General features: G+C 69.2%; 162 protein-coding genes and 1 pseudogene. 97 read left to right on the top strand and 66 right to left on the bottom strand.

Annotated features, from left to right (window positions below):
* The 10 genes from VFR64_22675 to VFR64_22630 all read right to left on the bottom strand — a co-directional run.
* Positions 1–929 (bottom strand): hypothetical protein (locus tag VFR64_22675; protein HET9492539.1); only part of this gene is annotated, 929 nt, incomplete at its 3' end.
* Positions 930–1,712: 783 nt separating this feature from the next.
* Positions 1,713–2,477 (bottom strand): ABC transporter ATP-binding protein, encoded by a 765-nt coding sequence (locus VFR64_22670; GenBank protein HET9492538.1) that lies wholly within the window; start codon positions 2,475–2,477, stop codon positions 1,713–1,715.
* 1 nt (position 2,478) lies between these two features.
* Complete coding sequence (locus VFR64_22665) at positions 2,479–3,336, bottom strand: ABC transporter permease (GenBank protein ID HET9492537.1); 858 nt, start codon at positions 3,334–3,336, stop codon at positions 2,479–2,481.
* A complete protein-coding gene (locus VFR64_22660; protein HET9492536.1) occupies positions 3,333–4,304 on the bottom strand; it encodes a GDP-mannose 4,6-dehydratase in 972 nt (323 codons plus the stop codon). The genes VFR64_22665 and VFR64_22660 overlap by 4 nt, the downstream gene beginning before the upstream one ends.
* Positions 4,305–4,381: 77 nt before the next feature.
* Positions 4,382–4,810 (bottom strand): secondary thiamine-phosphate synthase enzyme YjbQ, encoded by a 429-nt coding sequence (locus tag VFR64_22655; GenBank protein ID HET9492535.1) that lies wholly within the window; start codon positions 4,808–4,810, stop codon positions 4,382–4,384.
* A 79-nt stretch (positions 4,811–4,889) separates the two neighbouring features.
* A complete protein-coding gene (locus VFR64_22650) occupies positions 4,890–5,708 on the bottom strand; it encodes an ABC transporter permease (GenBank protein ID HET9492534.1) in 819 nt (272 codons plus the stop codon).
* Between the two features lie 7 nt (positions 5,709–5,715).
* On the bottom strand, positions 5,716–6,660 hold the full coding sequence (locus tag VFR64_22645; protein ID HET9492533.1) for an ABC transporter permease: 945 nt from the start codon (positions 6,658–6,660) through the stop codon (positions 5,716–5,718).
* Between the two features lie 14 nt (positions 6,661–6,674).
* Positions 6,675–8,177, bottom strand: a complete 1,503-nt coding sequence (locus VFR64_22640; protein HET9492532.1) for an ABC transporter substrate-binding protein — start codon at positions 8,175–8,177, stop codon at positions 6,675–6,677.
* Positions 8,177–9,127 (bottom strand): SDR family oxidoreductase, encoded by a 951-nt coding sequence (locus tag VFR64_22635; protein ID HET9492531.1) that lies wholly within the window; start codon positions 9,125–9,127, stop codon positions 8,177–8,179. The genes VFR64_22640 and VFR64_22635 overlap by 1 nt, the downstream gene beginning before the upstream one ends.
* A gap of 36 nt (positions 9,128–9,163) precedes the next feature.
* The gene (locus tag VFR64_22630; GenBank protein HET9492530.1) at positions 9,164–9,538 is read right to left on the bottom strand and encodes a cupin domain-containing protein; all 375 of its coding nucleotides are present in this window, start codon (positions 9,536–9,538) and stop codon (positions 9,164–9,166) included.
* 63 nt (positions 9,539–9,601) lie between these two features.
* Between VFR64_22630 and VFR64_22625 the strand changes: the two genes are divergently transcribed.
* The 15 genes from VFR64_22625 (at position 9,602) to VFR64_22555 (ending at position 22,797) form a co-directional block, all read left to right on the top strand.
* Complete coding sequence (locus tag VFR64_22625) at positions 9,602–11,464, top strand: CocE/NonD family hydrolase (GenBank protein HET9492529.1); 1,863 nt, start codon at positions 9,602–9,604, stop codon at positions 11,462–11,464.
* An 11-nt stretch (positions 11,465–11,475) separates the two neighbouring features.
* A complete protein-coding gene (locus VFR64_22620; GenBank protein ID HET9492528.1) occupies positions 11,476–12,105 on the top strand; it encodes a DUF1054 family protein in 630 nt (209 codons plus the stop codon).
* 16 nt (positions 12,106–12,121) lie between these two features.
* Positions 12,122–12,748, top strand: coding sequence for an HAD family phosphatase (locus tag VFR64_22615; GenBank protein ID HET9492527.1), 627 nt, complete (start codon positions 12,122–12,124; stop codon positions 12,746–12,748).
* The gene (locus tag VFR64_22610) at positions 12,745–13,356 is read left to right on the top strand and encodes a methyltransferase domain-containing protein (GenBank protein ID HET9492526.1); all 612 of its coding nucleotides are present in this window, start codon (positions 12,745–12,747) and stop codon (positions 13,354–13,356) included. The genes VFR64_22615 and VFR64_22610 overlap by 4 nt, the downstream gene beginning before the upstream one ends.
* Positions 13,357–13,419: 63 nt before the next feature.
* Entirely contained in the window at positions 13,420–14,748 is a 1,329-nt protein-coding gene (locus tag VFR64_22605) for an ABC transporter substrate-binding protein (protein ID HET9492525.1), read from the top strand.
* Between the two features lie 63 nt (positions 14,749–14,811).
* Positions 14,812–15,543: an ABC transporter ATP-binding protein gene (locus tag VFR64_22600; GenBank protein ID HET9492524.1), complete on the top strand. Its 732-nt coding sequence runs from the start codon at positions 14,812–14,814 to the stop codon at positions 15,541–15,543.
* 2 nt (positions 15,544–15,545) lie between these two features.
* Positions 15,546–16,250, top strand: coding sequence for an ABC transporter ATP-binding protein (locus VFR64_22595; GenBank protein HET9492523.1), 705 nt, complete (start codon positions 15,546–15,548; stop codon positions 16,248–16,250).
* Positions 16,250–17,116: a branched-chain amino acid ABC transporter permease gene (locus VFR64_22590; GenBank protein HET9492522.1), complete on the top strand. Its 867-nt coding sequence runs from the start codon at positions 16,250–16,252 to the stop codon at positions 17,114–17,116. The genes VFR64_22595 and VFR64_22590 overlap by 1 nt, the downstream gene beginning before the upstream one ends.
* Complete coding sequence (locus VFR64_22585) at positions 17,113–18,111, top strand: branched-chain amino acid ABC transporter permease (protein ID HET9492521.1); 999 nt, start codon at positions 17,113–17,115, stop codon at positions 18,109–18,111. The genes VFR64_22590 and VFR64_22585 overlap by 4 nt, the downstream gene beginning before the upstream one ends.
* Positions 18,108–19,019, top strand: coding sequence for a ParB/RepB/Spo0J family partition protein (locus VFR64_22580; protein HET9492520.1), 912 nt, complete (start codon positions 18,108–18,110; stop codon positions 19,017–19,019). The genes VFR64_22585 and VFR64_22580 overlap by 4 nt, the downstream gene beginning before the upstream one ends.
* A complete protein-coding gene (locus tag VFR64_22575) occupies positions 19,016–19,717 on the top strand; it encodes an SDR family NAD(P)-dependent oxidoreductase (GenBank protein HET9492519.1) in 702 nt (233 codons plus the stop codon). Before VFR64_22580 ends, VFR64_22575 begins: the two co-directional genes overlap by 4 nt.
* Positions 19,714–20,886, top strand: a complete 1,173-nt coding sequence (locus VFR64_22570; GenBank protein HET9492518.1) for a Xaa-Pro peptidase family protein — start codon at positions 19,714–19,716, stop codon at positions 20,884–20,886. Before VFR64_22575 ends, VFR64_22570 begins: the two co-directional genes overlap by 4 nt.
* 266 nt (positions 20,887–21,152) lie before the next feature.
* Entirely contained in the window at positions 21,153–21,773 is a 621-nt protein-coding gene (locus VFR64_22565) for an RNA polymerase sigma factor (protein HET9492517.1), read from the top strand.
* Complete coding sequence (locus VFR64_22560) at positions 21,770–22,246, top strand: zf-HC2 domain-containing protein (GenBank protein ID HET9492516.1); 477 nt, start codon at positions 21,770–21,772, stop codon at positions 22,244–22,246. The genes VFR64_22565 and VFR64_22560 overlap by 4 nt, the downstream gene beginning before the upstream one ends.
* Positions 22,243–22,797: a DUF3106 domain-containing protein gene (locus VFR64_22555; GenBank protein HET9492515.1), complete on the top strand. Its 555-nt coding sequence runs from the start codon at positions 22,243–22,245 to the stop codon at positions 22,795–22,797. Before VFR64_22560 ends, VFR64_22555 begins: the two co-directional genes overlap by 4 nt.
* On the opposite strand, the gene VFR64_22550 is transcribed toward VFR64_22555, so the two are convergent.
* The 9 genes from VFR64_22550 to VFR64_22510 form a co-directional block, all read right to left on the bottom strand.
* Positions 22,787–23,881 carry a response regulator gene (locus VFR64_22550; protein HET9492514.1) on the bottom strand — a complete coding sequence of 365 codons (1,095 nt, stop codon included), beginning with the start codon at positions 23,879–23,881 and terminating at the stop codon, positions 22,787–22,789. The two genes, VFR64_22555 and VFR64_22550, sit on opposite strands and share 11 nt — an antisense overlap.
* Positions 23,878–24,252 carry a response regulator gene (locus tag VFR64_22545; protein ID HET9492513.1) on the bottom strand — a complete coding sequence of 125 codons (375 nt, stop codon included), beginning with the start codon at positions 24,250–24,252 and terminating at the stop codon, positions 23,878–23,880. Before VFR64_22545 ends, VFR64_22550 begins: the two co-directional genes overlap by 4 nt.
* A complete protein-coding gene (locus VFR64_22540; protein ID HET9492512.1) occupies positions 24,237–25,781 on the bottom strand; it encodes an ATP-binding protein in 1,545 nt (514 codons plus the stop codon). The genes VFR64_22545 and VFR64_22540 overlap by 16 nt, the downstream gene beginning before the upstream one ends.
* A gap of 8 nt (positions 25,782–25,789) precedes the next feature.
* A complete protein-coding gene (locus tag VFR64_22535; GenBank protein ID HET9492511.1) occupies positions 25,790–26,371 on the bottom strand; it encodes an SCO family protein in 582 nt (193 codons plus the stop codon).
* Between the two features lie 74 nt (positions 26,372–26,445).
* Positions 26,446–26,796 (bottom strand): hypothetical protein, encoded by a 351-nt coding sequence (locus VFR64_22530; protein HET9492510.1) that lies wholly within the window; start codon positions 26,794–26,796, stop codon positions 26,446–26,448.
* Complete coding sequence (locus tag VFR64_22525; protein ID HET9492509.1) at positions 26,793–27,785, bottom strand: ABC transporter substrate-binding protein; 993 nt, start codon at positions 27,783–27,785, stop codon at positions 26,793–26,795. The genes VFR64_22530 and VFR64_22525 overlap by 4 nt, the downstream gene beginning before the upstream one ends.
* A gap of 50 nt (positions 27,786–27,835) precedes the next feature.
* Positions 27,836–30,733, bottom strand: coding sequence for an ATP-binding protein (locus VFR64_22520; GenBank protein ID HET9492508.1), 2,898 nt, complete (start codon positions 30,731–30,733; stop codon positions 27,836–27,838).
* 13 nt (positions 30,734–30,746) lie between these two features.
* Positions 30,747–31,100 carry a hypothetical protein gene (locus VFR64_22515; protein ID HET9492507.1) on the bottom strand — a complete coding sequence of 118 codons (354 nt, stop codon included), beginning with the start codon at positions 31,098–31,100 and terminating at the stop codon, positions 30,747–30,749.
* A gap of 20 nt (positions 31,101–31,120) precedes the next feature.
* A complete protein-coding gene (locus VFR64_22510; protein ID HET9492506.1) occupies positions 31,121–32,044 on the bottom strand; it encodes a PD-(D/E)XK nuclease family protein in 924 nt (307 codons plus the stop codon).
* Between the two features lie 56 nt (positions 32,045–32,100).
* On the opposite strand from VFR64_22510, the gene VFR64_22505 reads away from it, so the two are divergent.
* Both VFR64_22505 and VFR64_22500 read left to right on the top strand, forming a co-directional pair.
* Complete coding sequence (locus VFR64_22505; GenBank protein ID HET9492505.1) at positions 32,101–32,397, top strand: hypothetical protein; 297 nt, start codon at positions 32,101–32,103, stop codon at positions 32,395–32,397.
* 1 nt (position 32,398) lies between these two features.
* Complete coding sequence (locus tag VFR64_22500; GenBank protein ID HET9492504.1) at positions 32,399–33,418, top strand: phytoene/squalene synthase family protein; 1,020 nt, start codon at positions 32,399–32,401, stop codon at positions 33,416–33,418.
* A gap of 96 nt (positions 33,419–33,514) precedes the next feature.
* Here VFR64_22500 and VFR64_22495 read toward each other — a convergent pair whose 3' ends face one another.
* From VFR64_22495 to VFR64_22485, 3 genes are all read right to left on the bottom strand, one after another.
* A complete protein-coding gene (locus tag VFR64_22495; GenBank protein ID HET9492503.1) occupies positions 33,515–33,646 on the bottom strand; it encodes a hypothetical protein in 132 nt (43 codons plus the stop codon).
* Positions 33,647–33,724: 78 nt separating this feature from the next.
* Positions 33,725–34,456, bottom strand: coding sequence for a M23 family metallopeptidase (locus VFR64_22490; protein ID HET9492502.1), 732 nt, complete (start codon positions 34,454–34,456; stop codon positions 33,725–33,727).
* 149 nt (positions 34,457–34,605) lie between these two features.
* Positions 34,606–35,484 (bottom strand): PAC2 family protein, encoded by an 879-nt coding sequence (locus tag VFR64_22485; protein ID HET9492501.1) that lies wholly within the window; start codon positions 35,482–35,484, stop codon positions 34,606–34,608.
* Positions 35,485–35,594: 110 nt separating this feature from the next.
* On the opposite strand from VFR64_22485, the gene VFR64_22480 reads away from it, so the two are divergent.
* Both VFR64_22480 and VFR64_22475 read left to right on the top strand, forming a co-directional pair.
* Positions 35,595–35,852 carry a hypothetical protein gene (locus VFR64_22480; GenBank protein HET9492500.1) on the top strand — a complete coding sequence of 86 codons (258 nt, stop codon included), beginning with the start codon at positions 35,595–35,597 and terminating at the stop codon, positions 35,850–35,852.
* Between the two features lie 135 nt (positions 35,853–35,987).
* Positions 35,988–36,704 (top strand): hypothetical protein, encoded by a 717-nt coding sequence (locus VFR64_22475; protein ID HET9492499.1) that lies wholly within the window; start codon positions 35,988–35,990, stop codon positions 36,702–36,704.
* Here the strand turns inward: VFR64_22475 and VFR64_22470 are convergent.
* From VFR64_22470 to VFR64_22375, 20 genes are all read right to left on the bottom strand, one after another.
* Positions 36,693–37,547, bottom strand: coding sequence for a P-loop NTPase (locus VFR64_22470; protein HET9492498.1), 855 nt, complete (start codon positions 37,545–37,547; stop codon positions 36,693–36,695). The genes VFR64_22475 and VFR64_22470 overlap by 12 nt on opposite strands.
* Positions 37,544–37,936, bottom strand: coding sequence for a hypothetical protein (locus VFR64_22465; GenBank protein HET9492497.1), 393 nt, complete (start codon positions 37,934–37,936; stop codon positions 37,544–37,546). Before VFR64_22465 ends, VFR64_22470 begins: the two co-directional genes overlap by 4 nt.
* An 83-nt stretch (positions 37,937–38,019) precedes the next feature.
* Entirely contained in the window at positions 38,020–39,342 is a 1,323-nt protein-coding gene (locus VFR64_22460) for a radical SAM protein (GenBank protein ID HET9492496.1), read from the bottom strand.
* A 25-nt stretch (positions 39,343–39,367) separates the two neighbouring features.
* On the bottom strand, positions 39,368–41,266 hold the full coding sequence (locus tag VFR64_22455; GenBank protein ID HET9492495.1) for a universal stress protein: 1,899 nt from the start codon (positions 41,264–41,266) through the stop codon (positions 39,368–39,370).
* 17 nt (positions 41,267–41,283) lie between these two features.
* On the bottom strand, positions 41,284–41,970 hold the full coding sequence (locus tag VFR64_22450) for a carboxypeptidase regulatory-like domain-containing protein (protein ID HET9492494.1): 687 nt from the start codon (positions 41,968–41,970) through the stop codon (positions 41,284–41,286).
* A 212-nt stretch (positions 41,971–42,182) separates the two neighbouring features.
* Positions 42,183–42,473 (bottom strand): DUF983 domain-containing protein, encoded by a 291-nt coding sequence (locus VFR64_22445; GenBank protein ID HET9492493.1) that lies wholly within the window; start codon positions 42,471–42,473, stop codon positions 42,183–42,185.
* A 146-nt stretch (positions 42,474–42,619) separates the two neighbouring features.
* Positions 42,620–42,958, bottom strand: coding sequence for a cytochrome C oxidase subunit IV family protein (locus tag VFR64_22440; protein ID HET9492492.1), 339 nt, complete (start codon positions 42,956–42,958; stop codon positions 42,620–42,622).
* 12 nt (positions 42,959–42,970) lie between these two features.
* A complete protein-coding gene (locus VFR64_22435) occupies positions 42,971–43,585 on the bottom strand; it encodes a cytochrome c oxidase subunit 3 (GenBank protein HET9492491.1) in 615 nt (204 codons plus the stop codon).
* Positions 43,582–43,833, bottom strand: coding sequence for a hypothetical protein (locus VFR64_22430; protein HET9492490.1), 252 nt, complete (start codon positions 43,831–43,833; stop codon positions 43,582–43,584). The genes VFR64_22435 and VFR64_22430 overlap by 4 nt, the downstream gene beginning before the upstream one ends.
* Positions 43,830–44,510: a cytochrome c oxidase subunit 3 gene (locus tag VFR64_22425; protein HET9492489.1), complete on the bottom strand. Its 681-nt coding sequence runs from the start codon at positions 44,508–44,510 to the stop codon at positions 43,830–43,832. The genes VFR64_22430 and VFR64_22425 overlap by 4 nt, the downstream gene beginning before the upstream one ends.
* Positions 44,507–44,632, bottom strand: coding sequence for a hypothetical protein (locus tag VFR64_22420; GenBank protein ID HET9492488.1), 126 nt, complete (start codon positions 44,630–44,632; stop codon positions 44,507–44,509). The genes VFR64_22425 and VFR64_22420 overlap by 4 nt, the downstream gene beginning before the upstream one ends.
* Positions 44,629–45,606 (bottom strand): heme o synthase, encoded by a 978-nt coding sequence (gene cyoE, locus VFR64_22415; protein ID HET9492487.1) that lies wholly within the window; start codon positions 45,604–45,606, stop codon positions 44,629–44,631. Before cyoE ends, VFR64_22420 begins: the two co-directional genes overlap by 4 nt.
* Positions 45,603–46,475, bottom strand: coding sequence for a COX15/CtaA family protein (locus tag VFR64_22410; protein HET9492486.1), 873 nt, complete (start codon positions 46,473–46,475; stop codon positions 45,603–45,605). The genes cyoE and VFR64_22410 overlap by 4 nt, the downstream gene beginning before the upstream one ends.
* A gap of 29 nt (positions 46,476–46,504) precedes the next feature.
* Positions 46,505–48,259: a cbb3-type cytochrome c oxidase subunit I gene (locus tag VFR64_22405; protein HET9492485.1), complete on the bottom strand. Its 1,755-nt coding sequence runs from the start codon at positions 48,257–48,259 to the stop codon at positions 46,505–46,507.
* Positions 48,256–48,981: a cytochrome c oxidase subunit II gene (coxB, locus tag VFR64_22400; protein HET9492484.1), complete on the bottom strand. Its 726-nt coding sequence runs from the start codon at positions 48,979–48,981 to the stop codon at positions 48,256–48,258. Before coxB (VFR64_22400) ends, VFR64_22405 begins: the two co-directional genes overlap by 4 nt.
* A gap of 16 nt (positions 48,982–48,997) precedes the next feature.
* Complete coding sequence (locus VFR64_22395) at positions 48,998–49,699, bottom strand: hypothetical protein (protein HET9492483.1); 702 nt, start codon at positions 49,697–49,699, stop codon at positions 48,998–49,000.
* A gap of 43 nt (positions 49,700–49,742) precedes the next feature.
* Complete coding sequence (locus tag VFR64_22390; protein HET9492482.1) at positions 49,743–51,200, bottom strand: c-type cytochrome; 1,458 nt, start codon at positions 51,198–51,200, stop codon at positions 49,743–49,745.
* Between the two features lie 107 nt (positions 51,201–51,307).
* On the bottom strand, positions 51,308–52,057 hold the full coding sequence (locus VFR64_22385) for a cytochrome c (GenBank protein ID HET9492481.1): 750 nt from the start codon (positions 52,055–52,057) through the stop codon (positions 51,308–51,310).
* Positions 52,054–52,851 carry a c-type cytochrome gene (locus VFR64_22380; protein HET9492480.1) on the bottom strand — a complete coding sequence of 266 codons (798 nt, stop codon included), beginning with the start codon at positions 52,849–52,851 and terminating at the stop codon, positions 52,054–52,056. Before VFR64_22380 ends, VFR64_22385 begins: the two co-directional genes overlap by 4 nt.
* Complete coding sequence (locus tag VFR64_22375) at positions 52,852–54,633, bottom strand: cytochrome ubiquinol oxidase subunit I (GenBank protein ID HET9492479.1); 1,782 nt, start codon at positions 54,631–54,633, stop codon at positions 52,852–52,854.
* Positions 54,634–54,737: 104 nt separating this feature from the next.
* On the opposite strand from VFR64_22375, the gene ftsH reads away from it, so the two are divergent.
* From ftsH to VFR64_22335, 8 genes are all read left to right on the top strand, one after another.
* Positions 54,738–56,648 (top strand): ATP-dependent zinc metalloprotease FtsH, encoded by a 1,911-nt coding sequence (ftsH, locus tag VFR64_22370; protein HET9492478.1) that lies wholly within the window; start codon positions 54,738–54,740, stop codon positions 56,646–56,648.
* Positions 56,645–58,105, top strand: coding sequence for a Do family serine endopeptidase (locus tag VFR64_22365; GenBank protein HET9492477.1), 1,461 nt, complete (start codon positions 56,645–56,647; stop codon positions 58,103–58,105). Before ftsH ends, VFR64_22365 begins: the two co-directional genes overlap by 4 nt.
* Before the next feature lie 362 nt (positions 58,106–58,467).
* Positions 58,468–59,697, top strand: a complete 1,230-nt coding sequence (locus tag VFR64_22360) for an IS110 family transposase (GenBank protein ID HET9492476.1) — start codon at positions 58,468–58,470, stop codon at positions 59,695–59,697.
* 128 nt (positions 59,698–59,825) lie between these two features.
* Positions 59,826–60,872: a DnaJ C-terminal domain-containing protein gene (locus VFR64_22355; GenBank protein HET9492475.1), complete on the top strand. Its 1,047-nt coding sequence runs from the start codon at positions 59,826–59,828 to the stop codon at positions 60,870–60,872.
* Positions 60,873–60,877: 5 nt separating this feature from the next.
* Positions 60,878–63,454 carry an ATP-dependent chaperone ClpB gene (gene clpB, locus VFR64_22350; GenBank protein ID HET9492474.1) on the top strand — a complete coding sequence of 859 codons (2,577 nt, stop codon included), beginning with the start codon at positions 60,878–60,880 and terminating at the stop codon, positions 63,452–63,454.
* An 86-nt stretch (positions 63,455–63,540) separates the two neighbouring features.
* On the top strand, positions 63,541–64,641 hold the full coding sequence (locus VFR64_22345) for an IS110 family transposase (protein HET9492473.1): 1,101 nt from the start codon (positions 63,541–63,543) through the stop codon (positions 64,639–64,641).
* Positions 64,642–65,117: 476 nt separating this feature from the next.
* A complete protein-coding gene (locus tag VFR64_22340; protein HET9492472.1) occupies positions 65,118–66,401 on the top strand; it encodes an MFS transporter in 1,284 nt (427 codons plus the stop codon).
* 347 nt (positions 66,402–66,748) lie between these two features.
* Entirely contained in the window at positions 66,749–67,339 is a 591-nt protein-coding gene (locus VFR64_22335) for a hypothetical protein (GenBank protein HET9492471.1), read from the top strand.
* A gap of 29 nt (positions 67,340–67,368) precedes the next feature.
* Here the strand turns inward: VFR64_22335 and VFR64_22330 are convergent, their stop codons facing one another.
* Complete coding sequence (locus VFR64_22330; GenBank protein HET9492470.1) at positions 67,369–69,111, bottom strand: gamma-glutamyltransferase; 1,743 nt, start codon at positions 69,109–69,111, stop codon at positions 67,369–67,371.
* 69 nt (positions 69,112–69,180) lie between these two features.
* Between VFR64_22330 and VFR64_22325 the strand changes: the two genes are divergently transcribed.
* Genes VFR64_22325 through VFR64_22315 form a run of 3 tightly spaced genes read left to right on the top strand, consistent with a single transcriptional unit; the run spans position 69,181 to position 71,140 of the window.
* Complete coding sequence (locus tag VFR64_22325) at positions 69,181–69,918, top strand: gamma-glutamyl-gamma-aminobutyrate hydrolase family protein (GenBank protein ID HET9492469.1); 738 nt, start codon at positions 69,181–69,183, stop codon at positions 69,916–69,918.
* A gap of 47 nt (positions 69,919–69,965) precedes the next feature.
* Entirely contained in the window at positions 69,966–70,325 is a 360-nt protein-coding gene (locus tag VFR64_22320) for a ferritin-like domain-containing protein (protein HET9492468.1), read from the top strand.
* Positions 70,322–71,140 (top strand): family 1 encapsulin nanocompartment shell protein, encoded by an 819-nt coding sequence (locus VFR64_22315; GenBank protein ID HET9492467.1) that lies wholly within the window; start codon positions 70,322–70,324, stop codon positions 71,138–71,140. The genes VFR64_22320 and VFR64_22315 overlap by 4 nt, the downstream gene beginning before the upstream one ends.
* Positions 71,141–71,279: 139 nt before the next feature.
* Here the strand turns inward: VFR64_22315 and VFR64_22310 are convergent, their stop codons facing one another.
* From VFR64_22310 to VFR64_22280, 7 genes are all read right to left on the bottom strand, one after another.
* Entirely contained in the window at positions 71,280–72,131 is an 852-nt protein-coding gene (locus VFR64_22310; protein HET9492466.1) for an MBL fold metallo-hydrolase, read from the bottom strand.
* 80 nt (positions 72,132–72,211) lie between these two features.
* Complete coding sequence (locus VFR64_22305; GenBank protein ID HET9492465.1) at positions 72,212–72,916, bottom strand: ABC transporter ATP-binding protein; 705 nt, start codon at positions 72,914–72,916, stop codon at positions 72,212–72,214.
* Positions 72,913–73,668, bottom strand: a complete 756-nt coding sequence (locus tag VFR64_22300) for an ABC transporter ATP-binding protein (protein ID HET9492464.1) — start codon at positions 73,666–73,668, stop codon at positions 72,913–72,915. The genes VFR64_22305 and VFR64_22300 overlap by 4 nt, the downstream gene beginning before the upstream one ends.
* Positions 73,661–74,605 carry a branched-chain amino acid ABC transporter permease gene (locus VFR64_22295; GenBank protein HET9492463.1) on the bottom strand — a complete coding sequence of 315 codons (945 nt, stop codon included), beginning with the start codon at positions 74,603–74,605 and terminating at the stop codon, positions 73,661–73,663. The genes VFR64_22300 and VFR64_22295 overlap by 8 nt, the downstream gene beginning before the upstream one ends.
* A gap of 2 nt (positions 74,606–74,607) precedes the next feature.
* On the bottom strand, positions 74,608–75,525 hold the full coding sequence (locus VFR64_22290; GenBank protein HET9492462.1) for a branched-chain amino acid ABC transporter permease: 918 nt from the start codon (positions 75,523–75,525) through the stop codon (positions 74,608–74,610).
* A 75-nt stretch (positions 75,526–75,600) separates the two neighbouring features.
* Positions 75,601–76,773 carry an ABC transporter substrate-binding protein gene (locus VFR64_22285; protein HET9492461.1) on the bottom strand — a complete coding sequence of 391 codons (1,173 nt, stop codon included), beginning with the start codon at positions 76,771–76,773 and terminating at the stop codon, positions 75,601–75,603.
* Between the two features lie 98 nt (positions 76,774–76,871).
* The gene (locus VFR64_22280; protein ID HET9492460.1) at positions 76,872–77,684 is read right to left on the bottom strand and encodes a hypothetical protein; all 813 of its coding nucleotides are present in this window, start codon (positions 77,682–77,684) and stop codon (positions 76,872–76,874) included.
* Between the two features lies 1 nt (position 77,685).
* On the opposite strand from VFR64_22280, the gene VFR64_22275 reads away from it, so the two are divergent.
* The gene (locus VFR64_22275; GenBank protein HET9492459.1) at positions 77,686–77,967 is read left to right on the top strand and encodes a hypothetical protein; all 282 of its coding nucleotides are present in this window, start codon (positions 77,686–77,688) and stop codon (positions 77,965–77,967) included.
* A 93-nt stretch (positions 77,968–78,060) separates the two neighbouring features.
* Here VFR64_22275 and VFR64_22270 read toward each other — a convergent pair whose 3' ends face one another.
* Both VFR64_22270 and VFR64_22265 read right to left on the bottom strand, forming a co-directional pair.
* On the bottom strand, positions 78,061–79,200 hold the full coding sequence (locus tag VFR64_22270) for an acyl-CoA dehydrogenase (GenBank protein ID HET9492458.1): 1,140 nt from the start codon (positions 79,198–79,200) through the stop codon (positions 78,061–78,063).
* A 32-nt stretch (positions 79,201–79,232) separates the two neighbouring features.
* Complete coding sequence (locus VFR64_22265; protein HET9492457.1) at positions 79,233–80,429, bottom strand: acyl-CoA dehydrogenase family protein; 1,197 nt, start codon at positions 80,427–80,429, stop codon at positions 79,233–79,235.
* A gap of 140 nt (positions 80,430–80,569) precedes the next feature.
* Between VFR64_22265 and VFR64_22260 the strand changes: the two genes are divergently transcribed.
* The 3 genes from VFR64_22260 to VFR64_22250 all read left to right on the top strand — a co-directional run bounded on the left by VFR64_22260 (position 80,570) and on the right by VFR64_22250 (position 83,659).
* On the top strand, positions 80,570–81,553 hold the full coding sequence (locus VFR64_22260) for an aldo/keto reductase (protein ID HET9492456.1): 984 nt from the start codon (positions 80,570–80,572) through the stop codon (positions 81,551–81,553).
* Positions 81,554–81,640: 87 nt separating this feature from the next.
* On the top strand, positions 81,641–83,110 hold the full coding sequence (locus VFR64_22255; protein HET9492455.1) for an AlkA N-terminal domain-containing protein: 1,470 nt from the start codon (positions 81,641–81,643) through the stop codon (positions 83,108–83,110).
* Between the two features lie 183 nt (positions 83,111–83,293).
* Positions 83,294–83,659: an MFS transporter gene (locus VFR64_22250; GenBank protein ID HET9492454.1), complete on the top strand. Its 366-nt coding sequence runs from the start codon at positions 83,294–83,296 to the stop codon at positions 83,657–83,659.
* Here the strand turns inward: VFR64_22250 and VFR64_22245 are convergent.
* Positions 83,637–86,042 carry a molybdopterin-dependent oxidoreductase gene (locus VFR64_22245; protein ID HET9492453.1) on the bottom strand — a complete coding sequence of 802 codons (2,406 nt, stop codon included), beginning with the start codon at positions 86,040–86,042 and terminating at the stop codon, positions 83,637–83,639. The two genes, VFR64_22250 and VFR64_22245, sit on opposite strands and share 23 nt — an antisense overlap.
* A gap of 122 nt (positions 86,043–86,164) precedes the next feature.
* Between VFR64_22245 and VFR64_22240 the strand changes: the two genes are divergently transcribed.
* On the top strand, positions 86,165–87,358 hold the full coding sequence (locus VFR64_22240) for a formyl-CoA transferase (protein ID HET9492452.1): 1,194 nt from the start codon (positions 86,165–86,167) through the stop codon (positions 87,356–87,358).
* Between the two features lie 105 nt (positions 87,359–87,463).
* Here VFR64_22240 and VFR64_22235 read toward each other — a convergent pair whose 3' ends face one another.
* Positions 87,464–88,291, bottom strand: a complete 828-nt coding sequence (locus VFR64_22235) for an NAD(P)-dependent oxidoreductase (protein ID HET9492451.1) — start codon at positions 88,289–88,291, stop codon at positions 87,464–87,466.
* A gap of 25 nt (positions 88,292–88,316) precedes the next feature.
* Positions 88,317–88,607 (bottom strand): annotated as a pseudogene (locus VFR64_22230) (6,7-dimethyl-8-ribityllumazine synthase).
* 236 nt (positions 88,608–88,843) lie between these two features.
* Here VFR64_22230 and VFR64_22225 point away from each other — a divergent pair.
* The 3 genes from VFR64_22225 (at position 88,844) to VFR64_22215 (ending at position 92,015) form a co-directional block, all read left to right on the top strand.
* Positions 88,844–89,752, top strand: coding sequence for a TIGR03619 family F420-dependent LLM class oxidoreductase (locus tag VFR64_22225; protein HET9492450.1), 909 nt, complete (start codon positions 88,844–88,846; stop codon positions 89,750–89,752).
* A gap of 165 nt (positions 89,753–89,917) precedes the next feature.
* Positions 89,918–90,355, top strand: coding sequence for a nitroreductase family deazaflavin-dependent oxidoreductase (locus VFR64_22220; GenBank protein ID HET9492449.1), 438 nt, complete (start codon positions 89,918–89,920; stop codon positions 90,353–90,355).
* Between the two features lie 13 nt (positions 90,356–90,368).
* Entirely contained in the window at positions 90,369–92,015 is a 1,647-nt protein-coding gene (locus VFR64_22215; GenBank protein ID HET9492448.1) for a thiamine pyrophosphate-requiring protein, read from the top strand.
* A gap of 124 nt (positions 92,016–92,139) precedes the next feature.
* On the opposite strand, the gene VFR64_22210 is transcribed toward VFR64_22215, so the two are convergent.
* On the bottom strand, positions 92,140–92,970 hold the full coding sequence (locus tag VFR64_22210; GenBank protein HET9492447.1) for an amidohydrolase family protein: 831 nt from the start codon (positions 92,968–92,970) through the stop codon (positions 92,140–92,142).
* Positions 92,971–93,053: 83 nt separating this feature from the next.
* Between VFR64_22210 and VFR64_22205 the strand changes: the two genes are divergently transcribed.
* The 3 genes from VFR64_22205 (at position 93,054) to VFR64_22195 (ending at position 97,514) form a co-directional block, all read left to right on the top strand.
* Positions 93,054–94,292: a Zn-dependent hydrolase gene (locus VFR64_22205; protein ID HET9492446.1), complete on the top strand. Its 1,239-nt coding sequence runs from the start codon at positions 93,054–93,056 to the stop codon at positions 94,290–94,292.
* A gap of 117 nt (positions 94,293–94,409) precedes the next feature.
* Positions 94,410–95,510, top strand: coding sequence for a hypothetical protein (locus VFR64_22200; GenBank protein HET9492445.1), 1,101 nt, complete (start codon positions 94,410–94,412; stop codon positions 95,508–95,510).
* A gap of 81 nt (positions 95,511–95,591) precedes the next feature.
* Complete coding sequence (locus VFR64_22195; GenBank protein HET9492444.1) at positions 95,592–97,514, top strand: tripartite tricarboxylate transporter permease; 1,923 nt, start codon at positions 95,592–95,594, stop codon at positions 97,512–97,514.
* 19 nt (positions 97,515–97,533) lie between these two features.
* Here the strand turns inward: VFR64_22195 and VFR64_22190 are convergent, their stop codons facing one another.
* The gene (locus tag VFR64_22190) at positions 97,534–97,851 is read right to left on the bottom strand and encodes a putative quinol monooxygenase (GenBank protein ID HET9492443.1); all 318 of its coding nucleotides are present in this window, start codon (positions 97,849–97,851) and stop codon (positions 97,534–97,536) included.
* 161 nt (positions 97,852–98,012) lie between these two features.
* On the opposite strand from VFR64_22190, the gene coxB (VFR64_22185) reads away from it, so the two are divergent.
* The 23 genes from coxB (VFR64_22185) (at position 98,013) to fdrA (ending at position 122,348) form a co-directional block, all read left to right on the top strand.
* Positions 98,013–99,014 carry a cytochrome c oxidase subunit II gene (gene coxB, locus VFR64_22185; protein ID HET9492442.1) on the top strand — a complete coding sequence of 334 codons (1,002 nt, stop codon included), beginning with the start codon at positions 98,013–98,015 and terminating at the stop codon, positions 99,012–99,014.
* The gene (ctaD, locus tag VFR64_22180; GenBank protein ID HET9492441.1) at positions 99,014–101,371 is read left to right on the top strand and encodes a cytochrome c oxidase subunit I; all 2,358 of its coding nucleotides are present in this window, start codon (positions 99,014–99,016) and stop codon (positions 101,369–101,371) included. The genes coxB (VFR64_22185) and ctaD overlap by 1 nt, the downstream gene beginning before the upstream one ends.
* On the top strand, positions 101,368–101,670 hold the full coding sequence (locus tag VFR64_22175) for a cytochrome C oxidase subunit IV family protein (protein ID HET9492440.1): 303 nt from the start codon (positions 101,368–101,370) through the stop codon (positions 101,668–101,670). Before ctaD ends, VFR64_22175 begins: the two co-directional genes overlap by 4 nt.
* Positions 101,667–102,422 (top strand): cytochrome c oxidase assembly protein, encoded by a 756-nt coding sequence (locus VFR64_22170; protein HET9492439.1) that lies wholly within the window; start codon positions 101,667–101,669, stop codon positions 102,420–102,422. Before VFR64_22175 ends, VFR64_22170 begins: the two co-directional genes overlap by 4 nt.
* A 90-nt stretch (positions 102,423–102,512) precedes the next feature.
* Positions 102,513–102,710 (top strand): hypothetical protein, encoded by a 198-nt coding sequence (locus VFR64_22165; protein HET9492438.1) that lies wholly within the window; start codon positions 102,513–102,515, stop codon positions 102,708–102,710.
* Between the two features lie 84 nt (positions 102,711–102,794).
* A complete protein-coding gene (locus VFR64_22160) occupies positions 102,795–104,105 on the top strand; it encodes a UDP-glucose/GDP-mannose dehydrogenase family protein (GenBank protein HET9492437.1) in 1,311 nt (436 codons plus the stop codon).
* Positions 104,106–104,114: 9 nt separating this feature from the next.
* Positions 104,115–105,050 (top strand): UDP-glucuronic acid decarboxylase family protein, encoded by a 936-nt coding sequence (locus VFR64_22155; protein ID HET9492436.1) that lies wholly within the window; start codon positions 104,115–104,117, stop codon positions 105,048–105,050.
* Entirely contained in the window at positions 105,047–105,970 is a 924-nt protein-coding gene (locus tag VFR64_22150; protein ID HET9492435.1) for an NAD-dependent epimerase/dehydratase family protein, read from the top strand. Before VFR64_22155 ends, VFR64_22150 begins: the two co-directional genes overlap by 4 nt.
* Before the next feature lie 4 nt (positions 105,971–105,974).
* On the top strand, positions 105,975–106,145 hold the full coding sequence (locus VFR64_22145; protein HET9492434.1) for a Trm112 family protein: 171 nt from the start codon (positions 105,975–105,977) through the stop codon (positions 106,143–106,145).
* Complete coding sequence (locus VFR64_22140) at positions 106,064–107,212, top strand: NDP-sugar synthase (protein HET9492433.1); 1,149 nt, start codon at positions 106,064–106,066, stop codon at positions 107,210–107,212. Before VFR64_22145 ends, VFR64_22140 begins: the two co-directional genes overlap by 82 nt.
* 17 nt (positions 107,213–107,229) lie before the next feature.
* Positions 107,230–109,020, top strand: coding sequence for a translation elongation factor 4 (gene lepA, locus VFR64_22135; protein ID HET9492432.1), 1,791 nt, complete (start codon positions 107,230–107,232; stop codon positions 109,018–109,020).
* A 1-nt stretch (position 109,021) separates the two neighbouring features.
* Positions 109,022–109,744, top strand: a complete 723-nt coding sequence (gene lepB, locus VFR64_22130) for a signal peptidase I (GenBank protein ID HET9492431.1) — start codon at positions 109,022–109,024, stop codon at positions 109,742–109,744.
* A 258-nt stretch (positions 109,745–110,002) separates the two neighbouring features.
* Positions 110,003–111,100, top strand: a complete 1,098-nt coding sequence (hemW, locus tag VFR64_22125; protein HET9492430.1) for a radical SAM family heme chaperone HemW — start codon at positions 110,003–110,005, stop codon at positions 111,098–111,100.
* A gap of 56 nt (positions 111,101–111,156) precedes the next feature.
* The gene (gene hrcA, locus VFR64_22120; GenBank protein ID HET9492429.1) at positions 111,157–112,176 is read left to right on the top strand and encodes a heat-inducible transcriptional repressor HrcA; all 1,020 of its coding nucleotides are present in this window, start codon (positions 111,157–111,159) and stop codon (positions 112,174–112,176) included.
* 55 nt (positions 112,177–112,231) lie between these two features.
* Positions 112,232–112,750 carry a nucleotide exchange factor GrpE gene (gene grpE / locus VFR64_22115; protein HET9492428.1) on the top strand — a complete coding sequence of 173 codons (519 nt, stop codon included), beginning with the start codon at positions 112,232–112,234 and terminating at the stop codon, positions 112,748–112,750.
* 26 nt (positions 112,751–112,776) lie between these two features.
* Entirely contained in the window at positions 112,777–113,865 is a 1,089-nt protein-coding gene (dnaJ, locus tag VFR64_22110; GenBank protein HET9492427.1) for a molecular chaperone DnaJ, read from the top strand.
* Between the two features lie 23 nt (positions 113,866–113,888).
* Positions 113,889–114,764 (top strand): 50S ribosomal protein L11 methyltransferase, encoded by an 876-nt coding sequence (locus VFR64_22105; protein ID HET9492426.1) that lies wholly within the window; start codon positions 113,889–113,891, stop codon positions 114,762–114,764.
* Complete coding sequence (locus tag VFR64_22100) at positions 114,761–115,525, top strand: 16S rRNA (uracil(1498)-N(3))-methyltransferase (GenBank protein HET9492425.1); 765 nt, start codon at positions 114,761–114,763, stop codon at positions 115,523–115,525. Before VFR64_22105 ends, VFR64_22100 begins: the two co-directional genes overlap by 4 nt.
* A 146-nt stretch (positions 115,526–115,671) precedes the next feature.
* The gene (gene lpxC, locus VFR64_22095) at positions 115,672–116,571 is read left to right on the top strand and encodes a UDP-3-O-acyl-N-acetylglucosamine deacetylase (protein ID HET9492424.1); all 900 of its coding nucleotides are present in this window, start codon (positions 115,672–115,674) and stop codon (positions 116,569–116,571) included.
* A gap of 46 nt (positions 116,572–116,617) precedes the next feature.
* Entirely contained in the window at positions 116,618–117,184 is a 567-nt protein-coding gene (locus tag VFR64_22090; protein ID HET9492423.1) for a DUF4390 domain-containing protein, read from the top strand.
* Entirely contained in the window at positions 117,184–119,412 is a 2,229-nt protein-coding gene (locus tag VFR64_22085; protein ID HET9492422.1) for an ATP-binding protein, read from the top strand. The genes VFR64_22090 and VFR64_22085 overlap by 1 nt, the downstream gene beginning before the upstream one ends.
* Before the next feature lie 9 nt (positions 119,413–119,421).
* The gene (locus tag VFR64_22080) at positions 119,422–120,780 is read left to right on the top strand and encodes a sigma-54 dependent transcriptional regulator (protein HET9492421.1); all 1,359 of its coding nucleotides are present in this window, start codon (positions 119,422–119,424) and stop codon (positions 120,778–120,780) included.
* Positions 120,781–120,836: 56 nt separating this feature from the next.
* On the top strand, positions 120,837–122,348 hold the full coding sequence (gene fdrA, locus VFR64_22075; GenBank protein HET9492420.1) for an acyl-CoA synthetase FdrA: 1,512 nt from the start codon (positions 120,837–120,839) through the stop codon (positions 122,346–122,348).
* Positions 122,349–122,394: 46 nt separating this feature from the next.
* On the opposite strand, the gene VFR64_22070 is transcribed toward fdrA, so the two are convergent.
* Positions 122,395–122,691, bottom strand: coding sequence for a MoaD/ThiS family protein (locus tag VFR64_22070; GenBank protein ID HET9492419.1), 297 nt, complete (start codon positions 122,689–122,691; stop codon positions 122,395–122,397).
* A complete protein-coding gene (locus tag VFR64_22065) occupies positions 122,688–123,803 on the bottom strand; it encodes an exo-alpha-sialidase (protein ID HET9492418.1) in 1,116 nt (371 codons plus the stop codon). The genes VFR64_22070 and VFR64_22065 overlap by 4 nt, the downstream gene beginning before the upstream one ends.
* Before the next feature lie 328 nt (positions 123,804–124,131).
* Between VFR64_22065 and VFR64_22060 the strand changes: the two genes are divergently transcribed.
* From VFR64_22060 to VFR64_22050, 3 genes are all read left to right on the top strand, one after another.
* Entirely contained in the window at positions 124,132–125,385 is a 1,254-nt protein-coding gene (locus tag VFR64_22060; GenBank protein HET9492417.1) for an RNA polymerase sigma factor, read from the top strand.
* Positions 125,382–126,545, top strand: coding sequence for an ATP-dependent DNA ligase (locus tag VFR64_22055; GenBank protein ID HET9492416.1), 1,164 nt, complete (start codon positions 125,382–125,384; stop codon positions 126,543–126,545). Before VFR64_22060 ends, VFR64_22055 begins: the two co-directional genes overlap by 4 nt.
* A gap of 86 nt (positions 126,546–126,631) precedes the next feature.
* Positions 126,632–126,868, top strand: a complete 237-nt coding sequence (locus VFR64_22050; protein ID HET9492415.1) for a hypothetical protein — start codon at positions 126,632–126,634, stop codon at positions 126,866–126,868.
* Between the two features lie 70 nt (positions 126,869–126,938).
* On the opposite strand, the gene ligD is transcribed toward VFR64_22050, so the two are convergent.
* Together ligD and VFR64_22040 are read right to left on the bottom strand one after the other, a co-directional pair.
* On the bottom strand, positions 126,939–127,934 hold the full coding sequence (gene ligD / locus VFR64_22045) for a non-homologous end-joining DNA ligase (protein ID HET9492414.1): 996 nt from the start codon (positions 127,932–127,934) through the stop codon (positions 126,939–126,941).
* Entirely contained in the window at positions 127,931–128,581 is a 651-nt protein-coding gene (locus tag VFR64_22040; protein ID HET9492413.1) for a hypothetical protein, read from the bottom strand. The genes ligD and VFR64_22040 overlap by 4 nt, the downstream gene beginning before the upstream one ends.
* A gap of 26 nt (positions 128,582–128,607) precedes the next feature.
* On the opposite strand from VFR64_22040, the gene VFR64_22035 reads away from it, so the two are divergent.
* The 14 genes from VFR64_22035 to pyrE all read left to right on the top strand — a co-directional run bounded on the left by VFR64_22035 (position 128,608) and on the right by pyrE (position 144,753).
* Positions 128,608–130,050 (top strand): DUF1116 domain-containing protein, encoded by a 1,443-nt coding sequence (locus tag VFR64_22035; protein ID HET9492412.1) that lies wholly within the window; start codon positions 128,608–128,610, stop codon positions 130,048–130,050.
* Positions 130,047–130,991 (top strand): carbamate kinase, encoded by a 945-nt coding sequence (locus VFR64_22030; GenBank protein HET9492411.1) that lies wholly within the window; start codon positions 130,047–130,049, stop codon positions 130,989–130,991. Before VFR64_22035 ends, VFR64_22030 begins: the two co-directional genes overlap by 4 nt.
* A gap of 150 nt (positions 130,992–131,141) precedes the next feature.
* Complete coding sequence (locus VFR64_22025; protein HET9492410.1) at positions 131,142–132,539, top strand: adenylate/guanylate cyclase domain-containing protein; 1,398 nt, start codon at positions 131,142–131,144, stop codon at positions 132,537–132,539.
* A complete protein-coding gene (locus tag VFR64_22020; protein ID HET9492409.1) occupies positions 132,536–133,540 on the top strand; it encodes a polysaccharide deacetylase family protein in 1,005 nt (334 codons plus the stop codon). Before VFR64_22025 ends, VFR64_22020 begins: the two co-directional genes overlap by 4 nt.
* Positions 133,537–134,607 carry a LysM peptidoglycan-binding domain-containing protein gene (locus VFR64_22015; protein HET9492408.1) on the top strand — a complete coding sequence of 357 codons (1,071 nt, stop codon included), beginning with the start codon at positions 133,537–133,539 and terminating at the stop codon, positions 134,605–134,607. Before VFR64_22020 ends, VFR64_22015 begins: the two co-directional genes overlap by 4 nt.
* 64 nt (positions 134,608–134,671) lie before the next feature.
* On the top strand, positions 134,672–135,931 hold the full coding sequence (locus tag VFR64_22010) for an amidohydrolase family protein (protein ID HET9492407.1): 1,260 nt from the start codon (positions 134,672–134,674) through the stop codon (positions 135,929–135,931).
* Between the two features lie 105 nt (positions 135,932–136,036).
* Positions 136,037–136,600 carry a bifunctional pyr operon transcriptional regulator/uracil phosphoribosyltransferase PyrR gene (gene pyrR / locus VFR64_22005; GenBank protein ID HET9492406.1) on the top strand — a complete coding sequence of 188 codons (564 nt, stop codon included), beginning with the start codon at positions 136,037–136,039 and terminating at the stop codon, positions 136,598–136,600.
* 2 nt (positions 136,601–136,602) lie between these two features.
* Positions 136,603–137,544, top strand: a complete 942-nt coding sequence (locus VFR64_22000; protein ID HET9492405.1) for an aspartate carbamoyltransferase catalytic subunit — start codon at positions 136,603–136,605, stop codon at positions 137,542–137,544.
* Complete coding sequence (locus VFR64_21995; GenBank protein HET9492404.1) at positions 137,541–138,815, top strand: dihydroorotase; 1,275 nt, start codon at positions 137,541–137,543, stop codon at positions 138,813–138,815. The genes VFR64_22000 and VFR64_21995 overlap by 4 nt, the downstream gene beginning before the upstream one ends.
* A complete protein-coding gene (gene carA, locus VFR64_21990; GenBank protein ID HET9492403.1) occupies positions 138,812–139,936 on the top strand; it encodes a glutamine-hydrolyzing carbamoyl-phosphate synthase small subunit in 1,125 nt (374 codons plus the stop codon). Before VFR64_21995 ends, carA begins: the two co-directional genes overlap by 4 nt.
* Positions 139,933–140,211, top strand: coding sequence for a hypothetical protein (locus tag VFR64_21985; GenBank protein HET9492402.1), 279 nt, complete (start codon positions 139,933–139,935; stop codon positions 140,209–140,211). Before carA ends, VFR64_21985 begins: the two co-directional genes overlap by 4 nt.
* A complete protein-coding gene (gene carB / locus VFR64_21980; protein ID HET9492401.1) occupies positions 140,211–143,426 on the top strand; it encodes a carbamoyl-phosphate synthase large subunit in 3,216 nt (1,071 codons plus the stop codon). Before VFR64_21985 ends, carB begins: the two co-directional genes overlap by 1 nt.
* Entirely contained in the window at positions 143,423–144,187 is a 765-nt protein-coding gene (pyrF, locus tag VFR64_21975; protein HET9492400.1) for an orotidine-5'-phosphate decarboxylase, read from the top strand. The genes carB and pyrF overlap by 4 nt, the downstream gene beginning before the upstream one ends.
* The gene (gene pyrE / locus VFR64_21970) at positions 144,184–144,753 is read left to right on the top strand and encodes an orotate phosphoribosyltransferase (GenBank protein ID HET9492399.1); all 570 of its coding nucleotides are present in this window, start codon (positions 144,184–144,186) and stop codon (positions 144,751–144,753) included. Before pyrF ends, pyrE begins: the two co-directional genes overlap by 4 nt.
* 6 nt (positions 144,754–144,759) lie before the next feature.
* Here the strand turns inward: pyrE and VFR64_21965 are convergent, their stop codons facing one another.
* The 5 genes from VFR64_21965 to VFR64_21945 all read right to left on the bottom strand — a co-directional run bounded on the left by VFR64_21965 (position 144,760) and on the right by VFR64_21945 (position 149,644).
* Positions 144,760–145,173, bottom strand: a complete 414-nt coding sequence (locus VFR64_21965) for a carboxypeptidase-like regulatory domain-containing protein (protein ID HET9492398.1) — start codon at positions 145,171–145,173, stop codon at positions 144,760–144,762.
* A 78-nt stretch (positions 145,174–145,251) separates the two neighbouring features.
* A complete protein-coding gene (locus tag VFR64_21960; GenBank protein HET9492397.1) occupies positions 145,252–147,279 on the bottom strand; it encodes a DUF3488 and transglutaminase-like domain-containing protein in 2,028 nt (675 codons plus the stop codon).
* A 2-nt stretch (positions 147,280–147,281) separates the two neighbouring features.
* A complete protein-coding gene (locus VFR64_21955; GenBank protein ID HET9492396.1) occupies positions 147,282–148,286 on the bottom strand; it encodes a DUF58 domain-containing protein in 1,005 nt (334 codons plus the stop codon).
* Positions 148,283–149,200 (bottom strand): MoxR family ATPase, encoded by a 918-nt coding sequence (locus tag VFR64_21950; GenBank protein HET9492395.1) that lies wholly within the window; start codon positions 149,198–149,200, stop codon positions 148,283–148,285. Before VFR64_21950 ends, VFR64_21955 begins: the two co-directional genes overlap by 4 nt.
* 87 nt (positions 149,201–149,287) lie before the next feature.
* Positions 149,288–149,644, bottom strand: coding sequence for a hypothetical protein (locus VFR64_21945; protein HET9492394.1), 357 nt, complete (start codon positions 149,642–149,644; stop codon positions 149,288–149,290).
* 207 nt (positions 149,645–149,851) lie between these two features.
* Between VFR64_21945 and VFR64_21940 the strand changes: the two genes are divergently transcribed.
* The 16 genes from VFR64_21940 to VFR64_21865 all read left to right on the top strand — a co-directional run.
* Positions 149,852–150,724 carry a YicC/YloC family endoribonuclease gene (locus VFR64_21940; protein ID HET9492393.1) on the top strand — a complete coding sequence of 291 codons (873 nt, stop codon included), beginning with the start codon at positions 149,852–149,854 and terminating at the stop codon, positions 150,722–150,724.
* A 15-nt stretch (positions 150,725–150,739) separates the two neighbouring features.
* Positions 150,740–151,363: a guanylate kinase gene (gene gmk, locus VFR64_21935; protein ID HET9492392.1), complete on the top strand. Its 624-nt coding sequence runs from the start codon at positions 150,740–150,742 to the stop codon at positions 151,361–151,363.
* Positions 151,364–151,365: 2 nt separating this feature from the next.
* Positions 151,366–151,578 carry a DNA-directed RNA polymerase subunit omega gene (rpoZ, locus tag VFR64_21930; protein HET9492391.1) on the top strand — a complete coding sequence of 71 codons (213 nt, stop codon included), beginning with the start codon at positions 151,366–151,368 and terminating at the stop codon, positions 151,576–151,578.
* On the top strand, positions 151,578–152,804 hold the full coding sequence (gene coaBC / locus VFR64_21925; protein ID HET9492390.1) for a bifunctional phosphopantothenoylcysteine decarboxylase/phosphopantothenate--cysteine ligase CoaBC: 1,227 nt from the start codon (positions 151,578–151,580) through the stop codon (positions 152,802–152,804). The genes rpoZ and coaBC overlap by 1 nt, the downstream gene beginning before the upstream one ends.
* A 6-nt stretch (positions 152,805–152,810) precedes the next feature.
* Positions 152,811–153,500: a uracil-DNA glycosylase gene (locus tag VFR64_21920; protein ID HET9492389.1), complete on the top strand. Its 690-nt coding sequence runs from the start codon at positions 152,811–152,813 to the stop codon at positions 153,498–153,500.
* A complete protein-coding gene (priA, locus tag VFR64_21915; GenBank protein ID HET9492388.1) occupies positions 153,478–155,328 on the top strand; it encodes a primosomal protein N' in 1,851 nt (616 codons plus the stop codon). The genes VFR64_21920 and priA overlap by 23 nt, the downstream gene beginning before the upstream one ends.
* Positions 155,316–155,840, top strand: coding sequence for a peptide deformylase (gene def, locus VFR64_21910; GenBank protein HET9492387.1), 525 nt, complete (start codon positions 155,316–155,318; stop codon positions 155,838–155,840). Before priA ends, def begins: the two co-directional genes overlap by 13 nt.
* Before the next feature lie 21 nt (positions 155,841–155,861).
* Positions 155,862–156,803 carry a methionyl-tRNA formyltransferase gene (fmt, locus tag VFR64_21905; protein ID HET9492386.1) on the top strand — a complete coding sequence of 314 codons (942 nt, stop codon included), beginning with the start codon at positions 155,862–155,864 and terminating at the stop codon, positions 156,801–156,803.
* Complete coding sequence (gene rsmB / locus VFR64_21900; GenBank protein ID HET9492385.1) at positions 156,800–158,134, top strand: 16S rRNA (cytosine(967)-C(5))-methyltransferase RsmB; 1,335 nt, start codon at positions 156,800–156,802, stop codon at positions 158,132–158,134. Before fmt ends, rsmB begins: the two co-directional genes overlap by 4 nt.
* A gap of 4 nt (positions 158,135–158,138) precedes the next feature.
* Positions 158,139–158,789 (top strand): ribulose-phosphate 3-epimerase, encoded by a 651-nt coding sequence (gene rpe, locus VFR64_21895; protein HET9492384.1) that lies wholly within the window; start codon positions 158,139–158,141, stop codon positions 158,787–158,789.
* Positions 158,790–158,829: 40 nt separating this feature from the next.
* Positions 158,830–160,179, top strand: a complete 1,350-nt coding sequence (gene ffh / locus VFR64_21890; GenBank protein ID HET9492383.1) for a signal recognition particle protein — start codon at positions 158,830–158,832, stop codon at positions 160,177–160,179.
* Positions 160,180–160,183: 4 nt separating this feature from the next.
* Positions 160,184–160,426 carry a 30S ribosomal protein S16 gene (gene rpsP, locus VFR64_21885; protein ID HET9492382.1) on the top strand — a complete coding sequence of 81 codons (243 nt, stop codon included), beginning with the start codon at positions 160,184–160,186 and terminating at the stop codon, positions 160,424–160,426.
* A gap of 30 nt (positions 160,427–160,456) precedes the next feature.
* Entirely contained in the window at positions 160,457–160,972 is a 516-nt protein-coding gene (gene rimM / locus VFR64_21880; GenBank protein HET9492381.1) for a ribosome maturation factor RimM, read from the top strand.
* Positions 160,973–160,981: 9 nt separating this feature from the next.
* Entirely contained in the window at positions 160,982–161,716 is a 735-nt protein-coding gene (trmD, locus tag VFR64_21875) for a tRNA (guanosine(37)-N1)-methyltransferase TrmD (GenBank protein ID HET9492380.1), read from the top strand.
* Positions 161,717–161,734: 18 nt separating this feature from the next.
* Positions 161,735–162,106: a 50S ribosomal protein L19 gene (rplS, locus tag VFR64_21870; GenBank protein ID HET9492379.1), complete on the top strand. Its 372-nt coding sequence runs from the start codon at positions 161,735–161,737 to the stop codon at positions 162,104–162,106.
* Between the two features lie 9 nt (positions 162,107–162,115).
* On the top strand, positions 162,116–162,755 hold a 640-nt coding region (locus VFR64_21865; GenBank protein HET9492378.1), incomplete at its 3' end, for a ribonuclease HII.

Raw genomic sequence — 162,755 nt, 5'->3', positions numbered from 1 at the left:
ATGGCCGGGACAGGCTGTATGAAGTAGGCCATTCGGATTTTCCGATCGCGCCCAATGGCGTCCATGGAACGGACATACTTCTTGTACTGCTCGAGGGCCGCACCGATCCGCTTATTCTCATCCCATTCGGGCGGCAGCCAGAAGAGGCTTTCCACTGTCGTCCCCTTGTGCTTCTCCGCGCGGGCCTGATGGTCGAGCATCCGGCGCGCTGCTCGAACCGCCATGAATACTGCGTGAGAACGGGATGTGATGGGATTATTGCTCACTCTACCGACCAATCGGCCCAGAAACCAGCGGATGACGACCGCGTCGTAACGCTCCGTCGCCAGGGGGTTGACGAGTGCGAAATTGTTCGCAGGGTACTCGAAGCGCAACCCTCCCGCCACCGCCCCGACTTCGTTGAAGCCATCCAGTGTGATCAGGCCGTCGACCACATCGCTCCACAGGAGGAAGAGAATCGCCTGCTGCGGCTGTTTCCAAGCGCCATCTCCACCGTTCAACACCAGGAATGGCTTGCCGGTCGGGCTCAGATAGGACTCGTTGAGGATCGTCTCCAGATACCTGGGCCCATTCGGAACAATCTGCGCGAACTGCGCGGCCACGGAGCCGCCGGTCACCAGGATCACGAACCGGTCGGTCAGGCGCTCGGCCGGGAAATTCACACCGAACAGACCCACGTTGTTGATGTTAGGAAGACCACACGGCGGGTTCCGGTGGTGGACGAAACCGAGATAGGGGTGCGGAAAGAGGGAGTCGACGTACTGGCATCCGGACCCGCCGCGCGTCACCTCCTCGGTGTATCGGTTCGCCCCCCGGTGAAACCGCTCGCGAGCTGAGATATATCGGCCGTCTCGGGCCGACATGGCGATGATTGCGAGAACCTCCAGGGATGATAGGGCAATGCCGACCGCGACGGCGATCCCGGCCACGACGCGCGTAACCCGCCTCACAGGTCTACGTCAGGCTCAAACCGGAGAATTACCATCGCGCTCGAGCGGTATTGTAGCCCAGTTCTCCTGTCGCCTGGAATTCGTCCCGAGAATGATGCCTTCACATGCGGCGGACCCTGCAATTCCGACGAGGGATCCTCAGGAATACCGCGTCATTGCTGATCCGTGAAGATCGAGTTTCTGGGCCAGAAACCTGCGACGGTGGCCTGGCCAACCGAATTGAGATGCTTGTCATTGGCGAAGTAACACCGGTCTCGTCGACCTGCGACACATGGGAATGACGTCTGCCGTATCCTGCGATCGACGGCCTGCACGAGCCGGCCCAATCGATAGTTGACGTAGCCAATCGACCGCAACCGCTTGGTGGCCAGGCAGTAGAGATTCCGCTGGAATGGACAGCTCCGTCGAGTTGACGGGGTATCGGATATCCAACAGATCGTTGCCCACGTAGCTGATAGATGAAAATCGATGGATGAACGGCTTCAAATCGCCTTCGCGCCCTGAGTTCTGCCTAGATCACGCCTGTCCCACTGACTGCCCCGTCAATGAACCGCGCTTCCGGCAACGCGCGTCTCAAGCGGCTGCATGGGGCCGTCAAAGAGTTGCCCAATGATGATCAGAGTCCGCCGACCTTGTTCCGGGTCGTGCCGCGCTAGAACAGCGTGTAGATGAATGCTGCGACCGCGCTGCCCGGAGTGAGGACGATCAGGCATCCGAATACGAGGAAGCAACAGCATTGCATCAGGGGCAGAAAGCGCCCCTTCACGGCTTCTGGCTCAACGAGGCCAGGTACGCATCCACCACGTCCCCGGGCTTGCCCCGTTCGCGGACGACTCCTCGGTCGAGCCACACGGCGTCCCCGCACCACGACCGGACGACGTCCAGATCATGGCTCACGAAGACGATGGTCTTGCCCACCTCCTTGAAACGGTTCATCCGGCTCATGCACTTCTGCGTGAACGGCTGATCGCCGACGGCCAGGATCTCGTCTATGAGCAGGATGTCGGGATCCACGTGCACGGCGATGGAAAACCCCAATCGCATGTACATGCCGGACGAGTAGGTCCGGACGGGTTCGTCGATGCAGTCGGCGAGCTCGGCGAACGCGACGATCTCGTCGAACCGCGCCCGGATTTCCTTCTTGGTCAGCCCGAGAATGGTTCCGTTGATGACGACGTTCTCCCGGCCGGTGAGCTCGGGATGAAAGCCCGCCCCCAACTCGACCAGAGACGCCACCGTCCCGCGCACGGTGACTGTTCCGGCGTCCGGCTTGAGCACCCGGTTGACCAGCTTGAGCAGCGTGCTTTTGCCGGAGCCGTTGCGACCGATGATGCCGAGCGTCGTGCCCGAATCGACGTCGAGACTCACGCCTCGCAGCGCCCAGATGGCGTCCGCGTCGAGGCGCCGACGCGACCAGAGGTCGCGCAGCAGGTACGACTTCAGAGTGCTCGCCGTCGGCCGGTGCGAATGACGCCAGTACCGTTTGGACACCTCGCGAAGCTCGATGGCGGTGTCGCGCTCCCCCACGTCAGACCTCTTCAGCGAAACTGTCCTTGCGTGAATCGAACACCGCCATGCCCGCCGCCAGCACGAGCCACGACCCCACGGCCAGCGCCGCCAGCCGCTCCGGCGAGGGCACGCGGCCGAAGAACAAAACGTCCTGGTAGGCCATGATGAGGTAGCTGAGCGGGTTGACGTCGAGCAGGATCCGATACCGCTCGGGAACCATGGTGGCCGGATAGAAGATGGGCGTGGCGAAGAAAAACGCGGTCATCAGATTCGGCACGATGTAGAACAGATCCCGGAACTGGACGACCAGCGCCGAAACGGCCAGCGCGATCCCGTACGTGAACAGCACCTGCAGGCCCACGATGACCGGCAAGATCAGCAGGCTCCAGGAGGGGGTCAGCCCGGCCCACAGGAGGAAGCCGAACAGGATGGGCAGGCTGGCGACGAAGTGGAACATGTTCGAGCCCAGGGGAACCAGGGGGAAGACCTCAGAGGGCAGGTACACCTTCCGAATCAGCCCGCCGTTGCTGGTGATGGCCAGCGTCGCCTCGTTCACGCTCGAGGAGAACCACAGCCACGGGAAGATCCCGCTGAGCAGAAATGCCGGATAGTTGGGCATGTCGACCCGGAGATAGACCGAGAACACCAGCACGTAGAGCGCCATGAGGATGAGCGGGTTAACGAAGGACCACAGGAAGCCGAGCACCGTTCCCCGATAGCGCGCTTTCAGCTCGCGCCGGATCAGCACCTCGACGAGGACCCGGTAGCGGTAGAGCTCCCGGGTCCGTTCCATGACTCGATACACGAGCCCGTGCAGCAGCCCCGAGTCGGATCGGGCCGGATTCGCGTCCAGACCGACGGCGCGCGCCCCGCTCACGTTTCTCGACGCCGGCAGCGGGCCCGCCAGTAGTCGAGGACGTCCCGGAGCGTTTGCTCGAACGGAATCTTCGGCGCCCAACCGACGGCCCGCTTGATCTTGGTGGCGTCGCCCACCAGCATGGGGACATCCGAGGGGCGAAGCCGGGCGGGGTCTTCCCGGACGGCGATGGCGCGCCCCTTCGACTGCGCCAGCAGGAAGTCGAGCACCTCCTGGATCGCCCAGGCCCGCCCCGAGCACAGATTGTAGACCTCGCCCGGTGCACCGTCCTTCAACAGCTGCCAGTAGCCGGCGATGACGTCCCGGACGTCGGTGTAATCCCGGCGGGCGGCCAGGTTGCCCACGAAGATCACCGGCTCCCGTTGACCGGCCTCGATCTCCGCGATCTGCCGCGCGAAGTTCGATGTCACGAAGACGTCCCCGCGACGGGGCCCCTCGTGGTTGAAGGCACGGGCGCGCACGATGGGCAGCCCGTAGCTCTTGAAGTACTGATACCCCATGAGGTCCTGCGTGACCTTGCTCACCGCGTAGGGCGAGAGCGGCCGCAAGGGATTCGTCTCCTTGATGGGCATCTCGTCGGCGTGGACGAGTCCATATTCCTCGCTCGACCCGATCACCAGGAACCGCGGCGGTGTGCCCTTACGCGCCAGAATCGCTTCGAGCAGATTGATCTGGCTGATCACATTCGTGGTGATGGTCTCGGCGGGCGCGTGCCAGGAGGTGGCGACGTAGCTCTGGGCGGCGAGGTGGATGACGAAATCCGGCTGCGCCACACCCAGGAGGTGGTGGACCGAGGACAGATCGCGCAGATCGCACTCGATGAGCCGGACCCGGCCCTGGAGGTGGTCGATGTTCTCGGTCTTGCTCCGCCAGCGGCAGGAGCCGTACACCTCGGCCCCCAACTCCAGCGCCAGCTCGGCGAAGTAGCTGCCGACGAATCCGGTGATGCCGGTGATCAAGATGCGCACGAGTCGATTATCTCCGTGCCGGGGACCGTTTCAAAGGACAACAAAGGGAACCGCGATCGGCGGGGAGAACGCCGGGCCTACTCCCCGATCACCTGCACCGTGATCTCCCGCTTCCGCGGACCGTCGAGCTCGGCGAGGATGATGGACTGGAAGCGCCCGAGCACCAGCTCGCCGTTGCTGATGCCCACGGCCACGCTGCGTCCCAGCAGGGCCGCCCGCAGATGCGAGTGCCCGTTGCCCCGCTCGCAGTCGGAGTAGCGAGGGTCGTCGTGACGGTAGCCCCCGCGCTCGGGCACCAACCGCTCCAGCATGCGCTTGACGTCGTCCATCAGGGCTGCCTGGTACTCGTTGACGAACAGCGCGCAGGTCGTGTGCAGGGTGTTGACGAGGGCGATGCCGTTCGTCACCGCGAACTGGTGAACGGCGTCGCGGACGTCCTTGGTGATATCGGAGACCTCGGTGCGCTCATCGCTGGTCAACGTGACGGAGGCGGTGAACGTCTTCATGTTGCGTACGATAGCGACACGCCTCGTAAAAAGTCAACATCCCTGTGGAAAAGATTACATCGTTGACACCTATGGCGTTCTACGCCGTGCGGGGGTCCAGAAGATCCCTGAGGCCGTCACCGAGCAGGTTCAGGCCCAGCACGGTCACGGCGATGGCGGCGCCGGGAAAGACCGCGAAGGAGGGGCTCAACGACAGGAAGTTCTGTGCTTCCTTGAGCATCAGTCCCCAGGAGGGGTGCGGCGGCTGGGTGCCGAGCCCCAGATAGGCCAGCGCCGCTTCCGCCAGGACCGCCACCGGGAAGCTCGTGGTGGCCTGCACGAGCAGGGGCGCCAGCGTGTTGGGCAGGACGTGGCGCGCGATGAGGCGGGGGTCCCCCGCTCCCAGGGCCCGGGCGGCCAGGACGAACTCCCGCTCCCGCAGGGCGAGGAAGCTGCTGCGCGTCAGGCGGGCGAAGGCCGGCACGAAGGCCAGGCCGATCGCCACCATGCTGAGGCCGACGCCCGGCGAGAAGATCGCGGCAAACATCAGCGCGGACAGGATCGCCGGGAACCCCTGCACGGCGTCCATGAGTCGCATGAGGCCTTCGTCCGGCCAGCCTCCGACCCAGCCGCTGATGGTTCCGATCAGCACGCCGAGCCCGAGGCCGATGCCTACGGCGATGACGCCCACCGAGATCGAGCCGACGGCCCCCACCATCACCCGGGACAGGACGTCCCGCCCGTACTGATCGGTGCCGAAAGGGTGGGCGGCCGACGGCGCCTGGAGCCGGTCGCCGATCGACATGGCCAGCGGATCGGCCGGCGTCCACAGCGCGCTGAGCGCTGCGGTCGCCAGCAGCAGCCCGGTGATGACGAGCCCGACCATGAAGCTGACATGCCTGACCGGGCGCCGGCTCACGAGCCGCCTACTCGTACCGGATTCGCGGATCAAGCAGCCCGTAGGCCAGATCCACGAGGAAGTTGACCAGCACGATCGTCCCCGCCACGAAGACCGTCACCCCCTGCACCAGGGGCAGATCACGCGCGGCGATGGCGCCGAGCGCCAGTCGTCCGAGGCCGGGCAACGCGAACACGGTTTCCAGGACGATGGAGCCGGCCAGCAGGTGCCCGAGCTGGAACCCGGCCACGGTGACCACCGGAATGAGCGCATTGCGGAACGCGTGCTTGCCGATCACCGAAACCTCGGGAACGCCCTTGGCCCGCGCTGTGCGGACGTATTCCTCGCCGAGGACGTCGAGGACGGCCGACCGGGTGGCCCGGATGAGCACCGCCGCCTGGAAGACGCCCAGGGCGATCGCGGGAAGGAGCAGCGAGCGCAGTCCCGCGCCCAGCCCCTGCCTCCAGCCCTCGAAGCCGCCGGACTGCAGCCACCCCAGGCGCACCGAGAACAGGAGGATGAGCAGCAACCCCAGCCAGAATGCCGGGATGGCGATCCCCAGCTGGGACAGGACCATGGTCACGTAATCGCCCGCGTGGCGGTGCCGCGTGGCGGCATACAGGCCCAGCGGGACGGCGATCACGATCATGAAGGCTGCGGCCATGAGCGTCAGCGGCACCGTGACGGGCAGTCGGCTCACGATCAGGCGGGTCACCGGCAGGTCGTACTGGATGGAGACGCCCAGGTCGCCGTGGAGAGCCCGCCCGGCCCAGTCGACGTACTGCGCGGCCAGGGGCCGGTTCAGTCCCAGGGCCTCGCGGAGGCGAGCGACGGCTTCCGGGCTGCCCTCGGTCCCCATGATGAGCTGGGCGGGGTCCCCCGGCAGCACGCGGATGACCACGAAGACCAGGACCGAGACGAAGAAAAGCGTGGCGACGAACGCCGCGCCCCGCCTCAGCAGGTGGCGGCGCACGGCTCAGGCCGGCGCTACTTCGTCGGCGCCCACGACACTTCCGAGAGGTCCCCCGAAAGGGCGGGCAGATCCTGCCAGAGCCCCTGCAGCCCCTTCCTGGCCACGGCCAGGCGCGGGTGCATGTAGAGGAAGACCACCGGGGCGTCCTCCACCAGCCGCCTCTGCATCTGGACGTAGAGCGCACGGCGCGCTTTGTCGTCCACCGTGGCCTGCGACTTCCGGTAGAGCTCCTGGAGCTCCGGGCTGTCGTACCGGAAGTAGTATTTCGGATTGGCGTAGTTGCCGAGGTCCCAGGACTCGGCGTGCCCGATGATCGTCAGGTCGTACTCGGGGGTGGTACAGGGGGGCCGACAGTACACTCGCGCCAGCCACTGGCCCCATTCGATCTGCTCGATGCGCACGCGCACGCCGACCCTGCTCAGCTGGTGAGCGATGATCTCGCCGGTCCGCACGGTGTAGGGGTACTGCGGGCTCACCTTCAGTACGGCCTCGAAGCCGTTGGGGTACCCCGCCTCGGCCAGAAGCTTCCGGGCTTTGGCCTGATCGTAGGGCAACGCCCCCGCCAGGTCGACGTAGTAGGGGTTCAGCGGGTCGACGTTGCTGCCGAGGATCTTGCCCATCCCGAACATGGCCCCCTCGAGCACCTCGCGCTTGTCGATGGCGTGCGTGATCGCCCGACGCACCCGCGCATCCGTGTAGGGCTTGCGCAGGTTGTTCATGGCCATGATCACGTCGTTGGTGGTGTCGCCCACGATCACGGTGAAGCGCCCATCCTTCCTGAGGCCGGTGACGTGCTCGGGCCCCAGCCCGAACAGCGAGGCATCGATGTCCCCGGCCTTGAGGCCGGCCAGCGCCGCGTTGGGATCGGCGATGAAGCGCCAGGTCACGCGCTCGATTCGGGGCAACCCGGCGACGTGATAGTCCGGGTTGCGCCGGAAGACGATGCGGTCGCCCCTCACCCACTCGGCCAGGACGTACGGGCCCGTCCCCACGGGCGCGCTCTTGAGCGTCTCTACCGCCTCCCGCGGATAGATGACGGAGCCCTGTCGGGCCAGGTTGAGGAGGAAGTCGGGGTTGGGCTGCGTCAGGATGAACGTGATGGTGGCGTCGTCCTTGACGGTGATCTCCTGGATGCTCGCGTAATGCTCCCGATGGGGGTGCCTGGTCTCGGGGTTCCTCGCCCGCTCGATGGCGAACTTGACGTCGGCGGCCTTGAGCTCGCGCCCGTTGTGGAACTTGACCCCCCGCTTGAGGAAGAAGGTGTACACGCGGCCGTCGGCGGTGTGCCATCGCTCGGCCAGCCAGGGCACGAGCTTGCCGTGGCGATCGACCTTCACCAGGCACTCCTGGACGTTGTAGTGGACGACGGCGGCGGTGGCCGACGCCGGCGTCGCCGTCAGATCGAGCCCGGGGGGCTCGGTCGTCACCTGGACGGTGAGGTCGGTGGGGGCGGCGGCCCCGACGATGGCGAGGGTGAGCCCCAGGCCGACCAGCGCGAGGGACAGCGGCGATCGCATCACCGTGAAGGTGCCCGGAAGTACTCGAGCGTCCGGCGGAAGCCTTCGTCGAAGCCCACGACCGGCATGTAGCCAAGCATCCGTTTGGCCTTGTCGATATCGGCCAGGGTGTGGCGGACGTCACCCGGCCGCGCCGGACCGTGGCGCCGCTCGAGCCGCCGCCCCAGCAGCGTCTCCAGCCGGGCCGCGATATCGAGCAGGCTGACGCGGGCGCCGCAGCCGACGTTGAAGACCTCGCCACCGACGCCGTCGGCGTGAGCGGCCATCACGTTGGCGTCCACCACGTTGTCGACGTAGGTGAAGTCCCGCGACTGCTCGCCATCGCCGTGCACTTGCAACGGCTCGCCCCGAAGCCCCCACAGGATGAAGCGGGGGATCACCGCCGCGTATTCGGACGCCGGGTCCTGACGGGGGCCGAAGACGTTGAAGTAGCGCAGGCCCACCGTCTCCAGCCCGAACAGGCGGTGCCACACGGCGGCGTACTGCTCGCCGGCCGTCTTCGAGACCGCATACGGCGAGATCGGCGCCGGCGGCTGGTCCTCGCGCTTGGGCAGGTCGGGACGGTCCCCGTAGACCGAGGAAGACGAGGCATAGACCACGCGCCGCACGCCGGTCCGCCGGGCGGCCTCGAGCACGTTGAGCGTGCCGGTGACGTTGTGCTCGTTGGCCCCCAGCGGATCCTCGACCGAGCGCGGCACCGACCGCATGGCGGCCTGATGGAAGACGAGACTGACGCCGGCCAGGGCGCTGGCCACGGTCTGGCCACTGCGGATATCGCCCTCGGTCACCTCGAGCGCCGCGCCGTAGCGCGCGGCGAAGGGCAGGTTGGCGCGGCTTCCTGTCGAAAAGTTGTCGAGGACGCGCACGGCGTGGCCGCCGGCGAGGAGTCGTTCGACGAGGTGCGAGCCGATGAACCCGGCGCCCCCCGTGACGAGAACCCGAGATTTCACCGGCAGATTGTAGCATTCCGGCGCATCGGACCGGATTCAGGCGATGGTGGCGGCGCCCAGGCCACGGCCGGGCTGACGGTACTCCTCGCGGGGTGGTGCGAAAATGTCCAGCACGACGCAACGTCGCGCCAGCGTGCGGCCCCCGTGCGACACGTTCGGGGGTGTCTGCCAGAAGTCACCCGCCTTCACGTGGTGCTCGACGCCGTCCTGGACGCGAATCCACTCGCCCTCGAGGCAGAAGCCCCACTGCTCGTTGGAATGCGAGTGCACCGGCGACACCGAGTTGGGCTCCAACGTGACGATGGAGAGCATCGCATGGACGCCGGGAAAGATGCGCGCCGTGATTCCCGGCGCCAGCTCGCGCGTGATCCCACCGCTGCCGACGTTGTGGAAGCATCCTGCCTCGCTCATCAGCCGACCTCCTGTTGAAAGTCCACGCCTGACGCGCTTAGACTACCCGCTCAGCCCCACGCGATGAAAGACAGCAAGCCGCAGTACGAGGTCATCGTCGTCAAGAACGTGATGGTTCCCATGCGCGACGGCGTTCATCTCGCCGCCGACGTCTATCGGCCCGCGCGCGGCGGCGCCTTCGTCGACACGCCGTTGCCGACCCTGCTCGAGCGCACGCCCTACTCCAAAGACGCTCCGGACCGCGTGGAAGCCAATGGCCTCTGGTACGCGGAGCGTGGATACGTCGTCGTTCTCCAGGATGTCCGTGGACGCTACCGCTCGGAGGGCAGCTTCACCTTCCTCACCCAGGAGCCCGAGGACGGCTACGACACCGTCGAGTGGATCGCGCGTCAGCCCTGGTGCAACGGCAAGGTGGGCACGTTCGGCCTCTCGTACGCCGGGTGGACCCAGGTGACGGCGGCCGCGTTGAATCCACCCCACCTCGCCGCCATGTGGGTCGACGAGGCGGGCTCCAATGCCCGGACCTCCACGGTGCGGCACAACGGCGCCTTCGAGATGCGCTTCCTGTGCTGGGCGTTCTGGCAGGGGGCCAAGTCCCGCGAAGCCAAGGCCGACCCGGTGCTGGAGCGCGCGCTGGGTTCGGTCAACGTGCGCGAATGGCTCACCCGGATGCCGCTCAAGCGGGGGGCCTCTCCGCTGGCGCTGCTCCCGGCTTACGAGGCATGGGCGTTCGCCATCGCCACCCACGGCGACGACGACAACTTCTGGGCGCAGCCCGGCTTCAACCTCGAGCGGCACTGGGACCGCTTCGCCGACTGTCCGATGATGTTCCTCTCCGGCTGGTACGATTCCTATACCCGGGCCAACCTCGAGAACTTCGTGGGGCTGAGGAACCGCAAGCGCGGGCCGGTGCAGGCCATCATGGGACCGTGGACGCACGGCGTACGCCAACTCGCGCTGAGCAACGCCGGCGACGTGGAGTTCGGCCCCACGGCGCCGTTCGACCACAACGAGGAGCGCCTGGCCTTCTTCGACCGGGCGCTGAAGGGCGAGCCCGACGGGGGGCCGCCGCTGCGTCTGTTCGTCATGGGCGGCGGCTCCGGGCGACGAACGCCCTCGGGTCGTCTCGACCACGGGGGGCAGTGGCGCGAGGAGCGGGAGTGGCCACTGCCGCGCACGCGGTTCACCGAATACTACCTGCACACAGGCGGCCGGCTCGCCTCGACCCGGCCGACCGCGGCCGAGGCCGTCAGCCGCTTCGTGTTCGATCCGCGGCACCCCGTGCCGACCGTCGGCGGCAACATGTCGTCGCTCGTCGGGCTCATGCCCCGGCCCGCGGGCGCGCCCGACATCCCCGCCGAGGAGCGAGAGCGCGACATGATCGGTATCCCCGGCGCCTTCGATCAGCGGGAGGATCCACGGTTCCTGGGGTCGGCGCCTCCGTACCTGCCGCTGGCCTCGCGCCCCGACGTGCTGGTCTGGCAGAGCGAGCCGCTGGCCCGAGACGTGGAGGTTACCGGCCCCGTCACGGTCGTCCTCTGGGTCTCCTCGGACGCCCCCGACACCGACGTGACGGCGAAGCTCATCGACGTCCACCCCCCCAGCGCCGATTATCCCTTCGGCTTCGCCATGAACCTCACCGACTCGATCCTGCGCTTGCGTTATCGCAGTGGCGGCCGCCCGGAGCCGCTGACGCCAGGCACGCCGACCCGGTGCGTGTTCTCGCTCTACCCCACGGCGAATCGTTTCCGGGCCGGACACCGCATCCGGCTGGACATCTCGTCCTCGAACTACCCGCGCTTCGACGTCAATCCCAATACCGGCGACCCGCTGTGGGCCAGCCCGACGATGCGAGTGGCCGTGAACACCATTCACCACGATGCCGAGCGCCCCTCGCACATCGTCCTGCCCCTGATCGAGACCTGAGGAGACGAGCCATGCCGTCTTCCGCCTTCGCCAACGCTGATTTCAAGGTGTTCGACGTGAAGGGCTTTCAGCCCCGGATGCAGGAGCTCCGGACCCGGATCCGGCCCAAGCTGGAAACGCTGGGCCACAGCCTGGCCCCGGCCATTCAGCACACCACCGGGGAGGCGACGTTCGCCCACGTGGCCAAGCACGCCCGGCGCACGGTCAATCCCCCGGACGACACCTGGGTCGCCTTCGGTGGCAACGAGCGCGGCTACAAGAAGTCTCCGCACTTCAAGGTCGCCATCTCTCGCAACGCGGTGCGCTTCCTCTTCGAGGTCGGCCCCGAGCACGACGACAAGCGGCGGTGGACAGCCGCCTGGCTGCGGAATGCGCCGAAGCTGGGACCCGTCCTCCGCCGGGTGAAGGGCCTCGGCTGGTTCAAGAACGAGCACGACGAAGATCCGGCGGCGATGCTGGCCGACCTGGGCCAGGAGCAGCTGGTCGAGCTCATCGACGAGCTCACGCGCACCCGGGACGGTCAGTTCGTGATCGGCCGGGCCGTAACCGCTGCCGAGGCGGCGCGCTGGACCGACGCCCGGTACCGGGAAGCGGCGCTGGAAACCTTCCGCGCCCTGGCCCCGCTCTATCGCCTCCGCTAAGCACGGCGTCGCCGCTGTGGTGTTCGACATGGACGGCGTCCTCGTCGACTCGGGCGCCTTCCATCGGGCGGCCTGGGGAGCCCTGCTCGAGGAGCTGGGCGTGCCTCCGCCCCCGGAGTTCTGGCGACGGACCATCGGCCGCCCGGCTCACGAAGCAATCGCCTGGCTGCTCGGTGGCGACCTGACGGCCGCTCAGGCGCGTGACCTGTCTCGGCGTAAGCACGAGTACTACGTTCGCCTCTCTGGTACCGCGCCGCCAGCGATTCCGGGCGCGCTGGCGTTCGTGGATGAGCTATACCGTCGCGGGGTGCCCGTGGGCGTCGCCACGTCGGCGCGCCGGGCCGATGCCACCCGTCTCCTCGGCGTACTCGGTCTCCTCTCTCGCTTCGGCGTCATCGTGACGGCGGAGGATGTGGCACGCGGCAAACCGGACCCCGAGGTCTATCTGCTGGCCGCCCATGGCCTCGCCGTATCCCCGGTCCACTGCCTGGTCTTCGAGGACTCCACCGTGGGTGTCGAGGCAGCGCGCCGAGCGGGCATGCGAGTGATCGGTGTCACGACCGCCCACACGGAAACGGAGCTGCTCGGCGCCGGGGCCGAACGCGTCATCGCGAACTTCGAAGTCTGCTCATGGCCCCTGTGAGCGCACCGGTCAGCGCTTCGGAATTCTGGGAGGCGCTCTACGCCGACCACCACGACGGGTGGGAGTTGGGCGGTCCCCATCCCTCGCTCGTGGACCTCGTCGAGCGGACGCCACCGCCCCGCGGACGGGTGGCGGTCCCGGGATGCGGGCGTGGCCACGACGCTCGCTTCCTGGCCCGACACGGTTACGAGACAGTGGGCTTCGACTTCGCCAAGGCGGCCATCACGGAGGCCCGCCGGCTGGCGCGGCAGGCGGGTGTCGCGGTCACCTTCGAGCAGCGCGATCTCTTCAGCCTGCCGACCGAGTGCGCGGAGGCCTTCGACGGGATCTGGGAGTACACGTGCTTCTGCGCCATCGATCCCGGCCGGCGGAGCGAGTACGTACGCGCGATGGCCGCCATTCTCAAGCCCGGCGGCTGGTTCTGGGCCTGCTTCTTCCCCATTCGGGCTTCGGGCGGCGGACCACCGTTCCCCGTCAGCCAACCCGAAATCCGCCGGCGCCTGGCCCGCGCGTTTCGCATCGCGTGGGAAGGGCCACCGGCCCGCCCCGTCGCAGCCCGCGCGGCCCAGGAATGGATGGTCCACGCCGTGAAGCAGCGCCCGGCCTGAGGCTTGGACGGCTCCAGGCGGCATGTTAACGTTACGGGCACTTTCAGCCCGGGGAGGCCCCGCATGAAATCATTGCGCGTACCGTCGGCGCTGGTGATGGCTGCCGCTTTCGTAACGCTGGCCGTCATGCCGTGGCCGCAGGCCCACGGCCAGGGCAAGACCATCAAGGTCGGAGTCCTCTACGATCACACGGGCCCCTTCTCGGCGGCCGGCTCGCTCAACTGCTGGCGGGGCGCCAAGATGATCATCGACTACGTCAACGAGCGGGGCGGCGTCCTCGGCAAGTACAGGATCGTGCAGGTGGACGGCGACAGCCAATCCAAGGCCGAAGTGGCCATCAACGAGGCCGAGCGTCTCCTCAACGCCGAGAAGGTCGACATCCTGGCCGGCGTGTACTCCAGCGCCCACGCGGTGCCGCTGGCCGAGAAGGTGGACCGCCAGAAGAAGTTCCTCTGGATCACGACGGCCATTTCCTCCAAGGTCTTCGACGGCCGCAATCTGCAATACACCTTCCGGCCGCAGCCGACCGGCACCCAGTTCGGCGAGCTGTCGATGCAGTACATCGTCGAGCATGCGCAGAGCCGGCTGGGCAAGGACCCCAAGGCCCTTCGCGTCGCCGTCATCTACGAGGACGGCCCGTACGGCGCCGACGTGGCGCTGGGCAACGAGACCCGCGCCAAGGAGCGCGGGGTCAATCTGGTGCTCAAGGAAGGCTACTCGGCCAGCGCCCCCGATCTGTCCGCGCTGGTCACGAAGCTCCGGGCCTCCCGGCCGGACGTCCTGTTCCACACGGGCTACAACCCTGACATCTCGCTGTTCCTGCGCCAGGCCAAGGAGCAGGGGCTGCGGGTGAAGGCCTACATCGGTCACGGCGCCGGCCACAGTCAGCTCGACAAGCTCAAGGAGGCGTTCGGCAAGGACGTGGAGTTCTTCCACACGGTCGACCCCATCGCCTCGCAGCTCATCGACGCCAAGAAGCTCAAGCCCGGTGTCGGCAACCTGACCGCGGAGATGGTGCGGCGCTTCCAGGCCCAATTCGACAAGGACATCCCGGTGGGGGCCATCGCCCCGCACGTGTCGATGGGCTTCAACAACCTGTGGATCCTGTTCAACGACGTCCTGCCCCGCGCCATCCAGAAGCACGGGGGCTGGACGCCCGAGGCCCTCGCCGCGGCCGCCCGCGACACCGACATTCCCGAAGGTGGGACGATGCAAGGGTACGGCGTGAAGTTCTACCCGCCCGGACACCGCTTCGCCGGCCAGAACGAGCGCGCCTACCCCGCGGTCTTCCAGGTGATCGAGAGCAAGTTCGCCCTCGTCTATCCCACGAGCGTGGCCACGGCGAAGGCGGTGCTGCCCCTGCCGCCCTCGTCACCGTTTGCCGCGCGGTAGGACACCGACCCGCTCCGCCCGGGCGACCAGCGTCGCCTGGGCGGCCGAGGACGGCGCTCCGTCGTGCTGAGCGTGAGCGGCCTCAGCAAGCGGTTCGGCGGCTTCACCGCGCTCAACGGCGTGAGCTTCGAGGTCGCCGAGGGAGAGATCCTCGGTCTCATCGGGCCCAACGGCTCCGGCAAGACCACCGCCTTCAACTGCATCTCGGGCGCGCTCACCCCGACGAGCGGATCCATCCGCTTCCAGGGCGAGGAGCTGGCCGGCCTCACTCCGGACGCCGTGTGCCACCGCGGCCTGGCCCGGACGTTCCAGATCCCCCGGCCCTTTCGCAAGCTCTCCATCCTGGAGAACGTCGCCGTCGCCGCGCACTTCGGGACGAACCGCCGCGACGGGCGGGCCCAGGCCGGGGCGCAGGCCCGCCGCGTCCTCGAGCTGGTCGGGTTGCCCTCCGATCCCGAGGCGACACCGGCGATGCTCGGGGCGGGAGGCCTCAAGAAGCTGGAGCTGGCGCGGGCCCTGGCCACGCAGCCACGCCTGCTGCTCGCCGACGAGAGCCTGGGCGGGCTCGACCCGGCCGAGATGAGCGCGGCCGCCGAGATGCTGCGCCGCGTCCGCGGCGAGCTGGGGATCACGATCGTCTGGATCGAGCACATCATGGCCACCCTCATGCGGGTGGTAGACCGCGTCGTCGTCCTCGATCACGGCGAGAAGATCGCCGAAGGCCGGCCCGCCGCAGTGGCGGAAGACCCGCGGGTGATCGAGGCCTATCTGGGCGAAAAGATCGCGCTGGCCTGAGCATGCTCGAGCTCAAGGGCGTGACGGCGGGGTACGGGCAGTTCACGGCGCTGTGGGACGTGAACCTCACGGTGGCCCGGGGCGAGGCCGTCGCCGTCGTGGGCCCCAACGGGGCGGGCAAGACGACGCTGCTGCGGGTGATCTCCGGCGTCATCGCCCCCCGCCAGGGCAGCCTGGTCTTCGAGGGCCGGCCGCTGACGGGCCGGCCGGCCTACGAGATGGTGGCCCAGGGCGTCGCCCACGTGCCGGAGGGGCGCCGGCTCTTCCCCAGGCTCACCGTGGCCGACAATCTGAAGATGGGCGCCTTCCTGCCCTCGGCCCGGCGGGACTATCGAGAGAGCCTGGAGCGCGTGTACGGGCTGTTCCCCGTGCTGGCCGAGCGTGAGAGCCAGCGCGCGGGAAGCCTGAGCGGCGGCGAGCAGCAGATGCTGGCGATCGGGCGGGCCCTCATGTCCCGGCCGCGACTGATTCTCTTCGACGAGCCCTCCATGGGGCTGGCCCCGGTTCTGGTCCTGCGGCTCTTCGACCTGATCCGTCGGGTGCGCGCCGAGGGCTACACCATCCTCATCGTCGAGCAGAACGTCCGTCAGGTCCTGAAGCTCGTGGATCGGGCCTACCTGCTGGAGGTCGGCCGGATCCGAACGGAGGGACGCGCCGAGGCGCTGAGCGAGCAGGATTTCGTGCGGAAGGCGTACGTGGGCCTGTGATCGATCCCGTCTTTCTGCTGGAGGCAGCCATCAACGGGCTGTTGCTGGGCGGCGTCCTGGCGCTTCTCGCCCTGGGACTGAATCTCATCTTCGGCGTGCTGGACATCGTCTGGATTGCCTACGTGGACCTGGTCATGCTGTGCATGTACCTGGTCTATTTCCTGGTGATGGGCTACGGCTGGCCGGTGTGGCTGGCCGGCGTGGCGGGGCTGGCCTTCGGCGCGCTGCTGGGGATCGGCGTCCATCTGCTCATCATCACGCCCATCCTCTCCAGCCCGCCCGTGAATCAACTGCTGGCCACCGGGGGGCTACTGTTCTTCATCCAGTCTCTCGCCACGTTCCTGTGGACCACCGACCACCGCTCGGTGCGCCTGGCGCTTCCCATCATCGAGATCGGCACCATCTTCGTGTCGTTCGCCCGCCTGATCGCGTTCGTGCTGGCCATCGTCGCCATGGTGGGGCTCTATCTCTTTCTCACGCGCACCTTCATCGGAACGGCGATCCGGGCGGTAGCCCAGGACCGCGACGCCATGGCCTTGATGGGAGCGAATCCCCAGCGCATCTATCTGGTGACCTCCGCGGTGGGCGGCGCCATGGCCGGGCTGGCGGCCGTGCTCCTCAGCATCCAGTACTCCGTCCACCCACATTTCGGGGCCGCCTTCGGGCCCATCACCTTCATGATTTGCGTGCTGGGCGGGCTGGGCAACATGGTCGGGGCCTTCGTCGCCTCGTTCATACTGAGCGAGATCATCTCGGTGGGGGGCGTGGTCTGGTCGACCGAGATGGGCTACGTGATCGCGTTCGCCCTCTTCATCGTGGTGATGTTCATCCGGCCGGCGGGTATCCTGGCCCGCCGCGAGCGATGATCGGCCGCGCCGTCGCCGCCGCCCTGCTGGGCCTCCTCGCCCTGGCCCCCCTCGTGCCCCTGGGCGGCATGCGGCAGTACGTCCTGCACGTGGTCATCCAGATCTTCATCTGGTCGTTCATCGGCACCGCCTGGGCCCTCATGGGTCGCTTCGGCCTCGTCTCCCTGGGCCACGGCGCGTTCCTGGGCGTCGGCGCTTACACCAGCACGCTGCTCTGGAACTTTTTCGGTCTGACGCCGTGGGTCGGCTGGCTGCTCGCCGTCGCCCTGGCCGTGCTGCTGGCGCTGGTGGTCGCCTACCCCTGCTCCCGTTTTGGCATCGTCGGGCACTACTTCGCGCTGGTCACCCTGGCCGTCGGCGAGGTCGTCCGCCTGCTCATCATCGCCGAACGTGATTGGACGGGCGGCTCGCTCGGGCTCACGCTGCGGCCGGCGTCCTCCGAAGCGAGCCTGCTCGCCATCCAGTACGCGGACAAGCGGGTCTTCTACTACGCGACGCTGCTCGTATGGCTGGGCGGGCTGTGGGTCTGGACCCGACTCGATCGCTCGATGGCGCGGGCAGCGATGGAGGCGATCGGCGAGGACGAGACGGCCGCGGCGTCGGTGGGGATTCACGTCACCCGGTTCAAGCTCGGCGTCACCGCGTTGTCGGCGGCCCTGACCGCCCTGGGCGGCGTGGTGTACACGCAGTACATTACGTACGTGAATCCGGAGACCCTGGCCGGCATCGGCGTGTCTCTCCGCATCGTGTTCGCCGTGGTGCTGGGGGGGATGTACTCGCTGCTCGGACCCAGTATCGGCACGGCGCTGACCATCGCCCTGGCCGAATATCTCAGGATCGTCTTCGGCCTGCGCTTCATCGGCATGGCCGAGACGATCTACGGCCTGCTGCTGGTGCTTTTCATCATCTTCCTGCCGGCCGGCATCTACGGGACCCTGCGCGGACTGGTGGGCCGCGCGCGCGGGACGCCGGCCCGGGCGGCCGCCCGAGCGTGAGCGACTGGGGCGTGTTCCCGGAGCGCGAGCCGACCAAGGCGGCGCGGGACCTGGCCGCCCAGGTGGAGCGCGACGGCGGCCACGTCCTGGCCATCTATCAGGAGCCGGTGGGCGAGCACTGGCAGCTGTTCTGCCTGCTGCCGCGCGACAAGGTCGAGGCCAGCCCCTACCAGCGGGATCTGTCGCCGACCCACGTCAAGCGGTTGACCGAGTCCGTCAAGCGGCTCGACCGCTTCGTGGATCCCGTCGTGGCGCTGTCGCCACGGCCCGGGGTGTACTGGACGCCCAACGGCAACCATCGGCGGGCGGTGCTCGAGAAGCTCAAGGCCGCTCACGTCCCGGCGATCCTTGTCGTGGAGCCCGAGGTCGGCTATCAGATCTTGCCGCTGAACGTCGAGAAGGCCCACAACCTCAAGGAGAAGTCCCTCGAGGTGATCCGCATGTACCGCGAGCTGACCGAGAGCCAGCCCACCACGACCGAGGAGGACTGGGCCTTTCACTTCGAGTCGGCCCACTTCATCACGCTGGGGCTGCTCTACGAGCAGAACAAGCGCTTTGCCGGCGGGGCCTTCGCGCCGATCCTCCGGCGCGTGGACAAGTTCCTCAAGACGAGCCTGCGTCGGGGGCTGGACGAGCGGACCGCCCGGGCCGAGCTGGTCCAGTCGGCCGACGAGGCCCTCACCGCGGTGGTGGCCAGGATCAAGAAGCGCGGGATCAACCACCCCTACGTGAAGAACTACGTGCTGGCGCGGACGACGCCGCTCACCCGGGCCCGCAAGACCCTGCCATCGTTCGAGCAGACGTTTCGCAAGCTCACGGAGGCCCTGGCCGACTTCGACGTGAGCAAGGTACGCTACGAAGACGTCCAGCGTTCGGCCATCATGGCCATCCCCGCCGAGCCGGCATGACGGCGCCGGGACGCACGGCGCTGGTCACGGGCGGCACGGGAGCCCTCGGTCAGGCCGTCACGCGCCGGTTGCTGGCCGCCGGCGATACGGTGTGGGTTCCCTATGTGGTCGACGCCGAGCGTGAACGACTCCTGGCGGCCGTCGACACCGAGCAGGCCGGACGCCTGGTTCTCGAGCGTGTCGACGTGGCCGACGCGACAGCGCTCGGACGGTTCGTGAGCGGTGCCCGGGCTCGCCACGGCGGCATCGATGCGCTCATCACCCTAGTCGGCGGGTTCACCGGCGGCACTCTGCTCGAGACCGATCGGGCGAGCTGGGACCGGATGCTGGACCTCAACCTGACCACGGTGTTCACCGCCACCCGCGCCATCGTGCCCCACATGGTCGCGGCGGGCCGCGGACGCGTCGTCACGATCGGCTCACGCGCCGTCGTGCCGCCGGCGGGGGGCTTCATCGCCTACACGGTGGCCAAGGCCGCGGTGATCGCCTTCACCCAGGCGCTGGCCGAGGAGCTGCGGGGCACCCGCGTCACCGCCAACTGTGTCCTTCCCAGCACCATGGACACGCCGGCCAACCGGGCCGCCATGCCGACCAGCGACCGCAAGGGCTGGGTGTCCGTCGACAGCGTCGCCGCGGCGATCGCGTTCCTGGCCAGCGAGGACGCCGCTGAGGTCACCGGGGCTCTCGTCAGCGTATGAGCGTGTATCCCCACCAGCTCGAACGGCTGAGCGCGGTGCTGGAGCGCGAAGGGCTGGCCGCCCTGGTTGCCACCACCGCCGCCAACGTGCACTACCTCACCGGCTTCCGCAGCCTGATCGGGAGAGGTTCCCACGCGCCCTGCCTCGCCGTGTTCGCTCCCCGGGGCACCGCGCTTGTGGTGCCAGCCACGGACGTGCCCGCCATCGTCGCCGACGGGATCGCGGTCGAGCATCTGGTGTGCTTCGGGGAGCTTGCCGCGCGATATGCGGCTGACGGCACCGCCGGCAGCCGCGTGCGGAGCCTGATCGAGCGCGGGGTCGCCAGTCCGGCCGAGGGGCTCGCCCGGGCCCTGGAGGCGCTGGGCGCGCGAGGCCGTATCGGGCTCGACGAGGACGCGCTTACCCAACGGGCCTGGCAAGAAACTGTGGCCCGGCTCGACGCCCTCACCCTCGTCCCGGCAGCCGATCTGCTGCGGGCGGCGCGCCGCGTGAAGGGACCGTACGAGATCGATTGTCTGGCTCGAGGCCTGGGGATCGCCGAGGAGGCTGCGAACGCCGTGATCCAGTCGCTCAAGCCGGGCATGACGGAAAGTGAGGCCGTCGTCGCCTACGGCACGCAGGTGCTCAAGCGCGGAGCCGATCTCGTCGTGGTCTCGATCGCGTTTGGGGAGCGTACCTGGATCCCGGCCCCGGTCCCGACGGACCGGCCTCTACGTTCGGGCGACCTCGTCCGGCTTGATGTCGGCTGCATCTTCAAGGGCTACCACGCGCGCCTGGCCCGAATGGCGGTGATGGGGGAGCCGAGCGCGCGCCAGCAGGCCGCCTGCGACGTTGTGCAGGCCGGACTGGAGGCCGCGGTCGACGCCGTCGCCCCCGGGCACACGGCCGGGCGCGTGCACGACGCCGGCGTGGCCGCTGTGCGCGCCGCCGGGCTCGAGGGGTTCGGGGGATACCGCCTCGGACACGGGGCGGGGCTCGAGCCCTGCGAGAGCCCGGAGCTGACGGCGGGCGACACCACGCCGCTGGAACCCGGCGAGGTCCTTTGCGTAGAGCTGCCGTACTTCGAGATCGGCTGGGCGGGGGTGCACCTGCGCGACACCCTGCTCGTCACAACGCGGGGACGTCAGGTCATGAACCGCTCGACGCGGGCGCTGGTCCTTCTGGATTAAGAACATCGTTCAGTCGGTCGTTTTGTTCGGGCTTGCACTCGCGGCGGCGCTAACTGCACCTCACCGAGGCGCCGGTCGCCCACCGAATCTTGGAGCTGACCGCCCGCAGCTGAGGCTCGGCCCCATGGCCAAGAAGCCGAACGGGCACCACCCCCCGTGGGAGTCTGGCCTGGCAGGCACTGGCGTCGAGGGGATGCGGGCTCGATGTCCCCGCCGCGTAAATGGGCGCGCGGCCGATGGCGTCTAATCGGCAGGGTCGGCCCGCGATGAGGAGGAGTGTGGGCAGCGATGCCAGTAAACTGGACGACGTGGAGCCATCGGACGAGGCCCTGTGCCGTCGGGTGGCCGAGCGGGACGAGGCCGCGTTCGACGCTCTGGTCGGCCGCTATCAGCAGCGCGCCTGGCGGCTGGCCTGGTCCATCTTGCGGGACGCCGAGGAGGCCAGGGACATCTCGCAGGAAGCCTTCGTGCGCCTCTACCAGACGGCCGAGACGTTCGCTGGCCGCGCTCGATTCTCCACGTGGTTCTATCGGATCCTGGTCAACCTGTGTCTGGATCACCGCCGGCGTCGCTGGTGGCAGATCATGGGCAGGAATCACCACGAGACCCAGGACACCGGGTCGACCGAATCCCTCATCGAGCGGCTGCCGGCCGACCACGGCGATCCGGCCGAGGCGGTGTCCCGGGAGCGGTTGGTGAGGCGGCTGTGGGCCGAGGTGGATCGGCTGGCGCCACAGCAGCGGGCCGCCGTGCTCCTGCAAGTGCAGGAGGAGCTGTCGACGAGCGAGATCGCGGCGGTGCTCCAGTGCTCGGAGGCGACGGTGCGCGTCCACCTCCACCGGGCGCTGGCCAGGCTGCGCAAGACGATGGGAAGGACCGAGCGATGAAGCATCCGACGACCGAGCTGATCGCCTATCTGACCGGAGGCCTGTCGCCCGAGGAGCGCGCCGGCCTGGAAACGCATCTGGCGGCCTGCGCCGACTGCCGGCGGGAGCGGGACGGCTTCGCCGCCGTCCTGGCCGACCTGCGCGGCTCGCTCCCGACCGTCCCCGAGCCGCGCTGGGGTCAATGGCGGGCCGAGTTGCGAGGGCGCCTGCCGGCCCGGCAGGGCCGCTGGCGCTGGCTGCGACCGTTTCCTCTGGCGGTGTCCGCGGCGCTGGCGGCCGCGGTGCTGATCGTGGTGTTGATCGGCAACGAGCAGCGAGCCTCGCGGCCCGAGCTCGCCGCCATGGAGGAAGTCGCCATCGGCGGCCGGCTGGAGCTGGTGCGCGAGTACCCGGTGCTCGAGCGGCTCGACCTCCTCGAGAATCTCGAGCTGATCGACGACCTCGACCGGCTGGTCGCCCGGAGCGACGGGTGAAGAGGCTCGCGATGACCGGCGCGCTCCTGCTGGCGCTGGTGGCGCCCGCCGGAGGCCAGGGCGGTCGGGTTGACACCCCGGACCAGCTCACACCGGAGGAGCACGCGATCGCGGAGCGGAATCCCGAACGGTGGCAGCGCATGTCTCCCGAAGAGCGCCGACGCGCCGTCGAAAACTACCGGCACTGGAAGTCCCTGAGCCCGGAGGAGCGCAAGGCAGCTCGCGAGCGGTTTCGCAAGCTGTCTCCCGAGGAGCGGGCCCGCCTGGTGCGCGATCTCCAGCGCTGGAACGAGCTGCCCGCGGCGCGGCAGCAGGAGCTGCAGAAGGCCTACGAGCGCTGGGAGCGCATGTCGCCCGAGCGGCGGGAGCGCATCCTCGGGCGCCTGCGGTCGTACGAGGCGATGACAGCGGAGGAGCGTGAGCATCTGCACCGCAACTGGGAGCGATGGCAGCAGATGACGCCCGAGGAGCGCCGGCAGGTGCGCCAGCGCTGGGAGCAGATGTCGCCCCAGGAGCGGGATCGGCTCCGGGGACGCCCGCCTAGGCCCTGAGACCGATGACGTTGTAGACCGGCACCGGCTTGAGGAACCCCTTCAGGGCGAGCTCGCCGACCGGCTCGCCCTGCACGATGTCCTCGACGGCGCCGATCACCCGATGCGAGACGAGGATCTGTCCGGGCCGGGCCTCGCCGCACAGCCGGGAGGCCAGATTGGTGACCGTCCCGATGGCTCCGTAGTCGAGCCGGCCTTCGAAGCCGATAGCGCCGATGGTGGCGTAGCCCTGGGCGATGCCGACGCCGAAGTCGAGATCGAACCCGCGCTTGCGCCACACGACGCTGAGGCCCGCTACCCGCTCGCGCATCGCCACCGCCATCCGCACCGCCCGTTCGGCGGGATTGGGCACGGGCATCGGGTCGTTGAAGAACACCATCATCCCGTCGCCGGCGAAGCGCTCGAGGGTCCCTTCGTGCTCGAGGATGAGCTTGCCCATCTCGGCGTGGTATTCGCGGATGACGCCCATGACCTCCTCCGGCTCGGCCGTCTCGGCGAAGGCGGTGAAGCCGCGGAGGTCCAGGAAGACCACGGTGACCTCGCGCCGGTGGCTCTTGAGGGGATCCTCGGTTCCTCCGGACACGATGATCTCGGCGAGCTGCGGGGAGACGAACCGCTTGAGTCGGCCCAGGCGCTCGAGCTGGGCGACCTGCTCGTTGACCCGGGACTCCAGCGTCCGGTTCAGCGTGTCGAGCTCGTCGTAGAGCTTCTTGATGCGGAGCAGCGAGCGCACCCGGGCCAGCAGCTCGGGCTGGTTGATGGGCTTGGTGAGGAAATCGTCGGCGCCGGCCTCCAGGCCTTTGACCCGTTCCTGCGCCGGATCAAGGGCCGTCACCATGACGACGGGCAGGATCGCCGTGGCCGGGTTCTCCCGGATCTTGCGGCACACGTCGTACCCGCTCATCTGGGGCATGACGACGTCGAGCAGGACCAGATCGGGGCACTCTTTCTCGATGAGCGCGAGCGCCTCGCTCCCCCCCGAGGCCGTCGTCACCGCGTAGCCGCGGGCGGTCAGCAGGTCGGCCAGCAGCTTGACGTTGTGGGGGGTGTCGTCGACGACGAGGATCTTCGCCAGTGTGGTCATGGCCGCTCCAGTAACTGACGGACGGCCTCGAGGAACTCCTTCACCCTGATGGGCTTGGTCTGATAGCCGTCGAACCCGGCCGCCATGATCTTCTGGCGGTCGTGGGTCATGGCCGAGGCGGTGACAGCCATCACGGGGATCCCCCGGGTCGCGGGATCTTCCCGGAGGCGGCCCAGCGCGGTGATGCCGTCCATCCCGGGCAGCTGGATGTCCATCAGGACGAGGGCCGGGCCCTGCTCGCGGGCCAGCCGGAGGCCCTCCTCCGCCGTCTCCGACTCGATGGTCTGATAGCCCTTGAATTGCAGCACATCGCGGACCAGGCGTCTATTGCGCTCGTTGTCCTCAACGATGAGGATCAGCTCACCGGCCATGTTCGCTCCGGAAGGGTGAAGGTGAAGGTCGATCCCTTGCCGATCTCGCTGGTGACCCAGATGCGTCCCCCGTGGAGCTCGACGAACTTCCGGGCCAGCGTCAGCCCCAGGCCCGTACCTTCCCGCTTGCGGGCCGTGTCGCTGCCCACCTGGCGAAACTCTTCGAAGACCGCCGCCTGGTCCTCGGCGGCGATCCCGATGCCGGCGTCGCTCACCGAGATCTCCACGGCCCCGTCGGCGGACGCCGTACGCACCGCCACCCAGCCTCCTTCGGGAGTGAACTTGATCGCGTTCGACAGCAGGTTGAGGAGCACCTGGCGCACCTTGCGCTCGTCGCCCACCACCGACCCCACCCCGCCGTCCACCCTCAGATCGAGCCGCAGGCCCCGGCGGGTGGCCCGCTCCCGGACCAGGGCCAGCGTGCTCTCCAGGGCGACCGGGAGGTCGAACCGGGTCAGGTCGAGCTCCATATGGCCCGCCTCGATCTTGGAAAGGTCGAGGATGTCATTGATCAGGGCGAGCAGATGGCGACCCGAGGAGACGATGTCGTCGATGTACTCGGCCTGCTTGTCGTTGAGGTCGCCGAACATCCGGTCCTGGAGCACTTCGGAGAAGCCGATGATAGCGTTGAGCGGCGTGCGCAGCTCGTGGGACATGCTGGCCAGGAACTCCGATTTGTGTCGGCTCGCCGTCTCCAGCTCCCGGTAGAGCCGGCCCAGCTCGTCGTTCATCCGGTTGAGGTTGGCGGCCAGCGCGCCCAGCTCGTCGCGGTTCGGCACGTCGACACGTTGGGCGAAGTCTCCGGAGGCGATCTCCCGGAGCCGTACGTCCATCCGCTGGACGGGGCCGACCACCGACCACGAGATCGCGTAGCCGAGGATGAGGGCCAGGGCGATGGCGCCCACGGCGAAGCCGATGACGACCCGGCGTGACGTGGCGTAGGCCTCGTGAGCGGCTTCGATGCTGGCCACCATGTCGGCCTCGGCCTTGTTCACCAGCTCGTTGGTCAGGCGCTCCAGGCGGTCGGCGAGCGGGGCGGCCCGGGCTACCTGCAGCTCGCGCCCCTCGGCGGCACGCCCTGTCCGAATCAGCTCGATCACCCGGGTCACGACCTGGATGAACTGCTCGTAGTCGCCCCGGACGCGCCCCAGAAGCTCTACCTCGTCTCGGGCCACGAACTGCAGGCGATCCAGGTCGTAGCCGAACTGGTTGAGCTGCCGCAGGGTAGCCTCCAGGATCCGCTCCTCGGGCACCAGCAGGGCGGAGGCGACGCTGTAGAGCTGCGCCGTCGTATCGTGCTGGAGCTGACGGTAGGCGGCGATCTTGCGCTGGAGCGCGACCAGGTTCTCGGCTCTCACATTGACCTCGCTCAGCGCCTCGAGGCCCACCGCGCCGACCGCGATCAGGAGGACCACGATGATCAGGAAGGCGGCGAGCAGCTTACCGTGGACGCTGAGGGGGACACCTGCCACCAGGCGGGGCAGCAGTTCCCACGGCGATGGCAGCGGCCGTCGAGGCGCCGTCGTCACGGCGCCGCTCACTCGTTGAGAAGGCTGCGCACGTCCCTCAGCATCTCGTCGGGATCGAACCGCACCCCCATATACTGGACACGGAGAATCCCACTCGGGTCGATCAGCGACGTGAGGAAGGTGTGGTCGACGTCCCCTCGCTCGCTCTTCCTGAAGTACACGCCGTAGCGTCGGGCGACCTCCCGGATCTCGGCCGGGTTGCCGGTGAGGAACGTCCATTGCCTGCCGAGGCCGTGGCGCCGGGCATACTCGTGGAGGATGTCGGGCGTGTCACGCTCGGGGTCGACGGTGACTCCCAGGAAGTGGACCCCGGCAGCACCCGCCCTCAGGCGCGGCGCCAGGGCGGCCAGCTTGGCCGTCAGCAGCGGACAGGTATCGACGCAACTCGCGTAGATGAAGGTCATCACCACGACATTGCCGCGCAGGTCGTCGAGGCGCAAGCGTCCGCCGTTCTGCGTCGTGAGCGTGAAGTCGGGCGCCGCGCCGATCCTGGGCAGTGGCTCAGGCGATTGCGGTTGGCCGAGCCCCGGCACCACCGTCATCGCCATCGAGGCCAGCGCCAAGAACACGCCGCACGCCAGCCGGTTCACGGCCGTCTCCTGGACCCGAAGAGGCCGGCCGCTGTGGAACGGCCGCCGATGTTCGTCGGCCGCTCGTCCATTCCTCAGCCCTTCAGCTCCCGCTTGAGCTCGTTGAAGAAGCGCAGATCCACCCCCCGCGCGAGGATCTCCTGGGGGGTGTCCTCGATGAACCCCGCCTCGTGCAGGCGAAGGGCGTAAAAACGCACGGTATCCGTCACGTCGTACTCGCGCCACCGCCCATAGGGAACCTCTCGAATCGCTTGCCCGGCGTACCCCTCCTGTTTCGTGTAGTTCTTACAGATGGAGTCGGGGATCACGATGAATCTCAGTCGGGTGGTCTCGGGCGCCGGCTCGCCGGCGCGCCCCGGTGCAGCGAGCAGGCCCATCAGGCCTGCGCCCGCCAGCCCGCTCGCGAACTGGCGTCTCGTGATCATCCCTTGAGCTCCTTCTTGAGGGCGTTCAGGAACCGCCAGTCCGTCCCCTGGGCGATGATCGTCTGGGGGCTCGACTTCACCATGCCGATTTCGTGGAGCCGAAGGGCGTAGAACCGCACCGCGTCTTCGGGGTTGTACGCTCGCCACCGGTTGTACGGTACTTCTTTCATTGTCTGCAATGCGTAGTCGTATTCCTTCGTGAATCCACGTTGGACGAGGCGTTGCGCCGCTCGATCCGGCTGTAGGGCGCAGACGTCGGTTGCCTTGAGGATCGCCCGGAGCGCTCGTCTCGTCGCCATCGGGTGGCTGCGCACGAACTCCGAACGAGCAGTCACCACACAGCAGAAGTACTGCGACCAGGGGCGGTCCAGAGCACTGTTGACGACGATACGCCCCACGTTCTTGGCTCGAAGCTCCTGCGGCACCGGTGGGAACGCCATCAGCGCGTCCACCCGGCCTTCGGCGAGGAGCCGCGCGGACTCGCTCGGATGGTGCGTGAACCAGTTGATGTCCTTGGCGGGGTCCAGGCCAACATAGGCGGCCATGCTGGCGAGAAAGACGTGGTGGGCGCCGCCCATGCTCAGCACCCCGACGGTCTTGCCCTTCAGGTCTGTGATGGCACGGACGCGTTCCGTCGCGATCAGTTCGAAGCACCCGGGATGAACGCCGGCCAGCATGACGATGGGGACGCCGGTGTCCACCTGGATGATAAAGGGAGCGACGAAGGCCATGCTTATGTCGACCGTACCCGCGGCGAAGTTCTGGTAGGTGGCCGGCCCCGGGACGTATTCGACGTCTGTGAATCCCTCGGCCCGCAGGAGCTCTTCGGCTACATACTGCGGAGCCACACAGATGCCCGGGATCGCGGCGAGCCGGACCCGGGGCGTCTCGGGCGGGGCCTCGGCGGCGGTCGGCCGGTAAGATACACCGATCAGACCGGCCCCGCTCATCACCGAAAGACCGCGCAGCACCTGGCGTCGTGTCATCATGCCTTCAACTCCCTGATGAGCTCGGCGTGGAGCGATTGCTCCCCCCGTTCTCACCGGCGTGGCTCCAGTGGCAGCGTGAAGGTGAACGTGGACCCGGCGCCAACCCGGCTCTTGACCCAGATGCGCCCGCCGTGCAGCTCGACGAACCTCCGGGCCAGGGCCAGGCCCAGTCCGGTGCCCTCGCGCTTGCGGCCGTAGTCGGCGCCGACCTGACGGAACTCTTCGAAGATCGCCTCCTGGTCCTCCGGGGCGATCCCGATGCCGGTGTCGGCGACCGCGATCTCGACGAGCCCGTCGGCCGGCGCCGCGCTGACGTCGATCCGCCCTCCTTCCGGAGTGAACTTGATGGCGTTGGACAGGAGGTTGAGCACGATCTGCTTGAACTTCCGCTCGTCGGCGACGATCCGGTCGATGCCGGCATCGACCCGGCAGGCCACCGTGATGCCGTGCCGGGCCGCCCGCTCCCGGACCAGCGTGAGCGCGTTGTCGAGCGCCGCGGGCAGGCTGAAGGCCGCCAGCTCCAGGTCCATCCGTCCGGCCTCGATCTTGGCCAGATCCAGGATGTCGTTGATCAGCGAGAGCAGGTGGCGGCCGGAGGCCACGATGTCGTGCAGATACTCCTCCTGCTTGGGATTCAGGTCGCCGAACATCCGCTCCAGCAGGACCTCGGAGAAACCGATCACGGCGTTGAGCGGGGTGCGCAGCTCGTGCGACATGGCGGCCAGGAAGTCGGACTTGTGCTGGTTGGCCACCTCGAGCTGCCGGCCCTTGTCCTCGACCTCCTGGAACAGCCGGGCGTTCTCGATGGCGATCTTCGACTGGCTGGCCAGGGCCGTGAGGAGCGTGACCACGCCATCGTCGAAGCGGCCCGGCGTCCGGCGAAAGAGCACGATTCCCCGGGTGATGCTGCCGCCGCTCATCGGCACGGCCACCAGGGCATGAAACCCTTCGCGCAGCGTCATCTCGCGGAAGAGCACGCCCTCGCTCGTCGCGATATCGGCCACCTGGACCGACTCCCCGGTCTCCGTCGCGCGTCCGATCATCCCCTTGCGGGGATCGATCGGCGTGACCTGAACGGCCTGGATATACGCCTCGCTGAGGTTATGGCTGGCCACGACCGTATAGACCTCGCGGGAGGCGTCGAACTCGATGATCCCGCACGCGTCGCAGCCGGAAAGGTTGACGGCGTGGCGCGCGACCGTGTCGAGCACGCGGCGGAGGTCGAGCGAGGCGCTCACGGCCTGGCTCACCTCGCTCAGCGCGCGGACTTCTTCCAGAGACTGGGCCAGGTCGCGGGTGCGCGCCTGTAGCTCCTGGAAGAGCCGCACGTTCTCGATGGCGATGACCGCCTGGTCGGCGAAGGTCTTGACCAGCGCGACCTGCTTGTCGGCGAAGGGCCGGACCTCGCGCCGCCGGATGACGAGAGTGCCGAGCGCCGATCCCTCGCGGACGAGCGGCACGACGAGCATCGTCCGCACCCCGGTGGCCCCGGCGAAGCGAACCGACTCGGGATAGTCTCGCTCCGTCTCCACGGCCAGATCGCGGATGTGGATCACCCGTTGCTCGAGCACGGCGCGCCCGGAAATCGTCCGCGGGTTGAGGGGGATCCCTTCCTCGCGGGTGGCCGCGGCGACGGGCATGTCGCCGTACGAGGCGACGAGCCGGAGCAGGGACCCCTCGACACGGAAGATGATCGCGGTGTTGGCTTCACACAAGCGCGCGGCGTTCTCGGCCACTGCGTCCATGATGGGTTGCAAATCGGACGGCGAGCTGCTGATCACGCGCAGGATCTCGGCGGTGGCCGTCTGCTGCTCCAGGGCCTCGCGCAGCTCTCCCGTGCGTTCCTCGACCTTGCGCTCCAGGCCGGCGTATGACTCCTGCAGCGTGGCCGCCATCCGGTTGAACTCGTCGGCCAGGGCCTCGATCTCGTCGCCCGTCCGCACCTCGATCCGATGGCCGAGGTCGCCCGCGCCGATCTGGGCCGCGCCGGCGCCGAGCGTCTGGATGGGGCGCACCATCCGGCGGGCCAGCACCAGGCTGGCGATGCCGGACAGCCCGACGCCGGCCAGGACCAGGAGCGCCGTACGGATGATGGAGGCCTGGATGGGCTGCAAGGCCTCCGACAGAGGCTGCTCGACGATGACGAGCCAGCCCAGCGGGGTGATCGCCGCGTGGGCAGCGAGCACCCGGCGTCCCTGGAGGTCGCGGGCGAGGATGGCCGGCTCGCTGGACGCGGGGTTGTCGGCGTGCGCCCGCGCCGCCTGGACCTGGGCCAGCCCCGACAGATCGCTCTTCTTGAGCACCAGGCTGATGTCGGGGTGAGCGATGAGCTGGCCCCGCCCATCGACGACGTACGCCTGGCCGGCCTTCCCGATCTTGATCTGGGAGATCACGTCCCAGATGAACTTGAGATTGACCTCGGCGACCGTCACCCCCACGGCCGTCGTGCTCCCCGACATGCTGACCGTCATGTAGGGTTCGGATTCCTTGCGGAAGTACACTGGGCTGAAGTACGTCTTCCCGCCGCTGGCCTCCCGAAACCGGGGATCGCCGGAGTAATCGGTCCTGCTGCCGACGATGTCCATGGCGAGCCGGGAAACCCGGATCTGCTCACGGCCCCGGGCATCGAGGTGGCTCAGTTCGGTGATCGCCGGCACCTGCCGCCACAGGCGGTAGTAGTCGATCCGCCGCTGCTCCAGGGCGGCGGCCCCGCCCACCAGGAGCGGGTGCGTGGTCCAGCCCAGCTGTCGCTCGATCTCCCGAACGAACTGCTCGATGCGGGTCGCCGCAGCCAGCGCCTTTTCCCGCTGGACGGCGGCCAGCGCCGCCTTGGCTTCCTGGTACGAGAAGTAGATCTCCAGCGCGCCGCTGAGGAGCAGCACCCCGCTCACCACCGCGGCGAACAGGACGATGTACTTCCGGAACAGGCGGCCGCGCGGCCTCACCACGCGCAATGCCTCGTCAGGCGAGCCGTCGGTACAGCACGTGACGGCGGTTACGCGTGTAGGGCCGGACCTGGGCCGGCCAGCGGCCCTGGTCGACCGCCTTGGCCCAGGCCTCGCTCGTCAGCACGTCGGGCCCGGCGACCTCGTAGAGGGCCGTGTACCGCGGCTCGGCATCGATGGCGATGGTCTTGCGCTCACCTCCGATGATCATCGTCACCGGCTCGGCCCGGAAGCGGGCGACGGACAGGACGCCGGGCACCTCGAGCAGGAGCGGGACGTGCTCCCGGTCGTAGACCTCGTTGAACAGCGCCTCCCGGGCAGGGTCGACGTCCATGGCGGCCGAAAAGAGATACGGAGTCTGGATCGGCATCGTCGTCTCCTGTGCCGGCCTCAGGCCAGCTCGGGGCGGCAGACCGCCCGGAAATTGCACCAGCGGCAGATGCGCAGGTCTTCGGTCCGCTCGAAGTCGGTGATCACGGCGACATTGGCGGCGGCATCGGCGAGATACGCCTTCATCGATCGGATCGACAGGCGCAGCTGCTCCTTGATGTCTTCGAGCCGTCCCTCGTCCCAGCGATGGGACGTCACTCTCGGCTCGCGCAGGTTCACCTCGTAGAGATCGACCTGGGCGGCCGGCACACCGAGCAGTTCCCGGGCGTACAGCGCGTAGCAGCCCAGCTGGAAGGCGGCGCCGGCGCCATTGCTGCCGCCGGTCTTCCAGTCGACGAGTCCCAGCCGTCCCTCGGGAGTCCAGAAGCCGAAGTCCGGGGCGACCCAGACCGCCGTGCCCTCGAAGTCGAAGACCTTCGACCAGTGCTCGATCGACCAGTGCTCGGGGGACGTGCGGCGGATATCGGCCAGCAGGGGGAGCCGGAAGAAGTTCCTCAGGCAGGTGGCGACGTTCTGGCTCAGCGCCTGCCAGGCCTCCCGGCTCAGCTCCAGGTGGTACTCGTGCTCGAAGAGCCCCACCGTCTTGGGGGCCTCGCGGTAGCGGCCTGACCGCGAGGACCGCCAGTCCGCCCGCATCCGTTCGATGACATCGGCGACGAAGGGCTCGACGGGAATGGCGCGACCGTCGCCCAGGCCGTGCAACGCCAGCTCGATGGCGTCGTGAACCGCCCGCCCGGCCCACTGCTGCCGTGACATGAGCTGCTTGAGGACATAGAGCCGGCGAACCTCCTCGGAAGCCCCCGGCTCCCAGCCTCCCCAGGCGCCGTAGTAATGGTAGTAGTACTTCCGCCGGCATTCCTGGAACGCACCGTCGCGGCTGCGCGACCACGAGAACTCGTTGGTCAGCTCGCCCGACCTCACCACGCCGAGGGCATTCTACCCGGGTTGCGCCTCTGCTCGCGACCTGCTAGCGTGACGCCATGGCGGCCGCGTCCTTCGTCGTGAGTTGCCCGTGCTGCGGGGGTCGGCTCACGATCGATCCCGAGCTCAAGGCCGTCATCGCGCACGAGGAGCCGCCGCGCAAGCGAGCCCTGGCCGACCTGGACACGGCACTCGGTGCCCTGGACGCGCGCGCGGCCCAGCGGGAGGAGCGCTTCCGGCAGCAGATGGAGGCGGAAGCCCAGAAGTCCAAGGTGCTCGACCGCAAGTTCCAGGAAAGCCTCAAGAAGGCCAAGGACGACCCCGCCCCCCCGCGGAGACCCTTCGACCACGACTAGCATGTCCGACGACCTGCTCCGCGGCCTTCTGCGGCAGGTCAGCCGGAGCTTCTATCTCTCGCTTGCCATTCTTCCCGCGGCGCTGCGCGAGCCGATCGGTCTCGCGTACCTCCTGGCCCGGGCCGCCGACAGCGTGGCCGACACCCGGTTGATTCCCTGCGAGGACCGTCTCGAACACCTGGAGCACCTGCGCCGGGCGTACGCGGGAGAGGCCACCGAGGTCGCCGCGGTCAGCCGGGCCTGCGCCCCGCACAGGCCCTACGGGGCCGAGCGACTGTTGCTCGAGCGCGTCGAGGAAGCCGTCGCTCGGCTGCAGCGGCTCCCGCCCGCGGACCGCGAGCAGGTCCGCGGCGTGCTGGCGACCCTGACCAGTGGCATGGTCTTCGACCTGACGCGCTTTCCCGGGGAGGACGCCGGCGCGGTGGCGGCGCTGGAAACCATGGAAGAGCTCGACCGCTACACCTACCTGATCGCCGGGTGCGTGGGCCCGTTCTGGACGGCGCTTCACGCCGCCCATCGCCCCCGCCTGCGCCACTGGGATCTGGCGGCGATGCAGGCGCAGGCCGTCCGCTTCGGCAAGGCCCTGCAGCTCACCAACATCCTCCGTGATGTCCCCGCCGACCTGCGCAGCGGCCGCTGTTACCTGCCGGCCTGCGAGCTGAAATCCCTGGGGCTCGCTCCCCGTGATCTGCTCGATCCCGAGGCGACACGCCGCGCCCGTCCGCTGGTGCGCCGGCTGCTGGGCCTGGCGCTGTCGCATTACGAGGCCGCCTGGCAATACACGCTGGCCGTCCCCCGCCTGGAGTGGCGGATGCGCCTGGCGTGCGCCTGGCCGCTGCTGATCGGGCTGGGAACCCTTCGCGAGCTGGCCGCCCATGCCGATCCGGTGGGGGCGACGGCCCCGATCAAGATCGGCCGGGGCGAGGTGCGGGCGTTGCTGATGCGCTCGCTGATCGCCGTGTGGTCGAACGTGACGCTGGGCGCCGAGGCCATGCGCGCACGCCGACGCGTCGCCCTGTGATGCCGCGGACTGAAATTACTTGCGTCGGTCGGGCGCGATGTGCAGGGTAAACAGCGAAGGTCAACCTCGAGACCGGGAGGCCATGATGGAGCGACCCTACGGCGACACCCAGCCCTGGATGCCCAGCACGCCCATGCCGCCTCCACCGATGCCCAGCGCGCCCGAGCCGGCGAGGCCGAAGGCGGCGACCCGGCCGAAGCGCAAGGCCAAGGCGAAGCCCAAGGCCAAGGCAAAAGCCAAGCCTCGGGCCAAGGCCAAGGGCCGGGCCAAGGCAACGAAGAGGCGGACCAAGGCGAAGCGTCGGCGTTAGTCGCGGACCGTCAACTCCAGGAGTGTTGCGGGGTCGACCCGGGCAGCCCCCACCTGCACTCCGAAGTGCAGGTGGGGGCCAGTGGCGCGACCAGTGGCGCCGACTTTCCCGATAGATTGCCCCCGGCCCACACGCTCCCCCTCCAGAACCATGATCTCGTGCAGGTGGAAGTAAAGGGTGTAGAGACCCAGGCCGTGGTCGAGGACGACGAGCCGGCCCGGGAAGAAGAAGTCGGCGACGAGCGCCACCTTGCCCTCATTGACGGCGACCACCGGGGTACCCTGGGGAGCCGAATAATCCGCCCCACCGTGAGGGGCGCGTGGCCGCCCGTTGATGACCCGGCGGGCTCCGAACCCGGTCCCGGGCGCGCTGCCGCCGATCGGGTGGGCGAAAGCGCCCCGCCAGAGGCGCTCAGGGCTCACTGTCCGATAAATCGTCCGCAACCGCTGGCCCTCGGCCACCGCGCGCTGCTCTGTCGCAGGATCGAGATCCACCATGCGGGACGGCAGCGTCAGCCGCTGGACAGGAAAATCGCGGCGCTGAAGGCGGATCTGGCCCCGGGCGACCCGCGGCGGCTGTCCGGGGACGACGACGGCCAGCCGCCAGGCGTGCGGGCCCGGCTTGGCCTCCACGTCGAACCCCACCACGGCCGCCTGGCCATCCGCGTAGGGAAAGAAGTGCAGGGGGCGCCCCTGTACAGAGCCTTCCACGGTCGCGCCCGGATCCACGTTCGGTACGGTCAGCCAGGCGATGTCCCCGGGCCTGGGACGAGCCGGCTGCCAGCGGACAGCGAGGTCGTGTGCCGAGCCGGCGGTGGGGACGACGCCGGAGAGGGCCAGTGCGAGGACGCCCGCCCAGGCGGCGAAGCGGGCCCGGCTTACTCCGGACGCTGGCGGCGCAGGAACTGCTCGATCTCCTCGACCAGCTGGGAGGCGGGGGGCAGCTCGGTCATCGGCTCGGCCTCGGGCTCCGTCTCCTCTTCGCGCGACTCGAGCCGCGAGACATAGCTGGCCACTTTGGAGTTCTGGGCGACGATCTCGGCCAGGTTCTGGTCGAACTGCCGGCCCGCCTCCTCGAGCTCGCCTAGATCCGCGGCGGCACCCAGCAAGGCGAGGACCCGACGAACCAGGGCCAGGGTGGCCTTGGGGTTCTCGATCCCCGAGATGTAGTGCGGCACGTTGGCCCACAGGGTCGCCGTGCGGATGCCGCGGTCACGACAGACCGTGTTCAGAACCCCCACGATGCCGGTCGGGCCCTCGTACTTCGTGGGGCGGATGCCCAGCAAGGTCGCCAGCTCGGGGTCGGAGGCCCCCCCGACCAGTCGGACGGGCCTGGTGTGGGCCACCTCGGCCAGGAGCGCACCCAGGGTTAGCACGAGCCTGACCTCGCACACGCGGGCCAGGCTGAGGACCGCCTCGCAGTAGGTCTTCCAGCGCAGGTGAGGCTCGGGGGCGACGCCGACGATGATGTCGCGCGGCAGGTCCTCGGACTGGGCGATGGAGAACTCGGTGGCCGGCCAGATCACCTCGCGCTCGGTCGTAGAGCCCGCCTTGAAGCGCACGTGGGGGCGGTTGAGCCCGAAATGGTAGAAATCCTCGGGATCGATTTCCGCGAGCTTCCAGGCGCCCAGGGACGTCGCTAGAAAGCGCGCCGCCGTCGTCGCCGACTCGGCAGCGTCGTTCCAACCGGTGTAGGCCAGGATCATGATGGGCCGGCGAAACCGCTCCGGCATCGCATGGATCTTCAGCGGGTCCATGGCAGGCTCCTCCGAAGTAGTGCGAGTCTAACATGTCCACCCGCGGTTGACCCGCCAGGGAGGCGACGGTAGCATTGTCCCGGCTACCGCCGGCAGGAGGACCCGCGAGCATGCGGAGCACGTGTTGGCTGATGTCGGTCTTGCTGATCATCCTCTTCGCCCTGACCGGCTGCGCGACGAGCGAGGAGTGGGAGGCGTGGAAGTCTCACCCGTCGCACTTCGCCTCGGGCGCCCACATGGGATTCTCCGTGCGCAACCGGGAGGGAAAGTCCTCACGGGTCAGCCGTGAGGACATCGCCGTCGCCCGAGAAGAGGGCTGGTGGGGCAAGGCCATCACGGTGAGCCAGGAGGCCATTCTCGAGCGGTAGCCTTCGTATCGGGCCTTGTCACCGCCTGGCCACTTTGTCCCGAGGGCCGCGGTGATGAGAGGTGCGGAATTCCGCCAAGGCGTTGATAAGACGATTCTTGCGGCTCTGGCACCCCCCGTGCAGACGCGGCCCGGCATGAGACTGCTGACACGCACCGCCAACTCGCTCCTTGCCTTCCTCCTGCTGACGGCGCCGGCTGCCGGCTCGATGGCCTGGGCAGGCCCCATCGACGACCGGCTGCTCCCGATGGACCAGCACTCCTCCGAGAAGGCCCGTCGGCTCGTCAAGACCCACGGGCGGGCCCTCCGCGAGCTGAGCGCAGGGGTCTACCACTGCCTGCCCTGGCTCGAGGTGTCCAAGCACTCGATCGGGTTCTTCCGCCCCAAGGGCGCGACCCAGGACGAACGCTACCTCTCGATGCGGGTCTATATCGAGCAAGACGCCTCGCCGCAGTTCGCCAGGCTCAAAGCCGAAGAGCGGGCCGCCGCGATGTTCTCGCGCTACGTGGGCCCCCTGCTCAAGCGTATGGCCGCCGAGCGGGCCCTGCTCGACGATCCCAACCTCGACGGCTTCACCGTCATCCTCGACTGGACCAAGCCGACTCCGCGGGACGCCGGCGAGCGGCCGGTGACCGAGACCATTGCGGTCTTCATCACGAAGCCGATGGCGGCGGAGTATCTGGGCGGCCGCGCCCCGGTGTCCCGCCTGGCCGAAGCCCGGACCCTTGCGTGGGACGGCGAGACGGCACGGGGGCCGGTGCGGCTGACGGCGTGGGAGGACGACTTCGTGAAGACCTACAAGGTCGCGAACTATCAGCTCCAGAAGGGCGTGACCTGCCCGTCAGGACTGTAGCGTCAGCGCCTCGCGCACCCGAGCTGCGATGGCGGCCATGGCTTGAGCCCCCTCGCCGTGTGGAGGCTCGGCCACCAGCGGGTCGCCACGGTCAGCCGCCAGAGCCAACGCCCGGTCGAAGGGGACGCTGCCCAGAAACGGGATTCCCGCCTCACCTGCCATAGCGGACGCGTCAGGCCCGGGAAAGAGGCCGGCCATGTTCTCGATGAGGCCCAGCACCGGAGCGCCGGCGTCCCTGGCCACCGTGATCGCCTTGCGCACCACGAACTGGGAAAGGTCGGAAGGGATCGTGATCACCACTGTGCCCGACATGGGCACCAGCGACGTCACCGTGGCGAGGCGATCGGTACCCGGCGGCAGGTCGACCAGGAGCACGTCGAGCAGCCCCCAATCGGTGTCCGCCAGAAACTCCCGCAGCGCCTGGGCTTCCATGGCGCCCCGCCACGTATGCGCCTCGGCCTGGGTGGGCGCGCGCCAGGCTAGCGGCGCCGCGTCGGAGGGCAGCAAGAGATCCATCGACATCACCTTGACGCCCAGCGCGGAGACCGGCGGCGCCACGGCGTCGCCGGCGATCGTCAGGCGCCGGCCGCGCACCCCCAGGATCTTCGCCATCGTGGGGCCGTTCAGATCGGCGTCCAGCACCCCCACGCGCCAGCCGGACAGAGCCAGCGCGCAGGCGAGAGCCCCCGTCAGCGTCGACTTGCCCACGCCCCCCTTCCCCGACACGACGGCGAGGACGTGACTGACGGTGGCGAGACGACGGCGCATCCGCTCTTGCTGCTCGCGCACCTGCCCGGCGACGCCCGAACCCCCGTCGCCTGCGATGTCTCGATACCTTTTCACCGGTCGCCTCCCGCGGTGTGCGGCCAGGCGGCACGCACGACGAACGCGAGCGCCATCAGCGTGACAGTCAAGAACACCACGCCGCCGGTGCGAAACGAGATCTCGCCTCCCCAGGGGGCGGGCACCGTGCCCCCGCCACCCAGGACCACCTCCGCCACCTTGAACGCGCGTACGGCGAGCAGGACCGCGACCAGCCAGGCGAAGGTCCGCCGCGACACCCATCCCCCGAACCACGACCACCGGCGCCACAGAAGCAACGGGATGAGGATGAGCGGGACGAGGCCGATCCCGCCCCAGTAGAGCATGGTGGGAACGGCCGGCGCGCCTGCCCGAGCTCCGGCCACTCCCACCCCGTGGGCGATCAGATAGAGCCCCCCGACGAGGTACACCACTCCATAGAGGCCGTAGGCGCGGGCGGCCGCCCTGAACCGCCGCTCGACGGCGAGCGCGGGACCGTGGGGCGCGGCCCGATCTAGGCCCGTGGGCGGAATCGAGCGCCCCACTGGTCCCGCGCGTCAGCGAGCAGCGCGGGAGTGATGATGGCCTCGCCGCGGCGACGGGCATAGGCTTCGATGGCCCTCGCGACCATGCCCCGGGCGAATGACGGGATCGCCTGGAGCCGAGCCCGCGCGGCCTCTTCCCAGACGAGCTCGTAGGCTACCGGCAGCCCGAAGGTCAGCGTGGCCGGCAGCTCGATCACCTGGCTGCCGTGGGCGCCGGGCTGGTAGGCGCAGGCGGGATCCTCGGCCAGATAGTCGCCGTACGTCGCGTAGGCGCGACACCGGCATCCCCCGCAGAGCTTGGTGAATTCGCACGCCCCGCAACGACCGCCCAGCCTGGGTTCCCGGAGATCGGCGAACACCGGCGCCGATCGCCACAGCTCGGCGAACGACGTGCGGCGCAGGTTGCCGACGGCCACCGGCATGTACGGGCAGGGGGTGACGTCGCCCTCGGGGGTGATCCGGCAGTAGTACTTGCCCGCCGGGCAGGAGCCGTGGGCGTAGTTCTTCAAGAACGGCGATTGGGGGTTGCGCTCCCAGAGGATCCGCCGGAAGTGTGGCGCGCACTTCGCCCGGATCAGCAGCCCGTCGGCCCGGCCAACCGGCGTGGACCAGGGATCCTCGAAGCGCTCGCCCGCTCCCGCATCCTGGACCCTGGCCAGGTACGCCAGGATTCGCTCGTACTCGCCGGCGTCGATGTCGCTGAGGCTCTGGCCCCGCCCGGTCCTGACCAGGAAGAAGAAGTTCAGCACCCGGGCCCCGAGCTCGCGCGCCAGGTCGATCATCGCCGGCACCTCGCTCACGTTCCAGTCGGTCACGGACATATGCAGCGAGAAGTCCAGACCGGCCTCGCGCAAGATGCGCGTGGCCCGCACGGCCCCCTGCCAGGCGCCGGGAAGGTGGCGAAAAGCGTCGTGCCGAGCGGCAACGGTGGAGTCCAGGCTGATCGAGGCACCCAGCACCCCGTGCTGGCGCATGAGCGCGGCCTCCCGCTCCCGCAGCAGGACGCCGTTGGTGCCGAGCACCGTGGTGAAGCGGCGCTCGGCGGCCCAGGCGGCGATCTCCCAGAGATCCTTGCGCAGGAGCGGCTCGCCTCCGGTGAGGATCAAGAAGACGTTGGGATTGACCTGGGCGATCCCATCGATGACGCGCCGGCACTCGGCGGTGGTGAGCTCGGCCCGCGTGTCGGCCCCGGCGAAGGCCGACATGTAGCAATGGGCGCACTCCAGATTGCACCGCTGCGTGAGGTTCCAGGACACGCTGTAGGCGGTGTAGGGCTCGCCGCCGGTCGTCATCGGCGTCGCGTCCGGCCCCCGGCGCTCAGCGGGGCGTCTTGGTGGAGACGTATCCGGCGATGACCTCGTTCATCAGCTGGCGCGCGTGGCCGATGCCTTCCTCGCACAGGGCCAGATCGATCGCGCCGACGCCTTTGGCGACGGCGACCTTCTCGATCTCCTCGCGCGTCATGTCGCGCATGAAGCCGGCGGGCACGCGATTGAGCCGGGCCGTGGCGTCTTCCGTCCACACGAAGGCGCCGGGCTGGCCCGGCGCCGGCGCCTCGGCCGGCTCGAACCGGGTCTTGGCCAGCAACGTATCCCAGCCAGCGCCCAGCTTGTCGCGGCCGACGGTATCCTCGATCAGGGGCAGGGCCAGTGCGCACGTGATGACGGGGATCCTCTTGGAGCGCGCGTACTTCTCGACGCGGGCCTTGGCTCGCCGGCGCAGGTAGGCGTCGGCGACCTCCCGAAGGGCGTCGCGGGCATCGGCGGACCACTTCACCGCCACACCGGGCAGCGACTCCTCCTCTTCGACGCCGCCCTCCTGCGAGGCGATGGCTTCCACGACCTCGCGGGAGACGACCTGGAACCTGTCGGCCGTGGCCCGACACACCGGACAGCTCACCACCGGGTTAGGCCCCTTGACGGTGTAGCCGCACACCGAGCAGATGGCCGTCACCGCGGCCTGGTCGGCGCGAAGCCGGGCCACGGCCACGTCCTCGGCCAGGATCTGCATCTTCTCGGCCATGCGGGTGGGCATGAAGATGGCCATGGCCTCGTCGATGACCTTGTTGGTGATCACCGTGTGTCCCTGCTCGATGGCGTACCGGAGCAGGGCCGTACGAGCGACACCCTTGACCTGGGGCGGGACCCGCTCCATCCGGGCTTCCGCCTCCTCGGTCCAGGCGATGATCTCCTCGGCCTTGACGTCGAGCGGCGGATAGAACCGCCCGCCCGTGAGCAGGACGTTGCAGGGGGCCAGGCGCAGGAGGTTCTCGGTGTTGGAGCCCAGCTCGAGCTCCTGCTCGTCGGAATGCACCCCGATCCGCCCGAGGATGAGCAGCCAGGGCTGCTCCTTGCGGGCGTAGGTCAAGATCTTCTCGAAGCACTTGCCGTCGAGCAGGGTGATTCCCAGATCGACCGCCTCGTCCGCGGCCAGCTTCCGGCCGATCTCCAGATGCGACTGATAGATCTTGGCCAGACCCGTATCGATGATTTCCTCGTGCAGCTGCTCCTGCTCCTTGAAGCGGAAGATCTTGGACGCCTTCTCGCTCAGGACGCCCACGATGCCGTTGAACATGGCGTAGTGCAGATAGGGGTCGTAGACGGCGACGGCCTGCAGGGGCCGCCCCAGCGCCTTGGCCAAGGCGATGCCGATCTTGAGGCCCTGGAAGGACTGCGGCGAGCCGTCGAGCCCCACCACGATGGCCCCCTGCTGGTCGCGCAGGGCGTCGTGATTGCGGACGACCAGGGTATCGGTCGCGATGCGGCGCACGAATCGTTCGGTGACCGATCCCAGCTGGCTGTCCTTGACGGCGCCCATGCCCAGGGCGCCCATGATGACCAGGTCGTAGTCGGAGGCGGTGGCGTCGTCGATCAGCGCCTTGTAGTGCTTGCCGTCGAAGGTCTTGGCCGCGAAGGCCAGGCCGGCCGCCCGGGCCTTGTTGGCCATGACGTCGAGGTAGGAGTCGGAGATGAGTTGCAGGCCCATGGCGATCAGCGAGTCGTGAATCCTGCGCTGCCGCTCCAGCTCCTGCTCGTCCTTGTACTCCTCGGGCAGCGTGTACTCCATCTGTTTGAAGCGGTAATCGTGCAGGCGGGCCGCGTAGACGTGACAGCCGGTCAGCCGCGCTCCCAGCGCCTGCCCCAGCTCCACGGCGAGGTCGATCGCCCGATTGGAGTGCTCGGAGTTGTCGACGGGAACGTAAATGTGCCTGTACATGCCCCCTCCTGGCGTACCTACTTCAATTCAAAATCGACCGTCGCCGTGGCGCCCGGTGCGACCGTGACCTCTTTGGTGGTGACCCTGGGCTCGTCGTAGACGGGGCGACCGTCCTTGTCGACCGCCGTGGGCCGGAAGCCTTCGTGCCACATCGTGACGCGGTACGTGCCCGCGGGCACGCCGTCGATGCGGTACGCGCCTCGCGCGTCGCTGATCGCGACGTAGGGGGTGGTGTGGACGTAGACCCAGGCGAACATGTGGGGGTGCGCGTCGCACAGGACCCGCACGGGACCGGGCTTCGTGAGCTTTCTCGTGATGTCGATCACCTGGCCCGCGCTGGGCAAGGCCAGGTTGAATACCGTCTGCCGGCCGGCGCCCACCGTGTGGAAGCCGTGCGTGTTGTGCAGGACCGGGTCCGAGTTCCGCACCCGGGCCCGGGTGCCGGCCATGAGAGCGCTCACGTGAGGCACGAACAGGCATCTGTGATTGTCGATGAGAAGCTCGCCGTCCGGCTTCTTGCCCCGGGCGATCCCTTCGATCCGGATCACGCTGCCCTGCACGCCCCCGGTCGGGCCGACCATCAGCGCCTCCGAGTCCTTCGACGTGCCGCACACCTCGCGGTTCTTGTTGACCCGGATCGGCTCCAGCCTGGGCGGCGTCCCCACGAAGCGCACGACGCCGCTGACGGTTGCCCCGTCCGGCACCGCGATCTCCTCGTACGCCGCAGCCACGGGCGTCGCAAAGAATGCAAGCGCAAGAACCGCAGTCACGACTCTCGTCAGGCGGGCGAGCGTCCGTCTATTGAACAGGGCACGGGCACCCGGGCTAGCGCCACGCCCGTGCCCCGCCGGAATGACCCGCACCGGACGCTCGCTCACGTGGTCAGAGTCGCAACGTCCCTTCTCCGCGACTACCCTCATGCCTCCGGGCTCACGAAGTACACGAGCCCCAGCCAGACGCTGCGACTCCACCGGAAGAACCAGAACGGGAAGACCAGCAGAAAGGGGACCCAGATGGCGAACTGCACCGCCGTCGACAGATCCGCCCACGCCCGCAGCACGAAGTAGCCGGCGATGACGATGCCCGTGGTCGCCGCGTAGTTGACGTAGATGGCGCCCACGAAGAAGCCCTGCGCCCGCTCGTAGCGCAGTCCGCAGAGCCCGCACTGCGATTCCATGGCCAGCCAGCCCCCGAGCCGTCTCCGCACGGCTCGTCCCCAACTCCCCGGCCGCGGGGTGGGTGGCGCGCCCGGGAACAACGGCGTCTGCCCACAACGCGGACAGCGCAGGCGCACTGCCCGTCCGGCGATCCGGGCAGCCCGGGTCAGCAACGGCTCGGCCGGCACGGTTCACGTCAGTGCTGGGCAGGCGCCGAGGTCGCGGGCTTCTTCGTGAAGCTCTTGTGGTCGACGGCGAGCCCGTCGGGCAGGAGCAGGAAGACCAGGAGCGTGGCGATGGCCAGGGGCGTGACGGCGATGAGCCCCATGGTTCGCGCCTCGAAGCGCAGGTGCATGAAGTACATGGCGACGAGCGCGGCCTTGCCCAGAGCCAGGCCCACCAGCAGCACGCCGATGGTGAACTTGGCCAGCGGCAGGAAGATCACCAGCAGCTCGATGACCGTCAGGGCCGCGAGCCACCAGAAGATCGTCATGTAGTTGGGGTGCTTGTGGGCTTCTGCCGTCGTCGCCGCCATCGCTTCCGCCCCCTAGAGCAGGTACATGAAGGTGAACACCATGATCCAGACGAGGTCGACGAAGTGCCAGTAGAGCCCGGCGATCTCCACGGCGTTGTAGCTGGCCATGGGATCGGGCCGGTTGGTGACATACCGGATCATGGCGAGCAGGTAGAGCACGCCGCCAGTCACGTGCAGGCCGTGGAAGCCGGTGATGAGGAAGAACGACGTCCCGAACAGGCTCGAGCCCCAAGGATTGCCGTTGATGTGCAGCCCCTCGTGGATCAGCTTCGACCACTCGTAGGCCTGCAGGCCCACGAAGATGGCGCCGCCGATCGCCGTGTAGGCCAGGAACATGCGGGCCCGGATGCGATCGCCGCGACCGAGCCATTCCAGCGCCTTCACCATCGTCACGCTGGAGCAGATGAGCAGGAACGTCATGAACGCCGTCAGATTGATGCCCAGCACTTCGTAGGGGCTGGGCCAGTCCCCACTGGTAGCCCGCATGGCCCCATAGGAGGCCAGCAGGACGCCGAAGCCTACGGCGTCGCCGACCAGGAAGATCCACATCCCTAGCTTTCCCCAGCTCTCCGGCGTGAGCGGGGTCTCGGCCGGCTCGACGGCCGAGTGCACAGCCACCTGGCTCATGTCGTCTCCTCTGGTTGGTAGTCGCCCGGCAGCCCGGCACGCCGCGACCGCGAGCGCAGGTAAGCGTAGGCGAAGATGCCGCCGATGGCGGCGGCCACGACGAACGGCATGATCAACAGTCCGATGAACGCCCAGTTGAACGTCCGGTCTCCGTAGGCGGAGCTCAGACACCCCGGGCAGGCGAGCGCGATCGCCGGGGCCAGCGCCAGGATGAGCGTGACGAGGATCACCCGGCCGGCGAGCTTCACGACAGATACACCGAGACGTACAGGATCGGCCACAGCGCCACCACGAAGTGCCAGTACAGGGCGCAGGCCCGCACCCCGGCCATGTGTTCATCGGCGAACCGGCCGCGGGCCAGCAGCAGCAGCGTGACGCTGAGCCAGCTCAGGGCGGCCAGCACGTGGACGCCGTGGGCGCCGATGAGCGTGTAGAAGGCCGCCCCGTAGGTGCTGGAGGACATCGTCAGGCCGAATCCGATGAGGCGCAGCCACTCGTACCCCTGGACGACCAGGAAGAGCCCACCCAGGGTTCCCGCCAGCTGCAGCCTCCGCACCGCGGCCCGGCGCCGACTGTCACGGAACATCCGCATCGCGGCGACCACGGCCACGCTGGAGCCGAGCAGCACCAGCGTGTTCACGCCGGTGATCCCCACCGGCAGACGCGGTTGCAGGGGCGGCGGCCAGACCGGGGCGCCAAGGCGCAGCACCCAGAAGGCCGAGACCAGCCCGGCAAAGAACATCACCTCCGCGGCGATCAGGAAGACGGTGGCCAGGATCGCGTTGTCCAACCCGATCCGCCGCGGCGACGGGTCACCGTCGCGACCGTCGTCGCCCCCCGTCGACGGCAGAGTCGGCGGCAGCCGGCCGTCTCCCCGGGACGGGCGGATCCGGCGAGGCGGCGGCGTCTCGAGGACGGTGCTCACCAGCGGATCCCTACCAGGAGGGCGGCCGTGGCCAGGGCGCCCATGATGAGGAGCAGCACCCGCGCGACCCGTCGGTTGCGCCCCCGCAACTCGTCCCCGGTGAACCTCGCCGGAAGGCTCATGACTTGTCCAGGGCCAGCAACGCCAGGATGGCCGGCAGGTAGAGGAGCGAGGCCAGCAGCACCCGGCGGGCCGCCCGGGCCGTCGGCTCCAGCGCCTGCAGCACGCCCAGCCACGAGAACAGCAGCCCGAGGCACAGGGCGCCCAGGAAGTAGACGGGCCCGGCCAGGCCAACGAGCGTGGGCAAAAGACTGACTGCCAGGAGGCCCAGACACGCCGTGACGATCTGCCGCTCGGTGCTGGTCCCGCTCCGGTCGACCACCGGCAGCACCCGCACTCCGGCGCGCGCGTAGTCCGCCTGATAGAGCCGCGCGATGGCCAGGGTGTGGGGCAGCTGCCAGAGGAAGAGAATGCCGAAGAGCAAGGCCGCACCCAGCCCGAGCTCGTCCCGAGCCGCCACCCAGCCGCTCACCGGAGGCAGGGCACCGGGCACGGCACCCACCACCGTGCACAGCGCCGTGCGGAGCTTCAGCGGCGTGTAGGCGAACAGGTAGAGCACGACGGTGGCGATGGTGGTCGCCGCCACCACCACGTTGACGAGCGCGGCCAGGTAGGCCACCCCGGCCAGCGTGATCGCTCCGCCGAACGCGAGGGCCTCCAGCGGCTGGAGTCGACCGTCGGGAAGCGGTCGGCTCCGCGTGCGCTCCATCCGGGCGTCGACGTCCCGTTCCCAGTACTGGTTCAGGGCCAGGGTTCCCGCCGCGGACAGTAGCGTGCCGAGCACCAGGTGCAGGACGCGCCCCCAGTCGGCCGGGCCGGTGAGGGCGACATAGTAGCCGACCAGCGTCGTCACCAGGACCATGACCACGACCCGGGGCTTCGTGAGGGCGATCAGATCCGCCATCACCTGGCGCCGGTCGCGCGCGGCGAGGGTGACGATTTGGTCGGAGGGGGCCTGGACGGCCCCCTCCGAGGCCTCCCCCAGACCAGCTCGCGCGGGCAAAGCCCGCGCCCGAACAAGGGCGACGTCGCTCATGCGGCGGTCCCCACCGCTTCCGTGAGGTTCGAGGCCTGCCGCACTGACGACCACACCCGCAGGGTGAGCATGACGGCGGCAGCCAGGATCAGACTGCCGGCCAGCCGGTGGGCCACCGGCAAGAGCAGGCCGAGCGCCGGCGCCGGCACGACGTCGGGCGCGAGCCGCGCCACCAGCGTGGCGACACCCAGGACGAGCTGTACCACCAGCAACACGAGCAGACCGCCCGCCACGGGCTCGGCGACGGCGTCGCCGCTTCGCCGCAGCCGCGCCGCCACGATCGGCACGACGGCGAAGACGGCCAGGGCGCCGACGAGGTGCATCTCCAGCCATCCGGCGTGGGTCAGGAGCGCGCCGAACACGATCTGAACGAACACCAGCGCGGCCGCCAGGAAGGCCGCCGTCCGGGTCCCCGGCTCGACCGAGGTCATCGGCGGCCGGCCTCGGGGCGAGGTGGCCAGCGCCAGCCCGGCCACCAGCGCGAAGAAGGCCTGAGCCAGACAGCCATGCAGGATCGCCAGGGTGTCCTGGAGCAGCACCACACGGAGGCCGCCGAGCACACCCTGCACCACCACCGCGATCACCGCCACCGCACCGGCCAGCCGCCAGCGGCCCCCGAGCCGCCACAGCGCCGCGGCCAGGGCCAGCGTGAGCAGGCCGACGAGCGAGCCGACGAGCCGATGACTGTGCTCGTAGAAGATGCCGCCGACCATCTGGGACCAGGGATAGAGGAACATGGTGTGCCCGAACGTCGTCGGCCAGTCGGGGACGGCGAGGGCCGAGCCCGTGTTGGTGACCAGGCCCCCGGCCAGGATGAGGACCAGGGTCGCCACGCCCGTGAGCAGGGCGAGCCGATGGGCGGCCGTCATGGTTCCGCTCGAACTCCTACGTCCACCGCTCAGTGCCGCCCGGCCCCCACGCGCCCCGGCGACGGCTGCCACTGGGGCAGGAAGTCCTCCTTCGACTCGGGGGAGCTGTACTCGTAGGGGCCGCGATACACGGTGGGCAGCGTCGGCCCCCAGTTCAGGTGCGGCGGCGGCGACGGCGCCGACCACTCCAGCGTGTTGGCGTTCCAGGGATTGTGGGGAGCCCGGGACCCGGCGAACAGCGACCAGAAGAAGTTGATGACGAACGGGATCTGGGACAGGCCCAATCCGATGGCGCCGATGGTGATGATCACGTTCCAGTGCTGCTGGTGCTGCAGGAACTCGTACTGGAGCGGGTTGTAGATCCGCCGCATCTGGCCCCCCACGCCGATGATGTGCATGGGGAAGAACGTCAAGTTGAAGAACACGAAGGTCCCCCAGAAGTGCAGATGGCCCAGCAACGGGTTGGTCAGCCGGCCGAACATCTTGGGGAACCAGTAGTAGATGGCGGCGAAGGCCCCGAAGATGGAGCCCCCGAAGACCACGTAGTGGATGTGAGCCACGATGAAGTAGGTGTCCTGGATGTAGATGTCCACGGGGGTGGAGGCCATGAAGATGCCGCTGAGCCCGCCGATGACGAACATCCACACGAAGGCCAGGGCGTTGAGCATGGGCACGGTGAACCGGATACGGCCCCCCCACAGGGTGCCCAGCCAGTTGAAGGTCTTGATGGCCGAGGGCACGGCGATGATCATCGTGGTGACCATGAACGACATGCCCAGCGCCGGGTTCATGCCGCTGACGAACATGTGGTGGCCGTAGACCACCCAGCTGAGGAACGCGATGCCGATCATGGAGAACGCCATCGCGTGGTAGCCGAAGATCGGCTTGCGGGCGAAGACGGGCAGGATCTCGGAGGCGATGCCCATGGCGGGCAGGATCAGGATGTAGACCTCGGGATGGCCGAAGTACCAGAACAGGTGCTGCCAGAGCAGGGGCTCGCCCCCGCCCGAGGGCTTGAACCAGCTCGTGCCCAGGGTGCGATCGAAAAGCAGCATGGCCACGCCCGAGGTGAGGACGGGCAGCGCCAGCAGGAGCAGGATGGCGGTGATGAACAGGGACCACACCACCAGCGGCATGCGGAACAGCTTCATGCCGGGCGCCCGCATGTTGATGATGGTCGTGACGTAGTTGATGGAGCCCATCATCGACGAGACGCCGAGCACGAAGAGGCTGATGCACCAGAGGTTCTGCCCCCAGTTCGTCCCCGTGTACTCGGGGACCGCCGACAGCGGGGCGTAGGAGGTCCAGCCGGCGGCCGCGTGCCCGCCCTCCACGAAGAATCCGAACAGCATGAGGACGCCGGCCACGGCCGCCGCCCAGAACGAGAGCATGTTGAGGAACGGGAAGGCCATGTCGCGGGCCCCGATCATCAGGGGGATGCAGAAGTTGCCGAAGGCCCCGGCCAGGATCGGCATCACCACGAAGAAGATCATGATGGTGGCGTGCATGGTGAACGCCATGTTGTATTCGGCCGGCTCCAGCACCCCGCCGGTGTCGGTGAGCAGCCAGCCCAGGCCCGGCACCGCCGTTTCCGGCCAGGCCAGCTGCCAGCGGACGACCAGCGCCAGCAGTCCCCCGATGATCATCATGAACAGGCCCAGGAAGAGGAACTGGCGCGCGATCATCTTGTGGTCCGTCGAGAAGACGTACGTCCGCCAGAATCCGAGCTCGTGGTGTCCTACGTGCGTCGCGTGCCCGTGAGCGGAAACGCTGGTGGCGCTCATCGTCTGTCACTCTCCCCCTTGGCGGCGCTTGGCTTCGCCTGCGCCGTCTGGGCCACGGGCGCCTGGGCGGCGAGGTTGGCGGCGGCCCACTTCGCGTACTCCTCGGCCGTGTGCACGTAGATCCAGGCCCGCATCCCGGAGTGGCCGAAGCCGCACAGTTCGGCGCAGGGGATCTCGTACTTGCCGGGCTTGGTCACCTCGAACCAGGTCGGGATCTCGCGGCCGGGAACGGCGTCCTGCTTGAAGCGGAAGCTGGGCACGAAGAAGCTGTGGATCACGTCCTCGGACCGGAGGTTCACCCGGATGGGCTTGCCGACGGGCACGTGCATCTCGTCGAGCAGCGTCTTGTCGTCGGGCGTGCCGAACCGGCCGTCGGGGCCGGGGTAGGTCACCTGCCAGTTGAACTGTTTGCCCGTCACCTGCACCACGAAGTCGGTCTGGGGCAGGCTCATCTTGATCTTGGACCACGCCGGCACGCTCAGAAACGTCAGCACCACCAGGATCAGGGACGGCACCACCGTCCACACGATCTCCAGCGGCGTGTTGCCGTGCGTGTAGCGGGCCCGCCGGCCCGGCCGGTCGCGGTAGATCACGATGAAGCTGAGAAACGTGACCGTCACCAGGATGAAGGTGATCCCGGTGATGTAGTAGATCAGGTGAAACAGCCAATCGATCTCCCCACCGAAGGTCGCGACGTTTTCCGGCAGCCACCAGCTCAGCATGCGCTCTCCCCGTTCTCTACTTCTTCATCTCGAAGCTGACCTTGGCCGTCTGCCCGGCTTTCACCTCGACGTCCTTGGTTTGCTTGCCCAGCGTCTCGTGCCAGACCTCGACCTTGTGCTTGCCCGCCGGCACGTTGTCGATCTTGGCCACGCCGCTCTCGCTGGTGACCCCGAAGAAGGGGGTGGGCACCACGGCCACCCAGCCGAGCATCCAGCTGTGGACGTCGCAGGTGACCTTGACGACCTCGGGCTTCGCGAACTTCTCCGTCATCACCTTCTTGAACTTGGGCTGGGCCTTGTTGATGGGGGGATTGGCGGTCGAGTACGTATGGATGTTGTGCAGCACGCCATCCGAGTTCTTGATCTCGAGGTCCCCGGGCGTCATAACGACGACGTGGGGAACGAACTTGCAGCCCTTCTGGTCGATGACGGCCTTGACCGCCTTGGCCTCGCCCTTGGCGGTGGGCACCGAGGCCACGGCGTTCGCCAGCCCCTTGTTGGATCCCACCACCACCTTCTCCACCAGGGCTTCGGTCCCGCACACCTGGGTGTCCTTGTTGACCTTCAGCTTCTCGATGACGGGGGCGCCGTTGTACTTCACCTCGACCTCGACGGTGCCGCCGCCCTGGGCGGTGGCGGGGGCGAGCTGGCCTCCCAGGATCGCCGCGCCGGCGATGACGGCGAGCGCCGCACATGCTACCCATGCTCTGCGCATCACGTGCCTACCTCCCTTCGTCCATCGGACGAATGAACTGGCCACACTATGCAGGTTGACCGCGCCGGTTCGCCGCCCAAACGATGAGCAGCATGCCGCCCAGCGCGAGAAGTGCCACCACGGGTGGTACCACGAAACGAGCGTTCGACCGGGGCTCCTCCAGCCGCAGATAGTACCACGATGTCAGGGACATCCGAGCCCCGGTCTCCCCGGCGCCCCCCTCCCACGCCTGAAAGGCGATGGGAGCGAACTCGGCCGGCCGAAACGTGATCCGTTCGGCGTCCTTGGCGGCCAACGACCGCTTCATCACGACGCGGTACTGGCCGTTGTCGAAGACGGCCCGGCCGCTGACTTCGCCGCCGGTCAGGGCGCGCCGCTTGGTGGGCCCGTTGGCCGCGACCTCCAGCACGCCCTGATCACTCTGCCAGCGCAGCAGGTAGACAGCGTCCGACGCGTCCCCCATCAGGAAATAGGGACGCACGCCGCCCGGCGCCGCCGCCGGAGGAAACTGCAGCGAGACGGCGTCGGCGAAGGTCTCCTTGCCGTCCGGCTTCGACGGCGTCGGATCATCCCAGGTGAGGTGGAACGCGATCTCTCGCTCGTTGTAGACGGCGCGGACGGTGATCATGTCGATAGCGGGATTGAAGTTGCGAGGATCGACGATCACCTGCCCCATCAGCGGGATGGACTGGCCGGCCATCGTGCGCCAGAGGTCGGCCGCCGGATCGTCGGGAATCGCGTCCGACACCGCGCCCACCGTGATGAGGGTTGCGTAGCGCGGCGCCTCGGGGCCCAGCGACAGCACGTAGTTGGTGACGTGCCAGATGTCCTCGGGTTTCTCGACGGCATCGAGGAAGGCCGGCATGGGCGTGCCCAGCACGCCCACCGCCATGCGCATGGCCACGTCCACTCGCCCGGCGCCACCCCGGAAGGTCCACCGCTTGCTCAGGTTGGCGGGCTTCACGGGATGACCCCAATCGTCCTTCAGCTCGGCCCGGGAGACGCCGTCCGCGCGCCCCTCCACGCCGTGGCACTTGTGGCACTCGATCGCCTCGAACATCTCCTTGCCCCGCGCCAGAGACGCCGGCGACGGGGAGACGTCCGGCGGGAGCTCGGCCTTCCTGGGCGCCTCCTGCAGCTTGTCCCCGGCGAAGCTCTTGATGTAAGCGACGAGGTTCCAGCGATCCTGCTCGGGAAGCGCCGCCCAGCCCGGCATCGAGGTGCCCGGCATGCCATCGGTGATGGTCCGGAAGATGTCCTGGTCGGTGGGAACCCGGTTCACCGTCGAGCGGACCTTGTAGACGCCCGACGTGAAGTCCCGCGGCCGCGGCATCAGCAGCTCGGCGGCCGGCCCGCTGCCGTCGCCCTTGACGCCATGGCAACCGGCGCACTTGCGATCGTAGACCGCCTTGCCGGCCGCCGCATCGCCCTTCTGGGCGACCGCCATCGCGGGAACCGCCAGCAGCCATGCAATCACGGCGGTAGCCAGCGCGATCGAGCCCATGGCTCGATCGCCGCGTGAACGGGGGGGTCTGGGGGGCCATTTCGGGGCCCCCCAGCTCCATATCGCCCCCCCACTCCATTTCGCCCCCCGAGCCGCCCGCGAGAGCATCAATGCGACTCCCATCGCCGGGGTTGCTGACCCGTGAAGTCGTACAGGAACATGATGACCTGCCACATCTGCTCCTCGGTGAGGCGGTCCTCCCAGGCGGGCATGACCGAGTTCCAGGGCGTCGACTCGCTGGGCAGCCCGGGGCCGCCCTTGGCGATGCGCCAGAACAGGTAGGCTTCCTGGAGCATGGCGATCGTGCCGGGGTCCTGGAAGTTCGCGGGCGGCGGATTGAAGCCCGGGGCGAAGTGGCCCTGGCCGTCCAGGTTGTCGCCGTGGCAGTACATGCAATTGCGGAAGTAGATCGCCGCCCCCGCGGCGACGTGCGTGGCGTAGCTCGCCTGGTCCTTGCGCAACGGGTTCTCGGCGCCCGAGATGTTGAACGGCTTGCCGCGAAGGTCGATCGAATCGGGCGGCGCCGGATGCACGGCCCGCAGCTCGGGGGGGGCCTGCGGCCTGGCCGCCGCCTGCGTGTACGCGTAGTAGCCGAGCAGCAGCGGGATCACGATCATCAGGCCATACCGGAGGTAGCGCTTGTCGCGGTCGACCAGCACGGACCATAGCGGACGGACGAAGCTGCGCCAGGAGTCGGCGTCGGCGGACACGAAGACGAGCACGCCCATGAAGACGATGGCCATGTAGAGCGTGAACACGCTCCAGGGCGCGGGCGGCCGGATGCCATAGCGCAGGAGCACGGCCGCCAGGACCAGGATGAGGACCGCCTGGACGAAGCGGGACCGCAGGAAGCTCATTTGAGCGTGAGCAGGAACGCCACGAGGTCCGTGTACTCCTTTGCCGTCAGCGTCTGCCCGAAGGTCGGCGGCATGACCCCGGGCGGAAAGCCGGACACCGTGCCCATGCCGCGGGGATCCAGGATCTTGCGCATGATGTAGTCGGGGGTCTGGATCCGCGCGATCTGGGACAGATCGGGCCCGACCGGAGTGCCCGGGACGTCGCCGGCCTTGTGGCAGGCCAGACAGCCGCCCTTGCCCATGAAGACGGCTTTGCCGGCCTTGGGGTCACCGGGAATCTTCACCTCGGGCGCCGCACCGGCCGTGCCGCCGGCGCCGACGGTTTCGGGAATGTCGTTGAGCGCGACATCGACGGTCCCGCCCAACGACTGCAGAAACGCCGTCAGCGCCCACACCTCCGAGCGGTTCAGGGCGATGGGAGGCTTATCAACTGCGGGCATGATGGGCGGGTACCCCTCGACCACGACGGCGCCGGGGTTCAGCAGGGACTCGATGATGTACTGCTTGGCGCTCGCGCCCGGCTTGGCTCGGGCGGCCCGCGACCCGATACCGGCCAGGTCGGGCGCTCGGGTCCCCTTCTGGCCGATGCGGTGACAGACCTCGCAGGTGCCCTTGGTCTTGTAGATCTCCTGCCCGGCCTTGACGAGCTGGGCCGGGGTGACGTTGCCCCCCTCCAGCTTCAGCTCCTGGGGCGGCCGGGATTCGATCTGGGGGATCGAATTGCTGAAGGCCGCGTACGAGCCCATGACCAGCAGCCCGACCGCTCCCACCTTGACGCCGACCGGGACCCGCATTCAGGAGGGGCGCACGTCGCTGCCGCCGGCGATCGCCGGCGCCGCGGCCTGGCCATGAGCCTTGGCTTTGCCCTTCTCCCCGAGCCCGCCCAGCCAGAAGATGAACATGACCAGCGCGAAGAACACGACGGTGATGACCGTGATGACGTTGGCGGCATAGCCCAGGGCCGGGGTGACCGCCTCGGGAGAGGTATCGCGGAGGATGCCGTACACGTGCCAGTGCTGGCGGATCCCCGAGCGCGCGAACCCCATGAGTCCCATCAGCCAGGTGAAGGTCACGGCCAGAATGATCAGCACGTACTGTGAGCGGGCCGCGATCGTGCCCCAGCGAATGGTCCCGGTGGACCGGGCCCCGCGGAAGAGCGGGATGTCGATGGCCATGACGAGCACGATGCAGGCCAGCACCGCCAGCACCTGATAGACCGAGAAGCCGATGCGCACCATGGATTCCACGAAGTAGCCGTAGACACCGTAGAACACGACGATGACGGCGGCCACGCCGAACGCCGCCCACTGCACGGCCATGGCCATGCCTGCCCACGACCGGGTGGAGATACGGTTGGCGCGCCGATAGAGGATGTACGACAAGAACGTCGTGAGGATCATCAGGTTGACCACGGTGTTCTTGGCCGACATGACGCCGAGGAATCCGAGGATGGGGTGGTGGGTGCCACCCATCGCCCGGGCCTCGTCGAGCGTCACCACCATCGAGCGCGGCGTGGCCCAGATCAAGAAGCCGATGACCAGGATGAAGAGCATCGGCGGGACGAACTTGCGGTAGCGCTCCGAGCCGGGGATGCGCTCCATCCCCAGCCACAGATAGTAGTTCGAGCCCAGGAACAGGATGCCGATGAGGATGGCCTGCACGATCCACAGCCACGACATGAAGCCGCCCATCATCGTGATGCCCATCGTCTGGTTGAAGGCGTAGATTTCCCGGCCCAGCCAGTAGCCCGCGAAGGGCAGGACGATGAACGCCGAGATAGCCACGAAATTGCCCACGTAGCCCATCCAGTCGTAGCGGGCTCGTTCCTCGTCCGTCTCGGCCGAGAGGAACTTGAAGGCCGCGTAGGCCCCGGCGATGGTCCCTCCGAACACGATGTTGGCGATCAGCCGGTGGATGTTGATGGGCATCCAGGTGAAGTTGTTGATGGCCGCGCCCAGCGAGGTGAGCTGCCCCGCCTCGTTCACGCCGCCGGGGGAGATCATGAAGGTCACCCAGGAGTTGGCCACGACGAGGATGGAGGTGCCGACCAGGTTGGCCAGCACCCCGAGACCGACGTGAATCCACTTCCGGGGGCCGCTCAGCCAGTCCCAGCCGTAGTACCAGAGGTAGACGATGAACGTCTCGGCGAAGAACAGCAGCGCGTAGATCCAGTACGTCGGGAAGAAGATGGACGTCATGTACGTCCAGAACCGCGGGTAGTAGCCGACGAAGAGGAAGAGCAGCAACGCTCCCAGCAGCGCCGTGGTCGAGAAGGCGGCGAAGGTGAGCTTGACGAACTCGTGGGACAGCCAGTCGTAGCGCGCGTCGCGGGTGCGCCAGCCGATGATCTCGATGATGACGGCGAAGATGGGCACGCCCAGGATGAAGGCGGCGAAGTTCAGGTGCAGCTGAGCCACCGCCCACACGGCGAGCCGGGAGCCCAGCACCGGGAAACTGCGGTAGGCAGGCTCCCCGGTGGTGTCCTGCGCGCCGGCGCTGAGCGTTGCCAGGAGGACCAGGACGACGGCGGCGAACAGCGCGAGGCAGACGAGCTTGTTCCACCGATCACATGCCATTTCAGCGACGGTTGTAGGTCAAACGTCTTGATGTGTCAAGCAGAAACGGGCGTGGCGACGTTGACACGCCCCACCCCCGGCGCTAGCATCCAAGCAGGGCCGCGATGAAGCCGCGTCTATCCCAGCGTCTGCAGTTTTCCCTCGTCTATCTGCTCGTCGGCGTCCTGGTCCTTTCCTTGCTGCAGTCGTGGCTGCTCGCCCCCCGGACGGTAGAGCTGTCGATGTCGAAGTTCCTGGAGCTCCTGCGTCAAGGCCAGATCGAGCGGGTCGCGTTGACGGAGACCGAGATCCGCGGTGTGGCCCGGCCGGGTGCCCTGCCCGCCCCCGAGGCCGCACCGGCCTCGGACCGGCTGCGCCAGCTGCTGGGCAGCGACGAGGAGCCGCGGGTGTTCACGGTCACGCGCATCCCCGGCGTCGACGATCAGTGGCTGCTCCGCGAGCTTGAGCAGCACAAGGTCGAGTTCGCCGGCCGCATCGAGACGACCTTCTGGCGAGACCTGCTGTTCGGCTGGATCATCCCGCTGGCGATCATGGTCGGCATCTGGATCTTCCTGATGCGGCGTGTGGGCGGCGGGCCCACCCAGGCGCTCTCCTTCGGCCGCAGCAAGCACAAGATCTACGACCGCAAGGAGCTCAAGACGACATTCCACGACGTCGCCGGGGTCGACGAGGCCAAGGCCGAGCTCGTGGAGATCGTGGATTTCCTCAAGAATCCCAAGAAGTATCAGCGCCTGGGCGGGCGCATCCCCAAGGGCGTGCTCCTGGTCGGGCCGCCCGGCACGGGCAAGACGCTCCTGGCCCGCGCGGTCGCCGGCGAGGCCGACGTCCCCTTCTTCACCCTGTCGGGCTCGGAGTTCGTGGAGATGTTCGTCGGCGTGGGCGCCTCCCGGGTCCGTGACCTCTTCGAACAGGCCAAGGACAAGGCGCCCTGCATCGTCTTCATCGACGAGCTGGACGCCATCGGCAAGTCGCGGGCCGGGTCCACCGGCTTCGTGGGCGGTCACGACGAGCGCGAGCAGACGCTCAACCAGCTCCTGGCCGAGATGGACGGCTTCGACTCCTCGAAGGGCGTCATCATCATGGCCGCCACCAATCGGCCCGAGGTCCTGGACCAGGCGCTTCTGCGCCCCGGCCGGTTCGATCGCCAGATCGTGGTCGACAAGCCCGACGTCAGGGGCCGCGAGGCCATTCTCCGATTGCACGCTCGGGCCGTCGTCCTGGGCCCGGACGTCAACCTGGCCGTCATCGCCGCCCGGACGCCGGGCTTCGCCGGCGCCGACCTCGCCAACATCGTCAACGAAGCGGCCCTGCTGGCCGCCCGCAAGGACAAGGCCGCCGTGGAGATGGCGGACTTCGAGGAGGCCATCGACCGCGTGGTGGCCGGCCTGGAGAAGAAGAGCCGGGTGCTGTCCGACAAGGAGCGTGACATCGTCGCCCACCACGAGATGGGGCACGCCCTGGTGGCGGTCTCCGTCGCCCACGCCGACCCCGTGCACAAGATCACGATCATTCCCCGCGGCATCGCCGCGCTGGGCATGACCTATCAGCTTCCCACCGAGGACCGGTTTCTCTTGACGCGGAGCGAGCTGGAGGACCGGATCGCCGTTCTGCTGGGGGGCCGGGTGGCCGAGGAGCTCGTGTACGGCGAGGTCTCCACCGGGGCCCACAACGACCTCGAGCGGGCGACCGATCTGGCCCGGCTCATGGTCATGAAGTACGGCATGTCCGAGCGCGTAGGGCTCGTCACGTTCGGCGAGCGCACGCCCCTGTTTCTCAAGGGAACCGGTATGCCCTGGGCAGGGGAGCGCGACTGGAGCGAGGACACCGCCCGGATCATCGACGCCGAGGTGCGGGAGATCCTGGATCGCACGCACGACCGGGTCCGGGGAATCCTCACCACCAAGAAGGCGATCCTGGTGGCAGCCGCCACCGAACTGAAGCGAGTAGAGACCCTGGAAGGCGAGCGGCTGCGCCGGGTGCTGGCGGGCGAGAAGCTGGAGGAGGGCCGGGCATGAGGCAAGTCAGATGGCGGACATTCGTGGCGGGGCTGCTCGCCGCGTTCCTGGTCGGTGGAGGGTTGGGTGCGTTCACGCTGAGCCGGGCTGAGCGGCCGGCGGCCGCCGCAGCGCCGCTGGAAGCGCCGATCTTGCCCGTGCAGCTGCCGCTGACCACCGGCACCTTCGCCAAGGTGGCCGAGGCGATCAAGCCCGCGGTCATCAACATCAACACCGTGAGTCGGGGCAGCATGTTGGGGCGCACCCCGTTCGAGGAGTTCTTTGGCGAGGAATTCTTTCGCCGCTTCTTCGGCGAGGCGCCCGAACGCATCCCCCAGCGCAGTCTAGGCTCCGGCGTGATCATCGATCCCTCGGGGGTCGCCCTCACCAATGCCCACGTCGTGGAGCGAGCCACCGAGATCGAGGTCATCACCCTCGATGGCAACAAGCACAAGGCCACCGTGGTCGGTATGGACAAGAAGACGGATCTCGCCGTGCTTCGCCTCGACGACGGCAAGGGCCGCTTCCCGTCCGCCCGCCTGGGCGATTCCGACAGGACCCAGGTCGGCGACTGGGTGATCGCCGTCGGTTCGCCCTTCGGGCTGCAGGCCACCGTCACCGCCGGCATCATCAGCGCCAAGGCGCGCCAGATCGGCCAGGGGCCCTTCGACGAGTTTCTACAAACCGATGCCGCCATCAACCCCGGTAACTCCGGCGGCCCGCTCGTGAACATGCAAGGCGAGATCATCGGCATCGCCACCGCCATCGTCGCCGGCGGGTCGGGGATCGGGTTCGCCATCCCCTCGAACATGGCCAAGCGCATCTCTACGGAGCTGCTGGCCAAGGGCAAGATCAGCCGGGGCTGGCTGGGCGTTTCGATCCAGCCGCTCACGCCGGAACTGGCCAAGTCGTTCGGGGCCAAGAACGACAAGGGCGTCCTCATCGCCGACGTCGTCCCCGACAGCCCGGCGGCCCGGGCCGGCCTGCGCTCGGGGGACATCGTGATGGAGTTCCAAGGCAAGAAGATGGAGGCTCCCGGCGATCTCCAGCGCGCGGTCGGCTTGACCGAGCCGGGGGCGGCGGCCAAGGTCAAGGTCTGGCGCGAGCAAAGCGAGCGCTCGGTCGAGGTGAAGGTCGGCGAGGCGCCTGAGGAGCGAGAAGTCCGCGCGGGCGGGTCCCGGCCGACACAGTCGGTGCTGGGGATCGAGGTGCGGCCCGTCACCCCGGAGCTGGCCCGGCAGCTGAACCTCAAGACCTCCGAAGGCGTCGTCGTGGTCAGGACCGACGATGGCGGGCCCGCCGCCGAGGCCGGCATCCAGCGCGGCGACGTCATTCGCGAGATCAACCGCAAGCCCGTGCAGTCCATGGCGGACTTCGAGCGCCTCACCAAGGACGTCAAGGAGGGCGACCGGCTCACGCTGCGCCTGCAACGGGGCCCGATGTCCCTCTACGTGGCCTTCACGGCGGGTCGGGATTAGCCCTCGGAGGGGGGCTTCGCCCCCCTTCCGACGGCGCCGCGGGCCTGGCGGCCAGCTTGCGCCTGCCTCCCCAAGGATTGCGCCGGCAAAGCCGGCGCTCGGAACAGCCGATCGGTTCGTTGGCGCTTCACGGCCTGAAATAGTCATGGGCCCGTACGCCCACCCGCGCAGCATGTAGATCGGCTATCCTGCCCGCGCGCCGGGGTCCGGCAGACGCCGCCGGTTTTTGGTACCCCGGAGTCCGGCCTGAAATTGGCGTGGGCGCGTTCGGAACCCCGCAGTGGTGCTGCGAGCCCGCCGAGCAAAATCGTGCGCAGAGCGCGCCTCCGGGCCCCGGCGACATCCTCCAAGGAGGCGCCGAGATGGAGCAGCTCATCGAGCGGTGCTGCGGCCTGGATGTACACCGGGACACCGTGGCGGCGTGCGTCCGCGCCCCCGGCCCGGGTGGCCGCCGGACCCAGACCGTCCAGACTTTCGGCACGACCGCCGGCGACCTGCTCGCGCTGCGCGACTGGCTGGAGGCGCAGGGCGTGACGCACGTCGCGATGGAGAGCACGGGGGTCTACTGGAAACCGGTCTACTACGTGCTCGAGGAGGGCTTCACTTGCCTGCTGGTCAACGCCGCTCACCTTAAGCACGTCCCGGGGCGAAAGACCGACGTCCAGGACTGTGCGTGGATCGCGCAGGTGTTGGAGCACGGGCTCGTGCGGGGAAGCTTCGTGCCACCAGCCCCGATCCGTGAACTCCGCGACCTCACGCGCTACCGGAAGTCGGTGATCCAGGAGCGAACCCGGCACGCCAATCGGCTGCACAAGACGCTGGAGGACGCTGGCATCAAGCTGGCCGCCGTCGCGAATGACATCCTGGGGGTGTCGGGCCGGGCCATGCTCGAGGGGCTCGTGCACGGCACGACCGATCCGGCGGTGTTGGCCGACCTCGCCCGCGGGGCGCTGCGCAAGAAGTTGCCAGCGCTCCGCCAGGCGCTGGCCGGGCGGTTTCGCGCCCATCACGCCTTCCTGGTCGGCCAGATGCTCGCGCACCTCGACTACCTTGACGAGGCGATCGCCACGCTGAGCGCCCATTTGGAGGAGCTCCTTGCCCCTTTCGCGGAGGCCCTCGAACGCCTCGACGCCATCCCGGGGATCAGCCGGCAGACCGCTGAAGTGCTCATCGCCGAGCTTGGCGTGGACATGACCGTCTTCCCGACCGCGGCCCACGTCGCGAGCTGGGCCGGCCTGTGCCCCGGCAACAACGAGAGCGCCGGGAAACATAGGTCCGGCAAGACCCGGAAGGGCAATCGCTGGCTCCGGACGGCACTGACCGAAGCGGCGCTGGGCGCGATCCGCATGCGGGGCAGCGCGTTCGGAGCCCGCTATCGCCGCGTCATGCGTCATCGGGGGCACAAGAAAGCCGTCGTGGCGGTCGCCCACGCCCTCCTCGTCACCGGCTACCACGTCCTCGCGCGACAGACTGCGTATCAGGAACCGGGAGCCGACTACTATGACCGTCGCCATGCGCAGCGCATCGCACGCCGTGCCGTCGCTACCCTTGAGCGCCAGGGCTACCGCGTCACGCTCGAGCGCGTCGCCTGAGCGCGAGGGCCGATCCGACGGGTGATCTACTGAGCAAAACTGTCCGCCGGCGCTCGCGGCGGCGGTTTTGACGGCGTCTGCTACACTTTCGTTGAGGGACGCCGGCTCATTGCCGGCGTTTTCGGCGCATGGCGGTGGAGTTCAAGGACTACTACAAGATTCTCGGCGTCGACCGTAAGGCGGACGACAAGGCGATCAAGTCCGCGTACCGGCGGCTCGCCCGCAAGTACCATCCCGACGTCGCCAAGGGCAAGGACGGCGAGCGCTTCAAGGAGATCAACGAGGCCTACGAAGTGCTCTCGGACCCCGAGAAGCGCCAGCGCTACGACAGCCTCGGTCCCGACTGGCAGCGTTACGCCCAGCGTCCGGGTGGGGAACCCGGCGGTCCCGGCGGCTTCCGCGTGGAGTACGGGTCGGACCTGGGCGACTTCTCCGACTTCTTCCGCACGATCTTCGGCGACCTCGGAGCCCGCATGGGGCGCGGCCCCCAGCGGGGCGGCGTGGAGTTCGACGTCGAAGATCTGCTGGGCGGCGGCCGCGGGGGGGGACGCCGGCGCGCGGCCGGGCAGGACGTCCAGGCCAACGTCGAGATCACGCTCGAGGAAGCGTTCCACGGAACCCAGAAGACGTTCACGCTCGAGGTGGACGAGCCCTGTCCCAGCTGCCATGGCGCGGGCCACGTGGGCGGCCAGCCGTGCGCGACGTGCCGCGGCCGGGGCTGGCAGCGCGCGCGGCGCCAGCTCGACGTGAAGATCCCGGCCGGGGTCAGAACCGGCCAACGCGTCCGGGTCGCCGGTGAGGGCGTGGGCGCGCCCGGTCAGCGCGGCGACCTCTATCTGCGCGTCACCGTCACCCCGCACCCGCTGTACGAGCGCAACGGGGACGACCTGGTGATCGAGCTGCCGATCACGGCGCCGGAGGCCGCGCTGGGCGCGTCCGTCGAGGTACCCACGCTCCGCGGCAAGATCTCCATGAAGATCCCGCCCGGTACCCCGAGTGGACGCACGTTCCGCCTTCCCGGATACGGCATGCCCCGCGTGAAGGCCGGCGGCCACGGCGACCAGCTGGTCAAGGTGAAGATCGTGGTGCCCGCCGACCTAACGCCGGCGGAGCGCGAGCTCTATCAGAAACTCATGGCGCTGCGGACCGACAACCCGCGAGCCTATTTGGGCTGACGACCATGCCGCCGCGATTCGACAAGTTCACCGTCAAGGCTCGCGAAGCCGTTCAGGCGGCGCTCGCCAGCGCCGCCGAGCACGAGCATCAGGTGATCGAGCCCGAGCATCTGCTCCTGGCTCTGCTGGCCCAGCAGGAAGGGGCCATCGGGCCGATCCTGAGCAAGCTCGGCGCCCAGCCCGAGGCCATCCGACGCCGTCTGCAAGCCGAGCTGGGCCGGGTCCCGAAGGTGCGCGGCGGCGGCCAGTACGCCGGGCCCCGTCTGGAAAAAGTGTTCGAGCGGGCCCAGGACGAGGCAGCGCGACTTCAAGACGACTACGTTTCGACCGAGCACCTGCTGGTCGGCATCGTCCACGACCGGGGCGGCGCCGCCGGGCAGGCCCTGACCGCCGCCGGCGTCACTGCGGAGAACGTCTACCAGGCTTTGCGGGAGGTGCGGGGCTCCCAGCGGGTCACCGACGAGAATCCCGAGGAGAAATACCAGGCGCTCCAGCGCTATTCGCGGGATCTCACGGACCTGGCCCGCAAGGGCAAGCTCGATCCCGTGATCGGGCGCGACGAGGAGATCCGGCGCGTCATCCAGGTCCTGTCCCGCCGGACCAAGAACAACCCCGTGCTCATCGGCGAGCCGGGCGTAGGCAAGACCGCCATCGTGGAGGGCCTGGCCCAGCGCATCGTGGCCGGGGACGTGCCCGAGGGCCTCAAGGGCAAGCGCCTCATCGCGCTGGACATCGGGGCCATGGTGGCCGGCTCCAAGTATCGCGGTGAGTTCGAGGACCGCCTCAAGGCCGTGCTCCGGGAGATCACCGAGGCGGAAGGCCAGATCATCTGCTTCATCGACGAGCTGCACACCATCGTGGGCGCGGGCGCGGCGGAGGGCGCGGTAGACGCGGCCAATATGCTCAAGCCCGCGCTGGCCCGGGGCGAGCTGCGCTGCGTGGGCGCCACCACGCTCGACGAATACCGCAAGCACATCGAGAAGGACCCCGCGCTGGAGCGGCGCTTCCAGCCCGTCATGGTCCGGGAGCCGTCGGTGGCGGACAGCATCTCGATTCTCCGCGGACTGAAGGAGCGCTACGAGCGCCACCACAACGTCAAGATCAAGGACGCCGCGCTGGTGGCCGCCGCTGTACTTTCTCACCGCTACATCGCCGACCGCTTCCTGCCCGACAAGGCCATCGACCTGGTGGACGAAGCGGCGGCTCGCATCCGCATGCACATGGAGTCCAAGCCCCAGGAGCTGGACGACGTCGAGCGCCGGATCATGCAGCTGGAGATCGACCGGGTCTCGGTCGCCCGCGACACGGACGATCCCGCTGCCCGCGAGCGGCTCAGCCGTCTGGACGCCGAGCTCGCCGAGCTGAAAGAGCGGGCCACCGCGCTCCGGGCCCGCTGGGATGCCGAGAAGACGGACATGGACCGGCTCACCAGGGTGAAGACCGACCTCGAGGCCGCGCAACACGCGCTGGCCGAGGCCCAGCGCGCCGCCGACTGGAGCCGCGCGGCTGAGCTCCAGTACAGCACCCTGCCGCGCCTGGAGCGGGAGCGGGCCGAGCTGGAGGCGCGCGCCGGTCAGCCCCAGGACGGTGGACCGATGGTGCGCAACGAGGTCGATGAGGAGGACATCGCCGCCACGGTGGCCAAGTGGACGGGCATTCCGGTCACCCGGTTGCTGGAGGGAGAGACCCAGAAGCTGCTGCAGATGGAGCAGCGGTTGGGCCAGCGGGTGGTGGGGCAGGACGAGGCCATCCGCGCCGTGGCCAATGCCGTGCGCCGGGCGCGCTCGGGGCTCAGCGACCCCAACCGCCCCATCGGCTCGTTCCTGTTCCTCGGCCCCACCGGGGTGGGCAAGACGGAGACGGCCCGGGCGCTGGCCGAGTTTCTCTTCGACGACGAGCGCGCCATGATCCGGCTCGACATGTCGGAGTACATGGAGAAGCACACGGTGGCGCGGCTCCTCGGGGCCCCCCCGGGGTACGTCGGCTACGAGGAGGGGGGCCAGCTCACCGAGGCCGTCCGGCGACGCCCCTACGCCGTCATCCTCTTCGACGAGATCGAAAAGGCCCACGCCGACGTCTTCAACGTCCTCCTGCAGCTTCTCGACGACGGCCGGCTCACCGACGGCCACGGTCGGACGGTGGATTTCCGCAACACCGTGGTCATCATGACGTCCAACCTCGGCGCTCACATCTTCCGCGAGTACGAGCAGCCCGAGAAGGTCCGGCCGCTGATCATGGCCGAGCTCCGTCAGACCCTGCGTCCGGAGTTCCTCAACCGCATCGACGAGGTCGTGATCTTCCGCCCCCTCGGCCGCGCCGAGCTCAGCCGCATCGTGGACATCCAGCTCGGCCACCTGCGGCGACGGCTCGGCGAGAAGCGGATCGAGCTCGAGGTCACCGACGCGGCCAAGGCCTTGCTGGCCCGAGAGGGATACGACCCGACGTTCGGGGCGCGCCCGCTCAAGCGGACCGTCCAGCGGCTCGTCCAGGATCCCCTGGCGCTCAAGCTGCTGGAGCGGGAGTTCGCCGAGGGCGACACCGTGACCGTGGACGCGGAGGGCGACCAGATCGTCCTCCGTTAGACAATATGGAAGGACCGGCCTGCCGTATCGCATAGTCGTGGGTTGTTCCCCGCAGGAACAGAGCCACAGGCGATAGGAGGCCGGTCATGGAGAAGGGTACTACATACGTGGCCCTCGACGACAGCAAGCGACGGATCGTGGCAGGCATCCTGCGACCGCTGGACACGAATCCGGAGCTGCGGGAGATTCCGAACGACCCCCAGCACGTCCGACGCCTGTTCACGCGGCTGATGCGCGAGGGGTCGGTCAAGGCTTGCTACGAGGCGGGCGTGTCCGGCTACGATCTCTATCGCCGGCTCACCGCGCTCGGTGTCGCGTGCGATGTCATCGCGCCGGCGTTGACGCCACGCCGGCCGGGACAGCGCGTCAAGACGGATCGGCGCGACGCCGCCAAGCTCGTCCGCCTCTTTCGGGCGGGGGAACTCACGGCGATCCACGTACCCGACGCGACCGAGGAGGCCGGACGCGACCTCGTCCGGTGTCGCGACGACGTCCGACGCGATGTCCTGCGCTGGCGGCACCGCGTCCTGAAACTCCTCGCGCGCCACGGCCGAGTCTACCTGGCCGGGAAGAACTGGAGTCAGGCGCACTGGCGCTGGATCCGGAGCCAGCAGTTCGAGCAACCGCCGCTGCAGCGCGCGTTCGAGGCGAGCCTGTTTACGCTCGAGCAGGCGCTGGCGCGGCAGGCGGAGCTCGACAAAGAAGTCGAGGCGCTCGCCACCACGAAGCCCTACCGCGAGCCCGTGGGATGGCTGCGGTGCTTCCGCGGCCTCGACACGCTCTCGGCCATGGTCTTGCTCGCTGAAGTCGTCGACTTCGCCCGCTTCCGTCGGCCGCGCGAGCTCATGGCATACCTCGGCCTGGTGCCGAGCGAGTATTCCTCCGGGGACTCGCAGCGCCGAGGCGCGCTCACCAAAGCCGGCAACAGTCACGCTCGGCGGGTTCTCGTCGAGGCCGCCTGGCACTATCGGCACCGCCCCACAGTCGGGCGCGCCCTTGCGCTTCGCATTGAGGGCCAGCCGTCCGCCGTCGTGGCTCAGGCCTGGCGCGCGCAACAGCGTCTCCACCGTCGCTACCGCCATCTCGTCGGCCACGGCAAACGCTCGCCCGTCGCGGTAGCAGCAGTCGCACGCGAGTTGGTTGGATTCATCTGGGCCGCCATGACTCAGCGCACCCAGGTGGCATAACGCTGGAGACCGCCACCGGGGGTATTGGACCAATGAGCTTCCTGGGCGGCGTCGGCCACGGCTCGCTGGGGCACGATTGGAGAGCCCTCGCCCAAGCTATGCGACGCCAGGTCCCTCGGACACGGACGACTCGCGCTCTTAGACAGAGGCAGCTCCCGACGAACCACGGTCATGCGGCTCTGCCCAGGCAATCCGCGCATATCAGCCTGATTCGTCGTCGAAGCCGCCCCTCGGGATCGCGCGCCGACGCCCTCAGGAACATCTTCGTCCTCGAACGGGAACAGGACCGACGTGATCAGCCCACTTGACGGCCGGTCCTTCCATATCAGCTTGGAGGGGGCACTAGACGCGCCCCTCCAAACCTCATCATTAGCCTTGGAGGGGGGCAGAAGCCTGCCCCCCTCCAAACCACCCCCATTCACGCAAGGTCTGACAACGGTCTGAATCTGGCGGTCGTCCTATATCATCTCAAGCTCGTGAGCCGCGCCCGCTCCCTGCACCCGGCCTGGGTGGTCCTCGGTGCGCTGACGCTGTCCATGATGGCGTCCACCGGTCTGCGCGCCGTGTTCGGTGTCTACATCAAGCCCATGGAGGCGGAGTTCGGCTGGACGCGCGGGGCGCTCTCGGGCGCCGCCGCGATCTCGTTGCTCCTTCTGGGAGCGGTCGGGCCCTGGGTCGGCCGGCTGGCCGACGTCTGGGGTCCGCGTCGGGTGATCGTCCTGGGCCTGTTCGTCCTCGGCGTCGGATCCATCAGCTCGGCCTTCGTGCAGCAGTTGTGGCACGTCTACCTGACCGCCGGTGTCCTGATGGCCCTGGGCGCGGGGGGCGTAGCCATGACGACCGGCTCCACGGTCGTGAGCCGCTGGTTCGAGAGCCGGCGGGGGCTGGCCATGGGCGTGGCCGCCGGTGGAATGTCGGCCGGGCAGCTCGTCGTCATCCCGCTGGCTACGGCCCTCACGGTTTTCTTTGGCTGGCGCTCCAGCTTCCTCTGGCTGGGCGTGGGGCTCCTCGTGCTGGTGTTGCCGGTCGGCGCCTGGCTGGTTCGCAACAATCCGGAAGAGCGCGGCGTCCGGCCCTATGGCTCCAGCGGGCCGCTAGCGACCGCGGCCCAGGCCGCGGCCCGTCAGGCGGCGGGCCGGGTTTCGGTGACCGAGGCGGCTCAATGGCCGCAATTCTGGCTGCTGATGGCCACGTTCTTCGTCTGCGGCTACACCTCGAACGGCATGATCCTCACCCACTTCATGCCGCACGCCCTGGAGCACAACTTCACGCCGCTGCAGGCGTCGTCCGCGCTGGGGGTGATGGGGGCTCTCAACATCGTCGGAACGATCGGCTCGGGCTGGCTCTGTGACCGCTTCGGCCGACGCGGCCCCCTGGCGACCTATTACTTCGTGCGCGGGTTGTCCCTGCTGTTCCTGCTCTACGTCTGGGACGTGCCGTCGCTGCACCTGTGGGCGGCGCTGTTCGGGCTCAACTACATCTCCACGGTGCCTCCCACGACGACCCTCACCGCGAACATCTTCGGGCGATACTCGGTCGGTGAGCTGTCCGGCTGGATCTTCTTCGCGCATCAGGTCGGCGCCGCTCTGGGCGCCGCCCTGGCCGGCTGGATCTTCGAGTGGACCGGCAGCTACGCGAGCGCGTTCGTGTCGGCCGCCGTCATGGCGATCCTCGCCGCGGGCCTGGCCCTCCTCATCCGGGAGGAGCCGATCTCCGCCCGGCCGACCCCGGCCGGCGCGCCGGCGCCGGCCACCTCGTAGCCGGCGCGGCTCGGCAGTCGCTGGGAGCGCCGCGACTCAGGCTAGGGCCACGGTCGACCGACCAGCATCATCAGCAGCAGCGACCCCAGGACCACGAGTGGGGGGCCGAGCCAGAACCACCGGCGGTCCCAGAGGAAGGCCCAGAGCGTCATCGGCCGCGCTGAATGCATCTGGATGGGGGGGCCGGACTCTGCCATGATCATCACCCGGCGGTCAGGAATAATTTTTTTAGGATTAATACTCATGTTTTCTATTTTTTCAAGTTAATTCTACGCGCCTACCGACCGGGGAGGGAGATGGCACGTCGCCCGAAGAGGGCCTCACCGAAGAGGAGGGCCGCGCCGGACGTGGATGCGGGGTCACCGCGTCGAGCCGCCCGGGGCCGCCCGCCCAAGTTCGGGCGTCCTTCACAAGTGGTCGCCCTGACGCTGCCCCAGGAGGTGCTGGATGCCCTCCGGACGATTCACCGGGATCTGGGCTGGGCGATCGTGCGGCTGGTCGAGCCGATCCTCAGCGATGGCGGGCAGCGGCGACGGCCCCCGGGCCCGGCGCCGTTAGCCGAACTCGTGCACCTGCCCGGCCGCCGGGCCCTCATCGTGGTTCAACCCGAGGTGTTCACCCCGTTGCGGGGCGTCTCCCTCATCCAGCTCGCCGACGGCCGCGCCTTTCTGGCCTTCGATCGGGCAGGCGGGCTCGCCGATCTCGAGGTCGCGATCCTGGATCAGCTGGAGCTGGTCCCGCCGAAGAGCGCGGAGCGCGGGCCGCTGCTCCAGTTGAGGGATATCGTGCGCGGCTGGCGCCGCGATCCCGGATTGGCGTTCCGCGCGAAGTCGATCATCGTCGCCGAAGGTGTCGGCGGCGCCGATCGGCGTCCTCTGGCGGCCTTGAAGAACGCCGAGCCCGCCCGGACGCAGACGGTCGAGGAGGACCGAGAGTAAGCTACGATCTCTCGCGGCGGGTGGGACCGCTACCGCGCGATGGCGTGGGCGCCTCGACGCGGATCGGCCGCGGCCCAGCGGACGCCTTCGCCGTCAACCCTCACGGCGCACACCGCTCCGGCTCGCCATTCCCAGTCCGGCCACATCGACACGTCGTGACCGAGCCTGGCCAACGCCGCGCAGGTGTCCTGAGGAATCCGGCCCTCGACCTCGACCTTGCCCGGCGCCATCACGTGGGGCCAGAAGGAGTCGGGGAAGCTTCGCGAGGCCACCCGGGGCGCTTCCACCGCCTGCTGGGGCGCCATGCCGAACACGGCGATGTTGAGGAAGACCTGCAGCATGGCCTGCTGCTGCACGTCACCACCCGGCGTGCCGAAGGGCATCGCCAGCCGCCCCCCGTTGAAGACCATGGCCGGCGCCGGGGTGAGCCGCGGCCGCTTGCCCGGTGCCACGACCCCGGGGTGAGCGGGATCCAGCCAGCCCTGCGAACCACGCGGCGACACGACGCAGCCCACGCCGGCCACGACCGGTGAGTCCGCATTCGGGTCGCTCGGGGTGGCGGAGAAGCCGTTGCCCTCGGCATCGACGACGGCCACGTAGCTCGTGTCGAGGCCTTCGGCCACACCGGTGGCGATCACTGCCTGCCCGGTCACGGCCTGGGCACGCGCCGGCGGACCGGCCGGAGGCATCTCGGCCCAGGCTCGCTCGCCGATCAGCTCTCGCCGCTGTGCCGCGTAGCTCTTGCTGAGGAGGAACTCCGGCACGTCGGCGAACTTGGGATCGGTGAAGTAGGCGTTCCGGTCGGCGAAGGCGATCTTGATCGTCTCCACGATTCGGTGCAGGTAGGCCGGCGAGTTGTGACCCAGGGATTCCAGATTCAGGCCCTCGAGCATGTTGAGCATGTGCAGCAGCACCGGGCCCTGGCACCAGTAGCCGCAGGTCGCCATCTGCCACGTCCCGAACGTCCCCAAGAGCGCCGGGCCCACCTCCACGGCGAAGGTCTCGAGGTCAGCCAGCGTCAGGGGCCCATCCTCGCGGCGGTGGAACTCGGCGATCAGCCGGGCCGTCTCGCCGCGATAGAACTCGTCGCGCGCGGCGCCGATGCCGTCGGCCCGGCTGCCTCCCGCGCGGCGCTCGGCCGCCGCCATCCGATGCAGCGTCTGGCCCAGCTCTCGCTGGGTCAGGACCTCGCCGGCCCGATACGCACGCCCGTTCTTCAAGTAGAGGGCCGTCGAGGTCGGCCACCGGCGATACTTTTCGGCATTCGCCGCCATCTGGTAGGCGGAGAACTCGGAGACCGGGAAGCCCCGCTCGGCGTGCTCGGTCGCGGGCGCCGCGACCTCGGCGAAGCTCATCGTGCCCCAGCGGGCCAGCGCGGTGCACCAGGCGTCGGGCGCCGCCGGCACGACCGTGCGGCCCAGGCCGGGCGGGATCTGCCCGCCGTGTCGGGTGCGGAAGTACTCCACCGTGGAGGCGCGCGGATACGGACCCACGCCAGCGACCTGCCAGGTCTGCCCGCTGCCCGCCAGGTGCACGAGAATCGGCGCCACGCCGGCCACCGAGACCATGTCGGGGTGAACCACGCCCAGGCAGAGACCCGCGGCCACACCCGCGTCGATCGCGTTGCCACCGGCGCCCAGGATCCGGGCGCCGGCTTCCACGGCCAGCGGGTGACCGCCGGCCACGGCCCAACGGGTTCCGATCACCTGCACGGTGTGCGTGGGCCTGTGCAGCGGGGCCGAGCGCTGGGCCGAGGCGGAGTCGAGGGACATTGCCCGCTATCATACATCGGGCGCGTGGGCCGCGACGGGGCGATTGTCGGGTCGTGCTAGGCTGGCGTCATGTCTCGCGCGCCGTTGATCGCCCTGACCACGTCCGTCACGCCGGACGACGATCCCGGGTCCACGCCCCCACGGGCTCACCTGAACCGCGCGTACGTCCTGGCCGTGCAACGGGCGGGTGGCGTGCCCGTGCTCCTGCCGCCGTACCTGGATCCCCCCGCCCTCCAGGCGCTGTGGGACCGGCTGGATGGCCTCGTCCTCACCGGCGGCGGGGACATCGACCCCGAATGGTTCGGCCAGCGAAGGCACCCCAAGGCCGAGGCGGTGTCGCAAGCGCGCGACGAGCTTGAGATCGAGGCGACCCGACGGGCACTGCACCAAGGGCTCCCCGTCCTGGCCATCTGCCGCGGCGCGCAGGTCCTCAACGTCGCGCTGGGAGGGTCCCTGCACCAGCACGTTCCCGACGCCTACCCGACGAGCCCGATCGACCATGCCCAGCGTGAGCCGCGGCAGCAGGCGACCCACGAGGTCAAGGTGATGGTGGAGGGGACGCAGATAGGAGCGATCCTGGGCGCCGGTGACCTCAAGGTCAACAGCTTTCACCACCAGGCCATCGATCGCCTGGGGCGCGGTTTGCGGGACGTGGCCTGGGCCCCGGATGGCGTCATCGAAGCCGTCGAGGGAGAGGACGGCGGCGGGTTCGTCGTTGGTGTCCAGTGGCATCCGGAAGACCTCGTGGATCACGACCCGGCCGCCCGTAGCCTCTTCAGCGCCCTCATCAGCGCCGCCCGTCGATAGCGGCGGCAGCGTAGTCACCGGCCTCGCGTTTGCAACTCGGACGGCCCGTGGCGTCGGAAGGCTTCCACGAACCGGCCGACTCGCTGAGCCCACGCACCCGTGACCTGCATCGGGCTATCGTCAGCTTGATGGAGGAACTGGAGGCAATCGACTGGTACCAGCAGCGAGTCGATGCCACCGGCGACGCCGCGCTTCGCGAGATCCTGGCGCACAACCGCGATGAGGAAAAGGAACACGCCGCGATGGTCCTCGAGTGGCTACGTCGCCAGGACGAGGGCTTCGACCGTTACCTGCGCATGTACCTGTTCACCGACCGACCCGTCCTGGCGATCGAGGAAGCCGGCGACGGCACCGAGCCTCCGGCGCCGCCTCGGATCACGGGGATCGGGTCGTTGAGAAAGCGATGACGATGGCGGACTTTCTGCAGCGCCGCAAAGGGGCACCCGTTTCCGAGCGGGTCTGGGAGGAGGTCGACGCCGCGGTCCGTAAAGCCGCGATCCACGTTCTGGCCGGGCGAAGAGTCGCCGACTTCGACGGCCCCAAGGGCTGGGACTATGTCGCCGCCAGCCTGGGCACGCTGCGACCGGCTCCCGGGCTGCGGCCCCGGGGGAGCGCGCGGGCATTTCACCCGGACGTGGCGCTGCTTACCGAAATCCGGGCCGATTTTTCCATCTCGTGGTCGGAGGTGGAGACCTTCGAGCGCGGAGCGCCCGTCCTGGAGACGGCGGCGGCCGAGGCCGCCGCTCGCGACGTGGCCGAGACCGAAGACCAGATCGTCTTCTACGGCGACAACAACGGTGGCGGGTTTCTCACGTCCGGCAAGTCGCCCCGCCTGACGCTGGGCGACTGGAACGAGCCGGGCCGGGCCGTGGCCGATCTCATCGGGGCGGCCGACACCCTCGATCGCAGCGGCATCGCGGGTCCGTATATCGCGGTGCTCGAGCCCGGACGCTTCAACGAGTTCTGGCAGGCTCAGGCCAGCGGGTGTGGTTACCCGGCCAGCGAACAGGTCAAGGAGCGGATCCAGGCCGTGCACCGCTCCTCGGTGCTCCGCGGCGGGGCGGTCTTCTCGGGCCGGGGCGACGATTTCGTCATCACCGTCGGCGGCGACCTGAGCGTCGGCTACCGCTGGCACGACGTCGACGCCTTGCACCTCTTTTGTGTCGAATCCATCGCCGCCCAGGTGCTGACGCCCGACGCGGTCTGCGTGCTCAGCGCCTGACTCACCTCCTGATCGGGTCCAAGAAGAAGCGCCGACCGCGATTGCGCGGGGCACGGGCCGCAGTGCGAGCCGAGTGCCGCCGAGGCGCGAGGCGAGCGGTGAAATGAGCCGAGATCAAGCCCGGGTGCCCGTGTCCTGTTCACATCGATTCCCAGCGGGACGGCGCGTCGGGGGCCCGGTGCTCGCGCGCGCGACCCTCGCGGGCCAGCTTGCGCAGGTGGGCCTCTACGGACATGGCGGCGGCCCCGTGGAGCGCCACCGGCACGTCGACGTAGATCCGCTTCACCAGCGCGGGAATCGTGGCCGGCCCGTCGCCGAGCGCTTCCAGGATCTGGCGCTCGCGCAGGAGCCGGTGCTCGATGTACTCGGCCAGGCGACCCGGGCCATCCTCGATGACCGGTCCGTGGGCCGGGTAGATGCGCCCGACCCCCAGGGCCTGGAGCCGGCGCAGCGAGGCCAGATAATCGAGCAGGTCGCCGTCGCCCGGCGGGATCACCGTCGTCGAGCCCCCCAGGACCACGTCCCCCGTGAAGACCGCCCGCTCCTCGACCAGGAAGTAGCAGAGATGGTCGGAGGCGTGGCCGGGGGTGTGGACGGCGACCAGCGTCACGCCGTCGGTCTCGATGACGGCGCCATCACGGAGGTCGTCGACGGGCTCGGGGAGGACGGCATCCCGGTGGCGCATCTTTGCGACCGGCAGGCCGGGGAAGCGCTCGCGCAAGGCGCCGACGCCGCCGAGATGGTCCGGGTGCCGGTGGGTCAGCACCACCCGGTCGGGCTGTCGCCAGCCCCGCTCGCGCAGGTAGCCCTCGAGCAGGGGCACGTACTCGGGGACGCCGCTGCCGGTATCGATGAGGATGGGATCGCGCCGGCCCACCAGGTACGTGTTGGTGCCCGGCCCGGTCATCAGCCCGGGGTTGAGGCCCAGCACGCGGCCGACCAGGTCGCTCGGTGTAGCTGTCTTCGGGAACCTCGGATCGATCCAGGGCACCCGTCGAGTTTCGGGCGCGGGCTGCGCTTGCGCAACTCCTTCCTGGGGGACGCTCCAGAGGGGTGCCGAGCCCTCCGATCCTACACGCCGAGATAGCGGCGCTGGAGATCTTCCCGGGCCGCCAGCTCCGCCGACGGTCCCGACCACACGATGCGGCCCTTCTCGATGATGTAGTGCGTGTCGGCCACACGCGTCAGCACCCGCACGTTCTTGTCGACGAGCAGGATCGACTGGCCGGCGGCCTTCAGGCGTTCGATGCACCGCCAGATCTCGACCCGCACCAGCGGGGCGAGGCCCTCGGTGGCTTCGTCGAGGATCAGCAGACGCGGGTTCGTCATGAGCGCACGGCCGATGGCCAGCATCTGCTGCTCGCCCCCGGACAGCGCCCCGGCCATGATCCGGGTACGCCCGGCCAGATGCGGGAACAGATCGAAGACTTTCTCGAGCGTCCAGGGATCCGGCTGGTGCTGACGGTTGGCCGCCGTGGAGATCAGATTCTCCCTCACCGTGAGGTTGGGAAATATCTGGCGCCCCTCGGGCACCAGACCAACGCCGGCCTGGGCCACCCGATACGACGGCAGCCGGTGAATGTCCTGGCCCAGAAAGCGCACCTCGCCCGCCCGGACCGGCAGCAGTCCCATGATCGCCCGGATCGTGGTGCTCTTCCCCATGCCGTTGCGGCCGAGCAGCGTCACCACCTCGCCAGCCCTGACCTCCAGGTTGACGCCGAAGAGCACCTGGAAGGTGCCGTAGCCGGCTTGCAGCCCCGTGACCGCCAGCATCATCGCCTTTCGTCCGCGCCCAGGTAGGCCTGACGGACGTCCGAGTTGGAGCGCACCTCCTCCGGTGAGCCCGAGGCGATGAGCCGGCCGTACACCATCACCGAGATGCGATCGGCCAGCGCGAACACCGCGTCCATGTCGTGCTCCACCAGCAGCATGGTGTAGCGGCCTTTGAGGCCGCGGAGGAATGCGATCATGCGCTGCGATTCCTCGGGACCCATCCCGGCCATCGGCTCGTCGAGCAGGAGCAGCCGCGGTCGGGTCGCCAGGGCCATGGCGATCTCGAGCTGCCGCTGCTCGCCGTGGGCCAGGGCAGCGGCGATCACGTCGGCCCGTTGGACCAGGCCCACCGAGCGCAAGATGTCGAGCGCCGGGACCCGCAGCCCGGGATCACTGTGGACCGGCCGCCAGAAACGAAAGCTGGAGCCGGCATGGGCTTGCACGGCGAGGGCGACATTGCCCAGCGCCGTGAAGTCGCGAAAGATGCTCGTCACCTGAAACGACCGGGCCAGGCCGCGGAGCGAGCGCGCCGGCGTGGACAGGGCGGTCACGTCTTCCCCGGCGAACCGGATCCGCCCGGCATCGGGCGCGATCTCGCCCGTCAGCTGCCCGATGAGGGTGGTCTTGCCAGCGCCGTTGGGCCCGATGAGGGCGTGGGTCTCCCCCTCCGTCACGTCGAGGTCGACCCGGTTGGTCGCGATGAGCCCGCCGAAGCTCTTGATGACGCCCCGGATCTCGAGCAGCGGCTCAGCCACGCCCGGCCCCATCGGGCAGCAGGCCGACCAGACCTCGCTTGGCGAACAATACGACCAGCACCAGGAACGGGCCCAGGATGATCTGCCAGTGCACGGTCCACGCCGACAGCATGTCCTCGAGCAGGAGCAGCACCAGGGCGCCCACGACGGGCCCGATCAACGTACCCATGCCGCCCAGGATCACCATGAACATGATCTCGCCCGAGCGCGTCCAGTGCATGAACTCCGGAGTCAGATACGCGGTGTGGTTGACGAGCAGGGCGCCGGCCACGCCGCCCATCGCCCCCGCGATGACGAAGGCCGCCAGCTTGTAGCGATACGGCGAAAACCCGATGGCCAGCGCGCGGCCCTCGTTGGAGCGGGCCGCGCGGATCACCATCCCGAACCGCGCGTTCACGATGCGGTGGCCCAGCAGCAGGAACAGCGCCAGGATGCCGAGGACCAGGTAGTAGAAAGCGGTGGCGTCGCCGAGATCGATGACCCCGGCGAACTGGCTGAGCGTGGCCAGCCGCATGCCGTCGTCGCCCCCGTACTCTTCGATGCTGATGCCCAGGTAGTAGAGCATCTGGGTGAAGGCCAGGGTGATCATGATGAAGTACACGCCGCTCGTCCGGATGGACACAGCGCCGATCACCAGGGCGATCAGCGCGGAGGCCAGGATGGCCACGGCCCATTGGAGGTAGCCGTTGTCCACGCCGTGATAGGCGAGGACGCCCACGGCGTACGCCCCCACCCCCAGGTAGGCGGCGTGGCCGAAGGAGACCATGCCCCCGTAGCCGAGGACGAGATCCAGGCTCAACGCGGCGATGGCGAAGATCATGATCCGGCGGAAGAGATCGATATAGAACGGCTCGTCCAGGACGGCGGCGGCGAGCGGGACCAGGCCGAGGGCGATGACACACGCGCTCACGGCCAGCGTGCGAGGCGAGAGCGCCATCGCTACCGGGCGCGCACCGGGAACAGCCCTTGCGGCCGGAAGAGAAGCACGACAGCCATCAAGAGGTAGATGAGCATGGAGGCCAGCGCCGGGCCCGCGCTGTCAGCGGCGCTCGGTGACAGGAACGTGGCCAGGGTCGGCTTCAAGAAGGCTCGGCCGAGTGTGTCCACCATTCCCACGATGATCGCGGCCACCAGGGCGCCGCGGATCGAGCCGATGCCGCCGATGACGATGACCACGAAGACCTGGATGAGGATCTGCTCGCCCATCCCGGGCTGGACGGCGTAGATGGGACCGGCCATGAGCCCGGCCAGACCGGCCAGGGCTGCGCCCAGGCCGAAGACCAGCGTGTAGAGCAGCCGGATGTTGACGCCGAGCGCGGCCACCATGGTCCGATTGCTGGCGCCGGCCCGAATGAGCATGCCCAGGCGCGTGCGCGCCACGAGTCCCCAGAGCAGCACGGCTACCGCCAGCCCCACCACGATCACCACGGCGCGGTAGACGGGATAGCGCACACCCGGAAGTACCGGCACGTGACCACCGAGCCAGGCGGGCAGACTCGTGTAGAGGGCCGCGCGCCCCCACAGGATGGCCACCAGCTCGTTGAAGAACAGGATGAGCCCGAAGGTGGCCAGCACCTGGTCCAGGTGGTCGCGCTCGTAGAGCGTGCGCAGCGCGACGATCTCCAGCAGGATGCCCAGCCCGAGCGTGGCGGCCAGGGCCAGCGCCACGCCGGCCAGGAAGGAGCCGGTCCACTGGTAGAAGGTCGTGGCCAGATAAGCCCCCACCATGTACAGGGAGCCGTGGGCCAGGTTGACCAGGTTCATGATGCCGAACACGAGGGTGAGGCCGGCGGCCATGAGGAAGAGCGTCACGCCGTACTGCAAGCCGTTCAGCGCCTGCTCCAGCACCAGCAGCAAGGTCATCGGCGCATCCGCATAAAGAACAGAGGCGCGGTGGTGGTCCCGCGCCCCTGCTTCACCACTGGCGGGGAACTACCACTTCATCCCGCATTCCTTGTAGTAGGAATCCTTGTGTTTCTCGAAGACGGCCTTCTGGATCTGCATCTCGGCCGCCCCGCCCGCCCCCTTGACGGTCTTGAGCAGGTAGAAGTTCTGAACCGGGAAGTGGTTCACATTGTACGTGTAGGCGCCGCGGGTCGACCGGTAGTCGGCCTTCCGCATGGCCGCGATCATCCCCTTCTTGTCGGCCAGGTCCCCCTTGACCGCCCGCACCGCAGCGTCGATCAGCATGATGCCGTCGTAGCTCTGGGCGCCATAGAACGAGGGGGTGTAACCGAACTTCTTGCGAAAGTCGCTGATGTACTTCTGATTCGCCTCGTTCTTGAGGTCCGGGCTCCAGTATCGCGTCTCGAAGATGCCCAGGGCGACGTCCTTCAGGGCCGGCAGCGTCACCTCGTCGATCGTGTACACGGAGTAGAGGGGGGTCTGCTCGCGCAGTCCGGCCTGGACGTACTGCTTCACGAACTGGATGCCCATGTCGCCCGGATAGAACACGAACACGGCCTTGGGGTTCCTGGCCCGGATCTGGCTGATCTCGGCCTGATAGTCCTGCTGGCCGAGCTTGGTGTAGACCTCCTCGAGGATCCGGCCTTTGAAATAGCGCTTGAAGCCCGCGATCATGTCCTTGCCGGCGGCGTAGTTGGGGGCCATGGCGTAGACGTCGGTGAGCTTCTGGTCCGACATGTACTTGCCCATGGCCTCCGGCGTCTGGTCGTTCTGCCAGGACGTCGTGAAGAACAGCTCGTGACACATCTTGCCGGCCAGCTGGTGGGGGCCGGCGTTGGTGCCGATCATGAACGTCCCGGCCTGCGTGACGGTGGGCGCGACAGCCAGCATGACGTTCGACCAGATGATCCCGCTGACGAAGTGTACCCGGTGCTTCTTGAGCATCTCGTCGGCGAGCTGCTTGCCCACGTCGGGCTTGCGTTGATCGTCCCCATAGATCACCTCGGTCTCCAGCCCACCGACCTTGCGGCCGAGGTGGTCCAGGGCCAGCTCCACCGAATCCTTCATGTGCTTGCCGATGATCCCGGCCGGGCCCGACAGCGACGTGATGAACCCGATCTTCACGGTCTCGGCGGCGGCGACGGGGGTGACGGCCAGGGCGGCGGTGAACAGCCCGACGATGAGGCTACGGAGGACCATGACCACGGCAGTACCTCCTGTCTGTCCCAGTTGGAGTGCGGAGGCCGCCGCGGAGTGTAGCAAAGGGCCCCGGCGCCGTCCAGGCTCGGGCCCGGCCGCTAGCGGTGTCGGCTCCGGGACCAGTCGAAGTCCTTCCAGAAGCTGTCGATCCGGTCGATGATCCCGTGGAACTTCTCGCGGTGGTCGGCGTGGGCCGCCCACAGGTGGTCGAGGGACTCGAACTGGGCCAGATAGCCCAGCCCGTATTCGGCGGGCTCGGCCATCGCCATCTCCGCCGCCCGAAACCGCCGGTATCCCTCCCCCGGCATGATCCAGAAGCCCTCCGACGTCTCTTCGGTGTACAGGCGCGGACGCTGTCCAGCCGGCACGGCGCAGAGAAAGAAGCGCGCGCTGAACCGGATCGGGCTCGCCGTCGGCGTGACGAAGTGCGAGAGATACCGGAAGGGGCGCAGGTCGGCGTACCAGCCCCGCCCGCCGAGCAGGGCGGCGAACGACTGCTCACCGGCCATGAGCGCCTTGCGGAGATCGTCGATGCTGTCGGCCACCGCCGGCTCGCCGGCACCGATGGGACGCCCGTGCCGGTCGCAGGCCAGAAAGAGGCCGCTCTCCTCCAGCAGCTCCCGGACCGCCGTCATCCAGTACGCGAGGGGCGGCACGTCCGGAGCCGGCTCGCCGGCGTCGATGATCCGCGCGGCGTCGGCGGCACTCAACCCGTAGCAGCGGCCCAGAGCGTCCGGCGTGGTGTCGGCAGGATCGACCTTGCCGCCGGGGAACGCGTAGTAGCCGCCGAGGAAGCGCATGGCCTTCTGCCGCCTCACCATCCACACCTCGAGCGGCTCGACCACACCGGGGCCGGCCGTTCGCACGAGCAGCACCGACGCAGCGGGTTTGGGCTCGACGGGCGCGCTCACGATGTCGATTCTAGCCCCCAGGGCGCTCGCGCAGGGCTACTGGAGCACCTGGGTCGCCTGGATCAACAGCGTGGAGGGAAGCGACCGGCCCAGGGTCCTCGCGGTCACGGCTGCCCCCGGCGTGGCGAACCTCGAGCGCGAGATTCCGGCCCTCGACCCACCCCAACTCCTCCAGTCCCTGTCTGAGCTCATCCACCCGCCGGTTGGCCGGCGGGCCGCCGATCGCCACGATGACTCCCACGCGGGACAGCCCCGCTGGCGGCTGGGCCGCGGCGGGAAGTGACCAGGCGACGAGGCGCGAGCAGCGCTCCGGCAAGGAGCTCGACCATGAACCGGTCGAGAAAAGTTGCGGACGCCATGAGGGCGGCGCGATCCGCTACAGGTTGATCAGCTGCGCGACCCGCTCCCTGTGGTACGTGGCGTCCCCGAAGGCGAACTCGGAGGACTTCGCCCGCTTGAAATAGAGGTGCAGGTCGTGCTCCCAGGTGAAGCCGATGCCGCCGTGCAGCTGGATGCCGGTGCCGGCCGCCTTCCGGAAGGCGTCCGAGCAGTAGGCCTTGGCCATCGAGGCCGCCAGCGGGGCTTCGGGCACGTTCTCGTCCACCGCCCAGGCCGCGTAGTAGGTGAGCGACTTGGCGTTCTCGACATCGACCAGCATGTCGGCGGCCTTGTGTTTCACCCCCTGGTACGAGCCGATCGGACGCCCGAAGGCGACCCGGACTTTCGCATAGTCCACGGTCATGTCCAGCACCCGTTGGGCGCCGCCGCACATCTCGGCGCACAGCGCCACCGTGGCCCGGTCGATGACGCGACTGAGCGGGCTCCAGCCCGCGTCGCGCGAGCCGAGGAGCGCGGCGCCGGGCACCCGCACGTCGCGAAACGTCACCTCGCACAGCTTTCGGGTCTGGTCCATGGTCGGCAGCAGCTTCACCTCCAGCCCCGCCGTCCCCTTCGGCACCAGGAAAAGGCTCACCCCGTGCTCGGGCTGCTTGCCGTCGGCCGTGCGGGCGACGACGACCAGAACGTCGGCCAGGTGGGCGTCGAGCACGAAGAGCTTGGTGCCGTTCAACACCCACTCGTCGCCGAGCGGCTTGGCCGCTACGGTGACTCCGGCGGCGTCCCAGCGGGCGTTGGGCTCGGTCCAGGCCAGCGCCGCCTTGGCCTGACCTGCGGCGATTCGGGGGAGCCAGGCCGCCTTCTGCTCGGCCGAGCCCGATTCCAGGATGGTCAACCCCCCGAGGAGCACCGTGGACAGATACGGCCCCGGCATCACGACCCGCCCCATCTCCTCCATCAGCACCGTGAGATCCACGAAGCCCAGCCCGCTGCCGCCGTACTGCTCGGGATAGACGAGCCCCAGCCACCCCTGCTCGGCCAGCTTGGACCAGAAGTCGTCAGTGGTCCCCGCCGCCTCCTCCATGCGCTTGCGCACGAAGGCCGAGGTGCACTCGTTCTCGAGGAACTTGCGAGCGGTGGCCCGGAGCAGCTCCTGCTCGTCGCTGAACCCGAAATTCATGCCCTCTCCCCGCGATGGCGCCGACGAGCCCGTTAACCCTTGGGCAGGCCCAGGAGCCGCTCGCCGATGATGTTCTTCTGCACCTCCGTCGTGCCGCCCTCGATGGAGTTCGCGCGCGAGCGGAGGAACGTATACTGCCAGAGCCCGCCCTCGACCGACCAGTCCGAGCCGCGAGCGAGCTGACCGTAGGGCCCCTGGATCTCCATGGCCAGGTCTTGCAGCCGCTGGTGGGTCTCGACCCAGATCATCTTGCCGGTCGAGGCTTCCGGTCCCGGGATCTCACCGCGCAGCAGGCGGGTGATGGCCCGGGCGCCCGTGTACTTCAAGCATTCGGTCTCGATCCACACCTGGGCGATCTTCTGCCGCATCACGGGATCCTTGGTGATGACACGGCCATCCTTCTCCATGCGCCGGGCCAGCTCGACCAGGCCGTCGAGCGCGATGCGCAGGCGTACCTGCAGGCCGAAGCCCAGGGCCAGGCGCTCGTACATCAGCGTGGTGAGCCCCACCGTCCAGCCGTTGTTCAGCCCGCCCAGGATCTGGGACTCGTGGACGCGGACGTTGTCGAAGAAGACCTCGTTGAACTCGGGATCGCCGGTGATCTGGCGGAGCGGGCGCACCGTCACGCCGGGCGCGTGCATGTCGAGCAGGAAGTACGTGATGCCCTTGTGCCTGGGCGCGTCAGGATCGGTGCGGGCCAGGAGCATCATCCAGTCGGCGACGTGGGCGAGCGAGGTCCACACCTTCTGCCCGTTGATCACCCAGTACTCCCCGTCCTTGACGGCCCGCGTCTGCAGCGACGCCAGGTCCGAGCCCGCATTGGGCTCGGAATAGCCCTGACACCAGATTTCCTCGCAGGACAGGATCTTCGCCGGGTAGCGCTGTTTCTGGGCCTCGGTCCCGTACGCGAAGATCGTGGGGCCAGCCATGCCGACCCCGAGGATGTTGAGAATCGGCGGCGCCTTGGCCAGCGCCATCTCCTGGTGCAGGATCATCTCCTCGAGAAAGGTCAGGCCCTGCCCCCCGTACTCCTTGGGCCAGGTCAGCCCGATGAACCCGGCCTCGTACAGCCGGCGTTGCCAGCCACGCAGCAGGTCGTATGCCTCGGGGCGCGGGACGTCGGCGCTGGCCGCCAGGCGCGACTGCCACTCGGCGGGGATGTTCGCCTTGAGCCATGCTCGGACGCGGGTGCGGAACGCCTCCTGCTCCGAATTCAGCGTGAGATCCAAGTCGCCCTCCTGAGGGGATCCGGGGACTGAACGATGGTTCATTGTAGGGAGGCCGGGCTCTCGGCGTCAAGGCGTATACTGCCCCGCCGTGCTGCGCAGGCTCCCGCCCGAAAAGGCTGGGCGGCGAAGGGAGGACCACGATGAAGACGCGGGCCCTGGGCCGGGGCGGGTTGGTGGTCTCGGCGATCGGATTGGGTCCCGGCAGCGCCACCACGAGCTTCGGGGAACGGGACGACGCCGAGCAGATCGCGACGATGCGGCGGGCCCTCGATCTGGGTGTCAACTTTTTCGACACCTCGGACGCCTATTCCGGGGGGCGGCACGAGCAGCTCATCGGGCAGGCCATTCAGGGCCGCCGCCACGAGGTCGTCCTCGCCTCGAAGTTCGGCAACCTCGATCTGCCGGGCGGGAAGAAGGGCTACAACGGACGGCCGGACTACGTGCCACGGGCGTGCGAGGCCAGCCTTCGGCGGCTCGGCGTCGACATCATCGATCTCTACTACCTGCACCGCATCGACCCTGACGTGCCGATCGAGGACACTGTTGGCGCCATGGCGCAGCTCGTGCGCGCGGGCAAGGTCCGGTATCTCGGCTTGTCGGAGGCCGGCCCGAAGTCCCTCGAGCGCGCGAACCGGATCCACCCCATCGCCGCCCTGCAGACCGAGTACTCGTTGTGGGCCCGCCACGTGGAAGCTGAAATCCTGCCCGCCTGCCGCCGGCTCGGAACCGGGTTCGTGGCCTACTCGCCGCTCGGCCGCGGGCTGCTCACCGGCAACATCCGCAGGCTGGACGACATCGCGCCGCACGACCGGCGCCGGATCCATCCCCGATTCCATCCCCGGAACCTGGAGCGCAATCTGGAGCTCGTGCACGCGCTGGAGCGGATCGGCGCCGCCCACGATCTCACCGCGGCACAGGTCGCGCTGGCCTGGCTGCTGAGCCGCGGGGACGACGTCGTGCCGATTCCCGGCACCAAGCAGCGGCGTTACGTCGAGGCCAACGCCGCGGCGGTCGACGTGGCGCTCAGTCCCGAAGAGCTGGAGCAGCTGAGCGAGGTGTTTCGCCCCGGTGCCGTCGCCGGCGAGCGCTATCCGCCGGGCTACTTCACGACGCTCGGCGCCTAGCTCGGAGCGTCTCGGGACGTCGCCAATCGTGTCCGAAAACGGCGAGACGTCTCGTCCGGCCGGCGTCTATCATCGGAATCGAGCGGCATGGATCTTGACCACGAGGCGTGCTATCGCGCTGTCCAGGCCCGGGATCGAGGCTTCGACGGGCGCTTTCTGACCGGGGTACTGTCCACGGGAATCTTCTGCCGGCCGATTTGTCCGGCCCCGACGCCCAGGCTCGAAAACTGTGTCTTCTTTCCGACGGCGGCGGCGGCATACTCTGCCGGGTTCAGGCCCTGCCTCCGTTGTCGGCCCGAGATCAGCCCGGGAGTTCCGGCGTGGAGCGGGACGGTGGCGACGGTCGACCGTGCGCTCCGCCTCCTCGCCGAGGACGGGCCCGAGGCCACGAACCTCGAAGCACTCGCCTCGCGGCTGGGCGTCGGGAGCCGGCACTTGCGGCGTCTGTTCCGACGGCACGTCGGAGCCTCCCCCGTTGCGGTCCTGCAAGTGCAGCGCGTCTTTCTCGCCAAGCAACTCATTACCGATACCGGCCTGCCCCTGACGCAGGTCGCGCTCGGAGCGGGGTTCGGCAGTGTCCGCCGCTTCAACGCGGTGATGCAGCGGACATTCGGCCGCCCCCCGCGTGACCTGCGGCGGGCGGCCGCATCGACGGCGTCTCGGCTCACGCTGCGCCTACCATACCGGCCTCCGTACGACTGGGCCGGGGTATTGGCATTTCTCGCACGGCGGGCGATTCCGGGTGTCGAGTCGGTCGAGAACGGGGTCTACCGCCGGACGATCAGCCTGGACGGCACGCAGGGGATCGTGGAGATCCGGTCGGCCGCCGAGCCGTTTCTCCTGGCCACGATCACCGTCGATCGGTTGCCCGCGCTGGCCGCCATTGCGGCACGCTTGCGCCACCTCTTCGACCTCGACGCGGATCCGGAGCCGATCGCCACGCACCTCGGCCGTGATCCCGCGCTGGCGTCCCGCCTCGCCGCACGCCCGGGACTGCGGGTTCCGGGAGCGTGGGACGCGTTCGAGCTCGCCGTGAGGGCCACGCTCGGCCAGCAGGTGAGCGTCGCCGCGGCATCGACGCTGGCCGGACGGCTGGCGGCGACCTTCGGCGAGCGACTCGGCACGCCGAGCTCGGGTGGTGACCTGCGGGTCCTGTTTCCGGACGCCAAGACGCTGGCCCATGCTGATCTCTCGAGCATCGGAGTCCCCCGCGCGCGGGCCGCGGCCATCTCGTCGCTGGCGGCTGCGGTGATGAGAGATCCAACGCTGCTTCGGACGACCGGCTCGGTGGAGCACACGGTGGCCGAACTGGTGACCTTGCCCGGCATCGGCGATTGGACCGCGGAGTACATCGCGATGCGCGCGCTGCGCGAGCCCGACGCCTTCCCCGTGGGCGATCACGGTCTTCTCCGCGCCATGCGACGGCACCTGGCCAGACCTTCGCCGGCTCTGCTCCAGCGTCGGGCGGAGCGGTGGCGGCCCTGGCGGGCCTATGCCGCCATGGTCCTGTGGCTCGACGATGCCGCCATCACTACCACACAGCGGCGATCCGGGTGAGTTGCGCTACCGTTCTCGCGTGGGCTCCGCGATCCACGTTCGCACTCTTTTATTCGCGATCCTCGAAGTGTTCGTGTGGGGACGCGGCCCGACCGCGCTCGGCTACTCGCTGAGCTGGCTGTGCTTCGTGGTCTGGGCGTCCGTCGCCGCTGGCTCTCCGATCGCCGGGGAGCGCGAACGGTCGTGACCATCAGCGGACTGGTTCTCGGTCTGGCTCTGGCCCTTGCGGGTCAGGGCGCGTTGCGAGGCCCTCACGATCTACCGCTTCTCCTGCTCTGCACGGCCTCCGGATTCGGCTTCGGCATGCGCATCGCGCAGCTCTCGGCGATTCCCGCCGACTTCTTCTCGGGGCCACATCTGGGCGCGATCCTCGGGGTGGTCCAGGCGGGTGGCGGCCTGGGCGGCGCGATTGGGCCTTTCCTGGGCGGCTGGCTGTTCGACGCGACCGGAAATTACCAGATTCCGTTCGCCGCCGCGGCCCTCGCCGTCGCCGGGTCCGCGGTGGCCGCCTGGGTGGCCGCGCGGCCTAGGAAGGCCGCGCGGCCTTGACCACACGACAGAGCGTGGAGCGGTGGGGGGTACCGCCGCTGACCGGGTCGTGCTGGTCGTTGAGGACGAGGAGGTTCTGGTTGGCGCCGGCTTCGGTGAAAGGGTCGAAGCCCGGCAGGTCCAGCTCCGGACACGCTTCCCACCAGCCGTGGGAGCAGCAGACGACACCGGCGAGCACCGTGTCGGTGACGTGCGCCTGCGCGCGGACCCGGCCGCTCGGGGTCTCCACGAGGATCCATTCGCCTGACGTCACGTCGAAGCGCTTTGCGGTGTCGGGATGGATCTCGGCGGTGGGGTTGGGCGCAGTCTTTCTGAGGCTAGGCAGGCCGCGGAGCTGGCTGTGGAGGTATTGCGGGCGCTTGGCGTTGGTCAGCACGAGAGGGAAGCGCTCGACCAGGTCCGGGCGGCTCCGCGGACTCAGGGCCGGCTCGACGTAGTGCGGCAGCGCCGGCAAGCCGTGCTCGGCGAAGCGAGTGGCGAAGATCTCCACCTTCCTGGTCGGCGTCGCGAATCCCCGCGCCACTCCGCGGCCCTCCTCGATCTCCGCGAACTTCCGGTAGCGCAATGGCGTCCCGGTGGCGGCGATCCCGTACGGCCGCCCCCGCAGGGCATCCAGGCTGACGCCGGCCGGCTCCAGCAGGTAGCGATACCCGGCCTCGACGTCACCGCCCCAGAAGACGTCGCCCAGGCCGAGCCGCGTGGCGAGGCCGAAGAGGATCTCGACGTCCGAGCGGCGCTCGTACAGGGGCGGCACCACGGCCTCCCGGAACTGGATGTGAGCCATGGCCTGCGGCGGATAGCGGTGACCGACCTTGAGGGCCGACGATTCCATCCAGCTCGCGGCGGGCAGCAGCACGTCGGCGAAGCGGCTGGTCGGCGTGTGCGTGAGCTCGATCTGCGCGAAGAACTCGAGCTGTTCGAGCGCGCGCCGGCCCCGTAGCGAGTCGCCGTTGGCCAGCAGCATGTTGGCGCCGAATGACACCAACGCCCGCACCCGGTACGGCTGGCCGTCGAGGATCGCGCGGTAGAGATCGTAGGCGGTGACGACACCCGGCGCGGCCGGCGGGCCGATCGGCCGCTCCGGGCGTCCCAGCCGCATCGCCGCCAGGGCGCTGGGCAGCACCGCTTTGGCGCTGACGTCGTGCACCCGTGGCGACGGGCCCGCCACATTGCCCCCCGGCCGGTCGAAATCGCCGATCAACGCGTAGAGGACCTCGATGGCCCGGGCCGCCTGCGTGGCGTTCGTGTGTTGCACGAGGCCGTTGTGGAAATAGTGCGATACCGGGCGGTGCTCGCCGAGCAACCGCGCGGCCGCCACGATCTTCCCGGCCGACACGCCGGTGGTCTCCGCGACCACATCGGGCGGATACCCGGCGACGATCGAGGCCAGGCGCTCGAACACGGGTCGGCACGTCACTCGGCGCCCGTCGGCCAGCCGGACGTCGCCCGACCCACCCAGCGCCAGGCGCGCATCGCTCGCGTACGCGCCGCGCCCGGCGTCGTAGCGCACGAGGCGGCCGTCCCTTTCCCCTACCGCCACGTACACGCCGGACGCCGACGATGCACCGTCGAGGTCCACGCCGGTGAGCAGCGCTCCCGTGTCGTCGCGCACGAGAAAGGGCGCATTCGTCCACCCCCGCACGAACTCGTCGTCGTATCGGCGCTCGCGGATCAGGAGATGGATCAGGCCCAGCGCGAGCGCTCCATCGGTGCCCGGCCGGACCTGAAGCCAGACGTCGGCCTTGTTGGCGAGACCCACCCGGCGCGGGTCGATCACCAGCAGCTTGGCCCCCCGCGCCTTCGCCGCCGCGACGTCGGTGGCCAGACTCAGGAAGTTCCCGTTCGGGTTCGAGCCCCAGAGCACGATCGCGGCGCTGCGGTGGACGTCGGGCATGGGCAGCGCGTGCGTGCCGAACGTGTACTGGGCCCCGCCGGTGTCGCGCGGCCACTGGCACAGATGGGTCGTCCCGCCGATGTTCGGCGTCCCGAAGTGATTGATGAGCCGCTGGAGCCAGCGCTCGGAATCCGTGAGTGCGGTGCCGCCGGTCGTCCCCTTGTTGAACGCCACCGCCTGCGGGCCGGCGGCCGCGCGCACTGCGAGCAGCTTGTCCGCGATCAGGTCGAGCGCCTCGTCCCAGCGGCAGGGCTTCCAGCCGGGGTCGGGGTCCGTCTTCGGCCGCGTGCGGCGCAGTGGAACGTTCACGCGGTCGCCGTGGTCGTGGAACTCGGGCGCCGCCCGCCCCTTGGAACAGATCGCACCGCCATACGGATGCGCGCCATCCGGTTCGACCGAGACGATCCGCGCCCCGTCCACCGTCGTGACGACCGGACAGTGCACCGCGCAGAACCCGCAGTACCCCGTGACCGTCCGCACCGTGTCCACGCTCACTGAGCCTTGAGCCGCATTGTGGCCGTGATGGTAGCGTGTCGCACTCCCGTGTCAATGGCCCTGGCTGCTCCTCGAAGACCGGACGGCTTTAGAATCTTGGCGGGAGGATACGGACGATGGGCGAGGCGCTGGCGGGTATCCGGGTCGTCGATCTCACGAACAACCAGGCGGGGCCGTCCTGCGGCCAGATGCTAGCCTGGCTGGGCGCCGACGTCATCAAGGTCGAGGAGCCGGACATGGGCGACCCGGCTCGGCACACCCACCGGGACCGACCCGACGCCGACAGCCTCTTCTACCTGTCGTTCAACGCGAACAAGCGAAGCCTGACGCTCAATCTGAAGCACCCGCGCGGCAAGGACGTCTTCCGGACCCTGCTGAAGACGGCCGACGTGCTGCTGGAGAACTTCGGCCCCGGCGTCATCGAGCGCCTCGGCTTCGGCTATCCGATTCTCCAGGCGATCAATCCACGGTTGGTGTTCGCGAGCATCAAGGGCTTCGGTTCGTACGGGCCCTACCGCGACTACAAGAGCTACGAGCCCATCGCGCAAGCCATGGGCGGGGCCATGAGCGTGACCGGCGTCGCCGACGGCCCGCCGATGTACATGTGGCCTGCGATCGGCGACTCCGGTACCGGCATGCACTGCGTGATCGGCATCCTCGCCGCGCTCATGCAGCGCCACACCACCGGCCAGGGGCAGCAGGTCGAGGTGTCGATGCAAGACGCGGTCGTCAACCTCATCCGCGTCAGCCTGCGTGACCACCAGCGCCACGGCAAGGCGCGAGAGCGCTCCGGCAATCAGCTCGGTACCAATGTGCCGGGGACGACGTACCGCTGCGCGCCCGGCGGCGCCAACGACTACGTTTTCATCTACGCGCAGCAGCAGATGTGGCACCCACTGCTGCGCGCCATGGGGCGGGACGACCTCATCGGCGACACGCGCTTCGAAACCGCGGACGCACGCTGGCAGCGCAAGGTCGAGGTCGACGGGCTGATCGAGGCGTGGACGTCCCAGCGCTCCAAACACGAGGTCATGAAGATCCTGGCAGCCGCCGGCGTCCCCTGTGGGGCCTGCCTGGACACCGGCGAGGTGCTCGGGGATCCGCATCTTCGGGAGCGAGAGATGATCGTCGAAATCGAGCACCCGGTGCGTGGGCGATACGTGACCGTGGGCAACCCGATCAAGCTCTCCGCCTCACCGACGACGATCGGCCCGTCGCCACTCCTCGGCCAGCATCGGCACGACATCCTGGTCGAGCTCGGGTACAGCGAGGCGGAGATCACCGCGCTCGCCAAAGACGGCGTGGTCTGATCGCTCTCTAGGGACGAACGGCCGCCCGGGACGCGATGGTGGCGGCGATCGCGCGGCCCCGCACGGCTTCTGCGGGGGGAGGGCGAAGGTCAAGGACGTCCCTCGTCATTTCCTCCTGCCTTTGTTCGCGGGTTTCCTCGGCGCGGCAGGATTCGGCACGTCCTCGGCGGTGCAGAAGCTGCCGCCCTGGTGGGTCTCCGCGATCACGTCGTCGCTCGGTTTCTCTCGCGCCAGCACCGCGGCGGCGTGGACTTCGCTGTCGTCCTGAGGCCGATAGCCGAGACGGAAGGCGTTGGAGTTATCGTACCAGGCGCGCGTGTTCCGGGAGATGCCGTACACGATCTCGAACTTGACGTCGGGATGGTCGATCCCGATCGAGACGAGCTGCGCGAGATCTCTCGGGCTGATCCAGATCGAGAGCCGGCGCCTGTCGATCGGCGCGGGGTTCACATTGCCGATGCGTATCATGAAGACCTCCATGCCGTATTTGTCGGCATAGAGGCTGCCGAGCGCCTCGCCGAAGACCTTGGAGACGCCGTACCGGCTGTCGGGCTTGATGTAGACGCGATGGTCGATCGTCTGGTCCCGGCGGTAGAAGCCGACGGCATGGTTGCTGGTCGGGAAGAGGATGCGCCTCACGCCGTTGCGCCGCGCCGCCTCGAACACGTTGTAGCAGCCGATGATGTTCGCCTGCAGAATGGCCGGCCACGGGCCTTCCACCGAATACCCGCCAAGATGCACGATGGCGTCGACGCCCTTGGTGATGCGGAGCGCGTCGGCCATCTTCGCGACGTCGGCTTTCACGAACGTCTGCCCCTTGGCCGCCTTCAGGGGGCGCTTGTCGGACAGCCGCAGCTTGTATTTTCCGGCCAGCTCTCGGCTGAGATGCGCGCCGACGTCTCCGGCGGCACCAGTGATGAGGACCGTCTTCACCGCCCGGGCTCCCAGCCGGGATAGGTCAGCGGCGAGAGCTCGTCGACGCCGCGGCGCTCGGTCCTCGAGAAAGGACCGGTCGAGGGGGGACGACGAGAGGTGGGCGTCCGAGGCGCTCGATGATCGACACGCAGGCCTCCGCCAGCTCCTTGCCCTTCGTGCGCATGTGGTCCTTGAAGAACTCCTCATGGACGGCGTGCTCGTGGAAGTGGTGGGGCGTCAGCACGGCCGACAGCACCGGCACCTCGGTCTCCAGCGACGTCTGCACGATGCCCTGCAGCACGGCCTGCGCCACGAACTCGTTCCGGTAGATTCCTCCGTTGACGACGCGTAGCGGCGGTCTTGGCGAGCTTCTTGGCGATCAGTGGGATCTCCAGGCTGCCGGGCGCCGAGAAGAACTCGACGTCGTCGGCGCCGTAGCCGTGCGTGGCCACTCCGCCATGAAGGCCGCCTTGCAGTGCTCGGTGATGTCGGTGTGCCAGGAGGCCTGCACGCAGGCGATCGGCTTCAGCGACATGGTGTCCCTCCGTGACAGGAGTATACTGCCGCCCGATGAAGCTCGGTGTCTGCTTGCCGCACTATGGCCGTCCGATCGAGGTGTCGCGCATGCTCGAGGTCGCGCGCCGCGCCGAGGAGCGCGGCCTCGATTCCGTCTGGGTCACCGACCACGTGATCGTGCCCGACCAGGCGAACGTGATCTATCGCGAGCATATGCTCGATCCGCTCGCGGTCTTGCCGTGGCTCGCTGGTGTCACCCAGCGCATCGCGCTGGGCACCAGTGTCGTGATCCTCCCGTACCGCTCGCCGGTTCCGGTGGCCAAGCTGCTGGCCAGCGTGGACGTCCTCTCCGGCGGCCGCCTGATCGTGGGCGCCGCCATCGGCTGGCTGGAAGGAGAATTCGACGCGCTCGGCGTGCCCTTCAAGGAGCGCGTCAGCCGGAGCGAGGAAGCCCTGGAGCTGTTCCGTACCTTGTGGACGCAGGAGCACCCGAAGATCCAGACGAAGCGTCACCGGCTGGATGGGGTGACGTTCTCCCCGATGCCGCTCCAGAAGCCGCGGCCGCCGCTCTACGTCGGCGGCAACAGCGAGGGCGCGCTCCGCCGCGTCGCCCGGCTCGGCGACGGCTGGCACGCGACCGCGACCACGCTCGACGCGTTCCGCCAAGGCGTGGACACACTCCGCCGCCTCTGGAAAGAGGTCGGTCGCGAGGGTGAACCCGCCCTGTCCCTGCGCATCCCCATCGTGATCGAGGGCGTGCATCGGCCCGCGGTGGACATGGCGCTCATCCGCGGGCGCCACGTGATCGGCGGCTCCCCCCCAGCGATCGCGGATGAGCTGCGCGGCTTTCGGGACCTCGGGTGCGGCCACATCGCCCTCGAGGTGTCCTACGCGACCTACCCGGCGATCCACCAGACCATCGACATCATCGCCGAGCGTCTCCGGCCGTCCGTGGCCAACTGAGGGGCGCCGCCTAGCTCCGCAGCTCGGGGACCACCCAGAACGGGGCGCGCCCGGCCTCCACGCGCTGAATGTTGTCGAAGCCGTTGCTGAGCCGAGCCCGTGAGCCTTGACACGTGCGCGGATCGCTCCTAGTGTGCCGAGTCACCACTCAACGAGGAGATCACGATGCCCCCTTATGTCCCCAGCCCCCGGCAGTGGGTGCGCGAGCAGGTGGAGCTCTACGAGCGCAGTGGCGGGAGGGAAGGCACCACGCTCCGCGACACCGGCCTGCCGGTGATCATCGTGACGCACACCGGCAACAAAACGGGCGCGATTCGCAAGACCCCGCTGATGCGCGTGACGGACGGCGCCAACTACGTCCTCGTCGGCTCGATGGGCGGCGCACCGACGCACCCGGTCTGGGTGTACAACCTGCGCGCGAACCCCGGCGTGGAGATCCGCGACCACACCGTCGTCAAGCCGATGCGGGTCCGCGAGGTCAGCGACGAGACGGAGCGGGCGCGGCTGTGGAAGCTCGCCGTCGCGGCGTATCCGCCCTACGAGGAGTACCAGGCGAAGACCGCGCGGCGGATCCCGGTCTTCATCGCCGAGCCGAGAGCCTGAAGGAGCGCCAACCGTGAACGTCGTCGAGGCCATCGCCCGCATTCTGAAGATGGAGGGCGCCGAGTTCTTGAGCGCCTATCCCACCACCCCGGTGATCGAGGCCGCGGCCAAGGCCGACATCCGGCCCGTGCTCTGCCGTCAGGAACGGGTGGGCGTGGGGATCGCCGACGGCTATGCGCGGGTGAGGAACGGCAAGACGCTCGCCGTCTTCTGCATGCAGTACGGCCCCGGGGCCGAGAACGCCTTTCCCGGCGTGGCCACCGCGTACTCCGACTCCACGCCGATGCTGATCCTGCCGCTCGGGCACCCGCGCGACCGCGCGCAGGTCTTCCCCCTGTTCAGCTCGGCGCGCATCTACGCGTCGGTGACGAAGTCCGTCGAGACCGTCAGCATGAGCACGCAGATCGCGGACGTCATGCGCCGGGCCATGAGCCTGATGCGCATGGGCCGCCCGGGCCCGGTGATGGTCGAGATCCCCGCCGACGTCGTGAGTGAAGAAGTCCCTGAGGCCCTCATCGAGGCGTACCGGCCCGTCAAGGCGACGGCGGCCGGCGCCAATGCCCGCGACGTCGAGACGGCCGCCCGGGTGCTGCGCGAGGCGCGGCGGCCGGTGATTCACGCTGGTCAGGGCGTGCTGTACGCCGAGGCGTCGGCCGAGCTGCTCGAGCTGGCCGACCTGCTCCAAGCGCCGGTCATGACCACGATGGAAGCCAAGAGCGCGTTCCCCGAGGACCACCCGCTCGCGCTCGGCGCCGGTGGCCCGTCCGTGAGCGGGCCGACCTTGCACTATCTCCGCGAGGCCGACGTGGTCTTCGGCATCGGCTGCAGCTTCACCCGCCACGGGATGGCCGCCAGCATCCCGGCCGGCAAGACGCTCATCCACGCCACCAATGACGAGCGGGACCTCAACAAGAGCTACGCGGCCGACTACCCGCTGCTGGGGGACGCGCGCCTGGTGCTGCGTCAGTTCATCGAGGCCGTGACGGCCCAGGGCGGCCGCCCCGCCGGGCGGGAGCACGTGCGCACCGAGCTCGAGCGCGTTCGCACGGCCTGGCTGGCCGAGTGGGCGCCGACCCTCGGCTCGAAGGAGGTCCCGATCAATCCCTATCGGGTCATCGCCGACTTCATGCGCACGGTCGACCCGCGAGAGGCGATCGTCACGCACGACTCGGGGAGCCCGCGCGACCAGCTCCTGCCCTTCTACCGGGCCGTTTCGCCGCGCAGCTATCTCGGCTGGGGCAAGTCCCACGCGCTCGGCACCGGGCTCGGCCTCATCATCGGCGCCAAGCTCGCCGCCCCCGACAGGTTCTGCGTCAATTTCATGGGCGACGCCGCCTTCGGCATGACCGGGCTCGATTTCGAGACCGCAGTGCGCTGCGGCATCCCCGTCTGCACCGTCGTGCTCAACAATTCGGCCATGGCCATCGAAATCCCGCACCTCGTCGTGTCTCACGACAAGTTCGGCGCCCGCGACATCGGCGGGCGCTACGCGGATCTGGGGCGCGCCCTGGGCGGCTGGAGCGAGCGGGTCGAGCGGCCCGAGGACATCGCCGGCGCCTTCGCCCGGGCCCGCAAGGCCACCGAGAACGGCCAGGCCGCGCTCCTGGAGTTCATCACCAGCCAGGAGACACGCTTCTCCCATCGCGGGGCGTTGCGGTAGCGCGATTCAGCCCTGCCGCACCCCCGGAAAGACCTACTCGGCGAGGGTGAGAGCGGTCCGCGCCTGGAACGTCGACACAGGCGCGGTGATGCCCTGAACGCCGTCCCGCGCCGCCAGCGGGCGCTCAGGCGGCGGGGCGTTTCCAGCCGAGCCAGTCGACGATGGCGCCGCCCATCACCCGCTCGAGGTCGCGGCCCCGGAGCCACGGCAGCTCCTCGGTGAACATCGTCACGCATTGCCGGTACGAACAGGGCATACGGGTGATGTCGGTGCCCCAGAACGAGCGCTCGGGACCGAACGCCTCGAAGATCTGGCGCAGGTAGTCGTGGATGTTTCGGTACGGATAGGGCTGGCTCGAATAGCTGGGCGCGCCCGACATCTTGATCGCGACGTGGGGGAACCGGGCGAGCGCCAGGGTGTCTTTGAGATCGGCGAAGGCCGCGTCGTCCTTCAGCCCGCTGCCGCCGCCATGGCGCCCGAGGTGGTCGATGTGGAGCTTCAAGCCCGGATGCCGCTCGGCGATCTTCGCCAGGGCCGCCATGTTGCCCCCGGCCAGGAGCCCCACGGGCAGCTGGGCCTTCTCCGCCGCCGCCCAGAACCAGTCGAGCGAGCCGTCGGTCCACCAGGCCTTCTGGTGGGGCTGGTTGAAGGTGAAGCGAAAGCCGAGCATGCCGGGCCGCTCGCGCCACCGAGCCACGATGGTCTCGCGATCCGGGCTCTGGAGGTCGAAATGCCCGAGGATGCAGAACTTGTCGGGATGCAGGCGGACCGCCTCGACGGCGAGCGCGTTGACCGGCTCGCCCAAAGCGCTCGGCGGATGGATGACCGCGCCATCGACGCCGGCCCCGGCCATCTCGGCCAGCGCGTCATCGACCGAATAGGTCGGGATCTGGCGATGGTGAGCGCTCATCCTGGCGTTCTGCCAGATGTGGATCTGCGAATCGACGATCAGCATGGTCGCCTCCCGGTCTGCTCACGGCCGCTATAGAGGACGGCGCCCCGTGAGTCAAGCGGCGTCCGGGCGTATACTGCCGCGGCGTGACCCACGTCTGCGCCTCGCGGCTCGACTCTCGCCTGCGTGCCCTGGCCGGCTTCGGCGCCCTGCCCGGCGGCGGGGTGAGCCGCGCCGCGTGGAGCCCCGCCCACGAGGCCGCGCGGGCCTGGTTGGTGGCCGAGATACGAAGCGCCGGGCTGGAAGCGTGGATCGACCCCGCCGGCAACACCTTCGGTGGTCTGGGGGCCCGAAGCTTCCAGGCGGACCACCCGGTGATCGTCACCGGCTCGCATATCGATACCGTTCCCGAGGGGGGGACCCTCGACGGAGCCCTCGGAGTCATCGCCGGGCTCGAGTGCCTGCAAACCGTGCGCGAGGCCGGAATTCGCCCCGCCCGCCCGCTGGCTGTGGCGGCGTGGAGCGACGAGGAGGGGCGTTACGGAAGCCTCTTCGGCTCGCGGGCGTTCGCGGGGAATCTCGATGTGGCTCGCATTCCCGACCTGGCCTCGCTCGACGGCGATCGCCTGGTGGACGCGATGCGGCGCGCTGGGTTCGACGCCCTCCATGCCCCGGAAGCCCGGGCGCCCGCCGGCTCGGTGGCCGCCTACGTGGAGCTGCACATCGAGCAAGGAGCGCGACTCGAGGAGGCCGGCCTCCACATCGGCATCGTGGACAGGATCGTCGGGGTGCGCCGGGCGCGCATCGTGTTCAGCGGCCAGGCCGACCACGCCGGGACCACGCCGATGGACCGGCGGCGAGATGCCTTCCTGGCCGCCGCCGATTTCGCCCTGCAGGCGCGGGCGCTGATCACCACGGACGGCAGCCCGGTGACCGTCAGCAACATCGGCTATGTCGCGGTTTATCCCGGCGCTGCCAATGTCGTGCCGGGGCGGACGGAGCTGATCCACGAGATGCGCGACCCCGATCCCGGCGTGCTCGCGCGTCTGACCCCGGCGGTCGAGGCGCTGGCCACGGCCGTGGCCAGCACGCGCGGAATCGGGGTCGAGATCCGACCGCTGTCCGCCACGGCACCAACGTCCTTCGCGGAGCGTGTCATGGCGGCTGCCGAGACGGCCTGCGACCGGCTCGGGCTCAAAGCCCAGCGCCTGTACTCGGCGGCCGGGCACGACGCCCAGAACCTGGCCCGGATCACCGACGCGGGGATGATCTTCATTCCCTCGAAGGGTGGCCGCAGCCACCGGGTGGACGAGACCAGCGAGGCCGTGGACATCGAGCGCGGGGCCAACGTGCTGCTCCATACGCTGCTGGCCCTGGCCGGCTGAACGATGGTCCACGGGGTCTGGCCCGGCGCCGGGTGGGGCGCTGGCCAGGCATCCCCCCTTCGGGTTACGCTGACCGCCGCCGGCCAAACGCCACCGCATCCCAGGAAAGGAGAACGCATGAACGCACATCCGAGCCGTCGCGAGGTGCTGGCCGCCGGCGCGGCCGCCACGATCGCCGCCGCGCTGGGGCCGACCCGGTACGCCCGCGCCGCCGATTTCTATGCCGGCAAGACCATCGACGTGATCGTGCCGTTCGCGCCCGGCGGCGCCGGCGAGGTCACCACCCGCTTCGTGACGCCGTTTCTGAGCAAGCACGTCCCCGGCAATCCGACCTTCAACGTCACCACCATGCCCGGCGGTGGCTCGATCCTGGGGGCCAACCATTTCGAGAAGCAGGGCAAGGACGACGGCCTGCTCATCCTTTCCACCACCTCGTCGACCGCGTTCCCCTTCATGTTCAAGCAGAAGGGCGTCGCCTACAACCTCGCCAACAAGCGCATCGCCTATTCGATCGGGATCGGACCGGTCGTCTACGCGTCGCCGGCGACCGGCATCCAGACGCCCGCGGACCTCCTGAAGCCGAAGGTGCCCCTGGTCTACGGCGGCATCGCCGCGACCGGCAGCGATCTGCCGGTGCTGCTGGCCTTCGAGTTGCTGGAGCTGCCGATCAAGACCGTCCTCGGGTTCCCCGGTCGCGGCCCGATCCGACTGGCCTTCGAGCGCGGCGAGACCAATTTCGACTTCCAGTTCACCTCCGTCTATCTCACCCAGGTGCGCGCCCTGGTGGACGCCAAGAAGGCCGTGCCGCTGTTCACCGGCGGGTCCTCCGACGCCGACGGCAATTTCACCGCGCGCGATCTCGTGGTGAAGGACCTGCCGTCCGTGTACGAGGTCTACAAACAGCTGCGCGGCAAGGAGCCCGGCGGCCCCGTGTGGGGCGCGTTCCAGGCCGCCTCGGCGCTCACGTTCGAAGCCGGCATCATCGGCTGGATGCCGGCCGGCACGCCGCCGGCGGCGATCGACGCCTTCGCCATCGCGGCCGCCAAGACCAATGCCGATCCCGAGTTCCACGAAAAAGGCAAGAAGGTCACCGGCGGCTATCCGCTGCAGGCGGGGAAGAAGGTCGAGCCGGGGGTCAAGAAAGCGCTGTCGCCCAGCCCCGAGGTCAGCACGTATCTCCGCGAGCTTCTGACCAAAAAGTACAACGTCAAGCTCTGATCCCCCCGGTGGCGGTGGCGCCGCGATCGCCCTCATGCTTCGAGACGCGGCTCGAGGCATGAGGGCGCCGGATCCGATCTGATGTGGCAGGAGGCTGGCACCGCGCTGGTCGCCTTCGCCGATCCCCACCGCCTGGGCATGCTCATGATCGGCCTGCTGGCGGGCGGCATCATCGGGATGATGCCGGGCCTGGGCGGCATCGGCGCCGTCTCGATCCTGTTGCCCTTCGTGCTCACCATGGACCCGTTCTCGGGGCTGGCCGTGCTGCTCGGCGCGACGGGCGTCGTCTACACCTCCGACACCATCGCCGCGGTACTGTTCGGCACCCCGACGTCCGCGTCTTCCGGTCCCACCGCCATCGAAGGCTTCGCCATGGCCCGCCGGGGTGAAGCCGGGCGGGCTCTCGGCGGCGCCTTTCTCGCGTCGATGATCGGCGGGTTGATCGGCGCGTTCGTGCTCACGCTGGCCATCCCGATCGCCGGCCCCCTCGTGCTCGCCCTCGGCACGGGCGAGCTCTTGATGCTGGCGATCGTCGGCCTCGCCTATGCGAGCGGCCTGGTGGGCGACAGCCCGACGAAAGGCATCCTGGCCGCCACCCTCGGCCTCCTGCTCGGCACGGTCGGCGTCGCGCCCTCGGCGCCCGAGCTGCGCTACACCTTCGGCTCACCGTATCTGCTCGACGGGTTCGCGCTCACCATCGTCGCCCTCGGTCTGTTCGGCGTCGCCGAGGTGATCGTGATGCTGGGCCAGGGCGGGGCCATCGCCCAGCAGCGCTTCAAGCTGTCCGGCTGGGCCGAGGGCGTGCGCGACGTCATCCGCCACTGGCAGGTCGTGGCCATGGGCTCGGTAATCGGCGTCGTGTTCGGCGTCATCCCCGCCGTCGGCGCTTCGGCCTCGACGTGGATCGCCTATGGCCAGGCGGTGTCGACGGCTCGAGACAAGTCGATGATCGGCAAGGGCGACCCCCGCGGCATGCTCGCCGCCGAGGGCGCCAACAACGCCACCATCACCACCGACCTCGTTCCAACTCTGCTGTTCGCCGTTCCCGGAGGACCGGCCGCCGCGGTGTTCCTGGGGGCCCTGTTCGTCTACGGCTACTACCCGGGGCCGCGCTTCGTCCAGATGAACCTCGATCTGATGTTCCTGATCGTCTGGTCCAGCGCCCTCGCCGCCGTGCTGGGGGCCGCCCTCTGTTTCGCGGCCAGTCCCTGGATCGCCCGCATCACGCGGATCGAGTTCGGCCTGGTGGCCGCCCCGCTCATCGCGGTGATCCTGCTCGGCTCGTTCGAGATCAAGAAGAACGTGCTGGACTTCGCCGCCCTGTTCGGGTTCGGCGTCCTGGGCTGGCTGATGAAGCGCGCTCAGTGGCCGCGGGCGCCGTTGCTGGTGGGCTTCGTGCTCACCGAACCCATCGAGCGCAACTTCTGGCTCGCCTATCAGTTGCACGGCTGGAGCTGGCTGCGGGGGCCGGTCGTCATCGCCTTGATCGTCGTCGTCGTCATTCATATCGCGGTCACGTTCAGACGCGCGCTGGCCGGCAGCAAGACGAGGGCGGCGGCCCGCCCCGCCGTCCCGGCGGCGGCCGCGCCCGCCGGCGGGCTCGGCATCCGGCTCGGCCTGGATCTCCTGTTGGCCCTGGGCGCCGCCCTGGCGCTGGGGGCGGCCATCGTCCGCAGCTTCGACTTCGCGCCCGACAGCCGGCTGGTCCCGTTGCTGGCTGCCGTCCCCGGCTTCCTGGCGGCGCTGGCGCTCCTGTTCGGGCACCTGCGTCGTCGAACGCCCGACAGCCCGTGGCCGCCACACAGCGAGGTGGTCCAGCTCGCGTTGCTCGGCGCGGGTCTGGCGGCCCTTCCGTTCGTCGGCTTCTTGCCGGCGCTCGGCGCCTATCTTTCGGTCATGCTGTGGATGCGCACGAATCTACGCTGGCTGCTGGTGCCCTATGCGGCGGCGGTCACGGCCACGGCCTACGGCTTGTCCAGGGCGTTCAATATCCCGCTGCCCTAGCGGGCTCGACTCCGGTTTGCTACCGCTTGCGCCAGTAGGCGTCAGCGGTCGGAAAGACTGTGGCGCAGCGGGTCGCCTGGGTCGGGCCATCCAGCGTATCGGCCGCCTCACGCCACACGGCATAGTGGGGCGTCTTCCGATGGACCTCGAGGGCAGCCTCGTCCTTGTAGACCTCGTAGAAATAGTAGACGTTCTCGTCCTGAGCGTCCTGCAGGACGTTGAAGCGCGCGCAACCGGGCTCGTCGCGTTCCGATCCGAGCGCGTCTACTTCGATCGCCTTCAGGAAGCGCTCTCGTCCTTCGGGCTTGATGCGAACCTTGACCCACATCGCCAGCATGGTGGCCTCCTCGCCCAGACCCGTTGATCGTGTCGGTCGAGCTCTCGTGCATGAGGGTGGCAGCCCGAGAGCATCGCCCGGGTTGGCTTCAACTGCAAGGAAGTGGGATCCTCGCGGGCTTGCGGGGCCAGCCCCCGGTCGGTATCGTGACCCGCATAGCCATGGGCTCTCGCGCGCACCGCTGTCTGCGCCGCGCTCCGGCCGTGCTGCTCGTCCTCGTCGGCGGCTGCGCCTGGGACGGACCGCGCTCCACACTGGTTGCGGACTCGGACTTCGCCCGCGCGATCCTCGACGTGTACGCCATCATTACATGGGCCAGCCTCGGCATCGCCGCGGTGGTCTCGGTCGTCCTGGTGTGGGTGCTGCTTCGCTTCCGGGCTCGCCCGGACCGGCCGACACCGCGGCAGGTCCGCGGGCACACCGCGCTGGAGATCGCCTGGACCATCGCCCCGGCCGTGGTGCTGCTGGTCATCGCCATTCCCACCATTCAGGTGATCTTCCAGACCAGTCGACCGGCGCCCTCCGGCGCCCTGGAGGTCACGGTCCGCGGTCGGCAGTGGTGGTGGGAATTTCACTACCCGTCCCTGAAGGTGGTGACGGCCAACGAGCTGCACCTTCCGGCGGGCCGTCCGGCCGTGCTGCTCCTGGAAGGTCCCGACGTCATCCACTCCTTCTGGGTGCCCCGCCTCGGCGGCAAGCGCGACGTCGTTCCCGGGCGACGGCTTCACATCACGCTGACGCCCGAGACGCCCGGCGAATATCCCGGGCAGTGCGCGGAGTTCTGTGGAGCCTCTCACGCCCTGATGGGCCTGCGGGTCATCGTGCAGGAACCGGCGGCGTTCGACCGCTGGGTCGCCGCGCAGCAGGCCCCGCCGGCCGAACCCGCCGGTGAGGCGGCCGAAGGCAAGGCCATCTACGCCCGGAGCGCGTGCGTGGGCTGCCATACCATCCAGGGAGTATCGGTCGGCGTGCTCGGCCCCGACCTCACCCACTTCGGAAGCCGGACCACGCTGGGCGCCGGGCTGCTGCCGAACACCCCCGACAACCTCGTAGCCTGGCTGCGTGACCCCGCCGCCCTCAAGCCCGCCGTCAAGATGCCCGATCTGGGGCTCGGCGAGCCCGAGGCCCGCGCTCTGGCGGCCTACCTGTTGAGCCTGAAGTAGTGAGCCGACGTTCGCTGATCCTCTGGCTTACCACCGTCGACCACAAGCGCATCGGCATCCTCTACGGGGTGTCGGCTGTCGTGTTCCTGGTGATCGGCGGGATCGAGGCCCTGCTCATCCGGCTGCAACTGGCCGCCCCCGGCAACACGGTGGTCAGCGCCGAGGCCTTCAACGCGCTGTTCACCATGCACGGCACCACGATGGTCTTCCTGGCCGTCATGCCGCTGAACGCCGCCTTCTTCAACTACCTGGTGCCGCTGATGATCGGGGCCCGCGACGTGGCCTTCCCCCGGCTCAACGCCCTGTCCTACTGGCTCTTCCTGGCCGGCGGGCTGCTCCTCAACGCCAGCTTCCTGGCCGGCACGCCGCCCGATGTCGGCTGGTTCGGCTACGCCAATCTCACCCTGCGGCCGTTCTCGCCCACGGCCGGCGTGGATTTCTGGCTGCTCAGCCTGCAGGTGCTGGGGGTGTCCTCCCTGATCGCCGCCGTGAACTTCGTCGTCACGATTCTCAATATGCGAGCGCCGGGCCTGACCCTCATGCGCATGCCGGTGTTCGTGTGGATGACCCTGGTCGTGCAGTTCCTCATCCTGCTCGCCTTTCCACCCATCACGGTGGGGCTGATCTTCCTCATGTTCGACCGGTTCTTCGGCACCCGGTTCTACGACGTGACGGCGGGCGGCGACCTCCACCTCTGGCAGCACCTGTTCTGGATCTTCGGCCACCCCGAGGTGTACATCCTCATCCTGCCCGCCTTCGGCATCGTCTCCGAGGTGTTGCCGACCTTCGCCCGGAAGCCCCTGTTCGGCGCTCCCGTCGTGATCTATTCCGGCGTGCTCATCGGCTTCTTCGGCTTCGGGGTGTGGAGTCACCACATGTTCGCGGCGGGGATGGGGCCCATCGCCGACACCGCGTTCTCGATCGCCACCATGCTCATCGCCATCCCCACCGGCGTGAAGATCTTCAACTGGCTGGCCACCCTCTGGGGCGGGAGCATCCGGCCCACGACGGCCTTGCACTTCGCGGCCGGACTGATCGCCTCCTTCACCATCGGCGGGCTCAGCGGCATCATGCACTCGTCGCCGCCCGTGGACCTGCAGCAGACCGACAGCTATTTCGTCGTCGCGCACCTGCACTACGTGCTCATCGGGGGCAGTCTCTTCGGGCTCTTCGCCGGCGCCTACTACTGGTGGCCGAAGATGACCGGACGCCTGCTCGACGAGCGCTGGGGACGCTGGCAGTTCTGGACGCTCTTCCTCGCCTTCAACGTCGCCTTCTTCCCCCAGCACTACCTGGGCGCCGTGGGCATGCCCCGCCGGATCTTCACGTACCCCGAGGGGGCCGGCTGGTCGCTGTGGAATCTGGTCTCTTCGATCGGCGCCTTCGGCATCGCGGTGGCCGTGCTGCTCTTCATCCTCAACGCGCTTGTCAGCCTGCGCCGGGGCCAACGGGCCCCCGCCGATCCGTGGGACGGGCGAACCCTGGAATGGCGGATCCCGTCCCCGCCGCCGGCTCACAACTTCGATACCGTCCCGCCGATCTACGGTCGCGACACGTTCTGGCGGGAGAAGTACGGCCCCCGGCGGCCGCCGCTGGCCCCGCCGGCGGCGAGCCACGACCTCCACCTGCCGGCGCCTTCAGGCTGGCCGCTGCTGACCGCGCTGGGCGTGGGCGTGGCGGCCGCGGGCGCGCTGATCCACGTGGGCGTCGTGCTGGCGGGGGCGCTGGTGACCGTGTGCGGTGCCTTCCGCTTCACGCTGCAGCATCACGGTGACCCCCTCTACGTCGACCAGACGGGCGCCCTCGGCGTCGACCATCGCAAGGTGGGGATGTGGACCTTCCTCGGATCCGAGTGCCTGTTCTTCGGCACCCTGATCGCGACGTACATGGCCTACCGAGGGGGCAGCGTCATCGGGCCCTATCCCGACGAAATCCTCAACATCCCCCTCACCACGCTCAGCACCTTCGATCTGCTGATGTCCAGCCTCCTCATGGTGCTGGCCCTGGGCGCCGTCCAGCGGGACGATCGGATCCAGGCCCGCCTGTGGCTGGCCGGCACGGCCCTCTTCGGCATCATCTTCCTGGGGTTCCAGGCCTACGAGTTCACCCACTTCGTGCACGAGGGGCTCACGCTCAGCCGGAACCTCTTCGGATCGACGTTCTTCGTACTCACTGGCTTCCACGGGGCGCATGTGGCCCTGGGAGTGGTCTGGCTGTGCTCGCTGCTGGTCCTGGACCTGCGTGGTCGGCTCGGCGCGAAGGACGCCGTCAAGGTAGAAGTGGCCGGGCTCTACTGGCATTTCGTCGACATCGTCTGGATCGCCATCTTCACCCTCGTCTACCTCGTCCCGTCATGAAGAGCAACGCCCCGCATCACGCGACCGTTCGTACCTACGTCGCGGTCGCCGTCATCCTGACGCTGATCACCGCGCTGGAATTCGGGGTCATCTATATCCGGCGTCTGGCCCCCGTCATCGTGCCGCTGCTGCTCGTCATGTCGACGGCGAAGTTCGCGCTGGTGGTGCTGTTCTTCATGCACCTCCGCTACGAGGGCCGCTCGCTGACCGTGCTCTTCGTGGGTCCGCTCGTCGTCGCCATCAGCCTGGGGCTGGCGCTGCTGACGCTCTACGGGGAGTTCCTGGTGCTCGGGCGATGATCCACCTGGAGAGCCTCGTCGGGGCGGCCGCGCTGTTTATGATGTGGGCTCTGGCGTGGTGGCGCCGGCGGTGGCGCCCGCCCGTCGAAAGGACCATGGCGTTCGGCGCCGGCCTGCTGGCCGCCCTGGGCGCCGTCAACGGACCGCTGCACGACCTGGCCGAGCAAGCCCTGTTCAGCGCCCACATGGTGCAGCACCTGCTTCTGATGCTGGTGGTGCCGCCCCTGCTCCTGGCCGGCACGCCGGACTGGATGATCGACGGGATCCTCGCCCGCCTCCTCCGGCCGCTCGCCGGCCGGCGCGTCGCGCGTGCGGTCACCCATCCGGTGTCGGCGCTGATCCTGTACGAGGCGGCCCTCGTCGTGTGGCACCTCCCGGGCCCCTTCGAGCGCGCCCTGGGCTCTGCCGGCTGGCACGCCCTCGAGCACGCCGCACTCGTGGCGGCGGCCGTGCTCGCGTGGTGGCCGGTGTTGAGCCCGTCGCGGCTTCTGCCGGCGTTGCCCTACGGGGCCCAGCTGCTTTACCTGTTCGTCTTCGGCGTGCCCATGACCGTGGTGGCGGCGATGATCACCGCCGCCGAGCAGGTGCTCTATCCCTCGTACGCCGCGGCCGCCTCGAGCCTGGGCGTAGACCCGTTGGTCGACCAGCGCCTGGGCGGGGTCCTCATGTGGGTCCCGTCCGGCGTGGTCCCGCTGGCCGTCTTCACCCTCGTGTTCTTCCGGTGGGTCGCCGCCGAGCGGGACGACGCCTAGTCCTGGAGGCACACGTCCGACGCGCACCTAAACTTGCCTGGCACTGGCATTGCACCTCCGCTCGCGGCATTCGAAGGTTGGAGGAGTCACGTGCCGGTCAGAGTGGAGTTCGTGCCCGTCGGTCGCCATCGACGGGAGTGGATGTGGAAGGCCCGGGATGAAAGCAATACCATCACGATCTCGGGCCACCGCTTTGATTCCCTGGGCGAGGCGCAGCGCAACGCCCGCGAGCAGATCGACGGGCTCGCGGATTCCGACCCGACGGACGACGGCCCCCTGGTAGCCTGAGCCGGCGGTCGTTCACGCCCGGTCGATCGTCGCGGGCTCGTTCAAGCTTGCCTGCCTCTGCTATCATGGGTCTGGCCAACCTCCATGAACATCTGCGTAGTCGGAACCGGCTATGTCGGTCTCGTCACCGGCGCGGTGTTCGCCGACCTCGGCAACGAGGTCATCTGTGTGGACAACCAGCCGGATAAGATCGCCGCCCTGGAAGCCGGCCGGATGCCCATCTATGAGCCGGGGCTGGAGGAGATGGTCGCCCGAAACGTCACCGATGGGCGCCTGCGCTTCACCGTCGATCTGGCCGCCGCTGTCAAACGATCGCAGATCGTCTTCATCACGGTGGCCACGCCGGCCGGCAACAACGGCCAGACCGACCTGACGGCGGTGGAGGCGGTGGCCAAGGGCATCGGGCAGGCCATGGAGCGGCACACGGTGATCGTGAACAAGTCGACGGTGCCGGTGGGCACCGGGGACCTCGTGCGCGATGTGATCCAGCGACACCAGCCCAGGCCGGTGCCCTTCGACGTGGTGTCGAACCCGGAGTTCCTGCGCGAGGGCTCGGCCATCGAGGATACCCTGCGCCCGGATCGGATCGTCATCGGCGCCTCCAACCAGCAGGTGGCCATGATCCTGCTCGAGCTCTACGCCCCGCTGGAGCGCCCGATGATCATCACCGATGTGCCGTCGGCGGAGATGATCAAGTACGCCTCCAACGCTTGTCTGGCCGCCAAGATCTCCTTCATCAACGCCATCGCCAATATCTGCGAGCTGGCGGGTGCCGACGTCGCTCAGGTCACCAAAGGGGTCGGCCTGGACGCCCGCATCGGGCCGGCGTTCATGCAGGCCGGGCTCGGCTTCGGGGGAAGCTGCTTTCCCAAAGACACCGACTCGTTGATCCACACCGCCGCCACGCTCGGCTACGACTTCCGGCTGCTCAAGGCGGTGATCGACATCAACCGCGACCGTGTCTCCCACTTCGTCGAGAAGATCCGGAAGACGCTCGATCCGTTGGACGACAAGACCCTGGCCATCCTGGGGCTGGCCTTCAAACCCAACACCGATGACATGCGCGAGGCGAAGTCGATCGAGGTCATCGGCCGGGTGCTCGCTCTTGGTGCCCGGGTCCGGGCCTACGATCCGGTGGCGGTGCCCAATGCCCGCAAGGCGCTGTCGGCCGCGGTCAGCTATTGCGATTCTCCCTACGAGGCGGCGACCGGGGCCGACGGGCTCGTCCTCGTCACCGAGTGGAACGAGTTCAAGTTTCTCAACCTGGAGCGCGTGCGCGGCCTGATGCGCCGGCCGGTGATCTTCGACGGGCGGAATCTTTGGGAGCCGGAGCGCATGCGCCGCCTCGGGTTCGAGTACTACTCCATCGGCCGCAAGCCGGTGTTGCCCGCCTAGCCCGCCACCATGCGGGTGCTCATCACCGGCGGCGCAGGCTTCATCGGCTCCCACCTGTGCGAGTTCCTGCTGCGGCGCTCCGCGCGTGTCGTGTGCATGGACAACTTCATCACCGGCACGCCGGAGAATGTGGCCCCCCTCCGCGACGACCCCGGCTTCACGCTGGTCCGCCACGACGTCACGCACTACATCGAGGTCGAGGGTGAGCTCGACTGGATCCTGCACTTTGCCAGTCCCGCCTCCCCCAACGACTACCTGGCCCTGCCCATCCAGACCCTCAAGGTGGGGGCGCTGGGCACGCACCAGGCCCTCGGGGTGGCCAAGGCCAAGCGGGCGTGCTTCTTGCTGGCCTCCACATCGGAGGTGTACGGCGACCCGCTCGTGCATCCTCAGCGCGAGGACTATTGGGGCCATGTCAATCCGGTGGGCCCGCGCGGCGTGTACGACGAAGCCAAGCGCTTCGCCGAGGCCCTGACGATGGCCTATCACCGGACGCACGGCATCGACACTCGTATCGCCCGGATCTTCAACTGTCACGGCCCCCGCATGCGGCTCAACGACGGCCGGGCCATTCCGGCCTTCGTCACCCAGGCCCTCACCGGCCAGCCCCTCACCGTCTTCGGCGACGGCTCGCAGACCCGATCCTTCCAGTACATCGACGACCTGGTGGAGGGCATCTGGCGCTTGATGCAGGCGCCGATCAACGAGCCCGTCAACCTGGGCAATCCCCACGAGATGACCCTGCTGGAGCTGGCCAAGCGAATCATCCGCCTCACGGCGTCCCCCAGCGAGATCGTCTTCCGGCCCCTGCCCGAGGACGACCCCAAGGTGCGCCAACCCGACATCACGCGCGCTCGCACCCTGCTCGGCTGGGAGCCGCGCCTGGATAGCGAGGAAGGCCTCCGGCTCACCATCGACTGGTTTCGCAGGAAGCTGGGCCGGTGAAAGTTCTGGTCACCGGCGGAGCCGGCTTCATCGGCTCCCACGTCGTCGACCGCCTCGTCGCCGACGGGCACACGGTCGTCGTCGTCGACAACCTGAGCAGCGGTCGGGCTGCGAATCTCCACCCCCAAGCGACGCTGCAGGTCTGCGACATCCGCAGCGCCCGCCTGGCCGGCATCGTTGCCGCCCAGCGGCCCGAGGCCGTCGTCCACGTGGCCGCTCAGGCGGCGGTGGCGCGCTCCGTGATCGATCCGGCCTTCGACGCCAGCGTGAACCTCCTCGGTACGCTCAACCTGCTCGAGGCCTGCCGCCGGGTCGGGGTGGGCCGCGTCGTCTACACGTCCACCGGAGGCGCCGCCTATGGCGACACCGACGTGCTGCCCACTCCGGAGGACCACCCGACGCGGGCCACGTCCCCCTACGGGGTGTCCAAGGTCGCGGCCGAGCGATACCTGGAGGTCTGGGCGGACCTCGGCGGTGGCCGCGGGGTGTCGCTGCGGCTGGCCAACGTCTACGGGCCCCGGCAGAATCCGCACGGAGAGGCCGGCGTGGTCGCCATCTTCACCCACCGCCTCCTGAGCGGGCAGTCCTGTCTCATCAACGGTGATGGCGAGCAGACTCGCGACTATGTCTACGTGGACGACGTCGCCGACGCCGTGGTGCGGACCCTGACCCGCGCCGATGCCATGGGCGTGTTCAACATCGCCACCGGCATCGAGACGACGGTGAACGAGCTCTACCGGCGGCTGGCCCGGCTGGCCCGGATCGACCGGGCTCCCGTGCACGGCCCGGCCAAGCCGGGGGAACAGCGTCGCAGCGTTCTCGACGCCGGCCGCGTGAAGGCCGTGCTGGGCTGGACCCCGGCCACCGCGCTCGACGAGGGCCTGACGCGCACGCTCGAGCACTTTAAAGAAAGGGGGTGACGCCATGATCGACGATGAGCTCAAAGCTATCCTGGTCTGCCCGGCCTGTAAGGGCGATCTCCGGTTCGAGGAGACGCGTATCATCTGTCCGGCCTGCCGCAAGGCCTACCCGATCCGCGACGGCATCCCCGTCATGCTCATCGACGAGGCCCAGCCCTGGGCGCCGAACAGCTGAGCGCCCAGGCCGTCATCCTCGCCGGAGGCCAGGGGACGCGGCTTCGCCCGCTGACGCTGGCTCGCGCCAAACCGGTGGTCCCGCTCCTGAACCGGCCCTTTCTCGCCTATCAGCTCGCACTGCTGAGTCAGCACGGCGTGGGCGACGTGATCCTCACGTGCTCATACCGGGTGGAAGACGTCAGGGACGCGATGGGCGTCGCGATGTTGGGCGCCGGGCTGCGGTACGTCGTGGAAAAGGAGCCGCTGGGCACGGGCGGGGGCGTGCGCAACGCGGCCGATCTCGTCCGCGGCCGGGTCTGGGTGCTCAACGGCGACATCCTGACCGACGTCGACCTCACGGCGATGGCCAGGTTCCACGAGGCGCGGCAGGCCCGCCTCACCATTCTATTGACGCGGGTCCCCGATCCCCGACCGTACGGCCTGGTCGAAATCGATGCCGACGGCCGTATCCATCGCTTTCGGGAGAAGCCGGCGACGGATGAGCCTCTCACGGCGGACACGATCAACGCCGGCGTCTACCTGCTCGACGCCGAATTGCTGCGGCGAATCCCTGCCGAACGGGCCGTCTCGATCGAGCGCGAGGTCTTCCCCGCCCTGATTGCCGACGGCGTCGCCTGCTTCGCCTGGTGCCCCACCGCGTACTGGCGGGACATCGGGAGCCCCGACGCCTATCGCATCGCCCAGATGGACCTGCTCGACGGGCGGGTGCGCACGTCGCTGGTTCCCGCTGGGCGGCGGCAGGGCGCGGCCTGGGTGGCCGAGGACGTCGTCCTGGCTTCGGACGCCCGCCTGGAAGGCGCCGTCGTCATCGGCGCCGCCGCGCGCGTGGAAGACCGAGCCAGGGTAGGGCCGCGGACCGTCATCGGGGCCGGCTCCGTGGTCGGCTCCGGGGCCCGCGTGGAGGAGGCGGTGGTCTGGGAGCGTGTGCAAATCGGAGCCGGCGCCGTCCTTCGCGAGTGCGTGATCGCCAACGACGTTCGCATCGGCAGCGACGCCACCATCGCGGGGGGCGCCGTGGTGGCGGCCGGAACCGTCGTGAGCGACGGGGCTCGGATCACTCGCTGATGGTAGACTGAGGCGTCATGACGCTGGCCCGCATCCGCAATTTCTCGATCGTCGCCCACATCGACCATGGCAAGTCGACGCTGGCCGATCGTCTGCTCGCGCTGACCGGTACCATGGACGCCAAGAAGGCCGTCGATCAGGTGCTCGATTCCATGGACCTCGAGCGCGAACGCGGGATCACGATCAAGGCCCACACCGTCCGCCTTCTCTACCGGGCCCGCGACGGCCAGGAATACACCCTGAACCTCATCGACACGCCGGGACATGTGGACTTCTCCTACGAAGTGTCCCGGGCGCTGGCGGCCTGCGAGGGCGCCGTGCTGATCGTGGACGCCTCCCAGGGCATCGAAGCTCAGACCCTGGCCAACTACTATCTGGCCGCCGATGCCGGGCTGGCGATCATCCCCGTCATCAACAAAATCGATCTCCCCGCGGCCGACGAGGAGGGCACGCGGACCCAGATCTCGGAAGTCCTGGGGTTGGATGGCGCCGACGCGCTGGCCATCTCGGCCAAACACGGCACCGGAGTGCCGGAGGTGCTGGAGGCGATCGTCAGCCGCATTCCGCCTCCCACCGGCGACGCGGCAGCCCCCCTCAAGGCCCTGGTCTTCGACTCCTTCTACGACTCGTACCAGGGCGTCGTCGTGTACCTGCGGCTGCAGGACGGGCGCGTGCGGGCCGGAACGCGGATCCTCCTCATGTCCAACGGGCGGACCTACGAGGTCCAGCAGGTGGGGGTCTTCACGCCCGAGATGCGGCAGGTCGAGGAGCTGTCGGCCGGCCAGGTCGGGTATCTCACGGCCTCCATCAAGCGCGTGTCCGATGCGAAAGTCGGCGAGACCATCACCGAGGCGGCCCGCCCCACCGCCGAGCCGTTTCCCGGGTATCGCGACGCCAAGCCGATGGTCTTCGCGGGCCTCTATCCCATCGAGGACACCGACTACGAGGCGCTGCGCGACGCCCTGGAGAAGCTTCGGCTCAACGACCCCGCGTTCAACTTCGAGCCGGAGACCTCGCTGGCACTCGGCTACGGCTTCCGCTGCGGCTTCCTGGGCCTGCTCCACATGGAGATCGTCCAGGAACGATTGGAGCGTGAGTTCAACCTGTCGGTCATCGTCACCGCGCCCTCGGTGCGCTACCGGGTCCTGACGACCGCCGGCGAGGTCCTGGACATCGACAACCCGTCGAAGCTTCCCACCCCCGATCACATCGAGGCGATGGAAGAGCCTTACGTGAAGTCCTCGGTGTACGTGCCCACCGAGTTCATGACGGCCATCTACAAACTGGCCCAGGAGAAGCGTGGCGAGCACAAGTCCCTGGAATACCTCGGCAAGCGCGTGCACATCCGCTTCGACTTCCCGCTGGCCGAGATCGTCATCGACTTCTACGACACGTTGAAGTCGATCTCCCGGGGCTACGCCTCCTTCGACTACGAGTTCTCCGACTTTCGGCCGTCCCATCTCGTGAAGCTCGACATCCTCCTCAACGGCGATCCCGTCGATGCCCTGAGCATCATCGTCCACCGGGACAAGGCCTACGAGCGGGGCAAGACGCTGGTGGAGAAGCTCCGCGGGGTGATCCCGCGCCAGCTTTACGAAGTCGCGATCCAGGCCGCCATCGGCAGCCGGGTCATTGCCCGGGAGACGGTCAAGGCCATGGGCAAGAACGTCACCGCCAAATGCTACGGAGGAGACATCACCCGGAAACGCAAGCTGCTCGAAAAGCAGAAAGAAGGCAAGAAGCGCATGAAGCAGGTGGGCAAGGTCGAGGTACCTCAGGAAGCCTTCCTCACCGTTCTCAAGAGCTGACATGGACGACCGAAAAGTCGAGGTGGAATCAAAAATACGGGTACCGGTCACGGGATCGCGCGACGGCGACGGGGCGGCGACCGAGACGGTCGGGACCAAGGGACGCCGGAAGTCGCTGGTTCGGGAGTACGGCGAGGCGATCGTCATCGCGATCGTCCTGGCCCTGATCATCCGCACGCTGGTGGTCCAGGCCTTCACCATCCCGTCCGGGTCGATGATGGACACCCTCCTGGTGGGGGACTACATCCTCGTCAACAAGTTCCTGTACGGACCCGAGCTGCCCTTCACGGACATCCACATGCCCGGTCTGCGGGAGCCGCAGCGGGGCGACATCATCGTGTTCAAGTACCCTCAGGACGAGAAGCGAGACTTCATCAAGCGGATCGTCGGGGTGCCCGGCGACCAGATCGTCATCCGGGGCCATGATGTGCATGTCAACGGGCAGCGGCTGCGGGAACCCTACGTCAAGCACACCGCGCCCAACTCCGGCCACACCGGCACCGGCCAGACGTACTGCGGCTACGCCTACGGATGCGAGCCGACCGCGGTGCCGCCCGACTCCTACTTCGTCATGGGGGACAACCGCGACAATTCTCAGGACAGCCGCTACTGGGGGTTCGTCCGCCGGGAGAAGATCAAGGGCAAAGCCTTCCTGATCTACTGGTCGTGGAATAGCGAGCGGCACTGGATGCGGTGGTGGCGGCTCGGCAAGTACATACCTTGAAACCGGGCACGGGCACCCGGGCTGTCGCCACGCCCGTGCCCCGCCGCAACTACCGTGGCGCTTGAGTCATCGCCTGAAGTGAGTCGTGACCACGGTTTGATCCGCCTCCGCGCCCGGACGGCCGCCAGGGAAACGGGTCTCACAGGGGTCCCCGCACCCCCTGCCCGCGGACGCCTCACAGACGCACTGGCCGCTTCGCCGCTGGGCATTCTGGGAGAGACGCGGCCGAGCGGCAACGAGCTGGGGTTCTACATCCACATGCCGTTCTGTGAGGCGCGATGTCACTTCTGCTCGTTCAACACGGCCCCGTTCGACCAAGCCGCGCTGGGCCGCTACCTCGTGGCCGCCGATCGGGAGATCAGGCTGCTGGGGGCTCTGCCCTGGGCGGGCGCGGTCACGCTGGTGAGCATCTTCATCGGCGGAGGCACGCCCAGCCTGCTGCATCCCGACGACGTGGCCGCTCTGCTGGCAGTGCTCCGCGGGGAATTCCGGGTCGCCGGGGATGTCGAGGTGACGCTCGAATGCAATCCGGAAAGCGTGTCGGTCCAGACCTTCGCCGGCTATCGCGCCGCCGGCGTCAACCGCTTCAGCCTGGGAGTCCAGGCCCTGGACGACGGCGTGCTGACCCGGCTCGGCCGTCGTCATGGAGCCGCCGACGCACGGGCCGCGTTCGAGGCGGCCCGCGCCAGCGGGGCTGACAACGTGAGCGTAGATCTCATGTACGGTCTCCCGGGCGTGGACACCGCCGCCTGGGCCGGGACGGTCGGGCAGGTGCTCGACTGGCGGCCCGATCACCTCTCCGCCTACGGGCTCACTCTGGACGCGGGGAGCCTGTGGGGATCGGCGGGAGCGCCCGAGCTGCCGACGGAGGACGTCGTCATCGAGCAATACTGGGCGCTGGCCCACGCCGCACGCGTCCGCGGGCTCGAGCATTACGAGATCTCGAACTACGCGCGCCCCGGCTTCCGCTCGCGGCACAATCTGATCTACTGGCAGGCCGCCGAATACCTGGCCTGTGGCCCCGGCGCCTGCGGATTCCTCGGCGACGTCCGGTACAGCAACCACAAGCCGGTGCCGCGCTACGTCGCCGCGCTCGATACGGGAGCCCTGCCTGTCGAGACGTGGGAGCGCCTGACGCCGCGCCAGCGGCTCGCCGAGCGGCTCATCCTGGGGCTCCGCACGGCCGACGGGGTGCCACGGGCCTGGCTGGAGCAGCGGTTGCTCGATGATCCGCGGCTTGGGGGCCTGGTCGCCGACTGGGAGCAGGCGAAACTGGTCCGGGCCGACGCCGAGCGGGTCACCCTCACGGAGTCCGGATTCCTCCTGTCCGACGCCCTGTTCGTCGAGCTTCTCTAGGCCGTTCGGCCGTGCCCGCCTTGACTTGCTCAGACCCGATTGTTACAAGAACACGGATGGATAAACGTCACCGCGATGTCCTCATCGCGTTGATCCGGGAATACGTCGACTCGGCGGAGGCTGTGGGCTCGCGCCTGCTCGCCAAACGGTACTTTCGCAACCTCTCCCCGGCCACCATCCGGAACGTGATGGCGGATCTCGAGGAGATGGGGTATTTGACCCAGCCCCACGCCAGCGCCGGCCGCGTGCCGACCGACAAGGCCTACCGCCTGTACGTCGACTCGTTCCCGCGGCCCACGTCCGGCTCCCCGGCGACCGAGGCGCTGCCCCCCCGGGGCACCGGGATCGACGACTTCATGGAGCGCACGTCCGAGCACTTGTCGGCCGTGACCAAGATGACCGGCCTCCTGCTGGCCCCGCCGCTACGGCATACGACGATCAACCGGGTCGAGCTCATCCCGCTCGAGCCCGACCGGGCGCTGGCCGTCCTGGTGACGGAGACCGGATGGGTTACGGCGCGGGCGATCAGCCTGGACCCACCGCTTCCCGCCGAGGAGGTTCGGAAGATCGGGCGGGAGCTGATGCGGCGCTTCCGGGACCGCACGGTGGCGAGCATCGTGGCGATGGAGACGGCCCCGGCCGACCCGCTGGACGAGCTGCATACGCGGGCCCGGGCCATCACCGAGCAGGTCGTGGAGATGCTCCGCGGCCGTACGCTCTATATCAGCGGCGCGATCAACATGCTGGACCATCCGGAATTCTGGGACCTGGAGACGACGCGCGAGCTCCTGCGGACGTTCGAGCAGAAGGAGCGGCTGGCCAGCCTCATGGCCGGCCTCGCCGAGGACCAGGGGGTGCATGTCACCATCGGCGAGGAGAATCCCTACGCGGAGATGCGGGAGTGCACGCTGATCACATCGACCTACCTGTACCGCAACCAGGTTCTCGGAATCCTGGGTGTGGTCGGCCCTCGCCGCCTGCCCTACCCCGAGGTCATCTCGGTGGTGAACGAGACGGCGCGCCACGTCACCGAGGCACTGTCGCGGGCCCGGCAGGATCTCTACCTGCCGTCCTGACCGCGTCGACCCGGCGAGCCAGGCGAGCACCGAGCGGCTGCTATAATTCGTTGAGATGAGAGACGACGAACGGACCGACACCGGGAACGATCAGCCGGCGGCCGAGAGCGAGGTGGCCGAGCTCAAACGCCAGCTCGAAGAACAGCGCGACCGCCTGCTCCGCGCGCTCGCCGAAACGGAGAACATGCGCCGTCGCGCACAGCGCGACCGGGAGGACTACACCCGCTACGCCAACGAGACGCTTCTCCGCGATCTCGTGCCGGCGCTCGACAACCTGGACCGGGCGCTCGCCGCGGCGCGGGCCACGGCAGACGCCAAGGGGGTCCTGGAAGGGGTGGAGCTCATCCAGCGCGAGCTGCTGCGCGTGCTCGAGCGCCACGGGATGGCCCGGTACTCCGCCCTCGGGCAGGCCTTCGATCCCACACGCCACGAGGCGACCGCGCGGGTGATCAGCGCCACCGAGGAACCGGGAACGGTCGTATCGGAGATCGCTCCCGGGTATCTCCTCCACGGCCGGGTGCTCCGTCCTGCCCAGGTCGCGGTCGCGGCGGCCCCCGACGAGGACGCCGCATGATCCGGCTGCCTCTCCGCCTCGGGTAGATGCCGCCCCGCGATTTGTACGAGGTGCTGGGGGTCCCCCGCAGCGCAAGCGACGTCGACCTCAAGAAAGCCTATCGGCAGCTCGCCCTGCAGTACCACCCCGACCGGAATCCGGGCGACAAGCAGTCCGAGGAGCGCTTCAAGGAGGTCAACGAAGCCTACGCCATCCTGTCCGATCCCGACAAGCGGGCCCAGTACGATCGCTTCGGGACCGTCGGCGTCACGACCGGGTTCGACCAGGGTTTCGGCACGCTGTTCGATGACATCTTCGAGAGCTTCTTCGCCGGTTCCGGCCGGGGCCGCCGCGGGCGGGCCGCCCGCGGCGAAGACCTGCAGTACGAGCTGGCCATTGCGCTGGAGGAGGCGGCCAGCGGCACCGAGACGAAGATCCAGGTGCCCCGCCTGGACCGCTGCGAGGCCTGCCACGGCAGCGGTGTCGAGCCGGGGGGCCGCCGCACGACCTGTGACACGTGCCACGGGCGCGGCGAGATACGAATCAGCCAGGGTTTCCTCACGGTGGCGCGCACCTGCCCCAAGTGTCACGGGGAAGGCGAGCTCAACCGCGATCCGTGCCGGGCCTGTCGCGGCGAGGGCCGCCAGCGGGCCGAGCGGCTGCTCTCGGTCAAGATCCCGCCCGGGATCGACGATGGCATGCAGCTGAGAATGCCCGGAGAGGGGGCGAGCGGACTGGGCGGCGGGCCCGCGGGCGACCTGTACGTGGTGGTGCGAGTCCGGGAGCACGAGCTCTTCACCCGCGACGGCGCGGATCTCTACTGCACGCTGCCGGTGACCTATCCCCAGCTCGTGTTCGGCGCGGAAGTCACGGTGCCGGTGATCTCGGGCACCGCGTCGCTGAAGATTCCGGCGGGCACTCAGCCGAATCAGATCTTGAGGCTGCGAGGCCGCGGCATGCCGCGCCTGCGCGAGCGCGGTCACGGTGATGCCTGCTACCGCCTCCTGCTCGAAGTCCCCCAGAAGCTGAACGCGGCGCAGCGCGAGGCGCTGCAGGCCTTCGAGGCCGCCGCCAGGGGCCACAGCGGCCCGCTGCTGGGCGCGTTCCTCGAGCGCATGAAGAAGCTGATCGGCTGACGCGGGCGTCGGCCTGCCCCCGAATGAGCAGCGCGTACTGGGAGCTGGCCATCAGCGCACCCGAGGCGGTCGAGGAGGCGCTGACCAACTTTCTCTGGGAGCTCGGCGCCCTGGGCGTCGTGGGCGAGGAGGCGCCGGGACGCGAGCTGCGGCTGCGGGCCTTCTTCCCTCCCGGCGCGGGAGCCGGCATCGGGACCCGCCTGGCGAACTACCTGGCCGGGTTACGAGCCCTCGGACTTCCCGCGCCGCAGGACTCGACCCTGAGCCGCGTGGCCGACGTCGATTGGTCCCAGGCCTGGCGCGCTCACTTCCGCCCGCTGTCGGTGGGCCGCCGGCTGCTCATCGCGCCGCCCTGGGACGCGTGCGCGGCTGGCGAGCGCATCCCGATCGTGATCGACCCCGGCCGGGCTTTCGGCACTGGTCACCACGCCAGCACACAGGGCTGCCTGGAAAGTCTGGAGGACATCATGGAGCGGGCATCGCCGCGGACAGCGATCGACCTGGGGACGGGCTCGGGGATCCTGGCCATCGCCGCGGTCCGGCTCGGCGTCTTGACCGTGCTGGCCGTGGATGATGATCCCGACGCGCTCGCCTGCGCCGCGGCCAACGCCCGCCGCAACGGCGTGACGGAGCGCGTGCGGCCCTTGCAGAGCGACGCGGGAAGTCTCACCTCGGCGGCCGCCGGCCTCGTGCTCGCCAATCTGCTGGCGCCCGCTCACCTGCGTCTGGGCCCCCACTACGCTCGGTATGTCGCGCCCGCTGGCGCCCTGGTGCTCGGCGGCATCCTGGATCCGGAAGCGCCGGCCGTCAGCGCCACGATCACGGCGCACGGCTTCGTTCCGGTCACCGTTCGCTCCGTGGACGGCTGGAGCACCCTCGTGCTGAGACGGGTAGCGTGAGCGGCCCGCGACGCTTCACGGTGACGCCGGAGCAGATCAGCGGCGACCGCGTCGCCTTCGACCAAGCGGAAAGCCGTCACATGAGCGCCGTGCTGCGCCTGACCCCCGGAGACCTGGTCGTCGCGGTCGATGGGCGCGGCCACGACTACACCGTCCGGCTCGAGCAGTTGGGCGAGGCCGCGACCGGCATGATTCTCCGCGTGGCGCCGAGCGCCTCGGAGTCCCCGCTCGCCATCAGCCTGGTGCAGGGCGTGCCCAAGGGCGACAAGATGGAAGCCATCGTCCGGGCCGCGACGGAGCTGGGGGTCCGGCGCGTGATGCCCGCCCTCACCGAGCGCACCGTCGTTCGGGCCGACCCCGGCCGCTGGCGCGATCGAGCGCGTCGATGGCAACGCGTGGCCAAGGAGGCGAGCAAGCAGAGCGGCCGGGCCTTCATCCCCCAGGTCGAGGTGCCTCGCTCGCTGGACGAGTGGTTGGATTCCGACGTCACTTCGGCGGACCTGCGCCTGTGCCTGTGGGAAGGTCAAGCGCCGTCGCTGGCCAGCCTCTGCGAGGACCTCGGCCGCGTGCCGGCCACCGCGGTCGTGCTCGTCGGACCAGAGGGTGGCCTGAGCCTCGAGGAGGTGGGGCGCGCCAGCGTGCGCGGGTGGTCGCTCGCCTCTCTCGGGCCACGGACCCTGCGCACGGAAACTGCCGGCCTCTCCGTTATCGCGGTACTGCAGTTCAGGTTCGGAGATCTCGGTGGCGAGCATGTTTCCTAAATGAGACAGCCCCCCCTCCGGCATGTTGCACGGCTGCGACGCGACAGCGATCCCGGACTCCGTAGTCACTATATTTAGTCTGGAAAAACATAGCGTTAGATCTCCCGTGCCGTCTGGCACCCAGGTTGCTCACCTTCCACCCGGCTATGCACCAGCGTACGATCCGCCGACCAGTCGAGCTCGAGGGCGTCGGCCTGCACTCCGGCAAGCCGGCCCGTATCAGGGTGTCTCCAGTGCCGGCGAACTCCGGCATCGTCTTCCGCCAGGGCGACGACGACGCCATCGCGGCAGCGCCCGAAAGCGTGATGAACTCCCATTACGCGACCACGATCGGCCGCAACGGCACGAAGATCCAGACCGTCGAGCACCTGATGGCGGCGGCCGCCGGCCTCGGGCTCGACAACCTGCTCATCGAGGTGGACGGGCCGGAGATCCCGGCCGGGGACGGCAGCGCCAAGCCCTTCGTGGCGCTCCTCGCGTCCGCCGGCCGGGTGGAGCAGTCAGCACCGAAGCGGCCCATCGTCGTTCCATACCCGATCCGGGTCGGCGGCGGCGGGCGGTGGATCCAGATCCTTCCATCCGACGTCTTCCGTATCAGCTACACGCTGGACAACGACCATCCGGCCATCGGTGTCCAGGCCATCACCTGCGCCCCGACCGAGCGGATGTTCGTCGAGGAGTTCGCCCCGGCGCGGACCTACGGGTTCCTCAAGGATCTGGGAGAGATGCGCCGTAACGGCCTGGCGCGGGGCGCCTCGCTGGAGAACGCCATCGGCGTGGGCAAGCGTGGCGCCCTGAACGGCCTGCGTTATCGGGACGAGTTCGTCCGGCACAAGATTCTGGACCTCATCGGCGACCTGGCCCTGCTCGGGCGGCCCGTCGTGGGCTATGTGATCGCCCGCAACGCCGGCCACGCCCTGAACTTCGACCTCGTCGTCGCGATTCAACGAGCCCTCGGCCTCGATCGCCGACCGGCCGGCGTTGCGCTGCCGGTCCGGGAGGCGGCTCAGCACGGCGGCCTGGCGCCCGCCCCCGCCGCCATCTAACCCGAGTCGCGCTCGGGACCCGACGCTATAATGTCCTGTCGGCCTTATGGCAGGTCTGCGTGCGGGACTCCTGATGTTCATCGTCGGCGCGTGGCTCGCCGTCCCGGTGTCCGCCCGGGGCGAGCTCCGCCTGACCGACCTCGCGGTCTATCTCAACGACCACGATTTCACCGTCCACGTCGTCGCAGTGGGAGCCGTGCCCCCGACGTTCGACGAGCCGATCTACAGCGGCATCCCTAGCCACCTCCGCTTTACCATCGAGCTCTGGCAGCTCAATCGCGGGTGGCGCGACCGCCTGCTCACCACCAGGGTCATCGAGCGCAACCTGACCTACAATGTCGTGAGCAAGGAGTTCCGCGTGGCCTCGCTCAAAGGCGAGACGCGACCGATCTATGCCACACGTGACCTGCGCGACGCCCAGCGGGTCATCTCGGAGCTGCGGGCCGCCAAGCTCAGCCCGGCCGCCGACGTCGACCTCAACGCGGTCATCTACGTCCGGGTCCGGGCCGAGGCCGCCCTCAACGGCGAGAACACGTTCGTGGCGCGAATGGCGGGCACCGCCGAAGAGACGGTGCTGCAATCCGATTATCGGACGGTCCGGCGCGTGCGCTGATGCCCCTGCTGACCGAACCCAGCCGGCGCCGCCGCAACGCCGTGATCGTCACCGCGGCCCTGGCCTTCTTGGTGGTGGCCACGGCCCTGAACTTCGAGATGCGGGTGCCCGAAGTCCCGCTTGCCTCGAACATTGTCGTGTTCGCGCTGTTCAACCTCAACCTCATCGTCTTCCTGCTCCTGCTGGTGCTCCTGCTCCGGAACCTCGTCAAGCTCTGGTTCGAGCGTCGCCGAAAGCTCCTGGGGTCACGCTTCAAGACGAAGCTCGTCCTGGCCTTCCTGTCGCTGGCCCTGGCGCCCGCCATCCTGATCTTCACGATCGCCTCAAACTTCATCAACAAATCCATCGAAGGCTGGTTCAAGCCGCAGGTCGAGCAGCCGTTGGAACAGGCGCTGTCGGTGGCCCAGACGTACTACCAGAACCTCCAGGCGGCCGCGCTGCGCCACGGGCAGCACATCGCCCGCGTCGTCGAGCGCGACGCGCTGCTCGAGGACGCCCGGCGCGAGGCGCTGGCCGCCTACCTGGTCGAGCAGCAGGAACAGCTGGGGCTCAGCGCCATCACCGTCTTCAGCGCGAAAGGGCAGGAACTGGCCCACGTCAACGACCCGGCCCTGGGCGAGCTGCCGACCCGTGACATCAACGAAGGGCAACTGCGCCTGGGGCTGGCCGGCCAACACGTCACCACGGTCCGCGAGGTCTACTCGGGCGATCTCATCGAGGCCTTCGCCCCGGTGGTGGCCCGCGACTCCGATCGCCGCATCCTCGGCACGGTCGTGGTGGGGACCCACGTGGCCGAGCGACTGGAACACCGGATCCGGGGGATCGCCCAGGCCTTTCTGGAGTACAAGCAGCTCAAGCTGGTGAAGAACCCCATCAAGGGCATCTACATCCTGCTGTTCATGCTGCTGACCCTGATCATCGTGTTCTCCTTCACCTGGTTCGGGCTCTATCTGGCCCGCGGCATCACCGGGCCCATCGCCGAGCTGGCCGAAGGCACCCGGGAGGTGGCGGCCGGCAACCTGAGCTACAAGGTGCAGGTGCGCGCCGACGACGAGCTGGGCGTCCTCGTGGACTCGTTCAACCGCATGACCGAAGATCTCGGTCGCTCCAAGCGGCAGCTGGAAGAAGCGTATCTGGACCTGCAAGACAAGCACACGGAGCTCGAGGAACGTCGACGGTACATCGAGACGGTGATGGAGGCGGTCACCACCGGCGTCGTCTCCCTGGATCCTCAGGGCTGCGTCACCACCCTGAACCGGGCGGCCGCGGCCATGTTCGGGCTGCAGGGGGCGACCGCGGTGGGCCGGCCGGTGGAGCAGGTGTTCGGCAGTCCCGACCTGGCCGACGTGATCGGCCTCGTCCAGCGGGTGCGCCGGCTTCGGGCGGGGGCGGTCGATCAGGAGCTCCATCTGCGCCGCAAAGGCGCCACCGTCTCGCTGCTGGCCTCGGCCACCGCACTGCGCGGGCCCGAAGGCGAGTACGCCGGAGCCGTGCTCGTCGTAGACGACCTCACCGAGCTGCTCAAAGCGCAGCGGCTGGCCGCCTGGCGCGAAGTGGCCCAGCGGATCGCCCACGAGATCAAGAATCCGCTCACGCCGATCCAACTGTCGGCCCAGCGCCTGCGTCGGCGTCTGACCCGTAACGCCGGCGACCACGAGCTGGTGGCCGAGTGCACCGGCATCATCATCCAGGAAGTCAACGGTCTCCGCCGCCTCGTGGACGAGTTCTCGCGATTCGCCCGGATGCCGGTGCTCACCCCGCGGCCCGCTGACCTGCGCCCCCTGGTGGACAGCGTGGCGAGTCTCTACCGCGAGTCCCATCCCACGTTGCGGTTCAGCACCCGGTACCCCGACGACTTGCCCCTCCTGGAGTTCGACCCCGACTACATCAAGCGGGCCCTGCTCAATCTGGTCGACAATGCCGTGGAGGCGGTGGGCGGCGGAGGGGACGTGGACATCGAGATCGCGCTGGCGCCCGACGGAGGCCGCGTCCAGCTCATCGTGAGCGATTCCGGTCCGGGGATCAAGCCCGAGGACAAGGACAAGCTGTTCCTGCCGTACTTCTCGACGAAGACCACCGGCATGGGCCTGGGGCTGCCCATCGTCCACGAGATCATCACCGAGCACGGCGGGGCCGTCTGGGTGGAGGACAACCACCCGCGGGGGAGCCGCTTCGTGGTCGAGCTTCCCGTGGCGCGCCTGTCGGCTGCGGTCGAGACCCAGGCCTAGCGAGCGACAATGGCCGGCGAGCATATCCTGATCGTCGACGATGAGCCGGCGATTCAGTCGACCCTCCGGGGCGTACTCGAGGATGAAGGCTATCGGGTCACCGCCGTGGGCACCGGCGACGATGCGCTGGTGATGCTGGGCGACGAGCCGTTCGACCTGGTGTTCCTGGACATCTGGATGCCGGGCAAGGACGGCCTGCAGACGCTGGCCGACCTGAAGCGACAGCGGCCCGAAGTGACGGTGGTGATGATCTCCGGCCACGGCACCATCGAGACCGCGGTCAAGGCCACGCGCCTCGGCGCCTACGACTTCATCGAGAAGCCGCTATCGCTGGAGAAGACCCTGCTCACCGTCAGCCGCGCCCTCGAGCACGCGCGGCTCGAGCGGGAAAACGCCACGCTGCGGGAGCGGCTGGAGGAGCGCTGGACGATCATCGGGGAGAGCTCGGCCGTCCGCCAGCTTCGCGAACAGATCGCCACCGCGGCGCCCAGCAATGGCCGCGTCCTCATCCACGGTGAGAACGGCAGCGGCAAGGAGTTGGTGGCCCGGGCCATCCACGCGTTGTCGGCCCGCCGCGAACGGCCGTTCGTGGAGGTCAACTGCGCGGCCATCCCCGAAGAGCTGATCGAGTCCGAGCTGTTCGGCCACGAGAAAGGGGCGTTCACCGGCGCGCTCAGCCGCCGTCGCGGCCGCTTCGAGCTCGCCGACGGCGGGACGTTGTTTCTGGACGAGATCGGCGACATGAGCCTCAAGACGCAGGCCAAGGTACTGCGAGCCCTGGAGGAGCAGGCCTTCGAGCGCGTGGGCGGGCGGGAGACCATCAAGGTCGACGTCCGGGTGATCGCCGCCTCCAATCGCGATCTCAGCGCACTGCTGGGGAGCGGCTTCCGCGAGGACCTGTTCTACCGCCTCAACGTCATTCCCATCGAGGTGCCTCCGTTACGGGCGCGTAAGGAAGACATCCCCCTGCTGATCGACCACTTCATCCGCGTCGTCTGCGTGGAGAACGGCAAGCGCCTCAAGACGCTGTCGGGCGAGGCGCTGGCCTATTTCATGACCTACGACTGGCCGGGCAACGTACGGGAGCTCCGCAACATGGTGGAGCGGCTGGTGATCATGGCGCCGACCGACGTCATCGGTGTGGACGACCTGCCAGCCCCGTTGCGGCCCAAGGACGCCGCTGCGGCGGCCGTCGACACCCGCGATCGATCGCTACGCGAAGCCCGGGACAACTTCGAGCGCGCGTACATTCTCACCGAGCTGCGGGCCAACGACTGGAACATGACCCGCACCGCCGAGCGGCTGGGCATCGAGCGCAGCCACCTCTACCGCAAGATCAAGCTCTACGGGATCACCCCGCCCCGGTGAGGCGGGCAGCGTTCAGGGCGCTGGCGGGGCTCGATCCTTCGCGCGGTGGCTGAGCGATGCCCGTCTGGAACTTCGTCTGGCGGAGCGCGTATCACGACTCGGTGACCCTCATGCGGCTCACTCGCGACATGGAGGCCGTTCCCGGCGTCGAGCGGGCGGCCGCCATGATGGGCACGCCGCAGAACCGCGCCCTGCTTGCCGACGCCGGCCTCCTGCCTCCGGACGCCCCGGACACGGCGCCCGCCGATCTGCTCATCGCGGTCGCGGCGGCCGACGAGGCGGCGGCCAGCGGCGCTGAAGCGGCGGCCCGGACCGCGCTGCTGACTGGCCCACCGCGAGCGCGGGGGGGCTTGTCGGGCGCCCCGGACCGCCGCGCCCGCACGCTGACGTCGGCGATCCGCACCCTTCCCGATGCCAGCCTCGCGCTCATCTCCGTCCCCGGGCTCTACGCAGCAGCGGAGGCTCGCAAGGCACTGCATATGGGACTGCACGTCATGCTCTTCAGCGACAACGTTCCCGTCGAGGCCGAGCTCGAGCTCAAGCGTCTGGCCCTCGGTCAGGGGCTGTTTCTCATGGGCCCCGACTGCGGGACGGCGCTGCTCAACGGCGTGCCGCTAGGATTCGCCAATGCCGTGCCCCGCGGTCGGATCGGCATCGCCGCGGCTTCGGGGACGGGGTTGCAAGAGGTGAGCACGCTCGTCGCCCGCTACGGCGAAGGCATCTCGCACGGCATCGGCGTAGGCGGGCGCGATCTGACGGATGCGGTCGGTGGACTCATGATGTCGCGGGCGCTCGTCGTGCTCGCCGAGGACGAGGCTACCGAAGTCCTGTGCGTGATCGGCAAGCCACCCGGAAAGGCTGTGGCGGCCCGGCTGGCGTCGGAGATCGGACGGCTCGGCAAGCCTTGCGTCGCGCACTTCGTCGGCTCGGGATCGGGTTCTCTCGAGGACTGCGCGCGGGCCGCGGTGGCCCAGGCCAGGAAGGAGCGTCCGATCGCGACGGAATTCACCATGCCCGCCGGCGAGGTGGAGCGGCTCGTGGCCGAGGCCGCGCGCGGGCTGGCGCCGGGGCAACGCTGCATCAGCGGCGTCTTTGCGGGAGGCACGCTGGCCTGGGAGGCGCGGGCCATTCTGGCAGCGGTGCTGCCCGACGTCGCTCCCGACGTGACGTCGGGCGCCGGCGCTCACCGCGTCGTCGACCTCGGCGAGGACATGTTCACCGTGGGTCGGCCTCACCCGATGATCGACGGGAGCGTTCGCCGGGAGTGGATCGTCCGGGAGGCCGCCGATCCGGCCACGGCCATCCTGTTGCTGGACGTCATCCTGGGTTACGGAGCCCACCCTGATCCCGCCGGCGAGCTGGTCCCCGCGCTCGAGCGGGCGCGCACCGACGCGCGTGCGCGGCAGCGCGGGCTGGCCATCGTCGCCTGCGTCGTGGGCACTGACGGCGACCCCCAGGGACGGCAGGCCCAGGTGGCCACGCTCACCGCCCACGGCGTCATCGTCATGCCGTCGAACGCCCAGGCCGCCCGGCTGGCCGCGCGGATCGCCCGCGCCGTCAGCGGCTGACCAGCGGGGCCGGCAAGCACTCGCGGGACGCGGCCGACGCCGGCGCCTACCCGCCGGCCATGGCGCCGACGATCAGCAAGGGCTCGGCGCCGGCGACGACCGGCTCGGGCAGCGGGGCGTCCGGCGACTCGTGAGACAGGTCCTCCTGGCAAGCGAAGATCCTCACCAGCGCCCGGCGCTGCTGGGTGGCGTGGTCGCGGATCGTCCCCCGCAGCGTCGGATAGCGGGCCTCGAGCGCATCGAGCACCGAGCGCTGCGTGGCCCGCCCGCCCACGTCCAGGTGCACCTCACCGTCGACGCGAGCGAGAGCTCGCAAGTGGGCCGGGAGCACGACCCGGATCATGGCAGGGTCTGGGCTTCCACGGACACCACCGCCGGCAGGTCGCGGACGACGGGAGCCCAGTGGTCGCCGGCATCGGCGGAGGCATAGACCTGCCCGCCGGTGGTCCCGAAGTACACGCCACACGGGTCCAGCGCGTCGACGGCCATCGCGTCGCGGAGCACGTTGACGTAGCAGTCGCGTTGGGGCAGGCCCGTCGTGAGCGCCTCCCACTCGTGCCCGCCCGTCCGGCTGCGATAGACGCGGAGCTTTCCGTCGGGCGGATAGTGCTCCGAGTCACTCTTGATCGGAACGACGTAGATGGTGTCCGGCTCGTGTGCGTGCACCTCGATGGGGAAGCCGAAATCACTGGGCAAGTTCTCGCCGACGTCGTGCCAAGAAGTGCCCGCGTCGTCACTGCGCATGACGTCCCAGTGCTTCTGCATGAACAGCACGCCCGGACGCGATCGGTGCATCGTGATGCGGTGAACGCAGTGGCCCACCTCCGCGTTCGGGTCGGGGATGCCTTCCGAATGCAAGCCCCGGTTGATCGGCCGCCACGTCTCGCCGGCGTCGTCGGTGCGGAACACGCCCGCCGCCGAGATGGCGACGAAGATCCGGCCGGGGGCCTGGGGATCCAGCAGGATCGTGTGCAGACACATTCCGCCCGCGCCCGGCTGCCAGGTGGACGCGGAGCTGTGGCGCCGGAGGCCGGGAAGCTCTTGCCAGGTTTGCCCGCCGTCGACCGATCGGAACAAGGCGGCGTCTTCGACCCCGGCGTAGACTGTATCCGGATCGGACAGGGAGGGTTCGAGGTGCCAGACCCGGGCGAATGCCCAGGGGTGGGGCGAGCCGTCGTACCACTGATGAGTGCCGGGAACGCCTTCGTAGACGAACTTGTTACCGACCGGCTCCCACGTCTTGCCGCCGTCGTTGGAGCGTTGGATCAGCTGCCCGAACCAGCCGCTCGACTGCGAGGCATAAAGGCGATTCGGGTCAGCGGGAGAACCTTTGAGGTGATAGAGCTCCCATCCCCCGAAGTGAGGACCGCTGACGTCCCACCGTGTGCGCTTGGCGTCGGACGTGAGGACGAACGCACCCTTGCGCGTACCGACCAGAACCCGTACTCCGCTCATGTCCTGCTCCTTCCCGAGCCTGATGCCAGCCGGGGCCGGCCGTTGTCGGCACGACTGGCGCGGCCCGCCCCACGGTCGTCATCGCTCTACGGTCTAGTCGACCGGTCCGGGCCCAAATCGACATCCTTGTCGATTCCGGCTCTTCCCGCGACTATCTCGCGTCCCGAGCTGTTCGTCCACGACGCGGAGCACCCATGAGCCTGGACGCCTGGCCCCCGAGCCACCTCGAGGCCCGGGTGGCCTCCGGGATCCCGCCCCGGCTCCCGGGGTGTGTCGAGGTGCGGCCCATCATGGAGCGCCGGCGGTCCTGGCCTGGAGAGCGCGCGCGTTGACAGAGCAGACGTCGGATCAGACGCGCGAAGTGGTGGAGAGCCTCTACCGTTCCGAGTCTCGCCGCGTGCTGGCGACCCTCATCCGGGTGCTCGGGGATTTCGACCTCGCCGAGGAGGCGCTGCACGACGCCTTCGCCGCGGCGGTGGCACAATGGCCGCGCGACGGCCTGCCGGCCAATCCCCGGGCCTGGCTGGTGTCGGCCGGCCGGTTCAAGGCCATCGACGGCATGCGCCGACGCGTCCGGTTCGACGCCTCGCTGGCCGAGCTCGCCGAACGGCTCGACGCCCAGGCCGCGGACGCCACCAGCCGCGACGACGAGACACTCGAAGATGACCGGCTGCGCTTGATCTTCACGTGCTGCCATCCCGCCCTGCCGGCCGATGCCCAGGTGGCGCTGACCCTGCGCGAAGTCTGCGGCCTCACCACCGAGGAGATCGCGCGCGCCTTCCTCAGTGCCGCGCCCACGGTGGCCCAGCGAGTGGTGCGCGCCAAGACGAAGATCCGGGAGGCGCGTATTCCCTACCAGGTGCCGTCCCGCGCCGAGCTGCCCGAGCGGCTGGACATCGTACTGCACGTCATCTACCTGGTCTTCAACGAAGGATATTCCGCTTCGTCGGGCTCCTCGCTGACGCGGCCCGACCTCTCGGCCGAGGCGATCCGTCTGGGGCGCCTGCTGGTCGCGCTGCTGCCGGAGCCGGAAGCCGAGGGACTGCTGGCCCTGATGCTGTTGCACGAATCGCGACGCGCCGCGCGCACGTCGCCGACCGGCGAGCTGGTCCTCCTCGACGAGCAGGACCGTTCGCGCTGGAATCGCCATCAGATCGCCGAGGGACTGACGCTGTTGGAGCGCGCACTCGCCTCGCGCCGGTTCGGCCCGTACACGCTGCAGGCGGCGATCGCAGCGGTACACGCCGAGGCGCCCACCGCGGCCGCGACGGACTGGTCACAGATCGTCAGCCTCTACGACGTTCTGGTCCGCGTGGATCCCTCGCCAGTGGTCGAGCTGAACCGCGCCGCGGCCGTGGCCATGCGCGACGGCCCCCTGGCCGGACTGGCCCTCATCGAGGCGATCCTCGCCCGGGGCAATCTCGACAACTATGCCCTGGCCCACTCCGCGCGGGCCGAGCTGTGCCGACGACTGGGCCGGACGGCCGAGGCCCGAGCCTCCTACGCCCGGGCCCTCAGCCTCACGCGGCAGGAACCGCAGCGGAGGTTTCTCGAGCGACGGCTGGCCGAGTTGCCCGGATGACGACGCCGTCGGCCCGCGACCACGGCGGGGAGTTCGCCCGACTGCCCTTCGCGCCACCCATCGCGCCGATGTTGTCGAAAGCCGCCGACGCCTTGCCCGGCGGCGCCGGGTGGCAGTTCGAGCCCAAATGGGACGGCTTTCGAACGCTGGTGTTCCGGGACGGCGACGAGGTCCTGCTGCAGAGCCGTGACGAGAAGCCCATGAATCGATACTTCCCCGAGCTGGTGGCTCCGCTGGCCGCCGCGCTGCCCCAGCGCTGCGTGGTCGACGGCGAGATCGTCATCGTCGGCAGCGGGGGCCTCGATTTCGCGGCCCTGCTGTTGCGCATCCATCCGGCCGCTTCCCGGGTGAAGCTGCTGGCCGCGCAGTCCCCCGCGTCGTTCGTAGCCTGGGACCTTCTCGCCCTGGACGACGAGGATTTGCGCCAGGTGCCGCTGGCCGTGCGGCGCCACCGGCTGGAGCAAGTCCTGGCCGGCGCGCCGCCGCCGGTGCACCTGTCGCCAGCCACGCGGGATCGGGCCCTGGCCGAGGACTGGTTTCGTCGTTTCGAGGGCGCCGGGCTGGACGGCGTCATGGCCAAGCGCCTGGAGGCGCCCTATCGGGCCGGCGAGCGCACGATGATCAAGGTGAAGCATGTGCGGACCGCCGACTGCGTCGTCGCCGGCTTTCGCTGGCACAAGAAGGGAGCGGGCACGATGGTCGGCTCGCTGCTGCTCGGCCTCTACGATGAGACCGGCACGCTGCACCATGTCGGTGTCGCTTCCGCCTTCAGCAACGCGGTGCGAACCCGGCTCGTCGCCGAGCTGGCGCCGTTGCGCGACCGCGCGCTGGAGAACCATCCCTGGCGGCATTGGGCCGAGGTCGAGGAGGACGTGAGCGCCGGGGGGCAGCGGCTGCCCGGCGCCGCTAGCCGTTGGAATCGCGGCAAGGATCTGAGCTGGGAGCCGCTCCGGCCGGAACGAGTGTGCGAGGTGGCCTACGATCACATGCAGGGTTCTCGCTTCCGGCATGCGACGCAGTTCCTGCGCTGGCGCCCCGACAAGCGGCCTGCTGAGTGCCTCTACGACCAGCTGGAGGTCACGCCGGCCTACGAGCTGGAGCGGGTCTTTGGCGCCCGCGACCGCCGCCGGCCGTACCCGGAGGCGCGTGCCGGATCGTGAGCCCGGGCCCCGCTGTCGATTCTCACGCTGCTCGTTCGACTGACTACGAGAGGCCGACAGCCGGCCTGACACCCACGAGGGAGGCAATGTTGAAGTTTCTCTGTCTCGGATACATGGATGAGAAGAAGTGGGAGGCGATGTCGAAAACCGAGCAGGACACGATGATGCAGGAGTGTTTCGCCTACGATGACGTGCTCAGGAAGAACGGCCACTTCGTGGCGGGAGAGGCGCTGCAGAGCGCTCGAGCCGCCAAGACGCTGCGCTGGAAGGGGACCCGGGTGTCGAATGGGCCGTCCGGCACCCGAGCATGGCCACCAAGCTGATCGTCAACTTGGCGGTCAAGGACCTCATCTGGGCTTCTTCTGGATGGATCCCAAAGCTGCCGCGTGAACCTCAGCCCAGTCGCCGCAGATCGAAGCGGCCGCGGGTGGCCAGCAGGGGGGCCCAGAGGTCCCCGAGTCGGGCCAGCCGCGGCCGCACGTTGTCCAGGCGGAAATCCTCCGTGCGGACGCCCGCGGCGAGCTCGTCCCAGGTGACGGGCGTCGACACGCAGGCGCGTGGGTGCGGTCGTACCGAGTAGATGGAGGCCAGCGTACGCCCCCAGGCGTTCTGGTTGTAATCCACGAGCACCCGACCGGGCGGGCGCCGGGCCACCCGATACTCGGCGGTCATGAGCATCGGGTGGCGGCTGGCCAGCTCCAGGGCCAGCGCCTTGGCCACCGCCCACACCTCCTTCTGCAGGGGCCCGCGGACGATCGGCACGTAGACGTGCAGGCCCTTGGATCCCGTGGTCTTGACGTAGCTCGGCATCCGGAGCGAGTCCAGCGCCTGGCGGAGGATCAGAGCGGTCTCGATGACCTGCGGGAAGGAGGCGGTGCCGGGGTCGAGGTCGAAGTGCAGCCAGTCCGGTCGGTCCACGTCGTCGCAGCGGGCGTACCACTGATTGAGATCGATGCAGCCCAGGTTGACGACCCAGAGCAGCGCCGGCAGATCCTGGATGAGCGGGAAGTCGATGACGTTGCCGGAGGCATGGGCGATGCTGCACGTCTCGATCCACTCCGGCCGGGGCACCGGCGCCCGCTTCATGAAGAACGAGGGCCCCTGGGCGCCGTCGGGATAGCGGCGCATGACCATGGCCCGGTCGCGCACGTGGGGCAGTAGGAGCGGCGCGACATCCGCGTAGTACTGCAGCAGGTCGCCCTTGGTGATCCCGAGCTGCGGCCAGAACGGCTTGCCCAGGTTGGTGAGCTGGACCTGACGCTGCCCGACCGTGAGCACGACGCTGGCGCGGGCGCGCGGGATCGTCACCCGCGGGACCGGACCCCGCCGGCGGCGGGGCCCGCCCGTGCGACGCGCGGGATGATGGCCGCGCGTGGCCGCTCGGCTCATGGCGACGCCGCCCGTGGGCCTCGCCCGAGCGGCGACAGTCGGGGCGGCCTCGGCCCGTGAACGACGGCCCCGATCACGGAACCGTACTCGAGCTCACGCCCGGCGGCCACGCAGCGGAGCATGCGGCCGCCGCGGCTCATGTCGCCCCGCCCCACGAAATCGAGCGGGAACCGGAGCCGGTCTCCGAACACGGCCCCGAGGACGTCCACGTACTTCGGTGAGGCCACGCTGCCCAGCAGCACGACCTCACAGTGTGGTCCGATCCGCTCGCGGACCCGACGGGCCGCGGCCACCAGGGGCCGCCGAAAGCGCGGGTCGCCGGGATCCACGTCGACGCGGGCGAACGCCTGGAGCGTCCGCAAGGTGACCGCCGCTGACGGTCGGTAGAGCCCGGACCCCGGCGTGATGACGAACACGCCCTCGCCCGTGAGGGCACAGGTGGGATCGGGGGCCGCCGCGAAGGCCCGGGCGTAGGCGAGCTTGCCCCGGAAGTAGAGCCCGCTCAGGAAGCTGAACACTTCGCCGAGCGAGGCTCCGTCATCCTGACGGAGCCTGCGGGCCAGATCGAAGCTCGCTGCCTCGCGCATCACCATCCGAGCCCTGATGCCCGAGCAGTTCGCCGGCGAGAGCAGGAAGATGCGCGCCATGCCACGAACCCCGGAAGCATTCTAATATGGGGCCGAAGATGTGCCCGGACCGATCCTTGCTCGCCGGCAAGCCGCGAGTGCTCAGCCTGGGGCTGCCCCTCTTCGCCGCGGAGCTGGAGCGGCTCGGCGTGGCCGTGGCTCATCTGGACTGGCGGCCGCCGGCCGGCGCGGAGCCCAGGCTTGCCGCCGCGCTGGACCGGCTGCAGGAGCGGCGGCAGCTCATCGAGCCGGCGAATGCCGAGGCGTTCGAGCGCCTGGTCAACGGCGAGCCGGTGCTGGTCGACTGTCGTCCAGCCTGGGAGGCCCTCGGGCTGCCACCCCGAACGATCCTCCACGCCGGACCGCCGATCCCGTGGGCGCGTATGTGCGAGCCGATGCGTGCCGCGGTGCTGTGCGCCATCCGTTACGAGGGCTGGGCCGCGAACGACGACGTGGCCGCAGCGATGGTGGAGCGCGGCGACGCCATCCTGGCGCCCTGCCACCACCATGGCGCCGTCGGCCCGATGACCGGTATCATCACCGCGTCCATGCCGGTCTTCGTGGTGACGAACCAGCGGTATGGCAACCGGGCGCACGCGGCCATCAACGAAGGTCTGGGCAAGGTGCTGCGGTTCGGCGCCAACGACGACAGCGTGATCGCCAGGCTGCGCTGGCTGGCGAGCGAGACGGGACCGCTCCTCGGCGCCGCACTGCGCGCCGCTGGAGGCCTGCCGCTCCGGCCGCTCATGGCCCAGGCGCTGCGCATGGGCGACGAGATGCACCAGCGCAACGTCGCCGCCTCGTCGCTGCTCGCCCGGGCCTTGATGCCGCACGCGGCGCGCGCGGGAGGCCGGCACGGCGCCGTGGCCAGGTTCGCCGAGTTCCTCGCCGGCAACGATCAGTTTTTCCTCAACCTGGCCATGGCGGCCGCCAAGGCGATGGCGGATCCCGCCGGCAACGTGCCCCACAGCACGCTGGTCACGGCCATGGCCCGCAACGGCACGGAGTTCGGCATCCGGGTGTCCGGACTGGGGGAGCGGTGGTTTACCGCGCCCGTGGCCAACCCCGTGGGCCTCTACTTCCCGCGGTTCTCCGCAGCCGATGCCAACCCCGACATGGGCGACAGTGCCATCGTGGAGACGATCGGGTTGGGCGGCGGCGCCATGGCGGCCTCGCCGGCTGCCGCTCGCTTCGTGGGCGCCGGGGGCATCGCCGAGGCGGTAGCCGCCACCGAGGAGATCGCCGAGATCTGCGTCGGTGAGCATCCCCACTTCCGAATCGCCCTGCTCGACGAGCGCGGGGCCCCCGCCGGGATCGACGTGCGACTCGTCGTGGAGACGGGAATCACCCCGCTCATCAACACCGGCATCGCCGGACGGCGCGCCGGGACGGGCCAGGTGGGCGCGGGTGTCGTGCGAGCGCCGCTGGCCTGTTTCGAGCAAGCCCTGGTCGCGCTGGCCGAGGAGCCGGAGTCCGCGTCAAGTCCGTGAGCCTGATCGTCGTCGCCATCGGTGGCAACGCCCTGCGAACGGAGGATAGCGTCGGGGCTCCCTCGGAATGGTTCGCCGCGCTCGCCGACTCGCTGCCTCCGGTCGTCGACCTCATCGCGGCCGGCCACCGCGTGGTCCTCACGCACGGCAACGGGCCCCAGGTCGGTGAGGAATTACTGCGGATGGAGATCGCCCGGCCCGTGATGCCCGCGTTGACCCTCGACCTCTGCGTGGCCGAGACCCAGGGCAGCCTGGGCTACGCCATCCAGCAAGTTCTGGGCAACCTGCTCCAACGCCGTGGGCGGCCGCGACAGGTGGCCTCAATGGTGACCCAGGTCGTGGTCGATACCGGCGATCCGGCGTTCCAGGCGCCGAGCAAGCCGATCGGCCCCTTCTACAAGCGAGCGGAGGCCCTGCGCCATGCCCGGGAGCTCGGTTGGACGGTCGTGGACGACAGCGGGCGCGGCTGGCGCCGGGTCGTGCCCTCACCCCGCCCGGTGCGCGTGGTGGAGGCGCCGCTCGTCCGAGCGCTCGTCGGGGCCGGGATCGTGCCGATCGCCGTCGGCGGAGGTGGCGTTCCCGTCGTCGAGACGCCGGCCGGATTGCGTGGCATCGAGGCCGTCGTGGAGAAGGATTTCGCGACCGCAGTGCTGGCGCGGGATCTCGGCGCCGAGCGCGTCTACTTCCTCACCGGCGTCGATCGCGTTGCCGTGGGCTGGGGCACACCGGCCCAGCGCTACCTCCACCGCCTCACCGTCGCCGAGGCGCGTCGTCTCCTCGCGGCCGGCGAGTTCCCCCCCGGAAGCATGGGGCCCAAGGTAGAGGCGGCCGTGCAGTTCGTGGAAGCCGGAGGAGCCCTGGCCGTGATCACGTCCCTCGACCAGGTTGCCCAGGCCGATCGAGGCGTGGCCGGCACCGTCATCTCCAGGGACGACGCCTGACGCCCGGGCATCCGCCGCGCCCTGGCGCGCGGATGCGTCATTCGCACTACGCCGGCGATTATCCCCGGGGGTTTTTCCGCATGGCCGGCCGTGAGCCATCTGCTAGATTCAAAACACATCGTGACGATCCCAGTGCCCTGACCACGAGGGATGCTCCAGCCCGACAGCAGCCCCGTGCCCCGCCTTCGTTCGAGCCTGAAACTCAAGCTCGGCCTCCTCATCACCGGCCTCCTGGTGACCGCGGTGGTGCTCCTCAGCAGCGTCCTGCTCTACAGCGCCGAGCGCAGCCTGCTCGGGGAGACCACCAAGCGGGGCCACACGATCGCCCAGCATCTGGCCAACGCGGCCCGTAATCCCCTGCTGACCAAGGACGAGCTCACCCTCAATCTGCTGGTGAAGGAGGCCATGAAGGACGGCGACCTGGTGTACGTGGTCATCACCGACCACCAGGGCAAGGTCGTGGCCCATACCGACGTCGACCAGCTTGGGCGCGGATTCGAGCGGGCCGCCGGCCTGGCGGCGCTCGGCCCCGAGCCCGTGGTGCAATCGTACCGATCGGCCGAGCGGGGACGGATCCTCGATTTCGCCATTCCGCTCACGTTCCGTCGTGTCAACGTCGGCGCCGTCTACGTGGGCATCAGCCAGAAGTCGGTCGACGATGCCATCAGTCAGGCCCGCAACCGGCTCCTCGGACTCAGCTTCGCCATCGTGGTGATCGGCCTGGCCGGTTCGCTGGCGCTGGCCACGCTGCTGACGCGTCCCATCCTGCGCCTGGTCGAAGGCACCCGCCGCATCACGGCCGGGGACTTCACCGTGAACCTGGCCGTGTCCTCCCGTGACGAGATCGGCGTCCTCACCGAGGCCTTCAACACCATGGCCACCCATCTCGGCGAGAAGGAGATGATCAAGCAGGCCCTGGCCCGTTACGTCGACCGCGACGTGGCGGACGAGCTCCTCAAGGACCCCGGCCAGCTCGTCCTGGAGGGCGAACGCCGCGAGGTGACCGTGCTCTTCTGCGACCTGCGGGGGTTCACCCCTCTCTCCGAGCGCCTCGCTCCGGAAGAGGTGGTGCTGCTGCTCAACCAGTTCTACGACCTCATGATCGAGGCCACCTTCCGGAACCAGGGGTCGATCGACAAGTTCCTCGGCGACGCCGTCATGGCGGTCTTCGGGGCGCCCATCGCCCACCCCAATCACGCCCTGCGCGCCGTGCGCACGGCGCTGGCCATGCGGGAGGGCATCGAGCTGCTGAGCCGGCGGCGGATTCGGCGCGGCGGCGAGCCGCTGACGGTGGGCATCGGGGTCAGCACCGGCGAAACGGTGGCCGGCACCGTGGGCACCGACGATCGCATGGAGTACACGGTCGTCGGCGACAGCGTCAACGTCGCTGCCCGTCTGGAGTCCATTGCCAAGCCCATGCAGATCCTGATCTCCGCGCGCACCTGGCGTGAGGTGAAGGACGCCGTGAAGGCTCGCCCGCTCGGGGGCGTTCGGGTGCGGGGCAAGGAAGAGGAAATCGAGGCGCACGAGGTGCTGCAGCTCAGATGAGGCCGCCCACCAGCCTGCCCGCCCTCGGCGCCGCGGCCCTCATGCTGGCCGCCTGTGCCACGCCGACCGGCCTTGCCAAGAGCGTGCTGCGCGGCGATATCTTCGAGTCGGATTCCTACATCGTGGCCTTCGCCCGGCCCGGTGACGACGCCCGCCGCCTGGCCGCGCGGTTTCTCGGCGACGCCACCCGAGCCTGGATGATCGAGGAGTACAACGGGCGCCGGACCTTCGCCTGGGGCCAGAAAGTGGTCATCCCCAAGCACCCTCGGAACCCGGCCGGCGTCTACGCCACCGGGTATCAGCTGGTTCCCGTGCTCGTCTACCACCACATCGGCCCCCGGGCGCAGGGCCGTCTGGGCCTCGCCGCCAGCACGTTCAGGCAGCAGATGCGATACCTCAAGGCCCACGGCTACCGCACCGTCAGCCTGGAGCACCTGATCGAGTTCACGCAGCTGCGTCGGCAATTGCCCCGCCGCAGCGTGGCCCTGACCTTCGACGACGGCTACAAGTCGTTTCTCGGGTACGCCTACCCGGTCCTCAAGGAGCTTGGCTTCACCGCGACGCTGTTCGTCTACACCGATTACGTCGGTGTCGGCCGCAACGCGCTGAGCTGGGACGATCTACGGCGCCTGGCCGACGAAGGGTTCGGGCTCGGCGCGCACTCCAAGACCCACAGCGAGTTGCGCCGACGCTCGAGCGAGTCGCCCCAGGCGTACGCGCGGCGGATTCACACCGAGCTCACCGCACCCCGCGACCTGTTCCAGGCCCGCCTGGGACGTACCCCCCGGGCCCTCGCGTACCCCTACGGTGCGCACGACGACGAGGTGATCAGGAAGGTCAGGGATGACGGCTACGTGGCGGCGCTCTCGGTCCGCCGCGAGGGCAATCCGTCCTTCGTGCACCCGCTGCGGATCCGGCGCAGTCAGATCTTCGCCGACATGACGCTCGAGGAATTCGCCCGCAACCTGACCGTCTTCCATGCGGAGCCGCTGGTCCGGTGAAGCACGGGCTGGCCCTGGTCGCAGTGACGCTGTGCCTGGCACTGCCGGGCTGCGCCACGGCCCCGCCGGCGTCAGTGGGGCGCCTGGCCGCCGAGCACCAGCAGCGGGCGCTGACGTACGAGCGCCGCGGCGATCTGCGCTCGGCGCTCGAGGAGTGGAAGATCGCGCTCACCATCGCCCCCGACAGCGTGGCGGCGCGCGCCGGACACGCCCGGCTGCGACGTCTGCTGCAGAGCGCTGTGGCGCGCCGCATTCGCCTGGGCCGGCAAGCGCTCAATCAGGGCCATCACGCCCAGGCGCGCCGCCATCTGCTGGCGGCGCTCGCCTTCGATCCGACCAACGCCGCCGCGTTCAAGGTCCTCCGCGAAGTCCCCGAACTCCACTTCACGACCCACCTGGTGGGCAACGGGGAGAGCCTCGGCGCCATCGCCGAGCGGTACTACGGCGATCGCACGCTCGCCGAAGTGATCTGGGAGGCCAATGGACTGCCGCCCCGGACGAAGCTGAAAGCCGGGATGCGTCTCCGGATCCCGGAGGTGGCGGGTCTGACGAGCCGTATGGCGCGACCCCGCAAGGTCGCCCTGCCCCCCGGGCGTGAGAGCGGGGCCGAGGAGCCCATGCTGGAGAGCAACCCGCTCGTGATCGACGCCCGCGAGGCCCTCGACCGGCAGGAGTACGCGGCCGCCCTGGCCGCCGTCGACCGTCTGCTCGAAGGCCAGCCCGACGACACCGAGTGGCTCGATCTCAAGAAGTCGATCCTCTACCGGCAGGGCAAGGCCGATCTGGCCAATGGCCTGTACGACGACGCCCACCGCGCGCTGGCTCAGCTGGTCCGGCTCGATCCCGCCTACCGGGACGGCGCGGGTCTGCTCAGCGAGGCCCGCAGCCACGCCATCCAACTGCACTACCACGAAGGCATCCGCCTGTCCCGCGAAGAGCAGCTGGAGGCGGCCATCGCGCACTGGCATGCGGTGCTGGAGCACGATCCCCGGCACGCCGAGGCCCGGCGCAATATCGAGCAGGCCGAGCGCATCCTGCGCGCCCTGGAGGAGGCCGCCAGGCCGTAGCCCGCATGCCTGCGGCCGAAACGACTGCGAGGCCCGAGGCCGGCGTGAGAAGATCCGCCGTACCGTGAGCGACGCGCTGCTGCGTGGCTGCCGGCTGTCCGACCGGGAAGGCCTGGTCGACATCGTTGTTCGGGAGGGCCGCATCGCGGCCCTCGCCCGGCACGAGCCGTCGGCCGGCCATGCTGCGGAGGCCATCGAGGTGGGCGGCCGGCTGGTGACGCCGGGCCTCGTCGAAGCCCACATTCACCTCGACAAGGCCTTCCTGTCCGAGCGCATCACCGCCCCCACCTCGTCGGTCCGAGAGGCCATCCGCCTGGTCGGCGACGCCAAGCGGGCGTTCACGGCCGAGGACATCTGCGCCCGCGCTCGCCGCGTTCTCGATCTGGCCGTGGCCGCGGGGACCACGGCCATGCGGGCCCACGTCGAGGTCGATCCCGTCGTGGGACTCACGGGCATGGAGGCCATGCTGACCTTGAAGACCGAGTACGCGCCGGCCCTGGATCTACAGCTCTGCGCCTTCGCCCAGGAGGGTATTCTCCAATCGCCGGGCACCGAGGCCCTGCTCGGCCGGGCGCTGCAGATGGGTGCGGACCTGGTGGGCGGCTGTCCCTACAACGACACCGACCCGCTCGCCCACATCGACATCATCTTCCGGCTGGCCCGCACCTTCGGGGTCGACGTCGATTTCCACGTGGACTTCTTCGACGAGCCCGACCACCTGCACGTGCGGGAGATCATCGAGCGCACGCGGCGAAACGGCTGGCAGGGGCGCGTGGCCGTCGGCCACCTCACCGAGCTGGCCGCCCTGCCCATCGTCCGGCAGGACGAGATCATCGCGGGCCTGCGTGACGCCGAGATCGGCGTGATCTGCCTGCCCGCCACCGATCTCTACCTCATGGGCCGCAGCGACGAGGTCAGCCCGCGGCGCGGTCTCACGCCGGTGCGGCGGTTACTGGCCGCCGGAGTGCCGGTGGCCCTGGCCTCGAACAACATCCGTAACCCTTTCACGACGATCGGCACGGCGGATCTCTGCCACATGGCCTTTCTGGCGGCGGTGGCCGCCCACATGGGAACGCCCGAGGACCTGCGTCGGCTCGTGGCGGCGCTGACGATCCACCCCGCCCGCATCCTGAAGCTTCCCCGTTACGGCCTGGTCCCCGGCGCCGCCGCCGACCTGGTCGTATGGGACTGCGCGAGCGTCGAGGAGGTGGTGGCCACCCTGCCCGGCCGCGTGCTCGTCATGCGGCGAGGACGGGTAAGCATCGAGCACGAGCGCCGCGTGCATGAGCGCTGGCGTGCGGGCCCTCCTGAGCCCCACCCGTAGGGGGAGGCGGTTGACAACGGGTCAACATTCTGTGTAGAGTGCTCCCGACGACGAACGAACCTGAACTCCTTTAAGCGGGCCCTGTGAGGCCAGCAAGGAGCGAGCATGACGAGCCCGCCACAGCGGTTCAGAGAGAAGGCCCAGGTCCTCGACGAGCACGGGCTCGACCGGGCCCTGACGCGCATCGCCCACGAGATCCTGGAGCGCAACGATGGCGCCGACGATCTGGCCTTCGTCGGCCTCCGAACCCGCGGCGTGACCCTGGCCCAGCGCCTGGCCGGCAAGATCGCCCGCATCGACGGGGTTCAGCTTCCGGTGGGCACGCTCGACATCGCGCTCTACCGAGACGATCTCGGCCTGCGGACGGCCCCCGTTGTGCGGGGCACTGAAGTGCCTTTCCCCATGAAGGACAAGATTGTCGTCCTCGTGGACGACGTGCTCTTCACCGGCCGCACCATCCGGGCGGCCCTCGACGCGATGATCGACCTGGGGCGCCCCAAGATGGTCCAGCTCGCCGTGCTGATCGACCGCGGCCACCGCGAGTTGCCCATCCGCCCCGATTTCGTCGGCAAGAACCTGCCCACCTCGCGGCGGGAAAGCGTGGCGGTCCGGCTGCGCGAGCACGACGGCGAGGACCGCGTGCTCATCGAGGAGCCAGAGGAGGCCTGAGGATGCCCTGGACGCGCAAGGATCTCCTGACGATCCAGGCCCTGGAGACCGGCGAGATCATGCTGCTCATCGACACGGCCGCCTCGTTGCAGGAGATCGCTTCCCGGGAGATCAAGAAGGTGCCCGCGCTGCGCGGCAAGACCGTGGTCAACCTGTTCTACGAGCCGTCCACCCGCACCCGCACCTCGTTCGAGATCGCCGGCAAGTGGCTCTCCGCCGACGTCGTCAACTTCACCGCGAGCGCCTCCAGCGTCGCCAAGGGCGAGTCGATGCTGGACACCGCCAAGAACATCGCGGCCATGAGCCCGGACGTGGTCGTCGTCCGACACTCGTCCGCGGGCGCCGCCGAGCTGCTGGCCCGCGAGTTGCGCTGCGCCATCGTCAACGCCGGGGACGGCGCCCACGAGCACCCCACGCAGGCCTTGCTCGATCTGCTGACCATCCGGGAAAAGAAACAGCACTTCGAGGGCCTCCACGCGGCGATCGTCGGCGACATCGCGCACAGCCGGGTCGCCCGCTCGAACATCCACGGCATGCGCAAGCTCGGCATGACGGTCACCGTGGCCGGCCCTCCCACGTTGATCCCCCCCTTCGTCCAGGAGCTGGGGGTCAAGGTGAGCCACCGACTGGAGGACGCCATCAGGGACGTCGACGTCATCATGATGCTCCGGCTGCAGCAGGAGCGAATGACGGCCGGGCTGATCCCTTCCCTGCGTGAGTACTCGCGGTACTGGGGGCTCACCCTCGACAAGCTGCGGGCCCACGCCCGGCCGGATGTACTCATCATGCATCCCGGCCCCGTGAATCGAGGAATCGAGATCAGTCCGGAGGTCGCCGACGGGCCCTATTCCGTCATCCTCGACCAGGTCGCCAAGGGCGTGGCCGTGCGCATGGCGGTTCTCTACCTGCTCGCGGGCAGCCGCGGCGCGGAGGGGCAGGCGTGAGCTTGCTGATCCGGAACGCTCGCGTCATCGACCCCGCCAACGCGCTGGACACCGTCGCCGACGTGTTCATCGACGGCGGCGTCATCAAGCAAGTCGGTGCCCGTCTGGTCGTCGCCGAGGGTGCGGAGGTGATCGAGGCCGCCGGCAAGGTCGTCTGCCCCGGGTTCATCGACATCCACGCCCATCTCCGCGAGCCGGGCTACGAGTACAAGGAGACGGTGGCGACCGGCACCCGCGCGGCGGCAGCGGGCGGATTCACGGCCGTGTGCTGCATGGCCAACACCGACCCCGTCAACGACAACGGATCGATCACCGAGTACATCCTGGAGCGGGCGCGCGCCGAGGGGGCGGTACACGTCTATCCGATCGGCGCGGTCACTCGCGGCTTGCGGGGCGAGGAGCTGGCCGAGCTCGCCGAGCTGGCCGATGCCGGCTGCGTGGCCTTCTCGGACGACGGCCACTGCGTGATGAACGCGGCCCTCTACCGCCGGGCCATGGAGTACACCTTGCCCTTCGGCGCCCCGGTGATCAGCCACGCCGAGGACACGGCCCTGTCCCGGGGCGGCGCGATGAACGAAGGCGTCGTCTCGACGGAACTCGGGCTGCCCGGTGCGCCCGCCGCGGCCGAGGAGGTCATGGTCGCCCGCGACATCGCCCTGGCCGAGTTGACGGGGGCCCACGTCCACATCGCTCATGTGTCGACGGCCGGCGCCGGCCGGCTGGTCCGGGACGCCAAGGCCCGGGGCGTGCGCGTGACCGCCGAGGTCACCCCGCACCACCTGGTCCTCACCGAGGAGGCGGTGCGCTCGTTCGACCCCAACACCAAGATGAACCCACCGCTGAGGAGCAAGCGCGACACCGAGAGCCTGCTGGAAGCCCTGGTCGACGGGACCATCGACTGCATCGCCACCGACCACGCTCCCCACGCTTTGAGCGAGAAGGAGGGGGAATACGACCGCGCCGCGTTCGGCGTGGTTGGCCTGGAGACCGCAGTCGCGGTGCTGCTCGACCGGCTGGTCCGCCCCGGGCTCCTGCCACTCCCGACGCTGGTCGCCCGCCTGTCCCGGGACCCCGCGCGCCTGCTCAATCTGCCCGGGGGTACGCTGTCGCCGGGAGCACGGGCGGACATCACGATCCTCGACCTCGAGCGGGAACTCACCGTGGAGCCCTCGCGGTTTCAGTCTCGAAGCCGGAACACGCCGTTCACCGGCTGGCGGCTTCGCGGAGGGCCCTGGATGACGATCGTGAGCGGAACGCGGGTGGCGCCGTGACGGCCGCTGTCCTGGTTCTGCGGGATGGCAGGGTGTTCCGGGGGCAGGCGCTGGCATCCACGGGCGAGGCGTGGGGGGAAGTCATCTTCAACACCGCCATGGCGGGCTACCAGGAGATCCTCACCGACCCGTCGTACTGCGGACAGATCGTGGCCATGACGTACCCGCTGATCGGCAACTACGGCGTGAACGCCGCGGACGTGGAGTCACGGCGCCCCTGGGTCAACGGGTTCGTGGTGAAGGAGGCGTCGGCCGAGCCGTCCAGCTGGCGAGCCGAGGTGTCCCTGGAGGCCTATCTCCGCGCCCACGGCATCGTCGGCATCCAGGGGATCGACACGCGAGCGCTCACCCGTCACCTGCGCGATCACGGGGCGCAGGACGGCATCATCGCGTCGGGAGACTTCGACGAGGCTCGTCTGCGGGAACGGGCCCGGTCGGTGCCGGGCCTCGTCGGGCGCGATCTGGTCCGGGAGGTCACGAGCGCCGCCCCCTTCGCCTGGCGTGAAGGCCGCTGGGATCGGGGCCGCGGCTATCTGCCCCCGGCCCCGAGCCGCTGCCGGGTGGTGGCGTATGACGCCGGAATCAAGCTGAACATCCTGCGTCAGCTGACCAGCGTGGGTTGCGAGGTGACCGTCGTTCCGGCGGCCACGCCGGCCGCCGCGGTGCTCGAACGCAAGCCCGACGGGGTGTTCCTGTCCAACGGGCCGGGCGATCCCGAGGCGGTGCCGTACCTCGTCGACTCCATCCGCGCCTTGCTCGGTCGCGTGCCGATCTTCGGCATCTGCCTGGGCCACCAGATTCTGGGCCTCGCCGCCGGCGGACGGACCTACAAGCTGCCCTTTGGCCACCACGGCGCCAACCACCCGGTCAAGGAGCTGGCCACCGGAAAGGTCGAGATCACCGCGCAGAATCACGGGTTCGCCGTGGAGCCAGCGTCCGTGGAACGTGCCGGGTGGATCGCCACTCACGTCAACCTGAACGACGGGACGTGCGAGGGGCTCCGCCACCGCGAGTGGCCGGTGTTCTCCGTGCAGTATCATCCGGAGGCGTCACCGGGGCCGCATGACGCCAACCACCTCTTCCAGCGCTTTGCGGACATGATGGTTCAGAAGGGAGGGTGAATCTCGCCATGCCGCTCTACCTGATCTCCTACCGGAAGACGGAGGGAACGGGACAGAAGCCCGAGTGGGCCTCCTTCACCACCAGGAGTGAGACGGCGCTGGAGTCCCACGCCATCCGCCAGCGGGTGGAGAAGCGCATGAGCGTGCTCGGCGAGCAGCTGTGGGGCAACGGCGAGGTGGCCTTCACCGGCAGCGGCCGCCTCGACGACGTGCTCTACCGGCGTGAAGAGGCCGTGCCGGAGGTCTCGATCGTCTACGGATTGGTCGAGGAGTAGTGCCCAGGCGGACAGACCTCCGCAAGATCCTGCTGATCGGCTCCGGCCCGATCGTCATCGGCCAGGCCTGCGAGTTCGATTACTCCGGCACCCAGGCCTGCAAGGCCCTGCGCGAGGAAGGCTTCGAGGTGGTGCTGGTCAACTCCAACCCCGCCACCATCATGACCGATCCCGAGCTGGCCCAGCGCACCTACGTCGAGCCCCTGACCTCGGAGTATCTGGCCGCCATCATCGCCCGGGAGCGCCCGCAGGCCCTGCTCCCGACCCTCGGCGGCCAGACCGGCCTCAACCTCGCCGTCGCGCTCGCCGAGGACGGCACGCTGGCCCGGTTCGGGGTGGAGCTCATCGGCGCCAAGCTCGAGGCGATCCGCAAGGCCGAAGACCGCGACCTCTTCAAGCAAGCCATGCAGCGCATCGGTCTGAGCCTGCCCCGCTCCCGCCAGGTCCGGTCGCTGGACGAGGCTCGGGACGTCGTCCGCCAGATCGGCTACCCGGTCATCATCCGTCCCTCCTTCACCCTGGGCGGCAGCGGGGGCTCCATCGCCTACAACCCCGAGGAGCTCGAGGACGCGGTGCGCTGGGCCCTGCAGCTCTCCCCGGTGGGCGCGACCCTGGTCGAGGAATCGGTCATCGGCTGGAAAGAGTTCGAGCTCGAGGTCATGCGCGATCTGGCCGACAACGTCGTGATCATTTGCTCGATCGAGAACGTCGATCCGATGGGGATCCACACCGGCGATTCCATCACCGTGGCGCCGGCGCAGACCTTGACCGACAAGGAATACCAGGGCATGCGCGATGCCGCGATCGCCATCATTCGCGAGATCGGCGTCGAGACCGGCGGCTCCAACATCCAGTTCGCCGTCCATCCGGGCGACGGCCGCCTCGTCGTCATCGAGATGAACCCCCGGGTCAGCCGCTCCTCGGCGCTGGCCTCCAAGGCCACCGGCTTCCCCATCGCCAAGATCGCCGCCAAGCTCGCCGTCGGCTACACCCTCGATGAGCTCCGCAACGACATCACCCGCCTCACCCCAGCCTGCTTCGAGCCCGTGCTGGACTACTGCGTGGTCAAGGTCCCGCGCTGGGCGTTCGAGAAGTTTCCGGAAGCGGACCCCGTCCTCACCACCCAGATGAAGTCCGTGGGTGAGGTCATGGCTATCGGCCGCACGTTCAAGGAGGCCCTGCACAAGGCCGTGCGCTCCCTGGAACAGGACCGCTGGGGCCTCACCCTGGACCGCCCCGTCGGTCACGATGAGCTGCGCCGGCTCCTGAGCGTTCCCACCCCCGAGCGCCTGTTCGCCATCGGCGACGCCTACCGCGCCGGTTGGTCCAGCGTGGAGATCCACCGGCTGACCCAGATCGATCCCTGGTTCCTCGACCAGATCCGCCAGGTCGTCGCCTTCGAGGCTGAGCTCTCGCCCGCGGCGCTGCGCGACCCCGCCGTGCTGCGGCGGGCCAAGCAGCTGGGCTTCGCCGACCGGCGCCTGGCCACCCTGACCGGCTGCAGTGAGGCCGACGTGCGCGCCCAGCGCCTGGCCTACGGCATCCGCGCCACCTTCAAGACCGTGGACACCTGCGCCGCCGAGTTCGAGGCCTACACGCCATACCTCTACTCCACCTACGAGGACGAGGACGAGGCGCCGCCCACCGACCGCCCCAAGGTCGTCATCCTCGGCTCCGGCCCCAACCGGATCGGCCAGGGCATCGAGTTCGACTACTGCTGCGTCCACGCCGCCTTCGCCCTGCGCGAGCTCGGCGTGGAAGCCATCATGGTCAACTGCAACCCGGAGACCGTCTCCACCGACTACGACACCTCCGATCGCCTCTACTTCGAGCCGCTCACCCTCGAAGACGTCCTCAACGTCGTCGACAAGGAGCGCCCGCTGGGGGTCATCGTCCAGTTCGGCGGCCAGACTCCGCTCAAGCTGGCCGTCCCCCTGCAGCGGGCCGGCGTGCCCATCCTCGGCACCGCCCCCGACGCCATCGATCGCGCCGAGGACCGCCAGCGCTTCAGCGCCCTCCTCACCGACCTGGGCCTCATCCAGGCCGCCGGGGCCACCGCCCGCTCCCTGGCCGAGGCGCAGAGCATCGCCGTCCAGATCGGCTATCCCGTGCTGGTGCGCCCGTCCTACGTGCTGGGAGGACGGGCCATGCGCCTGGTGCACGACGACGAGGATCTGCAGGCCTTCGTGTCCGAGGCCGTGTCCGTGTCCCCCGAACATCCGGTCCTCATCGACAAGTTCCTCGAGGATGCCATCGAGGTCGACGTGGACGCCGTCGCCGACGGGCAGCAGCACGTCGTGGTCGGGGGTGTCATGGAGCACATCGAGAAGGCGGGGATCCACTCGGGTGACGCCGCCTGCGCCCTGCCCCCCTACTCCCTGGACGACAACCAGGTGCGGGTTGTGCGCGACCAGGCCAAGGCTCTGGCTCGGGCCCTGGGCGTCGTGGGGCTGCTCAATATCCAGTTCGCCGTCCGCAACGACGTCACCTACGTCCTGGAGGTCAATCCCCGCGCCTCGCGGACCGTGCCCTTCGTCTCCAAAGCCGTCGGCGTGCCGCTGGCCAAGGTCGCCACCCGCGCCTTGCTCGGCCATTCCATCGCCGACATCTCCTGGGTGGAAGAGCGCGATCCCGACCACATCGCCGTCAAGGAGGCCGTCTTCCCGTTCATCAAGTTCCCCGGCGTCGACGCCGTGCTCGGACCCGAAATGAAGTCCACCGGCGAGGTCATGGGCCTCGACGCCGATTTCCGCAAGGCCTACCTCAAGGCCCAGCTGGCGAGTGGCTCGGTGCTGCCCGCCTCGGGCAAGGTTTTCATCAGCGTCAAGAACCGGGACAAGCGCGTGGTGACCACGCTGGCCAAGCGGCTGGGCGAGATGGGATTCGGGCTGGTTGCCTCCGCGGGAACCGCGCGGGTCCTGGAGCGCCACGGCATGACCGTGGAGGTGATCCACAAGGTGGCCGAGGGCTACCGGCCGAACGTCATCGATCTCATGAAGCGGGGCGAGATCGCCCTGGTCTTCAACACACCGGAGGACGGCCGCGCGCGCAAGGACTCGGCGGCCATCCGCCGCACCGCCGTGAGTCAGCAGATCCCCTACTACCTGACGGTGGACGGCATCCAGGCCGCCATCGGGGCCATCGAGGCCCTCCTCAAGGGCGAGATCGGGGTGCGGAGCCTGCAGGAGTATCACGCCGGGGCTCTGCCCCGGTGACTCCTCGCTCGATCGATCCCAGCGAGCGCGTCCTGGTGGCGCTCGACGTGTCGACGCTCGCCGACGCCGCGGCCATGCTCGACCGGTTGCACGGGATCCTGAGCGGCTGCAAGATCGGCAACCAGCTCTTCACGGCCGCCGGGCCGGCGGCGATCGAGGCGGCCCGGAAGCGTGGGTACCGCGTCTTTCTCGACCTCAAATTCCACGACATCCCCAACACGGTGGCGGGGGCGGTGCGCGAGGCCACACGCCTGGGCGTCTTCATGCTGAACGTCCACGCCAGCGGCGGCTCGGCCATGCTGCGCGCGGCCGCCGAGGCCGCGACCGGCGCCGCCAAGGAGTTCGGCGTGCCGCGTCCTCTCTGCCTCGGTGTCACGGTGCTCACGAGCCTCGACCGGCGTGCGCTCGAGGCGGAGCTGGGCGTGAGTAGCACCGTGCCCGCGCAGGTCCTCCATCTCGCCCGGCTCTGCCGCCAGGCGGGGCTGGACGGCTGCGTCGCCTCACCACGCGAGATCGGGCTGCTCCGGCGCAACCTCGGGAGCGGCTGGGTGATCGTGACGCCGGGAATTCGCGGGGGCCCCGCGGCCAACGTCACGTCGGCGCTCGACCGGGGGCGGAGCGACGATCAGGTGAGAACGGCGACGGCGGCGGTGGCGATTCGCGCCGGCGCCGACTACCTCGTGGTGGGCCGCCCCATCACCAGCGCCCCCGACCCGGCCGCCGCCGCCCAAGCGCTCCTGGCCACGTGCGCGCCCGCATGACGGAACGCGAGACGCTGGCCCTCTACGAAAAGACGGGCGGTCTTCTCCGCGGTCACTTCCGCCTGACCTCGGGCCTGCATTCCGACCTGTATCTGCAGTCAGCGCTCGTGCTGCAGTATCCGGAGCTCGCCACCCGGCTGGGGCTGGCCCTGGCCGCCCCGTTCCGCGAGGCCGGTGTGGGGGCCGTGCTGGCGCCGGCCATCGGCGGCATCGTGGTGGCGCACGAGGTGGCCCGCGCGCTCGGCACCCGGGCCCTCTTCACCGAGCGCGTGGACGGCGTCATGAGCCTGCGTCGCGGGTTCTCGGTGAGCGCGGGCGAACGCTGTCTCGTCGTCGAGGACGTGATCACGACGGGCGGGTCCACGCGCGAGGTGGTCGCGTGCGTCGGCGCGCAGGGTGGCGTGGCCGTCGGCGTCGGGGCGCTCATCGACCGGAGCGGAGGCGCCGCCCGCTTCAGCGTTCCCCATCACGCGCTGGCGCGCGTGAGCGCCAGCACCTGGTCGGCGGAAAGCTGCCCGCTGTGCCGGACGGGCAGCCCGGCCGTCAAGCCGGGTAGCCGAAGCTGACGTCGCTCAATCGAGGCCGAGCTTCCGGAAGAACCGCTTGAGCGGGCTGTCGGTAGCGGTCGCCGTGGCCGGCGAAGGCTCGGGGACGCGCGGCATCATCGCGATCCGGATCTCGGATGTCTCGTGCGCCTGCACCTGCACCTGCCGGACTTCGACGCCATAGCGCGGGTGGGATACTCTGAGCTTGTAGTCTCCCTCCCGAAGGGCATGATGGACGCGCCCCTTGTCGCGCGCGCTGAGCGTCGTCAGCAGTGCATCACCCTCCGTGTAGACCTCCACGACGGCGCCGGCCACGGGCGTCTGCGAACGAGTCTGGTGCACGATGGCCAGGACCTCTCCCGGCGCCGGGGGCGTGCCGCCGTTCATCGAAGAGTACAGCGCCCCGCTGATCGAGACGAGCCCGGCCGTGATGCCGAGCACGGCCTGTACGCGAAACGGCGGCCGCTTCAGCCCGTGACCCGTGGGGGAGAGGGAATCGCGATCAGCGTCACGGTTCCCTTATAGCCGATGGCTCATCGATTTCGTGAGGTCATTGCCCGGCCGCGCGAGATGCCCCAGCCATTCCTCCACCTCCGCCTGCTCGCACGCAGCCAGCCCCCGGGCTCCGAACCGAACGGCCTCGTAGGCGGCGGTGATGCCGGCAAACCCCCCGGCCTGGGCCGGGGCGGTGTGGCCGACGCGGACGGCGAACTCCCGGGCCGTCTCGCCACGCTCAGGGCGCAAGCCCCGGCGGGCCAACACGCGAAGCGCTCGCCGGTAGAAGTCGGGCGCCCGCCGGCCCCGTGCGGCCGCCGGCCGGCGGCGCCAGGCCCACCAGGCGATCAGCCCCACCGCGGGGACCAGGGCCGGCCAGAGCCACGGTGACTGCCCCTGCGGCCAGTGGGCGCGCCAGTGCTTCCACGCGCCCGCCGCCTGGCGGACCGTCGCCGCGGCCGCCAGTTGGTCCTGGCCGCTCCAGTTCACGATGTAGCGTTGCCAGCGCAGGCGGAGGGCGTCCAGGAAGAGGCTGGCCCCGGCCCACGTCGCGGTCACGCGCTCGTCGCGGGGTGAGGGGTCGAAGGTCAGCCAGCCGGAGCCGGCGACGTAGGCCTCGACCCAGGCGTGGGCATCGGACATGCGAACCAGGAAATACTCGCCGTAGGGATTCCACTCACCGCGCTGGAACCCGGTCACCACCCGGGCCGGAATGCCGATCGAGCGCAGCATGACCGCCAGCGCGGAGGCGAAATACTCGCAGTTCCCGGCCCGACGGGCGAAGAGGAAATCCTCGAGCGGCTCCAGCGTGGTCGTGCGTTCCAGAGTAAGCGTGTACTTGAAATCCCGGCGGAGGTATTCCGTCAGAGCGCGAGCCGCAGCCGCCGGCCCCGTGCTGCCCCGGGTGATCTCGCGGGCCAGGGCGGTGATCCGCGGGGCCACGGGCGGGAGCTGCAGGAACCGGCCTTGCGCGGCCGAGCCGAGTCGTTCGAGCACCCGCCCGCCCACGACCGACTCCACCGTGTATTCCAGGCGGCTGGCGGCGTGCGGCAGGGACAGCGCGCCCATGTCGTCGACGAGAACGACCCCCGCCGGCGCGCGCACCCGCATGGCCCTGGGGACGGCGAACAAGGTGTCGGTGCCGATCGGTTCGAGAAAGACCTCCTGGGTCAGGAGGTGTCCGCGGCCAGGAATCCCGCCCGGCTCGACCTCACCGGCCGGTCGTCGCCCCAGCGGCGCTCGCCGTCGCCGCGAGAGGGTCCAGGCGTGGCCGTCGAAGTAGTCGAGGGCTACGCCCCGCCACCGGAGCTCACTCAGGAGATACGGAGGCATCTCGGCGTCGCCCACGCGGATTCGCATGGCCACGCTGCTGTCCGCCTCGAGCTCGCCGATGGCCCCCAGCTCAACCCGGTCGCTGAATCCGACGATCATCCGACGGCTGGGCGCGGTCAACGCCAGCGTCGCCTCGCCGATGCGCGGGATGACGAAGAACAACCCAAGCGTCACCAGCAACGACGCCGTCGCCGCCGTGAGGCCGAGGGTGAGCATGCCGCGGCCGGCGGGCAGCGCCCGCGCGACTCCCGGGCCGCCGCTTCGCTCGGCCTCGGCCAGCTCGTGGCCAAGGACCAGCAACATCGTGCCGGCCACCAGGAAGCCCACGAAGACGAGTGAGAACCAGACGCCGAGAGACACCGCCGCCGAGGCGACCGGCATGAAGAACGCCAGCAGCGCGGCATCGCGGTGCTCGCGAGACGTCCGGGCCGTGAGCAGCCGCAGCAGGACGAGGAGCACCAGGAACCGCACCAGCGCGTCGAACACCCGCCCGGCCAGGTAGAGCACATCCATCACGGCGAACGCGGCAACGGCGGCGGTGAGCAGCGAGTCCACCGACCCGGACCGACCGATGCGCGCCCGCAGCCAGCTCCCGCCGACGAGGGTGAGGCCGGCCAGCGCGATTCCCACCGGGCCGATGAGGTCGGCGACGCCGAGGGCCATGATGCCCAAGGCCACCACCAGGAACGCGGTGAGCCGGAGCGCCTGCTCAGCGGACACGCTCAGTCCAACTCCACCGGGACCACACGTCCCGGTGGCCGGGTCTCACGGCCCGCGAGGTTCCCCGTGTCCGGCGGCGACGATGGTGGCGCGTACAGCGCCAGGGCGGTCAGGATCCGCCGGCCCTGCTCACGTCCGCGCCCGGTCGGCACCAGGACGCCGGGGCCGGCCAGACCGACGGCGGCACCGCCCCTGAGGAAGTGAACGGCCAGTGACGCGGCCCGGCTGAGTCCGTGCTCAAGCCGCGCGGCATCGTCGCCGCGACCGCGCAGCACCAGACACACGTCGTGCGTGGTGTCGGCCGCCAGCTCGCGCACCATCGTCATGCCCGTCTTGGCGGTCACCCGCCAGTGGATCAGTCGCGGGTCGTCCCCATCGCGATACTCGCGAAGGTTGTGGAGGTCGGCGCCCCGGCCGCGCCGCCGCGTCGTCGATCCCCCGTGGCTCGCAGCCGGATCGGGCCGCTCGCCCGTGACCGGGGTGACAGCGGGAAACACGAGCACCTCGGCGTCCAGCTCGATGGGACCGGCCTTGACGAAGAGGCCGAACGGGAAGCGCGTGGTGACCCGTACGCCGGGCAAGCGCTGGCGGCCGCGCCCGGCAAAGGTGTGCTCCCAGGTCACCAGCCGGTCGGCGCCGGGGGCGAGCCGGGGCACCGAGACCGTGCGCTCGCTGCCGACGATCTGCAGCGCGATGGAGCGGGCCGGCACACGCCGCTTGGCGTTCGCGACGCGAGCACCCAGTAGGGCGGCCCGGCCGGCGTAGACCTCCTCCGGCAGCACGGGAGAAAGGCGGAGGCGGCGCATCGAGCACTCCGACAGCACCCCGGACACGATCACGAGTCCCAGCAGCATGGACTCGAGGAGGTAAAGGAGATTGTTGCCGCTGTTCACGGCGGTGAGGCCCAGGCCCATGGCCGCCAGGAGGCACCACCATCCCTCGCGAGTGGGATGGATCGTCCGGTGCGGCCGGAGGAAGCGCGGCGGCCACCAGAATGCCCGGCTCACCGCGGGACGGCGACCTCCTCGGCGATGCTCCGGATGGCGGCGTCGCCGTCGACCCCGCCGGCCCGGGGAAGCACACGGTGGGCCAGCACGGGGATGGCCAGGCGCTTGACGTCATCGGGCACCACGTAGTCCCGGCCGTCAGCCAGCGCCGAGGCTTGGGCGGCCCGCAACAACGACCGCGAGCCGCGTGGGCTCACGCCCAGGGCGAGCAGGGTGGAGGCCCGAGTCGCCGCCACCAGGGCCATCAGATAATCGAGCACCGATTCGTCGATCCCCACTTGCTCGGTCTGGCCCTGCAGCACGGCCACCTCCGGCCCGCTCAGGACCGGCTCGACCACTTCGGGCGGCGCCGCCTGGCCGCGCAGGATCGCCTTCTCGTCGGCGGCCTCGGGGTAACCGACGCGGATGCGGAGCAGGAAGCGATCGAGCTGAGACTCGGGCAGCGGATACGTCCCTTCGTACTCGTGTGGATTCTGCGTGGCCAGCACCATGAAGGGCCGGGGGAGCGGGTACGTGGCGTGGTCGATGGAAACCTGCGACTCGTTCATGGCCTCGAGCAGGCTGGACTGGGTCTTCGGTGTCGTGCGGTTGATCTCGTCGGCCAGCACCACGTTGGCGAACACCGGGCCCGGCTTGAACACGAACTGTCCTCGGTCCGGCTGCCAGACGCTGACACCGAGGATGTCGGAGGGCAGCATGTCGGAGGTGAACTGAATACGCTGAAAGCGACCGCGGATCGAACGGGCCAGCGCCGCCGCCAGCGTCGTCTTACCGACGCCGGGAGCGTCCTCGATCAGGACATGGCCCCGCGCCAGCAGCCCGACCACCGCCAGCCGGACCACCTCGGGCTTGCCCAGGATGCACCGACTGAGGGTGCTCTCCAGACGCCGGATGCCATCACGCGAATCGGCCACTTCCCCATCTAATCACTTCCCCATCTAATACTGAAGCCCGGGGCGGCGACAAGGCCATCGCCGTAGGGCAAATGAGGGAGTCGCCGTTCACGGGGTGAACAGGCCGTTCTGAGCTCCCACGATGAGCAGCCAGGCGAGCTGCCCGGCGACGAAGATCGCGAGCGCGGGCTCGGGACCGGCCCGTAGCCGTGCGCGGTACTGCCAGGCGCCCAGGGCCAGGGCCAACGCACCGAACCACGTCGAATCGTAGGCGTGGAGCAGGCCCCAGCGCAGGGCGACGGCCCCGGCGAGCGTCCACAAGGCGTACGCGGCGAGCCAGTGGGCGACGACGGACAGGAGAATCGAAGCCCGCGAACCCGATTTCCCGCGCACGCGGGCCAGAGCGACCGTAGCGCCGGCCAGGAGGAGGACGACCACGAGCGCGGCCACTGCGATCCGGGTCATGTGCGCATGCGGCGTCGCGGACGCTCGCGGACCATGCGCATCATCGCGTGCAATCCGCCTTCAAGGCCCCGGCTGGCGGAGTGTACGGCGCCTCCGCGCGGCGTGTCAATTCGCAACACGTTGACACTACTAGCAAATTTTGCCTATGATCCATCCAATGATCCCGGCTCTGCCCCCCGTGCCGGAGGCCTCTCGGTGATTCGAAGCATGACCGGGTTCGGCAGGGCCGAGATCGCCGACGACGCGAGCCTCATCACCGTCGAGGCGCGTTCGGTGAACCACCGTCATCTCGATATCGCCCTCCGGCTACCCGCCGCGCTGGCCACGCTCGAGCTCGAGGTCCGACGACTGGTCCAGGCGCGGCTCGAACGCGGTCGCATCGACGTGACGGTGCAGCTTACGCCAACCACCGGGGCGCCGGCTCAGGACGTCCGGATCAACACGGCGCTGGCCCGCCGCTACTACGAGGCGGCGCAGGCCCTGGCCGGCGGCCTCGGACTCGGCGACGAGGGACTGCTCCGCTGGCTTCTCGAGCGCCCGGGCGTCGTGGAGTCGCGCGAGGCCATCGCCGCCGATCCCGATCGCCTGGGGCCGCTGCTCGCTCGCGGCATCACCGAGGCCCTGGACGCGCTCGTCGTGAAACGGGAGGCCGAGGGCACCGCCCTGACCGCCGAGCTACGGGCGCTGCTCGCCGAGTTGAGCGGCCGCCTGACCACGATGGCGACGCGGGCGCCGCAGGCAGCGGCCCGCCGCGGTGAGCGGTTGCGCGAGCGGCTGCGGACGTTGCTGGGGGACGTCCCGCTGGACGAGGCGCGAATCCTGACCGAGGTCGCCGTGTGGGCCCAGAAGACCGACGTGACAGAGGAGATCACGCGCCTGCGCGTCCACGTGGACGAGTTCGCACTGACGCTGGACAAGGGCGGACCAGCGGGGCGGGGCCTGGATTTCCTGCTGCAGGAGATGAACCGGGAAGTGAACACGCTGGCGGCCAAGGCCGACGACCTCGAGCTGTCTCAGGCGGCCCTGGCCGCCAAAGGCCTCCTCGAGAAGATGCGCGAGCAGGTGCAGAACCTTGAATAGCCGGTGCGTCGGGTGATTCGACGCCGGGGCGCGCTGTTTGTCGTATCGGCGCCCTCGGGGGCGGGCAAGACGACGCTGTGCCGCGAGGCCCGCCGGCTGCTGCCCGATCTCGCCTACTCGGTGTCGTACACGACCCGCGCGCCCCGACCGGGCGAGATCGAGGGCACGGACTTCCATTTCGTCACCGAGGCCGTCTTCCAGGACCTGCGGGCCCGCGGTGAGTTCGCCGAGTGGGCCACCGTGCACGGCAACCTCTACGGCACCCGGGCGAGGATTCTCGAAGCGGCGTGGCGTGAAGGACGCGACATCCTGCTCGACATCGACACCCAGGGCGCGGCGCAGCTCCGCCGCCGCTATCCCGAGGCCGTGCTGGTGTTCATCGTGGCCCCCTCGATGGCCGAACTCGAGCAGCGGCTGCGCGAGCGCCGCTCCGATGCGGCCGGCGAGATCACCCGCCGGCTGGATCGCGCGCGCGAGGAGATCAGGATGTGGCGACAGTACGACTATCTGATTGTGAACCGAGACGTGAAGGACGCCGTGGAGCAGCTCACCGCCATCATCATGGCCGAGCGCTCGCGGACCTTCCGACTCACCCTGACACTGCCCGACGTGATCGACACCCGCACGGAGGATTGCTGACGATGGCGTTTCCCTCTCTGGAAAGTGCGTTGAACAAGGTCTCGAACCGTTACCTGCTCGTAGTGCTCTCGGCCAAGCGCGCCCGGCAGATCAACCGGGGCGCCCCCCCGCGCGTCGAGACGAAGTATCGGAAGCCGACCAGCACGGCGCTGGAGGAGATCTCGCAGGCGAAGGTCGAATACCGCGTGAAGGACGACAGCGACAGCAAAGCGTGATGGCGCTGCAGAGCAAAGAGCTGATCCTGGGGGTGAGTGGCTCGATCGCCGCCTACAAGGCGGTCTATCTGCTGCGGGAGCTGACCCGGCTCGGCGCCCGCGTCACCGTCTGCATGACGGAGCACGCCCGGGCCTTCGTGGGGCCCCTGACCTTTCGCACGCTGTCGGGGCGCCCCGTCCTCGTCGATCTGCTGGATCCGCAAAGCAGCGAGGCCGTCGAGCACATCGCGCTGGCCGAGCGCGCCGATGCGCTGGTGGTCGCGCCGGCCACGGCGAACCTCCTGGCCAAGGCCGCCGGGGGGCTCGCCGACGATTTCCTCACGACGCTGCTGCTGGCCGCGCGGGGCCCGGTGCTGATGGCCCCGGCCATGGACGGGGCGATGTGGACCCATCCGGCGGTGATGGCGAACGTCGTCCGGTTGCGTGAGCGCGGCATCACGGTGCTCGATCCTGACACCGGCGACCTGGCCTCCGGGCTGAGCGGCCAGGGCCGTTTGCCCGAGATCGATCACATCGTCGAGGCTCTGCTGGGCCTGCTGCATCCTCAGCGCGACCTCACCGGCGATCGGGTGCTGGTGACGGCCGGGCCCACCCGGGAGCCCATCGATCCGGTCCGTTACATCTCCAACCGTTCGTCCGGCAAGATGGGCTACGGGCTGGCGATCGCGGCGCGGCGGCGGGGCGCCCAGGTCACGCTGATCTCCGGGCCCACCGCGCTCACGCCGCCGGCCGGCGTCGTCTTCGTGCCGGTGCAGACGGCCGAGGACATGCGCGAGGCGGTCCTGCAACACCTGACGGGAGCCACCATCGTCGTGAAGGCGGCGGCCGTCGCCGACTACCGCGCCAAGCGCGTCGAGCCGGTAAAGATGAAGGGCAAGCACGAGATCAGCCTCGACCTGCAGCCGAATCCCGACATCCTCGCCGAGGTGGTGGCGCGACGCACGGGCGCGTTCATCGTGGGCTTCGCCGCCGAGACCCACGAGGTCGCGGCCAACGCCCGGATGAAGCTCGCCAGCAAGGGCATCGACCTGTTGGTCGCCAACGACGTGAGCCAGCACGGCATCGGGTTCGATGCCGAGGACAACCAGGTGCTCCTCATCGACCGCTGGGGCGGTGAGCGCGCGCTCCCCCGCATGCCGAAGACGGCTGTTGCCGACGCCATCCTGAGTCACGTGCTCACGCTTCGGGCTGCGGCGACGCGGACCACCGACCGGGTACCGCGATAATCGGGGATGCTTGAGGATCCCCGGGCCACGCTGGCCGACGCGCTCGGTGTGGTCAGTGAGACGCTTCGCCATCATCGGAACCTGGGCATGACACACCTGCCGCTGACCGGCGATTATCTGCTGTCTCCCGACGAAGCGCTGCGGGCTCAGGAACGGGCGCTCCAGGGGTGCCGTCGGTGCAAGCTCTGCGAAGGGCGGACGACCATCGTTTTCGGGGCCGGCCATCCCCGGGCCGAGCTCGTCGTGATCGGGGAAGGCCCCGGCGCGGACGAGGACGTCCAGGGCAAGCCCTTCGTGGGCCGCGCCGGGCAGCTCCTCACCAGGATGCTGGAGTCGGTGCAGCTGTCCCGCGACGAAGTCTTCATCACGAATGCCGTCAAGTGTCGCCCCCCGGGGAACCGCAATCCGGAGCCGGAGGAGCTGGCCGCCTGCGCCCCTGTGCTGAGCGCTCAGCTGGGCTCCCTGCAGCCCAAGGTCGTCATCGCCCTGGGCAGCGTGGCCGCGCAGGCCTTACTGCGCACTCGCGAGGCCATCGGCAAGCTTCGCGGCCGGCCGCACCCGTTCGGGACGGCAGTGCTGATCCCCACCTTCCATCCCGCGTTCCTCCTCCGGAACCCCGGCCAGGAGTACAAGCGCATGGCCTGGGAGGATCTGAAGCTCGCCAAACGGGAGTATGACCGCCGGCGCTCGCGATGATGTGATCGCCGACGTCGCCTTCGACGCACCGCTCGACCATCCGTTCTCGTATCTCGTACCCGGGGACTTCCCGGTCGCGCCGGGCCAGCGGGTGCTGGCCCCTCTCAAGGGCGTCCCCCGCATGGGCGTGATCGTCGCGCTGCGGGAAGGCCCGGCCGCTTCCCTCAAGCCCCTGCTGCGGCCGGTCGATCCGCAGCCGCTGATCGGCCGCGAGCAGCTGGACCTGGTCCGCTGGATCGCCGAGGAGAGCCTGGCCAGCTTCGGATCGACCTGCCTGGCCCTGCTGCCGCCGCCGGCCACGCCGGGAGCCCCGGTCCTGCGACCGCGGCACTCCGGCCTCGGCGAGCACACCGCCCCGGGCGAGAGCAAGCCGCGCGTGCTGGTCGGGTCGGGACGCGAGGCGCGGCTCCTCGAGTTCCTGGCCTCCGGCCCGCCGGCCCTCGTGCTGACGCCCGACGTCGACGCCGCCGCGCGGTGGGCGCAGCGGCTCGGCAAGCTGGGGCACGCCGTCCGCCTGGACTCCAGCGCAGGGGATGTCGACCGTGCCGCCGCGTGGACCGCGGCGGCCGGCGGAGCAGCGGCGTTCGTCGTCGGCACCCGCGGGGCGCTCCTGGCGCCCCTACCGCCAGGCGCACGGCTGGTGGTCATCGACGAGCACGAGGCCGGGCACAAGCCACCGGGGCACCCCCGCATGCACACGCGCGACGCCGCGCTGGAGCGGGCGGCGCGCCAGAGGTTGCAGGGAGTCCTCACGGCCGCCACGCCCAGCGTCGAGATGTGGTGGCGGGCCAGCGCGGGACAGGCTCGGGTGGATGGTTCACCGCCCGGCCCCTGGCCGCTCGTGACCATCGCCGACACCCGGGGCATCGCCCGACGGGAAGCGCTCACGCCTGCGTTGAGCCGGGCCATCAGGGAAGCGCTGGCCGCCGGGCGCCGGGTCTTCCTGGGCATCAGCCGGCTCACTTCCATGCTGGGCTGCGACGAGTGCGGGGCGATTCTCAAGTGCGAGACGTGCGCGATCGCGCTGGCCTACTCGCCGGCCGGCCGAACCCTCGCTTGCCGGCTCTGCGGCGCCCAGGCCTCGCTGCCCGAGGCATGCCCGACGTGCCGTGGGCGCCGGCTAGCGCCGTTCGGTTGGGGGGCGGAACGCGTGGAGCACGCCGTGCGCCGGCGCTTCAGCCGGGCTCGAATCGCCCGTTACGACCCCGAGGCGGGCCGCGGCCGACGCGGCGAGGCGCAACGCGAAGCCGCCTCCGCGGCCGACATCGTCATCGGCACCCGGGGAGCTCTGCGCCTGTTCGGCCCCGCCTCGCTCGGCCTCGCCGGGTTCGTGTCACCCGACCAGATGCTCGGCATCCCCGATTTTCGCGCCGCCGAACGGAGCCTCGGCATGCTGTGGGCGGCGGCGGAGCGGGTGCGCGCCGACGGCGCGCTGATCATCCAGTCCCAGAACCCCGAGCACTACGCGCTCCAGGCGGTGGCCAGGCAGGATCTGAACCTGTTCTACACGCCCGAGCTCCGCTTCCGCGCCGAGCTCGGGTATCCCCCGTTTCGCCGGCTGGCCATCATCACGATGAGCGGGCTGGGATCGGCGGCCGCTGAGCAAGCCATCCAGACGATGGGGACCGCGCTGGCCGGCGGGCCGGGACTCATCCTCTACCCGGCAACCAGCGACCGACGCAATCGGGCGCGCCGGCTGGTGGTCAAGGGCGGACCCGATCTTCCGCGTCAGCTGGCGACGGCGCTGCGACAGGTGCGCGCGGCGCGGGGCTCGCGCGGCCGCGGTATCATAGATGTCGAGGTGGATCCGGTCGAATGGCCGTCTTGAGGGTACGGAAGTACGGTGATCCGGCGCTGCGGCGTCGCGCCAGCGAGGTCGGCGAGATCACTCCCGAGATCCGGAAACTGGTCGACGACATGGTCGAGACCATGTACGACGAGGTGGGGATCGGTCTGGCCGCGCCACAGGTCGGGGTCTCGCTTCGTCTCATCGTCATCGCCGACGACGCGTCCCGTCAGGTGCGGGCGCTGGTGAACCCGGTCATCGTCGACCTCGACGGCGAGCGAACCGCCGAGGAGGGCTGTCTGTCGATCCCCGGCATCTTCGCGCCGGTGAGCCGCGCAGTCCGGGTGCGTGTGGAGGCTCGCGATCTCGACGGGGCGCCGGTGATGCTCGAGGGCCGCGAGCTGCTCGCTCGCGTGTTCCAGCACGAGATCGATCACCTCGACGGCGTCCTCTTCATCGATCGTCTCGATCCCATGACCCGCGACCGGATCAAGCGGAAGATCAAGAAAGAAGGTCTCGCCGAGGGAAGCCGTCACAACGCCTTCGCCCTCTGACCGTCGTCGGGGTCGACGCTGATGAGGGTGCTGTTCTACGGGACGCCGGAGTTCGCCCTTCCCACGCTGGAGGCCCTGCTCCATCGCCACGAGGTCGTGGCCGTGGTCACCCAGCCCGATCGGCCCGCCCACCGGGGTCAGCGGCCAACACCGCCGCCGGTGAAGGTCCGGGCCGCCGCCGCCGGAGTGCCGGTGGTCCAGCCCGCGCGGCTTCGCGACCCCGGCTGGCCCGAGCGGCTTGCTGCCTTCACTCCCGACACCGCCGTCGTCGTCGCGTTCGGCCAGATCCTACCGAGGGCCGTGCTGGACGTGCCCCTTCGCGGCTCCATCAACGTCCACGCGTCGTTGCTTCCCCGGTACCGTGGCGCGGCCCCCATCGCGTGGGCCATCATGCGCGGGGAGACCGCGACCGGGATCACCACGTTCTTGATGGACGAGGGGATGGATACCGGACCCATCCTCCAGCAGTCGGGTCCCCTACCGATCGGGGCCGACGAGACCGCGGGTGAGCTGGGCGCCCGGCTCGCCGTGCTGGGAGCCGAGCTGCTGATCGACACGCTGGCCCGGCTGGCCACGCTGACCCCGATCCCCCAGCGGGACGAGGACGCCACGATGGCGCCTCGACTCAGGAAGAGCGACGGCCACCTCGACTGGAATCGCCCCGCCGAGGAGCTCGTCAACGTCGTGCGAGGCTGCAATCCATGGCCGGGGGCCCACACGGTCGGCCCGGCCGGGCGCCTGTCGATCAGGCGAGCGCGAGCGGTCCGGGCTGAAGCCCCCGTCCCCCCGGGCACCCTCTATGAACACGAGGGACAGCTCGTGGCGGCCACCGGGGCGGGTGGCTTCCTGCCCGTCGAGGTGCAGGCGGACAACAAGCGCCCGATGTCCTGGACCGAGTACCTGCGAGGGGCCCGGCTGTCCGCGGGGGCCCGCCTGCTCGGTCCGGCATCCGTTCAGGCGTGAGCCGCCCGTCCCCCGCCCGCGTGGTGGCCACGCGGGTGCTCGAGCGGGTCACTGCCGACGAGGCCTTCGCCGATCTCGCCCTGGACGGCGAGCTCGATCGTCGACGGCTCACGGCGCGCGACCGCGCGCTCGCCACCGAGCTGGTCTACGGCACCCTGCGCTGGCAACGGTACCTGGACTGGATCCTGGCTCCTCACAGCAAGCGGCCGCTCGAGGCACTCGACCCCTTGCCGCTGGTCCTGCTGCGCGTGACGGCCTACCAGATCGCGTTCCTGGAGCGCGTACCCGCGTTCGCCGCCGTCAACGACGCGGTGAGCCTGGCCCGTCACGCCAAGCCTGGCGTGGACGCCTTCGTGAACGCCGTGATGCGATCTTTCGCCCGTCGCGGGGCGCGGGAGCGGGAGCCGCGCCTGCCGGCTGATCCCGTCGAGGCGCTGGCCATCCGCTGCTCCTTTCCCACCTGGCTGACGGCGCGCTGGGTGGAGCGCTATGGCGCCGAGGCCGAAGACCTGATGCGGTCGATGAACGAGCGCCCGCCCCTCACCTTGCGGGCCAACACGCTGCGGCTTCCGCGCGAGCGCCTGGCCGAACGGCTGGGCCGCGAGGAAGGGGTGCACACCCGGCTCACCGCGTTGGCACCGCAGGGGGTGATCGTCGACCACGCAGGCTCGCCCGCAGGCTGGCGGTCCTTCACGGAAGGGCTCTTCGCCATCCAGGACGAAGGCTCCATGCTGGTGACGCACCTTCTCGAGCCTGTCGCGGGGCAGACCGTCGCCGACGTGTGCGCGGCCCCGGGCACCAAGACAACCCAGCTCGCGCAGCTGATGGACAACCGTGGCCGGATCCTCGCGTTCGACCCCCAGCCGCGCCGACTGGGTCTGGTGGCCGACGCGGCCGCTCGCCTGGGCGTGACGATCGTGGAGGCGCTCGCCGGCACCGCGGAGGCGCTGGCGCCCGCGTTCGTCGATCGCTGCGATGCGGTGCTGGTCGATGCCCCTTGCTCGAGCCTGGGGGTGCTGCGGCGCAACCCCGAGGTCAAGTGGCGGCGCCGGCCCTCCGACATCGGCGCCGCCGCCGCTCGTCAGCGGGCCATCCTGGCCGCGGCGGCGACGATGGTCCGCCCCGGCGGGCGGTTGGTCTACGCCACCTGCTCGCTGGAGCCGGAAGAGAACGACGACGTGACGAGGGCCTGGCTGAGCGCGCGGCCCGACTTTCGGCCCGATCCGCCGACCGCCTTCCCCATCCCGCTGGCCGACGGCACGCTGCGGTGCCTGCCTCACCGCTACGGCACCGACGGGTTCACGGCGGTGAGGTTCCGCCGTATAGTGTGAAGCGATGAAGATCGCGCCCTCGATCCTGTCGGCGGACTTCGCCGCTCTCGCCGACGACATCGCGCGCGTCGAGGCGGGCGGGGCCGATCAGCTCCACGTCGACGTGATGGACGGACGGTTCGTCCCGAACCTCACCGTGGGGCCGGTCGTGGTGGAAGCCATCCGTAAGCGCACGCGGCTGCCCCTGGACGTCCACCTGATGATCGTCGAGCCCGAGCGTTACCTCGCGGACTTCGTCCGCGCCGGAGCGGACATGGTCACGGTGCACGCCGAGGCCACGGTTCACCTGCAGCGGACCCTGACCCAGATCCGCGAGCTGGGCGCTCAGCCCGGTGTGGCGCTCAACCCGGCGACGCCGGCCACGGCGATCGAGTACGTGCTCGACGACCTGGCCCTGGTCCTCGTCATGTCGGTGAACCCGGGGTTCGGCGGCCAGAGCTTCATCCCGACCATCTACCCGAAGATCCGCCATGTCCGCACGCTGCTGGGAGCCCGCCCGGCCGAGGTGTCGGTGGACGGCGGCGTGAAAGTCGAGCATGCCGGGCCTCTGGCCATGCACGGAGCGAGCATCCTCGTCGCGGGCTCCGCCATCTTCGGCTCGCCCCATCCGGCGGAGGTCATCAAGGCCATGCGGAGCGCGGCCGGCGCCGTCTAGTTGAAATACCCGGCAGGGTTACGTAGAGTGTAGTGTTCCCATGTTCGACTCCCTGAGCTCGCGACTGCAACGCGTCCTGGAAGGTCTCGGGGGCCGCGGCCGCCTGACCGAAGACAACATCCAGGAAGCCCTCCGCGAAGTGCGCCTGGCCCTGCTCGAGGCCGACGTCAACTTCAAAGTGGTGCGCGGCTTCATCGAGCGCGTGAAGTCCCGGGCAGTCGGCCAGGACGTTCTGACGTCGCTGACGCCCGCGCAGCAGGTGGTGAAGGTCGTCCACGAGGAACTGGTCGAGCTCCTGGGTGGCAGCGACCACCGTCTGGCCTCCGCGCCCCACCCGCCCACGATCATTATGCTGCTGGGCCTGCAGGGTTCGGGCAAGACCACGACGGCGGGCAAGCTGGCGCGTCTCTATACCAGGCAGGGGCAACACCCCCTGCTGGCCGCCGCCGACATCTACCGTCCGGCGGCCATCGAGCAGCTTCGTACGCTCGGTCAGCAGCTCGGCGTGCCCGTCGTCGGCGAGACCGGACAGTCTCCGCTGGAGATCTGCACGGCGGCGCGTGACGAGGCGGCCGCCCGCGGACTCACCCCGCTCATCCTGGATACCGCCGGCCGGTTGCACATCGACGAGCCGATGCTGGACGAGCTGCGAGGGATCCGGGCCGCGATCAAGCCTCATCACGTCCTGCTGGTGGTGGACGCCATGACCGGGCAGGACGCGGTGACGGTGGCCGACCGGTTCAATCAGGCGGTGGGCATCGACGCCGTGGTGCTGACCAAGATGGACGGCGACTCGCGGGGCGGCGCCGCCCTCAGTGTGCGCCACGTGATCGGCCGGCCGATCGCCTTCGTCGGCGTCGGGGAAAAAACCGACGCCCTGGAGCCGTTCCATCCCGACCGGGTGGCCTCCCGCATTCTGGGCATGGGCGACGTGCTGTCTCTGGTGGAAAAGGCGCAGGAGGCGGTCGACCAGAAAACCGCCGAGGCGCTGGTCCGCCGGCTGCGCGAGGACACCTTCACGCTGGAGGACTTCCGCCAGCAGCTCACGCAGGTCCGCCAGCTCGGCTCGCTCGACCAGATCCTGGGGATGCTGCCCTTCGGCAAGAAGCTGCTGCGCGGCGCGCCCCAGGGGCTCGATGCCGAACAGAACGACCTCCGACGCTTCGACGCCATCATCGGATCGATGACGCCGGCCGAGCGGCGACATCCCGAGATCATCAACGGCAGCCGCCGGCACCGGATCGCCCGCGGCAGCGGGACGAGCGTGCAGGATGTGAATCGGCTGCTCAAGCAGTTCGCGGAGCTGCGCCGGATGATGAAGCAGCTCAAGGGGCTGGAAGGAAAGATGCCCCGCATGAAGCTTCCGGGCTTTCCCACATTGAGGGGGTGACGAGGTGGCGGTTTCCATCAGACTGAGACGGACGGGCACCACCAGACGGCCGACATACCGGGTCGTCGTGGCCGACGCGCGCTCGCCGCGCGACGGGCGGTTCATCGAGGTCATCGGACACTACAACCCGCTGTCAGACCCGCCGACGGTGCGGATCGACCGGGCCAAGGCCCAGGCGTGGATCTCCAAGGGCGCCCAGCCGTCGAACACGGTGAAGCGCTTGATGCAGCGAGTCAAGGAGGCCTAGCCGCGTCCGAGCCCGGCGGCTGCCGTCCATATGGATCGGTTGGTGGCGATAGGTGAGATCGTGCGGCCGCATGGCCTGCGCGGGGAGATCCGGGTCGTCCCGCTGACGGACGATCCCCGACGGTTCGAGAACGTCACCGACTGCGTCGTCTGGGAGCCCACCCGCGATGAGCGGCAGCCCTGCCGCATCACCGCCTCTCGGCGCCAGGGAAACGTCGTGCTGCTCTCGCTGTCGGGCTACCACTCGCCCGAGGCGGTCCGCACGCTCGCCGGTCGGCTGATCGCCGTTCCGGTGTCCCAGGCGCGGCCCCCCGGTCCCGGCCGCCTCTACCCCTGGCAGCTCGAGGGCTGCCAGGTTCTCACCGAGGACGGTCAGGAGGTGGGGCGCATGGCGCGCGTCGAACAGTCGCCGGGGCACGACCTCTGGGTCGTGGACGACGGCGGACGGGAACACCTGATTCCGGCGGTCCCGGAGATCGTGATCGATGTCGACCTGGCTGCCCGGCGGGTGCTGATCCGGCCCCCCGACGGGCTCCTGGACCTCTGAGGCGGGGTCATGCGGATCGACATCGTCACCCTCTTCCCCGACATGGTCGAGCCGGTCCTGAGCCAGTCGATGATCGGGCGGGCCCGGCAGCGCGGACTCGTTGACATTCAGGTGGTGAATCTCCGAGACTACGCGGAGGGCAAGCACCGGCAGACCGACGACGCTCCGTTCGGCGGGGGCGGGGGGATGGTGCTCAAGCCCGAGCCCCTCTTCTCCGCCGTCGAGGCGCTCCGGACCCCGACGGCCCGGGTGATCCTGATGGATCCGCGCGGCCGGTTGTTCACACAGCAGATGGCCTGGGAGCTGTCCGAGGTGAGGCACGTGATCCTCCTGGCCGGGCGTTACGAGGGGGTGGACGAGCGCGTCAGCGACCGGCTGGCCGACGACGCCGTCTCGATCGGTGATTACGTGCTGACGGGGGGCGAGATTCCTGCGCTGGTGGTGGCGGATGCCGTCATCCGGCTCCTGCCCGGCGTCCTGGGAGGCGAGGCGGCAGCCGAGCGCGAGTCGTTCGCCGGCGCGCTGCTGGAGCCGCCACAGTACACGCGGCCCGAAGAGTTCCGCGGGGCCCGGGTGCCGCCGGTGCTGCTCTCGGGCGACCACGCGCGCATCGCGCGATGGCGGCGAACGCAGGCACTCTACCGGACGTGGCGCTGCCGGCCCGAGTTGCTGGAGCGGGCGACGCTCGATGCCGAGGACCGCCGATTGCTGGACGCGTTTCGGCGCGGTGAGAAGCCGGAGTAAGGAGAAGGGAAGACGGTCATGGATGCCATTGGGCTGGTGGAGGCAGGGCAGATCAAAAAGGAACGCGACGGCTTCGAGCCTGGCGACACCGTGCGCGTGCACGTCAGGGTCGTGGAGGGCGAGAAGGAGCGGACCCAGGTCTTCGAGGGCGTGGTCATCCGCAAGCGCGGCGAAGGGGCGAAGGCCTCGTTCACCGTCCGTCGCATTTCCTACGGCGTCGGGGTGGAGCGGACGTTTCCCTTGCACTCGCCGCGCATCGAGCGGGTCGAGCCGGTGCGCCGCGGGCGCGTGCGTCGCTCCAAGCTTTACTACCTGCGGCAGCTCGCCGGCAAGGCGGCCCGCCTGCGCGAGAAGCGCGTCGTCCAGATTCCCACCACCACCGAGCCATAACCCACGCCCGTGACGCCGCCCCCGACGGCGCCGTATCGCTACGAGGGCCAGGCCTGGCGGGACGGAGCGTTGCGGGTGGCCGGCGTCGACGAAGCGGGCCGCGCGCCGCTGGCCGGGCCCGTCGTGGCGGCCGCCGTCATCATCGCACCGGATCGGCGAATTCGCCGGCTCGCCGATTCCAAACTCCTCCGGCCCGAGCAGCGTGAGGAGTTGTTCGCGGTGATCCACGAGCGCGCCCTCGCCGTGGGGGTGGGCATCGTCGACCACGTGACGATCGATAGAGTGAACATCCTCGAGGCGACGCGTCTGGCCATGGTCCAGGCCGTCAAGGAGCTGGCCGTCGCCCCCGACTTCGTCCTCACCGACTTCGTCGCCCTGCCCGGCCTGCCCTGTCCCCAGCGCAACCTGGTGGACGCCGACGCCCGTTGCGCCAGCGTGGCCGCGGCCTCCATCGTCGCCAAAGTGACTCGCGACCGGCTCATGGTAGACCTCGACAAGCAGTTCCCCGGCTACGGATTCGCCGTTCACAAGGGCTATCCGACAGCCGCGCACCTGGCCGCGCTCGACCGCTTCGGTCCCTGCCTCGTGCACCGCCGCACCTTCGCCGGCGTGTGGAGGCAGTGGGAGCTATTCCCCCGGCCGCACGCCT

The sequence above is a fragment of the Candidatus Methylomirabilota bacterium genome, from assembly GCA_035709005.1.
In the GTDB taxonomy this organism is placed as follows: domain Bacteria; phylum Methylomirabilota; class Methylomirabilia; order Rokubacteriales; family CSP1-6; genus 40CM-4-69-5.
The sequence above is the reverse complement of the archived record's forward strand: the minus strand, read 5'-3'. Positions and strand labels throughout refer to the sequence as shown.

Bases quoted from the DNA above. Each gene is read 5' to 3' on its own strand.
- VFR64_22605 (HET9492525.1), top strand. From the start codon at position 13,420: ATGAAATCATTGCGCGTACCGTCGGCGCTGGTGATGGCTGCCGCTTTC.
- VFR64_22365 (HET9492477.1), top strand. From the start codon at position 56,645: ATGAGGCAAGTCAGATGGCGGACATTCGTGGCGGGGCTGCTCGCCGCG.
- VFR64_22385 (HET9492481.1), bottom strand. From the start codon at position 52,057: ATGAGCTTCCTGCGGTCCCGCTTCGTCCAGGCGGTCCTCATCCTGGTC.
- VFR64_21945 (HET9492394.1), bottom strand. From the start codon at position 149,644: ATGACCCGGATCGCAGTGGCCGCGCTCGTGGTCGTCCTCCTCCTGGCC.
- VFR64_22380 (HET9492480.1), bottom strand. From the start codon at position 52,851: ATGCGGGTCCCGGTCGGCGTCAAGGTGGGAGCGGTCGGGCTGCTGGTC.
- ftsH (HET9492478.1), top strand. From the start codon at position 54,738: ATGAAGCCGCGTCTATCCCAGCGTCTGCAGTTTTCCCTCGTCTATCTG.
- VFR64_22505 (HET9492505.1), top strand. From the start codon at position 32,101: ATGGCGGCCGCGTCCTTCGTCGTGAGTTGCCCGTGCTGCGGGGGTCGG.
- VFR64_22275 (HET9492459.1), top strand. From the start codon at position 77,686: ATGTCGATTCTAGCCCCCAGGGCGCTCGCGCAGGGCTACTGGAGCACC.
- coxB (HET9492442.1), top strand. From the start codon at position 98,013: ATGGGCTCTCGCGCGCACCGCTGTCTGCGCCGCGCTCCGGCCGTGCTG.
- VFR64_22515 (HET9492507.1), bottom strand. From the start codon at position 31,100: ATGCCGATCCAGACTCCGTATCTCTTTTCGGCCGCCATGGACGTCGAC.
- VFR64_22260 (HET9492456.1), top strand. From the start codon at position 80,570: ATGAAGACGCGGGCCCTGGGCCGGGGCGGGTTGGTGGTCTCGGCGATC.
- VFR64_22500 (HET9492504.1), top strand. From the start codon at position 32,399: ATGTCCGACGACCTGCTCCGCGGCCTTCTGCGGCAGGTCAGCCGGAGC.
- ligD (HET9492414.1), bottom strand. From the start codon at position 127,934: ATGAGCCGAGCGGCCACGCGCGGCCATCATCCCGCGCGTCGCACGGGC.
- fmt (HET9492386.1), top strand. From the start codon at position 155,862: ATGAGGGTGCTGTTCTACGGGACGCCGGAGTTCGCCCTTCCCACGCTG.
- VFR64_22105 (HET9492426.1), top strand. From the start codon at position 113,889: ATGAGCAGCGCGTACTGGGAGCTGGCCATCAGCGCACCCGAGGCGGTC.
- VFR64_22345 (HET9492473.1), top strand. From the start codon at position 63,541: ATGGAGAAGGGTACTACATACGTGGCCCTCGACGACAGCAAGCGACGG.
- VFR64_22455 (HET9492495.1), bottom strand. From the start codon at position 41,266: ATGTACAGGCACATTTACGTTCCCGTCGACAACTCCGAGCACTCCAAT.
- VFR64_22595 (HET9492523.1), top strand. From the start codon at position 15,546: ATGCTCGAGCTCAAGGGCGTGACGGCGGGGTACGGGCAGTTCACGGCG.
- VFR64_22390 (HET9492482.1), bottom strand. From the start codon at position 51,200: ATGGGCTCGATCGCGCTGGCTACCGCCGTGATTGCATGGCTGCTGGCG.
- fdrA (HET9492420.1), top strand. From the start codon at position 120,837: ATGCCCGTCTGGAACTTCGTCTGGCGGAGCGCGTATCACGACTCGGTG.
- VFR64_21920 (HET9492389.1), top strand. From the start codon at position 152,811: ATGCTTGAGGATCCCCGGGCCACGCTGGCCGACGCGCTCGGTGTGGTC.
- ffh (HET9492383.1), top strand. From the start codon at position 158,830: ATGTTCGACTCCCTGAGCTCGCGACTGCAACGCGTCCTGGAAGGTCTC.
- VFR64_22305 (HET9492465.1), bottom strand. From the start codon at position 72,916: ATGATGCTGGCGGTCACGGGGCTGCAAGCCGGCTACGGCACCTTCCAG.
- VFR64_22620 (HET9492528.1), top strand. From the start codon at position 11,476: ATGCCGTCTTCCGCCTTCGCCAACGCTGATTTCAAGGTGTTCGACGTG.
- VFR64_22145 (HET9492434.1), top strand. From the start codon at position 105,975: ATGATCGACGATGAGCTCAAAGCTATCCTGGTCTGCCCGGCCTGTAAG.
- VFR64_22570 (HET9492518.1), top strand. From the start codon at position 19,714: ATGAGCGTGTATCCCCACCAGCTCGAACGGCTGAGCGCGGTGCTGGAG.
- VFR64_22550 (HET9492514.1), bottom strand. From the start codon at position 23,881: ATGACCACACTGGCGAAGATCCTCGTCGTCGACGACACCCCCCACAAC.
- VFR64_22240 (HET9492452.1), top strand. From the start codon at position 86,165: ATGGGCGAGGCGCTGGCGGGTATCCGGGTCGTCGATCTCACGAACAAC.
- lepA (HET9492432.1), top strand. From the start codon at position 107,230: ATGACGCTGGCCCGCATCCGCAATTTCTCGATCGTCGCCCACATCGAC.
- VFR64_22085 (HET9492422.1), top strand. From the start codon at position 117,184: ATGCCCCTGCTGACCGAACCCAGCCGGCGCCGCCGCAACGCCGTGATC.
- VFR64_22090 (HET9492423.1), top strand. From the start codon at position 116,618: ATGGCAGGTCTGCGTGCGGGACTCCTGATGTTCATCGTCGGCGCGTGG.
- coaBC (HET9492390.1), top strand. From the start codon at position 151,578: ATGGCGCTGCAGAGCAAAGAGCTGATCCTGGGGGTGAGTGGCTCGATC.
- VFR64_22565 (HET9492517.1), top strand. From the start codon at position 21,153: ATGAGGAGGAGTGTGGGCAGCGATGCCAGTAAACTGGACGACGTGGAG.
- pyrR (HET9492406.1), top strand. From the start codon at position 136,037: ATGACGAGCCCGCCACAGCGGTTCAGAGAGAAGGCCCAGGTCCTCGAC.
- VFR64_22355 (HET9492475.1), top strand. From the start codon at position 59,826: ATGGCGGTGGAGTTCAAGGACTACTACAAGATTCTCGGCGTCGACCGT.
- grpE (HET9492428.1), top strand. From the start codon at position 112,232: ATGAGAGACGACGAACGGACCGACACCGGGAACGATCAGCCGGCGGCC.
- lpxC (HET9492424.1), top strand. From the start codon at position 115,672: ATGCACCAGCGTACGATCCGCCGACCAGTCGAGCTCGAGGGCGTCGGC.
- VFR64_22575 (HET9492519.1), top strand. From the start codon at position 19,016: ATGACGGCGCCGGGACGCACGGCGCTGGTCACGGGCGGCACGGGAGCC.
- VFR64_22175 (HET9492440.1), top strand. From the start codon at position 101,368: ATGAAGAGCAACGCCCCGCATCACGCGACCGTTCGTACCTACGTCGCG.
- VFR64_22410 (HET9492486.1), bottom strand. From the start codon at position 46,475: ATGACGGCCGCCCATCGGCTCGCCCTGCTCACGGGCGTGGCGACCCTG.
- VFR64_22630 (HET9492530.1), bottom strand. From the start codon at position 9,538: ATGAGCGAGGCAGGATGCTTCCACAACGTCGGCAGCGGTGGGATCACG.
- rplS (HET9492379.1), top strand. From the start codon at position 161,735: ATGGATGCCATTGGGCTGGTGGAGGCAGGGCAGATCAAAAAGGAACGC.
- VFR64_22625 (HET9492529.1), top strand. From the start codon at position 9,602: ATGAAAGACAGCAAGCCGCAGTACGAGGTCATCGTCGTCAAGAACGTG.
- VFR64_22000 (HET9492405.1), top strand. From the start codon at position 136,603: ATGCCCTGGACGCGCAAGGATCTCCTGACGATCCAGGCCCTGGAGACC.
- VFR64_21940 (HET9492393.1), top strand. From the start codon at position 149,852: ATGACCGGGTTCGGCAGGGCCGAGATCGCCGACGACGCGAGCCTCATC.
- VFR64_22210 (HET9492447.1), bottom strand. From the start codon at position 92,970: ATGCTGATCGTCGATTCGCAGATCCACATCTGGCAGAACGCCAGGATG.
- VFR64_22330 (HET9492470.1), bottom strand. From the start codon at position 69,111: ATGTCCCTCGACTCCGCCTCGGCCCAGCGCTCGGCCCCGCTGCACAGG.
- pyrE (HET9492399.1), top strand. From the start codon at position 144,184: ATGACGGAACGCGAGACGCTGGCCCTCTACGAAAAGACGGGCGGTCTT.
- VFR64_22225 (HET9492450.1), top strand. From the start codon at position 88,844: ATGAAGCTCGGTGTCTGCTTGCCGCACTATGGCCGTCCGATCGAGGTG.
- def (HET9492387.1), top strand. From the start codon at position 155,316: ATGGCCGTCTTGAGGGTACGGAAGTACGGTGATCCGGCGCTGCGGCGT.
- rpe (HET9492384.1), top strand. From the start codon at position 158,139: ATGAAGATCGCGCCCTCGATCCTGTCGGCGGACTTCGCCGCTCTCGCC.
- VFR64_22160 (HET9492437.1), top strand. From the start codon at position 102,795: ATGAACATCTGCGTAGTCGGAACCGGCTATGTCGGTCTCGTCACCGGC.
- VFR64_22640 (HET9492532.1), bottom strand. From the start codon at position 8,177: ATGCGATCGCCGCTGTCCCTCGCGCTGGTCGGCCTGGGGCTCACCCTC.
- VFR64_22065 (HET9492418.1), bottom strand. From the start codon at position 123,803: ATGAGCGGAGTACGGGTTCTGGTCGGTACGCGCAAGGGTGCGTTCGTC.
- VFR64_22375 (HET9492479.1), bottom strand. From the start codon at position 54,633: ATGGCATGTGATCGGTGGAACAAGCTCGTCTGCCTCGCGCTGTTCGCC.
- VFR64_22325 (HET9492469.1), top strand. From the start codon at position 69,181: ATGTCTCGCGCGCCGTTGATCGCCCTGACCACGTCCGTCACGCCGGAC.
- rimM (HET9492381.1), top strand. From the start codon at position 160,457: ATGGATCGGTTGGTGGCGATAGGTGAGATCGTGCGGCCGCATGGCCTG.
- rpoZ (HET9492391.1), top strand. From the start codon at position 151,366: ATGGCGTTTCCCTCTCTGGAAAGTGCGTTGAACAAGGTCTCGAACCGT.
- VFR64_22080 (HET9492421.1), top strand. From the start codon at position 119,422: ATGGCCGGCGAGCATATCCTGATCGTCGACGATGAGCCGGCGATTCAG.
- VFR64_22360 (HET9492476.1), top strand. From the start codon at position 58,468: ATGGAGCAGCTCATCGAGCGGTGCTGCGGCCTGGATGTACACCGGGAC.
- VFR64_22525 (HET9492509.1), bottom strand. From the start codon at position 27,785: ATGATGACACGACGCCAGGTGCTGCGCGGTCTTTCGGTGATGAGCGGG.
- VFR64_22420 (HET9492488.1), bottom strand. From the start codon at position 44,632: ATGAGCCTTCCGGCGAGGTTCACCGGGGACGAGTTGCGGGGGCGCAAC.
- cyoE (HET9492487.1), bottom strand. From the start codon at position 45,606: ATGAGCGACGTCGCCCTTGTTCGGGCGCGGGCTTTGCCCGCGCGAGCT.
- VFR64_22475 (HET9492499.1), top strand. From the start codon at position 35,988: ATGAGACTGCTGACACGCACCGCCAACTCGCTCCTTGCCTTCCTCCTG.
- VFR64_22315 (HET9492467.1), top strand. From the start codon at position 70,322: ATGACGATGGCGGACTTTCTGCAGCGCCGCAAAGGGGCACCCGTTTCC.
- VFR64_22050 (HET9492415.1), top strand. From the start codon at position 126,632: ATGTTGAAGTTTCTCTGTCTCGGATACATGGATGAGAAGAAGTGGGAG.
- VFR64_22560 (HET9492516.1), top strand. From the start codon at position 21,770: ATGAAGCATCCGACGACCGAGCTGATCGCCTATCTGACCGGAGGCCTG.
- VFR64_22655 (HET9492535.1), bottom strand. From the start codon at position 4,810: ATGAAGACGTTCACCGCCTCCGTCACGTTGACCAGCGATGAGCGCACC.
- VFR64_22155 (HET9492436.1), top strand. From the start codon at position 104,115: ATGCGGGTGCTCATCACCGGCGGCGCAGGCTTCATCGGCTCCCACCTG.
- VFR64_22485 (HET9492501.1), bottom strand. From the start codon at position 35,484: ATGGACCCGCTGAAGATCCATGCGATGCCGGAGCGGTTTCGCCGGCCC.
- coxB (HET9492484.1), bottom strand. From the start codon at position 48,981: ATGCTGAGCTGGTGGCTGCCGGAAAACGTCGCGACCTTCGGTGGGGAG.
- VFR64_22295 (HET9492463.1), bottom strand. From the start codon at position 74,605: ATGGCGCTCTCGCCTCGCACGCTGGCCGTGAGCGCGTGTGTCATCGCC.
- clpB (HET9492474.1), top strand. From the start codon at position 60,878: ATGCCGCCGCGATTCGACAAGTTCACCGTCAAGGCTCGCGAAGCCGTT.
- VFR64_22170 (HET9492439.1), top strand. From the start codon at position 101,667: ATGATCCACCTGGAGAGCCTCGTCGGGGCGGCCGCGCTGTTTATGATG.
- VFR64_22195 (HET9492444.1), top strand. From the start codon at position 95,592: ATGTGGCAGGAGGCTGGCACCGCGCTGGTCGCCTTCGCCGATCCCCAC.
- VFR64_22405 (HET9492485.1), bottom strand. From the start codon at position 48,259: ATGAGCGCCACCAGCGTTTCCGCTCACGGGCACGCGACGCACGTAGGA.
- VFR64_22270 (HET9492458.1), bottom strand. From the start codon at position 79,200: ATGAATTTCGGGTTCAGCGACGAGCAGGAGCTGCTCCGGGCCACCGCT.
- VFR64_22070 (HET9492419.1), bottom strand. From the start codon at position 122,691: ATGATCCGGGTCGTGCTCCCGGCCCACTTGCGAGCTCTCGCTCGCGTC.
- VFR64_22545 (HET9492513.1), bottom strand. From the start codon at position 24,252: ATGGCCGGTGAGCTGATCCTCATCGTTGAGGACAACGAGCGCAATAGA.
- VFR64_22035 (HET9492412.1), top strand. From the start codon at position 128,608: ATGGGGCCGAAGATGTGCCCGGACCGATCCTTGCTCGCCGGCAAGCCG.
- hrcA (HET9492429.1), top strand. From the start codon at position 111,157: ATGGATAAACGTCACCGCGATGTCCTCATCGCGTTGATCCGGGAATAC.
- VFR64_22055 (HET9492416.1), top strand. From the start codon at position 125,382: ATGACGACGCCGTCGGCCCGCGACCACGGCGGGGAGTTCGCCCGACTG.
- VFR64_22025 (HET9492410.1), top strand. From the start codon at position 131,142: ATGCTCCAGCCCGACAGCAGCCCCGTGCCCCGCCTTCGTTCGAGCCTG.
- VFR64_22460 (HET9492496.1), bottom strand. From the start codon at position 39,342: ATGACGACCGGCGGCGAGCCCTACACCGCCTACAGCGTGTCCTGGAAC.
- hemW (HET9492430.1), top strand. From the start codon at position 110,003: ATGCCGTTCTGTGAGGCGCGATGTCACTTCTGCTCGTTCAACACGGCC.
- lepB (HET9492431.1), top strand. From the start codon at position 109,022: ATGGACGACCGAAAAGTCGAGGTGGAATCAAAAATACGGGTACCGGTC.
- VFR64_22585 (HET9492521.1), top strand. From the start codon at position 17,113: ATGATCGGCCGCGCCGTCGCCGCCGCCCTGCTGGGCCTCCTCGCCCTG.
- dnaJ (HET9492427.1), top strand. From the start codon at position 112,777: ATGCCGCCCCGCGATTTGTACGAGGTGCTGGGGGTCCCCCGCAGCGCA.
- VFR64_22285 (HET9492461.1), bottom strand. From the start codon at position 76,773: ATGGTCCTCCGTAGCCTCATCGTCGGGCTGTTCACCGCCGCCCTGGCC.
- VFR64_22440 (HET9492492.1), bottom strand. From the start codon at position 42,958: ATGGCGGCGACGACGGCAGAAGCCCACAAGCACCCCAACTACATGACG.
- VFR64_22530 (HET9492510.1), bottom strand. From the start codon at position 26,796: ATGATCACGAGACGCCAGTTCGCGAGCGGGCTGGCGGGCGCAGGCCTG.
- VFR64_22190 (HET9492443.1), bottom strand. From the start codon at position 97,851: ATGCTGGCGATGTGGGTCAAGGTTCGCATCAAGCCCGAAGGACGAGAG.
- priA (HET9492388.1), top strand. From the start codon at position 153,478: ATGACCGCCGGCGCTCGCGATGATGTGATCGCCGACGTCGCCTTCGAC.
- VFR64_22040 (HET9492413.1), bottom strand. From the start codon at position 128,581: ATGGCGCGCATCTTCCTGCTCTCGCCGGCGAACTGCTCGGGCATCAGG.
- VFR64_22435 (HET9492491.1), bottom strand. From the start codon at position 43,585: ATGAGCCAGGTGGCTGTGCACTCGGCCGTCGAGCCGGCCGAGACCCCG.
- VFR64_22255 (HET9492455.1), top strand. From the start codon at position 81,641: ATGGATCTTGACCACGAGGCGTGCTATCGCGCTGTCCAGGCCCGGGAT.
- VFR64_22020 (HET9492409.1), top strand. From the start codon at position 132,536: ATGAGGCCGCCCACCAGCCTGCCCGCCCTCGGCGCCGCGGCCCTCATG.
- VFR64_22480 (HET9492500.1), top strand. From the start codon at position 35,595: ATGCGGAGCACGTGTTGGCTGATGTCGGTCTTGCTGATCATCCTCTTC.
- VFR64_22220 (HET9492449.1), top strand. From the start codon at position 89,918: ATGCCCCCTTATGTCCCCAGCCCCCGGCAGTGGGTGCGCGAGCAGGTG.
- trmD (HET9492380.1), top strand. From the start codon at position 160,982: ATGCGGATCGACATCGTCACCCTCTTCCCCGACATGGTCGAGCCGGTC.
- VFR64_22200 (HET9492445.1), top strand. From the start codon at position 94,410: ATGAACGCACATCCGAGCCGTCGCGAGGTGCTGGCCGCCGGCGCGGCC.